We start from the raw sequence: 223,717 nt of genomic DNA, 5'->3' as shown, positions 1-223,717 counted from the left end.
CGACGGTTCCCAAGGTTCCACGCAAGAAGTAAGCTTACGACGGACAATGAAAAAGGCCGCTGAGAAGCGGCCTTTTTGTTTGCCTTGAAGCATGTCGCGCGAAAGCGTGTAGTGGTTTGCGATAACGATATGGGCAAGAAAAGACCTAAAGCGTAGCAGCGACACGCTTCAGGATGTCAGAGCTTCGCGTAGTCGATCTCGAGGAAGTCTGCGACCTCGGGTATCCAACGGTCGCGCACGAAGGCGACATGCAGCGGGTGGACATTATAGGCGTCGTAACCGGCCTGGTCGTCGAACTCCATCGCGAAGCCGAAGGTGAAATCGTTCTTCGGGCTCGTCTGGCGAAGTTGCTCGAAATTTCTGACGCTTGGGATCTGCTTGAGCGTCAGCGCCTCATCGAGAAAAGCCTTTTCTTCGGCAGAGCCTGCAGCGTGCTTCAGGCGGAATGCGACGGTGTGGCGAATCATGATTTCCTCCTAAATCGATGAAGTAATTTAGTATTCCGAAAAATAAGGCGGCGTTTCCGTTATGCGAGTTCCGCTTTGATCTTCTCCGCGTTGGCAGCGAGCACCACGCCATCCTCCATCTTGCCGGAATGCGGCTTGAGTGCCACGCCCTCATGCCGCGGGATGACATGGAAATGCAGGTGGAAAACGGTCTGACCTGCTGCCGGCTCGTTGAACTGGGCGATGAACACACCATCTGCGTCGAAGGCTTCCTTGACGGCATTGGCGACTTTCTGGACGACGGTGATCGTATGGGAAAGGGAGGCGGGGTCGGCATCGAAGATATTGCGGGAAGGTGCCTTCGGCAGGACCAGAACATGGCCCGGCGCTTGCGGCATCACATCCATGAAGACAACGGTCTTGTCGTCCTCGTAGACGCGATGCGACGGGATCTCGCCGCGCAGGATCTTGGCGAAGATATTGTTGTCGTCATAGGCAGCGCTGGTCATGGCGAAATCTCCTCGTGTTTCCCTTGATCGCGTAGCGCGCCGGAGCCAAGCGCGTCAATCCTCCTGCAACCGTTCGCCTTTGCGGAAGGGAGTGTGTTCGGCAAGCATCTCATTCATATATTCGACATCCTCCCGCTCGCGCTTGAGATAGTCGGCAACGGCGCGCCGCAATCCCGCGTGAGCGATATAGTGGGCGGAATGCGTCGTCACCGGCAGGTAGCCGCGGGCAAGCTTATGTTCGCCCTGGGCGCCGGCCTCTACCTTCTTGAGGCCCTTTTCCAGCGCAAAATCGATGGCCTGATGATAGCAGACCTCGAAATGCAGGAAGGGGTGATCTTCGATGCAGCCCCAGTGCCGCCCGTAGAGCGTATCACCGCCGATGAAATTGATCGCGCCTGCCACATAGCGACCGTCACGCTTTGCCATGACGAGCAGGATGTCGTCGGCCATACGCTCGCCGATCAGCGAATAGAATTTGCGCGTCAGATAAGGCCGGCCCCATTTGCGGCCGCCGGTATCCATGTAGAAGGCGAAGAACTGGTCCCAGATTTTTTCGGTCAGGTCCTTGCCGGTCAGCCAGTCGATGGTGATGCCGTTCTCAACCGCCGTCCGACGCTCCTTGCGCAGTGCCTTGCGCTTGCGAGAGGCAAGCGTTTCCAGGAACGCGTCGTGGTTGGCATAGCCTTCATTGATGAAATGGAACTGCTTGTCCGTGCGGTGCAGGTAGCCGTCGGTCTCGAAGACCGGCATCTCGTCCTCGGGCACGAAGGTGACATGGGCCGAGGAAATATCGAGGCGGCGGACGACTTCCTTGAGGCTTTCCGCCATGGCATTCTGAATTGGCAGTCTTGCAAATCCTTGGGCCACGAGCAGGCGCGGGCCGGTCGCGGGCGTGAAGGGGATAGAGCACTGCAGCTTCGGATAATAACTGCCGCCGGCCCGTTCAAAAGCGTCGGCCCAGCCATGATCGAAGACATATTCGCCCTGACTGTGGTTCTTGAGATAGCCGGGCAAGGCGCCGACCAGTTCACCCTTGTCCGTCTCCAGAAGCATGTGATGGCCGAGCCAGCCGGTCTGCGCAGTGGCAGAGCCGGATTCTTCCAGCGACGAGAGAAAGGCATGCGAGACGAAGGGATTATAGGCGACGCTGTCGCACGTCTTCGATGCTCCCGAAAGCCTGGACCAGCGGTCGGGGGAAATTGCGGTGAATGATCGCTCGATGCGGATGGAAAGTTCGTCTGACGATTCGTCTGTCATGAAGCAAATGCGAAGCCGTTGGGGGAGGGAGCTGGCTCCCTCCCAGTCTGCGCACGATCTTGTCGAAAAAGCGAGCGTCAAACTGCCGCGCGCGGATCGAAGCCTTCGAAAGTCATTTGATCGGCGTTCTCGAAAGTCTGCTTGCGAGCCTGTTCATCACGCACCGTCCAGGTGATGACCGGAACGTCCTTGTCGCGCTGGTCGGTGATGAACGGGTTCGGCAGGTCGGCATAGTAGTAGGAAATGAAATCGAGGCCGATCGCCATCGCCTTATCATGCTCTGCATGTTCCTCCGGCGTATTGCCGTTGGCCGTCAGCCCGATCGGGTAGGGCGCATTGAGCTCCTTGAGATCCTTCAGCAGCCAATGGTCGAAGCTCATCAGCGCAACCTTGCCCTCATAGCCCTCGAGTACGTCGAGAACGGCTTCGGCAAAGCCCTCGTCGTCGGCTTCGCGGCCCTTGAGTTCCAGCACCAGCGGCACCTTGCCCTGCACGAGTGCGAGAAGCTGCTTCAGCGTTGGCACTTTGTCCTTCGTGCCGCCGACGGCGATCAGCCCGAGCTCCTGGGAGGTCCGTTCCCGCACGTCGCCCTTGAGGTTGCAGAGGCGTTCCAGATCTTCATCATGGAAGATGACCGGCACGGCATCCGAGGCGTAATGCAGGTCGCATTCGATGGCGAAGCCCGCTTCGACGGCCCGTGAAAAAGCCGAGAGCGTGTTTTCCCAGACGACATTGTTGAGGTCGTGGTAGCCGCGGTGCGCAACCGGCAGCTCTTTGATCCAGGCGGCATTCGTCATTATGCGATTTCCATGATAGCATCGATTTCGACTGCTGCATTGAGCGGCAAGGCTGCCATGCCGACGGCAGCGCGGGCATGTTTGCCGGCTTCGCCGAGCACGCCGGCGATCAAGTTCGAGGCGCCGTTGATAACGAGGTGCTGCTCGACAAAATCAGGCGCCGACGCGACGAAGCCGTTGAGCTTGATGACGCGGCGGATGCGGCCGAGATTGCCGCCGAGCGCTGCCTTTGCCTGAGCAAGAATGTTGATGGCGCAAAGCTCTGCGGCACGCTGGCCAGTGGCAACATCGACAGTCTTGCCGAGGTGGCCGGAGACGGCAACCTTACCGCCTTCGAGCGGCAGCTGGCCGGAAATATAGAGAAGGTTGCCGCTGATGACATAGGGGACATAATTGGCGGCGGGTGCTGCTGCCTCGGGCAGGGTTATCCCCATTTCCGACAGGCGCGTTGCGATTACATCGGACATTTTCGTCTCCGCTTTTGTTGTCAATTCTTCAAAAAGAATGCATCAAGACTAGAATCTTTAATGTGACAGTTTCGAGCCTCGATTTGGCCGAAAGCGTTCTTATAACATCGCGGACGAGTCCAACAGGAGTTAATGAATGTTCCGATCGTCACTTGCCGCTCTTCTTCTCGCAAGCGTTTCCGCCAATGCCTGGGCGGCCGCGCCGGCGACGAGCGCTGCGATCGCAACCGGGCTCGTCGCTCACCGCGCCATCTACGACCTGGAACTGAAGGACGCTTCGGAGCGCTCCGGCATCTCCTCCATGTATGGCCGCATGGTCTATGAGTTCGACGGCAATTACTGCGAAGGCTTTACCACGAATTTCCGCTTCGTCACCCAGATCGACACCGGCGACAACGTGCGCGTCAGCGACCAGCAGACCAAGACGTTCGAGAGCCTGAAGGATGGCAAGTTCACCTTCGATACCAAGTCTTTCACCGACGATCAGCTCGACAAGGAAGTCAACGGCGCGGCTCAAGATAAGCCGGAAGGCGTGAAGGTCGACCTCACGCAGCCGGCAAGCCGTGAGCTGCAACTCGAGGAAAGCCGCTTTCCGACCGAGCACATGCTCGACGTCATTCAGAACGCCAAGGATGGCAAGCGCTTCTTCGAGGCTCGCGTCTTCGACGGCTCCGACGATGGCGACAAATCCCTGGTGACAACGACGATCGTGGGTAAGCAGGAGACTCCGGTCACGAATGAGGCTGATGCAGGCAATGCCGGCGAGTTCGCCAAGGCCGCCTTCTGGCCCGTGACGATCTCCTATTTCAACGAGAATGCCAAATCCGACACCCTGCCGGTCTACCGCATGTCGTTCAAGCTCTATGAGAACGGCATCACGCGGGATCTGACGATGGATTACGGCGATTTCGTCCTGACCGGCAAGCTTGCCAAGCTCGAGCTTCTCGACAAGAAGGCCGCGCCGGTCTGCCAGTAAGGCGGCATTCGCCGCAAGCTTAAGCGGCTGTCATAAAAGCTTATTTCTAGTGCCGCTAAACTGCGACCTCGCAAATGAGTTGTGCGGGGCGGGTATTGCGTGGATGCCGAGTTTCCCAGCCTCGAAAGTGGATGACCCATTTGCCGCAAAAATGGGTTTGCAATTCGTAAGACCAATTGCACCACAAGCCGAGAAAGACGACCCCAATGGCCGACACCGATCTCGCAACGGTTCAGAATGCTTCCCTGTCGGCCGTTGCCGCCGATCCTGCGGAAGTCGCCCGCATTACCGACACCATCAGTATTACAGACCGCGCCGGAATTTCCGTTTACGGCGACCGCGCACAGCAGGCCGTCAGTGACTATGCCGACAGGATCCTGCGCGAGGTGCGCAACAAGGATCTCGGCGATGTCGGCAAGCTTTTGACCGACATCATCCTGAAATCCAAGAGCCTCGATCCCGCGTCCCTCAAGGATAAGGGCTTCCTGAGCCGCATGTTCCTCTCCGCCAAGGCGCGCCTCGAGCGCTTCAAGGAGGAGTTCGAGGATGTTGCAGGCCAGATCGACCGCATCGGCCTGGAGCTCGACCGCCACAAGGATACGCTGCGTCGCGACATCGCCCTGCTCGACGACCTGCATGAAGAGACGAAACAGTCGATCGTAAAGCTCGATGCCTATGTGCAAGCAGGCAAGAACTTCGCCGAGCACTTCCGCTCGGTCGAGCTGCCGAAGTTGAAGAGCGCAGCCGACGCCGCAGTCTCCGGCCCCGGTGGCGGCATGCTGGAAGCCCAGACCTATCAGGACAGCCTCCAGGCGCTCGACCGCTTGGAAAAGCGCATCTTCTATCTGCAACAGGCCCGCCAGCTCGGCATTCAGCAGCTTCCGCAGATCCGTATCGTCCAGGCCGGCGACGAAACACTGATCGAGAATCTGCAGGCAACTTCGGCGCTGACGGTGCCTGCCTGGAAGCAGAAGATGGTCATCCTCCTCGGGCTCACACAGCAGAAATCGGCCCTCGACCTGCAGAAGACGGTGACCGACGCCACCAATGACATGATCCGCCAGGCCTCGGAAATGATGAAGGATCAGGCGATTGCCATTGAGCAGCAGTCGCAGCGCGGCATCGTCGATATGGAGACGCTTGCCAAGGCCAATCAGGATCTGATCGACACCGTCACCGGCATGCTGCGCGTGCAGGAAGAGGGCCGCAAGAAGCGGGCTCAAGCCGAGCAGCAGATGGAACAACTGACGATCGACCTCAAGAAGGCGATGACCCAGGCGTGACCGGCAAAACCATGATCCGATCATTCCTCTGCGCACTGGCGCTATCTGGTCTCGCGGCGTTGGCAGGCTGCGATGCTTTCAGCAGCGGTCCGAATTTCTCGATCGTTTCAGGCTCGGAAAACACCGTGCTGCAGCCGATCGTCGAGGAATTCTGCAAGGAGAAGCACGCGACTTGCTCCTTCAAATATGAGGGCACGCTCGATATCGGCCTCGCGCTGCAAAGCGATCAGGGTGTCGAGCAGGACGCTGTCTGGCCCGCTTCCAGCGTCTGGGTCGACATGTTCGATACCAAACGCAGGATCAAGGACCTGACGTCGGTGGCGCAGACGCCCGTCATTGTCGGCGTGCGCAAGTCGAAGGCCGAGCAGCTCGGCTGGGTCGGCAAGGATGTCTTCATGAAGGATATCTTGGCAGCGGTGAACAGCGGCTCGCTGAAGTTCCTGATGACATCGGCGACACAATCGAATTCCGGTGCCAGCGCCTATCTCGCCATGCTCTCCAGTGCGCTCGGTAACAAGCCTGTGATCGAGCCCGGTGATCTCGATGACAAGACGGTTCAGGACACCGTTCGAAGCCTGCTTGCCGGTGTTGCGCGCTCCTCCGGCTCTTCGGGCTGGCTCGCCGACCTCTATACGGATTCCGCTAGCAAGGGCACGATCTACGATGCCATGTGGAATTATGAGGCGGTCATCAAGGAAACCAACGACAAGCTCACGGGTATGGGCAAGGAGCCGCTTTACGCCATCTATCCTGCCGATGGCGTAGCGATGGCGGATTTGCCGCTCGGTTTCGTCGATCATGGCCGCGGTCCCCAGGTTCAGACCTTCTTCAAGGACCTGCTCGCCTATCTGCGCTCGCCCGATGTTCAGAAGAAGATCGCCGAAACCGGTCGCCGCCTGCCGCTCGGCAGCGTCGCCGCTGAGCCGCAGCCGAGCTGGAATTTCGATCCGGCCAAACTGGTGACCGCGATCCGTATGCCGGAACCGACAGTGATCCGCCAGGCGCTTACTCTCTATCAGGCGGCACTGCGCAAACCGTCACTGACGGCGCTCTGCCTCGATTTCTCCGGCTCGATGCAGGGGGACGGCGAGAACAGTCTGCAGCAGGCGATGCGTTTCCTGTTCACGCCCGAGGAGGCCAGCAAGGTGCTGGTGCAGTGGTCGCCGGCCGACCGTATCTTCGTCATTCCCTTCGATGCCAATGTCCGCGATATCTTCTCGGCTTCGGGTGACACGATGGAGCAGCAGGGGCTTCTCAACGCAGTTTCTGGTCAGCATGCCGGCGGCGGCACCAATATGTATGCCTGCGCCGAAAGGGCGCTCCAGCAGATGGCGAAAACCGCGGACCTGTCCAATTATCTGCCGGCGATCATCATCATGACCGACGGCAGATCCGATGACCAGAGTGCGGCCTTCATGAGCGATTGGAACGCGATGGAACCACGCGTGCCGATCTTCGGCATTACCTTCGGCGATGCGGACAAGACCCAGCTGGACAGTCTGGCGGCAGCGACGGCGGCACGCGTCTTCGACGGACGCTCGGACCTTGCGGCAGCGTTCCGCACCGCACGCGGTTATAACTAGGACCGGCATGGGTAACTGGCTCGGCAATGATGGCAACTGGATCGTGGCGGGAGTGGTGACGGCCATTCTCGTCCCCATTCTGACTTTTGCTGCCGGCATGCCGTTCTGGATTGCCGCTGTCATCGGCCTCCTAGTTTTTGCCGGCCTCGTTTTCCTGCTGGCGCCACGCAGGCTTTTCGAAGGTCTCGATATCAAGGTGATCGGCCGCGGTCGCGTTGCCTTCGCGAGAGAATTGCTGGAAGGGGCTGTGCCCGCCGCACAAAGGCTGGAGACGGCCGCGGACGATATCACCGACAAGCAGACGGCGGCGCGCGTACGCCACCTGGCGGAAATCGCCGCCGATGTCTTCCGCAAGGTGGAGGCGAGGCCGGAAAGTGCCAATTCCGTACGCCGTTTCCTCAGCTACTATCTGCCGCGTGCGGCCGAAGTTGCCGAGGGCTTTGCGGTAATCGAGGCGAAACGCGCGCCTGACGTCAAGCAGTTGGAGGATGTCCACGCCGTGCTGGTGAAGCTCGAGGATGCCTTCGTTCATTATGCCGACAGCCTTGTCGATGCTGAGCTTGGCACGCTCGATACCGACCTGCGCCTCATCCAGGCATCGCTCAAAGAGGATTTCGGACGCTGATGGCCCTTTCCCGCCGCGCCTTTGGAGTTGGACTGCTCGCCACCGGTATTGCCGGCACGGGCGGCTATTTCGCCGTCCGCGACAGGCCGGAACTGCAGGGCCTGCTGGGTACGCGCACAAAGCTGTTCGGCTTCATCGGTGGCGAAAAGGAGGCTTTCCTTGCCGATCCCGATGTCGTTGACGCTATCAAGGGCTACGGCCTTTCGATCGACAGTCGCGTCGCCGGCTCGGTCGAAATGGTGCGCGAGCGGGCCTTGCTTTCGCAAAACCCGCAATTTCTTTGGCCGTCCTCCTCCATCATGGTGGATATCGCCCGTCAGAGCGGCGTGAAGATCCGCGATGACAGGGTCATGCTGAACACGCCTGTCGTCGTCTACACGTGGCAGCCGGTCGTGGACGGGCTGATCAAATCGGGCCTCGTGACGGTAATCAACGGCCATCACCAGCTCGACCTGAAGGCGCTGCTTGATGCCATCCTTGCCGGGACGGATTGGTCGAAACTTGGCGTCAATGCGCTCTACGGCCGGGCGCGCATCGTCTCCACCGATCCGAACCGGTCGAATTCGGGCTTCATGTTCTCGGGCCTCGCGCTCAGCCTCTTCAGCGGCAATGTCGCGACATCAGACGATCTCGCCCAATACGGCGGCAAGGTGCAGTCGATCTTCCGCAATATGGGTTTCAAGTCGCCATCGTCAGGCAAGTTGTTTGAGCAGTATCTGGCGGGTGGCCTCGGCGGCGAACCGATGATTGTCGGTTATGAGAATCAACTCGTCGAATGGGCGCTCGCCGATGCCGACCGATGGAGCCGCATCCAGTCGGGGCCGGGCGCCAAGCCCGTCGTCCTCTATCCGTGCCCGACGGTCTATTCGGCCCATCCGCTGATCGTCGTCGACGAAACGGCCGAACGCCTGATCGAGGCGCTGACCAGCGCCCGCCTGCAGGAGCTCGCCTGGACCAAACACGGCTTTCGCGGGCCGCTCGGCACGGCGACCGGTGATACCAAAGGGCCGATTGCCGGCCAGTTGCCGGCCGAGATCGATGCCGTGCTGCCGATCCCGGACGCCGGCGTGATGCTGTCGCTGCTGAACATGCTGGCAAGCTGAGCCGGCAACGCGAATATATTGCAGGCGCGGCTCATTCGTCCGTTCTCGTCAGATTTTTTGGCGCAAGCCTTGCTTTTGCAGGAAATCGAATGTAAGGCCACGCGCATTCCACACGTAAGGCATGGGATCGTCCGGGAGAAATCCGGCTTTTCCGCCCGGTGGCATCTTCGAAGAGGATGCTGTTCGCCTTGCGGAGGTTCAACCGGAAAAGGAGTAACAAGGCATGGCATTGCCTGATTTTTCTATGCGCCAGCTTCTGGAAGCCGGCGTCCACTTCGGTCACCAGACTCACCGCTGGAACCCGAAGATGAAGCCGTACATTTTCGGCGATCGTAACAACATCCACATCATCGACCTGGCCCAGACCGTTCCGATGCTGTCGCGCGCCCTGCAGGTCGTGTCCGACACCGTTGCTCGTGGCGGCCGCGTTCTCTTCGTCGGCACCAAGCGTCAGGCTTCCGAGCTGATCGCTGACTCGGCCAAGCGTTCTGCCCAGTACTACGTCAACTCGCGTTGGCTCGGCGGCATGATGACGAACTGGAAGACGATCTCCAACTCGATCCAGCGCCTGCGCAAGCTCGACGAAATCCTGTCGTCCGAGCAGTCTGGCTACTCCAAGAAGGAGCGCCTGACCCTCGAGCGCGAGCGCGAAAAGCTCGATAAGGCCCTCGGTGGTATCAAGGATATGGGCGGCACGCCGGACCTGATGTTCATCATCGACACCAACAAGGAAAAGATCGCGATCGACGAAGCCAAGCGCCTCGGCATCCCGGTCGTCGCCATCATAAACTCGAACTGCGATCCAGACCTGATCGACTATCCGATCCCTGGCAACGACGACGCTTCGCGCGCCATCGCTCTCTACTGCGACCTGATCGCCCGCGCTGCCATCGACGGTATTGCCCGTCAGCAGAGCGGATCGGGCCGCGACCTCGGCGCTTCTGCGGAAGCTCCGTTCGAGCCGGCGCTCGATGAGGCGACCGAAGCCTGATAAAAGCAGGCGGAGTAAAGCTCCGCCAAAGCTTGCAAAGATTGGGAAAGGCCGCTCGCGACTCTTTGAAGTTGGGCGGCCTTGCCCTTTTCAGGCGGAAGCTGTGACTGCTTTTGCCTCAATGAATTCTGTTGTGACGCGTCTTCATAACGCTGTCATACATACAGGTACATTTCGTGCCTCAATCCGGTGCCGCGCCGCAAACTGCGGGCACCGCTTGAACCGACAAGAGGAAACTTATGACCGAGATTACGGCTGCACTGGTGAAGGAACTGCGCGAAAAGTCCGGCGCAGGCATGATGGACTGCAAGAAGGCATTGACCGAGACCAACGGCGACATCGAAGCCGCGATCGACTGGCTGCGCGCCAAGGGCATCTCCAAGGCCGACAAGAAGTCGGGCCGCGCCGCTGCTGAAGGTCTGGTCGCCATCGCCGGCGCCGGTCACAAGGCCGTTGTCATCGAACTCAATTCCGAAACCGACTTCGTTGCCCGTAACGATGCCTTCCAGGATCTCGCACGCGGCATCGCCGAAGTTGCGCTGTCCACGGACGGTACGGTCGAAGCCATTTCGGCTGCGACCTATCCGGCATCCGGCAAGCCGGTCGCCGACACCGTCAAGGAAGCAATCGCGACCATCGGCGAGAACATGACGCTTCGTCGTGCGGCCAAGCTGGAAGTCGAGCACGGCGTTGTCGCGACCTACATCCACAACGCTGCCGGCGACGGCATCGGCAAGCTCGGCGTTCTCGTTGCTCTGAAGTCGGTCGGCGACAAGGCCGTTCTGACGTCGATCGGCCGCCAGGTTGCCATGCATATTGCTGCTACCAACCCGCTGGCGATCCGCGCCGAAGAAGTCGATGCCGCAGTCGCCGAGCGCGAACGCAACGTCTTCATCGAGCAGTCCCGCGAATCCGGCAAGCCGGAAGCCATCATCGAGAAGATGGTCGAAGGCCGCATGCGCAAGTTCTTCGAGGAAGTGGCTCTTCTCTCGCAGTCTTTCGTTATCAACCCGGACCTGACGGTCGGCGCTGCGATCAAAGCAGCCGAAAAGGAAGCCGGCGCCCCGATCGAAGTCGTCGGTATGGCTCGTCTGCTCCTCGGCGAAGGTGTCGAGAAGGAAGAAACTGACTTTGCAGCCGAAGTCGCCGCTGTCGCCAAGGGCTGATCTTGCTGCCATATTTGGGAAAACCGAAGGGCATCGCGTGACAACGCGGTGCCCTTCGTGTATCGGGCAATTGCGGCAATATACGAGGAGCCAACATGACGTCGGAACCAATCTATAAACGTGTTCTACTCAAGGCTTCCGGGGAAGCCATGATGGGAAGCCAAGGCTTCGGGATCGACGTTGCGGTGGCGGACCGCATCGCGTCCGACATTGCCGATGCACGGCAGATGGGCGTCGAGGTCGGCGTCGTCATTGGCGGCGGTAACATTTTCCGCGGCGTGGCGGTTGCGTCCAAGGGCGGCGACCGCGTCACCGGCGACCACATGGGCATGCTCGGCACCGTCATCAATGCGCTCGCGCTCGCAACCTCGCTGCGCAAGCTCAACATTGACACGGTGGTTCTGTCGGCCATTTCCATGCCGGAAATCTGCGAAAGTTTCTCTCAGCGCGCCACGCTGTATCACCTGTCGCTCGGCAGGGTGGTGATCTTTGCCGGCGGAACCGGCAATCCCTTCTTCACCACCGATTCTGCTGCAGCGCTGCGCGCTGCCGAAATGGGTGCCCAGGCGATCTTCAAGGGTACACAGGTAGACGGCATCTATACCGCCGATCCGAAGAAAGATCCGGAGGCGACGCGTTTCGACCATCTGACCCACAAGGAGGTTCTCGACCGGGGCCTCGCCGTTATGGACGTCGCCGCTGTTGCGCTCGCACGCGAGAATTCCATTCCGATCGTTGTTTTCTCGATCCACGAGAAGGGACGTTTCGCTGAAATCTTGACGGGTGGTGGTCTCAAGACCATCGTATCCGACAACTGATAGGGAGCTGCGCGGTTGCCGGCGCAAATCTTCTGATACGGGAGCATAGACATGAGTGAAGGTATCGATATCAAGGAACTGAAGCGCCGCATGGATGGTGCCATTTCCGCGTTCAAGAGCGACATTGCATCGCTGCGTACGGGCCGCGCTTCGGCCAACATTCTCGACCCGGTGACGGTTGAAGCCTATGGTTCGCGCATGCCGCTGAACCAGGTCGCCAACATCACTGTTCCGGAGCCGCGCATGTTGACCGTATCCGTCTGGGACAAGAGCATGGTCGGCGCCGTGGATCGTTCGATTCGCGAATTGAATCTCGGCCTGAACCCGATCGTCGACGGCCAGAACCTTCGCATTCCGCTGCCGGAACTCAACGAAGAGCGCCGCAAGTCTCTCGTCAAGGTCGCCCATGACTATGCCGAAAAGAGCAAGGTTGCGATTCGCCATGTTCGCCGAGACGGCATGGACGGCCTTAAGAAAGCCGAAAAGGATGGCGTAATCGGCCAGGACGAAAGCCGGGCACAGTCGGAACGCGTTCAGAAAATGACGGACGAGACGATTTTGGAAATCGACCGCTTGCTTGGCGAGAAAGAAAAGGAAATCATGCAGGTCTAGTATACTTGCGTCCTTGCCAAGAAAGACCGGACGGAAAATGTCGGAAACCTCATTTTTGACTGCGCCAGAACATGTTGCCATCATCATGGATGGCAACGGTCGTTGGGCAAAGCAGCGCGGCCTGCCGCGGACGATGGGACACCGCAGGGCGGTCGAGACCGTTCGCCAGACCGTGCGTACTGCCGGCGATCTTGGCATCAAATACCTGACGCTCTTTGCCTTCTCCTCGGAGAACTGGCGTCGCCCAGAGGCTGAGGTCACTGATCTTCTCGGCCTGCTGAAGGCTTTCATCCGTAGCGATCTCGCCGAGCTTCATCGGCAGAATGTGCGCATCAGGGTGATCGGCGACCGCGTCAACTTGCGCAGCGATATCCTCAAGCTTCTGCTGGAAGCCGAGGAGACGACCAAGGCCAATACGGCGCTGACACTCGTCATCGCCTTCAACTATGGTTCTCGCGATGAGATCGCCCGCGCCATGATGAGCCTCGCCAAGGATGTGGAGGAGGGGCGCCTCAGATCGCAGGATATCACCCCTGCGCTGATCGACGCCCGGCTCGATACAGCCGGCATCCCCGACCCTGATCTCATCATCCGCACCAGCGGTGAAGAGCGGCTGTCCAATTTCCTGTTGTGGCAGGCCGCCTATTCGGAATTTGTCTTCCTGCCGGAATACTGGCCGGATTTCAGCCGCGAGCTTTTCCTGTCGGCACTCGAGAAGTTTGCCTCGCGCGATCGCCGCTTCGGCGGTCTTTCCGCGCAGGCTGCTGCAGTGAACACCTGATGAAGCAGGAACTGAAGCTCCGCATTGTTTCAGGCCTGATTCTCGCAATCATCGTTCTTGCCGCCACGTGGTATGGCGGCTTTATCTTCCGCACCGTGGCGGCGGCGATCGCGCTTCTGATCTATTACGAATGGTCGACGATCACAGGGATCGTGCGCGACCCGGTGACCAACGTGCTCGGCTGGGTGGGCGAGGTGCTGGTCGCCCTGCTCGTTCTGGCGGGTGCGTTCGAATATGCGTTCGGAATGCTGATTGCCCTGACTGCGGTCGGCATTGCCATGATCTTCCTGCATCGTGCCAGCCGCTGGTTCGCTCCGGGGCTTTTATATGCCGGCGGCACCGGATTGGCGCTTGCGGCGATCCGCGGCGATGAAACGCTTGGCCTCTACGCGATGCTCTTCATCTTCGCCGTGGTCTGGGCGACCGATATTCTCGCCTATTTCGTTGGGCGCGCGCTTGGCGGTCCAAAGCTTGCTCCGCGCATATCGCCCGGCAAGACCTGGTCGGGCGCAGTCGGTGGCGCCATTTCAGCCGTCATCGCCGGAGCCGTCATTGTCCATTTTTTGATTCCGGAAGCCCTGGATCGTGCCGCGGTGATCGCGCTCGTCCTGTCCGTCTTCAGCCAGTCAGGCGATCTTTTCGAAAGCTTCATCAAGCGAAAATTCGGCGTGAAGGACTCCAGCCGTCTCATTCCGGGGCATGGCGGCGTCATGGATCGTGTCGATGGACTGATTTTTGCCTGTTTTTCAGCGTTCTTGCTTGCTGGCCTTTTTTCGCTGATAAAGGGCGGCGGAACAACGTCGCTCGGTGCGGCATTGTTCGGCCTTTGATCATTACGGCCAGATAGAAGAAGGAAGTCATGGAAGCGGTGACCGGCATATTCGGTTTTTTGACGGGCTATATCGTCCCCTTCGTCATCGTCCTGTCGCTGCTCGTCTTCGTGCATGAGATGGGCCACTATTTGGTCGGGCGCTGGAGCGGCATCCGTATCCTCGCCTTCTCCGTCGGCTTTGGCCCGGAGATTGTCGGTTTCACCGATCGCCACGGAACGCGCTGGAAGATATCGGCGATCCCGCTCGGCGGCTATGTTCGCTTCTTCGGCGATGAGGATGCGTCCAGCAAGCCGGATACGGACAGGCTCGCCGCGATGACGGATGAGGAGCGCGAACGTTCCTTCGCCGGTGCAAAGCTCTGGAAGCGCGCCGCAACCGTTGCAGCCGGCCCGATCGCCAATTTCATCCTTGCTATTGCCATCTTCACGGTCCTTTTCGCGGTCTACGGCCGTACAGTGTCCGATCCCGTAGTCGCTGAAGTGAAGCCGGACAGTGCTGCTGCGGCAGCCGGCGTACTGCCGGGCGACCTGCTCGTCTCAATCGATGGCACCAAGGTTCAGACCTTCGACGACGTGCGGCGTTATGTCAGCATCCGTCCGAACCAGAACATCGTCGTGACCATCGAGCGCAACGGCGAGAAGATGGACCTGCCGATGGTGCCGCAGCGCACCGATATCACCGACCAGTTCGGCAACAAGATCGAGGTTGGCCTGATCGGGATCGTCACGAACGAAGAGGTTGGCCACTTCCGTCTGCAGACCTATACGCCGCTTCAGGCGCTGAATGAAGGCATGACGCAGACGTGGCATATCGTGACGGGCACCTTCAAATATATCGGCAATTTGCTCAATGGATCGATGAAAGCAGACCAATTGGGTGGTCCGATCCGCGTGGCGCAAGCTTCGGGCCAGATGGCTACGCTTGGAATAGGCGCGTTGCTGCAGCTTGCTGCGGTTTTGTCAGTTTCGATTGGATTGCTGAATTTGATGCCGGTTCCGGTACTTGATGGCGGCCACCTGATGTTCTATGCGGTGGAAGCGGTTAGGGGAAGACCGCTGGGTTCTTCGGCTCAGGAAATTGCGTTTCGCATTGGCCTGGCCATGGTGCTTACATTAATGGTTTTTGCCACCTGGAATGACATTAGCGCGCTCATTGGCTAGCGCGTAAAAAGATAGGGAAAATTACTGTTTATTTACGATGTTTCAAAGCTGTAGTGGCGAATGGGTCACGCTTCGAAATGAAGTAAACAGAAATTAACGAGCTCCCTTGCTTGTATGTCAAAAGCGGGTAAAACGACACACGTGGCCGGAATTGGGGGGTCCCCTGGGGCCGGAGACGAGGGAAAAAAGGTAATGGGTGAAATGAAGGCTGGTTCAAGGTTTTTGAACGCAGTATCGGCGATTGCGCTGTCTGCTAGTGTTGTTGCTTCTGGCGCAGGTGCTTTGACTTTCGTTTCGGCTACGGCTGCGGAAGCTGCCGTCATTCAGCGGATCGACGTACACGGTGCAAGCCGCGTCGGTGCTGAGGCCGTCCGGTCGAACATCACCATTACTCCCGGCAAAAGCTTCTCCAACACCGATATCGACGACTCCGTAAAGCAGCTTTACGGCACCGGTTACTTCTCTGACGTCAAGATTTCGGTTTCCGGCAGCACCCTCGTCGTCAACGTTCAGGAGGCGCAGCTCGTCAATCAGGTCGTCTTCAACGGCAACCGCAAGGTCAAGGACGACAAGCTGGCAGCTGTCGTCAAGACGCATGCCGCTGGTCCTTATAGCGATGCGCAGATCCAGTCTGATATCGCGGCGATCAAGGAAGCCTATGCCGCTACCGGCCGCAGCGAAGTCGAAGTGACCACGCAGGTCGTCCCGCTCGGCGAAGGCCGCGTCAATCTCGCTTTCGTCATCAATGAAGGCGACCGCACCAAGATCGACGCCATCAATTTCGTCGGCAACCAGGCCTACAGTGCCGGCCGTCTCGCCGCGGTCATCCAGACCAAGCGTTCGAACTTTCTCTCGTTCCTGACCCGCAAGGACGTCTACAACGAAGACAAGCTGCACGCTGATGAAGACGCGCTGCGCCAGTTCTATTACAATCGCGGTTATGCCGACATGCGCATCGTTTCTTCCGATGCCGCTTTCGACGAAGCGACGAACAAGTACACGCTGACCTTCAACATCGAAGAAGGCCCGCGTTATGATTTCGGCGCGGTCAGCGTTCAGTCGACCGTCGAAGGTGTCGATGCCCAGCAGCTGCAGGGGCTGGTCAGAACCCATGAAGGCCAGGTCTACAACGCCAAAGAAGTCCAGAAGTCCATCGAGGCGATTTCGGATCAGGTTGCTTCGGCCGGTTATCCTTTCGCGCGCGTCACGCCGCGCGGCAACCGCGATCTGAACAACAATACGATCGGCGTCGAATACCTCGTCGACCAGGGCGAGCGCGCCTATGTCGAGCGTATCGAAATCCGCGGCAACAGCCGCACGCGCGATTACGTTATTCGCCGCGAGTTCGATCTTAGCGAAGGCGACGCCTTCAATCAGCAGATGATCACCCGCGCAAAGCGCCGTCTTGAAGCGCTCGGCTACTTCTCCTCAGTCAACATTTCGACCCAGCCGGGCAGCTCGCCTGATCGCGTCGTTATCGTTGTCGACGTACAGGATCAGTCGACCGGTTCGTTCGGTATCGGTGCCGGTTATGCGGCCGGCGGCGACGGCCTGTTGCTCGAAGCTTCGATCGAAGAAAAGAATTTCCTCGGCCGCGGCCAGTATATCCGCGTTTCGGCCGGTGGCGGTCAGGAAGGCTCGCGCGCTTACGGTATTAACTTCACCGAGCCTTACTTCCTCGGTTATCGCCTTGCTGCCGGTTTCGACGTCAATCACAGTGAGACGTCGAGCAACGACAACTACGATTACGAGGAAACCAGCGGTGTTCTACGCGTAACGGCGCCGATCACCGAAGATCTGGCGACGACGTTCCGCTATAATTACAAGCAGATGAAGTACGATTCCAGCGGAAGCAGTCTGGACGATTTGTCCGCTACCTATCAAAACCTGGTCAACGAAAGCCCGTGGACGCGGTCCTCCATATCGCAGACGCTGACCTACAATACGCTCGACGATACCGTCCTGCCGCGTGAAGGTATCTACGCTACTGCGACACAGGAAATCGCCGGCCTCGGCGGCGACTCTCAGTACTACAAGATCTACGGTAAGGCCCGTTACTACCATCTGCTCGCTGACGATGCTGATATCATCGGTTCGCTCTCGGCTTCGGCGGGTTACGTTGTCGGCTTCGGTGACCACCTGAACGTCTTCGATCAGTTCACGCTGACCAATTCCGATATTCGCGGCTTCGAGAACAAGGGTATCGGCCCGCGCATCACCAACCCGGACGATCCGCTCGGTGGTACGACTTACTTCACCGCTTCTGCCGAAGCGACGTTCCCGATGCCGGGCTTCCCGCGTGACTTCAACCTGCGCGGCGCAGTCTTCGCAGATGCCGGCACGCTGTTCGGCAACGACGTCGAGCTTCTCGGTGCGGATACCGAAGAAGGTGATGGTTCGTCCTTGCGTGCTTCGGTCGGTGTCGGTCTGATCTGGCAGTCGCCGTTCGGCGCGCTCCGCGTCGACTACGCGATCCCGGTCGTGAAGGAAGACTTCGACAAGACTTAGCGCTTCAAGTTTGGCATTAACAACCAATTCTGATATCGGCAGTCCGGAACTGTAAATTTCAATTCCGTTCTGGAGTTTTGCCGATGGAGCAAAATACTTTTTTTCTGCCCCATGAAGGCGTGAAACTTGTTGAGTTGGCGCAATTTCTTGGGGCAGAACTTGCCAATTCCGATCATGGCGATGTCATCATCCGCTCTGTCTCTCCTATAGCCAGAGCGCAGGCAGGGGATATCTGTTATATCCTCTCTCGCCGTAACCGTGACGAGTTCCTGACCTGCAAGGCTTCAGCCGTGATTTGCGACAAGGCACTGGCTCAACTGGTGCCGCCGCATATTCCTGTGGTGATTTCCTCCAATCCGCATGCCGCCTTTGCAATGGCCGGCGGGTATCTTTATCCCGCAGCGCTAAAGCCGGTGACGTTTTCATCCGGCGAGACGGAAATCGCGCCGAGCGCTGTCGTTGATCCGACCGCGCGGCTTGAGAGGGGCGTGATTGTCGAGCCGATGGCGATCATCGGCCCCGGCGCGGAGATCGGCGAGGGCACGCGCATCGGCGCTCAGTCGATCATCGGTCCCAACGTCAAGATTGGCCGCAATTGCTCCATCGCAACTGGTGTGAGCATTCTGTGCGCACTCCTTGGCAATGGCGTCATCATTCACAACGGCGCTCGCATCGGTCAGGATGGGTTCGGTTACGCGCCCGGTCCGCGCGGGATGATCAAGATCGTGCAGATTGGCCGGGTGATCATTCAGGACAATGTCGAGATCGGCGCCAATACGACGATCGATCGCGGTGCCATGGACGACACTGTCATCGGCGAGGGAACCAAGATCGACAATCAGGTGCAGATCGGCCACAACGTCCGTATCGGTCGCCATTGCGCCGTCGTTTCGCAGGTCGGCATGGCCGGCAGCACCATCATTGGCGATGGTGTGCAGATCGGTGGACAGGTTGGCCTCAAGGGACATATCACCATTGGCGATGGCGCTCAGATCGCTGCAAAAAGCGGTGTCATGACCGATCTTGCTGCTGGCGGCCGCTATGGCGGAATACCGGCACGTCCTCTAAATGACTATCTGAAATATGTTGCACAGCTCATGGCAAAATCAGGGGCTCGCGGAAAAAAGGGAGGCAAGAATGACTGAAGCAACAGCCGCCACGCTTTCTTCGGCAGACATCATGGAAATCATGAAGCTGCTGCCGCACCGCTATCCGTTTTTGATGGTCGACAAGATCGTCAATATCGATGGCGACAATGCCGCCGTCGGCATCAAGAATGTGACGGTCAACGAACCGCATTTTACCGGCCATTTTCCTGACGCGCCTATCATGCCGGGCGTATTGCTGGTCGAAGGTATGGCACAGACGGCAGGCGCTATATGCGCCAAGAAGGAAGGCCAGACCGGCAACCTCGTCTACTTCATGACGATCGACAATGCCCGCTTCCGCAAGCCGGTCGTGCCGGGCGACCGCGTTGAATATCACGTGCAGAAAATCAAGCAGCGCGGCAATATCTGGAAATTCCATTGCGATGCGAAGGTCGACGGTGCACTCGTCGCTGAGGCCGATATCGGCGCGATGATCGTACGTAAGGACAACGCATGAGCATGATCGCCGAAAGCGCCAGAATCCATCCGATGGCCGTGGTCGAAGACGGCGCCACGGTCGGTGAAGGCGTGGTTGTCGGCCCGTTTTGCCATGTTGGCCCCAAGGTCACGCTTCACGATAATGTCGAACTGATCAGCCACGTCGTGGTTCTCGGTCTGACGACCGTCGGCGCCGGTACGCGTATATTTCCTTCGGCCGTCATCGGCGGCGACTTGCAAAGCGCCCGTCACAGCGCCGTCGACACGTCGCTGATCATCGGGCGCAACTGCACGATCCGCGAGGGCGTTACGATGAACACCGGCACCGTCGAACATGGCGGTTCGACGGTAGTCGGCGACAACAGCCTTTTTCTCGCCTATTCGCATGTCGCCCATGATTGCCGCGTCGGCAACCATGTCATCATGTCGAATAATGTCATGCTGGCTGGCCATGTCTCGGTTGGCGATCACGCAATCATCAGCGGCGGCGCCGCAGTGCACCAGTTCACGCGAGTTGGCAAATATGCCTTTGTCGGCGGTCTCTCGGCCGTGAGTTACGATGTCATTCCCTACGGCATGCTGAACGGCAATCCAGGCATTTTGAGTGGCCTCAACGTCGTCGGCATGACGCGCGCCGGCGTTGATCGCGCCGTCATTCACACGGTTCGCCGTGCCTATAAGGCGATCTTCGAGGGTGCCGGCTCGATCCGCGAGAATGCAGCCCAAATCCGCGACGAATATGCCGATTGCGAGCAGGTGGTCGAGATCCTCGATTTCATCGCGGCCGAAAGCGATCGCGCGTTGTCTTCGCCGAGCCGGGGACAGAAGGGCTGATCTGTGGCTTCCGCTGGCGATACCGCTGAAGGCCGGCTAGCGATCATTGCCGGCGGCGGCCTTCTGCCGTCGTATGTCGCCGAAGCTGCGCGTTCGGCCGGCGAAAATCCAGTTATCGTGATCCTGAAGGATGAGGGCGACCGTCGTTGGGACGGTTTCGACCACGCCACGATCGGTATCGGTGATTTCGCTTCGCTCGATCGGCTTTTCAAGCGGTATGGAGTGAGCCGTGTCGTCATGTCGGGCAGCGTCCGTCGGCGACCGGAATGGCGCGAGGTGCGGCCGACGCTGCGTATTCTGACCAAGGTACCCGCCGCCATCCGTACGCTGCTTTCCGGGGGCGACGACACCGTTCTGAAGATGGTCATCAAGCTGATAGAAGGGCGAGGTCTGCGTGTCGTAGGCGCCCATGAGATTGCACCGGATCTGCTGGCAACCGCAGGCCCGCTGGGTGCTGTTTCGCCCAATGAAGAGGATCGTCGTGACATAGAGCGCGCAGGCAAGGCGGCGGATGTGCTTGGCAGTCTGGATATCGGGCAGGGCGCTGTATCGATCGGCGGACGCGTCGTCGCTGTTGAGGGCGTTGAGGGCACGGACGGCATGCTTGACCGCGTGGCGAACCTCAGAGCAGCAGGCCGCATATCGCCGCGCCGGCGCGGTGTGCTGGTCAAGCTCAGTAAGCCGCAGCAGGATATTCGCGCCGACCTGCCGGCGATTGGTGTGTCCACCGTGCTCAACGCCAAAGCCGCCGGGCTTGCAGGAGTGGCCATCGAAGCCGGCCGGGCGCTGGTGCTTGATCGCGCCGCACTCATTAAAGTGGCAGACGAAAACGGTCTTTTTGTCTGTGGTATCGACAAGGGCTTGCCGGGATGGGGGCTTCAATGAGCGACAGACCGCTGAAGATTGCCGTCATAGCCGGCGAAGTCTCCGGCGATCTCTTAGGTGCCGATCTCATTGCCGCGCTAAAGAGGATCCATTCTGGGCCGATCGAACTCGTCGGCGTCGGCGGTGAGGGGTTGCAGAGCCAGGGATTGAAATCGCTCTTCGATTTCTCCGAGCTTTCCATCATGGGCATTACCCAGGTGCTGGCGAAGCTGCCGAAGCTCTGGTCTCTCATCCGGCAGACGGTAGCGGCGATCATCGCGTCCAAACCCGATATCCTGCTCATCATCGACAGCCCGGACTTTACCCATCGCGTCGCCAAGCGCGTGCGCAAGGCGCTGCCGGACCTCCCAGTCGTCAACTATGTCTGTCCCAGTGTCTGGGCCTGGAAGGAATATCGCGCCCAGCACATGCTCGCCTATGTCGACCATGTGCTGGCCGTACTTCCTTTCGAGCCAGCGGTGATGCAGCGTCTCAACGGGCCGGCGACAACCTATGTGGGTCACCGTCTGGTTGCGGACGCAGCGCTCCTGGAGACCCGGCGCCTGCGCGCTGGCCGGCAGCCCGGCAACGGTGCGATCCTGCTTCTTCCCGGCTCGCGCTCCTCCGAGATCAAGAAGCTTCTGCCTTATTTCGAAGCCGCCGCCAATGAATTCGTCGCCCGCAATGGACCGATACGCTTCATGCTGCCGACTGTGCCGCACAAGGAAGCGTTTGTGCGCGAAATGACGGCGGGATGGAAGATAAAGCCGGAAATCGTTGTGGGTGCCGAAGCGAAATGGAAGGCCTTCGCCGAAGCCGATGCGGCCATGGCAGCGTCCGGCACGGTGATCCTGGAACTGGCGCTGGCTGATGTACCCGTCGTTTCCGCTTACAAGGTCGACTGGATCATGCGCATGCTGACGTCAGACATCAAGACCTGGAGCGGCGCACTGCCCAATCTGATCGCCGACTACGCGGTCGTGCCGGAATATCTGAACGATATCGTTCGCGGCGCAAGCCTCGCGCGCTGGATGGAGAGGCTGTCAGCCGACACCTACCAGCTCAAGGCGATGAAGGAAGGCTACGAGCTCATCTGGCAGCGCATGCAGACAGAAAAGCCGCCTGGAGAGCATGCAGCACAGATATTGCTCGATGTTCTAACCAACAAAAAACCCGGCCACTCCTGACCGGGTTTTCTTTTTGCTTCGAAGTCAGCGCTCAGCGCTTGGAAACCGGTACGTAGTCGCGCTTAGGTTCGCCGATATAGAGCTGGCGCGGACGGCCGATGCGCTGTTCCGGATCCTCGATCATTTCGTTCCACTGTGCGATCCAGCCGACGGTACGAGCCAGAGCGAAGAGCACGGTGAACATGGTCGTGGGGAAGCCCAGGGCCTTCAGCGTAATGCCGGAGTAGAAGTCGATGTTCGGGTAGAGCTTCTTCTCTATGAAGTATGAGTTGGTCAGAGCGATGCGCTCCAGCTCCATGGCGACTTCGAGAAGCGGATCGTCCTTGATGCCGAGTTCGCCGAGAACTTCATGCGTGGTCTTCTGCATGATCTTGGCGCGCGGATCGTAGTTCTTGTAGACGCGGTGACCAAAGCCCATCAGGCGGAACGGATCGTTCTTATCCTTGGCGCGGGCGATATATTCCGGAATGCGGTCGACAGTGCCGATTTCCGTCAGCATGTTGAGGGCTGCTTCGTTGGCGCCGCCGTGAGCGGGGCCCCAGAGGCAGGCGATGCCGGCGGCGATGCAGGCGAACGGGTTCGCACCCGAGGAGCCGGCGAGACGGACCGTCGAGGTCGAGGCGTTCTGCTCGTGATCGGCATGGAGGATGAAGATACGGTCCATGGCGCGTGCGAGCACCGGATTGACGACATATTCCTCGCAGGGAACAGCAAAGCACATGCGCAGGAAGTTGGACGCGTAGTCTAGATCGTTCTTCGGGTAAACGAAGGGCTGGCCGATATGGTACTTATAGGCCATCGCTGCGAGCGTCGGCATCTTAGCGATCATGCGCAGGCTGGCGACCATGCGCTGGTGCGGATCGGTGATATCGGTGGAGTTGTGATAGAAGGCCGAAAGCGCGCCGACGCAGCCGCACATGACGGCCATCGGATGGGCGTCGCGACGGAAGCCGGTGAAGAAGCGGCTCATCTGCTCATGCACCATGGTGTGGTGCGTGACGCGGTAGTCGAAGTCCTTCTTCTGGGCGGCGGTCGGCAATTCGCCGTAGAGCAGCAGGTAGCAGGCTTCCAGGAAGTCGCCATGCTCGGCAAGCTGCTCGATCGGGTAGCCGCGATGCAGCAGAACGCCTTCGTCGCCGTCGATATAGGTGATCTTCGATTCACAGGATGCAGTCGACGTAAACCCGGGATCGTAGGTGAAGGAAGCCGTGTTCTTGTAGAGGGCACCGATGTCGATGACGTCGGGTCCAACCGTGCCTTTTCGCACGGCGAGATCGACTGATTTGTCACCGATTTTGATTGTAGCGCTTTGATCCGTCATGCTGATCCTCCGGGGTGGCGGTGGCGCCGCAAAAGCGCCATAAGGGTTAAGCGTCCTAAGCGATAGCTATATGATCGCGAAGCTAATGCCAAGTTACCGTGATGCCATTTTGTGCATCGCGGCATCATCTTTTAGGCAGTGCAGCGATGAGCTAAATGCATATCAGAACACCATGATTTGACTGGACTTTTTGCTCCCGCGAATTTTCCTCTTATTTCAATCGATTATTGTTTGCTCGTTTTGATTTCAGGTTGCATTCTGCCGGTATCCGGGGGCGGATCCAGGCGATTATGGCAGGGTTAGAGACAAGAGAACGACAAGAGCAATCCATTGATGAAAAGATGGATTTTGCTGGCATTGCCCCGCGCGCCATTGTGACGCAATCGGCTCGGACCCAGGTTGCGATCCCATTTCGATGGCGATTGGTGACTGTTGCGAACCGATACGTCGGGTCGTCGATGCGTATGGCCACCGAAGAGGCCGGCCACGGTCGCCTCATCCTCTTCTCTCCGGTCTTCCTTGGTGCAGGTGCCGCGACTTGGTTTCTGGCGGCCTCGGACTTTCCGGCCGTGTCGCTCGGTCTCTGCCTGCTTGCTCTCCTTATTGCCGTTGCACCCTGCGGTTATGCCCGGACGAAACTGCGGGCGACGCTGCTTGCTCTACTTCTTTTTGCCGGTGGAATGCTCTCCGCGCAGATCGAAACATGGCGGGCAAAGACCCTGATCCTCAATTCAGCCGTAACGACGACGGTGACCGGCCGGATCGAACGCCGAGAAGGCGATGGCCAAGGGCGCTGGCGTTATATTCTTGACGTCACCGGCACGGATGCTCCTGAGATCAAGCGTCCGCCCGAACGCATCTCCGTGCTGGTCCGCGGGGCCACCCAGCCGTTCGAACTTGGCGACGTCATCGAGGGCAGGGCGCGTCTCACGCCTCCGGCGGGACCGGCGCTCCCCCACCTCAATGATTTTGCCTTCAGTGCCTATTTTAACGGCATTGGTGCCAACGGCTTCTTCTACGGAGCACCGAAGAGGGTTGCGGAACAGCCGGAGCGAGCGAGTTTGGTCGGTGAGGCCATTCTGGAGTCGCTTTACCGCCTGAGAAGCGGCATTGGCGATCGGATCCGCTCCACGCTACCCGGCGACACCGGCGCCTTTGCAGCCTCCCTTGTCACCGACGAGAGACGGGCGATCTCGGATGAAACGACGGAGGCGCTGCGGCAATCCGGCCTTGCGCATATCATCGCGATCTCCGGCCTCAACATGGCGCTTTCCGGTGGCATCTTCTTTGTCGGGCTGCGCGTCATTCTCAGTCTTTTTCCCGGCATTGCCCAGGCGTGGCCAACCAAGAAGATCGCGGCGGCCGGTGCGCTTGCTGCGGTGACGGCCTACTATTTGATCTCGGGTTTTGCCGTCTCCGCCGAACGTGCCTTCATCATGATGGCGATTATGCTGGTTGCCGTCTTCTTCGACCGGCCGTCGATCAGCCTCAGAAACGTGGCGCTATCCGCTCTCATGATCCTCGCGGTCTCGCCATCGGAAGTGCTCGGACCAAGCTTCCAGATGTCGTTCGCCGCAACACTTGCCCTGGTCGCAGGATACGACCTTTGGAAAGGGCGGCCGATGCGGGAGAATGCCTTTGCCAAGCTGCCGATCATGAAGCCCTTCTTCATGGTTGGTGGCTTCTTCGGTGGCGTTTTCCTGACGTCGCTGATCGGTGGTTTCTCGACGGCGCTGTTTTCGATCGAGCATTTCCACCGGCTGACTGCCTATGGCCTGCCGGCAAATCTCGCGGCCATGCCGGTCATCACCTTCATCGTCATGCCGGCCGGGATGCTGGCAATGCTGCTGATGCCGTTTGGTCTAGACGGCTGGCTATGGCCGGTGGCAGGCTTCGGGCTTGATCTGGTGATCACCATCGCAAAGGCAGTAGCGGGGTGGGGCGGCAACATAGATGTAGGCCGCTTGCCCGGCTGGTATTTCCCGACCGCCGTTTTCGGATTTCTGCTGCTGACCCTGCTCAGAACCCGGCTGCGGCACATGGGAACGGCAATTGTCGCGGTCTCGACGCTCGCTGTTGTTCTTCTTCCATCGGAGGCGATGCCCGATATCGCTATCTCCGAAGATGGCGGCCTGGTCGCTATAGTCGATGGAGAGGCGATGGCTTCGAACCGTGAAAAGCCGCCCGCCTTCATCTTCGAACAATGGCAGAGGGCCCTTGCCGTCGAAGAGCATCAGAAGCCAGTTATGCTTCAAGCTGCCAAGGCGCCCACTGCGCCTGATGGTCAAAGACTGCAACTGTCACCCGACCAACAGAATGAAGCCAGAGAGGCAATGAGACAGGCAGTCGCCATTAGCCCGCCGTCACGCTTCTCCTGCCTGAAGGGCGCCTGGTGCACCACTTTGCTCGTCAATGGAAAGAAACTGACCGTCATCGACAATGCTGCCTATCTTGGGCCAGCTTGCGATACGGCTGATATTGTTGTGACCCCTGTCCGATTGCGCGTCGACCGCTGTCGCTCCGGCGCGCTGCTCTTTACCGGCGAGACGCTGCGCAAGACAGGTTCTGTCGAACTTCGATTCACCGATAAGGGAATTGAGGTCGCAACCGCATTCGACACATTAGGACGACCCTGGATGCGCCACCGCGCCTATGATTGGCGCAGTAACACATTCGCAGACGCCAATCTGTCACCGGTCAGTGATAGCGGCGAATGAGGCCGACGAGCTTGCCCTGGACCTTGACGCGATCCGGCGGGAAAATGCGGGTCTCATAAGCGGGGTTTGCTGCCTCGAGCGCAATCGATGCGCCCTTGCGGCGGAAACGCTTGAGCGTTGCTTCCTCGTCATCGACGAGCGCGACGACGATATCACCCGGATTGGCCGTGCTGCCATTGCGGATGATGACCGTGTCGCCATCGAAGATACCGGCTTCGATCATCGAGTCGCCGCGAACTTCCAGCGCATAATGTTCACCGGAGCCAAGCATATCGGCGGGAACGGTGATGTCATGCGTATTGTTCTGGATTGCCGAGATCGGAACACCGGCGGCGATGCGGCCCATGACGGGAACGGAGACCGCATTGCCGTTATCGGCAGCGGGTGCGGGCTTCGCCGAGGCAGGAGGCGCCACAGGCTGGGGCTTGCCGAGGCTGCCCTCGATGACGCTCGGTGAAAAGCCGCGCCGAGGCTGCAGGCTCGGGCTGTAGGCTTCCGGCAGTTTGATGACTTCGAGCGCGCGCGCCCGGTTCGGAAGCCGGCGAATGAAGCCGCGTTCTTCGAGCGCCGTGATCAGCCGGTGAATACCGGATTTCGAGGCCAGATCCAGTGCGTCCTTCATCTCGTCGAAAGACGGTGGAACGCCTGACTCCTTCATCCTTTCATGAATGAAAAGAAGGAGTTCCTGTTGTTTGCGCGTGAGCATGGCGTCTCCCCAGTCTTGAAACAAATCCAGAACGGACACTATATGTTCCATATGTGTTCCGCAAGTAGCTAAATTTTCGTAAAACTTCTGTTCAATCTGTCGAGAATTTGATTTTTATCGCCCTTATGCCTGTCTGGCCTTGTTTCACGAGGCTTGCTGAAGCACATCTCCTTGTCACTGCTGGGAGAAGAACCGATGAGCCAAGACACGCTTCCGATCGATCATCTCGTTTTGCCGGTTACCGATATCGACCTAGCCCGCGAAAGGCTGGGCAAGCTGGGCTTTACCGTCGCGCCCGATGCCCGCCATCCCTTCGGCACGGAGAATGCCTGCGTTTTCTTTGCCGACAAAACCTATCTTGAGCCGCTCGGTGTCGCGAGCGTCGAGGAGAGCGAGGAGACGGCACGTGAGGGCAATGTATTCACGGCCCGCAATCAGGCTTTCCGCTTCCGCTGCGGCAGCGAGGGACTGTCCGCCATCGCCTTCGCCACCGCGGATGCAAAGCATGAACATGCTCGATTCGTGAAGGGCAGCATCTGCGCTGGTTCTGTGCTGCAGTTCGAACGCCCTGTGAGAATGCCGGATGGCACGGAGAGCATCGCCGGCTTCCGGCTTGCCTTCGCTGCCGACCTCCGGGCGCCGGATTTCTTTCTCTTCGCCGTCGAGCGCATCAATCCGCTTCCAACCGATCGCAAGGTGCTGGAGACCCACGCCAACGGCGTGACGGGCATTGCCGAGATCGCGCTCGCAGCCCCCGAGCCGACAGCCTTCGGCGAGTTCGTTGGCTCGGCGGCAAAAGCCGCTTCTGCTGGCGATACGAGTTTCGGGCTGGAGGTGCTTACCGGAAGCGCAAAGATCAGCCTGATGACCCCGGAGGGGCTGGAGGCCTATTTCGATCTGGCGACGCCGAATATCGATCGCGGCCTGCGCGGTCGGGCGATCCTCTTTGCCGTCGGCGATCTGGCCGTGACAGAAGCGCATTTGGCTGCTAACGGGATGACCTACACACGCAAGGGCAACCGTATTCTGGTGAAGCCCGCGCCCGGCCAGGGCGTGCTCTTCGCTTTCGAGGAAACATCATGAGCTCTACTACGAACTCCGTTGTGACGGTCGGCGAAGGCGCCGGCAAGGTCACCTTCTCCAATGCTGCACGTCTGTCGCTGATTGCTGGCGCTTGCGAAATGGAAAGTCGCGACCATGCGTTCATGGTTGCCGGCACGTTGAAGGAACTGTGCACCAAGCTCGGCATCGGGCTCGTCTATAAGACCTCGTTCGACAAGGCGAACCGCTCTTCCCTGTCGAGCAAACGCGGTGTCGGCCTTGAGAAGGGGCTTGAGGTTTTTGCCGATCTCAAGAAGGAACTCGGCATTCCGGTTCTGACCGACATCCACACTGAAGAACAGTGCGCCGAAGTGGGCAAGGTTGTCGACATCCTGCAGATACCGGCCTTCCTGTCTCGTCAGACGGATCTCCTGGTGGCTGCGGCAAAGACCGGCCGCGTTATCAACGTTAAGAAGGGCCAGTTCCTGGCGCCCTGGGACATGAAGAACGTGCTCGGTAAGCTCAATCAGAGCGGCAATCCGAACATCTTGCTGTGCGAGCGCGGCGCTTCCTTTGGTTACAATACGCTGGTCTCCGACATGCGTTCCCTGCCGATCATGGCAGCAACCGGCGCCCCCGTTATTTTCGACGCCACGCATTCAGTCCAGCAGCCCGGCGGGCAGGGGGAAACCTCCGGCGGAGAGCGGCAGTTCGTGGAGACGCTGGCGCGCGCTGCCGTGGCCGTCGGCGTTGCCGGGGTCTTTATCGAAACCCATCAGGATCCGGATAACGCGCCCTGCGACGGGCCGAACATGGTCTATCTCAAGGACATGCCGCGGCTTCTCGAGAAGCTTCTCGCCTTCGACGCGATCGCCAAGGCCGCCTGAACGACAGGCAGCATCAGGCTGCCGCGCGGGACGGGCGCCTTTCCTCCAGTGCGAAGCGGGAGAGCATGCGCCCGAGATGGGACGCCTCGTTGCCGAGTTCCTGGCAGGCGGCGTTTGTCTCCTCGGCCATCGCGGCATTCTGCTGTGTCACCTGATCCATACGGTTGACGGCAGCGTTGACCTCGACGAGCGCGACCGACTGTTCTGAAGACGAGCGCACGATCGCTTCGATCAGCGCCGTCACCTGCAGCACCTGGCGGTCGATATCGCCGAGTGCCTCGCCGGTGCGGTTGACAAGTGCCACGCCCGCGGAGACCTGCCGCGACGACGTCTCGACGAGAAGCTTGATCTCCTTGGCGAGATTGGCGGAGCGGCCGGCGAGCTCGCGGACTTCCTGGGCGACGACGGCAAAGCCTTTCCCTGCGTCTCCGGCGCGTGCTGCCTCGACGCCCGCGTTGAGCGCCAAAAGATTGGTCTGAAAGGCGATCTCATCGATGGCGTTGATAATATCGCCGATCCTGACCGCTGATTCCTCGATCTTCTCCATGGCGGTCACCGCTTCGCAAACAATCTCGGCGGAACGTGCCGCACTCTCCTTCGTTGCCGACATCATCGCATTGGCTTCCTGGGCTCGCTCCGATGAGGTCTTCACCGTGACTGTGATCTGATCCAGTGCCGAAGCCGCCTGTTCGAGCGAGGCGGCCTGGTTCTCGGTGCGCTGTGCCAGATCATTGGTGCTGAGCGCGATTTCGCGCGAACTGTCGCCGACCGTATTCGTGGCGGCATAAATGTCCTTCATGGCATCGGAAAGAATGATGATGCTGGTATTGAAGGTCTCGCGAAGTTTCTCATAAGTGTTGGCGAACTGCTCGTTGAGACGCACGGTCAGGTCGCCGCGCGAAAGCCGCTCCAGGCCGGCACTCAGGCTTTCGATGACGCGCTGGCGTGTGGCATTCTCCACGCTCTTCGATGCGTCGAGTTCGGCATTGCGGCGCATCTGTGCCTGCCGTTCCTCGTCCTGGTGCGCGCGGATGGCGTTCCGTTCTTCTGCCGATTCGCGAAAGACCGTGACTGCGCGCGCCATTTCTCCGATTTCGTCGGATCGTCTGACATAGGGAACTTCGCGGGAATAGTCGCCGCTCGCGAGGACCGCCATGTAGTCGCGCATCGCCGATAGCGGCACGATCGCGCGCCTGCGGAACATGTAGAGCCCGGCAACGATGAGCACGAAGGAAAGCGCGGCGGCAGATAGCGTAGCGGTGGAGAGCAGTTCCGTCTGTTCGGCAGCCTGCTTTTCGGCATCCGCCTGGAAGGCGTTCGCCATCGCCACGAGTTCGTTCACGGCCTTTTCGTGAACGTGAAAATTCGTCGCAAGCTTGAGGAGCGCCGGTTCGACGGCGGCCTTGTCGCCCTTGAGTATTGCAGGCACCGCCTCCTCATCCATGACTTGCCAGAAGGCGTCGCCCCTGACGAGAACGTCATCGAGAAGTTTGCGCTTGAGATCGGCGCTGAGCGGCGTTTCTGACCAATATTTGCGGCGGTCTTCATAAGCCGGCTTCAGAACCGTTCGGATGCGTTCGATATTGGCCGTTGCCGAGGCCGGCTGCTCGACGGCTTCGAGCGCGAGCATGTAGGGTTCGATGACATAGAGCGGCGGCGGGAGAATATCGGCGACGAGATCCTTGCCATAGATGATCTGCTTATACATCAGTCCGTTCACGCGAAGCATGTTGAAAGCGTAATTCTGCAAGCCGATGGAGGTCACCAGTCCGAGGATGACAACGGCACCGAAAATGGCAAGGCTGCGTGCAATATTGAGTTTCATCGGTGCCTCATATGAAATGCCGCCAAGAAGTCGATAAAATCCCGTACTGGTTGTTTTTGGAGGGGCCGCAGCTGTTCATTCCAGCCGTTCCGTATTTGCCTGAGTGGCCGGAACGACCGACTTTTGAGGGCCTCTCCCAAGCTTTCAAAATTAAACCAGGATGGTTACCGAAGGCTGAAATCAAAGGGCGGGAAGCCGTCCAAAATTGGGGCTGTTGCGGGAATTTTCAGCCGTGGGTTGCTGCCAACGATGGTGGCTTGCCAACATTCCGCCCGGATAAACAGTTTATCGTCTTTCGATGGATGGGATATGCTGGCCGGCGACTGCCGTTCCCTTCAAAACCCTGACATGATTGTGCTATAGGCCACGTCTGATGCGCTGCCCGAACGTGCAAAATTGCGGCATTGTAATTTGCGCACCTTCGATTAAGACGGTTTCAAACGATTTATCCACCCACCGAGCAGGAAAAAACCATGACTGCAATTACCGATATCATCGCCCGCGAGATTCTCGATAGCCGTGGTAACCCCACCGTCGAAGTCGATGTCTATCTCGAAGACGGCAGCATGGGCCGTGCGGCTGTTCCCTCGGGTGCCTCGACCGGCGCGCATGAAGCCGTCGAACTACGTGACGGCGGCAAGCGCTACCTCGGCAAGGGTGTCGAAAAGGCCGTCGAAGCCGCCAACACCGAGATCTTCGACGCCATCGGCGGCATCGACGCTGAAAACCAGATCCAGATCGACAAGATCATGATCGAGCTCGACGGTACGCCGAACAAGTCGCGCCTCGGGGCCAACGCCATCCTCGGCGTTTCGCTCGCTGTTGCCAAGGCCGCCGCGGAGGCTTCCGGCCTGCCGCTATACCGTTATGTTGGTGGCGCTTCGGCCAGCCTGCTACCGGTTCCTATGATGAACATCATCAACGGTGGCGCACATGCCGACAACCCGATCGATTTCCAGGAATTCATGATCCTGCCGGTTGGCGCAGACTCGATCCGTGAAGCCGTCCGCATGGGCTCGGAAGTCTTCCATACGCTGCGCAAGGAACTGGCCGCCCAGGGCCACAACACCAATGTCGGCGACGAAGGTGGTTTTGCCCCGGGCCTGAAGAGCGCTCCGGAAGCCCTCGACTTCATCATGAAGTCGGTTGAAAAAGCCGGCTACAAGCCGGGCGAGGACATCTATCTCGGCCTCGATTGCGCCTCGACGGAATTCTTCAAGGACGGCAAGTATGTGATGGAGGGCGAAGGCCGCACGCTCGAACCGGGCGCAATGGCCGAATACCTCGCCGAACTCGTCGGCAAGTACCCGATCATTTCCGTCGAAGACGGCATGGCAGAAGACGATTGGGAAGGCTGGAAGACGCTGACCGATCTCGTCGGCAAGAAGTGCCAGCTCGTCGGCGATGACCTTTTCGTCACCAACTCGGCTCGCCTGCGCGACGGTATCCGCATGGGCGTCGCCAACTCGATCCTCGTCAAGGTCAACCAGATCGGCTCGCTGACGGAAACGCTCGATGCCGTCAACACCGCGCACAAGGCGGCCTACACTGCCGTGATGTCGCACCGCTCGGGCGAAACGGAAGATTCCACGATCGCCGATCTCGCAGTTGCCACCAACTGCGGCCAGATCAAGACCGGCTCGCTGTCGCGATCGGATCGCCTTGCCAAATACAACCAGCTGATCCGCATCGAAGAAGGTCTCGGCCCGCAGGCTCAGTATGCCGGCCGCTCCATCATCCGCGGCTAATACGAACTGATAAATCAGTCATTTGGAACCCGCGCTCCGGCGCGGGTTTTTTGTTGAGTTTGCCCGTGATGGGCTTTGAGTCAACGAACGGTTAATCTCTGCGCGGTAAATTGAAACGATTGGTAATGCGTTAGAGCATGCGTGTATGTGGACAAAGCATCATAAGAAGAGAAAGACTGGCCGCTTCGTCATTCCGGCCATGACGGTCGCCTTCCTTTCCTATTTCGGTTATCATTGCATTCACGGTGACTATGGTCTGCGTGCGACGGAGGCGTTCGAGCGCCAGCGTGTCGCGCGTGAGAAGGAATTGGCTGTGCTGAAGGTTAAGCGTGAGCATCTGGAGGCGCAGGTAGCGCTCCTGAGTGACGGCTCGCTGGACAAGGATATGCTCGACGAAAAAGCGCGATATCAGCTCAACATGTCGCGCGCGGATGAGATTGTCATTTACAATCACTACCGCAATTAACCGAATTTTGGTTAATCAAAAATTCCTGTTATTTATCAATAATTTACCTGCGAATATGAGCCATGCAATTATGGCATTGCTGTGGTCATTTTTCTTCCCTATGGTACGCGCCACCTGAGAACCGATAAACCCATAGGGAGGGTTGAATGGCGTTGCGCAAAACCGCGACCGTTTCCAGCCGCAAAAACAGTGCGAAATCCGCAGCCAAGGCATCGAACGGTGGTCCTATCGCCGATTTCGATCGCGACGAGGAGCTGAAGGCCTATCGCGAGATGCTGCTCATCCGCCGTTTCGAGGAGAAGGCGGGCCAGCTTTACGGCATGGGCTTCATCGGTGGTTTCTGTCACCTTTACATCGGCCAGGAAGCTGTCGTTGTCGGCATGCAGATGGCGCAGAAGGAAGGCGATCAGGTCATCACCGCCTATCGCGACCACGGTCATATGCTGGCCACCGGCATGGAAGCACGCGGCGTCATGGCTGAGCTGACGGGGCGTCGCAACGGCTATTCCCACGGGAAGGGCGGTTCGATGCACATGTTCTCCAAGGAGAAGCATTTCTACGGCGGTCACGGCATCGTCGGCGCGCAGGTGTCGCTCGGCACCGGTCTCGCCTTCGCCAACCGGTATCGCGGCAACAACTCTGTCTCGATTGCCTATTTCGGCGACGGTGCTGCCAACCAGGGTCAGGTCTACGAGAGCTTCAACATGGCTGCTCTCTGGAAGCTGCCGATCATCTACATCGTCGAAAACAACCGTTATGCCATGGGCACGTCGACGGCTCGCGCGACGGCTCAGTCGAACTATTCGCTTCGCGGTTCGGGCTTCGGTATCCCGGGCGTCCAGGTTGACGGCATGGACGTTCGCGCCGTCAAAGCTGCTGCCGATGAGGCGCTCGAGCACTGCCGCTCGGGCAAGGGCCCGATCATCCTTGAAATGCTGACCTATCGCTACCGCGGCCACTCCATGTCGGACCCGGCGAAGTACCGCACCAAGGAAGAAGTGCAGAAGATGCGCTCGGAGCAGGACCCGATCGAGCAGGTTCGCCTGCGCGTGATGGAAAAGGGCTGGGCGACCGAAGACGATCTGAAGGCGATCGACAAGGAAGTCCGCGATATCGTCGCCGACAGTGCCGATTTCGCCCAGGCCGATCCGGAGCCGGATGCATCCGAGCTCTACACCGACATTCTGCTCTAATCGGGGAGGGAACCCATGCCTATCGATATCCTCATGCCCGCCCTCTCTCCGACGATGGAAGAAGGCACGCTGTCCAAGTGGCTCAAGAATGAAGGCGACAAGGTCACGTCCGGTGACGTGATTGCCGAAATCGAAACCGACAAGGCGACGATGGAAGTCGAAGCCGTCGATGAAGGCGTCATCGGTAAGTTGCTGGTTCCGGCAGGCACCGAAAACGTCAAGGTGAATGCCAAGATCGCCATCCTGCTGCAGGACGGCGAATCCGCCGACGCGATTTCCGCCGCTCCGGCTGCCGCTCAGCCGGCTCCGGCCGTCGCGGCGACTGCTGCCCAGGAAGAAAAGCCGGCGGCAGCTGCTGCTCCGGTACCGGCCGAGCCCAAGTCTTTTGTGCCGAACGACCCGGAAATTCCCGCCGGTACCGAGATGGTGTCGATGACGGTGCGCGAAGCACTTCGTGACGCCATGGCCGAAGAAATGCGCGCCGATGACAACGTCTTCGTCATGGGCGAGGAAGTTGCCGAATACCAGGGCGCCTACAAGGTCACCCAGGGTCTTCTGCAGGAATTCGGCGCTCGCCGCGTTATCGACACGCCGATCACCGAACACGGCTTCGCCGGCGTCGGCGTCGGTGCTGCCATGGCCGGCCTGAAGCCGATCGTCGAGTTCATGACCTTCAACTTCGCCATGCAGGCGATCGACCAGATCATCAACTCGGCTGCCAAGACGCTCTATATGTCGGGCGGCCAGATGGGTGCCCCGATCGTTTTCCGCGGCCCGAACGGTGCTGCTGCCCGCGTCGGCGCCCAGCACAGCCAGGATTACGCCGCCTGGTATAGCGCGATCCCCGGCCTGAAGGTTGTCATGCCCTACACGGCATCCGACGCCAAGGGTCTGCTCAAGGCCGCGATCCGTGACCCGAACCCGGTCGTCTTCCTCGAAAACGAAATTCTCTACGGTCAGCATTTCGATGTACCGCAGCTCGATAATTTCGTTCTGCCGATCGGCAAGGCCCGCATCCACCGCCCGGGCAAGGATGTCACCGTCGTCTCCTTCGGCATCGGCATGACCTATGCGACGAAGGCGGTTGCTGAACTCGAAAAGCTCGGCATCGATGTCGAACTGATCGATCTGCGCACGCTTCGCCCGATGGATCTTCCGACCGTGATCGAATTGGTCAAGAAGACAGGCCGTCTGGTCACCGTCGAAGAAGGTTATCCGCAGAACTCCGTCGGCACCGAAATCGCCACCCGCGTCATGCAGCAGGCCTTCGATTACCTCGATGCGCCGGTCCTGACGATTGCCGGCAAGGACGTTCCGATGCCTTACGCCGCCAATCTCGAGAAGCTCGCGCTTCCGAATGTCGGCGAAGTGGTCGATGCGGTGAAAGCCGTTTGCTACAAATAAGGGGAGGGCCTTTCGATGCCGATCAATATCACGATGCCCGCCCTCTCTCCGACCATGGAAGAAGGCAATCTGGCCAAGTGGCTGGTCAAGGAAGGCGATAAGGTCAAGTCCGGCGATGTGATCGCCGAGATCGAAACCGACAAGGCGACGATGGAAGTCGAAGCCATCGACGAAGGCACTGTTGCCAAGCTCGTCGTTCCGGCCGGCAGCGAAGGCGTGAAGGTCAACGCCCTGATCGCCGTTCTCGCCGCCGATGGCGAAGATGTCGCCGCCGCCGCGAGCGGTGCCGGCTCCGCCGCTCCGGCGCCGAAGGCTGCTGCTCCGGCACCAGCCGAAGCACCGAAGGCTGAGGCAGCACCCGCTCCGGCACCGGTGGCTCCGGCCGCTGCCCCGGCTGCCGCCTCCTCGGCTGGCGCGCGCACATTCTCGTCGCCGCTTGCCCGCCGTCTCGCCAAGGAAGCCGGTATCGATATTTCCGCCGTTGCCGGCACCGGCCCGCATGGCCGTGTCGTCAAGAGTGATGTCGAAGCTGCTGCTGCCGGTGGTGGCGCCAAGGCTGCTCCGGCTGCTGTTGCTGCCCCGCAGGCTACTGCACCGGCTCCGGCCGCTGCCGCTCCGAAGGGCGCTTCGGATGAAGCCGTGCTCAAGCTCTTCGAGCCGGGCTCCTACGAGCTCGTGCCGCATGACGGCATGCGCAAGACGATTGCCCGTCGCCTCGTCGAATCCAAGCAGACCGTTCCGCACTTCTACGTTTCGGTCGATTGCGAACTCGACGCGCTGATGGCGCTGCGTGCCCAGCTGAACGACGCCGCTCCCCGCAGGGACGGCGCTCCGGCCTACAAGCTTTCGGTCAACGACATGGTCATCAAGGCCATGGCTTTGGCGCTGCGCGACATTCCGGATGCCAACGTCTCCTGGACCGAAAATGCCATGGTCAAGCACAAGCATGCCGATGTCGGCGTGGCTGTCTCGATCCCTGGCGGCCTGATCACCCCGATCGTCCGAAAGGCAGAGGAGAAGACGCTGTCGACCATCTCCAACGAGATGCGCGATCTCGGCAAGCGCGCGAAAGATCGCAAGCTGAAGCCTGAGGAATATCAGGGTGGTACGACGTCGGTCTCCAACATGGGCATGATGGGCGTGAAGAACTTCGCAGCCGTCATCAACCCGCCGCATGCGACCATCCTCGCAGTCGGCGCGGGTGAGCAGCGCGTCATCGTCAAGAACGGCGAAATGGCCATTGCGACGGTCATGACCGTGACGCTCTCGACTGACCATCGTTGCGTTGACGGTGCTCTCGGTGCTGAGCTGCTGCAGGCCTTCAAGGGCTACATCGAAAATCCGATGGGCATGCTGGTCTAAGCAGGACGCGGGAGGGCGGACATGACGAAGACTGTTCTTTGCTATGGTGATTCGCTGACCTGGGGCTATGACGCCGACACGATCGGCCGTCACGCCTATGAGAACCGTTGGCCGAGCGTGCTTCAGGCAACGCTCGGAAGCGGAGCTCGCGTCGTCGCGGAAGGCCTGAACGGCCGCACCACCGCCTTTGACGACCATCTTGCCGATTGCGATCGCAACGGCGCACGCATTCTGCCGACCGTACTGCAGACGCATGCTCCGCTCGATCTCGTTATCCTGCTGCTCGGCACCAACGACATGAAGCCGGTCGTTGCCGGCTCGGCGTTTGCCGCGTGCCAGGGCATCGGCCGTCTGGTGCGGCTGATCCGCAATCATGCCTGGCCCTTCGAATTCGATGGGCCGGAGATCCTGATCGTGGCGCCGCCGGCAATCTGCGCGACGGGCAATGTGCCCTTCGCGGCATCCTTCCCCGGTGGCATCGAGGAATCGGCAAAGCTTCCGACGCTTTACCGTGATCTCGCTGATGAACTCGGCTGCGGCTTCTTCGACGGCAATTCCGTCGCCAAGACGACGCCGATCGACGGTATTCACCTCGATGCGGAGAATACGCGTGCGCTCGGTCGCGGCCTTGAGCCCATCGTGCGGATGATGCTGGGCCTCTGACGATGACTGCCTTTCTCGCTCTCCGACAGGCCTCCCGCCGGGATGCTTCGGAACTGGCGATCCTGGCGGATATTGCTTCTCACGGCTTTGCCTCATGGCTCTGGTTTGGCGATGTCGCAAGCGGCATGAGCGATACACCGCTGGAGCGGGGCCGGCTCAAGATGAGCGACGAGGCGCTCGGCGGCTGGAAGAACGCCGTCATCGGCGAGGCTTATGATGAGATCGCCGGAATGGCGATCGGTTACGAAGTGGATGAAGGCATACGCGATCTCGAAGCGCGGCATCCGGCCATAGAGCCGATGCTGGCGATGCAGAGATCGGTGATAGGACACTGGTTCATTGGCAGTCTCGCGGTCTATCGCCATATGCGCGGTATCGGCATCGGCAAGAGGCTGCTGGAAGATCAGCTGGCAAGGGCAGACGGGCTGCCGGTCAGCCTGATCACGTCGGATAGTAACGAAGCGGCTCTGTCGCTTTACGGAAGAAACGGATTTTCGGAAGCGGCGCGCATGAACGCCGTGCCGCTCTTCGATAACAGCAAAAAGCACGCATGGGTTCTCATGACCCGCGCGGGAGCGTAACAAAGGCAGGAAAGCAATGGCTCAATCCTACGACGTCATCGTCATCGGTTCCGGTCCCGGCGGCTATATCGCCGCCATCCGCGCCGCGCAGCTCGGCCTCAAGGTCGCCTGCGTCGAGCGCGAACATCTCGCCGGCATTTGCTCCAACTGGGGCTGCATTCCGACCAAGGCGCTGCTGCGCTCGGCTGACGTCCTGCATACCGCCCAGCACGGCAAGGATTACGGACTGGTGCTGGATGGCACGATCAAGCCCGATATCAAGGCGATCGTCACCCGTTCGCGCGGTATTGCGCATCGCATGAACAACGGCGTCGGCTTCCTGTTCAAGAAGAACAAGGTCGATGTCATCTGGGGTGAGGCAAAGATCACCAAGCCCGGCGAGATCATGGTTTCCAAGGCGACGAAAAAGCCGATGGAGCCGATGGGTCCGGTGCCGAAGAACGCGCTCGGCGAAGGCACCTATACTGCCAAGCATATTATCGTTGCGACCGGCGCTCGTCCGCGTGCCCTGCCGGGCATCGAGCCGGATGGCAAGCTGATCTGGACCTATTTCGAGGCAATGAAGGCCGACGAACTGCCGAAGTCTCTCCTCGTCATGGGCTCGGGCGCAATCGGCATTGAATTTGCAAGCTTCTATCGCACGATGGGCGTCGACGTCACCGTCGTCGAAATCATGAGCCAGGTGATGCCGGTCGAGGATGCGGAAATCTCCGCTCTCGCCAAGAAGCAGTTCGAGCGTCAGGGCATGAAGATCCATCTGGAGGCCAAGGTCGCCAAGGTGGAGAAGGGCGCAAATTCGATCACTGCCACCATCGAGAAGAAAGACGGAACGACGGAAACGATCACTGCAGACCGCATGATTTCAGCCGTCGGCGTGCAAGCCAATGTCGAAGGCATCGGCCTCGAGGCTGTCGGCGTGAAGACCGATCGTGGCTTCATCGTCATCGACGGCTATGGCGAGACCAACGTGTCTGGTATCTACGCGATCGGCGACGTTGCCGGCCCACCGCTGCTGGCCCACAAGGCCGAGCATGAAGGCGTCGTCTGTGTCGAAAAGATTGCCGGCCTGCCGAACGTTCATCCGATGGACAAGCTCAAGATCCCGGGCTGCACCTACTGCAACCCGCAGGTCGCATCTGTCGGTCTCACCGAAGCAAAGGCCAAGGAGTTGGGCCGCGATATCCGCGTTGGCCGCTTCCCCTTCAGCGCCAATGGCAAGGCCGTCGCGCTCGGCGAAGACCAGGGTCTAGTCAAGACGATCTTCGACAAGAAGACCGGCGAACTGCTCGGCGCCCACATGGTCGGCGCCGAAGTCACTGAACTCATCCAGGGCTTCGTGGTCGCCATGAACCTGGAGACGACGGAAGAAGAACTGATGCATACGATCTTCCCGCATCCGACCATTTCGGAGACGATGAAGGAAAGCGTGCTGGATGCTTATGGCCGCGTTCTGAACGCTTGATAATTTCCTGGGCCGCTCTTTATCCCCGGCGTGGCGGAGCGCCATCGCCCGGGATGGAAAATCCATTCCCCTCCCGGGGTGGAAAAAACGAAAGGAAATCATCATGTCTATGAGCACGCAGTCGCTTCTCGTCTTTCTGCTGATTGGTCTGGTCGCAGGCTTCCTCGCGAGCTTGGTCGTCGGCGGTGGTGGGTTGATACGGTGCCTCCTCAGCGGCATCATCGGCGCGTTCGTGGGCGGGTTTTTGTTCAATGCACTGGGGATTTCTCTGGGCATTGAAAATGCATTGGTGGTTCAGATCATCCACGCCACCGTCGGCGCCATTGTCGTGGTGCTGATTGCAAGGGCGATAGCGTAGGGCAGAAACACGGGATGGAAGGCGTCGGCTGGATTTCGGCAATCATTATCGGTGGACTTGCGGGCTGGCTCGCGGGCAAGCTGATGGAAGCGCGTTACGGCATATTGCTGAACATTGTGCTCGGCATTGTCGGCTCGGTCGTCGCCACCGCCATCCTGGCACAGTTCCATATCGAGGTTGCCGGCGGACGGTTCGGCTACTTCGTGACGGGCTTCATTGGCGCCTGCCTGCTGATATTCTTCGCGCGATTGGTTCGAAGATAAAGTGCGAAGACAGGGCGCATTTCTTCAGATCGAAAGATTTGAATAAACGAACGATGCGCAATATGACAATCCGGGCCGCATGGGGCGGCGGAAAGTTGAACTGACATGGTCACCATTCTCGACACGATCAATCCCGACATTAAGCGCGTGCGGCATCCGGAAAAGGCGCATCGCCCGGATACGGAAGTCCTGCGCAAGCCGGACTGGATCCGTGTGAAGGCGCCGACCTCGAAAGGCTACGCCGAAACCCGCTCGATTGTGAAGGAGCACAAGCTTGTCACCGTCTGCGAAGAGGCGGGCTGCCCGAATATCGGCGAGTGCTGGGACAAGAAGCACGCCACCTTCATGATCATGGGCGAGATCTGTACGCGCGCCTGCGCCTTCTGCAACGTCGCGACCGGCAAGCCGAACGCGCTCGACATGGCGGAACCTGAGAATGTCGCCAAGGCCGTGAAGCAGATGGGCCTGAGCCACGTCGTCATCACCTCCGTCGACCGCGACGATCTGGAAGATGGCGGCGCCGAGCATTTCGAAAAGGTCATCTGGGCAATCCGCGCCGCTTCGCCGATGACGACGATCGAAATCCTGACGCCCGACTTCCTGAAGAAGCCTGGCGCGCTGGAACGCGTCGTCGCTGCCAAGCCCGACGTCTTCAACCACAATATGGAAACGGTTGCCGGCAACTATCTGACGGTTCGCCCGGGCGCCCGCTACTTCCATTCCATCCGCCTGCTGCAGCGCGTGAAGGAGCTCGATCCCACCATGTTCACCAAATCCGGTATCATGGTCGGCCTCGGTGAGGAGCGGAACGAGGTTCTCCAGCTCATGGACGATCTGCGCACCGCCGATGTCGACTTCCTGACGATCGGCCAGTACCTGCAGCCGACCCGCAAGCACCACAAGGTCGAGAGCTTCGTCACTCCGGAAGAGTTCAAGTCCTACGAGACGGTCGCTTACACTAAGGGCTTCCTGATGGTCGCTTCCAGCCCGCTGACGCGCTCCTCGCATCACGCCGGCGACGACTTCGCCCGCCTGAAGGCTGCGCGTGAGAAGAAGCTGCTGATGGCTGCCGAGTAAGAGCTTGCCACATGTGTTTAATAGGACCGCGGTGATTTTCGCCGCGGTTTTTCTTTGTTCGCGTCATTGTCATCATCAGGTCACGCGAAGCAGCTAGCCAGCACGCCGCTCTTCGCAACAGATCGGTCCGCGAAGGCGATCCTGTCGAAAGCGAGTTTGCCATGCATCAAGTGACGACGTCGCCTGAATCCGTGCGTGCAGTCTCCATTGCCGAAGCTGCCACCATTATTCCCCGTGCCGAGCGCATCCTGGTCTTCGGCTGCTCCGGCACCGGCAAGTCGACGCTTGCCCAGGCGCTCGCACGGCGATTCGGACTGACTTACGTCTCTATGGACCGCGACATCTTCTGGCTGCCCGGCTGGAAGCTGCGTCCGCTGGAGGAATCCGTTCAGCGTATCCGCGATGCCGTTGCGGGCGAACGCTGGATCATGGACGGCAACAACCCAAGCACATTGCCGATCCGTCTGGCGCGCGCCGATATGGTGCTCTGGCGCCGCCCGGCGCGCAGCGTTTCCGTGCGCAGCGTGCTCGGGCGTTGGTGGAAATATCGCGGTCGGACCCGGCCGGACATGGCACCGGGATGCCCTGAGCGGATCGACTTGCAATTCCTGAAATACATCTGGACGTTCGAAAAGCGGGAAGCGCCGAAATTCGCGGCGATGCTGGCAAGCCATGGCCGCGACATCCCGGTTCTGACGCTCAAGTCCTTCCAAGAGAGCGACGAATTGCTCTCCAGACTGCCGGCTGTGAACGAGTAAGAAGGAACTCGCAATGGAACGGCAATCGGACGAGGCAATCAACTATGTCGACGACGCCTTTGCCGCCGGGCAGATTCGCGACGCGAGACGCATCTTGGTCATCGGCTGCTCGGGCGGCGGCAAGTCGACGCTTGCTCAGAAACTGGCGAACCATTTCGACCTGACCTACCTCTCGATCGACCGCGATATCCTCTGGCTGCCGGGCTGGGTGGAACGCAGCAGGGAGGAGCAGCGCCAGCGGATCGTCGAAAGGATTGCCCGCGAGCGCTGGATCATGGATGGCACCAATCCGTCCACTTTCGATATCCGCCTGCCGCGCACCGATATCGTCATCTGGGTGCGGATGCCGCGCCTGCTTTGCGTCTGGGGAGTTGTGACCCGCTGGCTGAAGCACATCGGCCGCACACGCCCGGAAATGGCACGCGGCTGCATCGAGAAAGTCGATTGGCAATTTCTGGAGTTCATCTGGACCTTCGAGAAGAAATTCTCGCCGCGCGTGACATCAGCCATTGCCGCCCACGGACCGCATGTGCCCGTTTTGCAGGTGAAATCCCGCCGCCAGATGCGAGCGCTTCTTGATCTTCTCGGTGTCCCGGCTTAACTGCGCTTCATGCCGCAATTCGAAACGCATCGCCCTGTCCCGCACACGCCCGACCAGATGTTCGACCTGGTGTCAGATGTCGAACATTATCCGGAATTTCTGCCGCTCTGCGAAGCCCTGTCGGTGAAGAACCGCAAGGAGCGCGACGGCAAGGAACTGCTGATCGCCGACATGACGGTCGGCTACAAGGCGATCCGCGAAACCTTCACGACCCAGGTCCTGCTCAACAGGGCCGAGCGCGTCATCGACGTCAAATATATCGACGGCCCGTTCCGCTACCTCGACAACCGCTGGCGGTTCGTCGAGGCGGAAGGCGGCGGCTGTACGGTCGATTTTTTCATTGACTATGAGTTCAAGAGCCGCATTCTCGGCGCGCTCATGGGGTCAATGTTCGACAGGGCTTTCCGCATGTTCACGGACGCCTTCGAAAAACGGGCGGCAACGATCTACGGCTGATAGTCAGCGATCGAAGAAATGGTCGAAGATCAGCGTCGCAGGATAGGCGTAGGAGCCACGGTCGATGAAGCTGTAGCGATAGAGGCAGCCCCTGAGCGCCGCGTTGTAGATCAGGCTGGTGGTATCAGGCGATCCGCGATAGCCCAGCGCTTCCGGCTGGCAGCGGCGGAGCGCATGGTCGTATTTGCGTAGCAGAACGGGATCCGAATCCACCCGCACGCCACCATAAACCTGATAGTTGGATGGTGCTTCAGCCGCCGAAACGCAGGCGAGGCTCAAGACGACACCGATGCATGCCAAGTATCTCATTTGACCGTTCCTTCAAAACCGGCTCTTGCCTACACGCGGCAGAAACTGAAATTCCTGCGTTTTGTTCCTTCACTCAATATCACGCAATTTCAATAACCATTTGAAGTGCCGTCCGGATTGTTGCCAGGCGGATTTCCGTGCGGCCAATGTCGCCGTAAAGCATCTTACGATGGATGAGCTTACCCGAACGTGATTTCGCCGCAAGATGCACCAGCCCGACTGGCTTTTCCGGGGATCCGCCGCTGGGCCCGGCGATGCCTGTCACAGCGACCGCAAGGTCGGCGCGCGAGCGGAAGAGGGCGCCATGCACCATCTGCCGGGCTGTCTCCTCTGAAACCGCGCCGAAACGGATGAGCGTCTCTTCCTGCACGCCGAGCATCTGCATCTTGGCCACGTTCGTATAGGTCACGAAGCCACGGTCGACGACAGCGGATGATCCCGAAATTTCCGTGAGCGCGCCGGCAATCAGTCCGCCGGTGCAGGACTTTGCCGTCGATACCATCAGACCCGCAGCCGTGAAATTGTGGATGATGTTTTCCGCCATCGAAGTGATATCTGCGGGAAACAGGCTCATTGCTTCCTGCCTCCATAGACAACGGTTGCCGTTGCGATCGCGGCGATCCCTTCACGGCGGCCGACGAAACCGATCGTCTCGTTGGTGGTGGCTTTCACCGAGCAGCGCTCGATGTCGATGCCGAGGAATTCCGAAAGATTGGCGCGCATTGCTTCGCGATGCGGCCCGACCTTCGGCGCCTCTGCAATCAGCGAGACGTCCGCATTGGTGATGGTGCCGCCATGATCGCGCACGATCTTTGCGGCATGTTCGATGAAGATGCGGGAAGGGGCACCCTTCCATTGCGGATCGGACGGCGGGAAATGATCGCCGATATCGCCGGCGCCGCAAGTCGCCAGCAGCGCATCTGTCAGCGCATGCAGCGCCACATCGGCATCCGAATGGCCTTTGAGCTTCTGGTCATGCGGAATGAAGACGCCGCAGAGCGTCACGCCGTCGCCGGGCTCGAGCTGATGCACGTCATAACCGTTGCCAGTGCGCACATCCGGGATACGGGCGTTTGAGAGTTTATCGTCGGCCATGGCTATATCGCTTCTGACTGTCAGCTTGACGTTGGTCGGTGCGCCCTCGACGATGGTTACAGGAATATCGAGCCATTCGGCGATTGATGCATCGTCGGTGAAATCCGTCCTGCCGCTGGCGGCTGCCTTCTCATGCGCTTCGAGAATGGTGGCGAAATCGAAGGATTGCGGCGTCTGGGCCGCATAGAGCTGATCGCGCGGGATGGTCTTGACCACGATCCCGTCGCTTCCGGCCTGCTTCAGCGTATCAGCGACCGGCGTTGCCGGAAGAACCGCGGGCGCGCCGGCCGAAAGCGTATCGGCGATCCGGTCTAGAAGCAGGTGATCGACGAAAGGGCGCACCGCGTCGTGGATCAGCACATGGCTGATGCCCTTATCCTTAAGGTGTCGCAGGCCGGCCAGCACCGACTGCTGTCGGGTCGCGCCGCCATGAACCGTCTCGATCGGCGTTGCGGAGATGACGTGCCGGGATGCTCTGGCAAAGAGGGCTTCGTCATCGGGGTGGATGACGACGACGATGTGCGTTGCCGCTTCCCATGTCATGAAGTTTTCAAGCGTATGAACGATAACCGGCTTGCCGCCGATCATCCGGTATTGCTTGGGGCCTTCCTCGTGTGATCCGGCGCGTTCACCGCGGCCTGCCGCAACGACGACAATTCCAGCCGATATCGGTTGCTTAGTATGCATTTGCAGCATAAATCCCTGAAATATGCGGAATGGATGTCAGTTGCTCTATCGTCTTGCTCGGACCTTTTCCAGCATTTGCCCAAAAAATATCAATTCGGTCTCGACCCTCTTGGCAAGCCGTAGAACTATGGCTAAAAATAATGCAGTTACATGGTGTGCCTGAAAGATAATCATTTGATTTCCAAGGACCTTGCAGCGCCTTTCCGAATCGGACCCGTGTCCGTGCGGAACCGCGTTGTGCTTGCGCCGATGTCGGGTGTCACCGACATGCCGTTCCGCGAACTTGCCTGGCGCCATGGCGCGGGCCTCGTTGTCACCGAAATGGTAGCAAGCCGGGAACTGGTGAATGATACCGCCGAATCCTGGGCGCGCCTGCGGGCTGCTGGCTTCCGTCCGCATATGGTGCAGCTCGCCGGTCGTGAGGCGCACTGGATGGCCGAAGCCGCCAAGATCGCCGCCCATCATGGCGCCGATATCATCGACATCAACATGGGCTGCCCGGCCAAGAAGGTCATCGGCGGTTATTCCGGTTCGGCGCTGATGCGCGATCCGGATCATGCGCTTGAACTCATCGAGGCGACCGTCAAGGCAGTCGATATCCCCGTCACGCTGAAAATGCGCCTCGGCTGGGACGAGAATTCCATCAACGCACCACATATTGCCAAACGCGCCGAGGAGACTGGCGTCCAGCTCATCACCATCCACGGCCGCACCCGCATGCAGTTCTATGAGGGCAGGGCGGACTGGGATGCCATCCGTCTCGTGCGCGATGTCATTTCCGTGCCGCTGGTCGCCAATGGCGATGTTGAAACGGCTGAGGATGCGCAGGATATCCTGCGCCGCTCGGGCGCCGATGCTGTCATGATCGGCCGCGGCAGCCAGGGCAGGCCATGGCATGCCGGTGTTCTGGCAGGTGCACGTGAACCCGAGCGTGGGGAGATCGCGGCCATTGCCGTCGAGCACTATCGTATGATGCTGGAATTTTACGGCGAGGCCGTTGCCGTCAGGCACGCCCGTAAACATCTCGGATGGTATCTGGAGCGCTTCGCGCCGGATCTTCCGGGCGAGCAAAAGGCTGCGATCATGACATCCCGTGATCCTGATGATGTGATTGCCCGCTTCGATGATGCGATAGCGGCAGGTGCGGTAGAGCGGCGGGAGGCGGCATGAACACGGACGGCACAGCCTCTCCCGAGAATCCGGTCAACGCTATGGCAATGGCGGTACTGAACGCCATCCAGAACCCCGTCGTCATGGTGGATGAGGGTGGTTTCATCGCTTTTGCGAACTGGGAAGCCGAGGCCTTCTTTGGCGCCAGCGCGGCGCATCTCTCCCGCTACCGCATCTCGACCTTTATTCCCTTCGGCAGCCCGCTTCTGGCGCTCATCGATCAGGTGCGCGAACGCAAGGCGCCGGTCAACGAATACCGCGTCGATTTGAGCTCGCCGCGCCTGGGCCAGGACAAGCTCGTCGATCTCTATGTTGCGCCTGTCATTGCGGAGCCGGGCTCGGTCGTTGTCGTCTTCCAGGAGCGGTCGATGGCCGACAAGATCGACCGGCAGCTGACACATCGCGCGGCTGCCCGCTCGGTCACGGGTCTTGCGTCCATGCTCGCGCATGAGATCAAGAACCCGCTCTCCGGTATCCGTGGCGCTGCCCAGCTTCTCGAACAGTCCGTCATTGATGACGACCGCGCCCTGACGCGGCTGATCTGCGACGAGACGGATCGCATCGTCTCGCTGGTCGATCGCATGGAAGTCTTTTCCGACGAGCGCCCGGTCGACCGTGTGCCGGTCAATATCCATTCCGTGCTCGATCATGTGAAGGCCGTTGCCAAGGCAGGTTTCGCCCGCAATATCCGCGTGACCGAGAATTACGACCCCTCGCTGCCGGCCGTCTACGCCAATCGCGACCAGCTCGTGCAGGTTTTCCTCAATCTGGTGAAGAACGCTGCCGAAGCCGTCGGTGACCGGCCGGATGGCGAGATCATCCTGACGACGGCCTATCGTCCGGGCATCCGTCTTTCGGTCGCCGGCACGCGCGAGAAAATCTCGCTGCCGCTGGAATTCTGCGTCATCGACAATGGTCCCGGCGTGCCGACGGACCTCTTGCCGCATCTCTTCGATCCCTTCATCACCACCAAGCCGAATGGCAGCGGTCTCGGCCTCGCCCTGGTTGCCAAGATCATCGGCGATCATGGCGGCATCATCGAATGCGACACCCAGAACAACCGCACGATTTTCCGCGTCCTCATGCCGGCCTCAAAGGATGCCTCGCTTGATGACGCCGCTATTGCAAGCTCGACAGGACCCAATCGATGACAGCCACGATCCTCGTTGCCGATGATGATGCGGCCATCCGCACGGTGCTCAATCAGGCCTTGAGCCGCGCCGGTTATGATGTGCGCATTACTTCCAATGCCGCAACGCTGTGGCGTTGGGTTTCGGCCGGCGAGGGCGATCTCGTCGTGACCGACGTCGTCATGCCGGATGAGAATGCCTTCGACCTTCTGCCCCGCATCAAGAAGGCGCGGCCGGACCTGCCCGTTCTCGTCATGAGCGCGCAGAACACCTTCATGACGGCGATCAAGGCGTCGGAAAAGGGCGCCTATGACTACCTGCCGAAGCCCTTCGACCTGACGGAGCTGATCGGTATCATCAGCCGGGCGCTCGCCGAACCGAAGAGAAAGCCGGCCAAGCTCGACGACGACACACAGGACGGCATGCCGCTCGTCGGCCGCTCGGCGGCAATGCAGGAAATCTACCGCGTTCTCGCTCGTCTCATGCTGACGGACCTGACGCTGATGATCACTGGCGAATCCGGCACTGGCAAGGAGCTCGTCGCCCGCGCGCTGCATGATTACGGCAAGCGCCGCAACGGCCCCTTCGTCGCCATCAACATGGCGGCCATCCCGCGTGACCTTATCGAGTCCGAGCTCTTTGGCCACGAGAAGGGCGCCTTTACCGGCGCACAGACCCGCTCCACCGGCCGTTTCGAACAGGCCGAAGGCGGTACGCTTTTCCTCGATGAAATCGGCGACATGCCGATGGATGCCCAGACGCGTCTTCTGCGTGTTCTGCAGCAGGGCGAATATACGACCGTCGGCGGCCGCACGCCGATCCGCACCGATGTGCGAATCGTTGCCGCGACCAACAAGGATCTGAAGCAGGCGATCAATCAGGGCCTCTTCCGCGAAGACCTCTACTACCGCCTCAATGTCGTGCCGCTGCGCCTGCCGCCGCTGCGCGACCGTGCGGAGGATATTCCCGATCTCGTCCGCCATTTCGTCCAGCAGGCCGAAAAGGAAGGCCTCGGCTCCAAGCGTTTCGATCAGGAAGCGCTGGAACTGATGAAGGCCTATGCCTGGCCGGGCAACGTGCGCGAGCTGGAAAACCTCATCCGCCGCCTGATGGCGCTTTATCCACAGGATGTCATCACCCGCGAAATCATCGACGCCGAGCTTCGCTCCGATGTTCCCGATAGCCCGATCGACAAGGGTCCGATCCGCAGCGGTTCGATGACGATTGCCCAGGCGGTCGAAGAGAATATGCGTAGCTATTTCGCCAGTTTCGGCGAAAACCTGCCACCGCCCGGCCTGTACGACCGCGTGCTGACGGAAATGGAATATCCGTTAATACTTGCGGCATTGACGGCTACCCGTGGCAACCAGATCAAGGCTGCCGATTTGCTGGGTCTGAACCGCAATACGCTGCGCAAAAAGATCCGCGAACTCGGCGTTTCCGTCTACAGAAGCTCGCGTACGGCCTGACCTTCGACCTTGACATTGTGGCAAGGTGCGTTGCATTTTCGCCACAATGCGTTGCTTAAAGGTCACGCATAGGGTTTGGACATTCGCCCACGATCGAGTCGTTTGAACGCCGGTTTTTCGCAAGCCGGCGTTGGTTGGGCTTCTCGTTGGGCGCGACGGCACTGCCGTTCGAAGAGAGGCTGAATGGACGAAGAAGGGGCATCGCCGGAAACGGCGAACGAGGCGGTGACAACGGTGACCGATCGTCGTGCCCTGTTTGCCGTACCCGGTCTGGTGCTTGCCGGGGGCGCGTTGGTCTGCGCAACCGTCACGCTCTTCGTGCTGCTCGGCGTGACGCCGATTGCCCCGACCTCTCACGTCGTCATCGGCTCCGTCGTCATCAATTCCTTTTTCGTCCTCGGCCTGATCGCGCTGATCGGTCGCGAAGTTGCGCGGCTTTTCAAGGCCCGCACGCGAGGCCGCGCCGCTGCGCGCCTGCACATCCGGATCGTCGTGCTCTTCTCGATCGTCGCGATCACGCCGGCGATCCTTGTTGCGATCTTTGCCAGTATCACGCTGAACGCAGGCCTCGACCGCTGGTTTGCGCTCCGAACCCAGGCGATCGTCAGTTCGTCCCGCAATATCGGCCAGGCCTACATGCTGGAAAACGCCAGCTATCTGCAGGGGCAGACGGTTTCGATGGCAAACGATCTCGAGCGTAACCGCGCGCTCTACAGCCTGGACAAGACCGGCTTCGGCGAGCTGATGACCCGTCAGGCAAGGGGCCGCGGCCTGCTCGGCGCCTTCCTTGTCGAGCGCGATGGCTCGGTCATCGTCCAGGCAGACATCGCCACGGAAAAACCGCTGCCCGCCATCCCGCAGGATGCGCTGGAAAAGGCGGCCGCCGGCCAGCCGACGCTGATCCCGCCCGGTGTGACCAACCTTGTCGGCGCCATCATCAGGCTCGAGTCGATCTCCGGAACCTTCCTCTACACGGTGCGCGCAGTCGACCCCAAAGTCATGAATGCCATGCGCATGATGGAGGAGAACGCCACCGAATACCGTTCGATGGAAGCCGGCCGCGTCTCGCTGCAGATCGCCTTTGCGGTGCTCTACATCGGCTTTGCTCTGATCGTGCTGCTCGCGGCGATCTGGACCGCGATTGCGGTGGCCGACCGTATCGTGCGGCCGATCCGCCTGCTGATTACTGCTGCCGATAGCGTCGCATCCGGCAACATGGATATCGTCGTGCCCGTTCACGCTGTCGATGGCGACGTTGCCAGCCTGTCGCGCACCTTCAACAAGATGATCTCGGAAATCCGCACGCAGCGCGACGAGATCCTCGAGGCGAAGGACGAGGTGGACGATCGCCGCCGCTTCATCGAAGCCGTACTCTCGGGTGTCACCGCCGCCGTTATCGGCGTTGAGCAGGACCGGCGCATCACCATCGTCAACAGTTCAGCCGAGGCGCTGATGACGCTGCATGCCGATGAATTGCTTGGCAAGCGGCTGTCGGAAGTAGCACCCGAAGTGGATCAGGTGCTGACGGAAGCCGCCTCTCGCTATCGCGGCGACTTCCGCAAGCAGATCGCGCTGGTGCGCGGCGGTACAGTGCGCACGCTGAGCGTCCAGGTGACGCGCGAGGAAGTGCGCGATCTGAGTGAATCCTACGTCATCACGCTCGATGACATCACCGATCTCGTCATTGCGCAACGCTCCACCGCCTGGGGCGATGTCGCCCGCCGCATCGCTCACGAAATCAAAAATCCGCTGACGCCGATCCAGCTGTCGGCCGAGCGTATCCAACGTCGTTACGGCAAGCAGATCGACGAGAACGATCGCGCCGTTTTCGACCAGTGCACGGACACGATCATCCGTCAGGTCGGCGATATCGGTCGCATGGTCGATGAATTCTCCGCCTTTGCCCGCATGCCGAAGCCGACGAAGGAACCGAGCGATCTGCGCGCTATCCTTCACGACGCAATCTTCCTGCGCGAGATGGGCAACAACCATATCGCCTTCCAGCAGGAACTCGGCGAGGAGCGGCTGGAAGGCATGTTCGACAGCCGCATGCTGGGTCAGGCCTTCGGTAATCTCATCAAGAACGCTGTGGAAGCAATCGAGGCCGTGCCGAGCGAGGAACGCGAAGCGCGCAAGATCTTCGTCCGCGCCTCTCTGGACGAGGCGCGCGACCGCTTTACCGTCGATATCGTCGACAATGGCCGCGGCCTGCCTGTCGAGAACCGCCACAGCATTCTGGAACCCTATATGACGATGCGCGAGAAGGGCACCGGCCTCGGCCTCGCCATTGTCAAGAAGATCATCGAAGAACATGGCGGGCAGCTCGAACTGCACGATGCACCCGCAGATTTTGACCAGGGAAGAGGGGCCATGATCCGCGTGCATCTGCCACGCCGGGATGTGGCCGCTGCCCCGTCAGCCAGTGACAAGGAAAGCGTTTATGGCCTCTGATATTCTCGTCGTCGACGATGAGCATGACATTCGCGAGATCGTTGCCGGTATCCTGTCGGATGAAGGCCACGAAACCCGCATGGCGCATGACAGCGACAGCGCGCTGGCGGCAATTTCCGATCGCGTGCCGCGTCTCGTCTTCCTCGATATCTGGATGCAGGGCAGCAAGCTCGACGGCCTCTCGCTGCTGGACGAGATCAGGACGCGCCATCCCGAGCTTCCGGTGGTGATGATCTCCGGTCACGGCAATATCGAGACGGCTGTCTCGGCCATTAAGCGCGGCGCCTTTGACTTCATCGAGAAGCCGTTCAAGGCCGACCGCCTGATCCTGATCGCCGAGCGCGCGCTGGAAAATTCCAAGCTGAAGCGCGAAAACGTCGAGCTGAAGCGCCGCGCCGGTGATGCGCTGGAGCTGATCGGCACCTCGGTCGCCGTTTCGCAGCTGCGCCAGACGATCGAAAAGGTCGCGCCCACCAATAGCCGCATCATGATCTTCGGCGCATCCGGTTCCGGCAAGGAACTGGTGGCGCGTATGATCCATAAGAAGTCGTTCGTGGCGCTCAATGCCGCCAACATCACGCCTGACCGCATGGAAGTGGCGCTGTTCGGCACCGAAGGCGCACCGGGGCAGGCGCGCAAGATCGGCGCGCTGGAAGAGGCTCATCGCGGTATTCTCTATCTCGACGAAGTCGGCGAAATGCCGCGTGAGACGCAGAATAAGATCCTGCGCGTGCTGGTCGACCAGCAATTCGAGCGTGTCGGCGGCTCCAAGCGCGTGAAGGTCGATGTGCGTATCATCTCCTCGACCGCCTACAATCTGGAAAGCCGCATCGCCGAAGGCTGGTTCCGCGAGGATCTCTATCATCGCCTGGCGGTGGTGCCGGTGCGCGTGCCGCAGCTTGCCGAGCGCCGTGAGGACATTCCATTCCTCGTCGACCAGCTCATGCGTCAGATTTCCGAACAGGCGGGCATCCGGCCGCGCCGTATCGGCGATGACGCCATGGCTGTGCTGCAGGCCCATGACTGGCCGGGCAATATCCGTCAGCTGCGCAATAATATCGAGCGGCTGATGATCCTTGCCCGCACCGACGGTCCGGATGCGCCGATCACCGCAGACATGCTGCCGACCGATCTCGGTGACATGCTGCCCAAGGTCTCGGCCAAGAACGACTACCACATCATGACTCTGCCGCTGCGCGAAGCCCGCGAGATGTTCGAGAAGGATTACCTGATCGCCCAGATCAACCGCTTCGGCGGCAACATCTCGCGCACGGCCGAATTCGTCGGCATGGAGCGCTCGGCGTTGCATCGCAAGCTGAAATCGCTCGGCGTCTGATTTTCTCCGGCGCGGGCTCACGTCGCGCCGGCTCCCTTCTTTTGCCCCAAGCAGGTTTTCAATGCCAAGAATTGCCTATGTGAATGGACGCTACGTGCCGCATTCCAACGCCATGGTGCATGTAGAGGATCGTGGCTATCAGTTCGCCGATGGCGTCTATGAAGTCTGCGAGGTCCGTCACGGCCTGATCGTTGACCTGACCCGGCATCTGAACCGTCTTGACCGTTCGCTCAGTGAACTGCGCATCGCTTGGCCGATGAGCCGTGCGGCGCTGACGCAGGTGATTCGCGAGACGCTGCGCCGCAACCACGTCCGCAACGGCCTCTTCTACCTGCAGGTGACGCGCGGCGTTGCCCGCCGAGATCATGTATTCCCCGCCGAAGGCACGCAGCCATCGATCGTCGTCACTGCCAAAAGCACGGATCCATCTGTCATTGCCAAGAAGAATGCCGCTGGCATCAAGGCGATCACCGTTCCCGACAATCGCTGGGATCGCGTCGACATCAAGTCGGTCGGGCTGCTGTCGAATGCGCTTGCGCGCCAGCAGGCGAAGGAAGCCGGTGCCCAGGAAGCGATTTACGTCGATGCCGATGGCATGGTGAAGGAAGGGGCTGCGACCAATGTCTGGATCGTCGATGCCGACGGTACACTGGTAACGCGGCCCGCCGAACATGGCATCCTGCGCGGCATCACCCGCACGACTCTGATCGATGTCGCGGCCAAATTGGGGGTTAAAATCGTCGAGCGAAAGTTCTCCGTTTCGGAGATGATGGCCGCTCGCGAGGTCTTCATTACCGCAGCCACAAGCATTTGTTTTCCAGTGGTTTCCATTGATGGACAGGCGATTGCGAATGGTCATCCCGGAAGCCTCTCGCAGAATATTCGGGAAGCCTTTTTCGACGTTGCGGAAAAGATTACGATTTGATACCAAGATTTGCTGGACAGGTGGAATGAGGGTGCCACCTGCCTTGCTGGTGAGGTTGATTGATATTCTACCGGCTTGATCAGGTCGGCAATAAAGAAAGAAGCGGCGCGATGGCGGAACGTTCTCAGAATCTGCAGGACTTATTTCTCAATACTGTACGCAAGCAAAAGATTTCCCTGACAATCTTTCTCATTAACGGCGTGAAACTCACGGGCGTTGTCACTTCTTTTGACAATTTCTGTGTTCTGCTTCGCCGTGACGGCCATTCGCAGCTCGTGTATAAACACGCGATCTCGACCATCATGCCTGGTCAGCCAATGCAGATGTTCGAAAGCGAAGAAGCAGCGTCCTAGCCAAGGCCAGCCGTCATCTCGACACGCGATACAAAGAACGATTCCATCATCCCTGAGGCAGCCAAGCACAGGGATGACATGCGCGCGACCGTCGTCGTCCCCGTGCTGAAGTCGCGTTCGCGCGGTGGGCAGACCGAATCGGCATCGACCCGCACTCCCGAAAGCCGTCTCGACGAAGCGACGGGCCTGGCCCAGGCGATCGACCTCGATGTCGTCAACGCTTCCATCGTGCCGGTCAACGATCCGCGCCCGGCAACTTTGCTCGGCACCGGCAAGATCGAAGAGATCAAGAACCAGCTCGATGAGCGTGATTCCGGCCTCGTCATCGTCGACCATCCGCTGACGCCGGTACAGCAGCGCAATCTGGAAAAGGAATGGAACGCCAAGGTCATCGACCGGACGGGCCTGATCCTCGAAATCTTCGGCCGCCGCGCTTCCACCAAGGAAGGCACGCTGCAGGTCGATCTTGCGCATCTGAACTATCAGAAGGGCCGGCTGGTCCGAAGCTGGACCCACCTTGAACGCCAGCGCGGCGGTGGCGGCTTCATGGGCGGTCCGGGTGAAACCCAGATCGAAGCCGACCGACGCCTGCTGCAGGACCGCATCATCAAGCTCGAACGCGAGCTTGAGCAGGTGGTGCGCACACGCCAGCTGCACCGCGCCAAGCGCAGGAAGGTGCCGCATCCGATCGTGGCGCTCGTCGGCTATACCAACGCCGGCAAATCGACGCTGTTCAATCGCATTACCGGGGCAGGGGTTCTCGCCGAAGACATGCTCTTCGCGACGCTGGATCCGACACTGCGCCGAATGAAGCTGCCGCATGGCCGCACCGTCATCCTGTCCGATACCGTCGGTTTCATCTCCGACCTGCCGACCCATCTGGTCGCCGCTTTCCGCGCGACCTTGGAAGAGGTGCTGGAAGCCGATCTTGTCCTGCATGTCCGCGACATGTCTGATGTGGACAATCAGGCCCAGAGCGCTGATGTTCTGCGCATCCTGAATGACCTCGGCATCGACGAGGCCGAAGGCGAGCGCCGCATTCTCGAAGTCTGGAATAAGATCGACCGGCTGGAACCCGAAGCCCATGACGCCATGGTGCAGAAGTCCTCCGGCATGAAGAATGTCATTGCCGTTTCCGCTATCAGCGGTGAGGGCGTGGACAGGCTGATGGATGAAATCAGCCGTCGTTTGTCCGGTGTCATGACGGAAACGACTGTCACGTTGCCGGTCGACAAGCTCGCGCTGCTGCCCTGGCTTTACGACCACGCTATCGTCGATAGCCGCGAGGACAATGAGGATGGCTCCGTGACATTGGACCTGCGTCTATCTGAGACGGAGGCTACCGAGCTCGAGCGCCGGATCGGCAATGGTCCGAAGCCTGCAAAGGAAGACTGGGAGCGGTAATCCCGTTCGAGCGGAGTTTCACTCCGCCCCGGCTACGACAGCCCGCTCGATCGCCTTGGCCGCCTGCCAGATCTCTTCCATCCGTTCCAGACTAGCCGCCTCCAGGCTCTCACCTTCTGCATCAAGAACCGTCTCGATGTGATTGAATCGGCGCCGGAATTTCGTATTTGTACCACGAAGCGCCTGTTCCGGATCGGCCTTTACATGCCTGCCGATATTGACGACGGCGAAGATGAGGTCGCCGAGTTCGTCGCTGACCTTTGACTTATCGCCCTCACGCAGCGCAACGCGCAGCTCATCGACCTCCTCCTCGATCTTGTCGAGGATGGGCTCAGGTGCCGACCAGTCGAAACCAACCTTGGCGGCACGTTCCTGAAGCTTCAACGCTTCCGTCAGCGCCGGAAAGCTGCGTTGCACCGAGCCGAGGAAGCCCGTCTTGAAATCTTCCGTGATGCCACGTAGCGCTCGGCGCTCCGTGCGCTCGCGCTTCTCTGCCTGCTTGATCTCGTCCCACTGCTTCTTCACGGCGTCGGGCGTATCCGCATCCGAACGGGCAAAAACATGTGGGTGGCGACGGATCATCTTGCGGGTAATGGCTTCCACCACATCGCCGAAGGAAAACTCGCCGGCTTCTTCGGCCATGCGCGCATGAAAGACCACCTGCAGCAGCAGGTCGCCGAGTTCGTCGCAGAGATCGTCCATATCCTTGCGCTCGATCGCGTCGGCAACCTCGTAGGCTTCCTCGATCGTATAGGGCTTAATGGTCTCGAAATTCTGCACAATGTCCCACGGGCAGCCGGTCTCGGGATCGCGAAGCGCGGCCATGATCTCGATCAGGCGCGAAATGTCTTTCGAAGGTTCCATGGTCTCTCAGCTCAGCGGAATGTCGTTGGCGCTCTTGGTGGCCTGATAGGTGTCGGAGAGCGCGGCGTAGCGCGATTTGATCCGCTCTGTCTGCGCCTTGAGTTCGGCCTTCAGCGCAGCATCCTCGGTCTCGACGAGATCGGCGATCGCAAAGCTCTTCCAGAAAGCGTTTTGCCGCCTGTAGCCGCCCGGCTCGAGCCCGAAGACTTCCTTCAGGATCTTGAGATCGTGCGGGATGGCAAAGCTGTCGCGCGAATCCTCGTGGCTGAAGAAATAATAGAAATTATCGAAGCCGGCCCAGGTGATCGCCGACATGCACATGGTGCAGGGTTCGTGCGTGGAGAGAAAGATCAGGTCTTTCGTCGCCGGCTTGTCGTTGAGCTCGTAAAAGCGCTTTAGCGTATGCACTTCGCCGTGCCAGAGCGGATTTTCGAGCTCGTTATTGGTCTCAGTGACGACGAGCGCAAGATCGGATTTGCGCAGGATCGCTGCCCCGAACACCTTGTTGCCGGAAGCGACCCCAAGTTCCGTCATCGGCAGGATGTTATCCTCCATGACCTGCAGAAGGCGGGAGGCGATTGTCTTTTCCGGCATGAAAATCTCCTGTTTGGCTCATCCTATCGCCCCGCGGAATGAAGCGGAATGCATAAGTCCAGCGCCGGGGACTTTGCCACAGGCTTTATCGCTTCATCCTTTGGGCGAAAAGCTGCGCGAACCGCTCAAGATATGTGGTTTTTGCGCCGCACGGGTCAGTTTTCTCAAATCATTGATCAAGCGGGTAAAAGAATACGCGACTGGCCGGCCTTTGGAATTCTGTTTCTTCATTCGCCTGTCCGGAGAATGCATATTCGGAGAACTTCGAAGTGGATTGAGAATGCCTCCCAGGACTGAACAGCTTTCGGTATTTCCCGCCTTCTTTCGCGTGGAAGGTCGGACTGCGGCCGTTTTCGGCAATGGCGACGAAGCTTTCGCCAAGGTCCGCCTGCTCTTGAACACGCAGGCGCGCATTGTCGCGCATGCGGATCGCCCTGAAGCCGATTACCACGCTTTTCTGATTGCCAACGGCATCGAGACTGTCCGCGCAGCTTTTGCGCCCGAACAGGTCGAGGGTGCCATATTGGTGTTTGCGGCAACCGGTGACGCCGAACAGGATCGTCGTATCGTCGATGCCGCGCGCGCCGCGAAAATCCCGGCCAATGCCGTCGACCAGCCCGATTATTGCGATTTCTACACGCCCGCTCTCGTTAATCGTGCGCCTGTTGCCGTTGCGATCGGTACCGAAGGGGCAGGGCCGGTGCTGGCGCAGATGATCCGCGCCCAGATCGATCAGCTCCTGTCGCCCTCGCTCGGCCGTCTCGCCGCTCTTGCGACCAGCTATCGCAAGGCTGTCGAACACCTCGTTCCCCGGGGCGTTTCCCGCCGCATCTTCTGGCGTCGTTTCTTTTCCGGCCCGGTCGCCGATGCTGTCGCCAACGGCAACCTGCCGCAGGCCCGCCGGGCCGCCAATGGTCTGCTACGCTCGCTGGATCGCGTTGAAGGCCATGTTTGGCTGGTCGGCGCCGGTCCCGGTGCCGAAGATCTCCTGACCTTGCGCGCCCAGCGCGTGATGATGGAGGCCGATGTTATCGTCTATGACGCGCTCGTGCCGCAGGCGATCGTCGATATGGGCCGCCGCGATGCCGAGCGTCTTTCGGTCGGCAAGCGCAAGGGCTGCCATTCGAAGTCTCAGGAGGAGATCAACGATCTCTTGGTCGATCTCGGTCGCCAGGGAAAACGCGTTGTGCGCCTGAAGAGCGGCGATCCACTGGTCTATGGCCGGGCAGGGGAAGAGATGGCAGCGCTACGCGCGGCCGGCATCTGCTATGAGATCGTGCCCGGCATCACCTCCGCCTTTGCCGCTGCCGCCGATTTCGAGCTGCCGCTGACACTGCGCGGCGTTGCCTCTTCGCTGGTCTTTACGACCGGACATGATCTGACCGGCGACGTTTTGCCGGATTGGGCGAGCCTTGCCGTGTCGGGCGCCACGATCGCTGTCTATATGGGCCGCACCGTCGCGGCCTCTGTTGCCGAACGTCTTATGCAGGCCGGCATTCCCTCGGAAACCACAGTCGCTGTCATCGAAAATGCCAGCCGTCCGGATCGCCGCCTGTTGCACGGAATCCTGCGCGATCTTCCCGACCTGCAGCACCGTGACGAGTTGACGGGACCGGTCATGGTCATTATCGGCGATGCGGTCGCAGGCGCCAATTTCGAACTGTCCGAACCGCTGGTGCGTGAACGCATCCGGTTCGATGAACTTGCAAGGAGCTGACATGGTAGACAAGGTTCTGACCGCCAACCGCCTGACGGACGGCGTTGCCGTCTGGCTGAACGCCAATGGCGAATGGGTGACCTCGTTGCAGGAGGCGCTCGTCGCCCGCCATGCCGAAGCCGTCGCTGCCCTTGAGGAGATCGGCAAGAAATCCTATGCCGACAACAAGGTCGTTGACGTTGCTGTCGTCGAAGTTCAGGAAACCAACGGCCAGCTCTGGCCGCTACGTCTGCGCGAGCGTATCCGCGCCCAAGGCCCGACCATGGAATATGCGCCTGGCTACAAGCCGGCCGATCCAGAATTCATTGCAGTCTGAGGAAGACGATGTACCGTTACGACGAATTTGACCACGCCTTTGTCGCCGAGCGCGTCGAGCAGTTTCGCGATCAGGTTCAGCGCCGCCTTTCCGGCGAACTGGCCGAGGACGCATTCAAGCCGCTGCGCCTGATGAATGGTGTTTATCTGCAGCTTCATGCCTATATGCTTCGCATCGCCATTCCCTATGGCACGCTGAGCTCGCGCCAGCTGCGTATGCTCGCCCATATCGCGCGCACCTATGACCGCGGTTATGGCCACTTCACCACGCGCCAGAACCTGCAGTTCAACTGGCCGAAGCTGTCGGATATGCCTGATGTGCTGGCCGAGCTCGCGACGGTCGAAATGCACGCCATGCAGACCTCGGGGAACTGCATCCGCAACGTGACGGCCGACCATTTTGCCGGTGCCGCCGCCGATGAAGTCGCCGATCCGCGTCCCTATGCCGAAATCCTGCGCCAGTGGTCTTCCGTTCATCCGGAATTCTCCTTCCTGCCGCGCAAGTTCAAGATCGCCGTCACCGGTGCCGAGCGCGACCGCGCTGCCATCCAGGTCCACGACATCGGTCTGCATCTGAAGAAGAACGACAAGGGCGAAATCGGCTTTGCCGTCTATGTCGGTGGCGGTCAGGGCCGCACGCCGATGGTTGCCAAGCTGATCCGCGACTTCCTGCCGGAAGAGGATCTCTTGTCCTACACGACCGCAGTCATGCGCGTTTATAACCTGCATGGCCGCCGCGACAACAAGTACAAGGCCCGCATCAAGATCCTCGTTCACGAGACCGGCGCTGAAGAGCTTGCCCGTCAGGTCGAAGTCGAATTCGCACAGCTGAAGGATTCCGAGCTGAAGCTGCCGGAACAGGACGTGCAGGCCATCACCGCTTATTTCGCGCCGCCGGCTTTGCCGCAACGTGCCGAGGGTTGGGAAAACCTCGCCCGCTGGAAGAAGGCCGATCCGGCTTTCGCCCGCTGGGTTCAGCAGAATGTCCAGCCGCACAAGAACCCCGATTACGGCATGGTGACGATCTCGCTGAAGCCGATCGGCGGCATTCCGGGTGATGCGTCGAACTCACAGATGGATGCCATCGCCGATATCGCAGAGGAATATGCCTTCGACGAGATCCGCGTCAGCCACGAGCAGAACCTCATCCTCCCGCATGTCGCTCTCGCCGATCTCGAAGCCGTCTATCGCGGTCTCGTCGCGATCAATCTGGCTGAAGCCAATGCCGGCCTGATCACCGATATCATTGCCTGTCCTGGGCTCGACTATTGCGCGCTCGCCAACGCGCGCTCCATTCCGCTCGCCCAGGAAATCTCCCGCCGCTTCGGCGATGCGGCCCGTCAGGCCGAGATCGGCGAGCTGAAGATCAAGATCTCCGGCTGCATCAATGCCTGCGGCCACCACCATGTCGGCCATATCGGCCTTCTGGGCGTGGAAAAGAAGGGTGCCGAACTCTACCAGATCACGCTAGGCGGTTCCGGCGACGAGCACACCTCGATCGGCGAAATCATCGGCCGCGGCTTCGAGCCGGACAAGGTGACGGATGCGATCGAAACGATCGTCGACACCTATCTGCGCCTGCGTCTCGATCCCTCGGAAATCTTCCTCGCCGCCTACCGCCGCGTCGGCCCGCAGCCTTTCAAGGAAGCGCTCTACGGCTCGGCAGCGGAAGCGGCATAAGGAGGGGATGATGACGAAGATCTGGAGAGAAACCGGTTTTATCGAGAACGATCCCTGGGTGATCGAGACCGACGAGGTGAAGGCGACGGGCGATCAGAAGCCGCTGCTGACGCTCGACCAGCTGGTCGCCAAGGCTGACGAGAGCAATGATGTGGGCTTCGGCGTGGTCATCAGGCCGGCGGACGATGTCTTGAAGCTCGAGCCCTATCTTTATCGTCTGGAGATCGTGGCTGTCGCATTCCCGGCCTTCAACGATGGCCGTGCCTTCAGCCATGCCTCGCTGCTGCGTCAGCGTCTCGGTTATACCAATGAGCTGCGCGCGGTCGGCGACGTGCTGATCGATCAGGTGCCGCTGATGCTGCGCGTCGGCATCGACAGTTTCGCCGTCACCAACGAGACCGCGATCCGCCGCCTGTCGGAAAAGCGCCTTCCGTCCATTCCGCATCATTATCAGCCGGCGGTGCGTGACGCCGAAGCCGGCAAGGGCTATAGTTGGCGCCGTCAGGCAAAGCCGGCCGCCTGAGGCTGCCGGTTCTGCTGTCTTTTTGATGACGGGACGATAGCATGAGTAAATTCGAAGTGGCGGTGATCGGCGGCGGTCTCGCCGGCATGATCGCCGCAGTCGCCCTGGCGCGCGGCGGTCGCAACGTGGCGCTGGTCGCCCCTCCATCCCCCAAGGAAGATCGCCGCACGACGGCGTTGATGGACCAGTCGATTCGCTTTCTGGATCGCCTGACACTTTGGGAAAAGCTTCGCCCGGCAGCCGCACCACTCACCAGCATGCGCATCATCGACGGCACCAACCGTCTGCTGCGTGCGCCGACGACGACCTTCCGCTCCGCCGAAGTCGGGCTGGATGCCTTCGGCTATAATTTCCCGAACAAGGCATTGATGGATGTGCTCGAAGCTGCGGTGGCCGCTGAGGGCAATATCAGCCGTTTCAGCGACATGGCCGAGACGATCGGGATCGCTCCGGAATCTGTAACGATCACGCTCGCAGGCGGAGAAGAGATCAGTGCCGATTTTGCTATCGGTGCTGATGGCCGCAAATCGAAGCTGCGGGAGACGGCCGGCATCGATGTGCGCACTTGGTCTTACCCACAATCGGCGATGGTGCTGAACTTCGCGCACACGCTGCCGCACCAGAATATCTCCACAGAGTTCCACACGGAGCACGGCCCCTTCACCCAGGTGCCGCTGCCGGGCAACCGCTCCAGCCTCGTCTGGGTACAGAATCCCTCGGATGCCGCAGCCCGCGTCGAGCTGTCGCTCGCCGAACTCGGCAATGTCGTGGAAGAGCGCATGCAGTCCCTACTTGGCAAAGTCACTGTCGAGGAGGGCGTTCAGATCTGGCCGCTGTCGGGCATGATGGCGCATCGTTTCGGCAAGGGCCGGATCGCACTGATCGGCGAGGCCGCACACGTCTTCCCGCCGATCGGAGCCCAAGGCCTGAATCTCAGCCTTCGCGATATCATGGCGCTGACCGATCTTCTCTGCGCGCGCGCGGAATTGCCTGTCGCCGCCGATGCCGGCACAAGCTTCGACCGTAAACGCCGTGCCGATATCATGACGCGCACCGCAAGCGTCGATCTTCTGAATCGTTCGCTGCTCTCCGATTTCTTGCCGGTACAGGTTCTGCGCGCCGCAGGCCTGCATGTCCTCTCAGCCATTCCGCCGCTGCGCAATATCGTCATGCGCGAAGGCATCGAACCGGGGCGCGGCCTCCGCGATATTCCGGATGCGATCAAGGAACGGCTGAGCCGGAAGAAAGCCTGATTTGTTGCAATGTATCGGCTGAGCCTGGCGCTCAGCCGATTTGCATCAGGATTGGGAAGGTCTGCTGGAACCAGATCGCGACATTGCTGACCCAGCCAAGCAGGAAGGCAAGCCCCGTCAGCACAAGGAAGACGCCCATGATCTTCTCCACCGTGCCGAGATGCCGGCGGAAGCGCGACAGGAAGCGCATGAAGGCCCCGGAAAAGCCGGCAGCGATCCAGAAGGGCACGGCAAGGCCGAGCGAATAGACGGCAAGCAAACCCGCACCTGAGCCGACCGTTTCACGCGATGCGGCAACGCCGAGGATTGCCCCGAGCACGGGCCCGATGCAGGGCGTCCAGCCGAACGCGAAGGCAAGTCCCATGATATAGGCGCCTGTCAGCGTCGCCGGCTTGCCATTGCCCTGGAAACGGGCTTCCCGCGCCAAGAGGCCGATTCGGAAAACCCCGAGAAAATTCAGCCCCATGACGATGATGATCAGGCCGCCGATCTTGGAAAGCAGATCGAGGTGCTGGCGCAGCACCATGCCGATGGTCGAGGCGCCGGCGCCGAGCGCCACGAAGACGGTCGCAAAGCCGAGCGTGAAGAAAAGCGCCGAAAAGAGCACGCCGCGCCGCACATCCGGTGCCGCGGCAACCGTGCCGCCGCCGCGGAACTGCTCGACCGAAATGCCCGCCATATAGCAGAGATAAGGCGGAACGAGTGGAAGCACGCAAGGCGACAGGAAGGAAAGCGCTCCCGCAAGCAGCGCGCTCCAAAGGGAAATATCGGCAATCGACACGCATTCTCTCCGGCAGCAGTCTGAGCGATGTTCCTAGCGCCGCAAAGGGGTGATTGCCAATCACCTTTTTGCGCTGAGCGCAGCCGGCAGGATCTCCAAATTGCCGCAGGCCTTGACGCAGCTCCGTCCATCCCAACACGGGACAGGGCATGTGGATATTAACCGCGCGCAAACCATCTTTGGCTCTGTGAATGGAGCGACTCGGGCATGACCGGTGGTATTGCCCGGCATTTGCAGGCACCCCACTGCGAATGCCGGGAGGTCCGGCCGGCGGACATACGAGGCCGACGCCGGATCTCTCGCTACTCTATCCGGCCTGTTGGCTACGGCGGCCGAGAGCAAGCTTGTGATGTCGTTTAGTTGCGATGACTGCTTGGTGCTGGTATGCGCTACAGCATCCGGCCCGAAAATCGGAATCGATTTTCGGGCCGGATGCGTAAATTCAAAGTGTTAGAGCGTCCTTTGTGCGTCCGAATAGACGCACGGCGCTCTAGCGTGAGAGATTGACGCCGGAACATCCACCGAGGAGAAATATTGATGAGCAGATTTCGGGCATTGGTAGCAGCCGGAGCGCTGATCGGCATCTCGCTGCTCACCGCGTGCGCAACTCCCCCGAATTCATACGGCTCCGCTTCAGGCTACGTGCCGGGAGATTCGATAAATCGCGCCTGTGCAGATGGCTTCAGGCCCAGGGATGGTCGCTCCTGCAGCTACTGACGGTGAGCATCGCGAATTCGCGTTGAGAAACTCGCTACCGGCACCAGTGCCGGAAGCTTAAAGGTCTCCTCAATGTGGCAGTGCACGGATTGGTAGGCCGCGAGGAGAGGCCAGGGAACGGGTCGATCCCATCAATGCACCAGCGGCTCATCCTCATCGAGAAAGCTTCGCACGCCATCTCGTTCTGCGGTGGCCAGGAACTCTTCCCAAGCTTCCAGATCCGTCGCGAATGCATCTTCCCAGGTCGTCACGACCTCGGTTTGCGAAATGACCTCGAGAGTCCAATCGCCATTGGTGCCCGCCGGCCGATGTATATCGACGAGCACGGTTACGCCGTCATCTTCGAACTCGCCGGAGAAATCGGAATGCTCGAGCTTTGGTTCTTTGGGTGTTTTCGCCATTTTAACCTCCAGCACCAGGAGGTGCATCATTCTCATAAAACTCGCGATACTGAATAGTCTCGCGTTCTTTGACGTCGATCGACGCACCGGCAGGCTGCGTCAGGCGCACACCTGGGCCGCCTGAACCGGAATAGTTCCCATCAAGAAAGGTGACGCCGGCGGCTTGTAATACCGCAACGACTGAAGCGACGTTATTGCGCATGCCCTCGACAGCGCCCTCGCTGGCTTCCATGCGTCGCAGGGTCGGTGCTGATACATTTGACCTGCTGGCCAGCTCAACCTGACCAATCCCCAGTAAAACACGGGCGGCCGCCAACTGTCGGCCGGTTAAATGATCAAAATTGCCCATTGTGAAAATATCGCCCGATACGCTCTGTCGATGGGATTTATTATCATTGTGAGCGAAATTAATCAATGAAAACGCCTCGCTGTGAGGAGATGGGATCAGTGGACTTGTGCCCCTCGGCAGCCCCTACAACGCGGCCGGTACATGCGCAGTACGGTTCCGATTTGCCACTGATCGACCTGGCTACCGCTTTTCCCGGGCGTCACCTGGCAAAGCATCAATTAGCTGATGCACCTTTCCGGTGGCGAAGACGATGTCTTCACGCGGCAGATGGACAGTTATCTCAATCTCTTCCCATCTGCCGCCATGGTCTTTTGCGAACCTGACAGCGGCTTCCAGAGAGGTGAATTGCACGGCCGGTGCGTTGGCGGTCCAGAACTGCACGCTGCAGTCCGCCGCACTGTAATCTGTAAATGCCTTCTGAGGATCTAGGGCCATGGCACGTGCTTTACACCGACGCCGCTTGATTGGCCAGCGAATGCCTGCCTTGTATGCGAACGTCAAGAAAGCCCAAGCAACCCGCCTAGCCTCAGAGAAGAGCGAGCCGTTCATCAACCGGGCGTGCCTGTGCCGCGTTGCCAGAGAGAAGGACATGACCAAACTTTCAGAGAAATCACAGGAGTTAGCGGCTGCTGGCCTAGGCGTGAGCATGAAACAGCGAGCGGCAGTGTCGCGGATTCGTCGTGATTCGACTGGAAGGCGGCCAGCCCACCGCCTGCCAACTCGGCAAATTCCCGATGTGGCTTGCGCCAATCGTATTCCGTAAACGCTCGCCACGTGCCGGAAAGACTGGGCAATAGGCGTCAACAATCTGTGCCGGTTGCTATCTCTACAGATTTGATTTCATTAGGAAATTATGGTGAGAGCGTCGGGGTTCGAACCCGAGACCTACTGATTAAAAGTCAGTTGCTCTACCGGCTGAGCTACGCTCTCACTCTCCGCGGTGCGAAGCACCCCGGCCGGAAGTGCGCGGAACATATGCAGGTGACCTATCGCGGTCAACTGAAAAAATCTTCTTATTTGTGCATTTTGGCGCATTTCTTGCGCGCATGCGATGTTGCCCAAAACCGCTTGCCGAAGCAATCCACGCGATCTGATCAGGCGAGTGGGTAAGCGTTCTTCGCGAATATGATACTTTGTGCGACTTTGAGGACATAAACCAAAACATCGAAAAACTGCCACGGCATTCCTTTCCTTCCTCGGCATCGGCGTGGTGGACTACGGTCGAGATTATATCCAATCCGCGCCTTGGATTATGCTGACCCGGCTGCGGTGAGCGTCATCACCGCGCTTTCCCTATCCGTCGACGCTAGGTTAGCCTCGGCGCCGTTCCAGGAAGGCGACTGCCTGCAAGGTTGCGATGATGACGATTATGCCGATGAGCGTGCGCAAGTCCGGCACCTCACTAAAGAAGACATAGCCGCTCGCCGTTGCAAAGACGATTGACAGATAACCGAACGGCGCAAGCAGACTGGCGCTGGCGATCTGATAGGCGCGCAGGAAGCAGAATTGGCCGATCTGCGCCAGCAGTCCGATTCCGAGCAGGGCGGGCCAATCCTCGCTGTGTACCGGTTGCCATACGAAAAGCGCCGGAATGAAGGTGATGACGGTCAGGCCGGCCGTATAGAAGACCATCATCACAGTCGTGTTTTCGTAATGCAGCATCCGAGTCTGGATCGTCGCCAGCGCCCCGAAGATGATCGAGAGGAGCACTGCCAACAGCCCGAGATTCCAGGCGAATGTATCCGGCGCCAACATGATCAGCACGCCGACGAAGGCAAATACCGCGCCGATCCACCGCCACCGGCTGACCCTCTCGCCGAGCATGGCGACGGCCATCAGCATCGAAACCAGCGGCCGCGTGAAGCCAAGTGCATTGACGAGCACCAGCGGCAGCATGGTCAGCGCCACGAAATTGCTGGTCAGCGCGACGGCATTGCAGCTGATGCGCATGATGTTGCGCAGGGGATCCCTGGAACCGGCAAGCTGCCGGCGGTGTCGCCAAATTAATGGCAAGATAAGCACGAGCCCGATCAGCGCGCGGATAAAGACGAGTTGGATCGCCGGATAGGACGCACCCTGCATCTTCACCAGCACCGTCATGCCGGTCACCAGCGTCGTATCGGAAAGCAGCCAGACAATGCCGAAACGGCTGTCCCTGGCTGCAGTGGATGCATCCATTCCTGTTGCCTCAGGCGGGCTGGACGAGATTGGCGATCAGCCGGAAGGCACCTGATGTCAGCTTGTCGAGCTGGTGATGCAGTACGAGGCTCGTATGTGTATGCCGCCCCTTGCCGATTTCAGCCGAAATCAATGCGCCCTTGAGTGGTTGTTCCTCGGGGTCATGCATGGCAAGCAGCGGTACATAGGCCTCGTCCCAGCGGGCGGCGAAATAGAGGCCGCGCTCCTTGTCCCAGCCATCCCAGTCCACGGATGTGATCCTGTTCGGCCCCTTAAGCAGTGGATGCTCGGGCTCCAGCACAGTCACCTCTGCTGCCGGATCGGTCACGCGCCAACGGACGGAGGGCGAGCCGATATCGATGCGCTTCGGCGGCGTGGCATCCGGTTGCCAGCCATCGCTCGGGCGATGATAGAGCGTCAGCAGGTGGCCGCCATCTTCCACGAAGCGATGCAGGCGGGCGGTTGCAGCTGCCAGATCCTTGCGGCTGCCGAAGGCGAAGATGCCGACGACGATGGTCGTAAAGCGCGAGAGATCGCCGGACAGGGCCCGCGCATCGAGTTCGGTGACATCGAGCCCCATGCGGCCAAGCCAGAGCCCGACGCGATCGGCACCGCCGCCGACATAGCCGATCTTGGCGCCATCAGGCAGTTTGAGGTCGAGCGCCAAAACGCGCAGCAGTTCCGGTTCGCGAAAGCTGGTGCGGCCGATATGCGGATAGGCGATCGGCGAGATGCGCATCGCCGGCTGCCCGTCCACGAGCGGCGTGATGGCGAAGAGGCCAGGCCTTATCGAGGTAGGAGGGGAAAGCGTAAGCGCGCCATCAGCCTCCTTGATCGCCCAGCCGGCCGGCGCGGAAAAGCTGACAGGTCCTGCAGACGCAGCCTTGATCTCCAGCTCCGGCCTCTCGCCATCTACGGGAATGATGAAAGCATTGGGCTGAAGGTTCAGCGAGTGTTGCGGCGCGACTGTAAGCGGCTCCTCAAGATCGACGGTCGCCGTGACTGAACGGCTTCCGACCTGTGCCCTTACCTCGACGAAGGCATTGCCGTTGCCGCCGAGGCTCGACCATCCTGGCTGATATTGCCGCGTGAGCGGCGCATCTGCGGTTGCTGTCAGCGCATACACAATCTGCTTCGGCGAGGTTTCCTTGACGCTCGCCGAAATGCCTGCCGGCAATCTGATGCTGGCGTCGACAACAGCGGTTCCGGCATTGCCGCTGAGATGAAGGATCAGCGTGCCGGTTGCTCCAGGCGAAAGCGCGGCGGGTTCGGCAACCGCCCGGACGAAGACCTGTTCGGCTTCGCAAAGTGCGGCATCGATTTCCACGAGCTTGCGCTGCAGACGATGCCCGTGCGTTTCGAGGAAGGCGTCAGGCGCTTCCTCAAGCGCCTTTTCAACTTGATGTGCCGCCTGTAGCAGCGCATCGACGATGGCGGATCGTTCCGGAAAGCGCTCGATCGCCTTGCCGATTGCGCCATCCGCGCGCATCAGCGCATCGACGACACTTTGCGGCAGCTCCGTTTCGCGGGCGAGATCGGCGAGCGTCGAGGGAAGCGAATCGAGGATGGACGCCTCCGCGACGGAACCCTGCGCGCTGAGCTTCAGATGCAGTGGCCATTCGGTATCGCCGATATCGTACCAGCGGCCCATGCCCTGAGAGGCATGGTAATACCGCGACCATTCGCCGATATGGTCGTAGGTGACGCCGCTGACAGGTTCGAGATCAGTGGCTTCGAGCGGCAATGTCATAACCGGCGGCGGCACTTCGTCATCGTAGGTATCCCCGCCGCCTGACCATGCCGGCAGATAGAATTTCGCGACCTGCCATGGCGACAGACCCTCGTCGAAATGTTCGGGAAAAGCCGAGGGATCGGCGGCAAGTCCGACAGCGGCTTCCGCCGCCCGCGTCATCGCGCGGTGGTGCCCATGCTGACCCGGTACGTCGAGAAAGGTCGGCAGCACGATATCGGGACGCTCCGTGCGATAGGCCCGCACTAGCCGCTCGACGATGCGCTTTTCGCCCCATCGGTCGAATGTCCGGTCGCCATTCTTGGAGAAGCCGAAATCATGGATCGGATCATCAGGGCCGTGGCCGAGCCAGTAGACATCGGCGTCGAGTTCGTAGGCAGCCTCTTCCATCTCGCGGCTTCGCATGATGCCGAGCGCGCCGAGCCGTTCCGGTCCGAGCGCATTCTGCCCGCCTTCGCCGCGCGTCGAGCAGGCGACGATGACGCGCATGCCGAGGCCGAGGCGCAGATAGGCGAGCAGGCCGTTATGCTCGTCATCGGGATGCGCGCCGGTATTCACCATGGTGACGGTCGAGGTCAGGCGGGACAGGGCCCGGTGCAGCCGCGTGAGCGAAAGGCTCCGCTTCTGTTTCTCAATACGATCTCGATCGGTCAGCATGGTTCCTCCATTGGGGCAGACCGGTGGCGCGCATCTTAAGCTGCGTTATCGGCGACGGCGGTCGGTGAAATGTCGAGTTTGGGGGTGACGGCTTCGAAGAGCGGCAGCGCCGCTGCGCCAAGTGCGGCCGTCAACTGGCCCGTCTGGCCGCGAATGACGCGCGGCAAGGCGCGCGTGCGCCGACTGGCAACAGAAACGGGAAGGGTCTGCATGGCCGCGACGATCTCATCGATGACGGCATCGGGGAGCGCACCGCCGAGGATGACGGTCTCCGGATCGAGAACGTTTTCCAGCATTGCCACCATCGGCGAGAGATAGTCAGCGGTCTCCGCGATCCACTCCTTCACGACGGGATTGCCGTCCCGGTGCAGCACTTCGATCGCCGCAAAATCAGCATTCTCATAGCCCGCCTCGGTGAGCTTCTCCTTCAGCGCATGCAGGGATGCATAACGTTCCAGGCAGCCGCGCTGGCCGCACGGGCAAGGTTTTCCGCGCGGGGCAACGACCACATGGCCGATTTCGCCGGCATTGCCGAAGGCGCCACGGAAAGGTGCGCCGTCATGGATCAGCCCGAGGCCCACGCCGACGCCGAAATAGATCATGCAGAAATTGGAAATGGCGCGGCCCGCACCGAACAGCCGCTCGCCGACGGCGGCAGCATTCGCATCGTTTTCGACGATAACGGTCTCGCCGCTCGCTTCGCTGAGCAATGCAGCCGGATTGATGCTGCTCCAGCCGGGCAGGGTGGTCGGGCCGACCGAGCTCATGCCTTCGATCTCGAAGGGGCCAGGCATGACCACACCGATGCCGAGAAGCTTGGACGGGAAGTGCTTGCGGACCTTCTTCACCTCGCCGGTAAAGAGCGGAACGATATGTTCCGGGCTCGTATTCTCCACCGGCATGATGGTCTCGGAACGCACCTTGCCGGAAAGGTCGAGTACCGTCGTAACCATATGGTCGGCAGCGATTTCGACGCCGATCGTGACGGCTCCATCAGGGTTGACGGCAAACTGGATCGGCGGCTGGCCGCGGCCGGAACGCAAGCGGCCGATCTCCATCAGCAGCTCTTCGCTGACGAGCTCGTCGACGATATTGGCCACCGCCTGCGCAGTCAGGTGCGTCAGCTTGGCGATATGCATGCGGCCGAGCGAACCATGCATGCGCACGACATCGAGCACGACACGACGATTGTGGTCACGGCTGCGCTCGGGGTTCTTGCCCATCGCGATCTGCTGCTTGCCGGATTGCCGTGTCATCTCGCCGCCCTCGTCTCTGCCGATATGGATAGCGCCGATATCATGAAAGGAGCAATAGAATAATTAAACTAAATTATCTTATTGACAAAACCCTTCGCCCGAACCAGCCTGAAAGGGTCGCAGTGCGATGCCGAGGAAGAGGAGCCTCAGTTCCATCTTCCCGAGCCAATCAAATCGGGGCGCTGCCGATATGCGGGATGCCCTGGGGAACCAGATGAGCGCGAGCGGTTCGAAGGCCGGCTCGGCAATGGAGGGATAATATGCGTCGCGGAATCTTATTGGCCGGGCTTTTTGCCGGCATCAGCATGGTTGCGGTCAACAGCGCCCAGGCCGTCGAAATCGAATATTGGCAGTATGTCTACGATACGCGTGTCAAGGCGATGGACCAACTGATCGCCAATTTCGAAAAGGCCAATCCCGACATTACCGTCAAGCAGACGACCTTCCCCTATGCTGACTACCAGACGCGCGTCGTTGCCGCCAATCTCGCCGGCAATGGTCCTGATGTGATGCAGCTCTTCTATGGCTGGCTCGACCAGTTCATCGCTGGTGGACTGCTGCAGCCGCTGCCAACAGACGCTTTCCCGCATGACCAGATCGAGAAGGACTTCTTCCCGATCGTATCAGCCATGAAGCGCGGTGACGACTATTACGGCCTGCCGACCGCCGTCCGTTCGCTGGCGCTCTTCTACAACAAGAAGCTCTTCCAGGAAGCTGGTCTCGACCCGAACAAGCCGCCGCAGACCGTCGATGAATTCGTCGCTGCCGCCGAAAAGACAGTCAAGCGCGATGCCGCCGGCAACATTGCCGTCGAAGGCACGACGCTCGACATGGGCGGCCAGGATCACCAGTGGTGGCGTGAAGTGCTGATCCGCCAGTTTGGCGGCGAGCCCTATACAGCCGACTATTCCAAGGTGACCTACAATAGCGATGCCGGCATCAAGGCGCTGAAATTCTACACCAGCCTGCAGACTGAAAAGAAGGTCGGTCAGACCGGTTTCATGGATGAGGGCCAGGCAGCCTTCCGCGGCGGCAAGGCGGCGATGACCATCGACGGCACTTTCCGTCTCGGCTCCTTCGGCAGCATCAAGGATTTCGAATGGGGTGTGACCGAGCTGCCGGCCAATGCCGATGGCCTGCGCTCGAACTATGCAAGCTACTTCGCCAACGGCATCGGCGCCAAGGTATCGGGCGAAAAGCTTGAGGCCTCCAAGAAGTTCCTCGCTTACGTGACCTCGCCGGAAGCCATGAAGATCTGGCTCGGCACCGTCGGCGAACTGCCGGCCCGCCGCGAAGCAGCGCTGACCGACGAGAACCTCAAGAATCCGATCTACGCGCCTTTCCTGAAGGCGCTCGCATACTCCCACACCTCGCTCTTCGTGGATGAAGCCGGCCAGCGCCAGAACGCCATCGACATGGTCAACCGCGTTCTGCTCGAGGGACAATCACCCGAGGATTCCATTGCCCAGGCCGCAACGGCCGAGCAGGAAATCATCGACAATGCCAAGAGCAAATAAGGGACGGCCATGAGCTCCGCACCCGCGAATACGGAGGGGGCGGCCTTGAGCCGTCCCGCCGGATCGTTCTGGGATCGGCTGACGATGCGCCAGAAGCGCCTCGTCTGGGTCTGGACATTCCTTGCCCTGCCGATCCTGTTTTACTGCGTGATCCGTTTTTATCCGACGCTGCAGGCCTTCTACCTGTCCTTCACCAATTGGAACCTGATGAAGCCGCCGAAATTCATCGGCGTCGCCAATTATGTGAAGCTCTATAACGACCCGCAGTTCTGGAAGGTTTTCCGCAACACCTTCACCTATCTCATCATCGGCACGCCGCTGAGCCTCATCATCTCGTTCGTCGTGGCCTTCTTCCTGGATCGCGTGCGCTTCCTGCACGGGTTGATCCGCGCGCTCTATTTCCTGCCGTTCCTGACGACGGCTGCCGCCATGGCCTGGGTCTGGCGCTGGTTCTATCAGCCGGCTCCGATCGGCGTCATCAACGATGTGCTCGGCATGATCGGCCTGCCGCAGCAGCAGTTCATCCGCTCCGTCGATCAGGCGCTGCCGTCGATCATGGTCACGTCCATCTGGGCTGGCCTCGGCTTCCAGATCATCATCTTCATGGCCGGTCTTCGCGCCATCCCGAGCACCTTCTACGAGGCTGCGAAGATCGATGGTCTCGGCGAATGGCCGATCCTCTGGAAGATCACTCTGCCGCTCCTGAAGCCGACGACCGTCTTCCTCGTCGTCTTCTCCTCGATCGGCTTCCTGCGCATCTTCGATCAGGTCTACAACATGACGACGAACGATCCCGGCGGCCCGCTCGGATCGACCAAGCCTCTGGTTCTGATGATCTATCAGACGGCCTTTTCATCCTACAACATGGGTTATGCAGCCGCGCAGACCGTCGTGCTCTTCGCCATCCTGCTCTGCGTCTCCCTGCTGCAGCTCTGGATTCTGAGGGAACGCAAATGAGTGCCGTGACCACGAACACCACGGCACCGCTGCCGAAAGCCAATATCCGCCCCGGCGCCATCCTCATCTGGACGCTGCTTTTCATCGGTGGCCTGATCATGGTCTCGCCGCTGCTCTTCATGTTCTCGACATCGCTGAAGACAGCAGGCCAGGTCTACGACCTGCGCCTCATCCCGGCCGAACCGACGCTGCAGAACTACATCACCGTTCTCTCGGACGGCCGCTTCATGCGCTGGTTCCTGAACTCGACGATCGTTGCCTGCACGGTGACGCTCTCGAACGTCTTCTTCGACAGCCTTGTCGGCTATACGCTCGCCAAGTTCGAATTCCGTGGTCGCTACCTGATCTTCCTGGCGATCCTCTCGACCCTGATGATCCCGACGGAAATGCTCGTCATTCCCTGGTATCTGATGTCGGCGCAACTCGGCTGGCTGGACAGCTACTGGGGCATCATGTTCCCGGGCATGATGACTGCCTTTGGCACCTTCCTGATGAAGCAGTTCTTCGAGACGGTCCCGAACGATTTTCTGGAAGCCGCCCGTATCGACGGCCTGAACGAATTCCAGATCTGGTGGAAAGTGGCGATGCCGCTGGTGACACCGGCCCTCTCGGCGCTCGCGATCTTCACCTTCCTTGGCAACTGGACGGCCTTCTTCTGGCCGCTGATCGTCACCACCAGCCGCGAACTCTACACGCTGCCGGTGGGCCTCTCGAGCTTTGCCGTCGAGCAATCCATCCAATGGGAAATGATCATGACCGGTGCAGCACTCGCGACATTGCCGACGCTGCTCGTCTTCCTGGTGCTGCAGCGCTACATCGTGCGCGGCGTGATGCTGGCCGGTCTGAAGGGATAGAACATGACCAAAACCAATCCACGCCTTGCCGACAGTAGCGTCTTTCCTGATCCGGTCTATAAAGAAACCGTGCTGAAGCCGCTCTTCGACGGCGCCAAGACGCATCATGTCGATGGCTTCCGCCGGATTGACCGTGCTCATCTCGTCATGCTGGTCGAGACCGGCATTCTCGATCGCGAACAGGCCAGCAAGATCGCCGCTGCACTCGAAGCAATCGATCGCGACATTGATCCGGAAAAGCTCGTCTATACCGGCGAGGTGGAAGACTTCTTCTTTCTGATCGAGAAGGAGCTGAAAGCCCGCATCGGCGTCGACGTCGCCGGCCGCCTGCATACGGCGCGCTCACGCAACGATATCGACCATACGCTGTTCAAGCTCGGCCTGAAGGGGCGCATCGACGCCCTAATGGTCAAGGCACGCAAGCTGCTCGATGCGATGATCGCGACCGCCGATTGGGAGAAGGAGACGCTGATTGTCGCCTATACCCACGGTCAGCCGGCACAGCCGACCACCTTCGGCCATTATCTTTCGGCGGCGATTGAGGTGCTGATCCGCGATATCGAGCGCTTTGCCGAAGCCCGTGAGATCGTCAACCTCAGCCCCATGGGCGCTGCGGCGATCACTACGTCGGGCTTCCCGATCGATCGCGCTCGCGTCGCCGAACTGCTCGGCTTTGCCGCGCCGCTACGCAATTCCTACAGCTGCATCGCAGCCGTCGACTATACGACTTCGACCTACAGCGCCATCGAGCTGATGTTCCTGCATCTCGGCCGGCTGATCCAGGACCTGCAGTTCTGGACGAGTTTTGAGGTCGGCCAGATCTATGTGCCGAACGCGCTGGTGCAGATCTCCTCCATCATGCCGCAGAAGCGCAATCCGGTGCCGATCGAGCATATGCGCCATCTGGCGAGCCAGACCTTCGGCCGCGCCCGCACGGTGCTCGACGTTATGCACAACACGCCCTTTACCGACATGAACGACAGCGAGGGTGAGACGCAGGGAATGGGCTACGAAGCGTTCCATTCCGCCGGTCGCGTGCTCGACCTGCTCGCCGCCTTCGTCGCCCAGATCAGCATCGATCCCGAGCGCGTGGAAGACAATATCCGCCGCTCCTGCATTACCATTACCGAACTGGCGGATTCGCTGGTGCGTCTGGAAGGCCTCTCCTTCCGGCAGGCGCATGAAATTGCCGCAACGGTGGCCCGCGCGGTGGTCGCGAAGGGCGGTGGTCTTTCGGATGACGGTTACGAGCCTTTCCTCGCAGCTTTCGAGGAACTGGCCGGCCGCAAACCGGGTATCGCCAAGGCGCAATTTGCCGAGATCGTCTCGCCGGAACATTTCGTTGCCGTCCGCGCCCGCTTCGGCGGTCCCGCGCCGGCACCGATGGCGGATGCGCTTGCAGCCTACCAGGAAAAGGCTGCCGCATTCGCCAGACAAGCGCAGGAAAATGCAGCGCGCGAAGCCGCCGCTGCTCAGGAACTTCAAACCAGATTCACGGCATTGATGGGGACGGCCTGATGGCAAATATTGAACTGCAGGGGCTCGTCAAACGCTACGGCAAGCTGGATGTCGTTCACGGGATTGATCTCGCGATCGCTGACGGTGAATTCGTTGTCTTCGTCGGCCCGTCCGGCTGCGGCAAGTCGACGACGCTGCGCATGATCGCCGGCCTTGAAGACATTTCCGGAGGCACGCTGAAGATCGGCGGTGAGGTGGTGAACGAGCGCGAGCCGAAACAGCGCAACATCGCCATGGTGTTCCAGAATTACGCCATCTATCCGCATATGAGTGTACGCCAGAATATCGGCTTCGGTCTCTACACCTCCAAGCTTTCGCAGGCGGATAAGGACAAGCGCATCGACGAGACGGCGCAGATCCTCGGATTGACGGATTATCTCGCCCGTCGCCCGGCGGCACTATCCGGCGGCCAGCGCCAGCGTGTCGCGATCGGCCGCGCTATGGTGCGCAATCCCTCTGCCTTCCTTTTCGACGAACCGTTGTCAAACCTCGACGCCCAGCTGCGCACCCAGATGCGCATCGAGATTAAACGCTTGCACCAGCGCTTGGGCACGACGATCGTCTATGTCACCCATGATCAGGTCGAGGCCATGACCATGGCTGACCGGATCGTCGTCATGAAAGACGGCCACATCCCGCAGGCGGGAACGCCGATGGATATCTATGAGAACCCTGCTGACGTGTTTACCGCACGCTTCATCGGCAGCCCGTCGATGAACCTTCTGCCGGGCACGGCTGCGGCCGATGGCTTGCGCATCGGGCAGGGCGGTCCGCATCTGGTCGGCGTGCGTCCGCATGATCTGGTTATCAGCGAAGGCACGGGCGTCCTTTCGCTCTCAGGCATGGTGACGGCCGTCGAGCCGCTCGGCGCCGAAACGCTAGTGCATTTCGATGTGGCGGGCACGTCCGTGATTGCAACCGCCCCCGGTAAGGTGATACCGGCCGTCGGCAGCACCGTGAATGCCCATGCAGCCCCCGGTGCTCTCTATGTTTTCGATGCAAAAACGGAAAAGGCCCTCGGGCGCCAATGACATCTGATAATGACATGCGATCCGCGGTGCTCAGCATCGGCCGGATCTATTGCGACCTGATCTTCACAGGACTGGAGACCATGCCTGTGCTCGGGCGTGAGCTCTTTGCCGATGACTTGCGTATTGCAGCTGGCGGTGGCGCTTTCATCATGGCCGCTTATTCAGCCCATATCGGCCGCAAGACGGCTCTGCTCTCCCGTCTCGGCACCGATGGGCTTTCGAACGGCCTGATCGCGGAACTGCAAGCGAGCGGCGTCGACCTTCGCTTTCTCGACCGGGCGGCTGATGCCGGTCCACAGGTCACGGTCGCGATCAACAATGGCGAGGAGCGGGCCTTTCTGTCCCGTCGTGCCGGCGGCGCGGAGCCGGCTACGCTCGGTGAGGCGCTTGCCTGGAACGAGGCGCGTCATCTGCACATCGCCGAATTTGCCACGTTGGCGGAAATCCCCGGTCTGATCGCAAAGGCGAGGGAGAACGGTCTCACCGTATCGCTCGATCCGAGCTGGGACGAGACGCTGATCTACCAGCACGATTTCCTCGATCGCTGCGAGGGCGTCGATCTCTTCCTTCCGAATGTCGAGGAAGCCGTTGCCATCACCGGATACTCCGATCCGGACGTAGCGCTGGATAGGCTCGCCGAGCGCTTCACGGCGGTGGCGTTGAAGGCTGGCGCCGGCGGAGCTTATTTCGCGGCCGGAGATCTGCGCCTCCATCAGAATGCCCCCACCGTCAACGTCGTGGATACGACCGGTGCGGGGGACGCCTTCAATGCCGGGCTCATCCATGCCTGGCTTGGCGGCGCGAGCGCCGATATCTGCCTGCGCGAAGGTATTGCCATGGGCAGCCTCGCGGTCCAGGCGGCAGGCGGCGCCGCAATTCTGCCTGCACGCTAGAGCTTGGACGATCCGTGGCCTTTCCAGAGCCGCGGATCACTCTAGATTGACCGAAAGCGGCACCGAAATCGCTGCGCCAGATGCAACCCTGAATTATTCGCGTCGAGCCCGCGGGCTTGTTGCCGAACAGCTTTCGCTGACTGCGCCATCCAGCTGTTTCCTTACGAATATTTCATGTTATTCAGCCGCATTTCCGTGCCATCGTCAGGGCATCGGTAATGTTGGGTTCATCTTCGGCATGATTATCTCGGCGTGAAGCGGGGCTGATACGGCGAAGCATACATCGAGGATTAGATGGACAATTTGGAGGCTGGCAAAGAGACCGGTTCTGTAACAGGCGCAAATGCCGATCTGGCTGCCGTGCTGGTCGCCGGCCGGCAGAGCAAGGGCCGTCGCTGGCGCGGACGCCTGATCGTTCTGGTGCTCGTGATCCTGGCTGCTGCCGCTGCCGCCTATTTCTACGCGGGCCGGGGCCGTGCCGAAATCGCCTACACGACCCAGCCGGTCAAGCGCGGCGACCTCACAGTGCTCGTCACCGCCACCGGTTCCGTCCAGCCGACCCAGCAGGTTGATATATCGAGCGAATTGTCGGGTACCATGCGTGACGTCAATGTCGACTATAACAGCACCGTCGAGGCAGGCGATGTTCTGGCCGTCCTCGATACCAACAAGCTGGAAGCCGATGTGAAGAGTTCGCGTGCCAAGCTCAACTCGGCAAAGGCCAACGTGGTCAAGGCGAATGCAGATCTGGAATCGGCTGCGACCTCGCTCGACCGCCTGAAGAGCCCTCGTGAAAAGTAACGTCTCCACCCAGCAGAGCCTCGACGATGCGACCTACAAATATGACTCGGCAGTCGCCGCCAAGGATATCAACGAGGCCGAGGTCCTGGCCTCCGAGGCGGACCTGCAGCTTGCCGAGGTCAATCTCGGCAAGGCGAAGATCGTCTCGCCGATCGATGGCGTGATCCTCACCCGCTCCGTCGATCCGGGTGCGACCGTTGCTGCCTCGCTTTCGGCGCCCGTGCTTTTCACAATTGCCGGCGATCTCAAGAAGATGGAGCTGCAAGTGGATGTCGATGAGGCTGATGTCGGCCAGATCGCCGTCGGCCAGAAGGCGACCTTCACTGTCGATGCCTATCCCGACCGCACCTTCCCAGCCGTGATCGAGCAGATCCGCTTTGCTTCCGAAGTGGTCAACAATGTCGTCACCTACAAGGCGGTCCTCTCGGTCGACAATGCCGATTTGCTGCTGCGCCCCGGCATGACGGCGACATCGGATATCACCGTCGAGGCCGTCAAGGATACCCTGATGGTGCCGAATGCGGCCCTCCGTTATGCGCCGCCGCAAGCGGAAGGGCGCGGTGGTCGCGGCATCTTCAGCCTGTTCCGTCCGCCGCGTCTGCCCCGCAGTGGCGGCGGTGGTGATTCCAAGCTCACCGGCACGCAGCGCCGCGTCTGGGTGCTGCGCGACAGCCACCCCGCACCCGTCGTGATCCAGGTCGGCTCCTCCGATGGCCAGTTCACCCAAGTCACATCGGGCGAACTCACCGAAAAGGATGCAATCATCACCGATGCCGCGGCACGGACGAATTGACGGGGGTCGATGATGGAATGCCCGCCGCTTCTCGAATTCAGGCAAGTCTCGAAAATCTACGGTGAGGGCGCTGCGGCTATCCGCGCGCTCGACCGCGTAGACCTTTCGATCCGCGAGCATGAATTCGTCGCGATCATGGGACCGTCCGGTTCCGGCAAGTCGACGGCGATGAATATTCTCGGCTGCCTCGATGTCCCGACCTCGGGCGACTATGTTTTCCAGGGCATTTCGACAGGCGGCTTCGACCGCAGCCAACTAACGTTGTTGCGCCGCCATATGCTGGGCTTCGTCTTCCAGGGCTTCAACCTGTTGTCGCGCACATCTGCAGTCGAGAATGTCGAACTGCCGCTGATCTATCGCGGCATGGCGGTCGGCGAGAGGCGCAGGCGGGCGAGGGAGGCGCTCGGCCTCGTCGGCCTGTCGGGCAGGGAAAACCACAAGACGCAGGAACTCTCCGGCGGTCAGCAGCAGCGCGTGGCGATCGCCCGCGCCATCGTCACCGAACCAGCGCTGCTGCTTGCCGACGAGCCGACCGGCAACCTCGACACCAAGACCAGCATGGAGATCATGGATCTGATGACGCGGCTGAACCGTGAACAGGGCATTACCATCGTCATGGTCACGCACGAGCCTGACATCGCCGCCTATGCCGGACGCCTGCTGCGCTTCGTCGACGGCAAGCTGGAAACCGAGGTCGAGCATCAGCGGAGGGCGGAACATGTTCTTTGAGACGCTGAAGCTGGCGCTGCGCGCCATCAGCCGCAATCTTCTGCGTTCCTTCCTGACCGTGCTCGGCGTCGTCATCGGCGTTGCCGCCGTCATCGCGCTTGTCACCATCGGCAATGGCACGACGGCGCAGGTTTCGACCGAGCTTTCGCGCCTTGGCACCAACATGCTCTTTGTGCGCCCCGGCCAGTTTGGTCCCGGCCGCGCCAGTTCCGAGGCGCGGCGCTTCACGCTGAAAGATGTCGAGGCGATCCGCGATCAGGTCTCCGGTCTGCGGGCGGTGGCGCCGTCCAATCAGTCGACGGCGACGGTCATCTTCGGCGGGCAGAACCATTCCACCACGGTTTATGGCACGACCAACGACTATTTCATCGCACAGGACTGGGATCTGGCGCTTGGCCGCAATTTCATGCCGGCAGAAGAGCGCGGCCAGTCGCGCTGCATCATCGGCGAGACTGTGCGCGAGCAGCTTTTCGGCGCCGCCGATCCGACCGGCCAGCTGATCCGTGTCGGCAAGGTTTCCTGCCCGGTCATCGGCGTCCTGGCAAAGCGCGGCCAGTCCGGCATGGGCAACGACCAGGACGATGCCGTCATCATGCCCGTCAAGGTGTTCCAGCGACGCATCAGCGGCAGCTCCAATGTGCCGACGATCCTCATCTCCGCGCGTGACGGCGTCTCGACATCAAAGGTGCAAGCCGATGTCGAAAACCTGCTGCGCGAACGCCGCAAGATCATCCCCGGCCGTCAGGATGATTTCAACGTCAACGACATGACGCAGATCGCCGAAGCCATGACTGGTACGACGACGTTGCTGACCGGTCTGCTCGGCGCGGTCGCCGCCGTCAGCCTGCTCGTCGGCGGTATCGGCATCATGAATATCATGCTGGTATCGGTGACGGAGCGCACGCGCGAGATCGGTATCCGCCTTGCGATCGGCGCACTTGAAAATCAGGTGCTGACGCAATTCCTCGTCGAGGCCGTCGCCCTGTCACTCTTCGGCGGCATAGCCGGCATCATGCTGGGGCTGACACTTGCATACGGTACGGTCAGCTTCCTCAATGTGCCCTTCGTGGTCAGCCCGCTTATCATCTTCATTGCCTTCGTCTTCTCGGCGGCAATCGGCATGATCTTCGGCTTCTTTCCGGCCAGACGCGCAGCACAGCTCAATCCCATCGAGGCGCTGCGTCACGAGTAAGGGGAGTGCTTTCGCGTACTGCATGACCTTGATATATCAGGATAACTTGTCTTCGGCATTTAACCGTGCCAGTATTGATATATCAGTCTGGGATTTGCCCGCATGCAGAAATCGCTGAGCCATCTCGCCTATCTGGCGCTGGAGCACGCTATCGTGACACTGGCTTTGGCGCCGGGTGCGTTGGTAACGGAAAAACAGCTCATCGATCTTGCGGGCCATGGCCGCACACCGGTGCGCGAAGCGATCCAGAAGCTTGCCTGGCAGGGGCTGATCGTAGTGAAGCCGCGCGTCGGCCTGCAGATCGCCGAAATCCATGCTGAAGATCATGCCAATGTCATGCAGGTGCGCCGCAAGCTGGAGCCGGTTGCGGCAGCACTCGTCGCCGATGCTGCGAATGAGGAGCAGAGGGCCCGGCTCGTTGCCTGCGCCCGCGCGATGGAAGAATGTGCTATCAGCGGCGATGTGGCGGGCTTTTTCGCAGCCGACAAGGCCTTTGACGAGATCCTCGAGGATGCCTGCCCGAACAGCTTCATGACCGCAGCATTGGGGCCGGTCCAGACCCATTCCCGCCGCCTGTGGTATTCGACCGCCAATCCGGAACGGATGGATCGCTCCATCTCTCTCCACGTCGTAGTCATAACGGCTATTCATCAGGGTGAGGTCGAGCAGGCGCGCGAGGCCATGGCCGATCTGATCGATTATCTGAGCCAGAAATAGAAACGGCCCCGTCTCCGGAGCCGTTACCTGGAAATCTATTTTCTGGCTTCAGCCGACGAAGGCGCGTTCAATCACGAATTCGGCGGGCTTGCTGTTGGCGCCTTCTTCGAGACCGGCCTTTTCCAGAAGCTCCTTTGTGTCCTTCAGCATGGCGGAGGAACCGCAGATCATGCCGCGGTCGATTGCCGGATCGATCGGAGGCACGCCGAGATCGGTGAAGAGCTTGCCCGAGGAAATCAGGTCGGTGATGCGGCCGCGATATTCGAAATCTTCGCGGGTGACGGTCGCATAGTGGCGCAGCTTGTCGCCGACGACTTCCTTGAGGAGCTCGTCATTCTGGATCTCGTGGACGAGATCGAAGCCATATTTCAGCTCGGAAATCTCGCGTGTCGTATGCGTGAGGATGACCTCGTCAAACTTCTCGTAGGTTTCCGGATCGCGGATGAGGCTCGCGAACGGTGCGACGCCGGTGCCGGTCGAGAACATGTAGAGGCGTTTGCCCGGGGTGAGCGCGTCGAGAACCAGCGTGCCCGTCGGCTTCTTGCGCATCAGCACCTGGTCGCCCGGCTTGATGAGCTGCAGATGCGAGGTCAGTGGGCCATCCGGCACCTTGATGGAGAAGAATTCCAGCTCCTCGGCCCAGGCCGGGCTTGCGATCGAATAGGCGCGGAAGACCGGCTTGCCTTCGACCATCAGGCCGATCATCGCGAATTCGCCCGAACGGAAACGGAAGCCATCTGGCCGGGTCATCGTGAAACGGAAGAGCCGGTCAGTGTAATGCGTCACGCTCAGCACCGTCTCGGCGTAAACGCCGGCGGGAATGGCGGAGGCGAATTCTTCGGTCTTTGCAGGAGCGTTCATTTCGATATCGGGCTCGTCGTTCGCAGGATGATCATCGGCATGCGAGGCAGATATTACAAAACCTCGCTGAATTAAAGGCAATCCATTCCATCGCACGGCTGGGGAGCGAAATATGCATGTCACGGTCAGGATTCTTGGCCTGTGATGAACTGTCGCTTTTGCGCTGGCTAAGCTATTCAAAGGATGCATATTAGGCGAAAAACGACGCCCGCCGCGGCGCGGGGCGCGACAGGTGGTCACGGGGGAACATGAAAATCTTCAATTACAAGCGCGTTCCTTACGCGGAAATGCGCGCATTTTCCGTCCATATACTGACGGCGTCCGGTTCCTTCCTTGCCTTTCTCGGTGTGGTGGCCGCCGCCGAGCATCGTTTCGTCGATATGTTCTGGTGGCTGGGCCTGGCACTCCTGGTCGATGGCATCGATGGGCCGATCGCCCGAAAGGTGCGCGTCAAGGAAGTCCTGCCCAACTGGTCCGGTGACACACTCGACAATATCATCGATTACGTGACCTATGTGCTGCTGCCGGCCTTTGCGCTCTATCAGAGCGGCATGATCGGCGAGCCCTGGTCCTTCGCCGCCGCCGGCATGATCGTCGTTTCCAGCGCCATCTATTATGCCGATATGGGCATGAAGACGGAGGAGTATTTCTTTTCGGGCTTCCCCGTCGTCTGGAATATGGTGGTCTTCACGCTCTTCGTCATGCATGCGAGCGAAATGACCGCCTTTATCGTCGTCACCGTCTCCGTGATCCTGACTTTCCTGCCGATCAACTTCCTGCACCCCGTACGGGTCCAGCGTCTGCGCCCTTTGAACCTCGGCGTCTTTCTGCTGTGGTCGGCACTCGGTGCCTATTCGCTGCTGAAGTATTTCGACATGCCGCAATGGGCGGTCGTTCTCTTCATCGTGAGCGGGATCTATCTTTACGTTATCGGTGCCGTGCTCCAATTCTTCCCGGCGCTTGGACGTAAATGAGGTAGACTGAGATGACAAAGACGAAAGCGGTTTCTTTCTCCAGAAACGGTGGTCCCGAGGTTTTCGAATATGTCGATATCGATCTGCCGCCGCCTTCTGAGGGGCAGGTGCAGATCCGCCAGCAAGCGGTCGGACTGAATTTCATCGATGTCTATTTCCGCGATGGCACCTACAAGGCGCCGCATCTGCCCTTCGTGACCGGCAAGGAAGGCGCCGGCGTCGTCACATCCGTCGGCCCCGGCGCAGCCGATTTCGCCGTGGGCGACCGCGTCGCTTATGCCAGTGCCGATGGCGCCTATAGCGCGGAACGCAATATCGAGACGAAACATCTGGTAAAGGTGCCTGACGGCATCAGCCTGGAAACGGCCGCTGCCATGATGCTGAAGGGCATGACGGCGGAATATCTGTTGAACCGAACCTTCAAGGTCAGCCCTGGGACCGTGCTACTGTTTCATGCCGCAGCCGGCGGCGTCGGCCTCATCGCCGGCCAGTGGGCGAAGGCGCTCGGTGCGACCGTTATCGGCACGGCAGGATCCGCCGACAAGGTTCAGCTGGCGCTCGAACATGGCTATGATCATGTCATCAATTACAAGACCGAGAACTTCGCAGAGCGCGTGCGAGAGATAACCGGTGGCAAGGGTGTCGACGTGGTCTATGACTCGATCGGCCGCGACACTTTCCCGCAATCACTGGATTGCCTCAAGCCGCGCGGGCTCTTCGCGTCGTTTGGCCAATCCTCGGGCGCGATCGAGAATTTTACCATGGCGCATCTCGCGCAGAGGGGCTCGCTCTATGCCACGCGGCCGACGCTCTTCACCTATATCGCCTCACGTCAGGAGCTAACCGATTGTGCAAACCATCTATTTGATGTTGTGCGCAGCAACAAAGTGCGTATCAATATCAACCAAACCTATCCGCTGCGTGAGGTTGGGCGGGCCCACGCAGATCTGGAAACAAGAAGAACAACCGGAACGACGCTGCTGATTCCATGAGATCCGAACGGACCGGTCGGCAGAAGAAATGAGGGGAACGTGTCGCCATTGAATGTGCCGGCTTCCGGTACGTTATTATCGGTCCAGAAGCTGACGAAATTCTTCGGTAGCTTTGCCGCCTGCAATGAAATCGATCTCGATATAGCGCCGGGCGAAATTCATGCGCTCCTCGGCGAAAATGGCGCAGGCAAATCGACACTGGTCAAGATGCTGTTCGGCGTTCTGGAGCCGACGGACGGGCATATCCTCTGGGAGGGCAGGCAGGTCACGATCACCTCGCCGGGCGAGGCCCGGAAGCTCGGCATTGGCATGGTCTTCCAGCATTTCTCGCTGTTTGAGGCGCTGACCGTTGCGGAAAACATCGCGCTTTCGCTTGATGACAGCATTCCGATCGGCAGGATCGCCGAAGAGGCGAGGGCGCTGTCGCAGGCCTATGGCCTGCCGCTCGATCCGCACGCCCATGTCGCCGATCTCTCGGTCGGTGAGCGCCAGCGGATCGAGATCGTTCGCGCTCTACTGCAGAACCCGAAGCTTATTATCCTCGACGAGCCGACATCGGTGCTGACGCCGCAGGAGGCCGACAAGCTCTTCGAAACCCTCTTCAAGCTGCGCGCCGAGGGTCGCTCCGTTCTCTATATCAGCCACCGACTGGAAGAAGTGCAGCGCATCTGTGATCGCGCCACCGTGCTGCGTCATGGCCGCGTAACCGGCGCCTGCGATCCGAAGCAGGAGACGCCAGCCTCTCTCGCCCGCATGATGGTCGGCAGCGAGGTAGCTTCCGTCACGCATCCCGAGCGCAGTGACAAGGGTGATGTGCAGCTTGCGGTCTCGAACCTTTCCGTCGCTGCACGCACGCCCTTTGCCATGCCGCTGCGCGGTGTCTCCATGACGGTACGGTCGGGCGAGATCCTCGCGATCGCCGGCGTTGCGGGCAATGGACAGAGCGAACTCTTCGATGCGCTGTCAGGCGAATATCCTGTCAGCTCGGCCGAAGCGATCGTGATCCGCAAGAAGCCGGTCGGAGCGCAGGGCATTACCGCGCGCCGCCTGCTCGGTGCCGGCTTCGTGCCGGAAGAGCGGCATGGCCATGCGGCCGTTTCCACCATGAAACTCTCCGATAATCTGGTGCTGGCCCGCAGCCAGTCCGACCGCAAAGCCTTCCTCGGCATCCTCGGCATCATCCGCTACGGCGCAGTAAAATCTGCCGCACGTCGCATTTCGGAAGCCATGGACGTGCGCAAGAGCGGAGATGACCCCGCCGCAGGCTCGCTCTCCGGCGGCAACCTGCAGAAATTCATCGTCGGCCGCGAGCTTGATCGTCAGCCCTCCGTTCTCGTCGTCAATCAGCCGACCTGGGGCGTGGACGCTGGTGCCGCAAGCCGCATCCGTCAGGCATTGGTGGACCTGGCAAAGGCGGGTTCGGCCGTCGTCGTCATCAGCCAGGATCTCGACGAGATCTTCGAAGTCGCGACTGATATCGCGGTCATTTCCGAGGGACGTCTTTCGAAGCCTTATGCGGCTGGTGAACTCACGCGCGAGAAGATCGGTCTGCTGATGGGCGGGCTGCATGAAGGCAAGCATGCTGCGGAGGCTGCTCATGCGCATTGAGCTTGAAAAGCGCCCGCAGGTCTCGAAACTCTATGCCTTCGTTTCACCGCTTCTCGCTCTCATCCTGACGCTGATATTTGGCGCTATCATGTTCGCCATGCTCGGCAAGGATCCGGTCGAAGCGCTCGACGCCTTCTTCCTCGAGCCGCTTCTGGAAGTGTGGTCGCTGCATGAATTGGCAGTCAAGGCCGCACCGCTGATCCTGATCGCCGTCGGTCTCGCGGTCTGTTATCGCTCCAACAACTGGAATATCGGCGCCGAAGGCCAGTTCACCATCGGCGCGATCACCGGCTCATATATTCCGATCGTCTTCTATGATTGGCATTCGCCGCTCGTCCTGCCATTGATGCTGATCCTGGGCGCGCTCGGCGGCGCGCTGTTTGCAGCCATTCCGGCGCTCCTGAAGGCGCATTTCAATACCAACGAGATCCTGACCTCGCTGATGCTGGTCTATATCGCCCAGCTGTTTCTCGACTGGCTGATCCGGGGCGCATGGCGTGATCCGAAGGGCTTCAACTTCCCGGTCTCGCGCGATTTCGCGCCAGAAGCGATTGTGCCGGCGATCTGGGAGGAATCGGGACGCGCCCATTGGGCCTTCATCTTCGCCATCATTGCGGCGGTGCTCGTCTGGTTCATGATGCGCTTCACGCTGAAGGGCTTCGAGATCGTCGTGCTCGGCCAGTCGGAACGGGCAGGGCGCTTTGCAGGCTTCTCTTCGAAGAGGATGATCTGGTTCAGTTTCCTTTTTTCCGGCGCGCTGGCAGGCCTTGCCGGCATCTGCGAGGTTTCGGGCTCCATCGGCCACCTGCAGCCGGCAATTTCGCCGGGCTATGGCTTCACCGCCATCATCGTCGCCTTCCTCGGTCGCCTCAATCCGCTCGGCATCATCGCTTCGGGTCTGGTGCTGGCATTGACCTATCTGGGTGGTGAGGCGGCGCAGCTTTCGATCGGTGTTTCGGACAAGGTCACGCGTGTCTTTCAGGGGCTGATCCTCTTCTTCGTGCTCTCCTGTGACACGCTGATCTATTACAAAATCCGCATCGTCTGGTCGCGGGTCAGGGGTGGCGTGGCATGAGTATCTTCGAAGCCATTCTTCTGACGGTCATTACCGCCTCCACGCCGCTCGTCATCGCTGCACTCGGCGAACTCGTGACGGAGCGCTCCGGTGTCCTCAATCTCGGTGTCGAGGGCATGATGATTATGGGCGCTGTCGCCGCCTTCGCCGGTGCGCAGATCTCGGGCTCTCCCTATGTCGGCATCATCTGCGGTATCGTCGCGGGCGGGCTGTTTTCGTTGCTCTTTGCCTTCCTGACGCTGACATTGGTGGCAAACCAGGTGGCAACCGGCCTGGCGCTGACCCTTCTCGGCCTTGGCGTCTCCGGCCAGCTCGGCGAGCCCTATGTCAGCGTACCCGGTATCCGGCTGGAGGAGATCGACATTCCGCTCCTGTCCGGTATTCCGGTTATCGGCCCGGTGCTCTTCAAGCAGGACCTGATCTTCTATCTGTCGATCGCATTGCTCCTCGGCGTCAGCTGGTTCTTGTTCAAGAGCCGTGCCGGCCTGAAGCTCCGGGCGATCGGTGATAGTCACGGCTCGGCCCACGCGCTTGGCATTCACGTCATCCGCACGCGCTATCTGGCCGTCATGTTCGGCGGTGCCTGCGCGGGTCTCGCCGGTGCGCAGCTTTCGCTCGTCTATACGCCGCAATGGGTGGAGAACATGTCGGCCGGTCGGGGCTGGATCACGTTGGCGCTTGTCGTCTTTGCCTCCTGGCGTCCGTGGCGGGTTTTTGCTGGTGGCTATCTGTTTGGCGCGGTCACGATCCTGCAGCTTCACGCGCAGGCCTTCGGTCTCGGCATCCCCGCGCAGTTCCTCTCGATGCTGCCCTATGCTGCGACTATTGTGGTTCTCATCATCATTTCTCATAATCGACGCACGACGTTGATCAATACGCCCGCGTCACTTGGAAAAGCCTTCGTACCGGAGCGATAAAACAAGAACACGGACGGGTTTCCGGAATAACTTCAAACCAACAGGGGTCATCATGAAGAAATTCGCACTCACACTTGCCGCATCGGCAGCAGCCGTGATTGGCATTTCCTCTGCTGCCGCGGCAGCAGATAAGACGAAGGTCTGCTTCGTCTATGTAGGGGCACACAATGACGGCGGTTATTCGCAGGCGCACGATGTCGGCCGCCAGCAGGTCCAGGCCGAATTCGGCGACAAGATCGAGACGCCTTATCTCGAAAACGTTCCGGAAGGCCCGGATGCCGAGCGCGCCATCGAGCGCCTTGCCCGCTCCGGCTGCCAGCTGATTTTCACCACGTCTTTCGGCTTCATGGATGCGACTGTGAAGGTCGCTGCCAAGTTCCCGAAGGTCAAGTTCGAGCACGGCACCGGTTACAAATCCGGCCCGAATCTCGCGACCTACAACTCGCGTTTCTATGAAGGTCGCTACATCCTCGGCCAGATCGCTGCCAAAACCTCGAAGAACCACGGCGCCGCCTACATCGCCTCCTTCCCGATCCCGGAAGTCGTAATGGGCATCAACTCCTTCGAGCAGGGCGCCAGGTCGATCGACCCGAGCTTCAAGCTCAAGGTCATCTGGGTCAACACCTGGTTCGACCCGGGCAAGGAAGCCGACGCTGCCAAGGCCATGATCGACCAGGGTGTCGACGTGCTGACGCAGCATACCGACACGACCGCACCGATGCAGGTTGCCGAAGAACGCGGCATCCACGCTTTCGGTCAGGCATCGGACATGATCGCAGCCGGCCCGAAAGCGCAGCTGACGGCAATCGTCGATACCTGGGGCAACTACTACTCCAAGCGTGTTCACGCGCTTCTGGATGGCACCTGGAAGTCCGAGCAGAGCTGGGACGGCCTGAAGGACGGTATCCTCAAGATGGGGCCCTACACGAATATGCCTGACGACGTAAAGAAGATGGCTGAGGAAACCGAGGCCAAGATCAAGTCCGGCGAACTGCATCCCTTCACCGGTCCGATCAACAAGCAGGACGGCACGCCCTGGCTGAAGGCCGGCGAGAAGGCCGATGACGGCACGCTGCTCGGCATGAACTTCTACATCGAAGGCGTGGACGACAAGCTGCCGGCGCAATAAGCAGAGTTTGTAACTCGCAGTTGCGAAAAGGCGCCTTGAAAAGGGCGCCTTTTTTGCTGCAGTGCATACTAAAATGCTCATTTACAAAAGTATTACTATATGATTTTTTGATCCTGCGCCGCGAGACGCGGCATTGGGAGGACATCATGAAATTGAAGACTGCACTTTTGAGTGCCACGATTTTGGCTGCCTGCATGTTCGGTTCGGCTTCGGCTGCCGGCTTGACCGTCGGCTTCTCGCAGATCGGCTCGGAATCGGGCTGGCGCGCGGCTGAAACGACCGTGACGAAGGAACAGGCCAAAAAGCGCGGCATCGATCTCAAGTTTGCCGATGCACAGCAGAAACAGGAAAACCAGATCAAGGCTCTTCGTTCCTTCATTGCACAGGGCGTCGATGCCATTCTCGTTGCTCCTGTCGTCGAAACCGGCTGGGACGACGTTCTGAAGGAAGCCAAGGAAGCCAAGATTCCGGTTATCCTTCTCGACCGTACCATCAAGGCTCCCGACGATCTCTATCTGACAGCTGTTACTTCCGACCTGGTCCATGAAGGCAAGGTCGCCGGCGACTTCCTGGTCAAGACCGTCGGCGACAAGAAGTGCAATGTCGTCGAGCTGCAGGGCACGACTGGTTCGTCGCCGGCCATCGCTCGCAAGAAGGGCTTCGAAGAGGCTCTTGCCGGTCACGACAACCTGAAGATCGTTCGCAGCCAGACCGGTGACTTCACCCGCACCAAGGGCAAGGAAGTCATGGAAAGCTTCCTCAAGGCGGAAAATGGCGGCAAGGATATCTGCGCTCTCTACGCCCATAACGACGACATGGCCGTCGGCGCCATCCAGGCGATCAAGGAAGCTGGCCTGAAGCCCGGCAAGGATATCCTCGTCGTCTCCATCGACGCCGTGCCGGATATCTTCAAGGCCATGTCCGAGGGTGAGTCCAATGCCACGGTTGAGCTGACGCCGAACATGGCAGGTCCGGCCTTCGATGCGCTCGATGCCTATCTGAAGGACAAGAAGGCGCCGCCGAAGTGGATCCAGACCGAGTCCAAGCTCTACACGCCTGCCGACGACCCGATGAAGGTCTATGAAGAGAAGAAGGGTCAGGGTTACTGATTGAAGCTGGAACCGCACCGGTCCATCATGGACCGGTGCGGAACTGCCGGTACCAGCAGGGCGTCATGCCCGTTTTTGGTACAGGCGTAAGGCGCAATATCAGGAAACAGCAACCCTCATGGTTCACAATTTCGAGAATATTCTCGCAGCCTCCGGCATATCGAAATTCTTCCCCGGCGCCGTCGCCCTGGATAAGGTTGATTTCACGCTGCGCCGGGGTGAGGTACATGCACTTCTCGGCGAAAACGGCGCCGGCAAGTCGACGCTCATCAAGTGCATTACGGGGGCCTATCGCCGCGACGGCGGAAGCCTGACGCTGGAAGGTCACGAGATCGATCCGGCCGATACGCTGGCCGCCCAGAAGCTCGGCATCGGCACCGTCTACCAGGAGGTCAACCTCCTTTCGAATCTCAGCGTTGCGGAAAACCTTTTCCTCGGCCGCCAGCCGAAGCGCTTCGGAATGATCGATGCCCGCACCATGAATCGGAATGCCCGCGAACTTCTGGCAGGCTATGGCCTCGATATCGATGTAACCGCGCAGCTCGACCGATTCTCGGTCGCCGTCCAGCAGATCGTGGCGATCGCCCGGGCTGTCGATCTCTCCGGCAAGGTGCTCATTCTGGATGAGCCAACGGCAAGTCTCGATACGCATGAAGTCGAAATGCTTTTTGGTGTCATAAATGACTTGAAGAAGCGCGGATTAGGCATTGTCTTCATTACCCATTTCCTTGAGCAGGTCTATGCAGTCAGCGACCGCATCACCGTGCTGCGCAATGGCCGGCTCGTCGGAACGCACGAGGCAGCCGAACTGCCACGGCAGAACCTGATCGCCATGATGCTCGGGCGCGAACTCGCCCAGACGGAATATGCCGCCAAAGAACGCACCATTGCCGCCGGCGAGGTCAAATATACTTTCGAGGGCTTTGGGAAACGCGGCAAGGTGAAGCCCTTCGATCTCGAGGTCCGTGTCGGCGAAGTCGTCGGCATTGCCGGACTTCTGGGCTCCGGGCGCACAGAGACTGCCGAACTCATGTTCGGTATCGAAAGCGCCGACAGCGGCGTCGCCAGGATCGATGGATCGCCGGTGACGCTGTCAAGCCCGCGTGCGGCGATCGGCAAGGGTTTCGGCTTTTGCCCGGAGGACCGCAAGACGGATGGGATCATCGGCGACCTGTCGATCCGCGAGAACATCGCCCTTGCCCTCCAGGCCCGCCGAGGCTGGGCACGGCCGCTTTCGCGCGCAGAACAGAATGCGATTGCCGACGAATATATCAAGGCGCTCGATATCCGCACGACCGACCGCGAAAAACCCATCCGGCTGCTGTCGGGCGGCAATCAGCAGAAGGCGATCCTTGCCCGCTGGCTCGCCACAAATCCGGATTTCCTGATCCTGGACGAACCGACCCGCGGCATCGATGTCGGCGCCCATGCCGAGATCATCAAACTGATCGAGCAATTGTGCGCCAGAGGCATGTCGCTGATCGTCATTTCCTCGGAACTGGAGGAACTGGTCGCTTACAGCTCACGCGTCATCGTGCTGCGTGATCGCGAACATATCGCTGAATTGACCGGTGAGCGCATTACCGCCGCCGGCATCGTCGACGCCATAGCTGCCGCCGACAAACGAACGGAGGATGCATGACTGCCTCGCTGAAGGTGCTGGGCTCTCGTCTTGCGCCGCAATTGATTGCGCTTTTGGTTGTTCTTCTCTTGAATTTCAGCTTCTTCCCGCAGTTTCTTGATGTGATTGTTCAAAACGGCCGGCTCTATGGGAGCATCATCGATGTGCTCAATCGCGGTGCGCCCGTGGCGCTGCTGGCGATTGGCATGACCCTCGTCATCGCCACCAAGGGTATCGACCTTTCGGTCGGCGCCGTGATCGCGATCTGCGGTGCCGTCGCGGCCTCGTCGATCGTCGAAGGAAATTCGCTTGCCTATACTCTGGCGCTTACCGTTATCATCGGCCTGCTCTGCGGCTTCTGGAACGGCTTTCTTGTTGCCGTCCTCAATATCCAGCCGATCATTGCGACCCTTGTTTTGATGGTCGCCGGCCGCGGGATAGCCCAGCTCATTACCGAAGGTGTCATCATGACCTTCAACGATGACGGGCTGATCTTTCTCGGCAGCGGCTCCTTCGCCTTCCTGCCCATGCCCGTGGTCATCTGGCTGATCGCCGCCCTACTGGTCATCCTGCTGGTTCGCCGCACGGCGCTCGGCATGCTGATCGAGGCAGTCGGCATCAACAGGCGCGCGAGCACGCTTTCAGGCGTACAGACGCCGGTGCTGCTGATGGCGGTCTATATGCTGAGCGGCCTCTGCGCGTCCATCGCCGGCATCATCGTCGCCGCCGACATCAAGGGGGCGGACGCCAACAATGCCGGCCTCTGGCTGGAGCTCGATGCCATCCTCGCCGTTGTCGTCGGCGGCAATTCGCTTCTCGGCGGCCGCTTCAGCATCATCGGTTCGCTGATCGGCGCGATGATCATCCAGGCGGTCAATACCGGTATCCTGCTTTCCGGCTTTCCGCCGGAGTTCAACCTCATCATCAAGGCGGTCATCATCATTGTCATCCTGGTCATCCAGTCGCCGGCCATGCAATCGCTCGCCAGCTTCTTCACTCGCCGGACGGACGCAGGAGGGCACAAATGAATTCCAAATATTTGCCGCTCCTTGCGACGATCGTCATCTTCGTGCTCGCCTATGCGGTCTGCACGCTGCAATATCCGAACATGCTGTCGACACGCGTCATCGGCAACCTGCTGACGGATAACGCATTTCTCGGCATTGCCGCCGTCGGCATGACCTTCGTCATCATCTCCGGTGGCATCGATCTGTCGATCGGGTCCGTCATCGCCTTCACTGGCGTCTTTCTGGCCGTGGTCCTGCAGAACACCAGCATTCATCCGTTAGCCGCCTTCGCAATCGTTCTCATCATCACCACGGCCTTCGGTGCGGTCATGGGCATGATCATCCACTTCCTGCAGATGCCACCCTTCATTGTGACACTTGCAGGGATGTTCCTTGCTCGCGGCATGGCCTATGTCCTGTCGATTGACAGCATTCCGATCGATCACGAATATTATTCGACGCTGACCAGCCTCTACTATCGTCTGCCCGGCGGCGGGCGCCTGACGCTGATCGGCGGCATCATGCTGGTCGTCTTCGCGGCCGGCATCTTCATCGCCCACCGCACCCGCTTCGGGACCAATGTCTATGCGCTGGGCGGCGGCGTGCAGACGGCGCAATTGATGGGCGTTCCCGTGGCGCGCACGACGATCCAGATCTACGCATTGTCGGGTTTCCTGGCGGGCCTATCCGGAATCGTTTTTTCCCTATACACCTCTGCCGGATATTCTCTTGCGGCGGTGGGCGTCGAACTGGATGCCATCGCGGCAGTCGTCATCGGAGGGACGCTGCTGACAGGAGGAGCGGGATTCGTGGCAGGGACCTTCATCGGTCTGCTGATCCAGGGGCTCATTCAGACTTACATCACCTTCGACGGTACGCTGTCGAGCTGGTGGACGAAAATCCTGATTGGCCTGCTGCTTTTTGCATTCATGGTAATGCAGAAGGCCATCCTTTTCCTTTCCAGTCTGAACAGGAGATATGGCTAGGAGGAGTAACGGATTGCGCAACAGACAGCTTGAAACCCGTAAGGCAGGGCGAAGAACCCGAACGAGCCACGCGCATGTCGTCGACGAACTCGGCCGTTCAATCGTTGCCGGCATCTATCCCGTCGGCACGATCTTGCCTGGAGATGGAGAGTTGGCGCAGCGCTTCAAGGTCTCACGCACGGTGCTGCGTGAAACGATGAAGACGCTTGCCGCCAAGGGCATGGTCGTTGCAAAGGCGCGTGTCGGCACGCGTGTGACGGAAAAGAACTTCTGGAACATGTTCGACACCGAAATCATCTCCTGGCATTTCGCCAACGGTGTGAGCGAAGAATTCCTCCTGCAGCTCTACGATATCCGCCTGGCTTTCGAACCATTTGCCGCCGGTCTCGTGGCCGAGCGCGCAAACGCGGCCGATATCGAATTGCTGCGCGGTCTGGCGCTCGACATGGCCGCAAGCGGCCACACGTCCGACAGTCTGGCACTTGCCGACCTGCGCTTCCATCTCGCCGTTTCCGAGGTATCCCACAATCCCTTCATGCGCACGCTCGGTGGGCTCATCGAGGCGGCACTCGTCGGCATGTTCCGCATGAGCACGCCGCCCTCGCAGAACGGTTTCGCCAACATCGCCGAAACCCACATGCGCATCGTCAATGCCATCGCCGCAGGCAATGCCGCAGCGGCGCGCAAGGCGATGGAAGATGTCATCGTCGAGGGCAGGGATCACGTCCACGAAGCCTTCTCCGCACTCTCCGAGCCCATCGTTTCCCTGCCGATTTCGTCTTTTTGAAGCCTCGCCTTGCTGCTATGAGCGGCAGAACACCCGACTAGCAATGGATTCTCGGAGTCTGCCCATGGAACGCACCTGCCTTGCCGTCATTCTCGCCGCTGGCGACAGCACACGAATGAAATCCGCAAAGTCGAAGGTGCTTCATGAGGTCGCCGGCCGGCCGATGATCGCGCATGTCGTCGATGCCGTGGCCGCGACAGGCGTTTCATCCGTGGCCCTCGTCGTCGGCCGCGATGCCGAGAAAGTGGCGAGGGCCGCCGATATCGGCGGCGTGACGATCAAATCCTACATTCAGGAACAACGTCTCGGTACCGGCCACGCTGTTCTCGCCGCCCGCGAGGCGATTGCCGAAGGCTATGACGATATCCTTGTGACTTACGGTGATGTGCCGCTTCAGACGGCTGGTCCGCTGCTCGAGGCTCGCAAGGCGATTGCCGAAGGCAGTGACATCGTCGTGATTGGTTTCCATACGGATCGTCCGACCGGATACGGACGCTTGCTCGTCAAGGACGGCGAACTGATCGCCATCCGCGAGGAAAAGGACGCGACCGATGCCGAGCGCACCGTCAAGTGGTGCAATAGCGGCCTGATGGCGATCAACGGCCGCAAGGCGCTCGACCTTCTGTCACGCATCGGCAACAGCAATGCCAAGGGCGAATATTATCTGACCGATCTTGTCGAGATCGCCCGCTCACTCGGTGGCCGCGTCACTGCCGTCGATGCGCCTGAAGTCGAGATGGCCGGCTGCAACAACCGTGCTGAACTCGCTGCGATCGAACGTTTCTGGCAGGAGCGCCGCCGCCACGAGCTTATGCTCTCGGGTGTTACGATGATCGCTCCGGAAACGGTCTTCCTCTCTTACGACACGGTCATCGGCCAGGATGCGCTGATCGAGCCGAACGTCGTCTTCGGTCCCGGCGCTGTCATCGATAGCGGCGCGGTCGTTCATGCCTTCTCGCATATCGAAGGCGCCCATGTTAGCGAAGGCGCAACGGTCGGTCCGTTTGCGCGTCTGCGGCCGGGTGCCGATCTCTCTGTTGGCTCCAAGGTCGGCAATTTCTGCGAGGTCAAGAACGGCAAGATCGGCGAGGGCGCCAAGGTCAACCACCTGACCTATATCGGCGATGCCGTCATCGGCTCCGGCACCAATATCGGGGCCGGCACGATCACCTGCAATTATGACGGCGTGAACAAGTTCGAGACTGTCATCGGCAAGGACACTTTCATCGGCTCGAACTCGTCGCTGGTTGCCCCCGTCACGATAGGGGACAGCGCCTATATCGCTTCGGGTAGCGTCATCACGGCAGATGTGCCTGATAATGCGCTGGCTTTCGGCCGTGCGCGGCAGGAAATCAAGCCCGAGCGGGCCAAGCTGCTACGCGAGCGGGCGCTTGCCATCAAGGCGGCGAAAAAGGCCAAGGGTTGAGCCTTCTTGCGTAACGGGAGGAAACCGAAAGTGACCGCCGTACCAATTGAGAAATAAGCGAGAATCGCTAGGAGTGGCCTCACTGGATAGGTCTGAGGGGAAGTTTGCATGTGCGGAATTGTGGGGATCGTCGGAAATGCGTCGGTTGCGGGCCGTCTCGTCGATGCGCTGAAGCGGCTGGAATATCGCGGCTACGATTCCGCCGGCGTCGCCACAATCCATGAAGGCGTAATGGATCGCCGCCGCGCAGAGGGCAAGCTCTTCAATCTCGAAAAGCGTCTCGACAGCGAGCCGCTGCCCGGAACGACCGGCATCGCCCACACGCGCTGGGCAACCCACGGTGTGCCGAACGAGACCAACGCCCATCCGCATTTCGTCGAAGGCGTCGCCGTCGTCCACAATGGCATCATCGAGAACTTCTCCGAGCTGCGCGACGAGCTGAGCCACGAGGGCGCTGCCTTTCAAAGCCAGACGGATACGGAAGTCGTCGCCCACTTGATGGCGAAATATCTGCGAGAGGGTCTTTCCCCGCGCGAAGCCATGCTGAAGATGCTGAACCGCGTCACGGGCGCCTATGCGCTGGCGGTCATGCTGAAGAATGACCCAGGCACGATCATGGCGGCTCGCTCCGGCCCGCCGCTGGCCATCGGTTACGGCAAGGGCGAAATGTTCCTGGGCTCGGATGCCATTGCGCTATCGCCATTCACCAACGAGATCACCTATCTCGTCGATGGCGACTGGGCGATCATCAACCGCGAAGGCGCGACTGTACTCGATTTCTCCGGCAAGGTGGTCAAGCGTCCGCGGCAGATCTCCCAGGCAACGGCCTATGTGGTTGACAAGGGCAATCACCGCCACTTCATGGAAAAGGAAATCTACGAGCAGCCCGAGGTCATCTCCCATGCACTCAGCCACTATGTGGATTTCGCTGCCAACACGATCAGCCCGAATGCATCCGCCATCGACTTCAAGGCGGCGACCGGTCTTGCAATATCGGCCTGCGGCACGGCCTATCTCGCTGGCCTGATCGGCAAATATTGGTTCGAACGTTATGCGCGCCTGCCGGTCGAAATCGATGTCGCTTCGGAGTTCCGTTACCGCGAAATGCCGCTGCAGCCTTCGCAGGCGGCCCTCTTCATTTCGCAGTCGGGCGAGACCGCCGATACGCTGGCATCACTCCGCTACTGCAAAGACAACGGTTTGAAGATCGGCGCCGTCGTCAACGTGCGGGAATCGACCATCGCCCGCGAATCCGACGCCGTCTTCCCGATCATGGCCGGGCCGGAAATCGGCGTTGCCTCCACCAAGGCCTTCACCTGCCAGCTTGCCGTGCTTGCTTCGCTTGCAATCGGTGCCGGCCGTGCGCGCGGCACGATCAGCGCCGACGACGAGAAGGCGATGGTACGCCATCTTGCGGAAATGCCGCGCATCATGAGCCGCGTCCTCAATCTCATCCAGCCGCAGATGGAAGGCCTGTCCCGCGAACTCTCAAAGTGCAAGGACGTGCTCTATCTCGGCCGCGGCACCAGCTTCCCGCTCGCCATGGAAGGCGCGCTGAAGCTCAAGGAAATCTCCTATATCCATGCCGAAGGTTATGCCGCCGGCGAGTTGAAGCATGGACCGATCGCGCTGATCGACGAAAACATGCCCGTCATCGTCATCGCACCCTATGACCGTTTCTTCGAGAAGACGGTCTCCAACATGCAGGAAGTCGCAGCCCGCGGCGGCCGAATCATCTTCATCACCGACGAGAACGGTGCGGCTGCTTCGAAACTGCCGACGATGGCGACGATCACGCTTCCGAATGTCGATGAAATCATCTCGCCGATGATCTTCTCGCTGCCGATCCAGCTGCTCGCTTACCACACGGCGGTCTTCATGGGCACGGACGTCGACCAGCCGCGCAACCTCGCAAAATCGGTGACTGTGGAGTAAGTCCTGAGAGGCCGAAATATATTGTATGATAAGCCGAATTCTGGCAGTTTTGTGCCTGCGGACACAGGGGGAGGGCCGGGTGAACCGGACTGTCTAAAGACTGAAACGGAGTTCATCAGAAAAGATGACCGAGAAGGCTCCCCGAGTGCCGGTCGCAATGCGGCTGAGGAATAATTTTCTCGCCGGCCTTATCATCTGTGCCCCGATCGCGATCACCATCTGGCTGACCTGGACCTTCATCCACTGGTCTGACAGCTGGGTGCGGCCCTATATCCCGGCGCGCTGGAATCCGGAAAGCTACATAAATTTCGCCATTCCCGGCTTCGGTCTGTTGACCGCGGTGATGATCATCACGATCGTTGGCTTCCTCGGCAAGAACCTCATCGGTCAGAGCATCGTCCGCTTCGGCAAATCTATCGTTCAGCGCATGCCGCTGGTGCGCACTATCTACAGAAGCGTGAAGCAGATCTTCGAAACGGTGCTGAAGGAACAGTCGAATTCCTTCAAGAAGGTCGGCCTGATCGAATATCCTGGCCCAGGCCTTTGGGCGCTCGTCTTCATCGCCACCGATGCCAAGGGCGAGATTGGTTCGAAGTTCAACGCGATGGGTGAGGATATGGTCGCGGTCTTCCTGCCGCCGACACCGGTGCCGACGGCGGGCTTTCTCATCTTCGTGCCGCGCGAGAAGATCGTTATGCTTGACATGAACCCGGAGGATGCCGCCAAATTCCTGATATCAGGCGGCCTCGTCGCCCCGGAACATTTGCCGGTCGTCCGTCCCAAGCCGAAGGCGATATCCAAGGTCGACTAACCGGCTCTGAGGAACCGGATCGCTTCGTCTCGACGGAAGAGATAGAGCAGGGTGCGCACTGCCTCGCCGCGTTCGCTCGTCAATTCCGGATCGCGCTCGATCAGATAGGCCGCGTCCTTGCGGGCGATCTCCAGGAGATCGGCATGCGCCTCGAGACTGGCGATGCGAAAGCCCGGCGTACCTGACTGACGGGTCCCGAGAACTTCGCCTTCGCCGCGCAGCTTCAGATCCTCTTCCGCAATCCGGAAGCCGTCTTCCGTTTCGCGCATGATGGAGAGCCGCGCATGGCCCGTTTCACCGAGAGGCCCCTTATAGAGCAGGATGCAGGTCGAGGCCTCGTCGCCTCGTCCGACACGCCCGCGAAGCTGGTGGAGCTGTGCCAGCCCGAAGCGCTCGGCATGTTCGATCACCATGATCGTCGCATCCGGCACGTCGACCCCGACTTCGACGACGGTGGTCGCCACCAGCAGCCGCAATTCGCCGCTCTTGAAGGCGAGCATCACGGCATCCTTCTCCGGTCCGCTCATGCGCCCGTGAATGAGGCCGATGCCTGGACCGAGCGCAGAGACCAGCGTCGCATGCCGCTCCTCCGCCGACATCAGATCCAGCTCTTCGGATTCCTCGACCAACGGGCAGATCCAATAGGCCTTCTTGCCTTCCACCAGCGCGCTCTTCAGGCGGCCAACGATCTCGCCGGTCCGCTCGGTCGGAACGGTGATCGTCTGGATCGGCTTGCGGCCAGCCGGCTTCTCCGTCAGCTTTGAGACGTCCATGTCGCCAAAGGCTGCCAGCACCAGCGTGCGTGGGATCGGCGTTGCCGTCATGACCAACATATGCGGCGAGATGCCCTTTGCCGTTAGCCGCAGGCGCTGGTGCACGCCGAAACGATGCTGCTCGTCGACGACGGCCAGCATCAGGTTCTTGTAATTGACGCTGTCCTGGAAGAGAGCGTGCGTGCCGATGATGATCTGCGCTTCGCCCGATGCAATACGCTCGAGAATATCTTCGCGCTCGCGACCCTTGGTACGGCCCGTCAGCACTTCGACGCCAAGACCGGCGGCACCCGCAAATTTCGAGATCGTAGCATGATGCTGGCGGGCGAGAATTTCCGTCGGCGCCATCAGCACGGCTTGTCCGCCACTCTCGATGACGGCAGCCATCGACAACAACGCGACCAGCGTCTTGCCGGAGCCGACATCGCCTTGCAGCAGCCGCAGCATGCGCTCCGTGCCGGCCATATCCTTCAGGATGTCGGCAACGGCTTCTGTCTGGCTGCGCGTTGGCGAAAAGGGAAGGTTTTGCAATATTTTGTCGCTGATTTCTCCAGTGGAATATACGGGTTGCCCGGCCACTTTGCGCAGCCTCTGGCGCACCAGCGTCAGCGACAGCTGACCGGCCAGGAACTCGTCATAGGCAAGCCTGCGGCGGGCAGGGGCTTGCGGGTCGATGTCGGATGGATCCCGCGGCTCGTGGAGCATATGAAAGCTATCGCGGATCGACGGCAGACCCTGCTTCTGCGCCAGCGAAAGATCGATCCATTCCGGCAATTCCGGCATGCGGGGTAGGGCCGCGTCGATGATCTTGCGTAGCGTCTTCGGCGAAAGCCCCGCCGTCAGCGGATAGATCGGCTCGACCAGCGGCAGGTTCTCGGCATCGCTCGCCCTGACGATATAGTCGGGGTGGACCATGGAGGCGCGGCCGTTGAACCAATCGACCTTGCCACTGACGGTTACTTCCTCGTCGATCGGCAGCTGTTTTTCCAGCCACGCCGCCTGTCCGCGGAAGAAAACGAGCGAAAGCTCGCCAGTCTCGTCGTGCAGGAAGACGCGGTAGGGAATATTGCTCTTGCCGCGTGGCGGCGCCTGATGCCGGTCCACACGGGCGGTGATCGTCACGATAGCGCCCTGCGGCGCGCGAGCTATCCCCGGCTGGTTGCGCCGGTCGATCAGTGAATAGGGCGCATGGAACAGGAGGTCGATGACCCGGCAATCGTCAGGCGTCTCGCGTCCGAGCAGCTTGACGAAGAGCTCCGAGATCTTCGGGCCGACGCCAGGAAGGCCCGAAACGGGAGAAAACAGCGGATCGAGAATGGCGGGGCGCATGGGCGCCAAAATGCGATGAACAATAGGGCCTTGGCAAGGCTGACAAGCCGCTTTCGAGGGTCTATAGAGGCGCATCAACAAAGAAGGTGAATGCCATGACAGGTGTAACGCTCACGAGCGCCGGTCTTGACCCGCGCCGCCGCCGGATTCTTTTCCGTTGCTGGCACCGCGGGATCAGAGAGATGGATCTTGTCTTCGGCCAGTTCGCTGAAAACGAACTTCCCACCATGAGCGAAGCCGAGCTCGACGAGTTCGAGGCGATCATGGCGGAGGAGGACAATGACCTCGTGCGCTGGATCATGGGAACCTGGCCGACGCCCGAGCATTTAAAGACACCCATGTTTGCCCGCATTGCCGCCTATAAGCCCGATTTTGACACGCCCCGGATGCCTGAATGATCCCCGGTTTTGACGCCAAGAAGCTTGCAGCCGCCGCCGAGCCGCTGACGATCGGCAACGTGCCTGCGGGCATGGAACCGCTGCTGCTTGCCGAGCTCGCCCGCAACGGCGAACCCGTTGCCTATGTTCTGTCAGATGGTCATCGTATGGCCGATCTGGAGCAGATGCTGGGCTTCGTCGCGCCCGATATCCCGATCCTTACACTGCCTGCCTGGGACTGTCTTCCCTATGACCGTGTGTCGCCAAGCGCCGATACCTCGGCACGCCGTCTGGCCGCGCTCTCGGGTCTGATCGCCCACCGCAAGAAGCCGCATGCGGCAATCGTGCTGGTGACGGCCAATGCCATGCTGCAGAAGGTGGCACCGCAGGATATAATCGAAAGCCTTACCTTCTCGGCGCGACCAGGTAATCAGGTGCGCATGGAGGATATTGCCGGCCGGCTGGAGCGCAACGGCTTCGAGCGCGTGGCAACCGTGCGTGAGGTCGGCGAATATGCCGTGCGTGGCGGCATTCTCGATGTCTTCGTGCCCGGTTCTGAAGAGCCTGTCCGCCTTGATTTCTTCGGCGATACGCTGGAGAGCATCCGCAGCTTCGATCCGGCAAGCCAGCGCACCATCGGGCAGGTCCGCTCCCTTGATCTCAACCCGATGAGCGAGGTGACGCTGACGCCGGATACGATCAGCCGCTTCCGCAAGAACTACCTCTCCACCTTCGGTGCTGCCACCCGCGACGATGCGCTCTACCTCGCCGTATCGGAAGGACGCCGCTATCCCGGCATGGAACACTGGCTGCCGCTGTTCTACGAAAAGCTGGATACGGTGTTCGATTACCTCTCGGGCTTCCGCATCGTCACCGATCATACGGTGCGTGAGGCCGCCGAAGAGCGCTCCAAGCTCGTCTATGACTATTATGATGCGCGCCTGAATTCCGGCCAGCCGGGCAAGGGACAGATGGCGCAGGGCACGCCCTATAAGCCGGTCTCGCCCGGTCAGCTCTATCTCGACAGCAAGATCTTCGCGCGCACGCTCGATGCGATTAACGCTATCAGGGTGTCGCCTTTCAACGAACATGAGGGCGAGGCACGCCGCGTCGTCAATCTCGATGCACGCCAGGGGCCGCGATGGGCGCGCTCCAATGCCGAAGGCGGCGGCGATGCCGAGCGCGTCAACGTCTTCGACGTCGTTGTCAAACATATTGCCGACAAGCGCGCCGGCGGCGCGAAGGTCGTCATCACCGCCTGGACCGAGGGGTCGCTCGAGCGTCTGCTACAGGTCCTCAACGAACACGGCCTTGAACGGATCAAGCCGATCACCGCGTTGAAGGATCTCGGCGGCCTGGCAAAGGGTGAGGCGGCAGCGGCTGTATTCAGCCTGGAATCCGGTTTCGAGACCGGCGATCTCATCGTCATCGGCGAGCAGGATATTCTCGGCGACCGTATGGTGCGCCGCTCCCGCCGCAGGAAGCGTGCGGCAGACTTCATCTCCGAAGTCGCCGGCCTTGATGAAGGATCGATCGTCGTCCACGCCGAACACGGAATCGGCCGTTTCGTTGGCCTTCGCACCATCGAGGCGGCCGGCGCGCCGCATGCCTGCCTCGAGCTGCAATATGCAGATGATGCCAAGCTTTTCCTGCCGGTCGAAAATATCGATCTTCTGTCGCGCTTTGGCGGTGAGGGCACGGAAGTACAGCTCGACAAGCTCGGCGGTGGCGCATGGCAGATGCGCAAGGCCAAGCTCAAGAAGCGGCTGCTGGATATGGCCGATGCGCTGATCCGCATCGCCGCCGAGCGCCTGACGCGCCACGCGCCCGTGCTGACGACGCCGGAAGGGCTCTACGACGAATTCGCCGCCCGTTTCCCCTATGACGAAACGGAAGATCAGGACAACGCCATCGAAGCCGTGCGCGGAGATCTCGGCGCCGGCCGCCCGATGGATCGCTTGGTCTGCGGCGACGTCGGCTTCGGCAAGACCGAGGTCGCACTGCGCGCCGCCTTCGTCGCTGCCATGAACGGCGTGCAGGTCGCCGTCGTCGTGCCGACGACGCTGCTCTCCCGCCAGCATTTCAAGACTTTCTCCGAGCGGTTCCGTGGTCTGCCGATCCGCATCCAGCAGGCCTCGCGCCTCGTCGGCTCCAAGGAGCTGGCGCTCACCAAGAAGGAAGTCGCCGAAGGCAAGACGGATATCGTCGTCGGCACCCACGCGCTGCTCGGCGCCGGCATCAACTTCGCCAATCTCGGCCTGCTCATCATCGACGAAGAGCAGCATTTCGGCGTCAAGCACAAAGAACGCCTGAAGGAGTTGAAGAGCGATGTGCATGTGCTGACGCTCTCGGCAACGCCGATCCCGCGCACGCTGCAGCTTGCCATGACCGGGGTGCGCGAACTCTCGCTGATCACCACGCCGCCGGTCGACCGCATGGCGGTGCGCACCTTCATTTCGCCCTTCGACAGCCTCGTCATCCGCGAGACGCTGATGCGCGAGCACTATCGCGGCGGCCAGAGCTTCTATGTCTGCCCGCGCTTAGCCGATCTGGAAGATGTCCACGCTTTCCTGCAGTCCGACGTGCCGGAGCTGAAGGTTGCTGTCGCCCATGGCCAGATGCCGGCCGGCGAACTGGAGGACATCATGAATGCCTTCTATGAAGGCCGTTACGATGTGCTGCTCTCGACCACCATCGTCGAATCCGGCCTCGATGTGCCGACGGCGAACACGCTGATCGTCCATCGCGCCGATATGTTCGGCCTCGCGCAGCTCTACCAGCTGCGCGGCCGTGTCGGCCGTTCGAAGGTGCGCGCCTTCGCGCTCTTCACGCTGCCGGTCAACAAGGTGCTGACGGCAACTGCCGAGCGCCGCCTCAAGGTGCTGCAGTCGCTGGACACACTCGGCGCCGGCTTCCAGCTCGCAAGCCACGACCTCGATATCCGCGGTGCGGGCAACCTGCTCGGCGAGGAACAGTCCGGCCACATCAAGGAAGTCGGCTTCGAGCTGTATCAGCAGATGCTGGAAGAGGCAGTCGCCGAGGTGAAGGGCGTCGACGAGATCCAGGATACCGGCTGGTCGCCGCAGATATCCGTCGGCACGACCGTGATGATCCCGGAAGGCTACGTACCCGACCTGCACCTGCGCATGGCGCTCTACCGCCGCCTCGGCGAACTTACCGATCTCAAGGAGATCGATGGCTTCGGTGCCGAGATGATCGATCGCTTCGGCCCGATGCCGGTGGAGGTCCAGCACCTGCTGAAGATCGTCTACATCAAGTCGCTCTGCCGCACGGCCAATGTCGAGAAACTCGATGCCGGCCCCAAGGGCGTCGTCGTGCAGTTCCGCAACAAGGAATTCCCCAACCCCGCCAATCTCGTCGGTTATATTGGCAAGCAGGGCGCGATGGCGAAGATCCGCCCTGACCACAGCCTCTTCCTGACCCGCGACCTGCCGACCCCGGAAAAGCGTCTGCAAGGTGCAGCCGTTATCATGACGCAGCTTGCGGATCTCGCGAAAAGCTAAGGGCAGCCCGGCGAAAACCGGACTGCCCTCCAACTGCGTTTTCAGTTTGTCGATCCTGACGCGCGTCAGTTCATCCCGGCACGTGCTTCGGCCTTAGCTGCGGCAATTTCCCTGAGAGCGCCCGCCAGCACATCGGGTGTCTGCGCGCCGCTGACGGCATATTGCTGGTCGAAGATGAAGAACGGCACCCCGTTGACACCCATGCGCTGCGCTGCGTCGATTTCCGAGAGAATGACGCTGCTATCGGCGTCCGAAGCGAGCAGGGCGACAATGACCGAGCGCTGCAGACCTGACTTCTCGGCAATATCGAGCAGCACCTCATGATCGCCGACATTGCGGCCCTCCTCGAAATTGGCCTTGAACAGCGCCGAGACGACTGCCTCCTGCTTCTGCCGGTCTTCGACACCAGCCCAGTGGATCAGGCGGTGCGCATCGAGCGTATTCGGCCCGATCTTGATGGCCTCGAAATTGAACTTGATGCCGACTTCGCGGCCATAGCTGGTCAGCATCTTGTGCGCCTCAGCCACGCGTTCGGCGCCACCGAGTTTCTGCTCCAGCATCTTTTTCTGGTCGACACCTTCGGGCGGATAATCCGGGTTGAGGCGGTAGGGGCGCCAGTTGATATCGACGCCGATTTCATCCTGCACCTCGGCGATCGCCAACTCCAGCCGCGCCTTGCCGAGATAGCACCAGGGGCAGACGACATCAGAGACAACGTCGATGGTGATGCGTTCCATTGTGATTCCTTATTCTGCCATCCCTCAATGACGGTTGGCTCGATCGCATAGAAGATGTTTTCGACGATCTTTAGAGGAAGGTCGAGGCAAGAGAAAGGAAATAGACGACGCGCCTGATGATGTGATTATTGCGCGCTAGCATCCCACCATGTCTGCAACTGATAGCCATAGAGCGGCACCGCATCCGGGTGACCGATGCGCTTGTTGCGCGCAACCCACTGCTGATCGATGTGGTAGAGGGGTAGCACATAGTGGTTGGAGAGCAGCAGCCGGTCATAGGAGCGGACGGACGCCGTAAAGTCCTCTGTCGACCGCGAGCGCAGCAGATGATCGATCAGCGTATCGAGATTGGGGTCGTTGGCCCCGGCGAAACTGTCCGTCCCTTCACGCGTGCGGGCAGCGGACGACCAGCGGCCGAGTTGCTCGTTGCCGGGTGAGAGCGATGAGGTGTAGGCCTTCATGATCATGTCATAGTCGAAGCTGTTCGTGCGGCTTTGATACTGCGAATTGTCGACGGTGCGGATCGACGCGGCGACACCGATCGTCTGCAGCGATCGCTGGTAGGCGACGGCGAGCTTCTCCTGGTCAGCATTCTGGGTCATGATCTCAAAGGCGAGCTGCTTGCCGCTCTGATCAGCCATCTTGCCGCCCTGGATCGTGTAGCCTCCCTGTTTCAGGAGGTCGACAGCCTGCCTCAGCACGTTGCGGTCGCGTCCCGAGCCATCGGTCACCGGCAGCTTGTAGCTGCCGTCAAGAATGGCGGGGTCGATCTGATCCTTGATCGGTCCGAGCAGCGCCAGCTCACGTGCATCCGCCGGTACCCCGAAACTCGAGAGATCGGAATTCTGCCAGAAGCTTTGCGTGCGCTTGTAAGCGCCGGAATAGAGATTCTTGTTGGCCCATTCGAAATCGAAGACCAGCGACAGGCCCTCGCGCACTTTGATATCGCTAAAGATCGGCCGCCGCGTATTGAAGACGAAGCCGAGCATACCGCTCGGCAGTTTCGGCTTGAACACATCCTTCACGACCGCGCCCGACGTTGCGGCCGGGAAATCATAGGCATTGGCCCAATGCCCCGGATTGCCTTCCAGATAGATATCGACGTCGCCTTTCTTGAAGGCCTCGAAAAGCGTCGTATCCTGCAGGAAATACTGCACGGTGAGCTGGTCGTAATTGTCCATTCCGACCTTGGCCGGAATGTCCTTGCCCCAGTAATTCGGGTCGCGCTCATAGGTGATGCTTTCGCCCGGCTTCAGGTTCTTGATCTTGTAGGGACCGGATCCAACAGGTGGCGTGAGCGAGCTGCGGTCGAAGCTATCGGGGTCGATCGCGTGTTTTGGCAGGATGGGAAACAGGCCGAAGATCATCGGCGTCTCGCGGTCTGCCTTCTCATTGAAGGTGAAGCGTACGCTGTGGTCGCCAATCTTCTCCATCTTTGAAACGAGATTGAGGCGGCTGGAGAAGGGCACGCGCCCTTTGTCGCGCAGGAGCTCGAAGGAAAAGATCACGTCTTCGGGCGTGACCGGCTGCCCGTCCGACCACCTGGCTTTCGGATTGAGGTTGAACTGGATGAAGGTGCGGTCTTCATCCCATTCCACCGTTTCCGCCAGCAGGCCGTAGAGCGTGAAGGGCTCGTCGCTCGAACGCTGCAGCATGGATTCGTAGATGAGGTTGCCGAATTGCGGATCCCACATGCCGCGCGCCGTCGTGCGCATGCTTTTCAGGATAAAGGGGTTTAAACTATCGAAAGTGCCGACCACGCCGTAGGTGATCTTCCCGCCCTTCTTCACGTCGGGATTGACGTAAGGGAAGTGCTTATAATCGGCAGGCAGCGCTGCCGAACCATGCATGGCGATGCCATGCACGGGTTCCGCGGCGGCGGCACCGCAGGTAAGCATGAAAGCGGCGAGGAGGACGATCCGAAGCATTCTGAAATTCCTTGATGCGTGGCGACGGGCACGATTCGCCGGAAGGGTAGCATGGGAGCGCTCAATTCCAACCGCAGCCGCCGCTTTCTTTACCTATGTGCCAAAATGCCCGCGAAATTGCCAAAGAAATGCTGGATATCTTCAACGCTGCGATGTAACACGTGACCCGAAGTTTTGGGGTCATGCATTTGCCTTATTTTTTTAAGAGGTGGAGTGCCGAACGACCCGGTGGTTGGGGCGACCGAACGTAGCCCCGAAACGGATATCAGGAGACGGAATTCGTTATGATGTTCAAGTCTGAAAAGAAAATGCGGGCAGCACTGTCCGTTATGGCAGTGATCTTCGGTGCTTCGGCTCCGGTCTCGTCCTTCGCACAGGACGCAGCCGCCCAGGCTCCGGCAGCGTCGGCTGACGCTCCCGCACAGGCCGTCGGCGCACCGCGCCTCGGCTGGTACAAGACCTGCAGCAAGCAGGAAGACAACGACATCTGCGTTGTTCAGAATCTGGTTCTCGCCAACGGCGGCCAGCTGGTGACGGCTGTCGGCCTGATCTCGGTTTCCGGCAAGATCAACCGCAAGATCCTTCAGGTTTCGGTTCCGGCCGCACGCCTGATCCCTCCGGGCATCAGCATGCAGATCGATGGTGGCAAGGGCCAGAAGCTCGATTACGCCGTCTGCCTGCCGGACAAGTGCACAGCTGAAATTCCGCTGACGGACGCCATGATCGCAAGCCTCAAGAAGGGCAGCGACGTGGTCTTCACCTCGATCAACTTCCGCCGTGCTGCGAACCCGATCAAGGTTTCGCTCGAAGGCTTCACCGGCGCCTATGACGGCGAACCGGTTTCCGAGTCGAAGCTCGCCGAAAGCCAGCGCAGCCTGCAGGACAGCATGCAGAAGAAGGCTGAAGAAGCCCGCAAGAAGCTGGAAGACGCCCAGAAGGCAGCAAAGGCCCAGTAATCGGGACTTTAACGAATTGACGAAAAGCCCGGCTTCAGGCCGGGTTTTTTGTTGCCAAAAGAAAGGCCCCGACATGCGGGGCCTTGTTATGGGAGTTATGTGATCCAACTTTAATGGGCGAAGCTCATCTTGGGTTTGAACTGGCCTGTCGGGCCGCGGTCGAAGATCTGTTCGACCTGCGGATTGCGAAGCGGTGTGTCGCTCTCGTCGCTCACCAGGTTCTGCTCGGAGACGTAAGCGACATATTCGCTGTCGTCGTTTTCGGCGAGCAGATGGTAGAACGGCTGGTCCTTGCTGGGGCGGACTTCCGCGGGAATGGAATTCCACCACTCTTCCGTATTCGCGAACTCCGGATCAACGTCGAAGATGACGCCGCGAAACGGAAAAACCTTGTGCCGGACCACTTCGCCTATACTGAACTTTGCAACTCTTTCTTTCATGGTACGACTTCCTTTCTCACCTGATTTGGTGATCGGTCCCCCGCAAATCAAGATTTTTACGGGATTTCGTCACATGATCGTCATGTCTGCCGATCGGCGTTCATGACCTCGGGGTCGAAAAAAGCCCCGGCGAACCGGGGCTTCCTGTCTTGTCTTACGCCGAGTAGTACATGTCGTATTCGACCGGATGCGGCGTCATTTCGAAGCGCATCACTTCGGCCATCTTCAGTTCGATGAACGCGTCGATCTGGTCGTCGTCGAAGACGCCGCCTGCCGTCAGGAACTTGCGGTCCTTGTCGAGGCTTTCGAGCGCTTCGCGCAGAGAGCCGCAGACGGTCGGGATCTTCTTCAGTTCCTTCGGCGGCAGGTCGTAAAGATCCTTGTCCATGGCTTTGCCGGGATGGATCTTGTTCTTGATGCCGTCGAGGCCTGCCATCAGCATGGCAGCGAAGGCGAGGTAGGGGTTGGCAGTCGGATCCGGGAAGCGGACTTCGACGCGCTTTGCCTTCGGGTTGGAGCCGAACGGAATGCGGCAGGAGGCCGAGCGGTTGCGGGCGGAATAGGCCAGCAGTACCGGAGCCTCATAACCCGGGACGAGACGCTTGTAGGAGTTCGTCGACGGGTTGGTGAAGGCGTTGATCGCCTTGGCATGCTTGATGATGCCGCCGATATAGTAGAGGCAGGTTTCGGAAAGGCCTGCATATTCGTCGCCGGCAAAGGTCGGCTTGCCGCCCTTCCAGATCGACTGGTGTACGTGCATGCCCGAGCCGTTATCGCCGAAGATCGGCTTCGGCATGAAGGTTGCCGTCTTGCCATAGGCATTGGCGACCTGATGAACGACGTACTTGTAGATCTGCATCTTGTCGGCGTTGCGAACGAGCGTGTCGAACTTAATGCCGAGCTCGTGCTGGGCGGCAGCCACTTCGTGGTGGTGCTTTTCGACGACGACGCCCATTTCGGAGAGAACCGTCAGCATTTCCGAACGCATGTCCTGGGCGCTGTCGACGGGGGGAACCGGGAAGTAGCCGCCCTTGACGCGCGGGCGGTGGCCGAGGTTGCCGGTCTCATAGTCGGTGTCGTCGTTCGACGGCAGTTCGGTGGAGTCGAGCTTGAAGCCGGTATTATACGGGTCGGCCTTGTACTTGACGTCGTCGAAGACGAAGAATTCGGCTTCCGGGCCGACGAAGATCGTGTCACCGATGCCGGATGCTTTCAGATAGGCTTCGGCCTTCTTGGCGGTGCCGCGCGGATCGCGGTTATAGGCTTCGCCGGAAACCGGGTCGAGGATGTCGCAGACAATAACCATGGTCGATTGGGCGAAGAACGGGTCCATATGCACCGTGTCCGTGTCGGGCATCAGCACCATGTCGGACTCGTTGATGGCCTTCCAGCCGCCGATCGAGGAACCGTCGAACATGACGCCGTCGGCGAACATGTCTTCATCGACGCAGGCTATGTCCATCGTAACGTGCTGCAGCTTGCCCTTGGGGTCGGTGAAGCGCAGGTCGACGAACTTTACATCGTTGTCCTTGATCTGCTTCAGGATTTCGCTTGCACTCGCCATAAGATGCTTCCTCTGTTTTGTGATGATGTTACGTTATGTGCGATGAGGATGGTCAAGCTTCGCCGAAGGCAAAGCCGGTCAGATGGCATCGATACCGGTTTCACCGGTTCGGATGCGAATGACCTCTTCGACGTTGGAAACGAAAATCTTTCCGTCGCCGATGCGCCCCGTCTGCGCGGCCTTGCGGATCGCGTCGATGACGGCCTCCGCGTTTTCATCTGCGAGCACGACCTCAACCTTCACCTTCGGCAGGAAATCGACGACATATTCTGCGCCGCGGTAGAGTTCGGTATGGCCCTTCTGGCGACCGAAGCCCTTCGCTTCCGTGACAGTGATACCCTGCAGACCGACTTCCTGAAGGGCTTCCTTCACCTCGTCCAGCTTGAAAGGCTTAATGATCGCTTCGATCTTTTTCATGAGAAAATGTCTCTCCGCTTCTCCCGTTACAGCAGGAACCTTCCCGCTCGCGGGATATGATGCAGATATCGTGCCAGTTTGAAATCCGTCTCACCCAAAAAATCGCGGAATTTTGTGCGTGCGACCTTGTTTGCCTGCGTTTTCGTGTCGTTTTGATGAAAAAAGAGGTGAACAATAGTGCGTTTTGATCAAAAATGACGCGAAAATTGAAAAAATCCCTCGACTCATAATTTCTTACGGTCTGTCGTGTGTGGGTCGAAAAATAGGCAAATGCATAATATTTGCTCTTTCGTTGTGATAATCATGCGGTTGTTTTTTAGGCGCTTTTTGAATTGAATAGGGGCATGAGCAAACGCCTCGCCGATCTTCTCCTGACCCCTGTCGAAATGGCTGCGGCCGATAAGGCTGCAGCCGAATCCGGAATCGATTCCTATGGCCTGATGGAAAAGGCAGGTGCCGCGGTCGCGGCTGCAGCATTGCGTCTTTATCCCGGCGCACAACGTTTTGCGGTGTTCTGCGGCCCCGGCAACAATGGCGGTGACGGTTATGTCGTCGCCCGGCTCCTGCAGGAGAGTGGTGGACGGGTGGAAATCTTCCATCTTGGTAACCCGGAAAAGCTGACGGGCGATGCGGGCCGCGCTAGAGCAGCCTGTGCGATGAAGGGGGAGGATATCGCGTGCTATGACCAGCAGCTGGGTGATGTCATCATCGACGGCCTCTTCGGAGCCGGCCTTGCACGGGATGTGCCATCCGAGGTCGCCGATCTGATCCACAAGGTCGGCAAGGCAGGAACTCCCGTCATCGCCATCGATCTGCCATCTGGCCTGGACGGGCGCACCGGCGCCGTGCTCGGCGGCGCCTTCCGAGCGGCGCATACGGTGACCTTCATGACCCGCAAGCCCGGCCATCTGCTGATGCCTGGCAGGGAGCTTTGCGGCACGCTCGAGGTCTTCGACATCGGCATCCCCGGACGCATCATCAGGGCGCAGACGGATGGCCGTGTGGACGAGAATACACCTGCCGCATGGCGCGCTGTCATTCCGACCGAGCAGCTGGAGACCCACAAATATAAGCGTGGTCACCTTGTCGTATTTTCGGGTGAGGCGAGCAAGACGGGCGCCGCCCGCATGTCGGCCATGGCGGGGTTGAAGGCCGGGGCAGGGCTCGTTACCATCGCCGCGCCGACCGAAGCACTTTCCGCCAATAGCGCGCACCTGACAGCCGTCATGCTGCACGCCATTGATGATGCAGCAGCATTGGCAGGATGGCTGAAGGACACACGCCTTCAAACCTTCGTTCTCGGCCCCGGTTTCGGCATCGGAAAGAAGACCCGCAAATTCGTATCCCTACTGCGCGACCGTCATCTCGTTCTCGACGCCGATGGCATCAGCTCCTTCAAGGACGATCCGCAGGCGCTTTTCGAGCTGTTCAAGGGAGTGCCGCGCCTCGTTCTCACGCCGCACGACGGCGAGTTTGCCCGCCTCTTTCCCGATATTGCCGCCGACGAGAAGGCGGGCAAGGTCGACAAGGCGCTCGCCGCTGCCAGCCGCGCCAATGCTGCTATCATCTATAAGGGGGCGGATACCGTCATCGCCTCACCGGACGGCCGGGCGCTGATCAACACCAACGCACCGGTCTGGCTTGCCACCGCCGGCTCCGGCGATGTGCTGGCAGGCATTATCGGCGGCCTGCTCGCCCAAGGCCTGCCGGCCTTCGAGGCAGCCGCCGCTGCTGTCTGGCTGCATGGAGAGGCAGGCCAACGCGCCGGCAAGGGGTTGACGGCCGAAGACCTCGCCGCGCACGTGCTGCCTTATTGAGCGATTACTTGTCGAGCCGCTTCTGTAGGGCGATCGCCCCGTGCGGCGCATTGACCTTGCCCTCGTGGATCATGAAGGCAAAGACGTCGCGCGGCTCGACCTTGACCTTCCTGTCCTTGTCGATCAGCGGTAAGTCGTCAGGCACTTTGCCCTCGGCCCAGATCTGTAGCCGCTTGGTCCAATCCTTCAGCTCCGGTTCCGGATAGCAGGTCGGGATATCGTCGGACCCTTTCTGCAGCCGCGTATAGACGAAATCCGCTGTCACATCGGCAATCATCGGATAGTCGAAATGCTCGGCGCAGACGGGTGCCACGCCATATTTCTCCAGCAACGCCACGAATTCCGGCACCTTGAAGGAATTGTGCCGGACTTCCACGACATGGCGCAGCTTCAGCCCATCCTGTTTTTCCGGCAGCAGCTTCAGAAAGGCTTCAAAATCATCGGGTTCGAATTTCTTTGTTGGCGCGAATTGCCAGAGCAGTGGGCCGAGGCGATCACCAAGTTCGCTGATGCCCGACGAGAGGAACCTCGCCATCGACTCCCAGGCTTCGGCAAGCACGCGCCGGTTCGTGGTGTAACGCGTCGCTTTCAGCGAAAAAACGAAGCCATCGGGCACATCGGCGGCCCACTTCGCGAAGACTGCCGGCTTCTGCGTGCTGTAATAGGTGCCGTTGACCTCGATGACCTTCAGCTGGCGGCTGGCATAGTTCAGCTCGTCCTTCTGCTTGAGATCGGTGGGAAAGAAATGGCCGCGCCACGGCTCGAACGTCCAGCCGCCGATGCCTACGCGGATCGTGCCCGATTTGCTCATCTGCTCCTCCTCGCTTGCGATCTCTCAGATCGCACCAACCTTTTTCGTCATATCGACGACGGTCCATCCTGGCCGATAGGGATTGGGCCGGCGACCCGTTTCCTGAAAACCGAAGGCGGAATAAAGCGCGATGTTCCGCTCCATCCGCGCATTGGTATAGAGCCGCATCTCAGGCGTTTCCCACTCCCGCGCTTTGTCCTCCAGCCAGCGCAACATGGCCACACCATGTCCCGCTCCCTGGAAGTCCGGCGATACCGCGATACTGAAAAGCATCACGTGGTCGGCATGGCGCTCGACGACAGAGAGCCCCGTCACAGCACCGTCAGCCTCCCGCAGCCAGACCTCGCCGCGCTCAATCCGCGGCTTGTAATCTTCCGTCACCGGAATCGGCGGATAGCCGAAAAGATCGGTATAGGGCTGGTAGGCGGCCGTCGTCAGCGCCACGACGCCGGGCAGGTCCGCAATCGTGGCGAGCCGCATGGTCATTCCGCCGCTGCGACCGCCTTCTTGACCGGTCGCCGCTCCAGCAGCTCCTTGAGGAACTGGCCGGTATAGGAGCGCTTCTCCTTGACGATCGTCTCTGGCGTGCCGACAGCCACGATCTCGCCGCCGCCGTCACCACCCTCGGGGCCGAAATCGAGGATCCAGTCGGCAGTTTTGATGACTTCGAGATTGTGCTCGATGACAACGACCGAATTGCCCTGATTGACTAGTTCGTGCAGCATTTCCAGGAGCTTGGCGACGTCATGGAAGTGCAAGCCGGTGGTAGGCTCGTCGAGGATATAGAGGGTGCGGCCCGTCGAGCGTTTCGACAATTCCTTGGCGAGCTTGACGCGCTGCGCCTCGCCGCCCGAGAGCGTATTGGCCTGCTGACCGACCTTGATGTACCCGAGACCGACATCGAAAAGCGACTGCAGCTTGTCGCGCACGGCCGGGACGGCCGTGAAGAACTCGACACCTTCCTCCACGGTCATATCGAGCACGTCGGAAATCGACTTGCCCTTGAAGGTGACATCGAGCGTTTCGCGGTTGTAACGCTTGCCGTGGCAGACGTCGCAGGTGACGTAGACATCAGGCAGGAAGTGCATCTCGATCTTGATGACGCCATCGCCCTGGCAGGCCTCGCAGCGGCCGCCCTTGACGTTGAAGGAGAAACGACCTGGCTGATAACCGCGCGCCTTCGCCTCCGGCAGGCCGGCAAACCAGTCACGGATCGGTGTGAACGCGCCGGTATAGGTTGCGGGGTTCGAACGCGGCGTGCGGCCGATCGGCGATTGGTCGATGTCGATCACCTTGTCGATATGCTCGAAACCATCGATGCGGTCGTGATCGGCAGGGATTTCACGAGCGCCCATGACACGCCGTGCCGCCGACTTGTAGAGAGTCTCGATCAGGAAGGTGGACTTGCCGCCACCCGAGACACCCGTCACAGCCGTAAAGACGCCAAGCGGAATGGCCGCTGTGACGTTCTTCAGATTGTTACCGCGTGCGCCGACGACCTTGATCTCCTTGCCCTTCTTAGGCTTGCGCCGCTCATCGGGCAGGGTCACACCAAGCTCGCCCGACAGATATTTGCCGGTGAGCGACTTTGGATTGGCCATGATTTCCTGCGGTGTGCCATGCGCCACTACCTGGCCGCCATGCACACCGGCGGCGGGGCCGATATCGACCACATCGTCAGCCGTCAGGATCGCATCTTCGTCATGTTCGACCACGATGACTGTATTGCCGATGTCACGAAGGTGCTTCAGCGTATCGAGAAGACGGGCATTGTCGCGCTGATGCAGGCCGATCGACGGCTCGTCGAGCACGTAGAGAACGCCGGTCAGGCCTGATCCAATCTGCGAGGCAAGACGGATACGCTGGCTCTCGCCGCCGGAAAGCGTGCCGGAATTGCGAGACAGGCTCAGATATTCGAGACCCACATCGTTGAGGAACCGCAGGCGGTCGCGGATTTCCTTGAGGATGCGCACGGCAATCTCGTTCTGCTTGGCGTTGAATGCCGCCGGCAGCGTCTCGAACCAGTCGCGTGCGATCCGGATCGACATCTGCGTGACTTCGCCGATATGCAGCTTGTTGATCTTGACCGCGAGCGCTTCCGGCTTCAGGCGAAAACCGTTGCAGGCCGGGCAGGGGGCCGCCGACATGAAGCGCTCGATATCCTCGCGCGCCCAGGCCGAATCCGTTTCCTTCCAGCGCCGCTCGAGATTGGGCACGATGCCTTCGAAATTCTTCGAGGTCGTGTAGGAGCGCGCGCCATCGGCATAGTGGAATTCAATCCTCTCCTCGGTGCCGTTCAGGATGATATCCTTGGCTTTTTCGGGAAGGTCGTTCCAGCGGCTGCCGAGCTTGAAACCGAAATGCTTGCCGAGCGCTTCCAGCGTCTGGTTGTAATAGGGCGAAGTGGACTTGGCCCAGGGCGCGATAGCGCCGTCGCGCAGCGTACGCTCCGGCTCCGGCACGATCAGATCAGGGTCGATCTTCTGCTGCGAACCGAGACCGTCGCAGGTCGGGCATGCGCCAAAGGGATTGTTGAACGAGAAGAGCCGTGGTTCGATTTCCGGAATGGTGAAACCGGAGACCGGGCAGGCGAACTTTTCCGAAAACAGCACGCGTTCGTGTGTCTCGTTGAGCGATTTGTTGGCCGAGCCGCCAGCCGAGGTTTCCTCAGGCGGCAACGGCTTGTCGGCGAATTCGGCAACGGCGAGGCCATCGGCAAGCTTCAGCGCCGTTTCGAAACTGTCGGCCAGGCGCGAGGCCATGTCGGGCCGCACGACGATACGGTCGATGACCACGTCGATATCGTGCTTGTATTTCTTGTCGAGAACAGGTGCATCGGCGATCTCGTAGAACTGACCGTCTACCTTGACGCGCTGGAAGCCCTTTTTCATGAGCTCCGCCAATTCCTTCTTATACTCGCCCTTGCGGCCGCGGATCATCGGCGCCAGGATGTAAAGACGCGTGCCTTCCTCGAAGGCCAGCACACGGTCGACCATCTGGCTAACCGTCTGGCTTTCGATCGGCAGGCCCGTGGCCGGCGAATAGGGAACCCCGACGCGCGCAAACAGCAGGCGCATATAGTCGTAGATTTCGGTAACCGTGCCAACCGTCGAGCGAGGGTTGCGCGAGGTCGTCTTCTGCTCGATCGAGATTGCCGGCGACAACCCGTCGATCTGGTCGACATCGGGTTTCTGCATCATTTCCAGGAACTGGCGCGCATAGGCCGAAAGGCTTTCGACATAGCGGCGCTGGCCCTCGGCATAGATCGTATCGAAGGCGAGCGAGGACTTGCCGGAGCCGGAAAGGCCGGTCATGACGATCAGCTTGTTCCGCGGCAGATCGAGGTCTATGCCCTTCAGATTATGCTCGCGCGCGCCACGGATGGAGATCGTCTTCAGTTCGCTCATCGTCTCTGCTTCAGATGGTTTGGGGATAACAGCCCTTATTTAGTGATGCCAGCGGGCGAGTCGAGGCTGAAAGTCCGGAACAACAAAGGTTTTCGATTCTGTTGACAGGATCATAACGAATAATTAGAACAAATAAAGAACAAAATTCCTTGTGGATTAAGAAGGGCTGGATGCGCATCGCTTGTCCTCTATGGTTTAAGGTGCGCCGATGATTTTTGAACGCCGCCGGTCAGGGCGGCAGTAAGGTGAATGATATGGCTGGCAGTGTGAACAAGGTAATTCTTATCGGAAACGTGGGCGCCGACCCCGAAATCCGGCGCACGCAGGATGGCCGGCCGATCGCCAATCTTCGCATCGCGACCTCGGAAACCTGGCGCGACCGCAATTCCGGCGAGCGCCGCGAAAAAACCGAATGGCACACGGTGGTGGTCTTCAACGAAGGCCTCTGCAAAGTGGTCGAGCAATATGTGAAGAAGGGCGCCAAGCTCTATATCGAAGGCGCTCTGCAGACACGCAAGTGGCAGGACCAGACCGGCAACGACCGCTACTCGACGGAAATCGTGCTGCAGGGTTTCAATTCGACGCTGACGATGCTCGACGGGCGCGGTGGTGAGGGCGGCGGTGCTGGCTCCGGCTTCGGCGGCGGCCGTGGCAGCGACGATTTCGGTGGCGGTGGTTATGGCGACGATTACGGCGCACCCGCTCCAGCGTCCGGTGGTGGTCGCAGCGGTGGTGGTCGTAGCGGCGGAAGCAGCGGCGGCGGTAGCGCTGGCGGCGGCAACTTCTCACGGGATCTCGACGACGACATTCCGTTTTGATCGGTCTTATTCAGTAGCAAACGGCGCCCTCGGGCGCCGTTTTCATGTCGGCGTGGCGCTGATCAGGTTGAGAGCAGATTTCGCACCGTCGACAACGAACTGCGCGGCGAGTGCGGCCAGGATCACGCCGAGAAGACGGGTCAGGATCGCCCGGCCGGTGACGCCGAGGAAGCGGTCGAGCCGGTCAGCCAGGAAAAGCACCACCAGCGTGATCAGCAGGCAGCCGGCAATGACGCCGATCAGCTGCGCCCGCTCGACGGTGGAGGGCAGAGTGCCTCCGAGCAGGATCGTCGCCGAAATGGCGCCCGGCCCGGCAATTAGCGGCAGTGCCAGCGGGAAGACGGCAATATTCTCGATATGATCCTTGGTGATCGCCACTTCCGTGGTCTTTTCCTTGCGGTCCTGGCGCTTCTCGAAAACCATTTCGAAGGCAATCCAGAAGAGCAGCAATCCGCCCGCCAGGCGGAAGGCGCCGATGGAAATGCCGAGCACGCCGAGCACGCTGGAGCCGAACAGGGCGAAAACAGCAAGGATGATGAAAGCGATCGTCACACCGCGCAGCGCCACCTGCTTTCGCTCCGGGCGGCTCATGCCGACAGTGAGGCCGAGAAAGAGCGGGGCAAGTCCCGGCGGATCGATGGTGACGAGAAGCGTCGTGAACGCGTTGATCAGTTGGTCGGCGCTTGCCATCGCTTCTCCAAAACCCCATATAGATGCTTGTTTTTCATGATTGTGCTGTGCCGATTCCGATTTGGCAAATGCATGATCGCTGATTGTCTCCCTGCCATGGGCAAATACCATGATTTGCCCTCTTTCGAACGCAAAAGCCTGTTCAAAACCCCTGGCCAAATTGGCGTGGGAACAGGCTTTCCGCTATAAATCTTCGAGTGATTCTAGAAGAGAACGTGAACCGTTTTGACTGAGCAAACACCCCCCGGCGGCGGGAAGCTCCCGCCAGGCATCGAGCCCATCTCCATTATGGAGGAAATGCAGCGGTCGTATCTCGATTACGCCATGAGCGTGATCGTGTCGCGTGCGCTGCCCGACGTGCGCGATGGCCTGAAGCCCGTGCATCGGCGCATCCTTTACGGCATGTCCGAGCTCGGCATCGACTGGAACAAGAAATACGTCAAATGCGCCCGCGTTACCGGGGACGTGATGGGTAAATACCATCCGCACGGCAATGCCGCGATTTATGACGCACTCGCCCGCATGGCGCAGCATTGGTCGTTGAGGCTGCCGCTGATCGACGGCCAGGGCAATTTCGGCTCGGTCGACGGTGACCCGCCGGCGGCCGAACGTTACACCGAATGCCGCCTGCAGAAGGCCGCCCATTCGCTGCTCGACGACCTCGACAAGGAAACGGTCGACTTCCGCGACAACTATGACGGCACGCTGTCAGAGCCGGTCGTAGTGCCTGCCAAGTTCCCGAACCTGCTGGTCAACGGCGCAGGCGGCATCGCCGTCGGCATGGCGACGAATATCCCGCCGCATAACCTGTCTGAAGTCATCGACGCCTGCATCGCGCTGATCAATGATCCGGCAATCGAACTGCCGGAGCTGATGCAGATCATTCCCGGTCCGGATTTTCCGACCGGCGCCAAGATCCTCGGCCGCGCCGGTATTCGCTCGGCCTATGAAACCGGCCGTGGTTCGGTCATCATGCGCGGTGTTGCAACCATCGAGCCGATGCGCGGCGATCGCGAACAGATCATCATCACCGAAATTCCCTATCAGGTGAACAAGGCGACAATGATCGAGAAGATGGCCGAACTGGTGCGCGAGAAGCGCATCGAAGGCATCTCGGATCTGCGCGACGAATCCGACCGTCAGGGCTACCGCGTCGTCGTCGAGTTGAAGCGCGACGCCAATGCCGACGTCATCCTCAACCAGCTCTACCGCTACACGCCACTGCAGACCTCCTTCGGCTGCAACATGGTGGCGCTGAACGGCGGCAAGCCGGAACAGCTGACGCTGCTCGACATGCTCCGCGCTTTCGTCTCCTTTCGTGAAGAAGTCGTTAGCCGGAGAACGAAGTTCCTCCTTCGCAAGGCGCGCGAACGTGCCCACGTCTTGGTGGGTCTCGCAATCGCCGTCGCCAATATCGACGAAGTCATCCGCGTTATCCGTCAGGCGCCGGACCCGCAGTCTGCCCGCGAAGAACTGATGACCCGCCGCTGGCCGGCGGAAGACGTCGAAAGCCTGATCCGCTTGATCGACGACCCGCGTCACCGCATCAATGACGACCTGACCTACAACCTCTCGGAAGAGCAGGCTCGCGCGATCCTTGAGCTCCGCCTTGCGCGTCTGACGGCCCTCGGCCGCGACGAAATCGGCGATGAACTCAATAAGATAGGCGAGGAAATCAAGGATTACCTCGACATCCTGTCGTCGCGCGTGCGCATCCAGACGATCGTCAAGGACGAGCTGACCTCTGTCCGTGACGAGTTCGGCACACCGCGTCGCACCGAGATCATCGATGGCGGCCTTGAGATGGACGATGAGGATCTCATCGCCCGCGAAGACATGGTCGTGACAGTCTCACACCTCGGCTATATCAAGCGCGTGCCGCTGGCGACCTACCGTGCGCAGCGCCGCGGCGGCAAGGGCCGTTCGGGCATGACCACCCGCGATGAAGATTTTGTTAGCCGGCTATTCGTGGTCAATACTCACACGCCGGTTCTGTTCTTCTCCTCGCGCGGCATCGTCTACAAGGAAAAGGTCTGGCGCCTGCCGATCGGCACGCCGACCTCGCGCGGCAAGGCGTTGATCAATATGCTGCCGCTGGAATCCGGCGAACGCATAACCACCATCCTGCCGCTGCCTGAGGACGAGGATAGCTGGGACAACCTCGACGTCATGTTCTCGACGACACGGGGCACGGTCCGTCGCAACAAGCTGTCGGACTTCGTCCAGGTGAACCGCAACGGCAAGATTGCCATGAAGCTTGACGAGGAGGGCGATGAAATCCTCTCTGTTGAGACCTGCACGGATCAGGACGACGTTCTGCTGACGACAGCGCTCGGCCAGTGCATCCGCTTCCCGGTCGATGACGTCCGCGTCTTTGCCGGCCGCAACTCGATCGGTGTGCGCGGCATCAATCTCGGCAGTGGCGACAGCATCATCTCGATGACGATCGTCGGCCATGTCGATGCCGAGCCGTGGGAACGCGCAGCTTACCTCAAGCGTTCCGCCGCCGAACGGCGTGCGACGGGCGTGGATGAAGAGGATATCGCTCTGGTCGGCGAGGAAGTCACCGAAGAGGGACAGCTCTCTGACGAGCGCTACGAAGAGCTGAAGGCACGCGAACAGTTCGTGTTGACGGTTTCGGAAAAGGGCTTCGGCAAGCGCTCGTCCTCCTACGATTTCCGCATCTCTGGCCGGGGCGGCAAGGGTATCCGCGCCACCGATACGTCGAAAACCGGCGAAATCGGCGAACTGGTCGCCGCCTTCCCGATCGACGATGGCGATCAGATCATGCTCGTCTCGGATGGCGGTCAGCTGATCCGCGTTCCGGTCGGCGGCATCCGTATCGCCAGCCGCGCGACGAAGGGCGTGACAATCTTCTCCACTGCCAAGGATGAGAAGGTCGTCTCGGTCGAGCGCATCAGCGAGCCGGAAGAAGAAGAGACGACGGAAAACGGTGACGAAGCCGTGGTTTCCGAAGGCGAAGCTCCTGCAGCGGGCGAAGCCGACGAAACCCCATCGGCTGAATAATTCACCACTTTCTCATTGCGGACCGGGCGGCCCCTGCCGCCCGGTTTTTTATTGCGCTATGAAGAGCTTGCCGATTCATCCGGAGGGGGGAATGTTGTGGGCAGGTGGACAAGGCGAGGGGTGCTGGCCGGCATTTCGGCCGCAGCCGGTGTGGCGGCGGGGCGTTTTTTGCTTCAGCCGCAAAGCGATCCCGGACCAGCCTTTCCAGCGGAACTTCGCATTGAAGATGGCGCGACCATTCTCAATGATGCCGGAGAACTGACACCGACCCGGGTTGCGGCACATCTGACCGTCAAGAAGCCGCCGCAGGAGGCCATGATCGGCCGGTTGCGCGCGGCGCTCGCTGAAGCCGTCAAGGCAAACAGGCCCTTCATCGCCAGCGCCGCGCGCCATTCGATGGGCGGCCAGAGCCTTGTCGAGAATGGTACGGCACTGACGCTCGATCAGGATTGGCTGGAGGCAGATACAGCCGCCAAGACCTACCGTGTCGCTGCCGGCGCACGTTGGTCGACGATCATTTCCAAGCTCGATAGCATCGGCTTTTCGCCCGCCGTCATGCAGTCCAACAACGACTTCGGCGTTGCCAGCACCTTTTCGGTCAATGCCCATGGCTGGCCCGTTCCATTCAGTGCTTGCGGCAGCACCGTCCGTTCCATCAAGTTGATGACGGTGGATGGCAATCTGCTGACCTGCTCACGCACGGAGAATGCGGAGCTCTTCAACCATGCCATGGGCGGATACGGCCTTTTCGGTGTCATCACCGAGCTTGAGCTCGACATGGTGCCGAATGTGCTCCTGCAGCCTACCTTCGAGCATTTGGCGGGCGAGGATCTCGGACGGCGCTTTGCCGAAGTTCTGGCGAGCGATAGCGCGATCAACATGGCCTATGGTCGTATGGATGTTTCGCTCGATCGTTTCTTTGAAGAGGCGCTGCTGATCACCTATCGCGCCGTTCCGGACCAGACGAAAATACCTCCGGCCTCCGGTTCCGGTTTCATCAGCCATGTGTCTCGTGAAATCTTCCGGGCGCAGCTCGGTTGGGATACGGCCAAACATCTTCGCTGGTGGACCGAGGCTGTCATCAATCCATCGCTTGCGCCGCAGGCGACGCGCAACAGCTTGATGAACGAACCCGTCGTCACGCTCGATGACCGCGATCCGTCCCGCACGGATATCTTGCACGAATATTTCGTCTCACCGTCCCGCTTCGCTGATTTCGTTGCGGCCTGCCAGGATGTCATTCCGGCCTCTTATCAGCAGCTCCTCAACATCACACTGCGCTATGTCGATACCGATCGCGACAGTGTGTTGGCTTACGCTGGGGAACCCCGCATTGCCGCGGTCATGCTCTTCTCGCAGGAAAAGACGATGAGGGGCGAGGTTGACATGCAGCGCATGACGGAAACGCTGATCGAGCGCGTGCTCGCAATCGGCGGCAGCTATTATCTGCCGTATCGGCCGCATGCCCGATTGGATCAGTTTACCCGTGCCTATCCCCGCGCTGGCGAATTTGCAGCGGCCAAGCGCCGGCTGGATCCCGGCCTTACCTTCCGCAATCATTTCTGGGATCGCTATCTCGGAAGCCTCTAGGGAGATCATGATGTCCAGGCTTCGGCTGATTGCCGCGCTTTATACGGTGGCTCTGCTCTTTGCGGCCGCATTGAATTACATTCCGGGACTGACGGATGCGGAGGGGCGCGCATTTGGCATCTTTGCGCTCGATATCTATGACGACAGCCTGCACCTGGCCTCGGCTGCCTGGGCCGGCATCGCAGCCCTCCTGTCGGCCCGGGCGTCCCGAAGCTTTCTTTTCTATTTCGGCCTGCTCTATTTCAGCGATGGTCTGCTTGGACTGATCACCGGGTCGGGTTACCTTGATCTCGGCATCGTCAACTACGGCATTCAGGATCTTCCCTTTACGTTCAAAATCCTCGCCAACCTGCCGCATCTCTTTCTTGGCGGTGTGGGAATCGCATCCAGCTATATCTTCCGCCGCGAGGCCCCGTGATGCGGCGCATTCTGAAGATCATCGGCTGGCTGCTTGCAGTTCTCATCGTCGCCGTCCTGCTGCTGCTCAGCCCGGCTGCCTATGTCGAGACCTTCTGCCATGCCGATCCCGAACCCGACAGCTACAAGCCGCTGATATCGGATCCCGAATTCCGCCGGCAGGAGGCCAATACCTATCTCACCTATCCGGAGTGGCATATCGTCTATGCCTATGACGGCCTCGCCGAAACCCTGAAGACGGGCGACGAATATGGCTTCGATTATTTCTCCAGCGTGAAGGATTTCTGGGTCGCAGACTGTGCGCTGACCCGTATTGCCGATCGCCACGGCGGCGCCGACAGCGAGACGCGAATGATGATCGCGACCATCGGTGTGAGCTTCACGCTCGAAATGGGTCTCAAGGCGGCCTATGAGGAAACGATCGGCCGGATCTTTGCGCTCTGGCGCGGCAGCGAAAAGACGCCGCAGGATATCGTCGCCCGCGATATGGCGATCGATTATGCCGGCTTTCTGCGCCAGACCCCATGGTACAAATATCCGTTCCAGCCCTGGATCGACAGGCTTTGGGCCGCACCGGTGGAAGAGCCGGTACGTGGCTGGGAGCGCCGATTGGCGCTCGGCGGCGAGTGGCGTGCAAAGATCGCCTATGCCGGCATGATCGCCAGCGCTGTTGTCGCAACCGGTGAGGCGAAGCTGACGATCCGATCAGTCGTATCGGGCCTGCCGGCTACCACGCTTTCGGCAATTCCCGATGTATCGGTCATTTCGGAAACTGCCGATGGTGTGCTGATCGAAACGCCGCGCTACGACCGCTTCACCCACATCCTCGCGGAGATCGCCAAGGCAGGCGGTACAATCCGCGAGATTGCCGGCAATGACGAGATCATGGTGTCGCTGACCATGCCTTCAGGGATGGAGCAGGGCAATCTGCCCGGCGAGGTGATCGCGCGCCTGCCTCGCACCGGTTTTGACAGCGACCGCCTGCTTCTGTCGGTCAAGATGGCTGATCTCGCGTCTCTGCTCAAAGACCGGCCAATTGCCGATCCGGGCCTCGAACATATATTCGATTTCTGAAACATCGGACGGGTGGCTCGTTGATCAGGCGCTTGGTACGCAGGACAGGCACTGCGATTGCGGTCGTTGCCGCAGTCTTCGCGCTGTTTGCTGTGGTCTTCGCGGCAACGGGCGAAGCGCCGGCTGCCATGGTCTTTCCCGCTGGCAGCATCGAACCCGGCGCATTGCCCGAAGGTGTCTTCATCCTGCGATGGGGCAGGGGCTTTGCCGTCGTCACAAGCGAACGCAGTGACTATGTGCGTGCGCTCTATGGCAAGGGGGCTCTTCTTGTTCTGCCGCTGCGAAAGAGCGGCTGTCTGGCGCTGCGGCCCGCATCTTCGACATGAGAAAAGCCGGATGCAGAACATCCGGCTTGCATTCAAGCTTTGCGCTGGGGGCGCGCGCTTTAGAAAGCGCTATGCTTCTTGTTCATCGATTTCACTTCCTCGCTTTCACGGCGCAGCGCGGAAATCGTCGAAGTAACGGACACTATGAACATGATGCTGATGAGTGCTGTGAAAACTGTCAGGATCGTGAACATGGTGGCGTTCCTTTTTGTAGGGAGTTGCGTTCGCGCCCCTTAGTACTGGCCGAGCACGCTTACGGAGCGAGCCGAAGCGAACGGGCCATAGACCTTCGAGGTATCGACCTTCTGATTGTCATAGAGAGCGACTGTGGCAGTCAGCATGCCTGTAATCATTACCATCCAGAGCATGTTAATCATGGTGATCTTGCCAGGCATCTTAATTCCCTTCCTGCCGCGCTTCCGCATCTCGTATGTGTCGATCATTTGAACGCATCCGTCTTTAAAAGGTTCCCGCCGGATGTTGACGGGGGATTTACCAACCGTGATCTGAAGCGACCTTGAATGTCGCGTTCATCTGCCGTTCAGAATTCAAATCGATTAGAACGCATACGGCCAAGCTGTCGCATGATGGCCGCATGTTCATTGACCTCCGGCCGTACCCAGCCAAGCTGATGCCGATCTGCGAAGTAGCCGTAGAAGAGCTCCGCAAACATCGAAAAAATAACGGCTATGGCAATGAGGATGATCAGCATGATCGGGTCTTTCCGGGGAGTGACGCTGCCGGGACCGGCAGTTCTGTGTTGATGATCCAAGTAAAGCAGATCGCATCTGAGCGGGCCTTGAACGCCCCGTTCATTCATCGTTCAGACGCGTCGGGCGGCATGGCTAAATAACTTGCGGGAAACCGGCTTCCATGACAAAAGGCGTGAAAACAAACGGCCGGACGATATGACCACAGCTTTCTATCCGGGGTCCTTCGACCCGATCACCAATGGACACGTTGACGTGCTGGTCCAGGCGCTCAATGTCGCCGAGAAGGTGATCGTCGCGATCGGCATCCACCCTGGAAAGACACCGCTATTCTCCTTTGAGGAAAAGGCAGGGCTGATCCGCGCGTCGCTGGCCGAAGTGCTGCCGGAAAAGAGCGCGAATATCGACGTCGTTTCCTTCGACAATCTCGTCGTCGATGCCGCACGCAAGCATGGCACCAGCCTGCTGATCCGCGGTCTGCGTGACGGCACCGATCTTGATTATGAAATGCAGATGGCAGGCATGAACCGGCAGATGGCACCTGATATCCAGACCATCTTTCTGCCGGCAGGAACGGCCTCGCGGCCCATTACCGCCACATTGGTGCGCCAGATCGCGGCCATGGGCGGCGATGTCAGCGCCTTCGTGCCGGCGGCCGTCTTGCAAGCCCTGAAATCCAAGCGCAAAGCCTAGGCGGATACCGCCTCAATGGAGCCAACATGAAACTCTTTTATCTTGCATTTGTCGGCGTGCTCTATCTCGCTTCCTTCGCGGGCGACGCTTTTGCGCAGGCTGCCGATCACTATGTCACCATTCAGTTGAAGAGCGGCCCGGTCGTGATCCAGCTTCTGCCTGACGTCGCGCCGAAGCATGTGGCGCAGATCGAGGCGCTGGTGAAGAAGGGCGAATATGACAATGTCGCGTTCCACCGTGTCATCCCCGGCTTCATGGCCCAGACCGGCGACGTGAGGTATGGCAATATGGAAAAGAACTTCGATGCGAGCCAGGCCGGCACCGGCGGCTCCGACCTGCCTGACCTTCCGGCTGAATTCTCCAAGACGCCCTTTGTCCGTGGCACGGTCGGTATGGCGCGCGCCCAGGATCCGAATTCCGCCAACTCGCAGTTCTTCATCATGTTCGCGGACGGCTCCTTCCTGAATGGCCAGTACACGGTCGTCGGCAAGGTTGTCTCGGGCATGGAAAACGTCGACAAGATCAAGAAGGGCGAAGGCCAGAACGGCGAAGTCAGCAATCCCGACCGCATGATCAAGGTCACGCTAGGCAAGAAGTAAGTTCAAGACAAGAAGGAGAACGACAATGGCCGAGATCAAGGATCCGGAAAACACCATCATTCTGGAAACCACCAAGGGCAAGGTTGTCATCCAGCTTCTGCCGCAGGTCGCGCCCGAGCATGTAAAGCGCATCAAGGAACTCGCCCGCGAGAAGGCCTATGACGGTGTCGTTTTCCACCGCGTCATCGCCGATTTCATGGCGCAGACCGGCGACGTGCAGTTCGGCAAGAAGGGCGGAGAGAACTTCAACCCTGGTCGCGCCGGCATGGGCGGTTCCTCCAAGGACGATCTCAAGGCTGAATTCTCCGCGACGCCGCATGTCCGCGGCACCTGCTCGATGGCCCGTTCGCAGAGCCCGAACTCGGCCAACTCCCAGTTCTTCATCTGCTTCACCGATGCTCCGTGGCTGAACAAGCAGTATTCCGTCTGGGGCCAGGTCATCGAAGGTATGGACAATATCGACAAGATCAAGAAAGGCGAGCCCGTCTCCGATCCGGATTCGATCGTCTCCATGCGGGTTGCCGCCGACGTCTGATTGTGATTTCTGCAGGAACCCGCCCTTGCGCGAGAGCGCGGGGCGGGTTTCGCTTTGCCTGGAAGTACCTTGATGCGCGTAGACCTCTTCGATTTCGACCTGCCGGATGAACGCATAGCGCTGCGGCCCGCCGAGCCGCGCGATAGCGCGCGTCTGCTTGCCGTCGATCCGAATGCGCAGCCGGTTCTTTCCGATCACCACGTCTCCGACCTGCCGTCCTTCCTGCGGGCAGGCGACGCGCTGGTCTTCAACGATACCAAGGTCATTCCGGCCCAGCTCGAAGGCATTCGTCATCGCGAGGGCGCTGGCGGCCAGCAGGTTTCGGCGACGCTCCACATGCGCATCGGCGCCAGCAAGTGGAAAGCCTTCGCCAAGCCCGGCAAGCGTATCAAGGAAGGCGACCGTATCGCCTTCGGCCATGGCGGCGAAAGCTGCATGATCGGCTCGCTCGATGCGACCGTCGAGGAAAAGGGCGAGGCGGGTGAGGTGACGCTCGCATTCGATCTCTCCGGCCCTGCGCTGGACGAAGCGATTGCCAGCGTCGGCCATATTCCGCTGCCACCCTATATCGCCGCCAAGCGTCCGGAAGACGAACGTGACCGCGCCGATTACCAGACCATCTATGCGCGGGAGGAGGGCGCCGTCGCCGCCCCGACCGCCGGCCTGCATTTCACACCTGATCTGTTCGAGGCGCTCGACAAAGCCGGCATCGAACGGCATTTCGTGACGCTGCATGTTGGCGCCGGCACCTTCCTGCCGGTCAAGGCTGACGACACCGACGATCACAAGATGCATCTCGAAAGCGGCTATGTCAGCGCCGAGATCGCTGCGAGGCTGAATGCCGTGCGGCAAAGGGGCGGGCGCATCATTTGCGTCGGCACGACCTCGTTGCGGCTGATCGAGAGCGCTTCAGAGGAGAGCGGTGAGATCAAGCCCTGGGCCGGCGCGACCGGCATCTTCATTACGCCCGGCTACCGCTTCAAGGCGGTCGATATCCTGATGACGAACTTCCACCTGCCGCGCTCGACGCTCTTCATGCTGGTCTCGGCCTTTGCCGGTTTCGAGACCATGCATGCGGCCTATAAACATGCCATTTCGACAGGCTACCGCTTCTATTCCTACGGCGACGCGAGCCTTCTTTTCCGGAAAGACCGATGACGACTGAGAACTTCCAGTTCACCCTCAAGAAGACCGATGGCGGTGCCCGCCTCGGTGAAGTTTCCATGCCGCGCGGCACAATCCGCACGCCGGCCTTCATGCCGGTCGGTACGGTTGGCACGGTCAAGGCCATGTATCTCGACCAGGTGCGCGAGACGGGTGCCGATATCATCCTCGGCAATACCTATCACCTGATGCTGCGCCCGACGGCAGAGCGCGTCGCCCGCCTCGGCGGTCTGCACAAGCTCATCCGCTGGGAGCACCCGATCCTGACGGATTCCGGCGGCTTCCAGGTCATGTCGCTTTCCGGCTTGCGAAAGCTCGACGAGCAGGGTGTCACCTTCAAGTCGCATGTCGACGGGAGCCTGCATCATATGTCACCGGAGCGCTCCATCGAAATCCAGGGGCTGCTCGGCTCCGATATCCAGATGCAGCTCGATGAATGCGTGGCGCTGCCGGCCGAGCCCAAGGAAATCGAGCGTGCCATGGAGCTGTCGCTGCGCTGGGCCGGGCGCTGCAAGGTTGCCTTCGGCAACCAGCCGGGCAAGGCCATGTTCGGTATCGTCCAGGGTGGCGACGTGCCGGCCCTGCGTGTCCGCTCAGCCGAGGAACTCACCAAACTCGACCTCAAGGGCTACGCCGTCGGCGGTCTTGCGGTCGGCGAGCCGCAGGACGTCATGCTGAAGATGCTCGAAGAGACGCTTCCGGTCCTGCCAGGCGAAAAGCCGCGCTATCTGATGGGCGTCGGCACGCCCGATGACATCCTGAAATCCGTTGCACGCGGTATCGACATGTTCGACTGCGTGATGCCAACCCGCTCGGGCCGTCACGGTTTGGCCTTTACCCGCCGCGGCAAGGTCAATATCCGCAATGCCCGACACGCGGAAGACATGCGCCCGCTCGACGAACAATCGAACTGCCCGGCCACACGGGACTATTCGCGCGCCTACCTCCACCATCTCGTGCGTGCCAACGAGGCGCTCGGCGGCATGCTGCTCTCCTGGCACAATCTGAACTACTATCAGGAACTGATGCAGGGCATCCGCAAGGCGATTGCCGAAGGTCGTTTCGCCGATTTCATGGCGGAAACGATCGAGGAATGGGCGAGAGGCGATCTCGAGCCCGTCTGATCAAATGCCCTTGCTGTCGGCGTTAGGCACGATTTGCACGCCGTTGATCTTGAAGCTGCCGTCAGGCTGACGAGTAACCTGATAGATCGCCGTCCAATCCTTGCCGTCCCGGCCGGAAATCAGGACTTCCTGATAGATCATTGCGCCGTCGTCGATCGATCTGCTGCGCCCGAAGGCATAATTGCCGGGATGATAGACCGGCTCGTAGCTCTTCTTCACCATGGCGAAGAAGACATTCTTGTCGGGATACATGGCCTTGATGCCGGGCGCGGCGAAGGAATAGGCGGTATCCGCATCGTCCTTAAGGAATGCCCTGATCTGCTCCTCGATCATCGTCTGTGTTGTCTGCACGGGATCTTCGGCGCGGGCCGCCATGCCTGACATTACGGATACGGCACACAGAACCAGCACTGCGAAAAAAGCGCGCATGGGATCATCTCCGGCTATATCAGCAGAAGTGTAGGCTATTTTGCGCGCAAGGAAAGAGCCGGTCAGGACCAGCGGCGAAAGAGGGCGCTGGCATTCACGCCGCCGAAGCCGAAGCCGTTGGTGATCGCATATTCCATCGCCACCTTGCGGGCCACCTTGCCCACGAGATCGATGCCTTCGGCTGCCGGATCGGCTATCTCCAGGTTACGCGTCGGCGGGGCGATCTGATCGCGCAGCGCAAGGATCGTGAAGATGGCTTCAAGCCCGCCTGCAGCACCCAGAAGATGGCCAGTCGCCGACTTGGTGGCGCTGACGGCAATGCCGCCGTCGCGGCCGAAGACCGTACCGATTGCAGCGATCTCGCCCTTGTCGCCGACTGGTGTCGAGGTCGCATGGGCGTTGAGATGCGTGACCTCGGAAGCCGGGATCCTGGCCTGCCGTAAGGCTGCCTCCATCGCCCGGCGGGCGCCATCGCCATCTTCCGGCCCTGCCGTCATGTGATAGGCGTCGGCGGCCGTGCCATAGCCGACGAGTTCGGCAAGCGGCCTCGCGCCGCGCGCCAGCGCATGCTCAAGCGTTTCGATGACGAGAATGCCGGCCCCTTCGCCCATCACGAAGCCGTCGCGGGCCGTATCGAAAGGACGCGAGGCAAGTTCGGGCCTGTCGTTGAAACCGCTCGAGAGCGCACGGGCTGCGGCAAAGCCGCCAAGACTAACCTTGTCGATGCAGGCTTCCGAGCCGCCGCAGATGGCGACATCCGCCTCGCCGGACCGGATCAGGCGCGCTGCATCGCCGATTGCCTGAACGCTTGCCGCGCAGGCCGTTACCGGCGCCCCAAGCGGCCCCTTGAAGCCGTAGCGGATGCTGACCTGACCGGCCGCCAGATTGACGAGGAAGGAAGGCACGGTGAAGGGCGAGAGCCGCCGCACGCCGCGCGTCTCAGCCGTGCGTACCGCATCCGCAATCGCCGGAAAGCCGCCGACGCCGGAGGCGATGATCGTCGCCGTCCGCTCGCGCGCATCGACGCCCTCAGGCATCCAGCCGGCCTGGCGCACAGCTTCGTCTGTTGCCGCCATCGCGAACTGGATGAAGCGGTCCATCTTCTTCTGGTCCTTGGGCGGAACGGCACGATCGGGATCGAAACCCGCTTCGGCATCCTCCTCGATGGAGGGAACGACCCCGCCGACCTTGGCGGCGAGATCGCCGACCACATTCTCTGGCAGCACGCGCAGGCCGGAGCCGCCCGCGACGAGCCGATTCCATGCCGTCTCGACGCCGACACCAAGTGGCGAAACAAGTCCCATGCCGGTGACAACAATGCGTTCCATGGATTTGTCCTTTCTAAAGCAATTCCGGCAAAAGTGCGCAGCGGTTTTGCGTTCCGAATTGCGTAAAAACAAAGAGATAAAGCATTCCCGTGCCTCGCAGAAAAATGGAAATGCTCTAGGCGTCAATGCCGAGGTAATAAGCGCGCATGCGGGCGATCCGTTCGCGGTCGCCTTCATCAGCGGCCGGTCCCGGCAGCAGGCAGGTGTTTTCGGGTTTCAGTTCTTCGCCGCTGGCTGCATCCACCAGCACGGGCTGGCGCTCCTCGCCGGAAGCGGCGTTGCCGAGCAGGAAGGCAAGATCCTCTTGCGGAGCGTGCCGACGTCCCCATGAAAACAGGGCCATCAGAACGGGGAAGAAATCACGTCCCTTGGCGGTCAGCACATATTCGTAGCGGGCAGGGCGCTCGTTGTAGAGACGCTTCTCGAACAGTCCTTCATCGATCAGATGCGCGAGTCGCCGCGTCAGGATGTTCGGCGCAACGCCGAGGCTCTTTTGAAATTCGTCGAACCGCGTCAGCCCGTGAAAGGCGTCGCGAAGGATCATCATGCTCCACCAGTCACCGACGCTGTCGAGCGCGCGGGCGGCCGGGCATTTGAAATTGGCGAAACTCGTTCGTTGCATGATGCAAGTCACTACAGAAGTAACTTGCATGATGCAAGCCACTTGCGATGCGCAAGTAACTTGTCAGGCGTTGTCTCGCTCGAAGATCCGAGCCAGAAGAATGCCGGTTACAAGAACGCCCGCTGCGACAAAAACCGTATCGCCCGGTGTGCCGATATAAAGCGGCCCGATATTGGCAAAGAGCAGGAAGGCGACGAGAAAATTGAACCAGCCCCAAATGACATTGGTGACTGGCGAGCTGAGCTTCGCCCCTTGCAGGCGGACGAAAGGTGTGCGGAAAGGCCGGCCGCTGACGCCATTAACGAAATGAGGCACGCCATTGGTCAGGAATGAAGCGGCGATAAAGTGAATGATGTAGGCGGTCCAGGGCAATGGTCTCTCCGCTCGGCTGATGGCTCTGCGGACAATGTTGTGCAGGGCCGGCAAAGGACAAGAAAAAGGGGCTCCGGAAAGGAGCCCCTATAGGACCGCCGCTTGAAGACATGAGGTTCCGATTTTAGAGGAACAGGAAATCGTCGTGATGAAGCGCCGCCAGATTGGAAAGCGTCGCGATCTGTACGGCCGCGCCAAGCCCGCTGCCGTCCGCATCGTAGTAAAGCTTTCCGGTCGTCTGGTCGTAGATCAGGCGGTCGTTCGAATCCAAAGCCTTTGTGCCCAGCACGAAATTTCCGGCGGAAAAATCCGCTGCGTCGATGGCTGTGAAAACCTCGTGGTCGAGCACGATCTTGTCACCGGCGCTTTCCGAGAAGTCCTCGATCCTGTCGACGTTGTTGTAAGCGCTGGGTTTGAAGTCGAAGACGAAATGGTCGGCTCCAGCTCCGCCGTTCAGGATATCGTTGCCTTTGCCGCCGATGAGCTGGTCGTTTCCTGCACCGCCCGACAGCGTGTTGCCTGCAATGTTGCCGGTCAGCACGTTGTTTTCGCCGTTACCCGTGGCATTGATCGCTGACGAGCCTGTGAGCGTCAGATTTTCGACTGTTCCGAGAACATTCTCCAGAGACAAGGATATGGACGCATTGACGGTGTCGTTGCCATCACCGCCTGTTTCGTCAACGATGTCGCCTGCCGAATCCACTTTGTACGTGTCGTTGCCGAGGCCGCCTATCATTCGGTCTTCGCCTCTGCCGCCATCGAAGTTGTTGTTGCCGGAATTGCCCGTGAGAACGTTGTTCATGACGTTGCCGGTCGCATTGATGTTAGCGACACCCAACAGGGTCAGGTTCTCGACAGTTCCCGTCACATGATCCTTGTCCATCAGACTGAGCGAGACATAGGACTTGATGGTATCCTTGCCGGAGCCGCCAGCTTCGATCACCACATCATAGATGTTGTCGACGATATAGGTGTCGTCGCCCCCTCCGCCCTTCATGCTGTCTGCGCCCGCGCCGCCGTCCAGCACGTTGGCTCCGTAATTGCCGACGAGAATGTTGGCGAGTTGATTGCCAGTCGCGTTGATGTTGGCGTTGCCGGTCAGTGTCAGGTTCTCGATGGCGCCGATCGCATGGGCGGTATCCGCCAGGCTGAAGCTGATCGACGATTGGACGGTATCGGTTCCGCCGCCGCGGCTTTCATCGACGATGTCAGTCGGGGAGGTGACCGTAAAGGTGTCGTCTCCGGTGCCGCCATAGATGTGGCCGGGTTCCAGCGCTGCGCCGGCACTTGCTGCTATGTTGATAATGATGGGATGGTCGACGACATCCACATTGAGGGAGGATATGTTGCTAAAGCTTTTGACGGGTGTATTGCCTGTCAGCGGATCGTAGACCTGCACCGTCCCGAAAGCTCCGCCGAGATTGACGGTGACACTGGTCGCCGCTGCCTGGATTGCCTTGTCGGTCGTCTGGTTCCAGATATCAGGCTCATTCCAGATGATGATCTGGTAGCTTCCGTCGGATTTCTCCGTCAGATAGCTGCGCGCGGTGGAGGGTAGCCCGTTGATGGTGTAATTGAGCGCTCCCGGATTGAAAGTCGCCTGCGCCGCGCCGTCATCCTCGAGAATTTCCGTCAGGTTATGGATCGCCATTGCTGCCGGCTTCGGCGTATAATCCAGGCGAAAGAGCCCGAAATGCTTTTCCTGGTCGGCGCCTCCCGGATCGGAATAGGCATCGAGAAGCTGGTAGATGAAGGTCCCCTCCGATCCGAGAAAGGCGCCGTCCATCAGTGTATTGAGAAGCAGTTTTGCCTGCGTCGTCTCGTCGACGCCTTCCCATCCGCCGTTGGTATCGGCGGTCAGCGACGTGTGATAGCCGATCTCGGTGATGGTGAGCGGTTTGCCGGGATCGGCCCGCATCTGGTCGCCGGATTCACGCGAGAGCCAGGAGAAGGGCTGGTCGCCCTCTTTCGCATAGGTGTGGATCGTCGTGTAATCGTTGGAAGAGGCAACCGTGTAACCGGTGAAGCCGAGAACCGGAATGTCCTTCAACAGCGGATCGGCATTCACCGCGTTAAACAGATCCTTTTGGTAGGCAAGCGCCGCAGCCTCTCCCGACAGCCCCTTGTAGGCGACCGGCCAGTTATTGACCTCGTTCGGGCCTTCGATACCGACGATCGAACCGGGATGCGCTTCCACAAAGGCATGCAGTCGCTGGACAACGGTAGCGGGGGTGTCATCCCGCCCGGAGACGAAAACGAATTTGACACCGGCATCTGCCGCATCCCCAAGGTGGCCCTGACCGTAGGGGTCGGAGGCAGGGGTGGGCGCGTGATCGCGAACTGTGTCGAGGCCGAGATAGCCCAGGGCTTTAACAACTTCCGCGATATTGGAATATTTCCCGTCGGTATAGTCGATATGTGTATCAATTCCGAATGAATCGATAACGTCATTAATTCTAGTGGCTTGGGCCATTTCATCCTCCTCGCCTGGAAGCAGAAAACATTACTTCGATTGGATAGTGATTCGCTCAAAAGTAGGGCCTGATTCACAGTAGAATCCGCCAAAGTTATGATCGCGTTAACTATATTGTATTGCTCGCAATATGATTGTGATGCGATGCGTCGGCGGGGATCCGATATTATGCGGACCTGGGCATCTTGCTGTTCAGCGTGTCAGGAGAGGATCTCGCTGCCGAAGCGAGAAGGCGTAGTCGCCGAGGCGACGATGGCCACGCGCGCGATATCGACCAGCTAACGCTTGGCCAGAAAGTCGATATCCGTTTCAGCGCCTTCGACCAGAGGACGACACCGGAAGTGTGGGCAAAGTCTTGTCGATTTCGCCCGATGTAGTGAACGAACAGTGCAGCGGCGTTGATTGTCATCCGGCGCGCGAAAGTGCCGGGGAGGCGCGGCCGATCGCGTTTCCATAAAGGAGTGCCGGGGCATTGCAGCCCCGGCAGATCGTATCGATGAATCAGGCCGCCTTGGCAATTGCACCATGCGGGTCGAGAACAAACTTTGTCGCCGCACCCTGGTCAAAGCTCTCATAACCTTGGGCGGCATCTTCAAGTGAAATCACCTTCGCATTGACGATGTCGGCAATCGGCAGGCGGTCATGCAAAATCGCCTGCATCAGCTGGCGGTTATATTTGAGCACCGGAGTCTGGCCGGTATGGAACGACTGCGCCTTCGCCCAGCCGAGACCGAAGCGCAGAGAGAGGCTTCCCTGCTTGGCCGCATTGTCCACGGCGCCCGGATCTTCCGTGACATAGAGGCCGGGAATGCCGATGGAGCCGGCGGCGCGGGTGATCTCCATCATCTGGTTCAGCACGATCGCCGGCTGTTCGCCGCCGGAATGCCCACGCGCTTCGAAGCCGACTGCATCAATGGCGCTATCCACTTCATTGGTGCCGACCACCTGCGCGATCATATCTCCGAGCCGGTCGCTCTTCGAGAGATCGATGGCCTCGAAGCCAACTCGGCTGGCATGGGCGAGGCGGTCCTTGTTGAAGTCGCCGATCATGACGACGGCCGCACCGAGGATACGGGCGGATGCCGCCGCTGCAAGGCCGACAGGGCCGGCACCTGCGATATAGACGGTCGAACCGACGCCGACGCCGGCTCTGACCGCGCCGTGGAACCCGGTCGGCAGGATGTCGGAGAGCATGGTGAGATCACGGATCTTGGCCATCGCCTTGTCGCGGTCGGGGAATTTCAAGAGATTGAAATCGGCATAGGGGACAGTGACGTAACGAGCCTGGCCGCCGATCCAGCCGCCCATGTCGACATAGCCATAGGCGCCACCGGCCCGCGACGGATTAACCGTCAGGCAGACGCCGGTATCCTGTGATTTGCAGCAGCGGCAGCGCCCGCAGGCCACGTTGAAAGGTACGGAGACGATGTCCCCGACATCGAGCATTTCGACATCGATGCCTTTTTCGATGATCTCGCCGGTGATCTCATGTCCAAGCACGAGGCCCGGCATCGCTGTGGTGCGGCCGCGGACCATGTGCTGGTCCGAACCGCAGATATTGGTGGAGATGACTTTCAGGATGACGCCATGTTCGATACGACGGCCATCCGGCGCCTCGAGTTTCGGATCGTCGATGTCGCGGACTTCCACTTTTCCGGGCCGCAAATAGACGACGCCACGGTTCTTGCTCATTTCCGTCTCCTCCGTTTAAATCAAGGCAACGCGCCAGCAGCTCCTCCCGCAGCGGTTGCCAGTTACAGAGTAGACCACAAAGATCCCAGTGCCGTCCCGAAAGCGACGCTTTGCGGGCGGAAACCAGCAAAACCGGACCAAAGCGCCGCTCGCGCCGGTGCGGTCCGGCCACCCGCCTTAGCGGTCTCGGAGGCAGGTGGCCTTTCCCCGGCAGGTGGGGTGTCTCCTGCCGAGGCGCCGCGTTAGCACCGCCCTGACCGATGCGATATCAAAACAGCCGCTCCCTTTTGACGCGGCTTCCGCTATAGTTGCAGAAACAGAACCTGGGGGCGATCATGACGCAACGCGGCCGTGCTTTCGCAGACATCGTCTACACTATTCTTGTTGTAGAGAGAGCCTATCCGGTGAATGTCGTCGCCGCCGCCCTGGGGATGAATTACGCGGCCTTCCACTCGCGCCTGATCAGCAGAACCTGTTTTTCCGCTGACGAAATCCAGAATCTGCTGGAAGTCGTGCCCGATCCACGCCTCGCATCCTATCTCCTCGAGGGAAGTATCTTTGTTGCAGCGGAACGCTCTTCCGGTGTGGAACAGGCCGAGCCTGTCGCGTCACTGCAGAGAGGTGCGACGCGAGTGGTCGTCGAGGCGACGGACGTGCTCGAACTGGTGGATGCCGCACTTGCCGGAGGCGGAATGGATCATCGCAAGCAGCGCCTGGTGCTCAAGGAGATCGAGGAGGCGGAGAGGGCGCTCGCATCCCTTCGCCTCGGCCTGAAGGGAACTTACGTCGGGCAGTCCTTACGCATCAGCAAGAGATAGCCTTCGCCCTCCTCCTCAAGCGCAAGCATCGCTTCGATGACCGAAAGACGCGTCTCCTCCAGAAAGGATTTCCAGGCGCCGCTGGCCGTGGCAAGCTGCCGGTCAACAGAAAGAAGACGAAGCTTCAAAAGGTTCTTCTCGCGCACAATGCGCGCATATTCCTGAATGGGATGAGAATGATCGGATGCCATGCGAAGACCGGTGAATTCGTTTGGGCATCTAGCCAGCTGCGTGCAGCTCCGCCATCAAAACGATCTCGACGTTTTTACGCAGGCAATCCCGCTCGGCATTGTCAGGCATTAAGCGGTGTGGATGAAACAAAATCGCAAGCGGATCCCGAAGCACACGGCCACCGTCGGGATCCGGTTTTTGAGGCACTCTGTGCCTATCGTACCGCTGCCGGCAGCACCTCGAATTTCCAGAATTTATCCGGACGGAAATAGGTCGTGGCAAATTGACGGATATCCTCGGCGGTGACTTTGCCGTAGCCGCTGAGATTGTCGCGTATCCGTTCCAGACGGCGAGGGTCCGTTTGAGCGCCGTTCAGATATTGCACCCAATATTCGTTACTCTGCTGCTGATGCTTCAATGTTTCGATGATCGGAGCCCGAGCCCTGACCAGTTCGTCCGGCGAAACATCGTTTGACCTGAGATCATTGGCGATCTTGTCCACGAGCGCATAGAAATTCTCGACTTTGTCCGGTTTCGTCTCGACATAGAGATAGGCGTAGCCATAGCCAGGAATGTCCCACGACAGGTCCATGGCGCCCTGCGGACTGTAGGCCGCGCCTTCGGCAATTCGGAACTGGTCGATCAGCCTGTTTTCGAAGACCTGGCCGGCAACATTGGCGACAAAGCCCCGCTGCATATCCGAGAGCATGTCGCCAACGGGGGCAGCGACGATCGCCGCGGCATTATCGCCCCGCCCGTTATGGGTCCGCATGACGGGTTTTTCGGTGGGTGCGGGGAAATGCACATCGTTTGCAATATTGTCCGTTGTCGCGTCAGGGCGAGCCGGCAAAGCCCCGAAGGTTTCAGCCGTCAGGCGGATTGCTTCGTCCGCCATTATGTCGCCGACAATGGTGATATCGATCGGACCTGCGGAAATTTGCGGCCGGAACAGCGCTTCGAAATCTTCCAGCTTCGTGGCGGACAATTGCGCCCGGTCCGGGAAGGTCCAGCGTGGGTCGCTGGAATGCACGAGGCCTGCGAAATCGCGGCCGATGACGGCCCCTGGCGTCGCCTCATACTGATCGAGGTTGTTCAAATAGGCTTGCCGGACGCGCTTGAAAACTTCCGGCCGGTACGTGGGATCGGAAGTGTAGGCGGCCATGATCTGCAGTTGCGTCGCAAGATCCCCTGTCTGCGTCTGGCCGGTGAACTGGAAGGAGCTGTCGTCCACCGAGAAGTCGATGCCGGCGATTTTGGCGGCCAGCGCTTTCTGTAAATCCGGATAATCCATGGCCCTGGTGCCCGACAAGGCGACGGCCGGCGATGCCCAGATCGCCAGGGGATGGTCGTTCGGCAGTCCCAGCCGGCCGCGACCGATATCCTCGCGTACCAGCACTTCGTTGGCGCGCAACTCGGTCGGCTTGATTGTCAGCCGCACGCCGTTGGCAAAGCGCACCATGGTCAGCCCGAGATCCTCGACGACGCGACGTTCGACGACAGCACTAGGTTCACCGAAATGGGTATAGGGCCAGACGACGGCTGCCGCGGTGGACGGCGCGGTGACCGGAACGGCAAGGGAGGTGTCATATGCCTGCCTGATGTCGCTGGCGCCGCCCTGTTGCGCTTGCGCAGTCTGCAGGACGAGCTGCGGGCCATTGCCGGAGAAGACATGCGCGACAACCTCGTTGACCTCGGCCGCTGTCAGGCCCTTGGTGATCGTCTCGAACATCGAGAGATCGTCCGCGGGTGAGGTGAAGACCTCATTGTCATCGACGCTGCTCGCCAGCATGGAAGCGATGTCGGTGCTCGTGCGCGTCTGAGCACCGGCGGCGGCCGCTTCAAGGAGAGAGCGATATTCGACGATTTCCCGATCGAGCTCGGCCTGCTCGGCGCCGAATTGTTGGAAACGGCGCTGCTCCTGATCGATGGCCGCGAGTGCCTGCTGCCATTTGTCCGTCTCGGAATTTGCCGTGACGACAACAATATGGGCCGAGTCGAAAAGATCCTGAGAGCCGACGGCGGCGCTGATGAAGGGTGCATTGGCCCTGTTGGCCATGGCGCCCAGTCGACGTTTGAGTACCAGGAGACCGAGATCTTCGACCAGTTGCTGGCGACGCTTGGCGAAAGTGTCAGGCGAAGCATCATAGGGCCGCGTCCAGGCGATCTGGACATTCGTTGTGCCGCCCGGAACCGTGATGACCTCGGCGCTTTCGCCTTTCGGCTTCAGCGTGCCGAGATCGGGCTTTTGCGGGGCAGGGGCGGCGACCTTCCAGTCGCCGAAGCGCTGCCTGATTTCGATTTCCATGGCTGTTGGATCGACATCGCCTACCACGATCAGTGTGGCGCGATCGGGCCGATAGTTCACGTGGTAAAAATCGCGCAGCAGATCGACCGGCGCATTCCTGATGATGTCGACCTTGCCGATCGGCGCGCGCATCGTCACGCGCTGGCCGGCGAGCATGGAATTCGTGACGCCGATCGCCGCGCGATATTGCGGCGTGTCACGCAGCCGCTCTTCCGACAGGATGACGCCGCGCTCGCGGTCGAAGGCGCCGGCGTCGAGCGTCAGTTCGCTCGCCGTCTCGCGCACCAGCATCAGGCCGGTTGAAAGCGTGTCCGCATCGACCTCGGGAAGATCGAGCGCATAGACGGTCTCGTCATAGGATGTGTTGGCGTTGGTATCAGGCCCAAAGGCTAGGCCCTTGCGCTGCAGGATGCGGATCATCTCGTCCTGGGCGACATGCGTCGAGCCTTTGAAGGCCATATGTTCGAGGAAATGCGCCAACCCCTGCTGATCATCCCTCTCGTCGAGCGAGCCGGCGCCGATCCGGAAACGGATGGCCGCCTGTCCCGGTGGCGTGGCATTGCGCATGATCGCAAATCGCATGCCGTTTTCGAGCGTGCCGAAGCGTATGCCGGGTTCGGCCCGCAGGTCGCTGATCATCTGCGGCCACGGCGCGGATGGATTTTCTGCATGGGCTGCCGACCCCAAGGCGACGGCTGCAGCAAGCGCGGCTGCAGCCAGGAGCTGAGAAAAGATATGGATTTTCATATGTGTAAAGGGCATTTCGTCCAGGTGGTGGGCAGGAAGAGGGCGTAACGTCAGCACGGACTATCGAACAGGCTTTGCTTCGCATCAATGTCTATTTTGAGACAGGCTCGTGCCAACGACCGCTCTCCCTCGATGATCAGGAATGCATCGATCGGCCCTGACCGGGACTGGGTCGCGATCCAGACGTAGCCCTCGCCATACTGCGTTGCAATGTAGATGGGTGACTTTGCATTCGAAGCCGACACCCTCATCGCAATCAGTCCCATCCGCAATCTCCCAGGTCATTAAAACCCGGGGAGAGTGACATTCTTACTTTGCAGAAACAGGACACTTCAACTTTGCGGCTACACATGATGTCAAAGCTGATTAGTACTGCGCCATTGTCAGCCAGTTAGAAACGCGACACTGGCTCTGATGATCAGCCCCCGATCCGGCCGGCTGGGCCGGGTTGAAAGGGCGGAGCGGGGGCGGGTGAGGGGCACCCCTTCGGCTTTAGCTTTCTCAGTGGCAATTGTTCCGTCGCCGGCCGATACTCCCGCGCACCTGCATGGGGCGGGGTAGGGATCAAAGTCGCGCGATGCTTCCGGAAATAAAGCTGCAGGGTGACGTCGATGTCGCCGCGCTGTCACCACTTCTTCGCGGCATGCTTCTGTCCGTTGCCTATGCTGACGGTGAGGGTGGCATAGGATTGACGGCGACCGGCGCCATGAACCGCAAATTCGTACATTGGGCCGCTGTGAACTTCCTCTGGCCCGACTTCACAGCCGAAGACCTCTACAGCATGAACAAAGTGCTGAACGAAAGCGACATGCCGCCGCTCTGGGTCGTGCGCGACATGACCCGCCATCTGAAGCTGCTTCGCCGGAAAAAGGATGTGCTGCTGCCAACCAGACGCGGCCGGGAGTTTCTGGTGAATCCGCAAGCCTTCTTCGATCTGGTCGCCACGGATTACCTCTATTCGTATGTCCATGCCACCGAGCGGGAAGCGCAGGTGCAAGCGCGCCTACGCTGGTGGCGCATGTTCCTCAATCTTCTCAACATCAAGGCGAGAGAAGGCTGCACGCCATTGGACGTCCTGAAGACCCTCTATCCAGACATGGCACCTCTGTCCGCTACCGAAATGACCCTGGAAGCCTGGGAGCTCAAATCCGATCTCCAATATGGCGTCCTGCGACGCCTGTGCTGGCTGGGCCTGCTTTATGAGGCACGAGAAGGGCTCACGCTTCTTCAAGACGGAGCCTTCCACAAGACGCCGCTTTGGTCCGCCTGCCTGCAATTGGAGTCAGATACGCAGAGCGATATCGGCGTGCATTGACGCCCTTTATTCCGCAGCCGGCTGCCTCAATAACGCTTTCTCCCGCCGTTCGATCACCAGCGGATCGTTCATGTAATCCGTTCTCGGCTTGCGTCCACGCTTCTGGTAGCCGTTCCCCGTGCTGCCATCGCGAATGCCGAACATATGGTCCGTCTGCCCAGTTCGCCGTGGTCCGCCCTTGCTGCGCTGCTGCTCCCGCCCAGCCTGCAGCTCGGCGACAACAGACAGCATGTCGTCCAGCCGCTTGTTATCGACGACCTCGGCGCGATGCACGGAGCGTAACGTGTCAAAGGTTCTGTAGGGCAGGGCAAAGCTCTCGTGCATGATCTCGAGACGCCCGTCCGGATAGTCGCAGACAACAACCCTCTTACCCGCCAGAGACCTGGAAAGATCAGTCGGATCGAGAATGAACAAGACCTTGTCGTAACGCAGCGTCAGGGCCTGCGACAGCGTGCGGACCTCCTTGCGGCACATGGCGCCGTCGAGGTTCTCGTGATCGGCCAACGGCCGGTGCATGTCCTTCGGATTACGCGGCTGCTTGCCAAAACGCGCGTTGAAATCCGTAATGAACTCAGGCACATAGGCGTTGGCTTCCTTGATCGTGTCAATGCCGCGAAGCCGCAACTCCTTGACCAGCCGATCCTGCAATGTCTGATTGGCGCGCTCCACCCGGCCTTTGGCCTGCGGGGTATTGGCACAGATAATGTCGATGTTCAGCTCATAAAGCGCTCGACCGAACTGTGTCAGGCCGCTCGTCCGGTCTTTCTCAGACGCATGCGTACTGCGGAAAACGCCATGCTTGTCACTGTAGAACGCTAGCGGCTTGCCCCATTGCTGCAGATAGGCCTTCGTCGCGTGCAGATAGTCAAATGTGTTCTCCGATCCGGCAAACCGTAGATGCAGCAGCTTGCCAGTCGCGTCATCGATATAGACGAGCAGGGCGCATTTGGGACCACGGTTCTCGAACCACCTGTGATGCGAACCGTCAATCTGCACCAGTTCGCCAAAGCAATCACGTCGGCCGCGTGGCTGGAAAACCCGCTTCTTGCGTTCTCTGCGTGAGACCCAGATGCCGGCCTCGGTCATCCATTGCCGCAATGTCTCCTTAGCTACCGAGATCTGGTGTAGCTCGATCAGTTTCTCACGCGCCAGCGTCGGACCGAAATCCAGATAGCGTTCGCGGATCAGGTCCAGCGCCGCATTGCGAAACTCATCGCTATGGCGCCGGTTGCTCGGCCGTGATCGCTTCTTGGAAACAAGCCCGGCCGGACCATCCCGGTCATAGGCCTGCAGCAGCCGATGGACCTGACTTCGACTGAGGTCGAGCCGTTCGGCAGCCTGGACAACGCTCAAGCGTTCGTCACGGATCTTCTGGATGAGTTCGAGGCGATGCAATTCTTTCTGCGACATAGTGATCAAACAGGACATGACGACTCCGACCGCTCATGGTCTCGACCAGGCTGAAGATCGTCATCCTTGCTCCCGACATTGGCATTGACCAGTCGTCGAGAGGCGAGACTGTCGCATCTCTAACTGGCCCAACTGTCGCATTACTAAATAGCCACTACACATGAGGATCGCATAAGATAGATTATGGAACTGAAGTCGCACCCAAATCGCACCCATTACTGTGCCGCCTGCATCTCCGGCTGTGGCCACCGCTGCAGCGCTTCCCGTCCGGCATCCGTCAAGCCGTAGACGCCTCTGTCCAGTCGTTCGAACCAGCCATAGACATTGGACAGCAGGATCTTGCCGGCCTCCGGTACACCGGATCTGATGTCACGCACGCGCAGTGGCCCTGATGCCAGCGCCGCAGCACAGCCGAGCGCCTGCTGGCGATATGCCGTCATGAGCGGCGTGCGCGTGCTGCCGCCGAGCGCCGGGTCGCCGCGGCGTTTCTGGTGCTCGCGCATCAGCCGCGACCGGCGCTTCGGATTGGTCCGCGGCATGGGCGATACGGAACCGACGATGATGCTGACGTCGCCGGCATCCGAGATACCGAGCATGCCGATGCCGAGCCTGCGGCAGAGATCGCGGTAGCGCTTATCGGCTTCCCGGCCTTTACCCCTGGCGGAGACCCGCGCCGCGATCCAGACTTCGTCAGAGGCGGCCGCGCGATCGACGGCCTGCAGGATGAGCTCGAGATTGAAGCTCAGCTTCAGCTCGCAGACTACCACCACAGGCGGATCGCTGTCGCTCAGGCCAACCAGATCGCAGCCGCCGACTTCGCCCTTGACGACATAACCTGCCTTTTCGAGAAAGCCTTTGACGGGCAGATAAAGCGACGTTTCCATGGGCCTGCGGATCGAAGAAAGAATTGTTCCATAATCTACATCGATCCGTTGATACGGGACACCGCATCGATCGCCATCAGCTAGATTACGCTACATGGCCGTGGATGGCCATTAATGCATCCCTTCTCAGGTTGACGGAAAACCCTCAAGACGCTAGCACGCTCGAAGCATATCCCGGGGGTAATTCGATATGGATATTTTCACAGCGGCCGGTTTGACGGCCTTGCTGCAGGTCATTGCTATCGACCTTGTTCTCGCCGGCGACAACGCCGTCGTCATCGGCCTTGCTGCTGCCGGCCTGGAAGCCACGCAGCGCCGCAAGGCAATCCTTGTCGGCATTCTGGCGGCAACGGTGCTTCGCATCCTGTTCGCCTCTGTCGCAGTCTATCTTCTGGCGATCGTCGGCCTTCTGCTGGCCGGTGGCCTGCTGCTTCTCTGGGTCTGCTGGAAGATGTGGCGTGAGCTGCGTGCCGGCCATGGCGAGGAACATGCGGCCGAAGCTGGCGCAGCTGCGCCGAGGAAGACCTTCTTCCAGGCTGCGACACAGATCGTCATCGCCGACGTTTCCATGTCGCTGGACAATGTTCTTGCCGTTGCCGGTGCCGCTCGCGAACATCCGAGCGTGCTGGTGCTAGGCCTCGGTCTTTCCATTGCGCTGATGGGCATCGCCGCGAACTTTATCGCCCGCCTGCTCAACAAACATCGCTGGATCGCCTATGTCGGCCTGTTGATCATTCTCTATGTCGCGCTCGACATGATCCATCGCGGATACCTCGAGGTTGCTCCATTTATCGGCAGCTAAACCTCGACTTCGAAGCTCATCTGGTCGAACGCCGGCACCACATGGTCCGGCGTTTGCGCCATGACTACATCATAGTCGAGCGGCGTGTGCATATGCGTCAGGATCGCCCGCTTCGGTCTTAGCCGCTCGATCCAGTCCAGTGACTGTTCCAGCGAGAGATGGCTGGGATGATAGGCATATTGCAGGGCGTCGATGATCAGCATGTCGAGGTTCTGCAGCCTCTCCACCGTCTGCGGCGGGAAGTCGCTGATATCGCTGCAATAGGCCACATCGCCGATGCGGAAACCGAGCGAATGGATGTCACCATGCTGCTGCAGATGCGGCATGAAGGCGATCGTTCCGCCTGGCCCGTGGATTTCAACGGGCTTTTCCAGATCATCGATCACGATGGGCAGTACGATTGGCGGATAATTGCTGCCCGGCGGCGTCTCCAGGCAGTAGCCGAAGGCTTCCCGCAGCCGGCTCATCGTAAACTGGTCGGCGAAGATCGGCACGCGCCGGCGGGTATTGTGAAAATAACCACGCAGATCGTCGATGCCGTGGATATGGTCCGCATGCGGATGGGTGTAGAGGACCGCGTCGACATGGTCGACTCCTGCCCTGATCATCTGCTCGCGAAAATCCGGCCCCGTATCGATGACGACGGTCGTTGCAGCGCCATCATCAGAAAACTGCTGCACCATAAAGGCGGCGCGTGTTCTTCTGTTCTTTGGATTGTCCGGATTGCAGGCGCCCCAGTCGCCGGTGATGCGTGGCACGCCGGGTGACGACGAACAGCCGAGAATGGTGAACCGCTGCCGTCGTGCCACGCCGCTAGATCCTCGGCATCTTCGAAAACAGCCTGAAAGCATTGTCGGTGGTGATCCGCGCGACCTCCTCGTAAGGGAGGCCGATCGTATCGGCCAGCACCTCGGCCGTATTCACCACGTAAGATGGCTCGTTACGCTTGCCGCGCCAGCGCTTCGGAGCCAGATACGGCGCATCCGTTTCGACGAGCAACCGGTCGTACGGAATGGTCTTGGCGATGTCGCGCAGCTCTTCCGACTTCGGGAAAGTGAGAATACCCGAAAAGGAGATGTAGCCGCCGAGCTCGACGCCAGTCTTCGCCAGGTCCGGGCCGGCCGAGAAGCAATGCAGGATGAAGGGGAAGGCCCCCTTCCCTGTTTCCTCGGTCAGGATCGCAGCCATGTCGGCATCAGCGCTGCGGCTATGGATGACGAGCGGAAGCTGCGTTTCCCGTGCCGCGGCAATGTGGCGGCGAAAGCCGGTCTGCTGGTCTTCGGGCTTTTGCGTATCGTAGAAATAATCGAGACCGGCCTCGCCGATCGCGACGACCTTCTGATGGGCATTCGCGAGCCGTACCAGATCTTCCGTCTGGATATCCAGTTCGTCACCCGCATTGTTGGGATGCGTGCCGACCGAGCAGAAGACGGAGGGATATTTTTCAGTGATGGCGAGCAGCCCGTCGAGCTTGCGCACGCGGGTGCAGATCGTCACCATCTGCGCCACGCCGGACGCATGGGCGCGCACCACTACTTCGTCGCGTTCCGCCTCGAAATCGGCAAAGTCCAGATGGCAATGCGTATCGACCAGCACGGCCTTAAGCCTCCGGAGCCACGTAGCGGGGGAAGACCGGCTTCGGCGCTTCGAGCGGCGTTCCCGGCACCAGACGGCCGGCTTCGCCAAGCGCTGCGAAATCTCTGCTGCCTGCAGGCGCAGCCACCAGGTCGAGCAGCTTGCCGGACGATTCCGGCATGAAGGGCTGCAGCAGGACGGCGATCTGGCGCACCACTTCGGCAGTAACATAGAGCACCGTGCCCATGCGCGCCGGATCGGTCTTCTTCAGCGCCCACGGCTCCTGGCCGGCGAAATAGCGGTCGGTCTCGGAGACCACGGCGATGATGGACGCCAACGCGCGGTGGATGAGCTGCTTGCTCATATCCTCACGGGTCGAGGCATGCAGCGCATCGGCCTGCGCCAGCATCGCCTTGTCCTCATCGGTCAACGGTCCGCATTCCGGGATCTTGCCGTCGCAATTCTTGACGATCATCGACAGCGAGCGGCTGGCGAGGTTTCCAATGCCGTTGGCGAGGTCGGAATTGATGCGCGTGCCGATCGCCTCTTCGCTGTAGCTGCCGTCCTGGCCGAAGGAGACTTCGCGCAGGAAGAAGTAACGCACCTGGTCGAGGCCGAAATGGTTCACCAGATTGACCGGATCGACGACGTTGCCGAGCGACTTCGACATCTTCTCGCCCTTGTTAAGCAGGAAGCCGTGAGCAAAGACGCGCTTCGGCAGCGGCAGCTTTGCCGACATCAGGAAGGCCGGCCAGTAGACGGCGTGAAAGCGGATGATGTCCTTGCCGATGATATGCACATCAGCCGGCCAGTATTTCGCCCGCGGCCCGTTGCGGTCTTCGATATAGCCCGTCGCCGTGATGTAGTTCGTCAGCGCATCGACCCAGACATACATGACATGCGAGGGATCGTTCGGTACCTTGATACCCCAGTCGAAGGTCGTGCGTGAGACCGAGAGATCCTTGAGGCCGGATTTGACGAAGGAGATCACCTCGTTGCGGCGCTCGGCCGGGCCGATGAAATCAGGGTTTTCCTCGTAATGCTTCAGCAGCCGGTCCTGGTATTCGGAGAGCTTGAAGAAGTAGCTTGCCTCTTCCACCCATTCGACCGGCGTGCCCTGCGGCCCGTAGCGCACGCCATCGGCGCGCAGCTCGGTTTCGTTTTCCTGGTAATAGGCTTCGTCACGCACCGAGTACCAGCCGGCATAGGAATCCTTGTAGATGTCGCCATTTGAGGCCATCAGCTTCCAGATGTTCCGCGAACTCTCGTGGTGACGTTCCTGCGTGGTACGGATGAAGTCGTCGTTCGAAGCATTGAGCAGCTTTGCCATCGCCTGGAATTCGCCGGAATTGCGGTCGGCAAGCGCCTGTGGCGTGATGCCTTCGGCACGCGCCGTCTGCTGCATCTTCTGGCCGTGCTCGTCAGTCCCCGTCAGGAAGAAGACATCCTTGCCGTCGAGGCGTTGGTAGCGCGCCATGGCGTCGGTCGCAATCAACTCATAGGCATGGCCGATATGTGGCTTGCCGTTGGGGTAGGAGATCGCTGTCGTGATGTAGAAGGGGGTCTTGTCTGTCATGGCGGCCAATTCCGGCTTACTCTATAAAAATCGTCAGCCGCTATTAGCGCATGTCTCGCACAAGCGAAACATCAAGTTTGGCAGCCACCGACGATTTCCGGGCCGCGTATTGGTGACCTTGACTCGTGTTCTGGCGCAATCTACCCCTTCTGTCGCAAGAGGGCGGGACGGAAGCAAAGTGCCATTTTTCATCGATCGGAATAGTGATGGCCGCGCGCCCTCGGAGGCGCGTATTTGACGTTCGAGCCTCTCTATTCCCTGTCTGGTCTTGTCGTAGGAGCGCTGGTCGGCATCACCGGCGTTGGCGGTGGTTCGCTGATGACGCCCCTGCTCGTGCTCCTCTTCGGCGTCCATCCGGCGACGGCCGTCGGAACCGATCTTCTCTATGCTGCCATTACAAAGACGGCGGGCACTGCCGTTCACGGCATGCATGGGCGCGTCAACTGGAAGATCGTCGGCAGTCTCGCGGCTGGCAGCGTTCCGGCCGCCCTCCTGATGCTCTGGCTGATGGCCGGCGTAGACCGCAAGAGCATCGGCGTGACCAATACCATCACCACGGCGCTCGGCTGGCTTCTGGTCATGACCGCGATCATGCTTGTTTTCCGCAGCCAGATCCTCGAATTCGCCCGCCGCGCCATCGGTGATCGCATGCCGCCGCAGCCTGCGACCATCGCGGTCTTCACGGTCGTTCTCGGTTTTGTGCTCGGCGTGCTCGTCACGCTGACATCGGTCGGTGCCGGCGCCCTGGGCGTCACGATCCTGCTCGTTCTCTATCCGCGGCTCGATGTGCGTGAGATCGTCGGCTCCGACATCGTTCACGCGGTACCCCTGACGCTGATCGGCGGCACGGGATACTGGATCATCGGAGAGATCGACTGGTCGATGCTGCTTGCTCTGCTTGTCGGCTCCATTCCCGGCATCGTCGTCGGCAGCCTTCTTGCGCCGAAACTGCACGAGCGCACCATCCGCATCGTGCTGGCCGTCACGCTTGCCGTCGTTGCCTCGAAACTGCTTGCCGGCTGATCAGGCGTTCGGCTGCTTGATATCGGAAAGCACTTCCATGATCGTCTGCTTGCGGTCGAGATTATAGGCGTCGGAGACGGTCAGTTTCTCGGTGATCGCGGAATAGAGCCGCGCCAAGCGCTCGGCCGCCGCAATCTGCCCCTCGCCTGCCGCGAGGCGCGCACGGTTCATCACGTCATCACCCACATGACTGACGAAGAAATCAAAGATCGTATCAGCCTCCTTGCCCGAGAGCGCATCGGCAAGCCGGTGCATAGCCTTGCGCGCTGCCGGTCCTTCGGAAGACAGGACCTGGTTATAGGCTTCGATAATATCCCCACCACCATAATTCAGCAGTTTCAGCGCCTCGCCGACGCTGCCTTTGGCGGCGGAAAGCAGGGCCTGTCCCTCACCCTGAACGCCGAGATGGGCAAGTGCGGAAACCAGCGCGTGGTCGCCAAGTGGCGCAAGCTTCAACGGCAGGCAGCGCGAACGGATTGTCGGCAGCAGCTTTCCCGGTGCATGCGACAGGACGAGGAACATCGCCCGCTTCGGCGGCTCCTCGAGGATCTTCAGGATGGCGTTTGCCGCATTGCGGTTCATGTCGTCGGCAGGATCGATGATGACGATCCGCCAGTTGCCGGTGCCCGAGGTCTGCGAGAAGAACTTGCCGGCCCTGCGTACCTCGTCGACGGTAATTGCCGATTTCACCTTGCCGGTCTTCTCATCTACGGGTCTGGCAAGATGCAGGAGATTGTGCGAGGCGCCTGAGGCGATCTGCCGGCTCACGGCAGATCCGAGATCCGGATCGGCGATGCGGTCTGGCGCGGTGGCCGGATCGGGATGCGATAGAACATGATTGGCGAAGCGGAAGGCCAATGTCGCCTTTCCGATCCCCTCTGGCCCTTCGACCAGGATCGCATGATGGCCTTTGCCGGAGCGGTAGAACTGCGCCAGGAAATCCTCAGCATCTTCATGGCCGAAGAGCTTCGTATTTTCGGCCGGCCAGATGGCGCCGTCGAGCAGTCCGGGTCTGTCCTCACTCATGATGCGCCGCTTCCGGCATCCGCGCTTCGGCTGATGGTTTCAGCAACTGCGTGACGATGGTGAGGATCTCCGCGGCAATCGCCTCTTCAGGCTGCGTCGCGTTGACGACATGGCAACGCTCCGGCTCGCGCGCGGCGATATCGAGATAGGCTTCGCGGCGTTTCTCGTGCGTTTCGAGCGTCTCCTTCTCGAAACGGTCAGGGCCGTCGGCGTTTCGCTTGATAACGCGCTCCAGGCCCAGCTTGGCCGGAATATCGAGGATCAGCGTACAATCAGGCATCACGCCGTTGATGGCGATGCGCTGCAGCGTCTCGATGAATTCTGGCTCCAGGTTGCCGGTAACTCCCTGATAGACGCGCGAGGAATCCATGAAGCGGTCGCAGAGCACGATCTTGCCCTTGTAAAGCGCCGGCCGGATGACCTCTTCCACGTGATCGTTGCGGGCGGCGGCAAAGAGGATCGCTTCCATGCGGGTGCCGAAGGCTTCCGCAGCGCCCGAAAGCAGCACATGGCGCACCGCTTCGGCGCCCGGCGAGCCCCCGGGCTCCCGGGTCAACAGCACGTCATGGCCTTCGGCTTTAAGGGCCTCGGCGAGACGGCGGATCTGCGTGGACTTCCCAGCCCCCTCTCCGCCTTCAAACGTAACGAACAATCCTGTACCGGACGACAATGATACTTTCCCGCATTCTGAGCGCCACGCTCTTCCTCTATCTATCCGAAGATAGTGCGGAACGAAACCTTTTGCCGCGGCGACATATTCACCTTCCCCGGTAAATTGCGGCAAAATCCGCGGGCAAAAAGGATCTCAGCTCTGCTCGGACCTGTCCCAGAGCCAGGAGAAGAATAGCGATTCGCCAAGCTCCAGCAGTGCGTCGACCGCCCGGCTGGTGAGCGATCCAACCTCCACCGATTGCACTGTATAGAGTGGCACTTCGCGCAACATCCTGTTGCCGGAAACGATGCGCAGCGTGCCGACTTCCGTGTCGGCCTTCACCGGCGCCATCAGCGGCCAGTGGTAGACGATGCGGGCTGCGAGCCGGTCTGGATTGTTGATCGGAACATAGACGCTGACCGGCGCCTTGGCGACGAGATCGACGGTGCGCGCCGTGCCGCCATAGACGCTCGCCGCACCGATGACTTCCTCGTCTGCAAAGACCTGACGGCTTTCGAAGGCCGTCAGCCCCCATTCCAGCACGCGCTTGGCCTCTTCCGTGCGCTCCTTGTCGGAGGCGATGCCGGCAAGCGCCACGAAGAGCCGCCGTCCGTTACGCTGTACCGAGGCGACGATCGAGTAGCCCTCGCCTTCCGTAAAGCCCGTCGCTAGCCCATCAGCGCCGAGATCCATGCCGAGCAGCGGATTGCGGTTACGTTGGAAGATCTTGTTCCATTCGAAATCCGCTTGGGCAAAATAGGGATAGAGATCGGGATAGGAAGCCTGCAGATCGACGGCGAGCGTCACCAATTCCCTAGCCGTCACCTTGCTGTTGCCGTCGGGAAACCCGGTTGAATTGCCGAAGATAGCCTTTTCCATGCCAAGCTCGCGAGCGCGCCGGGTCATCGATGCCGCAAACTGGTCCTCGCTGCCGGCCATGCCCTCGGCAAGGATGATGCAGCCGTCATTAGCGCCCTGGATCGCAACGCCCTTGATCAGATCCTCGACGCGAACCTTCGATTTCAGCGCTGCAAACATCGTGGCCGCACGCGAAGGCGCGCCGCCGGTACGCCAGGCATATTCGGAGACGGGATATTCGGTATCGAGCGAAATCTGACCCTTGCTGACGGCACTGAAAACGAGATCCATCGTCATCAGCTTGGCAAGCGAGGCAGGCGCAAAGACCTGGTTCTCGTTCTTGGCGAGAAGCACAGTCCCGGTCGAGGCTTCGATCATATAGGCCTGCGCGGCCTTGGTGACGAAACCGGCCTCGGTGCCTTCTGCGGCAAAGGCTGCAGAAGCAGGCAAAAGCAGGCATGCAAGGAGGCGAAGCAGCGGCTTCAACATCGCTAATCCCATTGATCGTGCGGGTTGATTCAGGAGGGTAAAGCGAGCCGGAAGCCGATGCAATTACACTTTGTTGTAGGCTTTCATCGCGCCTTTGCGCTGCCGCCATTCTGACGCTTGAAGGAGGCGAGGATAGACTCCTGCGTCAGGCCATCATTGCGTACCATCACGGCGTCGAAAGCGAGCGGAACGTTGACTGTCCTCGCCTCCTCCTGATAGCCCATGGCAAGCGATGTGCCCTTCGACCAGCCATTCGGACGCTCAAAGGGAATGGGTCCGATTTCCGGCAGAACCACCATCTGTTCCATCGTCTGAGCGCCATTGGTGAAGGCCGGCGGCGGCGTCAGGAAATGGCCGCCTGCCGGCGCCTGCATCGGCGCAGGAACTGGAGCCGCATTATACTTGGCGCTCGGCGTGGAGCCCGCATAGGCAGTCGAGCGGAATGGTACCGGCACGTTGGCCGGCGAAGGACTGGAATAATCGCCGAGGCTCTGGAGTTGGTCGCCGGTGATTTTCTTGTTGTTGGAGGCGACCATGACGCCGGAGGCGATCTGGCCCCCGCCCGGATTGATGCCCGGGATGCGGCTACCCTTCGGAATATAGGAGGCCATCAGATAGGGCATGTCATGACCGTCGAGGGGCGCCTTTCCGACATATTGCACGCGAACATTGCCCGTGCCGCTGTGCTGCAGGTCGAGCATGGAGGCGGTCTTGTTCGAAAGGTCGATGATGCGACCTTCGTGATAGGGCCCACGGTCGTTGACGCGGACGATCACGGAAGAACCGGTTTCGACGTTCGTCACACGCGCATAGCTCGGCAGTGGAAAGGTCGGATGCGCGGCTGAAAGATGCATCTGGTCGTAGACTTCGCCATTCGCGGTCAAGCGGCCGTGGAAGGCAGAGCCGTACCAGGAAGCGATGCCCACTTTGTTATAGGAGTAATCCTCCCTGGGGTAATACATCTTGCCCTTCACCACATAGGGATCGCCCACGATGTAGCGGCCGCCGCCCTTGGGAATATTGTTGCCGTTGGCAACGCGCGGGCTGGCTTTGACGCCATATTCGCTTTCCGAGAAATATTCCTTGCCGTGGGATTTCTTCTTGGGAACCGCCTGCGTCGTGCCGCAGGCCGCCACTGTTGCGCACATGGCCGACAATGCCAGCCATCGTGCCGTCGTTGCGAAAGACGCCGCCCCGTAATTCAGTTTCATATGCCCCACGCCACTCAAGACCGTTTTATGGTTAAGGAACTCACTCGTGAATGAGTTGGAGTTGCCTTATTCCCTGCCTGCCTAACGAGACTTTAATCTTGTGGATATCGTGGCTAATTTGCGAACGATTTCGGGGCGATAGCGAGAATTCTAATGATTATGGTTAATATTTGGTTGATTTTAATCTGTGCGGGAATGAAATCACGGATGTATTTCCGCATGTTGGACCGTTTCGGATCGTGACAGCAACTTTCGGCGGACACGACCGCCCTGTCCCGCGTCAGAACATATTGAAGCAGTTTATCTGCTCAATTGCCGCCCGATCTGTCAGAGCACGTTGACGCTGAAATCCGAACCGCTATAAAGCCAGCCAAACCACGATTTGGCCGTCGTTGGAAGGAGGCTTCGTCAAAACGAAGGCCTGACAACAAAGACGAGCCGGATCAACTGGATGGAAGAGTGTCCGAGTGGTTTAAGGAACCGGTCTTGAAAACCGGCGTGCGGGAAACCGTACCGTGGGTTCGAATCCCACCTCTTCCGCCATAAATCGTTTGTCCATACCGAAGACATAGGTAACAGAACGTACCTAACACATGGGTGACAACCTCGTGCCGAACGGGTTGTCGATGGTTTGCAAAGTCCTCTGTTCCAGGTCGATATATCCCAGATCATAGTGCATGAAGCTGACGAGCCAAATGCCGTCATCAACTTCCTTGATTCCAAGCTTTTGTCCGGCCGGTACGGTGGAGATGTTGATCTTCTTGCGATAGATGCAGAGGCGGCCGCAATTGGTGACGAGCGCCTCCCTGTCGTGGAAGGGATAGTCGATCTCCGGCAGGCCCCGATAGGGGCGTGACGATGCGACAAAGAGATCTGCCGGCACCTTCATGTCCAACGCCTCGTGCGGCCGCTCCTCATTGAATTCGCTGACGAATGCATCAAAGCGGGCCTGCTGCTGCAGAGTGTTCCTGCCAGGTGGCCTCGTCGCCTCCTTCTTCAGCGTCAGATGCATGCGCTCATGGCGTCCGTTCTGTTGCGGATGGCCAGGCCTAATGCGTTCGAGGCCGATCCCCAATCGCAGCCACCAAACGGACAGCTTCGATAGATTATAGAGGCCATTCGGGCTTGCGAAAGGAAGGCCATTGTCGGAACGAATGGCTGCAGGCAGGCCGTGTTCGGTAAAGATCCTGCGGAACGCTTCAAAGACGCCCTGTTCGCGCGTCGATTCGAAGGCTTCGCAGCAAAGAAGATAGCGTGAGGCCTGGTCTGTGATCGTCAAGGGGTAACAGTAGCGGCCGTTACCAAGCTTGAATTCGCCTTTGAAGTCGGCGCACCACAGATCATTGGGCTCAAGGGCTTCCGAAAGCTGCGTGCCAACGGCCTTGTTAGCCCGGTTCCTCTTGCGGGCCTGGCTCACAAGGCCGTGTCGATCGAGCACAGCATGCACCGTGCTCTTTGCTGGAATGCGCACATCGCCAGCGAGCCGTTTAACGAGCAACTCCCTGATCTTTCTGGCACCCCAGTGAGGCTTCTCCTTTTTGAGGTGAACAATCATTGCCTCCACCGGATCGGGCAACTGGTTGGCGTAACGCACCGGCCGTCGGGATCGATCCGTCAGCGCCTCCAGGCCGTCGTCCTTGTAGCGGTTGAAGATCTTGTAGCCGGTCTTGCGCGAGATGCCGAACTCCCGGCACACATCGCTCATGCCTTCGCCCTCAAGCAGCCGGGCGACAAATCGAAGACGTTCCTCCATCACCGAAGTCTCTCTCCACGGCATCAACACCTCCCGCAAAAAGCGAAAAGTGTTACCCATGTCTCCGGTACGAAACGTCACCTATCTCTCGGGTCGGGCAGTTGAAATTATCAGTTATTTATCCTTCTGAAGCCGAATTTCCGCGTCGCTCGCGCCGACGAAGATGATCCAGGCTAAATGCATCGAATTGTATTTCATCATCCTCTTGATTTGGGATAGGTTCGCCCGAACGATACCTAAAAGCTGGATTGCGTTGTCTGAGCTCTCCAAAACGGCGAGTTCAATGGCGCAGTTGGAGGATGAGAGGGGAATTGCATGGCGGAGATGCTGGACCTCGACTGCGTCGTCGTGGGCGGAGGGGTCGTGGGGCTTGCAATAGCGCGCGAACTTGCAATGTCCGGCCGCGACGTGGTTCTCCTCGAGGCGGAGCCGATAACCGGCAGCATCACATCGGCCCGCAACAGTGAAGTCATCCATGCCGGGCTCTACTATGCCACCGGCAGCTTGAAGGCTGAACTCTGCGTTTCCGGAAAACACAGGCTTTACTACTATTGCCGGGAGCGAAATATCCCCCATAGAGCCTGTGGCAAACTCGTCGTCGCTGCGAGTGAGGAGGAAGTCGGATATCTTGAAAAGCTATCCAGGCAGGCCGCCGCCAATGGCGTGGAGGATTGCTATCTGATCGATGCTGCGGAACTCGCCCGCAGGCAACCACAGATCAGAGGCTTTGCGGCGCTGGTTTCTCCCTCGACCGGCATCATCGACAGTCACGGCCTTATGCAGGCATACACTGCGGATATCGAGGCCAATGGCGGAGCCGTTATCTGCAATTCTCCCGTAATCAAAGGTGAATTCACCGCGGACAAGGTTCGCCTCGCAGTCGGCGGCCGTGATCCGGTAGAGATCGAGACATGCCTTGTGATCAATGCCGCTGGCCTGAATTCCTGGGCCTTGTCAGAAAGCCTGTCCGGGCTGGACGCCAGCACCATCCCGCCGCGTCACTACGCCAAGGGATGTTATTTCGCCCTGACTGGCCGCGCACCCGCAACACAGCTGATCTACCCGGTCCCCGAACCCGGCGGTCTCGGGGTGCATCTGACACTCGACCTTGCTGGCCAGGCGCGTTTCGGTCCTGATGTCGAGTGGATCGAGACGATTGACTACGACGTCGATCCAAGCCGTGCGGATAAGTTCTATTCCGCAATCCGCCGCTATTGGCCCAATCTGGTGGATGGCGCGCTACAGCCCGCCTACTCGGGCGTCCGTCCGAAGATCGCCGGCCCGGCTGCGGGCGGTGGTGACTTCGTGATTCAAGGGCCGGAGCAAACCGGTCACCCCGCCTATGTGGCGCTTTACGGAATTGAGAGCCCCGGCCTGACCGCTTCGCTCGCCATCGGGCAGAGGGTGGCGCGACTTGCCGAATAGATAGCCTTTGTCGTCCGCCGGCTTTACGGCCAACTGGCACTTCGTCTCGGTACGCTGCGCGCTTCTTTCGGCCGAGTTCGCCATGAGGCGAGAGCCGTGGAGGTAGTATCGACCAAAGCCTCTCCTTTGCTAATGCAAATTGAGAAAGCACCGGTTCCAGATGATTTAACATTAGGTGTAATGCATGTTTCGTCGTGACAATTTTACTTAAATTTCATGCTTAACTACTTATTAATAAGCAGCTTGCGCAGTTGAAGCGATGAACTATGCTTGCTCCCAACAACGGGAGGATTTGATGTTCAAGGAGAGTTTGCTGATGCCGGCCGGCTTTGCCGCATTGGCCTTTTCAGGACTGATGTTTCAGATCGCGGCTCACGCGCTCTCCACGCCGGTTACGTTGCTTCATCCCTGACATCGCTAAACTGCTGCCTCAGCGGAACTTTTTTCAATTGCGCGCGTTCCATTTCACGTTTTGTCCAGGAGGGAGATTGCCATGGAAAACGAAAGTGTAGGTTGGATTGCAGCTATCATTATCGGCGGTTTCGCCGGATGGCTGGCGGAGAAGTTCATGCACAGCAATATGGGCGTGTTCATGAATATATTGCTCGGCATCATAGGCGCGATCGTCGCCAACTGGATTCTCGGCATCCTTAACATCCAGCCACTCAGCGGCTGGCTCGGATATCTGATCACGGGCTTCGTTGGCGCATGCATCCTGATTGCGATCGGACGTCTCATCCGCCGCTGACCTGACACGGAAAAGATTGCCAAAAAAGATTAAAGGCCGGACGTCATACGTCCGGCTTTTTTCGTCTATCGACGGCTGAGGAGACCGAAGAGATAGGCGACGCCTGCCGTAATGGCGATTGCGGTCAGCGGCTCTTCGCGCACCTTGTCTCGGACACGCTCGGTCATGACGGAGGCTTCGTCGGTCACTGCGGTCTTTGCGCCCTGCCCCAGCGCAATCACGCTCTCCGAAAGGCGGGCCAGATCATCGCGCAACGCAGCAACCTGCGCGGACAGATCTTCGGCGGCTACTTCGGCCTTGACGCGCGCAGCGGTGGATTCGGCGGAAGCGGTTTTCAATTCGGCCATGGTCTGCTCCTGTTTGATCGAATGCCGCTTCAACGAAATGAAGACTGTAAAGGTTCCGCAACCAAGCATCTTTTGTCGCTTACGGCGAGTTGGCGAGAGCGTGTGCAAGTCCCGCAAGCTTTTCATTCGAGAAGCCTTCATTTCCTCGCAGCTTTGTTTTATGGAACGACGAATGTCTGCCCTTCTGGGCCAATGATAATGCGAGGTTTGCGTTTCCATGTTCCATCTTCTGAGAAGAGCTGCTCAGACCTGGGTTGCCAAGCTGCTCCTGCTCCTGCTCGTCGCCTCCTTCGGCATCTGGGGCGTGTCGCGTGAGCTGATAAGCGGCGGCAACAGCACGACGGTGGTCACCGTCGGCGACCAGCATGTGGACGTCAATGAATTCCGTCTCGCTTATCAGCGCCAGGTCGCCCAACTCGGCCAGCAATACGGCGTGCGCCTGACACCGGAGCAGGCCCGCGCTTTCGGCGTTGAACAGCAGGTGCTTGCCCAGCTTCTGGCTGGTGCCTCGCTGGACCAGCTTGCCGATGACATGGGCCTTGGCCTTTCCGAAGACCGCCTTGCCCAGCTGATCGGCGACGATCCAGCTTTCAAAGCAGTCAACGGCCAGTTCGACCGCTCGCTCTTCACCTCTCGTCTGCGCAACGCCGGCATCCGGGAAGACGATTATATTAAGGATCGCAGCAAGCAGGCTGTCCGCAGCCAGATCATCGAAGCCGTTGCCAACGGCTTCCAGGCGCCTGCAACGCTCGTCAACGCGCTGAAACTCTATGGCAATGAGAGCCGCAGCGTCGATTACCTGCTGCTCACCAACGCCAATATCGAGCCGATCAAGACGCCGGCCGACGATGTGCTGTCCAAGTGGTTCGAAGACGCCAAACAGCGTTACCGCGCGCCGGAATACCGCAAGATCGCCTATCTGAAGCTTCAGCCTGATGATATCGCTGATCCCACGACCGTCACCGACGACCAGATCAAGGAAGCTTTCGACAAGGCCAAGGCGGCTTACACGACGCCAGAAAGCCGCACTCTGGAACAGCTGACCTTCGCCAGCAAGGATCTCGCCAATGCAGCTGAAACCGCGCTGAAGAGCGGCACGAGCTTCGACCAGCTCGTCACCGATCAGGGCAAGACCGCAAGTGACGTGCTGCTCGGTGAATTCACCAAGGACAAGGTTCCGGATCAGGCCGTTGCCGAGGCTGCCTTCGCGGTGAAGGCGGATGGCGGTACCACGGCTGTCGTCGACGGCACCTTCGGTCCTGTGATCCTGCGCGTGACCAATATCAAGCCGGAGACCACCAAGAGCTTCGATGAGGTGAAGGAAGAACTTCGCAAGCAGCTTTCCGTCGCCAATGCTTCGCAGGAAGTTATCAATGTCCACGACCGCATCGAGGATATGCGCGCCGGCGGCACATCCCTCGAAGAGATTGCCAACCAACTGAAGTTGAAGGCCGTCGTCATCGACGCCGTCGACATGACGGGTGCAGACAAGGACGGCAATCCGGTCAAGGATATCCCGGCACAGCAGCAGCTTCTGCCGGAAGCTTTCAAGACCGATGTCGGCGCTGATGCGGTCGCAATTTCCCTCGGCAATGACGGCTATGTCTGGTTCGACGTGCGCGACGTCATGCCGGATCGCGAGCGTCCGCTCGCCGAGGTGCGTGACAAGGCCGTTCAGGACTGGACTGCCGAGCAACAGAAGGCCGAGCTTGCCAAGAAGGCCGACGAGCTGAAGGCTCAGGCGCAGAAGGGCACCTCGCTTGCCGATATCGCCACCCCGCTCGGCATCGCCGTCGAAAGCAAGAGCGGCGTTACCCGCTCGACTGACGATCCCGTTCTCGGCCGCGCCGGCGTCAATGCCGCATTCTCCGGTCCTGTGGATACCGTCGCAACGGCCGTCGGCGCCGATCCGAGCACGCAGATCCTGCTGAAGGTGACCGACGTCAACGAAGAGCCGACGACCGATGCCTTGAACAACCGCGACCAGCAGATCGCCACCATCGCAAATCAGGCCGGTGACGATATTCTCGATCAGATGGTCAACCTGTTGCAGAGCCAGTATGGTGCAGAGGTCAACCGGACCCTCGCCGAACAGGCAACCGTCCGCTAGGGAGAAGCGACGCATGACCGATCTGAAGCCGCTTCTGGCCAAGGCAGCAAGCCGCGAGCCACTGACCCGTGACGAGGCCCGCCAGGCCTTCGATATCCTGATGTCCGGCCAGGCAACGCCTTCGCAGATCGGCGGCTTCCTAATGGCGCTGCGCGTCCGCGGCGAGACGGTTGACGAGATCGTCGGCGCCGTCACCACGATGCGGTCCAAGATGCTGCGGGTGGAAGCGCCCGCCGACGCGATCGATATCGTCGGCACAGGCGGCGATGCCAGTGGCACCTATAACATCTCGACGCTGGCGGCGCTTATCGTCGCCGGCACGGGTGTTCCGGTTGCCAAGCATGGCAACCGCGCGCTGAGTTCGAAATCCGGCGCGGCAGACAGTCTTGCCGCCCTCGGCGTCAATCTCGAGGTCACCCCCGAAATGATCTCGCGCTGCATCGCCGAGGCCGGCGTCGGCTTCATGTTCGCGCAGCAGCATCATTCGGCCATGCGCCATGTCGGCCCGACGCGCGTCGAACTCGGCACACGCACCATCTTCAATCTGCTCGGGCCCCTCTCCAATCCGGCCGGCGTCAAGCGCCAGCTTCTCGGCGTCTTCTCGCCGCAATGGGTCGTGCCGCTTGCCGAAGTCATGCGCGATCTCGGCTCCGAAAGTGTCTGGGTTGTCCACGGCGACGGCCTCGATGAAATCACCACGACCGGCAAGACCAGCGTTGCTGCACTCGAGAACGGCCAGATCCGCACCTTTGAGCTGTCGCCGGCCGATTTCGGCGTAACGCCCTGCGTGCTCGCCGATATCAGGGGTGGCGACGGCACGGTCAATGCTGCCGCGCTTCGTGATGTGTTAGCCGGCGCAAAGAATGCCTATCGGGATATAGCGCTCGCCAATGCCGCCGCCTCCCTCGTCATTGCAGGCAAGGCCGGGACGATCCGTGACGGCATGAAGCTCGCAACGGAATCGCTGGATAGCGGGGCCACGGCCGCAGCGCTCGACAAACTGATCGCCGTATCCAACGATATCGACTAGGATTGCCTCATGACCGATATCCTGAAGAAGATCGAAGCCTATAAGCGTGAGGAAATCGCCGCCGCCAAGGCAAAGACCTCGCTTGCCGATCTGAAAGCCATACAGGCCGGGCAGTCCGCGCCGCGCGGCTTCCACAAGGCGCTCGTCGCCAAGCGCGATGCCGGCCAGTTCGGCCTGATCGCCGAAATCAAGAAGGCGAGCCCGTCCAAGGGGCTGATCCGTCCGGATTTCGATCCGCCTGCGCTCGCCAAGGCCTATGAAGCCGGTGGGGCCGCCTGCCTTTCGGTTCTCACCGATACGCCGAGCTTCCAGGGCGCGCCGGAATTTCTGACGGCCGCGCGTGCTGCCTGTGCCCTGCCCGCGCTGCGCAAGGATTTCATGTTCGAGACCTATCAGGTCCATGAAGCCCGCGCCTGGGGTGCTGATTGCATCCTGCTCATCATGGCCTCGCTGACGGATGACGACGCGCAGCGTCTGCAGGACGAGGCCTTCTCGCTCGGCATGGACGTGCTTGTCGAGGTTCATGATGCGCCGGAAATGGAACGTGCCCTGAAGCTGTCTTCGCTGCTCGTCGGCATCAACAATCGCAACCTGCGCACCTTCGAAGTCAGTCTTACGGTGAGCGAAACGTTGGCAGCCATGGTCCCGGATGACCGGCTTCTGGTCGGCGAGAGCGGCATCTTCACCCATGAGGATTGCAAGCGCCTGCAAGCCGTCGACATCAATACTTTCCTCGTCGGCGAAAGCCTGATGCGCAAGGACGACGTGACGGCCGCCACCCGCGCGCTGCTGTTTGGTGAAGCCGCCATCGCGGCCGAATGATATGAGCGGCGCAAAACCCGGCCTCACCCATATCGGCGCGTCCGGCGAGGCGCATATGGTCGATGTCTCGGACAAGGCCGAAACGGTGCGCATCGCCACCGCCGAGGGGCATGTGAAGATGGCAGCGGAAACATTGGCGCTGATCCGCGAAGGTAATACGAAAAAGGGCGATGTGATCGGCACTGCTCGCCTTGCCGGCATCATGGCCGCCAAGCGGACAGCCGACCTCATTCCACTCTGCCATCCGCTGATGCTGACCAAGGTCACGGTCGAGATCGAGGAAGACGCCGCCCTGCCCGGCCTGCGCGTTACCGCAACCGCAAAACTCACTGGCAAGACCGGTGTGGAGATGGAGGCGCTGACCGCCGTCTCGGTCGCGTGTCTTACCATCTACGACATGGCCAAGGCCGCAGACAAGGCAATGGAAATCGGTGGCATCAGGCTGCTGGAAAAATCCGGCGGCAAATCCGGCGATTTCCACCATCCGGAGGCAAGATGAACCTTCTGCCGGTCGCCGAGGCCCTGAGCCGCCTGCTCTCCAGCGCTACGCCCGTCACGGCATCCGAAACGCTGCCGCTTGCCGAGGCCGAAGGCCGCGTCCTTGCCGTTGATCTGACGGCTGGCTTGACGCAACCGCCCTTCAATTCCTCCGCCATGGATGGCTATGCGCTGCGCCGCGAGGACGCGCCAGAGCCCGGCGCGGTGCTGAAGGTCATCGGTACGTCGTCTGCCGGACATGGCTTCGAGGGAAGTGTCGGTCAGGGGGAGGCCGTTCGCATCTTCACCGGCGCGCCTGTTCCTTCGGGTGCCGATAGTGTCCTGCTGCAGGAGGATGCGGAAAAGATCGAAGGCGGAATCAGAACGAATTTTCCCGTACGGCAGAACCAGCATGTTCGCCCCCGCGGCCAGGATTTCGTCGAGGGTGAGGCCGTGCTCTCCGCCGGTACGGTGCTCGATTTCTCGCGGCTGACGGTAGCCGCCGGCATGAACCGGCCTGATGTCGAGGTGTTGCGTCGCCCGCTGATGGCGATCCTCGCGACCGGCGACGAACTGCTGCCGCCCGGAAGCACGCCGGGCCCGTCGCAGATCATCGCATCCAATACCTTTGGCATCACAGCTCTTGCCCGCAGGGCCGGCGCCGACGTGCTCGACCTCGGCATCGTGCCTGACGACAAGGCTCAGATCACCGCGGCGATCGACAAGGCACGCAACGCCAAGGTCGACGTGATCGTGACACTCGGCGGGGCTTCCGTAGGCGACCACGATCTGGTGCAGGCCACGTTGATCGAAGCCGGTATGGAGCTCGATTTCTGGCGCATCGCCATGCGCCCCGGCAAGCCGCTGATGGTCGGCAGCTTCGGCAAGACGCAGGTGCTCGGCTTGCCCGGCAATCCGGTCTCGAGCCTCGTTTGCTCGCTGCTTTTCCTTGAGCCGCTGATCCGCAAGCTCGCCTCGCTGCCGGCTGTCCAACGGGAGATAACGGTGGAAGCCGCCGCGACGCTGCGCGCCAATGATCATCGCCAGGATTATGTGCGCGCGAAGCTTTCGAAATCGGCCGCCGGCGGATGGCAGGTCGAACCCTTCGACAAGCAGGATTTGTCGATGATGAAGGCTTTCGCCCATTCGGACTGCCTGATCATCCGCCCGCCGCATGCACCGGAATTGCCGGCAGGAACCACCTGCCCGGTCATGCTTCTGCGGCCAGATCTCTTCGCCTGATATTTCCTGAAGTCACCGCGATCCAGAAGCAGATCTGAGCCAGTACGCTTGCGCCTAGAATGACGGTAGCAGCCGCAAGACCGGGATCGCCGCCGATGCCGGAAAGTGCGCTGCAGACGGCTCCAACAGCCATCTGCGTGAAGCCATAAAGGCCGGAAGCCGAACCGGTGACCTTTGGATTGACGCTGACGGCGAGCGTCAGCGCGTTGGGCGAAGCTACACCCGCCCCGACCGTATAGACCATGATCGAGGCCATCATCGGCAGCAGCGTCAGATGGTGGGTAGCGGCAAGGCCGAAGAAGACGAGCGCGGCCGCGATGCTGACGAGGTTGGACATCACCATCAGCCGCTTCATCGCAAACCGGCCGATCAGCCGTGTGGCGATCATGCTGCCGATCCAGTAGCCGAAGATCAACAGCGCCAGACAAATGCCGACTTCGGTTGCCGGACGGCCGAGCTCGTTGATGACGATGAAGGGCGCAGACGCCGTGAAAGCATACATGGAGGTCGTCGCACAGCCGCCGCCGATGGCGTAACCGACGAAAGAGCGCGAGGCGAGCAGGCCGAGATAGTCGCGGTTCAGCGCTTTCACCGAGGTCTCGACATTGCGCGTGCCGGTCTCCGGTACCTTTCTCCATGTCAGCAGGAGGTTGACGATGCCGAGAACGCAGAGCGCCACGAAGATCGAGCGCCAGCCAAGCGTGGCGGCAAGCGCGCCGCCGACGATCGGTGCAAGCCCCGGCCCGACCGTGACCATCAGGTTCATGATCGCAAGCCGCTTGGCCGTTTCATCGGGACTGGACGTGTCGCGCACGATGGCGCGTGCAATCACGAGACCGGCGCAGCCGCCGAAAGCCTGAAAGAGCCTTGCTGCGATCAGCGCATGCACGCCGGGTGAAACCAGCGCCGCAACGCCGGCAATCGTATAGAGCACAAGCCCGCTCATCAGTACCGGCCGCCGTCCGTAACGGTCCGAAAGCGGCCCGTAGATAAGCTGGCCGACGGCAAGACCGAATATGTAGAGGCTGACGGTCAGCTGCATTTCGCCGATCGATGCACCGAGATCGGTTGCCGCCGCCGGCAAAGCGGGCACGAAAATATGCATGGCAAGCGTGCCGCTGAAGGTGATCAACCCGAGCAGCCAGATCGGTATGTGAAGCTTTGCGCTAAGCGGTTGGGCTTCGGTCATCGGGCCGGGATGCGAATTCACTGTTCAGGCTCCTCGAGCTGTCGGGCAAGCACGTCGCTGATGTGATCGAGCACGCGCCATGTGGTTTCGATGTCCTCGCGCGGGAGAAGAGCAAGCGCCTCCTCGCGGATGCCTTGCGCCACGCGCTCTACCTCTTCCACGGTCTTCCTGCCCTCCTCTGTCAGCAGAATCTCCTTGGCCCGCCTGTCCTCGCCTTCCCGCCGCTCGACGAGTCCGGCTTTCTCCAGATTGTCGATCAGGCGAACGACAGATGAATTGTCGAGCGAGAGCGAGGCAGCCAGTTCTTTCTGGTGCATTGCTGCCGGTGAACGGGCGATGCGCAGCAGCGGCAGCCATGTCGCCTCCGTCAGTCCGAACGGCTGCAGGCGCAGGTTCGCGACGCGGCGCCAGTAGCGCGCGGTCTGGGAGACGAGGCTCCCGAATGAGGTTGTGATCTTGTCGTCGGTCATGGGAATATCGATGAGATAGCAATAGATGACATGTCATCTATTTTGAAGCAAGCCAAAAAGTGTCGGCACGGAGCCTGATGAGAGGCATTCGCCTCGTTTCACCTTAATCGGAAAACCGCGCTATTGGCGGTCGAGTTGCCCTTGGCTCCGCCGAAATCCGGCACGGCATAGTCCGCAATCTGCAGCAGGGAGCTCGTCGGAAGAGGTGCCCTGCCCGGATCGCCGATGAGCACATCGAGACCGGCCGTGCGGCAGCGTTCAAGGAAAGGCAGAACACGTTCCACCAAGGCCTCGTCATAGAAGATATCGCCGGCCAGGATTATTTCGGCGACAGGCGGGGCATCCTCGATGATGTCGCCGAGTTGCGTCTCGATCACGACATCATTGGCATTCAGCTGCGCCGCAGCGATCGCTTTCGCGTCGATATCGATGGCGAGCACATGGGCTGCACCGCATTTCATCGCTGCGATGGCGACGAGGCCGGAGCCGGTGCCGAGGTCGACGACACGTTTGCCGGCCACCTCTTCGGAATGGTCGAAAAGATAGCGCGCAAGCACCGCGCCGCCCGCCCAGGGATAGGCCCAGTAAGGCGGCATCAGATCGGAATCATCAGCCATCGCAAGGCGATAGAGGCCGCTCCTCGGAGTCGCCATATGCAATCTTACGTCAGGGATGGAAGGAACACTCGCAAGCGGCAGGTTCGCTTCGATGAAGGCCGTCAGGTCGAGACGATCATCTGCTGAAGCCGGTCTCATTTAATATCGATTGCCCTCGCTGTGACAGGCTATCGGGCCCCGCTGGATGGCATAATACCTCGCTGGACCTTTGTATAGTTATGGAAGCCCACGTCTCGGGCTAACTTTTCTTCAGCGATCCCGAAGGGCATCGCCCCAGATTTCCTACAAGCCGGAGGACACGTTATGCAACCGATCACCAGACGCTCATTCTCGGCCGCGCTCGTTGCAGGGGCCGCACTCAGCATGTTTCCGGCCGCCGGCCGGGCCGCCGATATCGTCAAGGCGAAGAATGTCGTTCTCGTCCATGGCGCCTATGCCGATGCATCCTGCTGGCTGGACGTCATCCCTCATCTCCAGGCTGCCGGCCTGAATGTGATGGCCGTGCAGAACCCCCTCACCTCATTTGCCGATGACGTCGAGGCGACCAAGCGCATCCTGGCGCTGATGGACGGCCCGACCGTACTCGTCGGCCATTCCTATTCGGGCATGCTCGTCACCGAGGCCGGCGTTGATCCCAAGGTAACGGCGCTCGTTTATATCGCCGCCCGCGCCCCTGATGCCGGCGAGGATTATACCGCGCTCGCCAAGCAGTATCCGACGCCGCCTGCAAGCGCAGGCCTCGTTCACAACGGCGGTTATGCCCAGTTGAGTGAAGAAGCTTTCGTCAGGGATTTTGCCGGCGATCTGCCGGTTGCCCGCGCCAAAGCGCTTTATGCCGTGCAGGGCCGCATTTCCGATACGCTGTTCAATGCCAAGACGACCGTCGCTGCCTGGCGCTCGAAGCCATCCTGGTACGCGGTCTCGAAAAACGACCGCACCATCAATCCGGATCTCGAACGCTTCATGGCAAAGCGTATGAACGCAACGACGATCGAACTCGACGCCAGCCACGTTTCGCTGATCTCGCAGCCGCTCGCCGTCGCCAATCTCATCCTCGCAGCAGCCGGTCAAAGCGACAAGATCTGAGACCGCTGCAGCCTGCCGGCCGCATCACCTTACTGGTGCCGCCGGCGACCGCCTCAGCGGTCTTTCTTCTTGGTGAATTTGCCCTTGCCACCATCGAACTTGGGGCCATCGAATTTTGCACCTTCGGACCTGTTCTTGCCGCCCTCGAATTTGGCGCCTTCGAATTTCGGCTTCGGGCCTTTCTTCGTCCAGGGCTTGTCGTCCTGACGCCCGGCGCCGGCGGGCCTGTCCGTCCCGAACTTGCCCTTCGGCTTGTCGCTGCGGAAACGATCTTCGCCGCGTTCTTCGAACGGCTTCTTGGCGTAGGCGGGGTTGGCCTGCTTGCTGAAATCGGGCGTACCGTTCAGCCTGACCACGCGGATGCCGCGCTCCATCGTCTTGTTCGGGCCGAGGGCGCCGAGAAAGCTCTCAGCGCTGTCAGCGGCGATTTCCACGAAGGTCTCATCCGGCTGCATCTTGATCGCGCCGATCTCCCGCTTGGTCACGTTGCCAGCGCGGCAGAGCATCGGGATCAGCCAGCGCGGCTCGGCATTCTGCTTGCGGCCGACGGAGACTGAGAACCAGACGCTGGGGCCGAAATCATCGCGGGGGCCTTTCTGCGCCGGCGCGAATTCGCGTGCCTCGCCATTGTCGCGGCGCTTGCGGGCCCGATCGTCCTGCACCGAAACTTCGATCAGGTCTTCCGGCGCCGATTGGTTGGCGCGGTACAGACGCACGAAAGCGGCAGCAAGCGTCTCGGCGCCATGGCTGGCGATCAGCTTCTGCACCAGCCCCTGCTCTTCTTCCTGCGGTTTGTCGGCGAAGATCGGGTCGGCCAGCAGCCGCTCGTCATCACGCTCCGTCACTTCTTCCACCGAAGGTGGCCGTGCCCAGGTGGCGGCGATGCCGGCATTGTCGAGCAGGCGTTCGGCCTTGCGGCGAACGTTGAGCGGTACGATCAGAGCGCTGACACCTTTGCGACCCGCACGGCCCGTACGGCCGCTGCGGTGAAGCAGCGTTTCCGGATTGGTCGGCAGATCGGCATGCACAACGAGGTCGAGGCCCGGCAGGTCGATGCCGCGTGCAGCAACGTCGGTTGCGATGCAGACGCGCGCCCGTCCATCACGCATTGCCTGCAGCGCGTGGCTGCGTTCGTTCTGCGTCAGTTCGCCCGACAGCGCCACAACGTGGAAATTGCGGTTGTGGAACCGTGCCGTGAGATGATTGACGGCAGCACGCGTCGAACAGAAAACGATCGCATTGCGCGCTTCGTAGTAGCGCAGCACGTTGATGATCGCGTTTTCGCGGTCACTCGGCGAGACGGCAAGCGCGCGATACTCGATATCGATATGCTGCTTTTCTTCCGCCTGCGTGCTGATGCGCACGGCATCACGCTGATAGCTCTTCGCCAGCTTGGCGATGGCTGCGGGAACGGTGGCGGAAAACATCAGCGTACGCCGCTCGTTCGGTGCCGCGTCAAGGATGAATTCCAGATCTTCGCGGAAGCCGAGATCGAGCATCTCGTCCGCCTCGTCCAGCACTGCGGCCTTCAGTTCGCTCATATCCAGCGCATTGCGGCGGATGTGGTCGCAGAGGCGCCCCGGCGTGCCGACGACGATATGGGCGCCACGCTCCAGCGCGCGGCGCTCGCTGCGGATATCCATGCCGCCAACGCAACTGACAATCACGGCGCCAGTCATTTCATAAAGCCATTCCAGCTCGCGCTTCACCTGCAGCGCCAGTTCGCGCGTCGGCGCGATCACAAGGGCAACGGGAGCGGCGGCGGGGCCAAACCGCTCCGCGCTTCCCAGAAGCGTTGGTGAGAGTGCTAGCCCGAATGCAACGGTCTTGCCCGAGCCGGTTTGTGCGGAAACGAGTGCGTCCGACGCTGCGAGCGCCGGATCGAGCATCGCCTTCTGGACAGGTGTGAGCTCGGTATAGCCGCGCTTCTGCAACGCCTTGGCGATCGCCGGAGAGACGCCGTTATAGTCAGTCATGTGTTCGATCTTTCGGAGCTGTCAGACGCATAACGCGTCGTAGCCGGAATCGTCCGGCCGAAGAGTTGGGCCGTTCCTACTCGCTCCGGCTGCGAATGTCAAAGTGTCTCGCCACGCCATGTGTAGATGGCGATGCCGCCGGAGCGTCCGCGAATCCTTGTTTCGAACGGTCCGGTCAACTGGCCTGCCTGCGATGGAACAGCCCCCGGACCCGCAGCATTGAGCAGGTTGGCGCTGAGTGCAAGCTCTGCGCCGCGGCTTGCCGCCACCTCCATGAGCCGCTGTGCGACATTGACGGTATCACCCGTCGCGGTGATCTGCTGCCGGTCGCCGCTACCGAGCCGTGAGGCGACGATCGGGCCGCAATGGGCGCCGAGCTTGAAGCCTATCTTCCTGCGGCGAAGCTCTGGATGGCCTGCAAGGAAGCTGCGTGTACGGTCGGCAAGCCGCACGGCGCAGGCTGCTGCCCGGGCTGCATCGTCCGCTGTTGGTTCCGGCAGCCCGAAGAGGATCATGGCTCCATCGCCCATGAAGCTGGTGATCGCCCCGCCAAGCAACCTTACTTCCTCGTCGATCAGTTCGAAGAAGCTGCTGAGGATCTCCCGTACCGCGGCCGGTCCGACCGCCTCGCTGAGGCCGGTGAAGCCCGAAAGATCGATGAAGACGACGGATGCATTCTGGCGCACCGGCTCGGCCAAAAAGGCCGGGTCGCGCGCGAGCCATTCCCCGAGGCCCGGCGCTTCGATGCGCTGCAGCCGCTCGGACTGGTCGGCGAAGTGCCGCGCACGGCTGCGGTCGCGCCAGAGTTCTGCGGCCCCGAAAATAACTGCGGGTGGAAGGGCGGCGGCAATCGGCAATGCAGCACTCAGCCAGTAACCGTTCGCGAAGGCAGCAAGGTTGAGCATCGCCCAGACAATGACCGTCAGGCCGATGATAACGAAGCCGAGGGCGCTGCGGCGCCATGCGATCAGTGCGACCAGAAGAATGGGCAAGGCCGTCGCAATGCCGGCATCCACCTGCCGTGTCCTGCTGTCACGCACCATGCCGTCGCCTGCTATCAGATGCGTGATCGCCGTCGACATCACTTCGACGCCCGGCAGGATGGGATCGAACGGCGTCGGAAAGACATCGCCGCCGCCGGTCACGGTCGCACCGATCACCACCACCTTGCCGGTAATGGCATCCGCCGGCAGCTTGCCATCGAGCGCGTCGACAGCGCTGAAGGTGCGGATGCTGCCTGCAGGACCATAGAAGGTCAGCGGCAGGCGCTGGCCCGTGTCCGTTGGAATGCGGCGGGCGCCAAGCCGGATGCCATCCTTTTCGATCAATGGTTCGGCGCCGAGCGCAACCGAGGCGACGCGCAACGGAAAGGCTGCATCCAGCCGGTCGGCGGCGCGAGAAAACAGCGGAATGAATCGCGGTACGCCGCTCTGGTCCGTCGCCACATTGACGATGCCGAGCGCCGCAGCCTCTGCGAAGCGAGGCTGCGGCAGCAGAAGCTGCTGCGCTTCGGGGATCGCGGCAAGCGGATCCTCCGCATTCGCTGTCACCGACTGGAGACTCTGCGGAAAGGTCGCAGCACCGGCGATGATGCTGGGCGTCGCCCCAATGGCTGTTGCAAGCGCCGCATCCCCCTCCTCCGTGTCGGAATCGACAAGCAATATATCGAGAGCCAAGGCCTTTGGTTTCAACGCGCCGATGGACGTGACGAGCTCCGCAAGCCTCTCCCGCTTGAGCGGGTAGCCATGTGCTGCGGCGGTACGGTCATCGATCGCGATAATGGAAACGATATCGGGCGGCGCGCGGACGCCGACGATCGTGCTGCGCAGATCGGCTAGCGTGGCCTCCATGCGCTCCATGAGGCCGGAGTCCGACTGCAGATGGAAATAGCCGAGCACCGCTCCCCACAGACCGGCGAGCAGCAGCGCGATCACAGTCTGAAGCCGACGGTTCATGAGACGACTTATTGACCGAGGCGTGAAAGAAGCGCCGCGACGCGGGGCGCCGGCCACGTGCGAACGGTGAGCGCAGCGGTTCCGCGCGTTACGTCCACACCCTCGCCCGGTCCAAGCACGACGGCTGCACCTGCCGGACGCCGTACGCCAACGCGCCCGCGTGTGACCAGTACGGAAGTCGTGCCGCCTTTGACATCGACGGCCCATTGCGTACCGCGGACGGCTGCGATCGCCTGCGGTGTCACCACCTGGAAGCCGCCGCGGTGCTGGCTGCTGTCGACGTCGACGAGCGCAGCCTTGCTGCGCAATGCAAGCGAATCCGGACTGCCGTCGCGATTGCGGTCGGTGAGTTTGAAGGACGCGCCACGCTCAGCCGTGATGTTGACGCCACCAGGGCAACGGAAAATCTGGTTGCCGTTTGCCGCACGCGAAATCGCGCAGCCGGCAGACTGGGCATAAGCTGCGCCATCAGGCAGCAGGCTGGTGATCAGCACAGCGGAAAACAGGCTGCGGGAGATTGCTGACATGGCTTTCATGATCCGCCCCTCGTGACTCGCCGGCACATTCGCAAATGCGCCGGCCGGCCCATACTAGCTGAATTCGCCGGTTTCCCTATGCAAAAACGTGAAATTGCGCAAGTCATTCAGGGCGCGCGTCGCTCAACTCATGCGTCGGCTGGCGAAGGCCCGACATAGCGGGCACGCGGGCGGATCAGATGGCCGCTTTCGATCTGCTCCATCGCATGTGCCAACCAGCCGGCCGTGCGCGCCAGCGCAAAGATGATGATCGGTGCCTCCTCAGGCAGGTCGAAGGCTGCGGTCATGGCGGTAAGCGCGAAATCGACATTGACCTTCTCGCCCACCATTTCTTCGCCGGCCACCTGCACATCGCGAAAGACAGGCGGCACGTCGAAAGAGGAGAGCAACACGCTCGCCCGCACATCACCATCGGGATAAAGCGGATGCCCGAAGGCGACAGGCTTACCTCCCCGCAGCAGCAGGTGGCGGATCGCATGCTCCGCCCCAGCGCCGGATGCTGCCTTGGCAAGGGCATCGACGCTTCGCCATGCCGAACCATGCAATGGTCCGGTCAGTGTTGCGAGACCCGAGAGCACGGCGGCAGAAAGTGCTGGCCCCGTCGAAACCGTGACGCGGACGGCGAAAGTAGAGGCATTGAGCTCATGATCGGCGAGCATGACAAGCGCCCGCCTGAGGCAATCGGCAGCCTCCGGCCTGCCCCAGCATGCAGCAAGACGGTGATGCAGCGGATGATCCGTCGATCCCGGCGCCAGCGCATCGGCGACGGTTGAAAGCACGCTGCATGCTTCCATCTGCAAGGCAGCGCGCGCACGTCCGAGAGACGGCAGATCGGCGCTCACCCGTCCCGCCAGCGCCAGCAGCACGGCTTGAATGGAAGGCGCCGCCGGCTCCAGGGCAGAGGCCGGTACGCAGGCAAAACTCTCTGCATTCCACAGTATCAGCGCCGTCTCTTCCAGCGTCGCATGAGCTGAAAGCTCTGCCGCATCCTGCCCCCGATAGAGCAATCGTCCTGCGGCGATGGTCGAGATTGACGATGTCAGTACCGGATCGCCCCAGCTGATCGCTTCGGCGGCGACCGTCTCGCTCTTGCGCCGGCCGGCATGCCGCTCGGCAAGCCGCGTGACATCGCTTTCCTGATAGAGGCTGCGGCGTGGATCGGCAGGGTCGGCCTTGGCGCGGATCCGCCCGCGGCTGACATTGGCATAAAGTGTCTGCGGCTTGGTGCCGAGTTCGGCCAACGCTTCCTCCGCTGTCAGCCAGCTCATGTCAGCCTCACATTGATCAATTACGTCAAGATTGACGTCAACTAAACTAGAGCCGATCTTTCATCCGGTAAAGGAGAAAGACCTATGAAAAATGGTTTGGAAGATGTCATCGCCGCTGAAACCCAGCTCTCGGATGTCGACGGCGAAGCCGGCCGGCTGATCATCCGCGGCGTATCGCTGGATCATCTGGCAGGAAGCAGCACCTATGAGGATGTCGCCGCCCTGCTGCTGGACGGCCTGATCGAGCCGCATCTCGACGCAAGCGAATTGCGCCGCCGGCTCGGCCAGGCGCGCATGGAGGTTTTCGCCGAAGTCAAGACTGCCGATACTCGCCTGCTGAAGCTGCCGCCGGTCGATGCTATGCGTGCTCTTGTTGCCCGCCTACCTGACGGCGAGGATATAGATACCGTGCTCCGTCTGCTTGCCGCACCCGCCGTCTTCCTGCCGGCGGTTCTGCGCCTGCAGCGAGGCGAAAAGCCGCTAAAGCCCAATGCGGGCCTCTCACAGTCGACGGACATCCTGCGCATGCTCTCAGGCGCGGTGCCGAGCGCCGAGCAGACCGCAGCCCTCGACACCTATCTCGTGACGATCTCGGATCACGGCCTGAACGCCTCGACCTTCGCATCGCGTGTCATTGCCTCCACCCGCGCCGGCCTCACCTCCTCGGTGCTGGCGGCGATCAGCGCGCTGAAGGGACCGCTGCATGGCGGCGCGCCGGGACCGGTGCTCGATATGCTCGATGGGATCGGAAGCGAGGCCAATGCCGGCCCCTGGCTGCGTTCCGCGCTCGATCGCGGTGAGCGGCTGATGGGCTTCGGCCACCGCGTCTATCGCGTGCGCGACCCACGTGCGGACGCCCTGAAAAATGCGCTGAAGCCGCTCGTTGCCGCAGGCCAGGTCAATGCCATCAGAATCGCACTTGCCGAAGCCGTGGAGCAGGCAGCGCTCGCAATCCTCAGGGAACGCAAGCCCGACCGGCCGCTGGACGTGAATGTGGAGTTCTATACCGCGCTGCTCTTGGAAAGCCTCGGCTTCCCCCGCGACGCCTTCACTGGCGTATTCGCCATCGGCCGCACCGTCGGCTGGATTGCCCATGCCCGCGAACAGGCACTGGAAGGTCGCCTCATCCGCCCGCGCTCGGTCTATGTCGGGCCGTTGCCGGAAGCGGCGTGATGTGAAGAAAAAGGCCGCTCCCTCGTTGTTGAGGGAGCGGCCGAATTTTAAACCAACCGGCTCTGTTCCGTCGCAGCTTCGATGAAGCTTGCAAAGAGCGGATGCGGGTCGAGCGGGCGGGACTTCAGTTCCGGATGGTACTGAACGCCGATGAACCAGGGATGGTCAGGATATTCGACCGTCTCCGGCAACACGCCGTCAGGCGACATGCCGGAGAAGACCAGGCCGCAATTTTCCAGCCGGTCCTTGTAGTCGATATTGACTTCATAGCGGTGGCGGTGACGCTCGGAAATATCGGTCGAGCCGTAGATATCCGAAATCTTGGTGCCCTTCTTCAGCGCCGCCTTGTAGGCGCCGAGACGCATCGTGCCGCCGAGATCGCCGGAAGCGGCGCGCTTCTCCAGCGCATTGCCCTTCACCCACTCTGTCATCAGGCCGACGACCGGCTCCGGCGTCGGGCCGAATTCGGTCGAGGAGGCATTCGGAACATCAGCCAGATTGCGGGCAGCCTCAATGACGGCCATCTGCATGCCGAAGCAGATGCCGAAATACGGCACCTTGCGCTCGCGGGCAAAACGCGCCGCATGGATCTTGCCTTCCGAACCGCGCTCGCCGAAGCCGCCGGGCACCAGGATGCCATGGACCTTTTCGAGGTAGGGCGCCGGATCTTCCTTTTCGAAGACTTCCGACTCGATCCATTCGAGCTTCACCTTGACGCGATTGGCGATGCCGCCGTGATGCAGCGCTTCGATCAGCGACTTATAAGCATCCTTGAGGCCGGTATACTTGCCGACGATTGCGATCGTTACTTCGCCTTCCGGCGTGCGGATGCGGTTGCAGACCTCTTCCCACTGGTCGAGGCGCGGCTTCGGAGCCGGCTCGATGCCGAAGGCCGCGAGCACTTCGTCGTCCAGGCCTTCCTTGTGATAGGCCATCGGCACGTCGTAAATATTGGCGACGTCGAGCGCCTGGATGACGGCGGAGGGACGCACGTTGCAGAACAGCGACAGCTTGCGGCGTTCAGCTTCCGGGATTTCCCGGTCGGCGCGTACCAGCAGGATGTCGGGATGAATACCGAGCGCCTGCAGTTCCTTGACGGAATGCTGCGTCGGCTTGGTCTTCAACTCGCCGGCTGCCGGAATATACGGCATCAGCGTCAGGTGGACGTAAACAGCCGTGCCGCGCGGCAGGTCGTTGCCGAGCTGACGGATCGCTTCCATGAAGGGCATCGCCTCGATGTCGCCGACCGTGCCGCCGATCTCGCAGATGACGAAGTCGTAGTCGTCATTGCCTTCGGTGACGAAATCCTTGATCTCGTTGGTGACGTGCGGAATGACCTGAACGGTCGCGCCGAGATAGTCGCCGCGGCGTTCCTTGTCGATGATGTTCTTGTAGATGCGGCCGGTGGTGATGTTGTCGGTCTTGGTCGCCGAGCGCCCTGTAAAGCGCTCGTAGTGGCCGAGATCGAGGTCGGTTTCCGCGCCGTCGTCAGTGACGAAGACTTCGCCGTGCTGGGTCGGGCTCATAGTGCCCGGATCCACGTTCAGATAGGGGTCAAGTTTGCGAAGCCGGACCCGATAACCACGGGCCTGCAACAACGCTCCGAGAGCCGCGGCCGCAATTCCTTTTCCGAGGGAAGAAACCACGCCGCCAGTGATGAATACGTATCGCGCCATGGGAGTCACCGGATACCTTTTCAAAAACAATTCCACCAGCCCAAAAATTCTTTTCCGGAACTTTTGGTGCGTGGCGCAGGAATTTGAACAAAAGAAAACCGGCAGACCCGAAGGCCTGCCGGCGGTTTAATTTCTGAACCGGCTTATTGTCCCGTGGGGACGCCGGAAGGCTGTGCCGGCGCAGTCGCGGCCGGTGCCTCAGGCTGAGCCGGAGCCGTCGTCGTCGGAGCAGTCGCCGCAGGGGCGCTCGCAGCCGGAGCCGGGGTTGCTGGTGCCGAAGCTGCCGGGGCAGCCGGTGCCGGAGCGGCAGCGCCGCCGTTCGGAATGCCGCTGTTGTCAGCCGGCTGTGCCGGAGCCGGCGTATTGGTGCCGCCGAGCGAATCGAGGATGCCGTTGCCCTGCCCGCTCGTTGCCGGAATGCGGTTGAGAATATCGGTCGGGCGGCTTTCGTAACGGGTCAGGATACCGAGGCCGAGCGAGGTGAGGAAAAACAGCGTCGCCAGGATCGCCGTCGTGCGCGTCAGCGCATTGGCCGTGCCGCGGGCCGACATGAAGCCCGATCCGCCGCCGATGCCGAGGCCGCCGCCTTCGGAGCGCTGGATGAGCACGACGCCAACGAGCGCGAGCACGATCATGAGATGGATGACAATCAATACGGTCTGCATGGGTCCAGTCCTGCCCGTCTGAGGACGGACATAAAGTAAAAATCTGGCGGCTCTTTACATGAGGTCTTGAGCTATTCCAAGCCCTTCGGCCAGGAATATACAATCGCCTCAGGCAAGCAGCGCTTCATATGTGCCGTAGATGGCGAGGAAGTCCGTGGCTTTCAAGCTCGCCCCGCCGATCAGCGCACCATCGACATTGTCGACGGCGAGCAGCTCGCGGGCATTTGCGGGCTTGACCGAACCGCCGTAGAGAATGCGCATACCCTTACCCTCGTCGCCGAAGCGCAGGACGAGTTCGTCGCGGATGAAGGCATGGACGATTTCCACATCCTTTGCCGTCGGCGTCAGTCCCGTGCCGATCGCCCAGACGGGTTCATAAGCGATGACAGTATTTTCGGCCGTCGCCTCCTCGGGCAGCGAGCCGGAAAGCTGGCGCTTGAGGATGTCGAGCGTCTGATAGGCGTCACGCTCGTCGCCGGTCTCGCCGACGCAGACGATTGCGGTGAGATCAGCCAGATAGGCGGCCTGCGCCTTGGCCCGCACCATATGGTCGGTCTCGGCATGGTCAATGCGCCGTTCCGAATGGCCGACAATCACATAGGTGCCGTAGCAATCGGCAATCATTTCGGCCGAAATGTCGCCGGTATGCGCCCCGGATTGCGCCTGATGGCAGTCCTGGCCGCCGATCGCGAGCGGGCTGTCGGTGGCGAGCGCGGTCGCCACATAAAGCAGCGTGGCCGGCGGGCAGATCAGGGCTTCGACTTTTTCCGACAAGGGGGAGCTGACGCCTTGGGCAATCGCCTTGATCTGGTCCAATGAGACACGTGTGCCGTTCATCTTCCAGTTCCCCGCCACGAGCGGGCGTACGTCAGGTGTCATGCTGCTCCTCCCAAAATCCGCATATCGGGCGGCCTTAGCAAAAGCTTGCGGTAAAGGAAAGCGCCCCGCGTAACGTTGGGGGAATATGATCGTTTAAAAGCTCTGCGCGGTGTGAAATCCGTCCGTTCAGGACGCCAGAATCCAGTTCAGCACTTTCCGCCAGTCGATCATGCGGATCGGCGTCCCGTGGTTGCCATTCTGGAAGAGCGTGAAATGCGTCGGGTACTTCGCCTTGTCGAGCTTTTCGAACAGCGCCTGCTGGTCGGTTGCCGCATAAACAGGATCGCGGCTGCCATGGGCAAACCACAGCGGCAGCTTTGCCTTGTAGAACGGGCTCTTCGCAAAATCCGGATCAGAGACTCCGCTCATGATCAGCATGCCCTTCAACCGCTTGACGCTTTCGGCATCGCGCGTGATGCCCCAGCAGATCTGGCTGCCCATGGAGGCGCAGCTCAGAATGACCGGCCGGCCGGGCGATTGCACGCTCGCGTAGCGGATCAGCCCGGCAATGGCTGCAACGCCATTGGCGTCGAAGGTCCTGACGGTCGGCGAATAATAGACGCCGCCATTGCCGGCCGTAAGGTTCTTCAGCCGGTTGAAATTGCCGCCGAAGGAATAGTCGTTGGCGCCGAGCCGCCGGTCGCCGTCGCGACCGTGGATGAAAATGACCGTGAAGGCGGCATTCTGAGTCGGTCCCACCCTGGTGACATCGAGCCTGATGCCGTCGAGCGACAGCGTTTCATCTGCCTGCAGCTTCTTCACGCCAAGCGAGACATATTTCTGCTGCACCCGCTTTTGCGGGATCTGGTCGCGCCCGTTGATGTCGCGCATCTCATCGTAATCGATCACATCGAAGGCGCCGTCATCGCCCGTCTGCAGCACTTTCTGCGTTGAAAACAGATCGTCCTTGTAGGGCGGCAGGGCATCGGCTGTGGCGGTCGTGATGGCCGCGGACAGGAAAAAGGCCGCAATTGCGGTAATTATGGTGCAATGACTTGTGGACATCGGCATGCGGATGGTTCCCAGAGAGCTGCCGCGACTTGCCATTCGGCGTCCAGCAACGCAAATCACATCTTGAAAAGCTCCGCAAATCCGGGGCGCGTCGCGTATCGGGGCGCTTTCTGTCAGAATCCCCCTGATTCGCAAACGCGATGCGGACTGTGACTATTGTGGGCCAGCGGCGGCCCTTCACGAGAATAAGATCTGAACGGTTCCATGGAAGACAGCAACGACCTCTTTTCCGGAATGCCCCTGTCACAGAAGCAGGAGGAGGCTGCAAAGCCTGCCGCGCCAGCCGAACGGCCCGCTGCAGCGGCACCGGCAGCCCCTCGCCCCGCTCCGGCGACGTCGAACGGCGATGATTACGGTGCATCCTCGATCCGCGTTCTGGAAGGCCTGGAACCGGTTCGCATGCGCCCCGGCATGTATATCGGCGGCACCGACGAAAAGGCGCTGCACCACCTCTTCGCCGAAGTCATCGACAACTCGATGGACGAAGCGGTGGCCGGCCATGCCGATTTCATCGATGTCCATCTGGATACCCAGGGCTATCTGACGGTCACCGACAACGGCCGCGGCATTCCAGTAGAGAACCATCCGCAGGTTCCCGGCAAATCGACGCTCGAAGTCATCATGACCAAGCTGCATGCCGGCGGCAAATTCGACGGCAAGGCCTATGAGACCTCGGGCGGTCTGCACGGCGTCGGCGTCTCTGTCGTCAACGCTCTGTCGGATCATCTCGAAGTCGAGGTCGCCCGTAACCGCAAGCTCTATCGCCAGCGCTTCTCGCGCGGGGTGCCGCAGGGCGGGCTCGAAGAGCTGGGCGATGTGCACAACCGTCGCGGCACCAAGGTTCGCTTTCATCCCGACCCGCAGATTTTCGGTGATCATGCGAAGTTCGATGCGGCGCGTGTGTTCCGCATGGCCCGCTCCAAGGCCTATCTCTTCGGCGGCGTCGAGATCCGCTGGAGCTGCGAGCCGGGAGTGCTGCCTGAGGGATCGGATCTGCCCGACAAGGCCGTCTTCCACTTCCCCGGCGGCCTCAAGGATTACCTGCAGGCAACGATGGGCAAGGAATTCACGGTCACCCGCGAGATCTTCGCCGGCAAGACCGAGAAGGTAGCCGGCCACGGTGCACTGGAATGGGCGATCACCTGGTATGGCGGCGATCCGCAAGTCCATTCCTACTGCAACACCATCCCGACGCCCGAAGGCGGCACGCATGAGGCCGGTCTTCGCATTGCGATGACCAAGGGCCTGAAGAGCTATGCCGAGCTGACGCAGAACAAGCGTGCCGCACAGATCACCACCGATGACGTGATGATCTCGGCAGTCGGCATGCTCTCGGTCTTCATCCGCGAGCCGGAATTCGTCGGCCAGACCAAGGATCGTCTCGCGAGCGTCGAAGCCCAGCGCCTTGTCGAAAATGCGCTGCGCGACCCCTTCGACCATTATCTCGCCGACAATCCGAACGAGGCCGAGAAGCTTCTCGACTGGGTGATCGAGCGCGCCGAAGAGCGCCTGCGCCGCCGCAAGGAGAAGGAAGTCAACCGCAAGACAGCAGTGCGCAAGCTGCGCCTGCCCGGCAAACTCGCCGACTGCTCGCAGAACACCGCCGAAGGCGCCGAACTCTTCCTGGTCGAGGGTGACTCGGCAGGTGGTTCCGCCAAGCAGGCGCGCAACCGCGCCAACCAGGCGATCCTGCCGCTGCGCGGCAAGATCCTCAACGTCGCCAGCGCCGGCCGCGAGAAGCTCTCGGCCAACCAGCAGATCTCCGATCTCGTCCAGGCGCTCGGCTGTGGCACGCGCTCGAAATACCGCGAAGAGGACCTTCGCTACGAACGCGTCATCGTCATGACCGATGCCGACGTCGACGGCGCGCATATCGCCTCGCTGCTGATTACCTTCTTCTATCAGGAGATGCCGGAGCTCGTTCGCGGCGGGCACCTCTTCCTCGCCGTGCCGCCGCTCTACAAGATCACGCAAGGGGCAAAATCCGCCTATGCCCGCGACGACGAGCATCGTGCCGAGCTGATGGAGACGGAATTCAAGGGCAAGGCCAAGATCGAGATCAGCCGCTTCAAAGGTCTCGGCGAAATGCTGCCCGCCCAGCTCAAGGAAACCACGATGGATCCGTCCAAGCGCACGCTTCTGCGGGTGCTGATCGACGAGGTGGATTTCGAGGGCACGCGTAACGCTGTCGACGACCTGATGGGAACCAAGGCCGAAGCCCGTTTCCGCTTCATCCAGGAGCGTGCGGCCTTCGCAGAGGATCTGGATATTTAAGTTGTAGCGAATTCATCGAACTGACGAAGAACCGTTACGAGTCCGTCAAATTACCGGCGCAATAGAACGGCCGGCGCTCTGTCCTCCAGCGAGGTCCACGCAGCGCCGGCCGTTCTGTTTCAACCCTTTGCCGGATATTTGCCATGACCAAGCGTTTTCTTGCGACTGCCGCTTTCGTTCTCCTGTCCAGCACCGCCTCCGTTTACGCCACCGATATAGGCGCGACTGTCGAGACCGCCTGCCCCTTCGGCGATTGCGCGGCAGCTATCTCGCTGTCCTATCTCGGTGAATTCGTCATTCCGACCGGCCAGATGGAAAATGGCGTCGAATTCGGTGGAATTTCCGGCCTCGATTTCGACGCCGCCACCGGCCACTACATCGCTATCAGCGACGACCGCTCCGAAAAGGCCCCGGCCCGCTTCTACGATCTTGATATCGATGTCAGCGCTGCCGGCCTGAAGGGCGTGACCGTTGCCAAGCACGTCACCCTGCAGGACAAGAACGGCCAGCCCTTCGCCATCCGCACCGTCGATCCGGAATCCATCCGTTTCGGCAAGGACGGCATCTATTGGGGCAGCGAAGGCGATGCGAAGGTGCTCATCCCGCCTTTCGTCCGCGTCGCTTCTCCTGATGGCGCCTTCGTGCGCGAGTTCCAGCTGCCTGACGGTTTTGCACCGACCGCCGACAAGTCGACCGGCATCCGCGACAATCTCGCTTTCGAGGATCTTGCCGTGTCTCCGTCCGGTGACGTTTTCGTCGGCGTCGAAGCAGCCCTCTATCAGGACGGCCCGAACCCCAGTCTGACGACCGGCAGCCTCTCACGCATCATCCGCTATGACGGCGCAACCGGCGAGCCGAAGGCTCAATACGTCTATTCGGTCTCGCCGATCCCGCAGGCTGCCACCAAACCCGACGGCGGCAACGACAACGGCATGTCGGAAATGATCGCTCTTGACGATCATCGCCTCCTCGCCGTCGAGCGCAGCTATGCCCAGGGCTTCGGCAACAACATCAAGCTTTTCATGATGGACCTCGACGGCGCGACCGACGTTTCCGGCATCGTTTCGCTTGCCAAGAACGACCAGCGCGTCGTCCCGGCCCGCAAGAGCCAGGTGCTGGATCTGCGCGCCATCGGCCTGACGCCCGACAATATCGAGGCTATGGCGATAGGCAAGGCGAAGGATGGCACGGACGTCCTGATCCTCGGTTCTGACAATAATTTCTCGACCGGCCAGAAGACTCAGTTCTACGCCTTCAAGATCAACCGCCGCCCGCAATAATATCTCAAGGATTCAGCGACCAAATAACCACGCTTTGTATACGCTTTATCCGGGCGGACCTTGAAACCGCCCGGTTCATAGCCCATAAACTAGGACAACAATAAAAAGAGGCGCGCGTGGGTGTGTTTGATCGTCAGAAAACCAATACGGAACCGCGATGGCTGGGGCCGTCGGCGACGATACGTACGCCGCTGATACCCTCCATTTCGGCTGCCCGCTGGCTGCTCGTGCTTGTTGCCGCAGCCGGCGTCTATTTCTTCTATGGCTTCGTGGTGCCTGTGCTCGCAGCCCTCGTCATAGGCTTTGCGAGCTGGCCGCTTTACCGCAAGCTGGTTGCCCGCGTCGGTGGCAATACGACGATCGCCGCAACGATCGCGATCATCCTCATCGTCACCTTCCTCGTCATTCCGATCAGCCTTGCGGTTGCCTATACGACCGGTGAAGTGCGCACCTGGGTCGCATGGGCGATCCACGCCAACCGCTTCGGGGCGGAAACGCCCCAATGGATCGTCGCCTTGCCTCTGGCCGGTTCCTACCTCGACGAACTTTGGACGAAATATATCGGCAGCCCCGGCGCCATGGGTGAGCTCATCCAGGCCGTCAGCGGTGCCAATATCGGCAATATCTACCGCGCAATTCTGGCGGCCGGCGGTGGTGCCTTCCACCTGTTCCTGACGCTGCTCTTCATGCTGATCGCGCTCTTCTTCGTCTATCGCGACGGTTTCTCCTTCTCCAAGCAGATTGACATGCTCGGCGAGCGTATCCTGCCGAACCGCTGGGAGCGTATTTCCCGCGTCGTGCCTGCCACCATCAGCTCGACCGTCATGGGCATGACGCTGATTGCCATCGGCGAAGGCATCGTGCTCGGCGTTGCCTATTGGATTGCCGGCGTACCCTCGCCCGTCACCCTTGGCGTGCTGACCGGCGTCATGGCGCTGATCCCGGGCGGAGCGCCGCTCTCCTTCACCCTGGTATCCGTCTATCTGCTGGCCAGCGGCTCGCATGTCGCCGGTATCGGTCTGTTCGTCTGGGGCACGGTGGAACTCTTCATTGTCGACAAGACACTGCGCCCCAAGCTCGTTGGCGGACCGATCAAGCTGCCGTTCCTGCCGACCTTCTTCGGCCTCGTCGGCGGCGTGAAGACGATGGGCTTCCTCGGCCTGTTCATCGGCCCGGTGCTGATGGCGCTGCTGGTCGCGATCTGGCGCGAATGGATACATGAAGTCCGCGCCGCCGATGCGGGACCGCAGATCATCCTCGACGAGCAGGCGCCGCCGGTGCAGCGTGCTGCCGAAGGCTAGGGCCTTTCCGGCTTAGGCCAGCCGCTTTTCCATGAAGAGGCTGAGCGGATCCGGCTGATAGGAGCCGAACGGCTCGATCTCGCGATATCCGTATTTCCTGTAAAGGCTGATCGCCTCCGGCTGATAGATACCGGTCTCCAGGCGGATTGCGTCGAAACCCTTCTCCCCGCCGATCTCCTCCAGCCGGTCCATCAGGCGGCTGGCGATCTTCAGGCCCCTCGCCTCGGGATCGACGAACATGCGCTTGATCTCGGCCGTCCCGTCACCTGCCTCCACCAAAGCACAGCAGCCGACGATCTCGCCGCCGTTACGCGCCACGAAGAAGCTCACGGATGGCTTTTCCAGCGTGGAGATATCGACGAGGTGGTTGCTCTCGGGCGGATAGAGTGACTGCGCATAGGCGTCGGAGAGATCAAGAAGGCGGATCACGCCATCCTGGCGCGGCGGTTCCAGAGCGATGGTGACGGACATTTTCTCTCTCCTGTTCCGGCGAAACGCGTGATTTTTCCCTTGATGACAAGGAGTTAATATCGCTGCCTTCATTCCGTTGGAATTGTGCTTTCGAAGGGGATGACACGCTCAATAGCCATGGAGGCAAAATATGCAAGCCGTCCTCATCGCCATGACGATCCTCGGTTGCGACAATTCGTCAGCCAGTGCAATTACGTCGCCACGGTCGACAAACACTGGGAAACCGTCGTCGCCTGCGATGCCGAGGCCGAACAGCGGCTGAAGACCTATGCCAATGCCAGCTATCCGACTGTCATTGCCGTCTGCGAGGCGCCGAAGTCGCTTGCCGCTACCGAACCGGCCAATCCGGCGCCCGCTGCGCCAGCAGCGCCCGAGGTAGCCGAACAACGGGATGGCCTTGGCGGTTTTGTGGATACTATTGCCGGGCGCGTGCGCGCCAACTTGCCTTCCGGCCAGGACGTGAAGAACAGCCTGGCGAAACCGCTGCACTTCGTCTCTGCAAGCTATTCCTGGGCTGCGGCCCGGTTTACCGACTAGGCCGCTGCAAGCGAGGCATAAACACGGGCCGACCGGCGCTGCTCGGCCACATGAAGCTTCTCGACCATATCGAGCAACTCGCCGACCGCGTCATGCTGCCCAACCCGGCTGTGGAATTTCTGGAGCAAGCGCCCGCAGATGCTGCCGAGCAGCGAGGCCGAGGTGTTGCGCGAAGCCTCGCGCCACAGGAATGTCGCTTCTACGAAAATGATGCTGATATCGCGCGGCAGGCCCGCCAATTCATAGAGCGCGCGCACGGCATGCATGCGGCCCGTGGCAAGGATTGCCCGCACGCGCCGGTCGCTGCAACCTGACAGGTTGACGATGGCGCAGGCGAAGAATTCCACCTTGCCGCAGCAGAGCGCGTGCATAAGGAAGGAAGGCGTCAGCCGGTCGTTCAGGCGAAGATGTTCGACGAGATCTGGCACTTCGATCGGCGCGATATCGCCGGCGATGGAAACGATCGCCGCTTCCGTCGCCTCGCGGCTGATGCGCTGCAGCCTCTGCAGGCCGATTGCCGCCTGCGCCAGCGGCAGGCCGACCAGCGCATTGCTGACATGCTGCGTCATAAGCTGGCGGGCATCGGCCGGCAAATCGATGCGGTCGAGAAGCAGGTTTCTGATGTCGCTGACATCACCGAGTTGTTCGGCAATCCGCTTCAGGGATTGGGCGGAAATCGCCGCGCCGTCATTTTCGAGCAGGCAGAGAATTTCGTCCTCGTCGCCGACTTCGGCAAGTGCCGCCGAAACGGGGCGGGTCAGATGGGCGCGTGCCGCAATCAGCATGCGCGTTGCACCGCTGCCGCGTGCTGCGAGATCGACGAGATCGGCATCGGTCAGGACCGGCGAGCAGGTCACCGCATGGCAGGCGATCTCCGGCTGGTCTTCGGCAAGCGAGAGAATGATGTTGCGCGGCGCATGCGGCGCCCAGGCGATTGCTTCGGCGAGCGCAAGCCGCACACGCGGCGACGGATCGTCGAGCAGGTAGGTCATCGCCTTTTCAGCAGCGTCGCGCCGCTCGTCCGACATTTCCGATTTGAGATAGACGCGTCCCAGAGCATTTGCAGCGGCCGCCCTGTCAGCCGTCTTGGCCGTTTCGACCCAACGAAGAAATGCTTCAATGATCACGACAACGCCCCAGCACTGAACGCGATTCCTTCGCGTCTTATTCAATACAAGGACGATAGCCGGAAAAAGTTTATGATTGGTTCACCATATTTATTAGGCTTTGTTCAAGCCTTGTGCCGAGGTCAGACCTTCGGCCTGAACATTTCGAAGACCTCGCTGCCTTCGCAATAGTCCATGTAGCCCATGCGTGCGATCGGCCGCGCCAGCGCCACATCGAACCGGCCATCTCTGACGATCGCCTCATCGATATGGATGCCGACGACCTCTCCGAAAACGAAGACATTCTCGGATGCTTCGCCGGACAGCGTCTTCGGCTCAATGATCTCGGTCACCTTGCATTCCAGCACGGCGAAGGCCTCTGTCACATAGGGCGCATCGATGAGCTCTGCCTGCTTTGGGGTCAGCCCGGCGAATTCAAACTCGTTGGTGCCGTAGGGCAAGGCGGCCGAGGTCAGGTTCATCTTCTCCGCGAGGTTGCGGCTAACGAAATTGCAGGTGAAGACGCCGGTCTCCCTGGCATTTTTCTGGCTATGCTTGTGCCCGCTCGATGAGAACATCACCAGCTTTGGCTTGTCGGCGACCGCATTGAAGAACGAATATGGCGCGAGATTGATCGACCCGTCCCTGCCTTTGCTGCCGATCCAGCCGATCGGCCGTGGCGCGACGATCGCCTTGAAGGGATCGTGCGCCAACCCGTGCCTGTTGGTGTCCGTCGTGTAGAACATCAGTCTTCGCCGCCGAGCCAGGTGACCGTCTCGGTTAACTCAGGGCGTGGACGCTCGACGGGTGGGAAGGTGGTGGAGCCGATGTGGATGAAGCCGGCAACCTTTTCGCCCGGCTGGACGCCGAGCAGCGGATAGGCGCGCTCGTCGAAGGCGAACCATTCCGTCAGCCAGTTGGCAACATAACCATGCGCATTGGCAGCCAGGATGACGTTGAGGCACAGCGCGCCCGCCGACATGATCTGTTCCCATTCCGGGATCTTGAAATGCGGGCCGGCCTTGCTGACGATGCCGACGACGACAGGCGCACGGGTAAAGCGTGCGCGTTCCACCAGGATCATTTCCTCAGAGAGATCGGGTTTTGCTTCGAGCGCCAGCTTCAGCAGTTCTTCGCCCAGCCGCACGCGCTCTTCGCCGCGATAGACGATGAAGCGCCAGGGGGCGAGCTTGCCGTGATCGGGAACGCGCGATGCAAGGCGCAGGATTTCCTCGATCTCGTCCCTTGCCGGTCCCGGTTCGCACATCTGGAACGCAGGGATGGAGCGGCGCACGGCGAGATAATCGATCAGCTTGATGTCGGATTTCATGCGGAAGAAACTCTCATTTGTATGCAGAGGGTGGCCGGAGGTCTTGAATTTGCCATGGCATTGGTCTTGAAGTGGACTCTGCGATTTCAGAAGTCAATCGGTTCACGAACAGGATGTTTGGCATTTTGCCTTTTGCACGGATCGGCCTTGCTATTGCCCTGATGTTGCTGACGCCGTTTGGCGCTGCCGCCCAGGACGCCTTCAAGGAGTTCAAGCAGCTCGAATCGACGCCGAAAATGCCGAAGCTCAACGCGTTCATCGCGCCAGGCACGGCGCAGGAGGGCGTGCATCTGCGTGACGTCTCGCTGGAAGCCAAGCTCACGGCCGATGGCGCGCCTGTCGAAGACGGGCTTTCCTGGTATGTATTCAGTCCCGTCGCTGGAAATGATGGCAAGCTGCCGCTCATCGCAAGCTCCCGTGGTGGCACCGCAGCCTTCCAGCTCGCTGCCGGCGATTATTTCGTCAACGTTTCCTTCGGCCGCGCCGGCGTCACCAAGAAGCTGACGGTGTCGGATGAAGGCGCAGTCGACAAGCAGGTGATGGTTCTCGATGCCGGCGGGCTGCTGCTCAACGCCGTCTCCGGCTCCGATGTCCGCATTCGGCCCAGCCAGCTGAGCTTCTCGATCTATTCCGCGGAAGTCCGCGACGACGGCGAGCGCGGCCTTGTCATGGCCGATGTGCCACCGAATACGGTCGTGCGCCTCAACGCCGGCACCTATCACGTCGTCTCCGAATACGGCAATGTCAACGCGACCATCCGTGCCGACATCCAGGTGGAGGCTGGCAAGCTCACCGAAGCGACGATCCAGCACAGGGCGGCACAGATCAATTTCAAGCTGGTCTCGGAAACCGGCGGCGAAGCGATTGCCGATACCGCCTGGTCGATCCTGACGGCGGCCGGCGACAGCGTCGGCGAAAGTGTGAGCGCCTTTCCGGCCATGGTCCTGGCGGAAGGTGAATACACGGCGGTCGCCCGCAACAAGGACAAGATCTATCAGCGTGACTTCACCGTCGCTGCCGGCGTCAATACCGATGTCGAAGTGCTGATGAAGAACCAGCAGGCCCAGCAGCCGATTGCTCCGGCCGCCACAGCCGTGCCGCCAGGACAGACCGCGGCCGGGCCGAAGGGTGTGCCCCAGCCGGGCGGCGAGATCCCGCCGCAGCCGCCCTTGCCGTCCTATGAAGATCTGCAAAGCGGCGACGGCGCCAGCCTCGACTGACGCCGCGTCCGAAATCTCCGGAAATGTTCAGCTTGCGCGCTTGAGGAAGGCCTTCTTCTTCGGCGCCATCGAGAAGACGGCGTCAAAGAGACGGGCGAGCAGATCCTTGCGGTCGCTGCCGCTGCTGAGTTCTTCCCAGGACAGTACCCTACCCACATGCGCGGTGATCGTGCTGCCTGAAAGACGGCGGAATTCGCGGATGAGCAGCGACAGGCGCAGCGTCATCGAAACCCTGCTGGCGATATGGAAGAGCCGGCCGTTCTGGCCCTCGAAATAGATCGGCAGCACGCTGGCGCGGGTCGCCTGGATGAGCTTGGCCGGGAACATCTTCCACGGCAGGTCTTCGGCGCGGCCGAAGCCCTTCTTGGCGGTGGCCACGCCGCCAGCCGGAAAAATCACGATCGTCGTGCCTTCCTTCAGCAGGCGAACTGCCTCGTGCCGGCTCTTCATGTTCATCGCCATCGCTTCCTTGGTCTCCTCGAAGGAGATCGGCAGCGAATAAGGCGCCATTTCCGGCACCTTCAGGAGATCATTGTGGATCAGTACCCGGAACGGACGACCAATCTGCTCGGCTAGCGCCAGCACCGCAATACCGTCGCCTATGCCGAAGGGATGGTTGGCGACGATGACGATCGGCTCGTCCGGCACCGGCTCGAGCGGCCAGCTGCCCTTCACATTGATCTCGACATCGATGAGATCGAGCATCTTGCCGAAGACGCGGTCGCTTTTGCCGACAATGTCGGAGCGCCAGATGTCGTAGAGCCGTACATAGCGGTCACGGCCGGAAAGGCCCTCAATGGAGCGGATGAGCCAGCGCTTGAAGCGCGGATCCCGTTCGTTCGCGTAGGAAAGCTCTTTGAAGCGCACTCGAATGCCTGCCGGGATGAAACCCGTCCCCTGTTTTTTGGCGGCTATATTACTGTTGCATGTCAGATTTCTGACAGCGCCGAGCAGATCAATGCCGGGCGCTGCCATTATCCAAAAGGCAATTTTCAGGCTGCCTTGGCCTTCTTTGCCTCGAGCTTACGACGGATATCGGGCGGTGTTGCCTCCAGGGCAAGGCTTTCGATCGCCGAATCCAGCGACATCGATGTCTGCTCCTGGCTGCCGAGGCGGCGGATATTGACCGTGCGCTCCTCGGCTTCCTTCTTGCCGCAGACGATGATGACGGGAACTTTCGTAACGGAATGTTCGCGGATCTTGTAATTGATCTTCTCGTTACGGAAGTCGGTCTCGACATGCAGTCCGGCGTCGCGCAGCGCCTCGGCCACTTCCTGGCCGTAGCCGTCAGCTTCCGAGGTGATCGTCGCGACGACGACCTGCAGCGGCGAAACCCACAGCGGCAGATGGCCGGCGAAGTTCTCGATCAGGATGCCGAGGAAGCGCTCCATCGAGCCGCAGATGGCGCGATGGATCATCACGGGTTGGGTCTTTTCCGAATTGCTGTCGATGTAGAAGGCGCCGAAGCGTTCCGGCAGGTTGAAGTCGACCTGCGTCGTGCCGCACTGCCATTCGCGGCCGATCGCGTCCTTCAGCGTATATTCGAACTTCGGCCCGTAGAAAGCGCCCTCGCCCGGCAGGATGCCGGTCTTGATGCGTCCCTCGGACTGCGCCTCGATCGTCTTCAGCACATCGGTCATGACGGCTTCCGCCCGATCCCAGAGTGCATCGGTGCCGACGCGCTTGTCCGGACGGGTGGAGAGCTTCACAACGATTTCCTTGAAGCCGAAGTCTTCATAAACCGAGAGGATCAGGTCGTTGATCTTCAAGCATTCGGCTGCCATCTGCTCGTCGGTGCAGAAGATGTGCGCGTCGTCCTGCGTGAAGCCGCGCACGCGCATCAGCCCGTGCAGTGCGCCCGAGGGCTCGTAGCGATGCACAAGGCCGAATTCGGCGAGACGGATCGGCAGCTCGCGATAGGATTTCAGGCCATGCTTGAAGATCTGCACGTGACCGGGGCAGTTCATCGGCTTCAGCGCAAAGACGCGGTTATCCGCTTCCTTGTCTTCGGGATGCGTCATGGCATGGGCCGATTTCACGGCGAACATGTTTTCCTGATACCAGCCCCAGTGACCCGAGGTTTCCCAGAGTGCGGTGTCGAGCACCTGCGGCGCGTTGACCTCTTGATAGTCGACGGCGAGCCGACGACGCATGTAGGAGACGAGCGACTGGAAGATGCGCCAGCCCTTGCCATGCCAGAAGACGACGCCCGGGCCTTCTTCCTGGAAATGGAACAGGTCCATTTCGCGGCCGAGCTTGCGGTGGTCGCGCTTTTCGGCTTCCGCCAGCATATGCAAGTAATTGTCGAGATCGGCCTGGTCAGCCCATGCCGTGCCGTAGATACGCGAGAGCATGGCGTTGTTGCTGTCGCCGCGCCAATAGGCGCCGGCAACCTTCATCAGCTTGAAGGCGGTGCCGACCTGGCCGGTGGAGGCCATGTGCGGGCCACGGCAAAGGTCGAACCATTCGCCCTGATTGTAGATCTTCAGATCCTGCCCTTCGGGAATCGCATCGACGAGCTCGACCTTGTACTGTTCGCCCTTTGCGGCAAAAACTTCCTTGGCCTTCTCGCGCGACCAGATCTGCTTGGTGAAGGGCGCATTGCGGGCAATGATCTCCTTCATCTTCTTTTCGATCTTGGGCAGATCGTCGGGCGTGAAAGGCTCGTTCTTGGCAAAGTCGTAATAGAAGCCGTTCTCGATCACGGGGCCGATCGTCACCTGCGTGCCAGGCCACAGTTCCTGTACGGCTTCTGCCATCACGTGTGCGGCATCATGCCGGATGAGTTCCAGCGCGCGGCCATCCTTGCGCGTGATGATCTCGATCTTGCCGTCGGTGACGGCATCGGAAAGGTCTTGCACGGTGCCGTCGATCGCAATCGCGACAGCGCTCTTGGCGAGCGACTTGGAAATGGATTCGGCAACATCCTTGCCGGTCGCGTCAGCCGGGAAGCTGCGCACCGAACCATCGGGAAATGTCAGGGAAACGGATTGGGACATTCAAATTCTCCTTGTCCAGTCCCGCCAACGAATGCGGGTGGTTGAAACGGAAGCGTCATCCACCGGGAATGCCGCTGCCGCCTGATACTGATATTTGGTGTCTGAGTAAAGGAGAAGCGAGCCTAGAGGACCATATCGAAAAGGCCGCGCACTGTGTTCCAGTTGCGCATCGTTCCCACGCCCATGCGCTTGGTCGTGAGCGCCGATAGCAGCTTCGATTGGCTCGGCTTGCCGTGGAAATCGATCCAGAGATCGCAACCGACAAGCTTCATCCGCTGCCCTTCGGCAAGGAGCGGCTTCAGCGCTTCCACCTTGTCCGGGTCGATCGGCAGCCGGTTGACGCGCACGATCACCTGGTCGCCAGCGCCGTCCTTGAAGGGATTGGCGCTGCAGAGCGCCATCCAGGTGCAGTCGCTGCGCACGATGATATCGACATGTTTGCCGAACTTTTCTTCAAAAGCCTCCTCCAACTGCTCTTCGACTTCGTGCGGCCGCATTTCATCTGCCTCGAATACGAGGTTGCCTGTGGAGACCAGCGTGCGCGGTTCACGATAGCCCAGCTCTTCGGCAAGCTTTCGCAGATCTTCCATGATCACGCGCCGCTCGGAGGTCAGGACGATGCTGTGCAGAAGTGCGATGAAGGTACACACCTTATGCCTCCTTCCGCCCGAGCCCGAAATAGCGCCACGGCGTAAACCAGCGGAAACGGGATTCGAGGTTGTCAGGTACCGGATCGAGCCCACTTGTGCCGCCCGGACCGCACCGGCCGACGCGGAAGAGCGTCATCCAGCCGCCGGCCCAGAGCCCATGGCGGGCGACGGCCTCATAGCCATATTCGGAGCAGGTCGGGATATGCCGGCAGGAATTGCCGACGAAGCCGGAGAGCGTCAGCTGATAGAGGCGGATGAGCCCCATGCCGAAAAGCCGGTCAGGCGTCTTGCGGAACGGACCTTGGTAGTTGCGCGAAAATCTCTGCAGCGGTCGGGCGCGAGGCTTCGGCGCGGCGGCACCGCCCTCGTCTTCCTCTTCCTCACGCAGCAGACAGAATTCGCACATAGCTTACGCCTCGACGGTTTCAGCGCGTTTTGCCTCTATCTGGCCGATAGCATCGACGACGGCATCGAAGGTCAGCATGGTGGAGGCATGACGCGCCTTGTAATCACGCACGGGAAGGAGATAGCGCATGTCGGCGAACCGTCCATCGGGCCCCTCGCCATCCGCTTTCAGCATGGCGAGCATATCCTCGCGCGCCTTGCGCACTTCGCCTGATGTCGCGCCGACAACATGCCGGGCCATGATCGAGGAAGAGGCCTGGCCGAGGGCGCAGGCCCTCACGTCATGCGAAAAGGCGCTGATCCTATCGCCATCCATTTTCAGCCAGATGCGCACTTTCGAGCCGCAGAGCCTGGAATGCGCCTGGGCGCTCGCATCCGCATCGTCAAGCGTGCCGGTCAGAGGAATATTGCCGGCAAATTCGAGGATTTTGCTGTTATAGATGTCATCCATGACGGATTTGGCTCCAAAAACGCCTAAAAGCGACGCTAATTCCTATGTGATTGTCATGTAAACAAAAAACACACAGTCAAACGACAGCATACTTACATACCAGGGTCGTCTTCCTATATGTATGTCGTTCGAGGGCCATTGAAATGCAATGGGCCCGGATAAGTTTGATTGGGAAACCGTGCCGGAAGGGTTCGAGAAAGCGAGCCTGGAAAGCCCCGGAGCCTGCCAAAGGTGCAAGAATTCCCGCTTGGGGTACCAGTGGCTAGTCCGAATAAGGTCCGCGTTGCGGACCAGGAGACCATTGAATATGGACGCCATCGTCAAGAATTTTCCGCAGACCGCCCGTGAATCCGATCGCCCCTCCCAGCAGGAGGCAGAGGACGCTGTTCGTGTCCTGCTGCGCTGGGCTGGCGACGATCCGTCGCGTGAGGGCCTGCTGGATACGCCTGCCCGCGTCGCCAAGTCTTATCGCGAGCTCTTCGCCGGTTACGAGATGAGCCCGGAAGACGTGCTCGGCCGGACCTTCGAGGAGGTTGCCGGTTATGACGACATGGTGCTGGTGAAGGACATTCCCTTCTTCTCTCACTGCGAACATCACATGGTGCCGATCATCGGCAAGGCGCATGTCGCCTATATGCCGGATGGACGCGTTCTCGGCCTGTCCAAGATCGCCCGCGTCGTCGAAATCTACGGCCGCCGCCTGCAGACGCAGGAAACGATGACCTCGCAGATCGCCAAGGCCATCGATGAAACGCTGCGCCCGCGCGGTGTCGCCGTTATGATCGAGGCCGAACATATGTGCATGGCCATGCGCGGCGTGCAGAAGCAGGGTTCGACCACATTGACGACAACCTTTACTGGAACGTTCAAGACTGAACCGGCCGATCAGGTCCGATTCATGACAATGGTAAGGGGCCGCTGAGATCAGCTCCCTCAGGAGGGCCGCGATGAGTGAACTGATTTTCAATCAGCCGTCGGACGATAAATCCGAGCTGGAGGATGCTGGCGATTTCACGCCGCGCTTCGACGATCGCGGTCTGATCACGGCCATTGTCACCGATGCCGGTGACGGCGAACTGCTAATGGTCGCCCATATGAATGCGCAGGCCCTGGCGCTAACCATCCAGACCGGCTTCGCCCACTATTTCAGCCGCTCGCGCGGCAAGCTCTGGAAGAAGGGCGAGACCTCGGGCAATCTCCAGACCGTCAAGGAAATCCGCACCGACTGCGATCAGGACGCCATCTGGCTGAAGGTCGAGGTCGCCGGCCATGACGCGACCTGTCACACGGGCCGCCGCTCCTGCTTCTACCGCACCGTCACCCTGGAAGATGGAAAGCCCATGCTGACCATCGTCGATGACGACCTGCATTTCGATCCCAAGGACATTTACGGAAAATAGGCCAAATATCCCGGCCACCTGCTCCTTATTGCGACGCCGGTCGTCTCTATATACAATTTGGAAAGGGTTCGGGGCGGTTAATAGGAACCCAGTGTTCTGCCGGGAGGAAGGAACGCCATGTTGGGCTGGAGTATGAATTGTCAAAGCTCCGATGGGGGCGGTTCCGGCTTGGCGGTGCGTGACGATACGCCCGTTTCTCCTGTGCTCGCGGTTCCCGAAAAGAAAGCAAAGCTTGCCCTAGCGCTTGGCGGCGGCGCCGCTCGAGGCTGGGCGCATATCGGCGTGCTGCGTGCGCTCGATGAGGCCCGCATCGAGATCGGCATGATCGCTGGCACCTCGATCGGCGCGCTTGTTGGTGGCTGCTATCTCGCCGGCAAGCTGGATGAGCTGGAAGGTTTCGCTCGTTCGCTCACCATGCGCCGCATCGCAAGCCTGCTCGACCTGACGATCGGCGGCTCCGGCCTCTTCGGTGGCATGCGGCTGACCAAACGCATGCAAGAACATCTGGAAGGACTGACGATCGAGGATCTCGACCGGCCCTTTGTCGCCGTCGCGGCAGAGGTCAACACCGGGCACGAAGTCTGGATCGCCAATGGTTCGCTGATCACGGCGATCCGCGCATCCTACGCCCTGCCCGGCATTTTCGAGCCGGTGCGCAGCAATAACCGCACATTGGTCGATGGCGCGCTCGTCAATCCCGTGCCGGTTTCCGTCTGCCGAAGCTACGAGCAGCCGCTCGTCGTCGCCGTCAACCTCAACTATGATCTCTACGGCCGTTCCGCCGTCGTTCGCCACAATGCCAGCCTCTCGCCTGCCGAAGTGCAGCAGCAGAGGGATGCGCCCTATGCCGCCAGGATGGGCATGACCGGCGTCATGGTGCAGGCCTTCAACATCATTCAGGATCGTATCGCGCGAGCGCGCCTTGCCGGCGATCCGCCCGATATCTCGCTGCAGCCGCGCCTGTCGGACATCGGCCTGTCGGAATTCCATCGTGCGGGTGAAGCCATCGAGCGTGGCTATGAGGAAGCCCGGGCAAGGCTGCCCGAGCTGCAGCGTATGCAGGAACTCTACGCCAGGCACCCCTGACGCCCAAGCAATTCCAGCAAAAGTGTGCAGCGATTTTGCGTCCGGAATTGCGTAGAATAAAGAGTCACTCAGCTTGCAATATAAGCCTTGATCTCTTCGGCCTCGCGCTCGACCTCGGCGATGCGCGACTTCACGACGTCACCGATCGAAATGATGCCGGCAAGCTTGCCGTTGGCTTCCACGGGAACGTGGCGGAAACGCTTGCTGGTCATCAGCTCCATGAGCTCGTTGACCGAGGTCTGCTCGTTGCAGCGGAGGACCTTCGAGGTCATGACGGAAGAAAGCGTCTGATCGAGCCCGTCCTTGCCGGACTTGGCGATGACATGCACGAGATCGCGCTCGGTGAACATGCCGGAAATCTTGTTTTCCATGCCGACGACGACGATCGCGCCGATCTTCTTTTTGCTCAGAATCGCAGCCGCTTCCGCAACCGTGGTATTCGGTCCGGTGGTGACGACGTCACGACCCTTCAGATCGAGTATTGCCTTGACGGAACTGGCCATTTGTACCTCCCATGGCGAAAGTGAAACACTTGTCGGGAACACAGGCTCCGCGGTGGTTTCTCCTCCCATCGCGGATTGATCAATGGTGCACTGCTTGGGTCAGGATTGCAACTCGTCGTCGGGGTGGGGCACGGGTTCTTCAGGCAGTTTCCGGTCGAAGAGAACGAAAAGGAAGAAGCCGAAGACGAAACCGCCGATATGCGCATCCCAGGCAATCTCCTGGCTGCCGTCGCCGACGAGCGGGATGCCGACGGCGATCAGCGCGTTGCCGACCAGCCATAAGAGCGTGAAGATGATCACCGTGCGGCTCTGCATCGCCTGCAGCACCGACAGTCGCGGATTGAGGTGCGCGGGGCGGACCATTTGGCGCCCGGACGGGAACGCAAAGCGGCAGGCCGCGCCCATGAGGCCCGAGACCACACCCGATGCCCCGATGAGCAGCCCTTCGCTGCCCCAGTTCAGGGCCGCATGCAGGGCCGCCGAGGCGACAGAGGAAAGAATCCAGAAGATGATAAAGCGGAACGCGCCGATGCGGCGCACGACTGGCGCGCCGAAGGCCATCAGCCACAAGCCGTTGAAGACGATATGCTCGATGCTTCCGTGTAGCAGCGAATAGGTGACCGGCGTCCAGTAGAGCTGCGGGCCCTGCTCTGCAAGCGAAACGGCATAGCGCAGCGGAATGAAGCCGAAGTTGAACAGGAACCATTGAAACCAATCGTCCGGTAAAGCCGATTGCACGACGAAGATCAGGACCAATAGCAGCAGCGTGGCAAGCAGCGCCGGCGGAAGATTGAATACCGGCTGGCGCGGCGGCCGGGCCGGCGGTTCGGGCTGCGAAGGCTGGAATGCCTGGTCAGGCCCGGACGTCTGTTCGTTCATGCTCTCATCGCCTCGTTGCAGGCCACAGCCATACAGGAGCCGACATCAAAAAAAAGCCGTCCGGATTTGACCGGACGGCTTGCCTGGGTTCCCCGAAGGATGCCCCCTCCCCTGGCAGTCTTGTGCAGAACTTCACTGTTCGAAGTGATGGAGAGACGGTCTCATGACAGGCCCTGGCACTCAAGCAAAACCCTTTCTTAACCTTAACTCGCCGGATTTGGCATGAAATCCGCAAGGTAGAAGGTGAAGGGGCGAAAACCGCGCCCCAATGAACCGAAATGAGACACTGCCATGCGCCTTCAGATCACGATCGACATATTCGACTACTGGAATGCACTGCGCGGCGGGCGGGATGCTCCGCTGAAATCGCAGATCGAGCCCGGCGCGATCCCTCATCTCCTGTCGAGCCTCTTCATCTTGGAGACGGCGGCAGACCGGCATATCCGCTTCCGCCTCGCCGGCACGAAGATCTGCGATCTCTTCGGTCGCGATCTGCGCGGCGAGCGTTTCTCCGCCCTTTGGGCCAACGGCCAACACGAGGATATCGAAAGGACGGCACAGGGCGTCATGGCTCACGCCATTCCAACGCTTTTCAACGCGACGGGCTACAGCACCGCCGGCCATCATGCGGCCTTCGAGATCATCATGATGCCGCTGCGTTCGCCCGAAGGCGGCTGCGACCGGCTGCTTGGCGCCATTGCGCCTGCCGCCGCTGCTAGCTGGCTGGAGATCGTGCCGCTGGAGCTTCTCGCCCTCGATCGCAGCCGGTTGCTGCATGACAAGTTTGGCCGCACGGCCGAGGCCGAACCGCGTCGCCCTGTCGAGGTCGCCGCCGAAAAACAGGCCACGTTCGGCCGGACCATGCTGCGCGCCATGTCGCATTTCCTGCATGGGGCAGCCGCTCGCTGACCGTTCCATTTTGGGTCGCCGCCTATAGTACTTTAGGGTTATGCGGCGGCTCGTTCCACAACCTTCTGTTAAGGGATTGCAGGTAAGGATTGGGCTCAGCGATTTCATAAAGAAGCCCTTTGATGCACTCGTTCCAGCCCGCTCAGACGCACCGGCCTGCGCCGCGCCCAGAACAGGGAGTGTTCCAGCGCGTGCCCATCAATATGCAGGGCCGGCTGATGCTTGCGAACTACGAGGAATTCGAGTGCATGGTGATCGATATGTCGCCCGGCGACATGTATGTCACCTGCGCTGGCCGCCCGCGCGCCAATGAACGCATCGTCGCCTACATCGACCATCTCGGCCGCGTCGAAGGTCATGTACAGACCGTCGATATGCGCGGCTTCACCATGTCGATCAACGCCACCGAGCGCAAGCGCGAGAAGCTCGCGGCCCAGCTCACCTGGCTTGCCAACAAACACGAGCTCGGCCTGCCGGAAGATCGCCGTCATGATCGTCTGACCCCGCGCGAGACCAAGACCGACCTCACGCTCGAAGACGGCACGCGCTACACCTGCCGCATCATGGACCTTTCGCTCTCGGGCGCTGCCGTCGATTGCGAAGTGCGCCCGCCGCTCGGCACGCCTGTTCGCCTCGGCAACATGCGCGGCCGCGTCGTTCGCCACTTCTCGGAGGGTGTTGCGATCGAGTTCCTGTCGGTCCAGTCGCGTGAGACGTTGCGCGAATTTCTCTAAAGCAATTCCAACAAAAGTGGGCCCGTGGTGTTGTGTCCGGAATTGCGTAAAACAAGAAACCAATTCCAGCAAAAGTGCGCTGCGGTTTTACGCCCGTTTTTCTGTCCTAACCTGCGAGAGGTAGGACTGACAATTTCCGTGTTGGGTTGAATAATCTCCTGCATCTCGTGTGGCAGATGCCATAGAATGCCGCCGCTCTTGTCATTTATCCGTCACAGACTTGAAGGATACAGCGCGGCTCAACAAGCGGCGCGGTCATGTCATTCCTGTTTCCGGAAATCGAACCCTATGAACACGGCCTGCTCGATACAGGCTACGGCAACCTTATCTATTGGGAGGCCTGCGGCAATCCGGTGGGCAAGCCGGCGCTTGTCCTGCACGGTGTGGACCAGGCTCCGGCTGCTCCACCGCTGCGCGCCGCTATTTCGACCCGTCCGTTTACCGCATCATCCTTTTCGATCAGCGCAATTGCGGGCGCAGCCTGCCGAACGCTGCCTATGTTGCGACTGACCTCTCCCGCAACACGACCGCTCATCTCATCGAGGATATAGAGAGGCTGCGCAGCCTCTTTAGCGTGGAAAAGTGGATCATCTTCGGCAATTCCTGGGGTTCGACGCTGGCGCTCGCCTATGCGCAATCCCATCCGGATCAAGTCAACGGCATCGTCATTGCAGGCGTCACCACGACACGGCGTTCCGAGATCGACTGGCTCTATCGCGGCATGGCGCCGCTTTTCCCCGAGGAATGGCACCGTTTCGGCGAGGCGCTGCCACTGGAGCTTCGCGACATCGACAGGGTGAGCGCCTACCATCAGCTGCTCAACGATCCCGAAGAACAGGTGCGGCTGAAAGCGGCGCGCGACTGGCATGAATGGGAAGCGGCGACGATCCTTCTTGCCGATCCCACCGGTCTGCCTCGGCGCTGGTCCGATCCGTGCTATCTTCTGACGCGCGCCCGGATCATCACCCACTATTTCCGCGAAGGCGCCTGGCTCGAAGACGGTATCCTACTGAAGAATGCCGATCGCCTCGCCGGCATACCCGGCATCCTCATCCACGGACGCTTCGATATAGAAGCGCCACTTGTCACCGCCTGGGAACTTGCCCGGGCATGGCCGGGTGCCGAGCTCATCGTGCTGCCAAAGGCGGCCCATTCTACTGCAAATGCCGATATTGCCGCCGCGATCGTCGCTGCGACGAACAGATTCCGCGATCTCTGACGAAATTATTTTTGAGGCGGAAAATCGGGAGGTAAGGCAGAATCGGCTTTCTGCATGGCGATTCCGCCTGTTTATAGGCTTCAATCGGATCTCCGACCGCCGCCGTCCCCACTGCAAGCTTGTCGCGGAAATTTATCCGGCTTATTGAAATCGTTAACAGCCTGTCCGTTTTTCGGGCATTTCCCGCCCGAAAGCCTTTTTCCCAATCCGTCAATTTTAATCGAATTCGAGACGAATGCGCTTTTAATTTTAAGCGTATTCGATGTGGATTTGAATCAAGTTAGATGCGTTTTTGAATCAACTAAGCCATTAATTTGATTGCGTAATTTTGCGTGGGATAAAAACGTCCATGTCATTGTCGTCCTCATAACGGGGAGACGATAATGTCAATTCGAAATCTACTGAAGAGCGGCCTTCTGGCGGTTGGCGTAACGGTGGCAATGACGGGCGCAGGACAAGCATCACCCGCCAGCATGACACTTGCAGGGAATGCTAGCCCGCCCATTGGGCACTATGAGTTCTGCCAGGCCAATCCGAGTGAATGCGCCTATGCCGGCGGCGATGCCGGCCCGGCAATCCTGACCGAGGATCGCTGGAAGGAAATCCTCAAAGTGAACTACACCGTCAACTCCACCATCCAGCCGATGACGGACAAGGAAATCTACGGTGTCGAGGAGCGCTGGGCCTATCCGCGCACCGTCGGCGACTGCGAGGATTTCGCGCTGCTGAAGCGCAAGATGCTGATCGATGCCGGCTTCTCTCCATCAGATACGCTGATAACCGTCGTGCTGCAGCCGAATGGCGAGGGCCATGCGGTGCTGACGGTGCGTACGGATCACGGCGACTTCATTCTCGACAATATGCGCAACAAGGTGCTGCTGTGGTCGGATACCGAATACACCTACCTGAAGCGCCAGTCCGCCGATGATCCGGCCCGCTGGACGAAGCTGCAGGACGGCCGCGCCGTCGCTGTCGGTAGCGTGAAGTAACAGGCATACCGGCCCCGGTCAGTCCCCGCATCCCCGTCCCGACCGGCGCCCAGAGCCGTTCCCGCTGTCCCGGGAACGGCTCGCTTCTTTTGTGGCACTTCCTTTTGGTTGAGTTAACGGCCCGTTAACTCCCGCCGCTCCATGTTCATCGGCAAATTCTTCACCGGCACCGACGACTCGCGTTTTTCTTACGGCGGCCCGATATCCGAGGACGACGATGAGCAATTCCGCCGTGGGTCACCCTGGTGAGCAGCCCCTTCTTTCGACCCGCTTCCTGGTTCGCGTCACGGCGACGATTGCTGTCCTGGCGCTGCTGACGGTTGCGATCAGCGTTGCTGGCCGCTGGTTCGGCCGTCACATCTCGCTTGCCGGCAATACTGAAAGCAATGCCGGGATCACGCTCACCATCGGCCTCGACACGGTCGGCCTGCCTGCCAACACGATTCGCTTCCCCAGCGAACGCCATGATGGCGCGGCCGAACGGGTCGATCTCTATCTCACCTGGCCGGAAATGCAGGGCTACAGCAAGGAAACGCGCCAGCGTTTCGACGACGTTGCCCAATCGGCAGGCTTGATTTTCCTGCAGATCACCCAAGGCACGATGTCGCGGGACATGTCTGGCAGGCTGGAGCCGATTTATTCGCACCTGATGGACGGCGCCTCTGAAACCTTTGCGCATGGCCTGACGCTGCACCGCCTGCGAGCCGATGCCGGCTACAACGGCGAGGTTCTGTTGACCGCGCCGCGCGAAGGAAGCGCCGATTATGTCGTGCGCTGCGTCCTGCCCTCGTCTGCGGAAATGGCAACCAGCGGCGATTGTCAGCGCGATATCAAGGTCGGCAAGGATTTAAGTGTGCTCTACCGGTTCTCGAGCCGCCATTTGGCCGACTGGGACCATATTGATGCCGCGATCAGGACTTTTGTGGAAAGCCGGCTTGTGAGCCGGTCTGCAACACTCCGCTAAAATCCCCGCAAATGTCTGAAGAAACGATTCATCATAAACGGATTGGTAACGCTGAACCGGTAGTTTTCCAAGACAGCCGGTTGCGCAGTAGGGGGCGCGTGACCCGCCGAACATCCAAAATGCAAGCGAAGAGTGGAATAGTGTCAAGGTCAATTTCCTCCGTATCATCGCCGCGGTCTGCCAGTTTCCTCGCAAAGGTGCTGGCGATCCTTTCGATGGCTGTCGCGATCGTCGCGGTCGACTCGGTCAATGCCGAAGCGGAAGCTGCAAATCCGAAATATGCCGGTATCGTCGTCGATGCCCGGACGGGGAATGTTCTCTACAGCGAGAATGCCGACCGTCTGCAATATCCGGCGTCGCTCACGAAGATGATGACGCTTTACATGACATTCGAGGCGCTCGAGCAGGGTCGCATCCGCCTCGATACGCCTGTCCCCTTCTCCGCTCATGCCGCCGCCCAGGCGCCGACCAAGCTTGGTGTGCGCGCCGGCGGCACGATCACCGTTGAACAGGGTATCCTCGGCCTTGTGACGCTGTCTGCCAATGATGCTGCGACCGCCCTCGGCGAAATGCTCGGCGGTTCGGAAGATCGTTTCGCCCAGATGATGACAGCCAAGGCCCACGCGCTCGGCATGACACGCACGACCTATCGCAATGCCAACGGCCTGCCGAACACCGCGCAGATGACGACGGCCCGCGATCAGGCCCGCCTCGGCATCGCCCTTCGCCAGCATTTCCCGCAATATTACGGCTATTTCAACACGCGCGCCTTCAAGTTCGGCAATCGCGTGATCCGCAGCCATAACCGCCTCGTCGGCTCCGTGCGTGGCGTCGATGGCATCAAGACTGGCTACACCCGCGCCGCCGGCTTCAATCTTGTCAGTTCCTTACAGGCTGATGGCAAGTCGATCGTCGGCGTGGTTCTCGGCGGTGCATCCACCCCTGCTCGCGACTCGCAGATGCGCAATCTGCTCGCGACCTACATGCCGAAGGCTTCCACTAGCGGCGGCGCGCTTGTCGCCCAGTCGAAGCCGATGCCCGAGATGATCGAAACACCCGCTCCGGTTTCCCCTGCCAAGGTTGCCCAGGTGGCTGAAAAGAAAGCGATCACGGCCAATCAGCCGCCGGTCACGGCAGCCGCTGCCGATCTCGGCCTGCCGCACAAGGGTCCGCTTCCGGACAGCCGTTATCAGACGGCAAGCACCGAAGTTGCCTACGCGGAAACCGCCGCACCCAAGACAGATAATCCCCTGCTGACGCAGCCGATGCCGTCTCCGACCAAGGTCAAGACCGTGCCGATCAAGCAGCAGCAGGAACAGGCTTCCGTCGCCGTGCCGACGCCGGCACCTGCCTATATACCGCCGGAACAGGGCGACACTTCCGTCGACGAGTTGACGACAGCCTCCACCAAGGTTGCCCCGGCAAAGGAAGTTGCCGCCAAGGAAGTGCCGCAGCCATCCGGCTGGGTCGTCCAGATCGGCGTCTCCTCTAGCCGTGAAATGGCGATGGATCTTCTGGCAAACGCCAAGGCCAAGGGCGGTAAGGCGCTGAGTTCCGCCAAGCCCTTCGCCGTCGCCTATGCCAATGACGGCGATCAAATCTACCGCGCCCGCTTCGGCGGCTTTGATGGCCAGCGTGATGCGGTCAACGCCTGCAAGGCCCTCAAGAAGGCCGGCGTCAAGTGCTGGGCGGCTGCTCAATGAGATATCCGGCGCCGCCTATGACTGATTTGGCGGCGCTCCTGCCTGCCGGCTGCGGTGTTCGCGCCGCCGGCAGTCGATCCTAGTTCGATTTGTATTGCGTACGAGGAAGATGATGTCGATCAACGAGAATATTCCAAATGCGCCTGCGGGGCGCCGGGCGGTCAACAAGGGCCGTTCCGGCCTGCATCCGCTGCACGAAGCAGCGCTGCGTCTTGCCGAAATCGGCCTGCAGCGCCCAAGAGCGAAGTCGCCGAAGACCCGTGATCTCATCAACCTGCTGCTGTGCCACGGTGCGCGCGCCTGGCGCTACTCGCAGCCGGAGGCGCATATCCACCTGCACATCACGTCGCCCGATGGCAATTCGCCGGTCGTGCTGCGTTTGCGCTGAGGCGTCAAAGCAATTCCAGCAGTGCGCAGCGGTTTTGCGTAAAAACAAACGGCTTTAAAGCAGTCCGAGTTCCGACAGCTCGCGGCGAAGATCTGCTGGCATTTCGGCAATACCGGCGCCGAGACTGTGGAGATCGCGCGGCACATCCTCATCAGGATAATAACGCCAGCCCTGGAAGGCCCGCTTTGGCTGCACCGAGGTTTCGATCACCTCAGGACCGAGCACCAGATGGCAGCGGCCGATCCCCTCACCGTCGGTGAATGTCTGGATATCGAGGATCTTCTGGCGGGCTTGTACCTGCCCCTTGATCACCCAATAGAGCGAGCCACCGTCGAGCAGTTCTTCCACCCGCTTCGGTACCATGCGGGTCGTATGGACCGAATGCGGTTCCAGTCCAGCGGCGATGGCGCGCAACGACCGTTCGGCCACCCATTCGCGCAGGTCTTCGATCGAGTCGCAGCCGACGCAGAGCTTGATGAGATTTAGTGCCATGCTGCCGTTGAAATCCTTTTGACCGGCAGCGTCAAGAAGGAAGCAACGGGCGTCCACAAACTCAGCATTCTACGACGTTGACGGCAAGGCCCCCAGTCGAGGTTTCCTTGTACTTCTCGCTCATATCGTAACCCGTCTGGCGCATCGTCTCGATGCAGGCGTCGAGCGGCACGAAATGCTGGCCATCGCCCTTCACTGCGAGGGATGCGGCCGTGACCGCCTTCACCGCACCCAGCGCATTGCGCTCGATGCAGGGAACCTGCACCAGACCGGCAATCGGATCGCAGGTCATGCCGAGATGGTGTTCGAGCGCGATTTCCGCGGCATTTTCGATCTGGGCCGGCGTGCCGCCCATGACAGCTGCGAGGCCGGCTGCTGCCATGGCGGCAGCCGAGCCGACCTCGCCCTGACAGCCCACTTCCGCGCCCGAGATCGACGCATTGTGCTTGATGATGCCGCCGATCGCCGCTGCGGTCAGCAGATAGTCGTGGATGCCGTTCCGGTCCCAGTCCTCATGGAAATGCTCGTAGTAGCGGATCGTCGCGGGAATGACGCCTGCCGCGCCATTGGTCGGCGCGGTCACGACGCGTCCGCCGGCAGCATTCTCCTCGTTGACCGCCATCGCGTACACGCTCAGCCAGTCGTTGGCGAGCAGCGGGTTGACGCGGTTGCTGCGCCATTCTTCCTGCAGCTTGTCGTGAATATGCTTGGCCCGGCGTTTGACGTTCAGGCCGCCGGGCATAATACCCTCGACCTTGAGCCCGCGCTCGATACAGGAGCGCATTGCTTCCCAGATGCGGTCGAGGCCGGAATCCAGCTCCTCGCGGCTGCGCTGGCTTTCCTCATTGGCGCGCTTCATCTGCGCAATCGACAGGCCGGAACGTTCTGCCATTTCCAGCATCTGCTTGGCACTGGCGAAAGGGTAAGGCACCTTGTAATTGCCTTGCGAGGCCTTCTTGCGCGCCCGCATCTGCTCCAGCTCCGTATCAGTAACGACGAAGCCGCCGCCGACGGAATAATAGATGCGCTTGACGAGAAGCCGACCGTCTTTGTCATAGGCGGAGAAGCTCATGCCGTTGGCGTGACCTGGCAGCGGCTGCTTCTTGTCGAAGATCAGGTCCGTTTTCGGCTGGAACTGGTAGGCTGGATGCCCCTCGGGCGTGATCCGGCCACTCTTTTCCACCCCATTGATGATCGCATCCATGCGGTCGGGGTCAACCTTGTCGGGCGCCTCGCCCATCAGGCCCAAAATGACCGCCCTGCCCGTTCCATGGCCGATCCCTGTGTGGGCGAGCGAACCGTGCAGGCTCACCTTGATGGCGGCCACCTGCGCGCCGGTGGAAGGGCGCGGCCATTCGTTGGACAGGATGAGCTCAAGGAACCGGTTGGCAGCCGTCATCGGCCCCATCGTATGCGAGCTCGACGGCCCGACACCGATCTTGAACACATCGAATACCGAAAGAAACATGGAAGCGCCTTTTAAATTTCACGATGCAGACTATGCGAGCCCGGTTCCGCATCCGCGTGGCGGACCGACATCGCCTTGAACCGGTGCGACATCCGGCCGGACACTAGTTCGAAGCGCCCCATCTTGCTAGTCATTCTCATCTTTGCCGGTCATTGCAGCAATCGCATGCATATGTAGAGTGGCCACGTTTGATGCGGGAAATGAATCACTGATGATGACGACGGCGGATTATATCGCGCTTGCCTTCTTTATCTTTATCTGGATGGGCTATTCGTGGCTGTTGCACGGCCAGACCTTCTTCGGGCGCACCAGCCTGACCCATGCCATGGCAGAGCGGCGCCGTGAATGGATATATAATTCCCTGCGCCGCGATTTGAAGATGATCGACACCCAGATCATGGCCGGGCTGCAAAATGGCACTGCCTTTTTTGCTTCCACATCCATTTTCGCGATCGGCAGCTGCTTCGCCTTGCTCGGCGCCACGGAAAAGGTGGATGCGGTCTTCGCCGACCTGCCTTTCGTCTTCCACAGCGGCCACGCCGTCTTCGAAATGAAGGTCGGCGGCCTTGCAGCCCTTTTCGGCTACGCTTTCTTCAAGTTCGGCTGGTCCTACCGCCTCTTCAACTATTGCACCATTCTCTTCGGCGGCATTCCGATGGTGCATGATACGGAGAAGGATATCATTGCCGCCGAGCGGGCGGCGGAGCGTGTCATCCGCATGAACGTCATCGCCGGCAGCCATTTCAACGAGGGTCTCAGGGCGATCTTCCTGTCGATCGGCTATCTCGGCTGGTTCATTAATCCCTATGTTTTTATGGGTACGACATCAATGGTGGTTTTCGTCCTCACCCGCCGGCAATTCTTTTCGGAAGCGCGCCTCGCCATCATGGACGCAAACTCGCCACCAAATCTCCACCTTTCTCCTGTTCAGCGCACGAAGCCGTCAGCGAGTGACGGTGATGAGCTGTCCGAGGGATTGTGAATGATAGTGCCGGCAACGGAAGCAGCGGCTGACGCAAAACCGCCACGTATAGGCCTTGTGGATACAGCGCGGGGCGCGGCGCTCATTGCCATGGCCACTTACCATTTCAGCTGGGATCTGGAGTTCATGGGCTACCTTACGCCCGGAACGGCCGAGAGCGGCTGGCTGAAGATCTATGCCCGGGCGATCGCCACCACCTTCCTCTTCATTGTCGGTGTCAGCCTTGTGCTTTCCAGCCGGCCGGACATCCGCTGGCCTTCCTTCTGGAAACGTTTCGCCATGATCGCCGGCGCGGCCGTGGTGATATCGGCAGCGACAGCCTATTTCGTGCCCGGCGGATGGATCTATTTCGGCATCCTGCATTCCATCGCGGTTTTGAGCCTGATCGGCGTGGTCTTCCTGCGCCTGCCCTTGCCCGTGACCCTGCTCGTCTCGCTGGCGCTGTTCGTCGCCTGGATCGCCGATGCCTTCGTCATGCCCGGCGTGCTGGATTCGCACCTGTTCGACCCGAAATATCTGGCCTGGCTCGGCTTTGCGGCCACGCCGGACCGGTCGAACGATTTTGTGCCGCTCTTCCCCTGGGCAACGCCCTTCTTCCTCGGCATGAGCCTCGCGCGTCTTTCCTTCCGCACGAGCCTGCCGCAGAAGCTGGCATCATTGGGCACGGGTGGAACATGGCTCGCGCGCCTCGGCCGCCACAGCCTAGCCTTCTACCTCATCCACCAACCGGTGCTGATCGCCATCGCCTATGGCCTGACCTTCATCGTCGCGCCGCCAAAGCCCGATCCGGCCGCGACCTATCTGCGCCAATGCAACACGTCCTGCACGGTCGAACAGGGCGCAGCGCTCTGCCGCAGCTTCTGCCAGTGCACGCTCGATCAGCTGCAGGCGCAGCAACTCTTCACGCCGTTCCAGGCCGGCGAGGTCAAGGCGGATGATGAGCGGATTATGGCGCTTGCCAGCCAGTGCAGCGCCGAAATAGAGCCCGTGCCGCAGACGCAGCCCGAGCCCCAACAGTGATCAGGTGGTGACGCCGATCTCGGCGAGGCGGCCGAGGCAGGCCTCCTCGATATTATCGAGCTCAGTGATCGTCTCGTCGATATCCTTGCGCTTCTGGCGCAGGTCTTCGCGCTTTTCGTCCACGCGCTTCATCAGAAGCTTAAGCTGGCCGAGCTCGCCCGGCGGCTCCTTGTAGACCTGAATGATTTCACGGATTTCGGCAATGGTGAAACCAATGCGCCGGCCGCGCAGGATTTCCTGAATGAGGCGCCGGTCGGCAGGCCGGAACAACCGCGTGCGTCCGCGGCGCTCCGGATGGATCAAACCTTCGTCTTCATAGAAGCGAAGCGTGCGCGTCGACACTCCGAATTCGCGCGTCAGCTCCGTTATGGTATAATACTTGTTCACTAGCATCTCTTCCCCGTCATCGATCCGGCATAATATTGACTTTTACGTAATAGTCAATTTCGGCATCTGTTCAGATACCGAACCACCATGTCGCGAGGCCGAGAAAGGCGAAGAAGCCGGTGCAGTCGGTGACGGTCGTGACGAACACGGACGAGGCGATCGCAGGGTCCGCTCCCATCTTGTCCAGCAGCAGCGGCAGCAGGATGCCGGCAAGCGCCGCTGCAATCAGATTGATGATCATTGCCGCTCCGATGACGGCGCCGAGCTGGTAATTGTGGAACCATGTCCCGGCGATCACGCCCAGCAGCAAGGCGAAGAGCATTCCGTTCAGGATGCCGACCCCCGCCTCTCTGCGGATGATGCGGCCGGCATTGTAGATATCGAGGTCGCGGGTCGCGAGCGCACGCACCGTCACAGTCATGGTCTGCGTGCCCGCATTGCCGCCCATGGAGGCGACGATCGGCATCAGCACCGCAAGCGCGATCATCTTCTCGATCGAGCCGTCGAACAGGCCGATGACGCTGGCAGACAGCATCGCTGTGCCGAGATTGATCAGCAGCCACAGGAAGCGCGAACGCACGGTCGAGATGACGTTGTCTGACAGTTCTTCGTCGCCGACACCGCCGAGGCGCTTGATGTCTTCGTCCGCCTCTTCGTGGATCACGTCGACCACGTCGTCGATGGTGAGCACGCCGACGAGCCGTTCGTTTTCGTCGACGACGGCTGCGGAAAGAAGGTCATACTGCTCGAAGAGCTGGGCAGCCTCTTCCTGGTCCATCTCGGCGGGGATCGGATGGTTCGTTTCCCGCATGATGGTTTCGATCTTCATCTGCCGCTTGGTGCGCAGGATCTGGTCGAGATCGACCGCGCCGAGCAGCTTGAAGGTCGGATCGATGACGAAGATCTGCGAGAAGGAGTAAGGCAGATCCTCTTCGTCGCGCATGTAATCGATCGTCTGGCCGACCGTCCAGAATGGCGGCACGGCGACGAATTCCGTCTGCATGCGGCGGCCGGCGGAGCTTTCGGGATAATCGAGCGCGCGGCGAAGGCGGACCCGCTCCGTGAACGGCAGCTGTGCGAGAATCTCTTCCCGGTCTTCCTGGTCGAGATCTTCGAGAATGTAGACGGCGTCGTCCGAATCCAGTTCGCCGATGGCAGCCGCAATCTGCTCGTTCGGCAACTGGTCGACGATCTCGCGGCGGATCGTCTCGTCCACTTCGGTCAGCGCCGTCATGTCGAAATCGTCGCCGAGCAGGCGCACCAGCGCCAGGCGCTGATCCGGCTGCAGCGATTCCAACAGATCGCCTATTTCCGATTCGTGCAGGCGCGCGACATTCTGGCGAAGAAACAGCGTGTCGCGGTCGGCGATGGCCGCACCCAGGCGCGCCAGGAAGTCGCTGCGCACATTGCCGTCTTCGTTATAGATGTCGACGTCTTCGTCGGCCGGACGTTTGCGATTGCGGTCTTCCGTGTCGGTCGTCGTCATGTGCCGCCCTCGCATCTCAATTTGATTTCAAAGACTAACGAGCCGCATTCGAGAATGTCGGCTGAAAATGCATGGTCAACAAGCGGATAAGCGAATTCCGCCCTGCCCTTGCGCCGCCGGAATTCGTGATCAATCTGCTAACCGAAAGCATTTCTGGCGTAAAGCGCAAACCCGTGCTTTCTGATGACAATGCCCGTGGTCGGCTATAGTTTCCGCCGCCATTTGTCGAAAGGAAGTCTGACCGTGCCGATCCGCCCGATTCTCCGCTATCCGCATCCCGGCCTGAAGACCGTCTGTGCGCCCGTGACGGTGTTCGATGCGGCCCTGTCGCAGCTGGCCGACGATCTGCTGCTGACGATGCGCGCAGCCCCCGGCGTCGGCATCACTGCCGCCCATATCGGCGTCTTCCAGCGGCTGACGGTGCTGGAGCTCGACAAGGCGGACCGCGTGCGCATCTACGCCAATCCCGAGATCATGTGGTTTACGGATGAGACGATGGCTCATATGGAAGGCAGCGTCTCCATGCCCGGCGCGACGGACGAGGTCACGCGCCCGAAGGCAATAAGGTTCCGCTATCAGGATCTGGATGGCCATCAGCACGAAGAAGAGGCATCGGACTTCCTCGCCATCTGTATCCAGCATGAAGTCGACCAGCTCGACGGCATTTTCTGGCTGCAGCGCCTGTCACGGCTGAAGCGTGATCGGCTGATCAGGAAATGGGAAAAGACGAAAAGCTGAGGGCCGCGCCACTATCGGGCGAACCAATGGCACCCTTCCGGCGTTTGCCTTGCAGAATCAAAACCGGAAGGAGACGGAAATGCCTGGTATCAATGACAAGTCCTCGCTTTCCCGCGAAGAGGATTACCGTGACTTCGAAGAGCGAAATCTGGACGACGGCTGGCCCTATGCCGACGGCAGTGGCGCCAAGGCTGCCGGCAGCGAAAACCGCGCCTATGGCGAAACCTCGGCCAATTTCGACCGTGACCGCAACAGCGGCTTCCGCATCGATGGCGCGGACGAGGACGGCAATGAAAACCGCCTGAAAGATTCGCTCGAGCCTGATACAATCGACCGCGACGAGAGTGATGACCTCGAAGCCCGCGTGACCGAGACTCTGGAGAACATCCCTGACGTGGATATCGACAGCGTGGAAGTTCACGCCGACGGCCATACCGTGACGCTGGAGGGTTCCGTCGAAACAATCGGCATCGCCCGCAAGGTTGAGCTCGGCGCCCTGTCGGTGGATGGTGTTCGCCGCGTGCGCAACCGGCTGCAGATGACAGGTGTCGATGCCCACATCCCGAACGAGGATTAAGGCCGAAAAACACAAAGTTGCCGCATTTCAGAACCGGAAAGCGACCTGCTTTCCGGTTCTTATGTCTCTAAAATTACAAATAGTTAATCAATTAAAGATTGCAGGATTGTCATGTTGGCGAAAGCGCTGACATCTCAGGCTATTAACTGTGCCGGCTAAGGTAACGCGACCCTCAAGAACATTGACAAATATGTGATTTCATTTGGACAAAAGGTCGCAAGATGGCTGTCATCTTTCCCACAAAATTGCCCGAATTGGGGAGCGGACTCGACCTTGCCGAGGGTTGGTTTTGCGTTGTTGAATTCAACAACAGATTGAGGAGATAGACCCATGCGCATGAAATTCGCCGTCGCCGCCACCCTGTTTGCCGTCAGCATGGCAAGTGCCGCTTTCGCGCAGCCGAAATACATGGATGATTATTCCAACGATGGTGATGGCCTCTACCCGACGCCGGTCGCGCCGGCAAAGCCCGTGCACTACCCGACGCATGTGGCGCCCCCGGCCTATTCCAGCGACTATACGAATGACAGCGACGGCTTCGCACCTGCCGCGATGTCCAAGCCCGCGAAAGTCGACAACACCGCGACGGCCAGCATCAAGCCGCTTCCGGATTGCCACAGCATGATCGGCCCGAAAGGCTCGCACCAGAAAGGTGCCGATAGCGGTGCAAGCCGCACAGAGGCATGCCGCGCAATGCATTGACATGATCTAAGAAAGGGCCGGTTTCCGGCCCTTTTCTCTTGTAAATTCAATGTCCCGCGCGGCACAATCCACACCTCCGACAAGCTTTTAAAAAAAACTGTCACATCGCGCTTGTGTCCGTCTGAGGCTTTTGCTACATGCTGCCTCGCCGACGCAAATCGGCTCTACCACGATGCGGTCGTGGCGGAATTGGTAGACGCGCAGCGTTGAGGTCGCTGTGGGGCAACCCGTGGAAGTTCGAGTCTTCTCGACCGCACCAAAGAAACCCGCTTCGGCGGGTTTTTCTTTTTTGGCCATAGGCTTAGTTCTCCGGTGCTGATGTCCTTGCCGCAAGACGAGCGCGCGGCAGCCCTTTCCCGCCGATACCGCCCCTCGTGGATATCACAGCAACGCCTGCTGGCACCGGCTGATTGCATCTGTGAGACGGCTGCCCGCCGCAAAGAGCGATTGAATCGCTCTGCGCCTGCGTCCATATAGAAGCCGCGCCCGCCCTCTTCTTTTGCGGATAGGTCAAGGACTGCCATGCTACGCACCGATCTCGACTTCTCCATGCTCCCGAAACTTGGTTCGCGCCCCGTTCGCTGGCGCATCGCCGATGGGCTCGTTCCCTATCAGGAGGCGGTGGAGAAGATGGAACGGGAAGTGGCTGATATTGCAGATGGCGGCGACGAGCTTGTCTGGCTGCTGGAACATCCGCCGCTCTATACGGCGGGCACCAGCGCCGATGCTAAAGATCTCGTCCAGCCGGATCGTTTTCCGGTCTTCGCCACAGGACGCGGCGGCGAATACACCTATCATGGCCCCGGCCAGCGCGTCGCCTATGTCATGCTCGATCTCAAGCGCCGCAGGCAGGATGTGCGTGCCTTCGTCGCTGCACTGGAAGAGGTCATCATCCGCACGCTCGATTCGATGAATGTACGCGGTGAACGCCGCGAAGATCGCGTCGGCGTCTGGGTCCGCCGACCGGAGAGACCCCTGCTGCCCGACGGCACCATGGCGGAGGACAAGATCGCGGCACTCGGCATCCGCCTGCGCAAATGGGTGACCTTCCACGGCCTGTCGCTCAACGTCGATCCCGATCTCGATCATTTCAGTGGCATCGTACCGTGCGGTATCTCGGCCTACGGCGTCACCAGCCTCGTCGATCTTGGCTTGCCGCTCATGATGACCGATGCCGATATCCGCTTGCGCGCCGCCTTCGAAGAAATCTTCGGCGAAACCGTCAACGATACCGCACACTGTCCCTGATTGCCGTCCTTGATTGCCCAGGCTTCCTGTGGTTCATGACACCATCCGCAAGAAGCAGCCATCATGTCCGAATCTCCCTCCGCACAGAATCCGCTCCAGGGCATGGCCATCATGGCCGGTGCCATGGCCATCCTGCCGACGATGGATGCGATCGCCAAATATATGGCGACCTTCGAGGGCATGTCTCCTGGACAGGTAACTTTCTACCGCTTCTTCTTCCAACTCATCTGCACCCTGCCGATCCTGTTTGCCATGTTCGGCATGCGGGCCCTGTCGGCCAAACGCCCGTGGATGAACCTGCTGCGTGGCGCGCTGCATGGTGCGGCGAGCCTGCTCTTCTTCGTCGCGGTCAAATACATGCCGCTCGCAGATGTCTTCGCCATCTATTTCGTCGAGCCTTTCATGCTGACGGCGCTTTCCGCGCTCTTCCTGGGAGATAAGGTCGGCTGGCGGCGCTGGATGGCAATTGTCGTCGGTTTCGGCGGCGCCATGATCGTCATCCAGCCGAGCTATGAGATCTTCGGCCTGAAGGCATTGCTGCCGGTCTTCTGCGCCTTTCTCTTCTCGCTCTATCTCTTCCTCAACCGCGCCATCGGCGAGGCGGATTCGCCGCTGACGATGCAGACCATGTCCGGCATCGGCGGCACGATCTTCATGGCCACGGCACTTTTCGTCGGAAACAGCATCGGCAATGCCGACTTCACGCCCTCCCTGCCCGCCTCTTGGCTCGGCCTCGTGCTGCTGCTTATTCTCGGCACGATCTCGGGCTACGCGCACATGCTGGTTGTTAAGGCTTTCCGGCTGGCGCCGCTCTCGCTGCTCGCTCCGTTCCAGTATTTCGAGATCATTTCGGCGACCGTGCTCGGCTACGCCCTCTTCGGCGATTTTCCGAATGTTTCCAAATGGATAGGCATCGCCATCATCGTTGCATCGGGGCTTTTTATCATCTGGCGCGAGCGTCTCCAGGCGCGATCACTAAAATCCGCACGAAATGCGACATCGAAGGTTAACCCTGCTTCTTGAGGGATCTTCAATTCGAGATCGCTAAAACCATTTCCGACTTCATGATGAAGTCTGGAGATAAAACATGAGTGAGTTCCGTCTCGCTTTTCCGGCGTGTGTCATCGCTGGGAAGCATCGGCTGACGGCCGAAGACATAGTGCTGCTGCGCAAACACACCTTTCCGGAGGGAATCCGGACATCAGATCATGTCGTGGTGATGTTGGCGCTCAATAATTCCTGCCCCGAAAAATGCGCCGAATGGAACACGTTCTTCGTTGAACAGCTGGCAGGCTTCATCGTCGATTATACCTATCCGCAGGGCTCGCTGGACGAGATCAACGTCGCATGGATCATGCGCATGTTCACGACCGACGGCGTCGTGAATTCCGCGCTCGAGCTTGAGCTCATCCTGCACGTCATGGAACTCAGCGCTCACGTGCCCGACGAGCTGCGCGCCCTGGCGCTGGACCAGCTCCGCCTGGCGCTCGGCGAGGATATCGGCGGTTACAAGCTGACCCGTGCCACCGACCGCAGGAGCATCACACGGCAGGACGTGGATTACGTCATGCGCGTTTTGCGAAGCGTCAGCGAAGGCGGCGTCATCGGCGTTTCGTCGATCGAATATGGCGTCCTGCAGCGCATCGAGACGACAACGCTATCAGGCGCCAATCATCAGCGCTGGGGCGAGATCATGGCTTCGGTCGAACTCAGGGATTATGCCCAGCCGAGACGCAGCCGCTGGCTGCGCATCATCGACGAAGAGCCTGTCGCCGCTGCCGCAGTTGCCTGATCTCCCAAATCTTCAGACTGCCTCTGATTCTTCAGCCCAATTGTGCGTTCCGGCTTTTTATGCGTAAAACTCCGGAACGCATTTCCTGGGTGGAGACTCGATGTTCAAGAAAATCCTGATCGCGAATCGCGGCGAGATTGCCTGCCGCGTGATCAAAACCGCGCGCCGTATGGGCATTGCCACCGTTGCGGTCTATTCGGATGCGGATCGGGATGCCCTGCATGTCGAAATGGCCGATGAGGCCGTCCATATCGGCCCTGCCCCGGCAGCCGAAAGCTATCTCGTCGCAGACAAGATCATCGCCGCCTGCAAGGAGACGGGTGCTGAAGCCGTGCATCCCGGCTACGGCTTCCTGTCGGAACGCGCCTCCTTCTGCGAGGCGCTGGAAAAACAAGGCATCATCTTCATCGGCCCGAAGCCTAAGGCCATCATGGCGATGGGCGACAAGATCGAATCGAAGAAATTCGCCAATGCCGCCAAGGTCTCGACCGTGCCGGGCTATCTCGGCGTCATCGAGGATGCACCTCACGCCGAAAAGATCGCGGCCGAGATCGGTTATCCCGTGATGATCAAGGCGTCGGCAGGCGGCGGCGGCAAGGGCATGCGCATTGCCTGGAACGAAGCGGAAGTGCGCGACGGTTTCGACCGCGCCCGCTCCGAAGCCAAAAGCTCCTTTGGCGACGACCGCGTCTTCATCGAGAAATACGTCGTCGATCCGCGCCATATCGAAATCCAGGTTCTGGCGGATGCCCACGGCAATGTCGTCTATCTCGGCGAGCGCGAATGCTCCATCCAGCGCCGGAACCAGAAAGTCGCCGAAGAAGCGCCCTCGCCTTTCCTTGATGAAAAAACGCGAGCAGCCATGGGCGCACAGTCGGTGGCGCTGGCAAAGGCCGTCGACTACCAGAGCGCCGGCACGGTGGAATTCATCGTTGATCGCGACCGCAATTTCTATTTCCTCGAAATGAACACTCGCCTGCAGGTCGAGCACCCGGTGACGGAACTGGTGACCGGCATCGATCTCGTCGAGCAGATGATCCGCGTAGCCGCCGGCGAAAAGCTGCCCTTCGCCCAGAAGGATATCAAGCTGAAGGGCTGGGCGGTCGAAAGCCGCCTCTACGCGGAAGATCCCTACCGCAACTTCCTGCCCTCGATCGGCCGCCTGACGCGCTACCGCCCGCCGGCCGAAGGCCGCAACGGCGATGTGATCATCCGCAACGATACCGGCGTCTTCGAAGGCGCTGAAATCTCCATGTATTACGACCCGATGATTGCCAAGCTCTGCACATGGGCGCCGAGCCGTCTGCAGGCGGTGGAAGCGATGGGACAGGCACTCGACGCCTTCGTGGTCGATGGCATCGAGCACAACGTTCCCTTCCTCTCGGCGCTGATGAAACATCCGCGCTGGCGCGAAGGGCGTCTTTCCACCGGCTTCATATCAGAGGAATATCCTGAGGGCTTTGCGCCGATCGCGCCGGATGCTTCGGAGGAGGCAGCCCTTGCCGCCATCGCGCTGTCGGCGACCCTGGTCGACGCCATCAGGCGCGAAGGCTTCGCCGATCGCCTGCGCCACCCGAGCGGCCCGCTGCGCGAAGAATGGGTCGTCAAGCTCGGCGGCAATTATGTGCCGATAAGACTGGTCGATGGCCTCGTCACCATCCCTTTCGAAATGGAAATGGAAGTCGGCGGCCACACCGAAACCGTTGTCACCGATTGGAGACCGGGCAATCCGGTCTGGCACGGCAGGGTCGCCAGCCGGCAGGTGACGGCGCAGATCCGCCCGATTCTCAACGGCCTGCGCATCGACTGGCAGGGCCTGTCGGTCAAGGCGCGTGTCTTTACGCCCCGCCATGCCGAGCTTGACCGTCTGATGCCCGTCAAGCTGCCGCCGGATACGTCCAAGCTGCTGCTTTGCCCCATGCCCGGCCTCGTCGTTTCCATTGCCGTTTCCGAAGGCCAGGAGATCAAGGCGGGCGAAACGCTTGCCGTGGTGGAAGCCATGAAGATGGAAAACGTGCTGCGTGCCGAGCGCGACCTCGTTGTCGGCAAGATCAAGGCCGCTCCCGGCGAGAGCCTCGCGGTCGATGCCGTCATCATGGAATTCGCCTAAAGCCTGATGCATAAATTCAAAGAGGAGGAGCGGCCGGCATCCGGATGGATCCACGGCTCTCTCGATCTTTTTCCGCTTGAGCCGTCCTTGCCGGGCGTGCAAGAGTCCGACACGCAAATCACGAGGAGATCGAAGATGGATGTTCGCGCCGCCGTTGCCGTTCAGGCAGGAAAACCGCTTGAGGTAATGACCGTTCAGCTGGAAGGTCCGAAGGCCGGCGAAGTGCTGGTCGAGGTCAAGGCGACGGGCATCTGCCACACCGACGATTTCACACTGTCGGGCGCCGATCCCGAAGGTCTGTTTCCGGCGATTCTCGGCCACGAAGGTGCCGGCATCGTCGTCGATGTCGGCCCGGGTGTCACCTCCGTGAAAAAGGGCGACCACGTGATTCCGCTCTACACGCCGGAATGCCGCGAGTGCTATTCCTGCACCTCGCGCAAGACCAATCTCTGCACCTCGATCCGCGCGACCCAGGGCCAGGGCGTGATGCCTGATGGCACCTCCCGCTTCTCGATCGGCAAGGACAAGATCCACCACTATATGGGCTGCTCGACCTTCTCCAACTTCACGGTTCTGCCGGAGATCGCCGTTGCCAAGGTCAATCCGGACGCGCCCTTCGACAAAATCTGCTACATCGGCTGCGGTGTGACGACCGGCATCGGTGCCGTCATCAACACGGCCAAGGTCGAGATGGGCGCGACGGCCATCGTCTTCGGTCTCGGCGGTATCGGCCTCAACGTTCTGCAGGGTCTGCGTCTTGCCGGTGCCGATATGATCATCGGTGTCGATATCAACCCGGACCGCAAGGCATGGGGCGAGAAGTTCGGCATGACGCATTTCGTCAACCCGAAGGAAGTCGGTGACGACATCGTGCCCTATCTCGTCAACATGACGAAGCGCCACGGCGACCTGATCGGCGGCGCCGATTACACGTTCGATTGCACCGGCAACACCAAGGTCATGCGCCAAGCGCTGGAAGCGAGCCACCGCGGCTGGGGCAAGTCCATCATCATCGGCGTCGCAGGCGCCGGCCAGGAGATTTCAACGCGCCCCTTCCAACTCGTCACCGGCCGCAACTGGATGGGTACGGCCTTCGGCGGTGCCCGCGGCCGCACGGACGTCCCGAAGATCGTCGACTGGTACATGGAAGGCAAGATCCAGATCGACCCGATGATCACCCACACAATGCCGCTCGAAGACATCAACAAGGGCTTCGATCTCATGCATAAGGGTGAAAGCATCCGCGGCGTCGTGGTCTATTGATGGCCGCTATTGCCTACAAGGTCGATCTCAAGGGTCTCGATGAGCTTTCCGCGCGGGAGCTCTACGATCTCTTGAGGATGCGCGTCGACGTCTTCGTCGTCGAGCAGAGCTGCCCCTATCCGGAACTGGACGGCAAGGATATCGACGCCCTGCATCTGCGACTGCTGGATGACGGCGAACTGCTCGGCTCGACGCGGCTACTGAAGCCACACGGTGCGCAGGATCTCGTGAAGATCGGCCGCGTCGTCGTCTCGCCCGGCCATCGCGGCAAGCGGCTTGGCGATGCGCTGATGACCGAATCGATCGCTGCCTGCGAGCGGCTTTATCCGGAAAATCCCATCGCGCTTTCGGCGCAGGCGCATCTGCGCCGCTTCTACGAATCCTTCGGCTTCGTGAAAACCTCGGAGGAATATCTGGAAGACGGAATTCCCCATCTCGACATGGTCCGCGAGCCGGCCACCCAGCCGGCGTGAGGATATCGCCATGATCTATGTCGATGCGGATGCCTGCCCCGTTAAACCCGAAATCCTGAAAGTGGCCGAACGCCTCGGCATGGAAGTGACCTTCGTCGCCAATTCGGGCCTCCGCCCATCGCGCGATCCGATGGTGCGCAACGTCATCGTCTCCAACGCCTTCGACGCTGCCGACAACTGGATTGCCGACAATACCGGCCCGACAGATGTGGTGGTCACCGCCGATGTGCCGCTTGCGGTCCGTTGCGTTGCCAAGGGCTCCTTTGTCACAGGCCCGACCGGTCGCGTCTTTGATGAAACCAATATCGGCATGGCAAGTGCCATGCGCGATCTCGGCGCGCATCTGCGTGAAACCGGCGAGAGCAAGGGCTACAACGCTTCCTTCAGCCCGAAGGACCGTTCGCGTTTCCTGGAAACCTTCGACCGTCTCTGCCGCCGGGCAAAGAATGCATGATCATCGCCTTGCGCGCTGAAATCGGGTGGCATGGCAGCTATGCCAATTCCTAGCTTGAACTCGGCCGTTCCCTCGCACATATGGGATGTGACGCAGACGACTGCGGCGCTTGGATCAGTCCGGGCGCAAAGTCGCGGGGACGGCCTCGCTCTTGACAAGGAGAGTATGATGGCTTGGTTCCTACTTTTTCTCGCTGGCCTTTTTGAATGCGGTTGGGCAATCGGTCTGAAATATACAGATGGCTTCACCCGTCCGATGCCGACGATCCTCACGGTCATTTCCATGGTGGTGAGTATCATCCTGCTCGGTCTTGCCGTCAAAAGCCTGCCCATTGGCACCGCGTATGCGATCTGGACCGGTATCGGCACGGTCGGCACTGTGCTGCTCGGCATCTGGCTTCTGGGGGACGCGGCAAGCGCCTCTCGTCTGATCTGCATCGCGCTGATCGTCGCCGGCATCGCCGGCCTCAAAATGACCGCCTGAAAAGGAAATATCTGAAATGAAGAAGGGGCTGCGGGCGTTGAAGCACCCGCAGCCTCTTCTGTTAAAGCATGTCGCGCAAAAGTGCGCAGCGGTTTTGCGACAACGACACGCGTAAAAACAAAGACCTAAAGCGCAGCAAGCCGATCTGAAAGATCGCGACGCGCTTTAGGCTGATGCGTTTCTGTTATCGATGGACCATGCACCGGCACCGGCGAAGAACAGGTAGAGGAAGATGAAGCAGAACAGGATCGCGCCGTCGCCCTGGTTGAGAGCCGGGAAAAAGCTGTGCGGCATATGGGCCATGAAATAGGCGATCGCCATTTCACCCGCCAGCAGGAAGGCCACCGGCCGTGTTGCGAAGCCGATGAGAATGAGGATACCGCCAAAGGTTTCCAGCAGTGCCGCGATCAGGAACAAAGTGGACAGCGGGCCGTCGCCCTGCGCTGCCGGGAAGCCGAAAAGCTTCATCGTCCCGTGCTCGATGAACAGAAGCGCGGTCATGATTCTGAGAGCGGCCAGACCATAGGGGCGGTAGGCGGATAGACGCTCGAAAGTTGACATAAAGACTCTCCTTAAAGGTGTGCTGCCGAGCGTTACCGTGTCTCTAACACGGATTGAAGACACAGTTTGCTGACAGGCGTTCACAACTTCGACAGTGGATAAACACCTGAAGAACCTCCTTTATTCGTTCACAACGGGATGTTGTCGTGCTTCTTCCAGGGATTGCTGAGATCCTTGTTCCGCAGCATCTTCAGGCCGCGAGCCAGCCGGCGCCGTGTCGAATGCGGCATAATCACCTCGTCGACATAGCCCCGCTCGGCCGCCACGAAAGGCGACAGGAAGCGATCTTCATACATTTTCGTATGCGCCGCGATCTTTTCGGGATCGGCGATATCCTTGCGGAAGATGATTTCGACGGCGCCCTTCGCGCCCATGACGGCGATCTGCGCCGTCGGCCAGGCATAGTTGAGATCGCCCCGCAGATGTTTCGACGCCATCACGTCATAGGCGCCACCGAAGGCCTTGCGGGTAATGACAGTCAGCTTCGGCACTGTTGCCTCTGCATAAGCGAAAAGCAGCTTGGCGCCATGCTTGATGAGCCCGCCATATTCCTGCGCCGTGCCCGGCAGAAAGCCCGGCACATCGACGAAGGTGACGATCGGAATGTTGAAGCAGTCGCAGAAGCGCACGAAGCGCGCCGCCTTGCGCGAGGCGTCGCTGTCGAGCACGCCGGCAAGCACCATCGGCTGATTGGCGACAAAGCCGACAGTCGAGCCTTCGATGCGCCCGAAGCCGCAGACGATGTTCTTGGCGAAGCTCGCCTGGATCTCGAAGAAATCCCCCTCGTCCGCCACCTTCTGGATCAGTTCCTTGATGTCGTAGGGCTTGTTGGCATTGGCCGGGATCAACGTATCCAGCGAATTGTCGGCATCGGTCACCGACTGGTAACATTCGATCTCAGGCACCGGCGACGTGTTCGACTGCGGCAGGAAATCGATAAGCCGGCGCACTTGGCTGAGCGTATCGACATCATTGTCATAGGCGCCGTCAGCAATCGAAGAGCGCGTCGTATGCACACTCGCGCCGCCGAGTTCTTCGGCCGTAACAGTCTCGTTGGTGACGGTCTTCACCACATCCGGACCGGTCACGAACATGTAGGACGTATCGCGCACCATGAAGATGAAATCCGTCATGGCAGGCGAATAGACGTCGCCGCCGGCGCACGGCCCCATGATGACGGAGATCTGCGGAATGACGCCCGAGGCCAGCACATTTCGCTGGAAGACCTCGGCATAACCGCCAAGGGCCGCGACACCTTCCTGAATGCGCGCGCCACCCGCATCATAGATGCCAATGATCGGCGCGCGGTTCTTCAGCGCCATATCCTGCACCTTGATGATCTTCTCGGCATGGGCTTCCGAGAGTGAGCCGCCGAAGACGGTGAAATCCTTGGCGAAGACGAAGACGGTACGGTCGTTGACCGTGCCCCAGCCGGTCACCACGCCGTCGCCGGCAATGCGGCTCTTGTCCATGCCGAAATCGGTGGAGCGGTGCTCCACGAACATGTCGAACTCTTCAAAGGAATCCTCGTCGAGAAAGAGATCGATGCGTTCGCGTGCCGTCAGTTTGCCGCGCTGGTGCTGCGCGTCGATGCGCGCCTGTCCGCCGCCGAGACGAGCGATACCACGGCGTCGTTCGAGCTCTTCCAGAATATCCTTCATGATCTCCCCTCGCCGCCGTTGACGGCCGATTTTACAGCTAGAGCAATTCCAGCAAAAGTGTGCAGCGGTTTTGCGTCCGGAATTGCGTTAAAACAAAGAGATAGATCATTTCCGGGTTTCGAAGAAAAACGAAATGATCTAGCGTCCGCTGAGTGCGAAGGCGGAGCGCACGCGCGCCGCGATATCTTCTGCCAGAATGTCGTCGGCCAGATCAGGATCGGCAGTCAAGCTTGTGACTTCGAAGGAGGTCACGGCGATCACAGATCCGTCTTCCACGGAGGCGGCATCGATGCTCACCTTCGCGACATTGCGGTCCTTCTGGAACCCGAGGCCCTTTGCGATGGAAACGATGCGGATTGTCAGCACCACGCGCGGCAATTCGCTGGTATGGACCGTCGCGCGAATCGCGGCATTGACACGGTCGCTGATGCCGGAAAGCAGTTCCGCCGACATAGTCGTGCTCGAGAGCACGACGGCGCTGCGCACGTCATAGACAGGCTTTTCCTGCTTCTTCGGCATGAGGCTGGCGCAGGCCGTTAGCGCCACGCAAACAAGCGCTATCAGGCAAAATCTCGACCTCGGCCAATTCATTCCAAATTCCCGCACATCCCCGTCTGGAGTCGCAGATTTGGTCATAAAGCCCATCAACGCAATATGATTCAGGCCCTTAGCGCGAAAAAAACATCCGTTGCGGCTTTAAAATCCTCAAAACGCTTGGCCCGGCGCTGCTCGGCTTCTTCGTCGCTTCCCCAGTGTTCGATGGTCCAGTCCTCATCGAGATGGCCGAGCGACCAGGCTTCGTCAGGCGTGATCTCGCCTTCGGCAATGGCAAGCGCCAGCAGCGCCGAACCGGTGATCGTCGTCACCGTGTGGAGCGCTGCCAGCTTCAGTGCGCTGTCGTGCCGGCGCAGTGCCGAGCCGAAGGCGGCGATTGCCTCGCGTGGCTGCTCATGATGCATCACGCCCTCGACGAGGATGAAGCGCGCGCCGAGATCGGCGGCTGCCCAGTCGAGCACCGGATCCCAGCGCTCCGTCTGCCGCTCGACAAGCTTTTCCGGGCCATCGGCGCGGTAGCAGAGCAGGTCGCTCGATGAAAAGCGCAGGATATCCTCGAAGACCGCCTGCGTGTCGGTCGCGACACCATCGATTGCCGTGTTGACGAGGCGCGTCACCGGCATCAGCGACGGATCGATCACCTCGGCCTGCGCATCCCATTCGGCGGCAACGAGCTTTGCCAGCGTCTCGCTTGGCACGGCCAGGATCTGACGGGCGGGCGTGCGCACCATCTTGCCATCGAGTTCGATCGCAAAACCATCCTCGTGGGGCGCCACGGCAACCGCCTGATAGAAGCGCTTCGGTAGTGGCTTCTTCATCTGGATCTGCGCGCGGCGGATCGGATCGGGATGGCTCAGGCCTTCGGAAAGGTCGTTCAGCAGGTCGCGCATGGGCTCACCTCAGGAAAAATGGCGCAATATCTCGTTCGGATGATAGGCAATCGCATCGGCGCCGTTGGCGATCAGCTCATCCACGCTGGCATAGCCCCAGGCAACGCCGATCGCCTTGGCACCGGCAGCCTTTGCCATCTGCATATCGTAAATCGCGTCACCGATGACAATGGCATCAGCGGCATTCATTCCGGTTTCGTCGCAGCACTCCGTCACCATGGCCGGATGCGGTTTGGAGGGGCAATCGTCGGCGGTGCGCGCGACGGTGAAATGCTTGTCGAAGCCGTGCGTCTCCATGACGAGGTTCAGCCCGCGCCGGGACTTGCCGGTCACCGCGCCGATCAGCAGATCCTCGCGCCCACTGATTGCGTCGATCATCTCACGAATGCCGGGAAAGAGCGGCTCCCGGTAATCGAGATCCTGCCGCACGACCGAAAACAGCGATTTGTAATGCGCCGTCATGTCGATATCCTCCTGCTCGACATGCGGCTTGCCCTGCATGCGGGCAATGGCGATATCGAGCGTCAGACCGATAATGGCCTTGGTGTCTTCAAACCGAGGCTCTGGCTTGCCGAACTTATCGAAGGTGCGGCGCATCGTTTCGTGGATTAGCCCGGCGCTGTCGACCAGCGTGCCATCGCAATCAAAAAGCGCGAGCTTCATTCGCTGTCCCTTTCAGCGCCTGCGAGGTCGAGACCGAGAAGGTTCCAGGTCTGCACCATATGCGGTGGCAGTGGCGCGCTGATGCGCAGACGCCCGCCCGAGGGGTGCGGAATGTCGATGTGACGCGCGTGCAGATGCAGCTTCTTCTGGATGCCGCCGGGGAAATCCCAGTTGGGATCCTCGTCGTAATATTTCGGATCGCCGATGATCGGGTGGCCGATATGCAGTGCATGGACGCGCAGCTGGTGGGTGCGGCCGGTATAGGGCTCCATCTCCAGCCATGCGAGGTTCTGTGCCGCCGTCTCCAGCACGCGGTAGAAGGAAACCGCGTGGTCGGCGCCATCCTCGCCGTGCTTGGCGATGCGCATGCGGTCGCCATCGGCCGTTGGTTCCTTGACGAGCCAGGTCGAGATCTTGTCCTCGTGCTTGCGCGGCACGCCCTTGACCAGCGCCCAATAGGTCTTCTTGGTGTCGCGCTCGCGGAAGGCAGCCGTCAGCTTCTGGGCGGCGCCACGCGTGCGGGCAATGACGAGTACGCCTGATGTATCGCGATCAAGGCGGTGAACGAGGCGTGGCTTCTCGCCCTTCGGGCTGGTCCAGGCTTCCAGCATCTGGTCGATATGCCTGGCGACGCCGGAGCCGCCCTGCACCGCAAGTCCGGGCGGCTTGTTGAGCACGATGACTTTTTCGTCTTCATGCAGCACCATGCGGGAGAGAAGCTCGAAATCACTCGAATGCTTGAGGTCCTTGGCGGCGATCGGCCCGGACTTCGCCTTGGCATCGACATCGAGTGGCGGTATGCGCACCATCTGGCCGGGCTGCACACGCGCATCCGATTTGACGCGGCCGCCATCGACACGCACCTGGCCGGAGCGCAGCAGCTTCTGCAGCGGGCCGAAGCCGAGCCCCGGATAGTGGATCTTGAACCAGCGGTCGAGCCGCATGCCCGCTTCAT

At 60.3% G+C, this 223,717-nt stretch carries 216 protein-coding genes, 3 tRNA genes and 3 pseudogenes (2 of these 222 cut by a window edge); 134 read left to right on the top strand and 88 right to left on the bottom strand.

The window, feature by feature from the left end:
- A protein-coding gene (clpA, locus tag ACR9ZQ_RS16660; RefSeq protein ID WP_310389472.1) for an ATP-dependent Clp protease ATP-binding subunit ClpA crosses the window boundary here: on the top strand, nt 1-32 show its 3' portion. It extends 2,461 nt beyond the left edge of the window; 32 of the gene's 2,493 nt are visible here — the last part of the coding sequence; its start codon lies off the left edge, out of view; it ends in the stop codon at nt 30-32.
- Between the two features lie 144 nt (nt 33-176).
- On the opposite strand, the gene ACR9ZQ_RS16655 is transcribed toward clpA, so the two are convergent.
- From ACR9ZQ_RS16655 to ACR9ZQ_RS16635, 5 genes are all read right to left on the bottom strand, one after another.
- A complete protein-coding gene (locus ACR9ZQ_RS16655; protein ID WP_310389474.1) occupies nt 177-467 on the bottom strand; it encodes a Dabb family protein in 291 nt (96 codons plus the stop codon).
- A gap of 59 nt (nt 468-526) precedes the next feature.
- Nucleotides 527-955 carry an HIT family protein gene (locus tag ACR9ZQ_RS16650; RefSeq protein ID WP_310389476.1) on the bottom strand — a complete coding sequence of 143 codons (429 nt, stop codon included), beginning with the start codon at nt 953-955 and terminating at the stop codon, nt 527-529.
- A 54-nt stretch (nt 956-1,009) separates the two neighbouring features.
- The gene (locus ACR9ZQ_RS16645; protein WP_310389478.1) at nt 1,010-2,212 is read right to left on the bottom strand and encodes a GNAT family N-acetyltransferase; all 1,203 of its coding nucleotides are present in this window, start codon (nt 2,210-2,212) and stop codon (nt 1,010-1,012) included.
- A gap of 77 nt (nt 2,213-2,289) precedes the next feature.
- Nucleotides 2,290-3,009, bottom strand: a complete 720-nt coding sequence (locus tag ACR9ZQ_RS16640; RefSeq protein ID WP_310389480.1) for a glycerophosphodiester phosphodiesterase — start codon at nt 3,007-3,009, stop codon at nt 2,290-2,292.
- A complete protein-coding gene (locus ACR9ZQ_RS16635; RefSeq protein WP_310389482.1) occupies nt 3,009-3,476 on the bottom strand; it encodes a RidA family protein in 468 nt (155 codons plus the stop codon). The genes ACR9ZQ_RS16640 and ACR9ZQ_RS16635 overlap by 1 nt, the downstream gene beginning before the upstream one ends.
- A gap of 136 nt (nt 3,477-3,612) precedes the next feature.
- Here ACR9ZQ_RS16635 and ACR9ZQ_RS16630 point away from each other — a divergent pair, with 136 nt between their 5' ends.
- The 18 genes from ACR9ZQ_RS16630 (at nt 3,613) to lpxB (ending at nt 22,386) form a co-directional block, all read left to right on the top strand.
- The gene (locus ACR9ZQ_RS16630) at nt 3,613-4,452 is read left to right on the top strand and encodes a cell envelope integrity EipB family protein (RefSeq protein ID WP_310389484.1); all 840 of its coding nucleotides are present in this window, start codon (nt 3,613-3,615) and stop codon (nt 4,450-4,452) included.
- A 206-nt stretch (nt 4,453-4,658) separates the two neighbouring features.
- Nucleotides 4,659-5,735, top strand: coding sequence for a toxic anion resistance protein (locus ACR9ZQ_RS16625; protein WP_481428331.1), 1,077 nt, complete (start codon nt 4,659-4,661; stop codon nt 5,733-5,735).
- Nucleotides 5,736-5,746: 11 nt separating this feature from the next.
- Complete coding sequence (locus tag ACR9ZQ_RS16620; RefSeq protein WP_481428330.1) at nt 5,747-7,318, top strand: VWA domain-containing protein; 1,572 nt, start codon at nt 5,747-5,749, stop codon at nt 7,316-7,318.
- Between the two features lie 7 nt (nt 7,319-7,325).
- Nucleotides 7,326-7,943, top strand: coding sequence for a 5-bromo-4-chloroindolyl phosphate hydrolysis family protein (locus tag ACR9ZQ_RS16615; RefSeq protein ID WP_310389489.1), 618 nt, complete (start codon nt 7,326-7,328; stop codon nt 7,941-7,943).
- Nucleotides 7,943-9,046 (top strand): type 2 periplasmic-binding domain-containing protein, encoded by a 1,104-nt coding sequence (locus ACR9ZQ_RS16610; protein ID WP_481428329.1) that lies wholly within the window; start codon nt 7,943-7,945, stop codon nt 9,044-9,046. The genes ACR9ZQ_RS16615 and ACR9ZQ_RS16610 overlap by 1 nt, the downstream gene beginning before the upstream one ends.
- Nucleotides 9,047-9,269: 223 nt before the next feature.
- Nucleotides 9,270-10,037, top strand: coding sequence for a 30S ribosomal protein S2 (gene rpsB / locus ACR9ZQ_RS16605; RefSeq protein ID WP_481428328.1), 768 nt, complete (start codon nt 9,270-9,272; stop codon nt 10,035-10,037).
- 239 nt (nt 10,038-10,276) lie between these two features.
- Nucleotides 10,277-11,203: a translation elongation factor Ts gene (gene tsf / locus ACR9ZQ_RS16600; protein ID WP_113322811.1), complete on the top strand. Its 927-nt coding sequence runs from the start codon at nt 10,277-10,279 to the stop codon at nt 11,201-11,203.
- A gap of 95 nt (nt 11,204-11,298) precedes the next feature.
- A complete protein-coding gene (gene pyrH / locus ACR9ZQ_RS16595; protein ID WP_007822401.1) occupies nt 11,299-12,021 on the top strand; it encodes a UMP kinase in 723 nt (240 codons plus the stop codon).
- 51 nt (nt 12,022-12,072) lie between these two features.
- Complete coding sequence (gene frr, locus ACR9ZQ_RS16590; protein ID WP_481428327.1) at nt 12,073-12,633, top strand: ribosome recycling factor; 561 nt, start codon at nt 12,073-12,075, stop codon at nt 12,631-12,633.
- 37 nt (nt 12,634-12,670) lie between these two features.
- Complete coding sequence (locus tag ACR9ZQ_RS16585; protein WP_029869054.1) at nt 12,671-13,414, top strand: isoprenyl transferase; 744 nt, start codon at nt 12,671-12,673, stop codon at nt 13,412-13,414.
- Nucleotides 13,414-14,244 (top strand): phosphatidate cytidylyltransferase, encoded by an 831-nt coding sequence (locus tag ACR9ZQ_RS16580; protein ID WP_481428326.1) that lies wholly within the window; start codon nt 13,414-13,416, stop codon nt 14,242-14,244. The genes ACR9ZQ_RS16585 and ACR9ZQ_RS16580 overlap by 1 nt, the downstream gene beginning before the upstream one ends.
- Nucleotides 14,245-14,273: 29 nt before the next feature.
- On the top strand, nt 14,274-15,407 hold the full coding sequence (gene rseP, locus ACR9ZQ_RS16575) for an RIP metalloprotease RseP (RefSeq protein WP_481428325.1): 1,134 nt from the start codon (nt 14,274-14,276) through the stop codon (nt 15,405-15,407).
- A 201-nt stretch (nt 15,408-15,608) separates the two neighbouring features.
- On the top strand, nt 15,609-17,915 hold the full coding sequence (bamA, locus tag ACR9ZQ_RS16570) for an outer membrane protein assembly factor BamA (protein WP_481429330.1): 2,307 nt from the start codon (nt 15,609-15,611) through the stop codon (nt 17,913-17,915).
- Between the two features lie 83 nt (nt 17,916-17,998).
- Nucleotides 17,999-19,060, top strand: a complete 1,062-nt coding sequence (gene lpxD, locus ACR9ZQ_RS16565; protein ID WP_310389501.1) for a UDP-3-O-(3-hydroxymyristoyl)glucosamine N-acyltransferase — start codon at nt 17,999-18,001, stop codon at nt 19,058-19,060.
- On the top strand, nt 19,053-19,520 hold the full coding sequence (gene fabZ / locus ACR9ZQ_RS16560) for a 3-hydroxyacyl-ACP dehydratase FabZ (protein WP_037106230.1): 468 nt from the start codon (nt 19,053-19,055) through the stop codon (nt 19,518-19,520). Before lpxD ends, fabZ begins: the two co-directional genes overlap by 8 nt.
- Nucleotides 19,517-20,335, top strand: a complete 819-nt coding sequence (gene lpxA, locus ACR9ZQ_RS16555; protein ID WP_481428324.1) for an acyl-ACP--UDP-N-acetylglucosamine O-acyltransferase — start codon at nt 19,517-19,519, stop codon at nt 20,333-20,335. The genes fabZ and lpxA overlap by 4 nt, the downstream gene beginning before the upstream one ends.
- A gap of 3 nt (nt 20,336-20,338) precedes the next feature.
- Nucleotides 20,339-21,220 (top strand): LpxI family protein, encoded by an 882-nt coding sequence (locus tag ACR9ZQ_RS16550; RefSeq protein ID WP_310389505.1) that lies wholly within the window; start codon nt 20,339-20,341, stop codon nt 21,218-21,220.
- A complete protein-coding gene (lpxB, locus tag ACR9ZQ_RS16545; protein WP_481428323.1) occupies nt 21,217-22,386 on the top strand; it encodes a lipid-A-disaccharide synthase in 1,170 nt (389 codons plus the stop codon). Before ACR9ZQ_RS16550 ends, lpxB begins: the two co-directional genes overlap by 4 nt.
- Nucleotides 22,387-22,417: 31 nt before the next feature.
- Here the strand turns inward: lpxB and gltA are convergent, their stop codons facing one another.
- Nucleotides 22,418-23,707, bottom strand: coding sequence for a citrate synthase (gene gltA / locus ACR9ZQ_RS16540; RefSeq protein WP_481428322.1), 1,290 nt, complete (start codon nt 23,705-23,707; stop codon nt 22,418-22,420).
- A 290-nt stretch (nt 23,708-23,997) separates the two neighbouring features.
- Between gltA and ACR9ZQ_RS16535 the strand changes: the two genes are divergently transcribed.
- The gene (locus ACR9ZQ_RS16535) at nt 23,998-26,424 is read left to right on the top strand and encodes a ComEC/Rec2 family competence protein (protein ID WP_481428321.1); all 2,427 of its coding nucleotides are present in this window, start codon (nt 23,998-24,000) and stop codon (nt 26,422-26,424) included.
- On the opposite strand, the gene lexA is transcribed toward ACR9ZQ_RS16535, so the two are convergent.
- Entirely contained in the window at nt 26,405-27,130 is a 726-nt protein-coding gene (gene lexA / locus ACR9ZQ_RS16530; RefSeq protein ID WP_007822432.1) for a transcriptional repressor LexA, read from the bottom strand. The two genes, ACR9ZQ_RS16535 and lexA, sit on opposite strands and share 20 nt — an antisense overlap.
- A gap of 195 nt (nt 27,131-27,325) precedes the next feature.
- On the opposite strand from lexA, the gene ACR9ZQ_RS16525 reads away from it, so the two are divergent.
- Together ACR9ZQ_RS16525 and kdsA are read left to right on the top strand one after the other, a co-directional pair.
- Nucleotides 27,326-28,213, top strand: coding sequence for a VOC family protein (locus ACR9ZQ_RS16525; RefSeq protein ID WP_481428320.1), 888 nt, complete (start codon nt 27,326-27,328; stop codon nt 28,211-28,213).
- A complete protein-coding gene (gene kdsA, locus ACR9ZQ_RS16520) occupies nt 28,210-29,058 on the top strand; it encodes a 3-deoxy-8-phosphooctulonate synthase (RefSeq protein WP_007822434.1) in 849 nt (282 codons plus the stop codon). The genes ACR9ZQ_RS16525 and kdsA overlap by 4 nt, the downstream gene beginning before the upstream one ends.
- Before the next feature lie 13 nt (nt 29,059-29,071).
- On the opposite strand, the gene ACR9ZQ_RS16515 is transcribed toward kdsA, so the two are convergent.
- On the bottom strand, nt 29,072-30,883 hold the full coding sequence (locus ACR9ZQ_RS16515) for a methyl-accepting chemotaxis protein (protein WP_481428319.1): 1,812 nt from the start codon (nt 30,881-30,883) through the stop codon (nt 29,072-29,074).
- 11 nt (nt 30,884-30,894) lie between these two features.
- Here ACR9ZQ_RS16515 and ACR9ZQ_RS16510 point away from each other — a divergent pair, with 11 nt between their 5' ends.
- The 15 genes from ACR9ZQ_RS16510 to ACR9ZQ_RS16440 all read left to right on the top strand — a co-directional run bounded on the left by ACR9ZQ_RS16510 (nt 30,895) and on the right by ACR9ZQ_RS16440 (nt 43,275).
- Nucleotides 30,895-31,230 carry a hypothetical protein gene (locus tag ACR9ZQ_RS16510; protein ID WP_481428318.1) on the top strand — a complete coding sequence of 112 codons (336 nt, stop codon included), beginning with the start codon at nt 30,895-30,897 and terminating at the stop codon, nt 31,228-31,230.
- Between the two features lie 126 nt (nt 31,231-31,356).
- Nucleotides 31,357-32,631 (top strand): phosphopyruvate hydratase, encoded by a 1,275-nt coding sequence (gene eno, locus ACR9ZQ_RS16505; protein ID WP_037106212.1) that lies wholly within the window; start codon nt 31,357-31,359, stop codon nt 32,629-32,631.
- 145 nt (nt 32,632-32,776) lie between these two features.
- A complete protein-coding gene (locus ACR9ZQ_RS16500; protein WP_007822443.1) occupies nt 32,777-33,097 on the top strand; it encodes an FtsB family cell division protein in 321 nt (106 codons plus the stop codon).
- A gap of 146 nt (nt 33,098-33,243) precedes the next feature.
- Nucleotides 33,244-34,290: a pyruvate dehydrogenase (acetyl-transferring) E1 component subunit alpha gene (gene pdhA / locus ACR9ZQ_RS16495; RefSeq protein WP_113322839.1), complete on the top strand. Its 1,047-nt coding sequence runs from the start codon at nt 33,244-33,246 to the stop codon at nt 34,288-34,290.
- A gap of 15 nt (nt 34,291-34,305) precedes the next feature.
- Nucleotides 34,306-35,694 carry a pyruvate dehydrogenase complex E1 component subunit beta gene (locus tag ACR9ZQ_RS16490; protein WP_481428317.1) on the top strand — a complete coding sequence of 463 codons (1,389 nt, stop codon included), beginning with the start codon at nt 34,306-34,308 and terminating at the stop codon, nt 35,692-35,694.
- A 15-nt stretch (nt 35,695-35,709) separates the two neighbouring features.
- Complete coding sequence (locus ACR9ZQ_RS16485) at nt 35,710-37,056, top strand: pyruvate dehydrogenase complex dihydrolipoamide acetyltransferase (RefSeq protein WP_481428316.1); 1,347 nt, start codon at nt 35,710-35,712, stop codon at nt 37,054-37,056.
- Between the two features lie 21 nt (nt 37,057-37,077).
- Complete coding sequence (locus ACR9ZQ_RS16480; protein WP_481428315.1) at nt 37,078-37,719, top strand: SGNH/GDSL hydrolase family protein; 642 nt, start codon at nt 37,078-37,080, stop codon at nt 37,717-37,719.
- A 2-nt stretch (nt 37,720-37,721) separates the two neighbouring features.
- Nucleotides 37,722-38,300: a GNAT family N-acetyltransferase gene (locus ACR9ZQ_RS16475; protein WP_481428314.1), complete on the top strand. Its 579-nt coding sequence runs from the start codon at nt 37,722-37,724 to the stop codon at nt 38,298-38,300.
- A gap of 16 nt (nt 38,301-38,316) precedes the next feature.
- Complete coding sequence (lpdA, locus tag ACR9ZQ_RS16470; RefSeq protein ID WP_481428313.1) at nt 38,317-39,762, top strand: dihydrolipoyl dehydrogenase; 1,446 nt, start codon at nt 38,317-38,319, stop codon at nt 39,760-39,762.
- 103 nt (nt 39,763-39,865) lie between these two features.
- Nucleotides 39,866-40,120, top strand: coding sequence for a GlsB/YeaQ/YmgE family stress response membrane protein (locus tag ACR9ZQ_RS16465; RefSeq protein WP_113325300.1), 255 nt, complete (start codon nt 39,866-39,868; stop codon nt 40,118-40,120).
- A gap of 14 nt (nt 40,121-40,134) precedes the next feature.
- Nucleotides 40,135-40,383 carry a GlsB/YeaQ/YmgE family stress response membrane protein gene (locus tag ACR9ZQ_RS16460; RefSeq protein WP_113325299.1) on the top strand — a complete coding sequence of 83 codons (249 nt, stop codon included), beginning with the start codon at nt 40,135-40,137 and terminating at the stop codon, nt 40,381-40,383.
- Nucleotides 40,384-40,488: 105 nt separating this feature from the next.
- The gene (gene lipA / locus ACR9ZQ_RS16455; protein ID WP_481428312.1) at nt 40,489-41,460 is read left to right on the top strand and encodes a lipoyl synthase; all 972 of its coding nucleotides are present in this window, start codon (nt 40,489-40,491) and stop codon (nt 41,458-41,460) included.
- 161 nt (nt 41,461-41,621) lie between these two features.
- Nucleotides 41,622-42,218, top strand: a complete 597-nt coding sequence (locus ACR9ZQ_RS16450) for an AAA family ATPase (RefSeq protein ID WP_481428311.1) — start codon at nt 41,622-41,624, stop codon at nt 42,216-42,218.
- Nucleotides 42,219-42,231: 13 nt separating this feature from the next.
- Nucleotides 42,232-42,819: a P-loop NTPase family protein gene (locus tag ACR9ZQ_RS16445; RefSeq protein ID WP_481428310.1), complete on the top strand. Its 588-nt coding sequence runs from the start codon at nt 42,232-42,234 to the stop codon at nt 42,817-42,819.
- Between the two features lie 9 nt (nt 42,820-42,828).
- Nucleotides 42,829-43,275 carry a type II toxin-antitoxin system RatA family toxin gene (locus ACR9ZQ_RS16440; protein ID WP_007822465.1) on the top strand — a complete coding sequence of 149 codons (447 nt, stop codon included), beginning with the start codon at nt 42,829-42,831 and terminating at the stop codon, nt 43,273-43,275.
- Between the two features lie 3 nt (nt 43,276-43,278).
- Here the strand turns inward: ACR9ZQ_RS16440 and ACR9ZQ_RS16435 are convergent, their stop codons facing one another.
- From ACR9ZQ_RS16435 to ACR9ZQ_RS16425, 3 genes are all read right to left on the bottom strand, one after another.
- The gene (locus ACR9ZQ_RS16435; protein WP_310389538.1) at nt 43,279-43,584 is read right to left on the bottom strand and encodes a hypothetical protein; all 306 of its coding nucleotides are present in this window, start codon (nt 43,582-43,584) and stop codon (nt 43,279-43,281) included.
- Between the two features lie 79 nt (nt 43,585-43,663).
- Complete coding sequence (locus ACR9ZQ_RS16430; RefSeq protein WP_481428309.1) at nt 43,664-44,158, bottom strand: CinA family protein; 495 nt, start codon at nt 44,156-44,158, stop codon at nt 43,664-43,666.
- Complete coding sequence (locus tag ACR9ZQ_RS16425; RefSeq protein WP_310389541.1) at nt 44,155-45,375, bottom strand: bifunctional 2-C-methyl-D-erythritol 4-phosphate cytidylyltransferase/2-C-methyl-D-erythritol 2,4-cyclodiphosphate synthase; 1,221 nt, start codon at nt 45,373-45,375, stop codon at nt 44,155-44,157. Before ACR9ZQ_RS16425 ends, ACR9ZQ_RS16430 begins: the two co-directional genes overlap by 4 nt.
- Before the next feature lie 141 nt (nt 45,376-45,516).
- Here ACR9ZQ_RS16425 and dusB point away from each other — a divergent pair, with 141 nt between their 5' ends.
- From dusB to hflX, 8 genes are all read left to right on the top strand, one after another.
- A complete protein-coding gene (gene dusB, locus ACR9ZQ_RS16420) occupies nt 45,517-46,536 on the top strand; it encodes a tRNA dihydrouridine synthase DusB (RefSeq protein ID WP_481428308.1) in 1,020 nt (339 codons plus the stop codon).
- Nucleotides 46,533-47,687, top strand: a complete 1,155-nt coding sequence (locus ACR9ZQ_RS16415) for a two-component system sensor histidine kinase NtrB (protein WP_481428307.1) — start codon at nt 46,533-46,535, stop codon at nt 47,685-47,687. Before dusB ends, ACR9ZQ_RS16415 begins: the two co-directional genes overlap by 4 nt.
- Nucleotides 47,684-49,135: a nitrogen regulation protein NR(I) gene (gene ntrC / locus ACR9ZQ_RS16410; protein WP_007822475.1), complete on the top strand. Its 1,452-nt coding sequence runs from the start codon at nt 47,684-47,686 to the stop codon at nt 49,133-49,135. The genes ACR9ZQ_RS16415 and ntrC overlap by 4 nt, the downstream gene beginning before the upstream one ends.
- Before the next feature lie 183 nt (nt 49,136-49,318).
- Nucleotides 49,319-51,586 carry a sensor histidine kinase NtrY-like gene (locus tag ACR9ZQ_RS16405; protein ID WP_481428306.1) on the top strand — a complete coding sequence of 756 codons (2,268 nt, stop codon included), beginning with the start codon at nt 49,319-49,321 and terminating at the stop codon, nt 51,584-51,586.
- Nucleotides 51,576-52,922 (top strand): nitrogen assimilation response regulator NtrX, encoded by a 1,347-nt coding sequence (ntrX, locus tag ACR9ZQ_RS16400; protein WP_481428305.1) that lies wholly within the window; start codon nt 51,576-51,578, stop codon nt 52,920-52,922. The genes ACR9ZQ_RS16405 and ntrX overlap by 11 nt, the downstream gene beginning before the upstream one ends.
- Before the next feature lie 61 nt (nt 52,923-52,983).
- The gene (locus ACR9ZQ_RS16395; RefSeq protein WP_481428304.1) at nt 52,984-53,847 is read left to right on the top strand and encodes a D-amino-acid transaminase; all 864 of its coding nucleotides are present in this window, start codon (nt 52,984-52,986) and stop codon (nt 53,845-53,847) included.
- Between the two features lie 110 nt (nt 53,848-53,957).
- On the top strand, nt 53,958-54,200 hold the full coding sequence (gene hfq / locus ACR9ZQ_RS16390) for an RNA chaperone Hfq (protein WP_003539403.1): 243 nt from the start codon (nt 53,958-53,960) through the stop codon (nt 54,198-54,200).
- Nucleotides 54,201-54,278: 78 nt separating this feature from the next.
- The gene (gene hflX, locus ACR9ZQ_RS16385) at nt 54,279-55,604 is read left to right on the top strand and encodes a GTPase HflX (RefSeq protein ID WP_310389553.1); all 1,326 of its coding nucleotides are present in this window, start codon (nt 54,279-54,281) and stop codon (nt 55,602-55,604) included.
- Nucleotides 55,605-55,622: 18 nt separating this feature from the next.
- Here the strand turns inward: hflX and mazG are convergent, their stop codons facing one another.
- From mazG to ACR9ZQ_RS16370, 3 genes are all read right to left on the bottom strand, one after another.
- The gene (gene mazG, locus ACR9ZQ_RS16380) at nt 55,623-56,468 is read right to left on the bottom strand and encodes a nucleoside triphosphate pyrophosphohydrolase (protein WP_113325286.1); all 846 of its coding nucleotides are present in this window, start codon (nt 56,466-56,468) and stop codon (nt 55,623-55,625) included.
- Nucleotides 56,469-56,474: 6 nt separating this feature from the next.
- Nucleotides 56,475-57,062, bottom strand: a complete 588-nt coding sequence (locus ACR9ZQ_RS16375; protein WP_113325285.1) for a nucleoside deaminase — start codon at nt 57,060-57,062, stop codon at nt 56,475-56,477.
- Between the two features lie 93 nt (nt 57,063-57,155).
- Nucleotides 57,156-57,293 carry a hypothetical protein gene (locus tag ACR9ZQ_RS16370; protein WP_162748161.1) on the bottom strand — a complete coding sequence of 46 codons (138 nt, stop codon included), beginning with the start codon at nt 57,291-57,293 and terminating at the stop codon, nt 57,156-57,158.
- Between the two features lie 49 nt (nt 57,294-57,342).
- Between ACR9ZQ_RS16370 and cysG the strand changes: the two genes are divergently transcribed.
- Genes cysG through ACR9ZQ_RS16345 form a run of 5 tightly spaced genes read left to right on the top strand, consistent with a single transcriptional unit; the run spans nt 57,343 to nt 62,550 of the window.
- Nucleotides 57,343-58,779 (top strand): siroheme synthase CysG, encoded by a 1,437-nt coding sequence (gene cysG, locus ACR9ZQ_RS16365; RefSeq protein ID WP_481428303.1) that lies wholly within the window; start codon nt 57,343-57,345, stop codon nt 58,777-58,779.
- Nucleotide 58,780: 1 nt separating this feature from the next.
- Complete coding sequence (locus ACR9ZQ_RS16360; RefSeq protein ID WP_007822491.1) at nt 58,781-59,095, top strand: DUF2849 domain-containing protein; 315 nt, start codon at nt 58,781-58,783, stop codon at nt 59,093-59,095.
- Between the two features lie 8 nt (nt 59,096-59,103).
- Nucleotides 59,104-60,774 (top strand): nitrite/sulfite reductase, encoded by a 1,671-nt coding sequence (locus ACR9ZQ_RS16355; protein ID WP_481428302.1) that lies wholly within the window; start codon nt 59,104-59,106, stop codon nt 60,772-60,774.
- 10 nt (nt 60,775-60,784) lie between these two features.
- On the top strand, nt 60,785-61,297 hold the full coding sequence (locus ACR9ZQ_RS16350; protein WP_481428301.1) for a DUF934 domain-containing protein: 513 nt from the start codon (nt 60,785-60,787) through the stop codon (nt 61,295-61,297).
- A gap of 41 nt (nt 61,298-61,338) precedes the next feature.
- Nucleotides 61,339-62,550 (top strand): UbiH/UbiF family hydroxylase, encoded by a 1,212-nt coding sequence (locus ACR9ZQ_RS16345; RefSeq protein ID WP_439014900.1) that lies wholly within the window; start codon nt 61,339-61,341, stop codon nt 62,548-62,550.
- 31 nt (nt 62,551-62,581) lie between these two features.
- On the opposite strand, the gene ACR9ZQ_RS16340 is transcribed toward ACR9ZQ_RS16345, so the two are convergent.
- Complete coding sequence (locus tag ACR9ZQ_RS16340; protein ID WP_481428300.1) at nt 62,582-63,331, bottom strand: cytochrome c biogenesis CcdA family protein; 750 nt, start codon at nt 63,329-63,331, stop codon at nt 62,582-62,584.
- Nucleotides 63,332-63,868: 537 nt separating this feature from the next.
- Here ACR9ZQ_RS16340 and ACR9ZQ_RS16335 point away from each other — a divergent pair.
- On the top strand, nt 63,869-64,048 hold the full coding sequence (locus ACR9ZQ_RS16335) for a hypothetical protein (protein WP_481428299.1): 180 nt from the start codon (nt 63,869-63,871) through the stop codon (nt 64,046-64,048).
- A gap of 131 nt (nt 64,049-64,179) precedes the next feature.
- Here ACR9ZQ_RS16335 and ACR9ZQ_RS16330 read toward each other — a convergent pair whose 3' ends face one another.
- From ACR9ZQ_RS16330 to ACR9ZQ_RS16300, 7 genes are all read right to left on the bottom strand, one after another.
- Nucleotides 64,180-64,449: a hypothetical protein gene (locus tag ACR9ZQ_RS16330; protein WP_007826745.1), complete on the bottom strand. Its 270-nt coding sequence runs from the start codon at nt 64,447-64,449 to the stop codon at nt 64,180-64,182.
- 1 nt (nt 64,450) lies between these two features.
- Nucleotides 64,451-64,864 carry a helix-turn-helix domain-containing protein gene (locus tag ACR9ZQ_RS16325; RefSeq protein ID WP_310389569.1) on the bottom strand — a complete coding sequence of 138 codons (414 nt, stop codon included), beginning with the start codon at nt 64,862-64,864 and terminating at the stop codon, nt 64,451-64,453.
- 114 nt (nt 64,865-64,978) lie between these two features.
- Complete coding sequence (locus tag ACR9ZQ_RS16320) at nt 64,979-65,233, bottom strand: hypothetical protein (protein ID WP_007826740.1); 255 nt, start codon at nt 65,231-65,233, stop codon at nt 64,979-64,981.
- 419 nt (nt 65,234-65,652) lie between these two features.
- Nucleotides 65,653-65,728 (bottom strand) — tRNA-Lys (locus ACR9ZQ_RS16315).
- A gap of 381 nt (nt 65,729-66,109) precedes the next feature.
- A complete protein-coding gene (locus ACR9ZQ_RS16310; protein ID WP_481428298.1) occupies nt 66,110-66,976 on the bottom strand; it encodes a DMT family transporter in 867 nt (288 codons plus the stop codon).
- Between the two features lie 10 nt (nt 66,977-66,986).
- Nucleotides 66,987-69,383, bottom strand: coding sequence for a PIG-L family deacetylase (locus ACR9ZQ_RS16305; protein ID WP_481428297.1), 2,397 nt, complete (start codon nt 69,381-69,383; stop codon nt 66,987-66,989).
- Nucleotides 69,384-69,418: 35 nt separating this feature from the next.
- Nucleotides 69,419-70,639 (bottom strand): ROK family protein, encoded by a 1,221-nt coding sequence (locus tag ACR9ZQ_RS16300; RefSeq protein WP_439014912.1) that lies wholly within the window; start codon nt 70,637-70,639, stop codon nt 69,419-69,421.
- Between the two features lie 260 nt (nt 70,640-70,899).
- On the opposite strand from ACR9ZQ_RS16300, the gene ACR9ZQ_RS16295 reads away from it, so the two are divergent.
- The 10 genes and pseudogenes from ACR9ZQ_RS16295 to ACR9ZQ_RS16250 all read left to right on the top strand — a co-directional run bounded on the left by ACR9ZQ_RS16295 (nt 70,900) and on the right by ACR9ZQ_RS16250 (nt 81,641).
- On the top strand, nt 70,900-72,156 hold the full coding sequence (locus ACR9ZQ_RS16295) for an extracellular solute-binding protein (protein ID WP_439014913.1): 1,257 nt from the start codon (nt 70,900-70,902) through the stop codon (nt 72,154-72,156).
- A gap of 84 nt (nt 72,157-72,240) precedes the next feature.
- Nucleotides 72,241-73,113, top strand: coding sequence for a carbohydrate ABC transporter permease (locus ACR9ZQ_RS16290; RefSeq protein WP_162736686.1), 873 nt, complete (start codon nt 72,241-72,243; stop codon nt 73,111-73,113).
- On the top strand, nt 73,110-73,967 hold the full coding sequence (locus ACR9ZQ_RS16285) for a carbohydrate ABC transporter permease (RefSeq protein WP_310389578.1): 858 nt from the start codon (nt 73,110-73,112) through the stop codon (nt 73,965-73,967). The genes ACR9ZQ_RS16290 and ACR9ZQ_RS16285 overlap by 4 nt, the downstream gene beginning before the upstream one ends.
- A 3-nt stretch (nt 73,968-73,970) precedes the next feature.
- Nucleotides 73,971-75,485, top strand: a complete 1,515-nt coding sequence (argH, locus tag ACR9ZQ_RS16280) for an argininosuccinate lyase (RefSeq protein ID WP_481428296.1) — start codon at nt 73,971-73,973, stop codon at nt 75,483-75,485.
- Nucleotides 75,485-76,516, top strand: a complete 1,032-nt coding sequence (locus tag ACR9ZQ_RS16275) for an ABC transporter ATP-binding protein (RefSeq protein WP_481428295.1) — start codon at nt 75,485-75,487, stop codon at nt 76,514-76,516. The genes argH and ACR9ZQ_RS16275 overlap by 1 nt, the downstream gene beginning before the upstream one ends.
- Complete coding sequence (locus tag ACR9ZQ_RS16270; RefSeq protein WP_481428294.1) at nt 76,513-77,409, top strand: carbohydrate kinase family protein; 897 nt, start codon at nt 76,513-76,515, stop codon at nt 77,407-77,409. Before ACR9ZQ_RS16275 ends, ACR9ZQ_RS16270 begins: the two co-directional genes overlap by 4 nt.
- A 294-nt stretch (nt 77,410-77,703) precedes the next feature.
- Nucleotides 77,704-79,003, top strand: a pseudogene (locus tag ACR9ZQ_RS16265) (efflux RND transporter periplasmic adaptor subunit).
- Nucleotides 79,004-79,015: 12 nt separating this feature from the next.
- Nucleotides 79,016-79,732, top strand: a complete 717-nt coding sequence (locus ACR9ZQ_RS16260; protein WP_310389677.1) for an ABC transporter ATP-binding protein — start codon at nt 79,016-79,018, stop codon at nt 79,730-79,732.
- A complete protein-coding gene (locus ACR9ZQ_RS16255; protein WP_481428293.1) occupies nt 79,722-80,924 on the top strand; it encodes an ABC transporter permease in 1,203 nt (400 codons plus the stop codon). The genes ACR9ZQ_RS16260 and ACR9ZQ_RS16255 overlap by 11 nt, the downstream gene beginning before the upstream one ends.
- A gap of 102 nt (nt 80,925-81,026) precedes the next feature.
- Nucleotides 81,027-81,641: a GntR family transcriptional regulator gene (locus ACR9ZQ_RS16250; RefSeq protein ID WP_481428292.1), complete on the top strand. Its 615-nt coding sequence runs from the start codon at nt 81,027-81,029 to the stop codon at nt 81,639-81,641.
- Nucleotides 81,642-81,689: 48 nt separating this feature from the next.
- Here the strand turns inward: ACR9ZQ_RS16250 and ACR9ZQ_RS16245 are convergent, their stop codons facing one another.
- Complete coding sequence (locus ACR9ZQ_RS16245) at nt 81,690-82,502, bottom strand: ferredoxin--NADP reductase (protein WP_113319894.1); 813 nt, start codon at nt 82,500-82,502, stop codon at nt 81,690-81,692.
- A gap of 248 nt (nt 82,503-82,750) precedes the next feature.
- Between ACR9ZQ_RS16245 and pcsA the strand changes: the two genes are divergently transcribed.
- The 14 genes from pcsA to ACR9ZQ_RS16175 all read left to right on the top strand — a co-directional run bounded on the left by pcsA (nt 82,751) and on the right by ACR9ZQ_RS16175 (nt 98,879).
- Nucleotides 82,751-83,476 carry a phosphatidylcholine synthase gene (gene pcsA, locus ACR9ZQ_RS16240; RefSeq protein WP_113319895.1) on the top strand — a complete coding sequence of 242 codons (726 nt, stop codon included), beginning with the start codon at nt 82,751-82,753 and terminating at the stop codon, nt 83,474-83,476.
- An 11-nt stretch (nt 83,477-83,487) separates the two neighbouring features.
- The gene (locus ACR9ZQ_RS16235; RefSeq protein ID WP_481428291.1) at nt 83,488-84,468 is read left to right on the top strand and encodes a quinone oxidoreductase family protein; all 981 of its coding nucleotides are present in this window, start codon (nt 83,488-83,490) and stop codon (nt 84,466-84,468) included.
- Between the two features lie 39 nt (nt 84,469-84,507).
- Nucleotides 84,508-86,076 (top strand): ABC transporter ATP-binding protein, encoded by a 1,569-nt coding sequence (locus ACR9ZQ_RS16230; protein ID WP_481428290.1) that lies wholly within the window; start codon nt 84,508-84,510, stop codon nt 86,074-86,076.
- Nucleotides 86,066-87,151 (top strand): ABC transporter permease, encoded by a 1,086-nt coding sequence (locus tag ACR9ZQ_RS16225; protein WP_481428289.1) that lies wholly within the window; start codon nt 86,066-86,068, stop codon nt 87,149-87,151. Before ACR9ZQ_RS16230 ends, ACR9ZQ_RS16225 begins: the two co-directional genes overlap by 11 nt.
- Nucleotides 87,148-88,068: an ABC transporter permease gene (locus tag ACR9ZQ_RS16220; protein WP_481428288.1), complete on the top strand. Its 921-nt coding sequence runs from the start codon at nt 87,148-87,150 to the stop codon at nt 88,066-88,068. The genes ACR9ZQ_RS16225 and ACR9ZQ_RS16220 overlap by 4 nt, the downstream gene beginning before the upstream one ends.
- A gap of 52 nt (nt 88,069-88,120) precedes the next feature.
- Nucleotides 88,121-89,197, top strand: coding sequence for a BMP family ABC transporter substrate-binding protein (locus ACR9ZQ_RS16215; protein WP_310389602.1), 1,077 nt, complete (start codon nt 88,121-88,123; stop codon nt 89,195-89,197).
- Nucleotides 89,198-89,343: 146 nt separating this feature from the next.
- Entirely contained in the window at nt 89,344-90,306 is a 963-nt protein-coding gene (gene ytfQ, locus ACR9ZQ_RS16210; RefSeq protein ID WP_310389604.1) for a galactofuranose ABC transporter, galactofuranose-binding protein YtfQ, read from the top strand.
- 118 nt (nt 90,307-90,424) lie between these two features.
- Complete coding sequence (gene ytfR / locus ACR9ZQ_RS16205) at nt 90,425-91,948, top strand: galactofuranose ABC transporter, ATP-binding protein YtfR (RefSeq protein ID WP_481428287.1); 1,524 nt, start codon at nt 90,425-90,427, stop codon at nt 91,946-91,948.
- Complete coding sequence (locus tag ACR9ZQ_RS16200; RefSeq protein ID WP_113319902.1) at nt 91,945-92,955, top strand: ABC transporter permease; 1,011 nt, start codon at nt 91,945-91,947, stop codon at nt 92,953-92,955. Before ytfR ends, ACR9ZQ_RS16200 begins: the two co-directional genes overlap by 4 nt.
- The gene (yjfF, locus tag ACR9ZQ_RS16195) at nt 92,952-93,920 is read left to right on the top strand and encodes a galactofuranose ABC transporter, permease protein YjfF (protein ID WP_481428286.1); all 969 of its coding nucleotides are present in this window, start codon (nt 92,952-92,954) and stop codon (nt 93,918-93,920) included. The genes ACR9ZQ_RS16200 and yjfF overlap by 4 nt, the downstream gene beginning before the upstream one ends.
- 13 nt (nt 93,921-93,933) lie before the next feature.
- Entirely contained in the window at nt 93,934-94,707 is a 774-nt protein-coding gene (locus tag ACR9ZQ_RS16190) for a FadR/GntR family transcriptional regulator (RefSeq protein WP_481428285.1), read from the top strand.
- A gap of 64 nt (nt 94,708-94,771) precedes the next feature.
- Nucleotides 94,772-96,133, top strand: coding sequence for a bifunctional UDP-N-acetylglucosamine diphosphorylase/glucosamine-1-phosphate N-acetyltransferase GlmU (gene glmU, locus ACR9ZQ_RS16185; RefSeq protein WP_481428284.1), 1,362 nt, complete (start codon nt 94,772-94,774; stop codon nt 96,131-96,133).
- Between the two features lie 108 nt (nt 96,134-96,241).
- Complete coding sequence (glmS, locus tag ACR9ZQ_RS16180) at nt 96,242-98,068, top strand: glutamine--fructose-6-phosphate transaminase (isomerizing) (RefSeq protein ID WP_481428283.1); 1,827 nt, start codon at nt 96,242-96,244, stop codon at nt 98,066-98,068.
- Between the two features lie 124 nt (nt 98,069-98,192).
- The gene (locus ACR9ZQ_RS16175; RefSeq protein ID WP_481428282.1) at nt 98,193-98,879 is read left to right on the top strand and encodes a DUF502 domain-containing protein; all 687 of its coding nucleotides are present in this window, start codon (nt 98,193-98,195) and stop codon (nt 98,877-98,879) included.
- Here the strand turns inward: ACR9ZQ_RS16175 and recG are convergent.
- A complete protein-coding gene (gene recG, locus ACR9ZQ_RS16170) occupies nt 98,876-100,981 on the bottom strand; it encodes an ATP-dependent DNA helicase RecG (RefSeq protein WP_310389615.1) in 2,106 nt (701 codons plus the stop codon). The genes ACR9ZQ_RS16175 and recG overlap by 4 nt on opposite strands.
- Before the next feature lie 95 nt (nt 100,982-101,076).
- Here recG and ACR9ZQ_RS16165 point away from each other — a divergent pair, with 95 nt between their 5' ends.
- Together ACR9ZQ_RS16165 and mfd are read left to right on the top strand one after the other, a co-directional pair.
- Complete coding sequence (locus ACR9ZQ_RS16165; protein ID WP_113319909.1) at nt 101,077-101,379, top strand: succinate dehydrogenase assembly factor 2; 303 nt, start codon at nt 101,077-101,079, stop codon at nt 101,377-101,379.
- Nucleotides 101,376-104,882, top strand: a complete 3,507-nt coding sequence (gene mfd, locus ACR9ZQ_RS16160; RefSeq protein ID WP_481428281.1) for a transcription-repair coupling factor — start codon at nt 101,376-101,378, stop codon at nt 104,880-104,882. Before ACR9ZQ_RS16165 ends, mfd begins: the two co-directional genes overlap by 4 nt.
- Before the next feature lie 65 nt (nt 104,883-104,947).
- Here mfd and ACR9ZQ_RS16155 read toward each other — a convergent pair whose 3' ends face one another.
- Nucleotides 104,948-105,619, bottom strand: a complete 672-nt coding sequence (locus tag ACR9ZQ_RS16155) for a DsbA family oxidoreductase (RefSeq protein ID WP_481428280.1) — start codon at nt 105,617-105,619, stop codon at nt 104,948-104,950.
- Between the two features lie 125 nt (nt 105,620-105,744).
- Entirely contained in the window at nt 105,745-107,547 is a 1,803-nt protein-coding gene (locus tag ACR9ZQ_RS16150) for an extracellular solute-binding protein (protein WP_481428279.1), read from the bottom strand.
- Nucleotides 107,548-107,831: 284 nt separating this feature from the next.
- Between ACR9ZQ_RS16150 and ACR9ZQ_RS16145 the strand changes: the two genes are divergently transcribed.
- A complete protein-coding gene (locus tag ACR9ZQ_RS16145; RefSeq protein ID WP_113319913.1) occupies nt 107,832-108,503 on the top strand; it encodes an invasion associated locus B family protein in 672 nt (223 codons plus the stop codon).
- Between the two features lie 110 nt (nt 108,504-108,613).
- Here ACR9ZQ_RS16145 and hspQ read toward each other — a convergent pair whose 3' ends face one another.
- The 3 genes from hspQ to ACR9ZQ_RS16130 all read right to left on the bottom strand — a co-directional run bounded on the left by hspQ (nt 108,614) and on the right by ACR9ZQ_RS16130 (nt 110,924).
- Nucleotides 108,614-108,943, bottom strand: coding sequence for a heat shock protein HspQ (gene hspQ / locus ACR9ZQ_RS16140; RefSeq protein WP_007811955.1), 330 nt, complete (start codon nt 108,941-108,943; stop codon nt 108,614-108,616).
- A gap of 154 nt (nt 108,944-109,097) precedes the next feature.
- Nucleotides 109,098-110,507, bottom strand: a complete 1,410-nt coding sequence (gene glnA, locus ACR9ZQ_RS16135; RefSeq protein WP_007811957.1) for a type I glutamate--ammonia ligase — start codon at nt 110,505-110,507, stop codon at nt 109,098-109,100.
- A 78-nt stretch (nt 110,508-110,585) separates the two neighbouring features.
- Nucleotides 110,586-110,924: a P-II family nitrogen regulator gene (locus ACR9ZQ_RS16130; RefSeq protein WP_003539626.1), complete on the bottom strand. Its 339-nt coding sequence runs from the start codon at nt 110,922-110,924 to the stop codon at nt 110,586-110,588.
- A 344-nt stretch (nt 110,925-111,268) separates the two neighbouring features.
- Here ACR9ZQ_RS16130 and ACR9ZQ_RS16125 point away from each other — a divergent pair, with 344 nt between their 5' ends.
- A complete protein-coding gene (locus ACR9ZQ_RS16125) occupies nt 111,269-112,741 on the top strand; it encodes an NAD(P)H-hydrate dehydratase (RefSeq protein WP_310389627.1) in 1,473 nt (490 codons plus the stop codon).
- Nucleotides 112,742-112,745: 4 nt separating this feature from the next.
- Here the strand turns inward: ACR9ZQ_RS16125 and ACR9ZQ_RS16120 are convergent, their stop codons facing one another.
- From ACR9ZQ_RS16120 to uvrA, 3 genes are read right to left on the bottom strand one after another with little or no spacing between them, the layout of a single operon-like run.
- Nucleotides 112,746-113,552: a DUF72 domain-containing protein gene (locus tag ACR9ZQ_RS16120; protein ID WP_481428278.1), complete on the bottom strand. Its 807-nt coding sequence runs from the start codon at nt 113,550-113,552 to the stop codon at nt 112,746-112,748.
- Nucleotides 113,553-113,576: 24 nt separating this feature from the next.
- Nucleotides 113,577-114,038 (bottom strand): GNAT family N-acetyltransferase, encoded by a 462-nt coding sequence (locus tag ACR9ZQ_RS16115; RefSeq protein WP_310389631.1) that lies wholly within the window; start codon nt 114,036-114,038, stop codon nt 113,577-113,579.
- Nucleotides 114,035-116,959 (bottom strand): excinuclease ABC subunit UvrA, encoded by a 2,925-nt coding sequence (gene uvrA, locus ACR9ZQ_RS16110; RefSeq protein WP_481428277.1) that lies wholly within the window; start codon nt 116,957-116,959, stop codon nt 114,035-114,037. Before uvrA ends, ACR9ZQ_RS16115 begins: the two co-directional genes overlap by 4 nt.
- 254 nt (nt 116,960-117,213) lie before the next feature.
- On the opposite strand from uvrA, the gene ACR9ZQ_RS16105 reads away from it, so the two are divergent.
- Nucleotides 117,214-117,777 (top strand): single-stranded DNA-binding protein, encoded by a 564-nt coding sequence (locus tag ACR9ZQ_RS16105; RefSeq protein ID WP_310389635.1) that lies wholly within the window; start codon nt 117,214-117,216, stop codon nt 117,775-117,777.
- A 42-nt stretch (nt 117,778-117,819) separates the two neighbouring features.
- On the opposite strand, the gene ACR9ZQ_RS16100 is transcribed toward ACR9ZQ_RS16105, so the two are convergent.
- Nucleotides 117,820-118,467: a MarC family protein gene (locus tag ACR9ZQ_RS16100; RefSeq protein WP_310389637.1), complete on the bottom strand. Its 648-nt coding sequence runs from the start codon at nt 118,465-118,467 to the stop codon at nt 117,820-117,822.
- Nucleotides 118,468-118,692: 225 nt separating this feature from the next.
- Here ACR9ZQ_RS16100 and gyrA point away from each other — a divergent pair, with 225 nt between their 5' ends.
- The 5 genes from gyrA to ACR9ZQ_RS16075 all read left to right on the top strand — a co-directional run bounded on the left by gyrA (nt 118,693) and on the right by ACR9ZQ_RS16075 (nt 124,901).
- Nucleotides 118,693-121,494 (top strand): DNA gyrase subunit A, encoded by a 2,802-nt coding sequence (gene gyrA, locus ACR9ZQ_RS16095; protein WP_310389640.1) that lies wholly within the window; start codon nt 118,693-118,695, stop codon nt 121,492-121,494.
- Between the two features lie 96 nt (nt 121,495-121,590).
- Nucleotides 121,591-123,084, top strand: a complete 1,494-nt coding sequence (locus ACR9ZQ_RS16090) for an FAD-binding protein (RefSeq protein ID WP_481428276.1) — start codon at nt 121,591-121,593, stop codon at nt 123,082-123,084.
- 10 nt (nt 123,085-123,094) lie between these two features.
- Nucleotides 123,095-123,502: a hypothetical protein gene (locus ACR9ZQ_RS16085; RefSeq protein WP_405049787.1), complete on the top strand. Its 408-nt coding sequence runs from the start codon at nt 123,095-123,097 to the stop codon at nt 123,500-123,502.
- Entirely contained in the window at nt 123,502-124,575 is a 1,074-nt protein-coding gene (locus ACR9ZQ_RS16080; RefSeq protein ID WP_481428275.1) for a hypothetical protein, read from the top strand. Before ACR9ZQ_RS16085 ends, ACR9ZQ_RS16080 begins: the two co-directional genes overlap by 1 nt.
- A gap of 32 nt (nt 124,576-124,607) precedes the next feature.
- Nucleotides 124,608-124,901, top strand: a complete 294-nt coding sequence (locus tag ACR9ZQ_RS16075) for a hypothetical protein (protein WP_481428274.1) — start codon at nt 124,608-124,610, stop codon at nt 124,899-124,901.
- Between the two features lie 59 nt (nt 124,902-124,960).
- Here ACR9ZQ_RS16075 and ACR9ZQ_RS16070 read toward each other — a convergent pair whose 3' ends face one another.
- From ACR9ZQ_RS16070 to ACR9ZQ_RS16060, 3 genes are all read right to left on the bottom strand, one after another.
- The gene (locus tag ACR9ZQ_RS16070) at nt 124,961-125,095 is read right to left on the bottom strand and encodes a hypothetical protein (protein ID WP_007811987.1); all 135 of its coding nucleotides are present in this window, start codon (nt 125,093-125,095) and stop codon (nt 124,961-124,963) included.
- 39 nt (nt 125,096-125,134) lie between these two features.
- On the bottom strand, nt 125,135-125,344 hold the full coding sequence (locus ACR9ZQ_RS16065) for a hypothetical protein (protein WP_310389680.1): 210 nt from the start codon (nt 125,342-125,344) through the stop codon (nt 125,135-125,137).
- 98 nt (nt 125,345-125,442) lie between these two features.
- Nucleotides 125,443-125,613 carry a hypothetical protein gene (locus ACR9ZQ_RS16060; protein ID WP_481428273.1) on the bottom strand — a complete coding sequence of 57 codons (171 nt, stop codon included), beginning with the start codon at nt 125,611-125,613 and terminating at the stop codon, nt 125,443-125,445.
- Nucleotides 125,614-125,809: 196 nt separating this feature from the next.
- Here ACR9ZQ_RS16060 and coaD point away from each other — a divergent pair, with 196 nt between their 5' ends.
- The 5 genes from coaD (at nt 125,810) to tgt (ending at nt 129,726) form a co-directional block, all read left to right on the top strand.
- The gene (gene coaD, locus ACR9ZQ_RS16055) at nt 125,810-126,304 is read left to right on the top strand and encodes a pantetheine-phosphate adenylyltransferase (RefSeq protein ID WP_113183313.1); all 495 of its coding nucleotides are present in this window, start codon (nt 125,810-125,812) and stop codon (nt 126,302-126,304) included.
- Nucleotides 126,305-126,330: 26 nt separating this feature from the next.
- The gene (locus ACR9ZQ_RS16050; RefSeq protein ID WP_481428272.1) at nt 126,331-126,903 is read left to right on the top strand and encodes a peptidylprolyl isomerase; all 573 of its coding nucleotides are present in this window, start codon (nt 126,331-126,333) and stop codon (nt 126,901-126,903) included.
- Nucleotides 126,904-126,928: 25 nt separating this feature from the next.
- Nucleotides 126,929-127,438 (top strand): peptidylprolyl isomerase, encoded by a 510-nt coding sequence (locus ACR9ZQ_RS16045; protein ID WP_037106039.1) that lies wholly within the window; start codon nt 126,929-126,931, stop codon nt 127,436-127,438.
- Between the two features lie 72 nt (nt 127,439-127,510).
- A complete protein-coding gene (gene queA / locus ACR9ZQ_RS16040) occupies nt 127,511-128,596 on the top strand; it encodes a tRNA preQ1(34) S-adenosylmethionine ribosyltransferase-isomerase QueA (protein WP_310389657.1) in 1,086 nt (361 codons plus the stop codon).
- Nucleotides 128,593-129,726 carry a tRNA guanosine(34) transglycosylase Tgt gene (gene tgt, locus ACR9ZQ_RS16035; protein ID WP_310389659.1) on the top strand — a complete coding sequence of 378 codons (1,134 nt, stop codon included), beginning with the start codon at nt 128,593-128,595 and terminating at the stop codon, nt 129,724-129,726. The genes queA and tgt overlap by 4 nt, the downstream gene beginning before the upstream one ends.
- Here the strand turns inward: tgt and ACR9ZQ_RS16030 are convergent, their stop codons facing one another.
- From ACR9ZQ_RS16030 to ACR9ZQ_RS16010, 5 genes are all read right to left on the bottom strand, one after another.
- On the bottom strand, nt 129,727-130,155 hold the full coding sequence (locus ACR9ZQ_RS16030) for a DUF4864 domain-containing protein (RefSeq protein ID WP_310389661.1): 429 nt from the start codon (nt 130,153-130,155) through the stop codon (nt 129,727-129,729).
- Nucleotides 130,156-130,217: 62 nt separating this feature from the next.
- Nucleotides 130,218-131,483 (bottom strand): beta-ketoacyl-ACP synthase II, encoded by a 1,266-nt coding sequence (gene fabF, locus ACR9ZQ_RS16025; protein ID WP_310389663.1) that lies wholly within the window; start codon nt 131,481-131,483, stop codon nt 130,218-130,220.
- A 115-nt stretch (nt 131,484-131,598) separates the two neighbouring features.
- On the bottom strand, nt 131,599-132,105 hold the full coding sequence (locus ACR9ZQ_RS16020) for a winged helix-turn-helix transcriptional regulator (protein ID WP_310389665.1): 507 nt from the start codon (nt 132,103-132,105) through the stop codon (nt 131,599-131,601).
- A 63-nt stretch (nt 132,106-132,168) separates the two neighbouring features.
- Nucleotides 132,169-132,477, bottom strand: a complete 309-nt coding sequence (locus ACR9ZQ_RS16015) for a hypothetical protein (protein ID WP_481428271.1) — start codon at nt 132,475-132,477, stop codon at nt 132,169-132,171.
- Nucleotides 132,478-132,601: 124 nt separating this feature from the next.
- On the bottom strand, nt 132,602-134,950 hold the full coding sequence (locus ACR9ZQ_RS16010; RefSeq protein WP_481428270.1) for a calcium-binding protein: 2,349 nt from the start codon (nt 134,948-134,950) through the stop codon (nt 132,602-132,604).
- Nucleotides 134,951-135,147: 197 nt separating this feature from the next.
- On the opposite strand from ACR9ZQ_RS16010, the gene ACR9ZQ_RS16005 reads away from it, so the two are divergent.
- The gene (locus tag ACR9ZQ_RS16005; RefSeq protein ID WP_481429329.1) at nt 135,148-135,327 is read left to right on the top strand and encodes a beta-barrel domain-containing protein; all 180 of its coding nucleotides are present in this window, start codon (nt 135,148-135,150) and stop codon (nt 135,325-135,327) included.
- A gap of 124 nt (nt 135,328-135,451) precedes the next feature.
- Here ACR9ZQ_RS16005 and fdhA read toward each other — a convergent pair whose 3' ends face one another.
- A complete protein-coding gene (fdhA, locus tag ACR9ZQ_RS16000; protein WP_310388037.1) occupies nt 135,452-136,642 on the bottom strand; it encodes a formaldehyde dehydrogenase, glutathione-independent in 1,191 nt (396 codons plus the stop codon).
- A gap of 335 nt (nt 136,643-136,977) precedes the next feature.
- On the opposite strand from fdhA, the gene ACR9ZQ_RS15995 reads away from it, so the two are divergent.
- Entirely contained in the window at nt 136,978-137,460 is a 483-nt protein-coding gene (locus ACR9ZQ_RS15995) for a phage regulatory CII family protein (protein ID WP_310388039.1), read from the top strand.
- On the opposite strand, the gene ACR9ZQ_RS15990 is transcribed toward ACR9ZQ_RS15995, so the two are convergent.
- The 3 genes from ACR9ZQ_RS15990 to ACR9ZQ_RS15980 form a co-directional block, all read right to left on the bottom strand.
- Nucleotides 137,424-137,651 (bottom strand): hypothetical protein, encoded by a 228-nt coding sequence (locus tag ACR9ZQ_RS15990; protein ID WP_310388041.1) that lies wholly within the window; start codon nt 137,649-137,651, stop codon nt 137,424-137,426. The two genes, ACR9ZQ_RS15995 and ACR9ZQ_RS15990, sit on opposite strands and share 37 nt — an antisense overlap.
- A gap of 194 nt (nt 137,652-137,845) precedes the next feature.
- Complete coding sequence (locus ACR9ZQ_RS15985) at nt 137,846-140,683, bottom strand: M16 family metallopeptidase (RefSeq protein WP_310388042.1); 2,838 nt, start codon at nt 140,681-140,683, stop codon at nt 137,846-137,848.
- Between the two features lie 50 nt (nt 140,684-140,733).
- Nucleotides 140,734-140,949, bottom strand: coding sequence for a hypothetical protein (locus ACR9ZQ_RS15980; protein WP_310388044.1), 216 nt, complete (start codon nt 140,947-140,949; stop codon nt 140,734-140,736).
- A 311-nt stretch (nt 140,950-141,260) separates the two neighbouring features.
- Between ACR9ZQ_RS15980 and ACR9ZQ_RS15975 the strand changes: the two genes are divergently transcribed.
- Entirely contained in the window at nt 141,261-141,998 is a 738-nt protein-coding gene (locus tag ACR9ZQ_RS15975) for a hypothetical protein (RefSeq protein ID WP_477921599.1), read from the top strand.
- A 6-nt stretch (nt 141,999-142,004) separates the two neighbouring features.
- Here ACR9ZQ_RS15975 and ACR9ZQ_RS15970 read toward each other — a convergent pair whose 3' ends face one another.
- Nucleotides 142,005-143,426, bottom strand: coding sequence for an ISNCY family transposase (locus ACR9ZQ_RS15970; RefSeq protein WP_477921601.1), 1,422 nt, complete (start codon nt 143,424-143,426; stop codon nt 142,005-142,007).
- A gap of 197 nt (nt 143,427-143,623) precedes the next feature.
- Nucleotides 143,624-144,292, bottom strand: a complete 669-nt coding sequence (locus ACR9ZQ_RS15965) for a DUF2161 domain-containing phosphodiesterase (RefSeq protein WP_481428269.1) — start codon at nt 144,290-144,292, stop codon at nt 143,624-143,626.
- 190 nt (nt 144,293-144,482) lie between these two features.
- Here ACR9ZQ_RS15965 and ACR9ZQ_RS15960 point away from each other — a divergent pair, with 190 nt between their 5' ends.
- Nucleotides 144,483-145,094: a TerC family protein gene (locus ACR9ZQ_RS15960; RefSeq protein ID WP_007816503.1), complete on the top strand. Its 612-nt coding sequence runs from the start codon at nt 144,483-144,485 to the stop codon at nt 145,092-145,094.
- Here the strand turns inward: ACR9ZQ_RS15960 and ACR9ZQ_RS15955 are convergent.
- From ACR9ZQ_RS15955 to metG, 3 genes are read right to left on the bottom strand one after another with little or no spacing between them, the layout of a single operon-like run.
- Nucleotides 145,091-145,903: an MBL fold metallo-hydrolase gene (locus tag ACR9ZQ_RS15955; RefSeq protein ID WP_481428268.1), complete on the bottom strand. Its 813-nt coding sequence runs from the start codon at nt 145,901-145,903 to the stop codon at nt 145,091-145,093. The two genes, ACR9ZQ_RS15960 and ACR9ZQ_RS15955, sit on opposite strands and share 4 nt — an antisense overlap.
- A 4-nt stretch (nt 145,904-145,907) precedes the next feature.
- Nucleotides 145,908-146,690 carry a TatD family hydrolase gene (locus ACR9ZQ_RS15950; RefSeq protein ID WP_481428267.1) on the bottom strand — a complete coding sequence of 261 codons (783 nt, stop codon included), beginning with the start codon at nt 146,688-146,690 and terminating at the stop codon, nt 145,908-145,910.
- Between the two features lie 4 nt (nt 146,691-146,694).
- Nucleotides 146,695-148,245: a methionine--tRNA ligase gene (gene metG / locus ACR9ZQ_RS15945; protein WP_310388052.1), complete on the bottom strand. Its 1,551-nt coding sequence runs from the start codon at nt 148,243-148,245 to the stop codon at nt 146,695-146,697.
- Nucleotides 148,246-148,479: 234 nt separating this feature from the next.
- Here metG and ACR9ZQ_RS15940 point away from each other — a divergent pair, with 234 nt between their 5' ends.
- Nucleotides 148,480-149,268, top strand: a complete 789-nt coding sequence (locus ACR9ZQ_RS15940) for a sulfite exporter TauE/SafE family protein (RefSeq protein ID WP_310388054.1) — start codon at nt 148,480-148,482, stop codon at nt 149,266-149,268.
- Here the strand turns inward: ACR9ZQ_RS15940 and ACR9ZQ_RS15935 are convergent, their stop codons facing one another.
- The 4 genes from ACR9ZQ_RS15935 to ACR9ZQ_RS15920 form a co-directional block, all read right to left on the bottom strand.
- Nucleotides 149,269-150,294, bottom strand: a complete 1,026-nt coding sequence (locus ACR9ZQ_RS15935; protein WP_481428266.1) for a DNA polymerase III subunit delta' — start codon at nt 150,292-150,294, stop codon at nt 149,269-149,271.
- Nucleotides 150,287-150,964: a dTMP kinase gene (gene tmk, locus ACR9ZQ_RS15930; RefSeq protein WP_310388057.1), complete on the bottom strand. Its 678-nt coding sequence runs from the start codon at nt 150,962-150,964 to the stop codon at nt 150,287-150,289. The genes ACR9ZQ_RS15935 and tmk overlap by 8 nt, the downstream gene beginning before the upstream one ends.
- Nucleotides 150,965-151,099: 135 nt before the next feature.
- A complete protein-coding gene (locus ACR9ZQ_RS15925; RefSeq protein ID WP_481428265.1) occupies nt 151,100-152,293 on the bottom strand; it encodes a D-alanyl-D-alanine carboxypeptidase family protein in 1,194 nt (397 codons plus the stop codon).
- A gap of 83 nt (nt 152,294-152,376) precedes the next feature.
- Entirely contained in the window at nt 152,377-153,504 is a 1,128-nt protein-coding gene (locus ACR9ZQ_RS15920) for a septal ring lytic transglycosylase RlpA family protein (RefSeq protein ID WP_481428264.1), read from the bottom strand.
- Between the two features lie 453 nt (nt 153,505-153,957).
- Here ACR9ZQ_RS15920 and ACR9ZQ_RS15915 point away from each other — a divergent pair.
- Nucleotides 153,958-154,047, top strand: a tRNA-Ser gene (locus tag ACR9ZQ_RS15915).
- A gap of 43 nt (nt 154,048-154,090) precedes the next feature.
- Here the strand turns inward: ACR9ZQ_RS15915 and ACR9ZQ_RS15910 are convergent.
- Complete coding sequence (locus ACR9ZQ_RS15910; RefSeq protein ID WP_481428263.1) at nt 154,091-155,281, bottom strand: IS481 family transposase; 1,191 nt, start codon at nt 155,279-155,281, stop codon at nt 154,091-154,093.
- 291 nt (nt 155,282-155,572) lie between these two features.
- Between ACR9ZQ_RS15910 and ACR9ZQ_RS15905 the strand changes: the two genes are divergently transcribed.
- A complete protein-coding gene (locus tag ACR9ZQ_RS15905) occupies nt 155,573-156,682 on the top strand; it encodes an NAD(P)/FAD-dependent oxidoreductase (protein ID WP_481428262.1) in 1,110 nt (369 codons plus the stop codon).
- A 493-nt stretch (nt 156,683-157,175) separates the two neighbouring features.
- Nucleotides 157,176-157,430: a GlsB/YeaQ/YmgE family stress response membrane protein gene (locus ACR9ZQ_RS15900; RefSeq protein WP_310388065.1), complete on the top strand. Its 255-nt coding sequence runs from the start codon at nt 157,176-157,178 to the stop codon at nt 157,428-157,430.
- Nucleotides 157,431-157,495: 65 nt separating this feature from the next.
- On the opposite strand, the gene ACR9ZQ_RS15895 is transcribed toward ACR9ZQ_RS15900, so the two are convergent.
- Nucleotides 157,496-157,777, bottom strand: coding sequence for a hypothetical protein (locus tag ACR9ZQ_RS15895; RefSeq protein ID WP_310388313.1), 282 nt, complete (start codon nt 157,775-157,777; stop codon nt 157,496-157,498).
- A gap of 217 nt (nt 157,778-157,994) precedes the next feature.
- Between ACR9ZQ_RS15895 and ACR9ZQ_RS15890 the strand changes: the two genes are divergently transcribed.
- The 5 genes from ACR9ZQ_RS15890 to ACR9ZQ_RS15870 are packed head-to-tail and all read left to right on the top strand — an operon-like array spanning nt 157,995 to nt 163,458.
- The gene (locus ACR9ZQ_RS15890; protein WP_481428261.1) at nt 157,995-159,887 is read left to right on the top strand and encodes a SurA N-terminal domain-containing protein; all 1,893 of its coding nucleotides are present in this window, start codon (nt 157,995-157,997) and stop codon (nt 159,885-159,887) included.
- 13 nt (nt 159,888-159,900) lie between these two features.
- Entirely contained in the window at nt 159,901-160,917 is a 1,017-nt protein-coding gene (trpD, locus tag ACR9ZQ_RS15885; protein WP_310388069.1) for an anthranilate phosphoribosyltransferase, read from the top strand.
- Nucleotides 160,918-160,926: 9 nt separating this feature from the next.
- On the top strand, nt 160,927-161,739 hold the full coding sequence (gene trpC / locus ACR9ZQ_RS15880; RefSeq protein ID WP_481428260.1) for an indole-3-glycerol phosphate synthase TrpC: 813 nt from the start codon (nt 160,927-160,929) through the stop codon (nt 161,737-161,739).
- 1 nt (nt 161,740) lies between these two features.
- A complete protein-coding gene (gene moaC / locus ACR9ZQ_RS15875) occupies nt 161,741-162,238 on the top strand; it encodes a cyclic pyranopterin monophosphate synthase MoaC (protein ID WP_481428259.1) in 498 nt (165 codons plus the stop codon).
- Nucleotides 162,235-163,458 carry a molybdopterin molybdotransferase MoeA gene (locus ACR9ZQ_RS15870; RefSeq protein ID WP_481428258.1) on the top strand — a complete coding sequence of 408 codons (1,224 nt, stop codon included), beginning with the start codon at nt 162,235-162,237 and terminating at the stop codon, nt 163,456-163,458. Before moaC ends, ACR9ZQ_RS15870 begins: the two co-directional genes overlap by 4 nt.
- On the opposite strand, the gene ACR9ZQ_RS15865 is transcribed toward ACR9ZQ_RS15870, so the two are convergent.
- From ACR9ZQ_RS15865 to ACR9ZQ_RS15855, 3 genes are all read right to left on the bottom strand, one after another.
- On the bottom strand, nt 163,427-164,668 hold the full coding sequence (locus ACR9ZQ_RS15865; RefSeq protein ID WP_481428257.1) for a multidrug effflux MFS transporter: 1,242 nt from the start codon (nt 164,666-164,668) through the stop codon (nt 163,427-163,429). The genes ACR9ZQ_RS15870 and ACR9ZQ_RS15865 overlap by 32 nt on opposite strands.
- Complete coding sequence (locus tag ACR9ZQ_RS15860; RefSeq protein WP_481428256.1) at nt 164,665-165,117, bottom strand: MarR family winged helix-turn-helix transcriptional regulator; 453 nt, start codon at nt 165,115-165,117, stop codon at nt 164,665-164,667. The genes ACR9ZQ_RS15865 and ACR9ZQ_RS15860 overlap by 4 nt, the downstream gene beginning before the upstream one ends.
- A gap of 98 nt (nt 165,118-165,215) precedes the next feature.
- Entirely contained in the window at nt 165,216-165,872 is a 657-nt protein-coding gene (locus ACR9ZQ_RS15855; RefSeq protein WP_481428255.1) for a class I SAM-dependent methyltransferase, read from the bottom strand.
- A gap of 165 nt (nt 165,873-166,037) precedes the next feature.
- Here ACR9ZQ_RS15855 and ACR9ZQ_RS15850 point away from each other — a divergent pair, with 165 nt between their 5' ends.
- On the top strand, nt 166,038-166,820 hold the full coding sequence (locus tag ACR9ZQ_RS15850) for an alpha/beta fold hydrolase (RefSeq protein WP_113323459.1): 783 nt from the start codon (nt 166,038-166,040) through the stop codon (nt 166,818-166,820).
- Nucleotides 166,821-166,873: 53 nt separating this feature from the next.
- Here the strand turns inward: ACR9ZQ_RS15850 and ACR9ZQ_RS15845 are convergent, their stop codons facing one another.
- The 4 genes from ACR9ZQ_RS15845 to ACR9ZQ_RS15830 form a co-directional block, all read right to left on the bottom strand.
- Nucleotides 166,874-168,796, bottom strand: a complete 1,923-nt coding sequence (locus tag ACR9ZQ_RS15845) for a DEAD/DEAH box helicase (RefSeq protein ID WP_481428254.1) — start codon at nt 168,794-168,796, stop codon at nt 166,874-166,876.
- A gap of 98 nt (nt 168,797-168,894) precedes the next feature.
- A complete protein-coding gene (locus tag ACR9ZQ_RS15840) occupies nt 168,895-170,751 on the bottom strand; it encodes a CHASE2 domain-containing protein (protein WP_439014996.1) in 1,857 nt (618 codons plus the stop codon).
- A gap of 8 nt (nt 170,752-170,759) precedes the next feature.
- Complete coding sequence (locus tag ACR9ZQ_RS15835; protein WP_310388315.1) at nt 170,760-171,278, bottom strand: FecR domain-containing protein; 519 nt, start codon at nt 171,276-171,278, stop codon at nt 170,760-170,762.
- Nucleotides 171,279-171,415: 137 nt separating this feature from the next.
- Entirely contained in the window at nt 171,416-172,555 is a 1,140-nt protein-coding gene (locus ACR9ZQ_RS15830) for a citrate synthase (protein WP_439014997.1), read from the bottom strand.
- 84 nt (nt 172,556-172,639) lie between these two features.
- Here ACR9ZQ_RS15830 and ACR9ZQ_RS15825 point away from each other — a divergent pair, with 84 nt between their 5' ends.
- Nucleotides 172,640-173,728 carry a citrate synthase/methylcitrate synthase gene (locus tag ACR9ZQ_RS15825; RefSeq protein ID WP_439014998.1) on the top strand — a complete coding sequence of 363 codons (1,089 nt, stop codon included), beginning with the start codon at nt 172,640-172,642 and terminating at the stop codon, nt 173,726-173,728.
- 47 nt (nt 173,729-173,775) lie between these two features.
- Here ACR9ZQ_RS15825 and ACR9ZQ_RS15820 read toward each other — a convergent pair whose 3' ends face one another.
- The 4 genes from ACR9ZQ_RS15820 to ACR9ZQ_RS15805 all read right to left on the bottom strand — a co-directional run bounded on the left by ACR9ZQ_RS15820 (nt 173,776) and on the right by ACR9ZQ_RS15805 (nt 177,959).
- Nucleotides 173,776-175,404 carry a CTP synthase gene (locus tag ACR9ZQ_RS15820; RefSeq protein ID WP_310388093.1) on the bottom strand — a complete coding sequence of 543 codons (1,629 nt, stop codon included), beginning with the start codon at nt 175,402-175,404 and terminating at the stop codon, nt 173,776-173,778.
- Between the two features lie 143 nt (nt 175,405-175,547).
- Nucleotides 175,548-176,069 (bottom strand): preprotein translocase subunit SecG, encoded by a 522-nt coding sequence (secG, locus tag ACR9ZQ_RS15815; RefSeq protein ID WP_310388095.1) that lies wholly within the window; start codon nt 176,067-176,069, stop codon nt 175,548-175,550.
- A 108-nt stretch (nt 176,070-176,177) separates the two neighbouring features.
- Nucleotides 176,178-176,948: a triose-phosphate isomerase gene (gene tpiA, locus ACR9ZQ_RS15810; protein ID WP_481428253.1), complete on the bottom strand. Its 771-nt coding sequence runs from the start codon at nt 176,946-176,948 to the stop codon at nt 176,178-176,180.
- A gap of 126 nt (nt 176,949-177,074) precedes the next feature.
- Nucleotides 177,075-177,959, bottom strand: a complete 885-nt coding sequence (locus ACR9ZQ_RS15805) for an alpha/beta hydrolase (protein WP_442205869.1) — start codon at nt 177,957-177,959, stop codon at nt 177,075-177,077.
- A 204-nt stretch (nt 177,960-178,163) separates the two neighbouring features.
- Here ACR9ZQ_RS15805 and parE point away from each other — a divergent pair, with 204 nt between their 5' ends.
- The 3 genes from parE (at nt 178,164) to ACR9ZQ_RS15790 (ending at nt 182,814) form a co-directional block, all read left to right on the top strand.
- Nucleotides 178,164-180,233 (top strand): DNA topoisomerase IV subunit B, encoded by a 2,070-nt coding sequence (gene parE / locus ACR9ZQ_RS15800; protein WP_310388100.1) that lies wholly within the window; start codon nt 178,164-178,166, stop codon nt 180,231-180,233.
- A 143-nt stretch (nt 180,234-180,376) separates the two neighbouring features.
- A complete protein-coding gene (locus ACR9ZQ_RS15795) occupies nt 180,377-181,513 on the top strand; it encodes an esterase-like activity of phytase family protein (RefSeq protein WP_310388102.1) in 1,137 nt (378 codons plus the stop codon).
- Between the two features lie 116 nt (nt 181,514-181,629).
- Nucleotides 181,630-182,814, top strand: a complete 1,185-nt coding sequence (locus ACR9ZQ_RS15790; RefSeq protein ID WP_113323448.1) for an AI-2E family transporter — start codon at nt 181,630-181,632, stop codon at nt 182,812-182,814.
- 12 nt (nt 182,815-182,826) lie between these two features.
- Here ACR9ZQ_RS15790 and ACR9ZQ_RS15785 read toward each other — a convergent pair whose 3' ends face one another.
- Nucleotides 182,827-183,285 carry a GNAT family N-acetyltransferase gene (locus ACR9ZQ_RS15785; protein ID WP_310388105.1) on the bottom strand — a complete coding sequence of 153 codons (459 nt, stop codon included), beginning with the start codon at nt 183,283-183,285 and terminating at the stop codon, nt 182,827-182,829.
- A gap of 130 nt (nt 183,286-183,415) precedes the next feature.
- Between ACR9ZQ_RS15785 and ACR9ZQ_RS15780 the strand changes: the two are divergent.
- A pseudogene (locus tag ACR9ZQ_RS15780) lies at nt 183,416-183,822 on the top strand (hypothetical protein).
- Here the strand turns inward: ACR9ZQ_RS15780 and ACR9ZQ_RS15775 are convergent.
- The 3 genes from ACR9ZQ_RS15775 to ACR9ZQ_RS15765 all read right to left on the bottom strand — a co-directional run bounded on the left by ACR9ZQ_RS15775 (nt 183,819) and on the right by ACR9ZQ_RS15765 (nt 186,258).
- Nucleotides 183,819-184,949: a DUF2336 domain-containing protein gene (locus ACR9ZQ_RS15775; protein WP_481428252.1), complete on the bottom strand. Its 1,131-nt coding sequence runs from the start codon at nt 184,947-184,949 to the stop codon at nt 183,819-183,821. The pseudogene ACR9ZQ_RS15780 and the gene ACR9ZQ_RS15775 overlap by 4 nt on opposite strands.
- A 122-nt stretch (nt 184,950-185,071) precedes the next feature.
- Complete coding sequence (locus ACR9ZQ_RS15770) at nt 185,072-185,674, bottom strand: flavin reductase family protein (RefSeq protein WP_113323444.1); 603 nt, start codon at nt 185,672-185,674, stop codon at nt 185,072-185,074.
- Entirely contained in the window at nt 185,674-186,258 is a 585-nt protein-coding gene (locus ACR9ZQ_RS15765) for a nitroreductase family protein (protein ID WP_113323443.1), read from the bottom strand. The genes ACR9ZQ_RS15770 and ACR9ZQ_RS15765 overlap by 1 nt, the downstream gene beginning before the upstream one ends.
- A 113-nt stretch (nt 186,259-186,371) precedes the next feature.
- On the opposite strand from ACR9ZQ_RS15765, the gene ACR9ZQ_RS15760 reads away from it, so the two are divergent.
- A complete protein-coding gene (locus tag ACR9ZQ_RS15760; RefSeq protein WP_481428251.1) occupies nt 186,372-187,478 on the top strand; it encodes a hypothetical protein in 1,107 nt (368 codons plus the stop codon).
- Between the two features lie 27 nt (nt 187,479-187,505).
- Here ACR9ZQ_RS15760 and ACR9ZQ_RS15755 read toward each other — a convergent pair whose 3' ends face one another.
- The 5 genes from ACR9ZQ_RS15755 to ACR9ZQ_RS15735 all read right to left on the bottom strand — a co-directional run bounded on the left by ACR9ZQ_RS15755 (nt 187,506) and on the right by ACR9ZQ_RS15735 (nt 191,983).
- On the bottom strand, nt 187,506-188,345 hold the full coding sequence (locus tag ACR9ZQ_RS15755) for a lysophospholipid acyltransferase family protein (protein WP_113323462.1): 840 nt from the start codon (nt 188,343-188,345) through the stop codon (nt 187,506-187,508).
- A 125-nt stretch (nt 188,346-188,470) separates the two neighbouring features.
- Nucleotides 188,471-190,477, bottom strand: coding sequence for a threonine--tRNA ligase (gene thrS / locus ACR9ZQ_RS15750; protein WP_481428250.1), 2,007 nt, complete (start codon nt 190,475-190,477; stop codon nt 188,471-188,473).
- A gap of 122 nt (nt 190,478-190,599) precedes the next feature.
- Complete coding sequence (locus tag ACR9ZQ_RS15745; RefSeq protein WP_310388119.1) at nt 190,600-191,127, bottom strand: DUF1697 domain-containing protein; 528 nt, start codon at nt 191,125-191,127, stop codon at nt 190,600-190,602.
- A 1-nt stretch (nt 191,128) separates the two neighbouring features.
- On the bottom strand, nt 191,129-191,533 hold the full coding sequence (yidD, locus tag ACR9ZQ_RS15740) for a membrane protein insertion efficiency factor YidD (RefSeq protein ID WP_310388121.1): 405 nt from the start codon (nt 191,531-191,533) through the stop codon (nt 191,129-191,131).
- Between the two features lie 3 nt (nt 191,534-191,536).
- Nucleotides 191,537-191,983 (bottom strand): iron-sulfur cluster assembly scaffold protein, encoded by a 447-nt coding sequence (locus tag ACR9ZQ_RS15735; RefSeq protein ID WP_037102481.1) that lies wholly within the window; start codon nt 191,981-191,983, stop codon nt 191,537-191,539.
- Nucleotides 191,984-192,290: 307 nt separating this feature from the next.
- Between ACR9ZQ_RS15735 and folE the strand changes: the two genes are divergently transcribed.
- The 3 genes from folE (at nt 192,291) to ACR9ZQ_RS15720 (ending at nt 194,469) form a co-directional block, all read left to right on the top strand.
- On the top strand, nt 192,291-192,905 hold the full coding sequence (gene folE, locus ACR9ZQ_RS15730; protein WP_037102484.1) for a GTP cyclohydrolase I FolE: 615 nt from the start codon (nt 192,291-192,293) through the stop codon (nt 192,903-192,905).
- A gap of 25 nt (nt 192,906-192,930) precedes the next feature.
- Complete coding sequence (gene hisI, locus ACR9ZQ_RS15725; protein WP_113323439.1) at nt 192,931-193,383, top strand: phosphoribosyl-AMP cyclohydrolase; 453 nt, start codon at nt 192,931-192,933, stop codon at nt 193,381-193,383.
- Between the two features lie 117 nt (nt 193,384-193,500).
- Nucleotides 193,501-194,469 (top strand): patatin-like phospholipase family protein, encoded by a 969-nt coding sequence (locus ACR9ZQ_RS15720; RefSeq protein WP_481428249.1) that lies wholly within the window; start codon nt 193,501-193,503, stop codon nt 194,467-194,469.
- A 68-nt stretch (nt 194,470-194,537) separates the two neighbouring features.
- On the opposite strand, the gene ACR9ZQ_RS15715 is transcribed toward ACR9ZQ_RS15720, so the two are convergent.
- Together ACR9ZQ_RS15715 and ACR9ZQ_RS15710 are read right to left on the bottom strand one after the other, a co-directional pair.
- Nucleotides 194,538-194,972: a CBS domain-containing protein gene (locus ACR9ZQ_RS15715; protein ID WP_481428248.1), complete on the bottom strand. Its 435-nt coding sequence runs from the start codon at nt 194,970-194,972 to the stop codon at nt 194,538-194,540.
- Nucleotides 194,973-195,071: 99 nt separating this feature from the next.
- On the bottom strand, nt 195,072-195,851 hold the full coding sequence (locus tag ACR9ZQ_RS15710) for a rhomboid family intramembrane serine protease (RefSeq protein ID WP_481428247.1): 780 nt from the start codon (nt 195,849-195,851) through the stop codon (nt 195,072-195,074).
- 291 nt (nt 195,852-196,142) lie between these two features.
- Here ACR9ZQ_RS15710 and ACR9ZQ_RS15705 point away from each other — a divergent pair, with 291 nt between their 5' ends.
- The 7 genes and pseudogenes from ACR9ZQ_RS15705 (at nt 196,143) to ACR9ZQ_RS15675 (ending at nt 202,757) form a co-directional block, all read left to right on the top strand.
- Nucleotides 196,143-196,760, top strand: a complete 618-nt coding sequence (locus ACR9ZQ_RS15705; protein WP_481428246.1) for a PAS domain-containing protein — start codon at nt 196,143-196,145, stop codon at nt 196,758-196,760.
- 122 nt (nt 196,761-196,882) lie between these two features.
- Nucleotides 196,883-197,494: a PilZ domain-containing protein gene (locus ACR9ZQ_RS15700; protein ID WP_007816614.1), complete on the top strand. Its 612-nt coding sequence runs from the start codon at nt 196,883-196,885 to the stop codon at nt 197,492-197,494.
- Between the two features lie 257 nt (nt 197,495-197,751).
- A pseudogene (pip, locus tag ACR9ZQ_RS15695) lies at nt 197,752-198,713 on the top strand (prolyl aminopeptidase).
- Nucleotides 198,714-199,096: 383 nt separating this feature from the next.
- Nucleotides 199,097-199,702: a transglutaminase-like cysteine peptidase gene (locus ACR9ZQ_RS15690; protein ID WP_481428245.1), complete on the top strand. Its 606-nt coding sequence runs from the start codon at nt 199,097-199,099 to the stop codon at nt 199,700-199,702.
- Nucleotides 199,703-199,919: 217 nt separating this feature from the next.
- On the top strand, nt 199,920-200,666 hold the full coding sequence (locus ACR9ZQ_RS15685) for a hypothetical protein (protein WP_481428244.1): 747 nt from the start codon (nt 199,920-199,922) through the stop codon (nt 200,664-200,666).
- A 119-nt stretch (nt 200,667-200,785) separates the two neighbouring features.
- Entirely contained in the window at nt 200,786-202,369 is a 1,584-nt protein-coding gene (locus tag ACR9ZQ_RS15680) for a serine hydrolase (protein WP_481428243.1), read from the top strand.
- 112 nt (nt 202,370-202,481) lie between these two features.
- Nucleotides 202,482-202,757: a hypothetical protein gene (locus ACR9ZQ_RS15675; RefSeq protein ID WP_310388317.1), complete on the top strand. Its 276-nt coding sequence runs from the start codon at nt 202,482-202,484 to the stop codon at nt 202,755-202,757.
- A gap of 54 nt (nt 202,758-202,811) precedes the next feature.
- Here ACR9ZQ_RS15675 and ACR9ZQ_RS15670 read toward each other — a convergent pair whose 3' ends face one another.
- Both ACR9ZQ_RS15670 and ACR9ZQ_RS15665 read right to left on the bottom strand, forming a co-directional pair.
- On the bottom strand, nt 202,812-203,249 hold the full coding sequence (locus tag ACR9ZQ_RS15670) for a DUF1489 family protein (RefSeq protein ID WP_310388143.1): 438 nt from the start codon (nt 203,247-203,249) through the stop codon (nt 202,812-202,814).
- A gap of 61 nt (nt 203,250-203,310) precedes the next feature.
- The gene (locus ACR9ZQ_RS15665) at nt 203,311-204,717 is read right to left on the bottom strand and encodes an L-serine ammonia-lyase (protein WP_113323429.1); all 1,407 of its coding nucleotides are present in this window, start codon (nt 204,715-204,717) and stop codon (nt 203,311-203,313) included.
- Between the two features lie 214 nt (nt 204,718-204,931).
- Here ACR9ZQ_RS15665 and ACR9ZQ_RS15660 point away from each other — a divergent pair, with 214 nt between their 5' ends.
- Together ACR9ZQ_RS15660 and ACR9ZQ_RS15655 are read left to right on the top strand one after the other, a co-directional pair.
- Entirely contained in the window at nt 204,932-205,699 is a 768-nt protein-coding gene (locus tag ACR9ZQ_RS15660) for a DUF599 domain-containing protein (protein ID WP_310388319.1), read from the top strand.
- On the top strand, nt 205,700-206,719 hold the full coding sequence (locus tag ACR9ZQ_RS15655; RefSeq protein ID WP_481428242.1) for a heparan-alpha-glucosaminide N-acetyltransferase: 1,020 nt from the start codon (nt 205,700-205,702) through the stop codon (nt 206,717-206,719).
- Here the strand turns inward: ACR9ZQ_RS15655 and ACR9ZQ_RS15650 are convergent, their stop codons facing one another.
- Complete coding sequence (locus ACR9ZQ_RS15650; RefSeq protein ID WP_007826104.1) at nt 206,720-207,112, bottom strand: MerR family transcriptional regulator; 393 nt, start codon at nt 207,110-207,112, stop codon at nt 206,720-206,722.
- Nucleotides 207,113-207,176: 64 nt separating this feature from the next.
- Entirely contained in the window at nt 207,177-208,592 is a 1,416-nt protein-coding gene (mgtE, locus tag ACR9ZQ_RS15645) for a magnesium transporter (protein ID WP_310388148.1), read from the bottom strand.
- A gap of 243 nt (nt 208,593-208,835) precedes the next feature.
- On the opposite strand from mgtE, the gene ACR9ZQ_RS15640 reads away from it, so the two are divergent.
- The 12 genes from ACR9ZQ_RS15640 (at nt 208,836) to sugE (ending at nt 218,432) form a co-directional block, all read left to right on the top strand.
- A complete protein-coding gene (locus ACR9ZQ_RS15640) occupies nt 208,836-209,330 on the top strand; it encodes a peptide deformylase (protein ID WP_310388149.1) in 495 nt (164 codons plus the stop codon).
- Nucleotides 209,331-209,409: 79 nt separating this feature from the next.
- Nucleotides 209,410-209,907, top strand: coding sequence for a BON domain-containing protein (locus ACR9ZQ_RS15635; RefSeq protein ID WP_310388151.1), 498 nt, complete (start codon nt 209,410-209,412; stop codon nt 209,905-209,907).
- Nucleotides 209,908-210,237: 330 nt separating this feature from the next.
- Nucleotides 210,238-210,609: a hypothetical protein gene (locus ACR9ZQ_RS15630; RefSeq protein WP_310388153.1), complete on the top strand. Its 372-nt coding sequence runs from the start codon at nt 210,238-210,240 to the stop codon at nt 210,607-210,609.
- A 174-nt stretch (nt 210,610-210,783) separates the two neighbouring features.
- A tRNA-Leu gene (locus tag ACR9ZQ_RS15625) sits at nt 210,784-210,868 on the top strand.
- Between the two features lie 263 nt (nt 210,869-211,131).
- Complete coding sequence (lipB, locus tag ACR9ZQ_RS15620) at nt 211,132-211,857, top strand: lipoyl(octanoyl) transferase LipB (RefSeq protein ID WP_481428241.1); 726 nt, start codon at nt 211,132-211,134, stop codon at nt 211,855-211,857.
- Nucleotides 211,858-211,920: 63 nt separating this feature from the next.
- Nucleotides 211,921-212,880 (top strand): DMT family transporter, encoded by a 960-nt coding sequence (locus ACR9ZQ_RS15615; RefSeq protein WP_481428240.1) that lies wholly within the window; start codon nt 211,921-211,923, stop codon nt 212,878-212,880.
- A 64-nt stretch (nt 212,881-212,944) separates the two neighbouring features.
- Nucleotides 212,945-213,649, top strand: a complete 705-nt coding sequence (locus ACR9ZQ_RS15610) for a hypothetical protein (protein WP_113323420.1) — start codon at nt 212,945-212,947, stop codon at nt 213,647-213,649.
- A gap of 100 nt (nt 213,650-213,749) precedes the next feature.
- Nucleotides 213,750-215,759 (top strand): acetyl-CoA carboxylase biotin carboxylase subunit, encoded by a 2,010-nt coding sequence (locus tag ACR9ZQ_RS15605; RefSeq protein ID WP_113323419.1) that lies wholly within the window; start codon nt 213,750-213,752, stop codon nt 215,757-215,759.
- Nucleotides 215,760-215,894: 135 nt separating this feature from the next.
- Nucleotides 215,895-217,022: an S-(hydroxymethyl)glutathione dehydrogenase/class III alcohol dehydrogenase gene (locus tag ACR9ZQ_RS15600; RefSeq protein ID WP_007826120.1), complete on the top strand. Its 1,128-nt coding sequence runs from the start codon at nt 215,895-215,897 to the stop codon at nt 217,020-217,022.
- Nucleotides 217,022-217,495: a GNAT family N-acetyltransferase gene (locus ACR9ZQ_RS15595; RefSeq protein ID WP_310388161.1), complete on the top strand. Its 474-nt coding sequence runs from the start codon at nt 217,022-217,024 to the stop codon at nt 217,493-217,495. The genes ACR9ZQ_RS15600 and ACR9ZQ_RS15595 overlap by 1 nt, the downstream gene beginning before the upstream one ends.
- A 10-nt stretch (nt 217,496-217,505) precedes the next feature.
- Complete coding sequence (locus tag ACR9ZQ_RS15590) at nt 217,506-217,949, top strand: YaiI/YqxD family protein (RefSeq protein ID WP_007826122.1); 444 nt, start codon at nt 217,506-217,508, stop codon at nt 217,947-217,949.
- 168 nt (nt 217,950-218,117) lie between these two features.
- Complete coding sequence (gene sugE, locus ACR9ZQ_RS15585; protein ID WP_113325762.1) at nt 218,118-218,432, top strand: quaternary ammonium compound efflux SMR transporter SugE; 315 nt, start codon at nt 218,118-218,120, stop codon at nt 218,430-218,432.
- Nucleotides 218,433-218,597: 165 nt separating this feature from the next.
- Here sugE and ACR9ZQ_RS15580 read toward each other — a convergent pair whose 3' ends face one another.
- From ACR9ZQ_RS15580 to ACR9ZQ_RS15555, 6 genes are all read right to left on the bottom strand, one after another.
- Nucleotides 218,598-218,993 carry a DoxX family protein gene (locus ACR9ZQ_RS15580; protein ID WP_310388163.1) on the bottom strand — a complete coding sequence of 132 codons (396 nt, stop codon included), beginning with the start codon at nt 218,991-218,993 and terminating at the stop codon, nt 218,598-218,600.
- 128 nt (nt 218,994-219,121) lie between these two features.
- Nucleotides 219,122-220,654, bottom strand: a complete 1,533-nt coding sequence (locus ACR9ZQ_RS15575) for an acyl-CoA carboxylase subunit beta (protein WP_481428239.1) — start codon at nt 220,652-220,654, stop codon at nt 219,122-219,124.
- A 138-nt stretch (nt 220,655-220,792) separates the two neighbouring features.
- The gene (locus ACR9ZQ_RS15570; RefSeq protein WP_310388165.1) at nt 220,793-221,245 is read right to left on the bottom strand and encodes a calponin homology domain-containing protein; all 453 of its coding nucleotides are present in this window, start codon (nt 221,243-221,245) and stop codon (nt 220,793-220,795) included.
- 68 nt (nt 221,246-221,313) lie between these two features.
- Complete coding sequence (locus ACR9ZQ_RS15565; RefSeq protein ID WP_310388166.1) at nt 221,314-222,099, bottom strand: ATP12 family chaperone protein; 786 nt, start codon at nt 222,097-222,099, stop codon at nt 221,314-221,316.
- Nucleotides 222,100-222,108: 9 nt separating this feature from the next.
- Entirely contained in the window at nt 222,109-222,762 is a 654-nt protein-coding gene (locus ACR9ZQ_RS15560; RefSeq protein ID WP_442205854.1) for an HAD-IA family hydrolase, read from the bottom strand.
- Nucleotides 222,759-223,717, bottom strand: partial view of an RluA family pseudouridine synthase gene (locus ACR9ZQ_RS15555; RefSeq protein ID WP_481428238.1) — the 3' portion only. Its footprint extends 34 nt past the window's final position; only the last 959 of its 993 coding nucleotides appear in the window; the start codon falls outside the window, past its right edge; its stop codon occupies nt 222,759-222,761. Before ACR9ZQ_RS15555 ends, ACR9ZQ_RS15560 begins: the two co-directional genes overlap by 4 nt.

It is taken from the genome of Rhizobium sp. KNZ14-9A, from assembly GCF_056755015.1.
The sequence above is the reverse complement of the archived record's forward strand: the minus strand, read 5'-3'. Positions and strand labels throughout refer to the sequence as shown.

What these genes read in the sequence shown, in the direction of transcription:
- ACR9ZQ_RS16655 (WP_310389474.1), bottom strand. Translation starts at nt 467, where the DNA reads ATGATTCGCCACACCGTCGCATTCCGCCTGAAGCACGCTGCAGGCTCT.
- ACR9ZQ_RS16650 (WP_310389476.1), bottom strand. Translation starts at nt 955, where the DNA reads ATGACCAGCGCTGCCTATGACGACAACAATATCTTCGCCAAGATCCTG.
- ACR9ZQ_RS16645 (WP_310389478.1), bottom strand. Translation starts at nt 2,212, where the DNA reads ATGACAGACGAATCGTCAGACGAACTTTCCATCCGCATCGAGCGATCA.
- ACR9ZQ_RS16640 (WP_310389480.1), bottom strand. Translation starts at nt 3,009, where the DNA reads ATGACGAATGCCGCCTGGATCAAAGAGCTGCCGGTTGCGCACCGCGGC.
- ACR9ZQ_RS16635 (WP_310389482.1), bottom strand. Translation starts at nt 3,476, where the DNA reads ATGTCCGATGTAATCGCAACGCGCCTGTCGGAAATGGGGATAACCCTG.
- ACR9ZQ_RS16630 (WP_310389484.1), top strand. Translation starts at nt 3,613, where the DNA reads ATGTTCCGATCGTCACTTGCCGCTCTTCTTCTCGCAAGCGTTTCCGCC.
- ACR9ZQ_RS16625 (WP_481428331.1), top strand. Translation starts at nt 4,659, where the DNA reads ATGGCCGACACCGATCTCGCAACGGTTCAGAATGCTTCCCTGTCGGCC.
- ACR9ZQ_RS16620 (WP_481428330.1), top strand. Translation starts at nt 5,747, where the DNA reads ATGATCCGATCATTCCTCTGCGCACTGGCGCTATCTGGTCTCGCGGCG.
- ACR9ZQ_RS16615 (WP_310389489.1), top strand. Translation starts at nt 7,326, where the DNA reads ATGGGTAACTGGCTCGGCAATGATGGCAACTGGATCGTGGCGGGAGTG.
- ACR9ZQ_RS16610 (WP_481428329.1), top strand. Translation starts at nt 7,943, where the DNA reads ATGGCCCTTTCCCGCCGCGCCTTTGGAGTTGGACTGCTCGCCACCGGT.
- rpsB (WP_481428328.1), top strand. Translation starts at nt 9,270, where the DNA reads ATGGCATTGCCTGATTTTTCTATGCGCCAGCTTCTGGAAGCCGGCGTC.
- tsf (WP_113322811.1), top strand. Translation starts at nt 10,277, where the DNA reads ATGACCGAGATTACGGCTGCACTGGTGAAGGAACTGCGCGAAAAGTCC.
- pyrH (WP_007822401.1), top strand. Translation starts at nt 11,299, where the DNA reads ATGACGTCGGAACCAATCTATAAACGTGTTCTACTCAAGGCTTCCGGG.
- frr (WP_481428327.1), top strand. Translation starts at nt 12,073, where the DNA reads ATGAGTGAAGGTATCGATATCAAGGAACTGAAGCGCCGCATGGATGGT.
- ACR9ZQ_RS16585 (WP_029869054.1), top strand. Translation starts at nt 12,671, where the DNA reads ATGTCGGAAACCTCATTTTTGACTGCGCCAGAACATGTTGCCATCATC.
- ACR9ZQ_RS16580 (WP_481428326.1), top strand. Translation starts at nt 13,414, where the DNA reads ATGAAGCAGGAACTGAAGCTCCGCATTGTTTCAGGCCTGATTCTCGCA.
- rseP (WP_481428325.1), top strand. Translation starts at nt 14,274, where the DNA reads ATGGAAGCGGTGACCGGCATATTCGGTTTTTTGACGGGCTATATCGTC.
- bamA (WP_481429330.1), top strand. Translation starts at nt 15,609, where the DNA reads ATGAAGGCTGGTTCAAGGTTTTTGAACGCAGTATCGGCGATTGCGCTG.
- lpxD (WP_310389501.1), top strand. Translation starts at nt 17,999, where the DNA reads ATGGAGCAAAATACTTTTTTTCTGCCCCATGAAGGCGTGAAACTTGTT.
- fabZ (WP_037106230.1), top strand. Translation starts at nt 19,053, where the DNA reads ATGACTGAAGCAACAGCCGCCACGCTTTCTTCGGCAGACATCATGGAA.
- lpxA (WP_481428324.1), top strand. Translation starts at nt 19,517, where the DNA reads ATGAGCATGATCGCCGAAAGCGCCAGAATCCATCCGATGGCCGTGGTC.
- lpxB (WP_481428323.1), top strand. Translation starts at nt 21,217, where the DNA reads ATGAGCGACAGACCGCTGAAGATTGCCGTCATAGCCGGCGAAGTCTCC.
- gltA (WP_481428322.1), bottom strand. Translation starts at nt 23,707, where the DNA reads ATGACGGATCAAAGCGCTACAATCAAAATCGGTGACAAATCAGTCGAT.
- ACR9ZQ_RS16535 (WP_481428321.1), top strand. Translation starts at nt 23,998, where the DNA reads ATGGCAGGGTTAGAGACAAGAGAACGACAAGAGCAATCCATTGATGAA.
- lexA (WP_007822432.1), bottom strand. Translation starts at nt 27,130, where the DNA reads ATGCTCACGCGCAAACAACAGGAACTCCTTCTTTTCATTCATGAAAGG.
- ACR9ZQ_RS16525 (WP_481428320.1), top strand. Translation starts at nt 27,326, where the DNA reads ATGAGCCAAGACACGCTTCCGATCGATCATCTCGTTTTGCCGGTTACC.
- kdsA (WP_007822434.1), top strand. Translation starts at nt 28,210, where the DNA reads ATGAGCTCTACTACGAACTCCGTTGTGACGGTCGGCGAAGGCGCCGGC.
- ACR9ZQ_RS16515 (WP_481428319.1), bottom strand. Translation starts at nt 30,883, where the DNA reads ATGAAACTCAATATTGCACGCAGCCTTGCCATTTTCGGTGCCGTTGTC.
- ACR9ZQ_RS16510 (WP_481428318.1), top strand. Translation starts at nt 30,895, where the DNA reads ATGAAATGCCGCCAAGAAGTCGATAAAATCCCGTACTGGTTGTTTTTG.
- eno (WP_037106212.1), top strand. Translation starts at nt 31,357, where the DNA reads ATGACTGCAATTACCGATATCATCGCCCGCGAGATTCTCGATAGCCGT.
- ACR9ZQ_RS16500 (WP_007822443.1), top strand. Translation starts at nt 32,777, where the DNA reads ATGTGGACAAAGCATCATAAGAAGAGAAAGACTGGCCGCTTCGTCATT.
- pdhA (WP_113322839.1), top strand. Translation starts at nt 33,244, where the DNA reads ATGGCGTTGCGCAAAACCGCGACCGTTTCCAGCCGCAAAAACAGTGCG.
- ACR9ZQ_RS16490 (WP_481428317.1), top strand. Translation starts at nt 34,306, where the DNA reads ATGCCTATCGATATCCTCATGCCCGCCCTCTCTCCGACGATGGAAGAA.
- ACR9ZQ_RS16485 (WP_481428316.1), top strand. Translation starts at nt 35,710, where the DNA reads ATGCCGATCAATATCACGATGCCCGCCCTCTCTCCGACCATGGAAGAA.
- ACR9ZQ_RS16480 (WP_481428315.1), top strand. Translation starts at nt 37,078, where the DNA reads ATGACGAAGACTGTTCTTTGCTATGGTGATTCGCTGACCTGGGGCTAT.
- ACR9ZQ_RS16475 (WP_481428314.1), top strand. Translation starts at nt 37,722, where the DNA reads ATGACTGCCTTTCTCGCTCTCCGACAGGCCTCCCGCCGGGATGCTTCG.
- lpdA (WP_481428313.1), top strand. Translation starts at nt 38,317, where the DNA reads ATGGCTCAATCCTACGACGTCATCGTCATCGGTTCCGGTCCCGGCGGC.
- ACR9ZQ_RS16465 (WP_113325300.1), top strand. Translation starts at nt 39,866, where the DNA reads ATGTCTATGAGCACGCAGTCGCTTCTCGTCTTTCTGCTGATTGGTCTG.
- ACR9ZQ_RS16460 (WP_113325299.1), top strand. Translation starts at nt 40,135, where the DNA reads ATGGAAGGCGTCGGCTGGATTTCGGCAATCATTATCGGTGGACTTGCG.
- lipA (WP_481428312.1), top strand. Translation starts at nt 40,489, where the DNA reads ATGGTCACCATTCTCGACACGATCAATCCCGACATTAAGCGCGTGCGG.
- ACR9ZQ_RS16450 (WP_481428311.1), top strand. Translation starts at nt 41,622, where the DNA reads ATGCATCAAGTGACGACGTCGCCTGAATCCGTGCGTGCAGTCTCCATT.
- ACR9ZQ_RS16445 (WP_481428310.1), top strand. Translation starts at nt 42,232, where the DNA reads ATGGAACGGCAATCGGACGAGGCAATCAACTATGTCGACGACGCCTTT.
- ACR9ZQ_RS16440 (WP_007822465.1), top strand. Translation starts at nt 42,829, where the DNA reads ATGCCGCAATTCGAAACGCATCGCCCTGTCCCGCACACGCCCGACCAG.
- ACR9ZQ_RS16435 (WP_310389538.1), bottom strand. Translation starts at nt 43,584, where the DNA reads ATGAGATACTTGGCATGCATCGGTGTCGTCTTGAGCCTCGCCTGCGTT.
- ACR9ZQ_RS16430 (WP_481428309.1), bottom strand. Translation starts at nt 44,158, where the DNA reads ATGAGCCTGTTTCCCGCAGATATCACTTCGATGGCGGAAAACATCATC.
- ACR9ZQ_RS16425 (WP_310389541.1), bottom strand. Translation starts at nt 45,375, where the DNA reads ATGCTGCAAATGCATACTAAGCAACCGATATCGGCTGGAATTGTCGTC.
- dusB (WP_481428308.1), top strand. Translation starts at nt 45,517, where the DNA reads ATGGTGTGCCTGAAAGATAATCATTTGATTTCCAAGGACCTTGCAGCG.
- ACR9ZQ_RS16415 (WP_481428307.1), top strand. Translation starts at nt 46,533, where the DNA reads ATGAACACGGACGGCACAGCCTCTCCCGAGAATCCGGTCAACGCTATG.
- ntrC (WP_007822475.1), top strand. Translation starts at nt 47,684, where the DNA reads ATGACAGCCACGATCCTCGTTGCCGATGATGATGCGGCCATCCGCACG.
- ACR9ZQ_RS16405 (WP_481428306.1), top strand. Translation starts at nt 49,319, where the DNA reads ATGGACGAAGAAGGGGCATCGCCGGAAACGGCGAACGAGGCGGTGACA.
- ntrX (WP_481428305.1), top strand. Translation starts at nt 51,576, where the DNA reads ATGGCCTCTGATATTCTCGTCGTCGACGATGAGCATGACATTCGCGAG.
- ACR9ZQ_RS16395 (WP_481428304.1), top strand. Translation starts at nt 52,984, where the DNA reads ATGCCAAGAATTGCCTATGTGAATGGACGCTACGTGCCGCATTCCAAC.
- hfq (WP_003539403.1), top strand. Translation starts at nt 53,958, where the DNA reads ATGGCGGAACGTTCTCAGAATCTGCAGGACTTATTTCTCAATACTGTA.
- hflX (WP_310389553.1), top strand. Translation starts at nt 54,279, where the DNA reads ATGCGCGCGACCGTCGTCGTCCCCGTGCTGAAGTCGCGTTCGCGCGGT.
- mazG (WP_113325286.1), bottom strand. Translation starts at nt 56,468, where the DNA reads ATGGAACCTTCGAAAGACATTTCGCGCCTGATCGAGATCATGGCCGCG.
- ACR9ZQ_RS16375 (WP_113325285.1), bottom strand. Translation starts at nt 57,062, where the DNA reads ATGCCGGAAAAGACAATCGCCTCCCGCCTTCTGCAGGTCATGGAGGAT.
- ACR9ZQ_RS16370 (WP_162748161.1), bottom strand. Translation starts at nt 57,293, where the DNA reads ATGAAGAAACAGAATTCCAAAGGCCGGCCAGTCGCGTATTCTTTTACC.
- cysG (WP_481428303.1), top strand. Translation starts at nt 57,343, where the DNA reads ATGCCTCCCAGGACTGAACAGCTTTCGGTATTTCCCGCCTTCTTTCGC.
- ACR9ZQ_RS16360 (WP_007822491.1), top strand. Translation starts at nt 58,781, where the DNA reads ATGGTAGACAAGGTTCTGACCGCCAACCGCCTGACGGACGGCGTTGCC.
- ACR9ZQ_RS16355 (WP_481428302.1), top strand. Translation starts at nt 59,104, where the DNA reads ATGTACCGTTACGACGAATTTGACCACGCCTTTGTCGCCGAGCGCGTC.
- ACR9ZQ_RS16350 (WP_481428301.1), top strand. Translation starts at nt 60,785, where the DNA reads ATGACGAAGATCTGGAGAGAAACCGGTTTTATCGAGAACGATCCCTGG.
- ACR9ZQ_RS16345 (WP_439014900.1), top strand. Translation starts at nt 61,339, where the DNA reads ATGAGTAAATTCGAAGTGGCGGTGATCGGCGGCGGTCTCGCCGGCATG.
- ACR9ZQ_RS16335 (WP_481428299.1), top strand. Translation starts at nt 63,869, where the DNA reads ATGAGCAGATTTCGGGCATTGGTAGCAGCCGGAGCGCTGATCGGCATC.
- ACR9ZQ_RS16330 (WP_007826745.1), bottom strand. Translation starts at nt 64,449, where the DNA reads ATGGCGAAAACACCCAAAGAACCAAAGCTCGAGCATTCCGATTTCTCC.
- ACR9ZQ_RS16320 (WP_007826740.1), bottom strand. Translation starts at nt 65,233, where the DNA reads ATGGCCCTAGATCCTCAGAAGGCATTTACAGATTACAGTGCGGCGGAC.
- ACR9ZQ_RS16310 (WP_481428298.1), bottom strand. Translation starts at nt 66,976, where the DNA reads ATGGATGCATCCACTGCAGCCAGGGACAGCCGTTTCGGCATTGTCTGG.
- ACR9ZQ_RS16305 (WP_481428297.1), bottom strand. Translation starts at nt 69,383, where the DNA reads ATGCTGACCGATCGAGATCGTATTGAGAAACAGAAGCGGAGCCTTTCG.
- ACR9ZQ_RS16300 (WP_439014912.1), bottom strand. Translation starts at nt 70,639, where the DNA reads ATGACACGGCAATCCGGCAAGCAGCAGATCGCGATGGGCAAGAACCCC.
- ACR9ZQ_RS16295 (WP_439014913.1), top strand. Translation starts at nt 70,900, where the DNA reads ATGCGTCGCGGAATCTTATTGGCCGGGCTTTTTGCCGGCATCAGCATG.
- ACR9ZQ_RS16290 (WP_162736686.1), top strand. Translation starts at nt 72,241, where the DNA reads ATGCGCCAGAAGCGCCTCGTCTGGGTCTGGACATTCCTTGCCCTGCCG.
- ACR9ZQ_RS16285 (WP_310389578.1), top strand. Translation starts at nt 73,110, where the DNA reads ATGAGTGCCGTGACCACGAACACCACGGCACCGCTGCCGAAAGCCAAT.
- argH (WP_481428296.1), top strand. Translation starts at nt 73,971, where the DNA reads ATGACCAAAACCAATCCACGCCTTGCCGACAGTAGCGTCTTTCCTGAT.
- ACR9ZQ_RS16275 (WP_481428295.1), top strand. Translation starts at nt 75,485, where the DNA reads ATGGCAAATATTGAACTGCAGGGGCTCGTCAAACGCTACGGCAAGCTG.
- ACR9ZQ_RS16270 (WP_481428294.1), top strand. Translation starts at nt 76,513, where the DNA reads ATGACATCTGATAATGACATGCGATCCGCGGTGCTCAGCATCGGCCGG.
- ACR9ZQ_RS16260 (WP_310389677.1), top strand. Translation starts at nt 79,016, where the DNA reads ATGGAATGCCCGCCGCTTCTCGAATTCAGGCAAGTCTCGAAAATCTAC.
- ACR9ZQ_RS16255 (WP_481428293.1), top strand. Translation starts at nt 79,722, where the DNA reads ATGTTCTTTGAGACGCTGAAGCTGGCGCTGCGCGCCATCAGCCGCAAT.
- ACR9ZQ_RS16250 (WP_481428292.1), top strand. Translation starts at nt 81,027, where the DNA reads ATGCAGAAATCGCTGAGCCATCTCGCCTATCTGGCGCTGGAGCACGCT.
- ACR9ZQ_RS16245 (WP_113319894.1), bottom strand. Translation starts at nt 82,502, where the DNA reads ATGAACGCTCCTGCAAAGACCGAAGAATTCGCCTCCGCCATTCCCGCC.
- pcsA (WP_113319895.1), top strand. Translation starts at nt 82,751, where the DNA reads ATGAAAATCTTCAATTACAAGCGCGTTCCTTACGCGGAAATGCGCGCA.
- ACR9ZQ_RS16235 (WP_481428291.1), top strand. Translation starts at nt 83,488, where the DNA reads ATGACAAAGACGAAAGCGGTTTCTTTCTCCAGAAACGGTGGTCCCGAG.
- ACR9ZQ_RS16225 (WP_481428289.1), top strand. Translation starts at nt 86,066, where the DNA reads ATGCGCATTGAGCTTGAAAAGCGCCCGCAGGTCTCGAAACTCTATGCC.
- ACR9ZQ_RS16220 (WP_481428288.1), top strand. Translation starts at nt 87,148, where the DNA reads ATGAGTATCTTCGAAGCCATTCTTCTGACGGTCATTACCGCCTCCACG.
- ACR9ZQ_RS16215 (WP_310389602.1), top strand. Translation starts at nt 88,121, where the DNA reads ATGAAGAAATTCGCACTCACACTTGCCGCATCGGCAGCAGCCGTGATT.
- ytfQ (WP_310389604.1), top strand. Translation starts at nt 89,344, where the DNA reads ATGAAATTGAAGACTGCACTTTTGAGTGCCACGATTTTGGCTGCCTGC.
- ytfR (WP_481428287.1), top strand. Translation starts at nt 90,425, where the DNA reads ATGGTTCACAATTTCGAGAATATTCTCGCAGCCTCCGGCATATCGAAA.
- ACR9ZQ_RS16200 (WP_113319902.1), top strand. Translation starts at nt 91,945, where the DNA reads ATGACTGCCTCGCTGAAGGTGCTGGGCTCTCGTCTTGCGCCGCAATTG.
- yjfF (WP_481428286.1), top strand. Translation starts at nt 92,952, where the DNA reads ATGAATTCCAAATATTTGCCGCTCCTTGCGACGATCGTCATCTTCGTG.
- glmU (WP_481428284.1), top strand. Translation starts at nt 94,772, where the DNA reads ATGGAACGCACCTGCCTTGCCGTCATTCTCGCCGCTGGCGACAGCACA.
- glmS (WP_481428283.1), top strand. Translation starts at nt 96,242, where the DNA reads ATGTGCGGAATTGTGGGGATCGTCGGAAATGCGTCGGTTGCGGGCCGT.
- ACR9ZQ_RS16175 (WP_481428282.1), top strand. Translation starts at nt 98,193, where the DNA reads ATGACCGAGAAGGCTCCCCGAGTGCCGGTCGCAATGCGGCTGAGGAAT.
- recG (WP_310389615.1), bottom strand. Translation starts at nt 100,981, where the DNA reads ATGCGCCCCGCCATTCTCGATCCGCTGTTTTCTCCCGTTTCGGGCCTT.
- ACR9ZQ_RS16165 (WP_113319909.1), top strand. Translation starts at nt 101,077, where the DNA reads ATGACAGGTGTAACGCTCACGAGCGCCGGTCTTGACCCGCGCCGCCGC.
- mfd (WP_481428281.1), top strand. Translation starts at nt 101,376, where the DNA reads ATGATCCCCGGTTTTGACGCCAAGAAGCTTGCAGCCGCCGCCGAGCCG.
- ACR9ZQ_RS16155 (WP_481428280.1), bottom strand. Translation starts at nt 105,619, where the DNA reads ATGGAACGCATCACCATCGACGTTGTCTCTGATGTCGTCTGCCCCTGG.
- ACR9ZQ_RS16150 (WP_481428279.1), bottom strand. Translation starts at nt 107,547, where the DNA reads ATGCTTCGGATCGTCCTCCTCGCCGCTTTCATGCTTACCTGCGGTGCC.
- ACR9ZQ_RS16145 (WP_113319913.1), top strand. Translation starts at nt 107,832, where the DNA reads ATGATGTTCAAGTCTGAAAAGAAAATGCGGGCAGCACTGTCCGTTATG.
- hspQ (WP_007811955.1), bottom strand. Translation starts at nt 108,943, where the DNA reads ATGAAAGAAAGAGTTGCAAAGTTCAGTATAGGCGAAGTGGTCCGGCAC.
- glnA (WP_007811957.1), bottom strand. Translation starts at nt 110,507, where the DNA reads ATGGCGAGTGCAAGCGAAATCCTGAAGCAGATCAAGGACAACGATGTA.
- ACR9ZQ_RS16130 (WP_003539626.1), bottom strand. Translation starts at nt 110,924, where the DNA reads ATGAAAAAGATCGAAGCGATCATTAAGCCTTTCAAGCTGGACGAGGTG.
- ACR9ZQ_RS16125 (WP_310389627.1), top strand. Translation starts at nt 111,269, where the DNA reads ATGAGCAAACGCCTCGCCGATCTTCTCCTGACCCCTGTCGAAATGGCT.
- ACR9ZQ_RS16120 (WP_481428278.1), bottom strand. Translation starts at nt 113,552, where the DNA reads ATGAGCAAATCGGGCACGATCCGCGTAGGCATCGGCGGCTGGACGTTC.
- ACR9ZQ_RS16115 (WP_310389631.1), bottom strand. Translation starts at nt 114,038, where the DNA reads ATGACCATGCGGCTCGCCACGATTGCGGACCTGCCCGGCGTCGTGGCG.
- uvrA (WP_481428277.1), bottom strand. Translation starts at nt 116,959, where the DNA reads ATGAGCGAACTGAAGACGATCTCCATCCGTGGCGCGCGCGAGCATAAT.
- ACR9ZQ_RS16105 (WP_310389635.1), top strand. Translation starts at nt 117,214, where the DNA reads ATGGCTGGCAGTGTGAACAAGGTAATTCTTATCGGAAACGTGGGCGCC.
- ACR9ZQ_RS16100 (WP_310389637.1), bottom strand. Translation starts at nt 118,467, where the DNA reads ATGGCAAGCGCCGACCAACTGATCAACGCGTTCACGACGCTTCTCGTC.
- ACR9ZQ_RS16085 (WP_405049787.1), top strand. Translation starts at nt 123,095, where the DNA reads ATGTCCAGGCTTCGGCTGATTGCCGCGCTTTATACGGTGGCTCTGCTC.
- ACR9ZQ_RS16080 (WP_481428275.1), top strand. Translation starts at nt 123,502, where the DNA reads ATGCGGCGCATTCTGAAGATCATCGGCTGGCTGCTTGCAGTTCTCATC.
- ACR9ZQ_RS16070 (WP_007811987.1), bottom strand. Translation starts at nt 125,095, where the DNA reads ATGTTCACGATCCTGACAGTTTTCACAGCACTCATCAGCATCATGTTC.
- ACR9ZQ_RS16065 (WP_310389680.1), bottom strand. Translation starts at nt 125,344, where the DNA reads ATGATCGACACATACGAGATGCGGAAGCGCGGCAGGAAGGGAATTAAG.
- ACR9ZQ_RS16060 (WP_481428273.1), bottom strand. Translation starts at nt 125,613, where the DNA reads ATGCTGATCATCCTCATTGCCATAGCCGTTATTTTTTCGATGTTTGCG.
- coaD (WP_113183313.1), top strand. Translation starts at nt 125,810, where the DNA reads ATGACCACAGCTTTCTATCCGGGGTCCTTCGACCCGATCACCAATGGA.
- ACR9ZQ_RS16050 (WP_481428272.1), top strand. Translation starts at nt 126,331, where the DNA reads ATGAAACTCTTTTATCTTGCATTTGTCGGCGTGCTCTATCTCGCTTCC.
- ACR9ZQ_RS16045 (WP_037106039.1), top strand. Translation starts at nt 126,929, where the DNA reads ATGGCCGAGATCAAGGATCCGGAAAACACCATCATTCTGGAAACCACC.
- queA (WP_310389657.1), top strand. Translation starts at nt 127,511, where the DNA reads ATGCGCGTAGACCTCTTCGATTTCGACCTGCCGGATGAACGCATAGCG.
- tgt (WP_310389659.1), top strand. Translation starts at nt 128,593, where the DNA reads ATGACGACTGAGAACTTCCAGTTCACCCTCAAGAAGACCGATGGCGGT.
- ACR9ZQ_RS16030 (WP_310389661.1), bottom strand. Translation starts at nt 130,155, where the DNA reads ATGCGCGCTTTTTTCGCAGTGCTGGTTCTGTGTGCCGTATCCGTAATG.
- fabF (WP_310389663.1), bottom strand. Translation starts at nt 131,483, where the DNA reads ATGGAACGCATTGTTGTCACCGGCATGGGACTTGTTTCGCCACTTGGT.
- ACR9ZQ_RS16020 (WP_310389665.1), bottom strand. Translation starts at nt 132,105, where the DNA reads ATGCAACGAACGAGTTTCGCCAATTTCAAATGCCCGGCCGCCCGCGCG.
- ACR9ZQ_RS16010 (WP_481428270.1), bottom strand. Translation starts at nt 134,950, where the DNA reads ATGGCCCAAGCCACTAGAATTAATGACGTTATCGATTCATTCGGAATT.
- fdhA (WP_310388037.1), bottom strand. Translation starts at nt 136,642, where the DNA reads ATGAGCAAGAACCGTGGCGTCGTCTATTTGCGGCCCGGAAAAGTGGAA.
- ACR9ZQ_RS15995 (WP_310388039.1), top strand. Translation starts at nt 136,978, where the DNA reads ATGACGCAACGCGGCCGTGCTTTCGCAGACATCGTCTACACTATTCTT.
- ACR9ZQ_RS15990 (WP_310388041.1), bottom strand. Translation starts at nt 137,651, where the DNA reads ATGGCATCCGATCATTCTCATCCCATTCAGGAATATGCGCGCATTGTG.
- ACR9ZQ_RS15985 (WP_310388042.1), bottom strand. Translation starts at nt 140,683, where the DNA reads ATGAAAATCCATATCTTTTCTCAGCTCCTGGCTGCAGCCGCGCTTGCT.
- ACR9ZQ_RS15980 (WP_310388044.1), bottom strand. Translation starts at nt 140,949, where the DNA reads ATGGGACTGATTGCGATGAGGGTGTCGGCTTCGAATGCAAAGTCACCC.
- ACR9ZQ_RS15975 (WP_477921599.1), top strand. Translation starts at nt 141,261, where the DNA reads ATGCTTCCGGAAATAAAGCTGCAGGGTGACGTCGATGTCGCCGCGCTG.
- ACR9ZQ_RS15970 (WP_477921601.1), bottom strand. Translation starts at nt 143,426, where the DNA reads ATGTCCTGTTTGATCACTATGTCGCAGAAAGAATTGCATCGCCTCGAA.
- ACR9ZQ_RS15965 (WP_481428269.1), bottom strand. Translation starts at nt 144,292, where the DNA reads ATGGAAACGTCGCTTTATCTGCCCGTCAAAGGCTTTCTCGAAAAGGCA.
- ACR9ZQ_RS15960 (WP_007816503.1), top strand. Translation starts at nt 144,483, where the DNA reads ATGGATATTTTCACAGCGGCCGGTTTGACGGCCTTGCTGCAGGTCATT.
- metG (WP_310388052.1), bottom strand. Translation starts at nt 148,245, where the DNA reads ATGACAGACAAGACCCCCTTCTACATCACGACAGCGATCTCCTACCCC.
- ACR9ZQ_RS15935 (WP_481428266.1), bottom strand. Translation starts at nt 150,294, where the DNA reads ATGAGTGAGGACAGACCCGGACTGCTCGACGGCGCCATCTGGCCGGCC.
- ACR9ZQ_RS15925 (WP_481428265.1), bottom strand. Translation starts at nt 152,293, where the DNA reads ATGTTGAAGCCGCTGCTTCGCCTCCTTGCATGCCTGCTTTTGCCTGCT.
- ACR9ZQ_RS15920 (WP_481428264.1), bottom strand. Translation starts at nt 153,504, where the DNA reads ATGAAACTGAATTACGGGGCGGCGTCTTTCGCAACGACGGCACGATGG.
- ACR9ZQ_RS15910 (WP_481428263.1), bottom strand. Translation starts at nt 155,281, where the DNA reads ATGCCGTGGAGAGAGACTTCGGTGATGGAGGAACGTCTTCGATTTGTC.
- ACR9ZQ_RS15905 (WP_481428262.1), top strand. Translation starts at nt 155,573, where the DNA reads ATGGCGGAGATGCTGGACCTCGACTGCGTCGTCGTGGGCGGAGGGGTC.
- ACR9ZQ_RS15900 (WP_310388065.1), top strand. Translation starts at nt 157,176, where the DNA reads ATGGAAAACGAAAGTGTAGGTTGGATTGCAGCTATCATTATCGGCGGT.
- ACR9ZQ_RS15895 (WP_310388313.1), bottom strand. Translation starts at nt 157,777, where the DNA reads ATGGCCGAATTGAAAACCGCTTCCGCCGAATCCACCGCTGCGCGCGTC.
- ACR9ZQ_RS15890 (WP_481428261.1), top strand. Translation starts at nt 157,995, where the DNA reads ATGTTCCATCTTCTGAGAAGAGCTGCTCAGACCTGGGTTGCCAAGCTG.
- trpD (WP_310388069.1), top strand. Translation starts at nt 159,901, where the DNA reads ATGACCGATCTGAAGCCGCTTCTGGCCAAGGCAGCAAGCCGCGAGCCA.
- trpC (WP_481428260.1), top strand. Translation starts at nt 160,927, where the DNA reads ATGACCGATATCCTGAAGAAGATCGAAGCCTATAAGCGTGAGGAAATC.
- moaC (WP_481428259.1), top strand. Translation starts at nt 161,741, where the DNA reads ATGAGCGGCGCAAAACCCGGCCTCACCCATATCGGCGCGTCCGGCGAG.
- ACR9ZQ_RS15870 (WP_481428258.1), top strand. Translation starts at nt 162,235, where the DNA reads ATGAACCTTCTGCCGGTCGCCGAGGCCCTGAGCCGCCTGCTCTCCAGC.
- ACR9ZQ_RS15860 (WP_481428256.1), bottom strand. Translation starts at nt 165,117, where the DNA reads ATGACCGACGACAAGATCACAACCTCATTCGGGAGCCTCGTCTCCCAG.
- ACR9ZQ_RS15855 (WP_481428255.1), bottom strand. Translation starts at nt 165,872, where the DNA reads ATGAGACCGGCTTCAGCAGATGATCGTCTCGACCTGACGGCCTTCATC.
- ACR9ZQ_RS15850 (WP_113323459.1), top strand. Translation starts at nt 166,038, where the DNA reads ATGCAACCGATCACCAGACGCTCATTCTCGGCCGCGCTCGTTGCAGGG.
- ACR9ZQ_RS15845 (WP_481428254.1), bottom strand. Translation starts at nt 168,796, where the DNA reads ATGACTGACTATAACGGCGTCTCTCCGGCGATCGCCAAGGCGTTGCAG.
- ACR9ZQ_RS15840 (WP_439014996.1), bottom strand. Translation starts at nt 170,751, where the DNA reads ATGAACCGTCGGCTTCAGACTGTGATCGCGCTGCTGCTCGCCGGTCTG.
- ACR9ZQ_RS15835 (WP_310388315.1), bottom strand. Translation starts at nt 171,278, where the DNA reads ATGTCAGCAATCTCCCGCAGCCTGTTTTCCGCTGTGCTGATCACCAGC.
- ACR9ZQ_RS15830 (WP_439014997.1), bottom strand. Translation starts at nt 172,555, where the DNA reads ATGAGCTGGCTGACAGCGGAGGAAGCGTTGGCCGAACTCGGCACCAAG.
- ACR9ZQ_RS15825 (WP_439014998.1), top strand. Translation starts at nt 172,640, where the DNA reads ATGAAAAATGGTTTGGAAGATGTCATCGCCGCTGAAACCCAGCTCTCG.
- ACR9ZQ_RS15820 (WP_310388093.1), bottom strand. Translation starts at nt 175,404, where the DNA reads ATGGCGCGATACGTATTCATCACTGGCGGCGTGGTTTCTTCCCTCGGA.
- secG (WP_310388095.1), bottom strand. Translation starts at nt 176,069, where the DNA reads ATGCAGACCGTATTGATTGTCATCCATCTCATGATCGTGCTCGCGCTC.
- tpiA (WP_481428253.1), bottom strand. Translation starts at nt 176,948, where the DNA reads ATGACACCTGACGTACGCCCGCTCGTGGCGGGGAACTGGAAGATGAAC.
- ACR9ZQ_RS15805 (WP_442205869.1), bottom strand. Translation starts at nt 177,959, where the DNA reads ATGCCGATGTCCACAAGTCATTGCACCATAATTACCGCAATTGCGGCC.
- parE (WP_310388100.1), top strand. Translation starts at nt 178,164, where the DNA reads ATGGAAGACAGCAACGACCTCTTTTCCGGAATGCCCCTGTCACAGAAG.
- ACR9ZQ_RS15795 (WP_310388102.1), top strand. Translation starts at nt 180,377, where the DNA reads ATGACCAAGCGTTTTCTTGCGACTGCCGCTTTCGTTCTCCTGTCCAGC.
- ACR9ZQ_RS15785 (WP_310388105.1), bottom strand. Translation starts at nt 183,285, where the DNA reads ATGTCCGTCACCATCGCTCTGGAACCGCCGCGCCAGGATGGCGTGATC.
- ACR9ZQ_RS15770 (WP_113323444.1), bottom strand. Translation starts at nt 185,674, where the DNA reads ATGTTCTACACGACGGACACCAACAGGCACGGGTTGGCGCACGATCCC.
- ACR9ZQ_RS15765 (WP_113323443.1), bottom strand. Translation starts at nt 186,258, where the DNA reads ATGAAATCCGACATCAAGCTGATCGATTATCTCGCCGTGCGCCGCTCC.
- ACR9ZQ_RS15760 (WP_481428251.1), top strand. Translation starts at nt 186,372, where the DNA reads ATGTTTGGCATTTTGCCTTTTGCACGGATCGGCCTTGCTATTGCCCTG.
- thrS (WP_481428250.1), bottom strand. Translation starts at nt 190,477, where the DNA reads ATGTCCCAATCCGTTTCCCTGACATTTCCCGATGGTTCGGTGCGCAGC.
- yidD (WP_310388121.1), bottom strand. Translation starts at nt 191,533, where the DNA reads ATGTGCGAATTCTGTCTGCTGCGTGAGGAAGAGGAAGACGAGGGCGGT.
- ACR9ZQ_RS15735 (WP_037102481.1), bottom strand. Translation starts at nt 191,983, where the DNA reads ATGGATGACATCTATAACAGCAAAATCCTCGAATTTGCCGGCAATATT.
- folE (WP_037102484.1), top strand. Translation starts at nt 192,291, where the DNA reads ATGGACGCCATCGTCAAGAATTTTCCGCAGACCGCCCGTGAATCCGAT.
- hisI (WP_113323439.1), top strand. Translation starts at nt 192,931, where the DNA reads ATGAGTGAACTGATTTTCAATCAGCCGTCGGACGATAAATCCGAGCTG.
- ACR9ZQ_RS15720 (WP_481428249.1), top strand. Translation starts at nt 193,501, where the DNA reads ATGTTGGGCTGGAGTATGAATTGTCAAAGCTCCGATGGGGGCGGTTCC.
- ACR9ZQ_RS15715 (WP_481428248.1), bottom strand. Translation starts at nt 194,972, where the DNA reads ATGGCCAGTTCCGTCAAGGCAATACTCGATCTGAAGGGTCGTGACGTC.
- ACR9ZQ_RS15710 (WP_481428247.1), bottom strand. Translation starts at nt 195,851, where the DNA reads ATGAACGAACAGACGTCCGGGCCTGACCAGGCATTCCAGCCTTCGCAG.
- ACR9ZQ_RS15705 (WP_481428246.1), top strand. Translation starts at nt 196,143, where the DNA reads ATGCGCCTTCAGATCACGATCGACATATTCGACTACTGGAATGCACTG.
- ACR9ZQ_RS15700 (WP_007816614.1), top strand. Translation starts at nt 196,883, where the DNA reads ATGCACTCGTTCCAGCCCGCTCAGACGCACCGGCCTGCGCCGCGCCCA.
- ACR9ZQ_RS15690 (WP_481428245.1), top strand. Translation starts at nt 199,097, where the DNA reads ATGTCAATTCGAAATCTACTGAAGAGCGGCCTTCTGGCGGTTGGCGTA.
- ACR9ZQ_RS15685 (WP_481428244.1), top strand. Translation starts at nt 199,920, where the DNA reads ATGAGCAATTCCGCCGTGGGTCACCCTGGTGAGCAGCCCCTTCTTTCG.
- ACR9ZQ_RS15680 (WP_481428243.1), top strand. Translation starts at nt 200,786, where the DNA reads ATGCAAGCGAAGAGTGGAATAGTGTCAAGGTCAATTTCCTCCGTATCA.
- ACR9ZQ_RS15675 (WP_310388317.1), top strand. Translation starts at nt 202,482, where the DNA reads ATGTCGATCAACGAGAATATTCCAAATGCGCCTGCGGGGCGCCGGGCG.
- ACR9ZQ_RS15670 (WP_310388143.1), bottom strand. Translation starts at nt 203,249, where the DNA reads ATGGCACTAAATCTCATCAAGCTCTGCGTCGGCTGCGACTCGATCGAA.
- ACR9ZQ_RS15665 (WP_113323429.1), bottom strand. Translation starts at nt 204,717, where the DNA reads ATGTTTCTTTCGGTATTCGATGTGTTCAAGATCGGTGTCGGGCCGTCG.
- ACR9ZQ_RS15660 (WP_310388319.1), top strand. Translation starts at nt 204,932, where the DNA reads ATGACGACGGCGGATTATATCGCGCTTGCCTTCTTTATCTTTATCTGG.
- ACR9ZQ_RS15655 (WP_481428242.1), top strand. Translation starts at nt 205,700, where the DNA reads ATGATAGTGCCGGCAACGGAAGCAGCGGCTGACGCAAAACCGCCACGT.
- ACR9ZQ_RS15650 (WP_007826104.1), bottom strand. Translation starts at nt 207,112, where the DNA reads ATGCTAGTGAACAAGTATTATACCATAACGGAGCTGACGCGCGAATTC.
- mgtE (WP_310388148.1), bottom strand. Translation starts at nt 208,592, where the DNA reads ATGACGACGACCGACACGGAAGACCGCAATCGCAAACGTCCGGCCGAC.
- ACR9ZQ_RS15635 (WP_310388151.1), top strand. Translation starts at nt 209,410, where the DNA reads ATGCCTGGTATCAATGACAAGTCCTCGCTTTCCCGCGAAGAGGATTAC.
- ACR9ZQ_RS15630 (WP_310388153.1), top strand. Translation starts at nt 210,238, where the DNA reads ATGCGCATGAAATTCGCCGTCGCCGCCACCCTGTTTGCCGTCAGCATG.
- lipB (WP_481428241.1), top strand. Translation starts at nt 211,132, where the DNA reads ATGCTACGCACCGATCTCGACTTCTCCATGCTCCCGAAACTTGGTTCG.
- ACR9ZQ_RS15615 (WP_481428240.1), top strand. Translation starts at nt 211,921, where the DNA reads ATGTCCGAATCTCCCTCCGCACAGAATCCGCTCCAGGGCATGGCCATC.
- ACR9ZQ_RS15610 (WP_113323420.1), top strand. Translation starts at nt 212,945, where the DNA reads ATGAGTGAGTTCCGTCTCGCTTTTCCGGCGTGTGTCATCGCTGGGAAG.
- ACR9ZQ_RS15605 (WP_113323419.1), top strand. Translation starts at nt 213,750, where the DNA reads ATGTTCAAGAAAATCCTGATCGCGAATCGCGGCGAGATTGCCTGCCGC.
- ACR9ZQ_RS15600 (WP_007826120.1), top strand. Translation starts at nt 215,895, where the DNA reads ATGGATGTTCGCGCCGCCGTTGCCGTTCAGGCAGGAAAACCGCTTGAG.
- ACR9ZQ_RS15595 (WP_310388161.1), top strand. Translation starts at nt 217,022, where the DNA reads ATGGCCGCTATTGCCTACAAGGTCGATCTCAAGGGTCTCGATGAGCTT.
- ACR9ZQ_RS15590 (WP_007826122.1), top strand. Translation starts at nt 217,506, where the DNA reads ATGATCTATGTCGATGCGGATGCCTGCCCCGTTAAACCCGAAATCCTG.
- sugE (WP_113325762.1), top strand. Translation starts at nt 218,118, where the DNA reads ATGGCTTGGTTCCTACTTTTTCTCGCTGGCCTTTTTGAATGCGGTTGG.
- ACR9ZQ_RS15580 (WP_310388163.1), bottom strand. Translation starts at nt 218,993, where the DNA reads ATGTCAACTTTCGAGCGTCTATCCGCCTACCGCCCCTATGGTCTGGCC.
- ACR9ZQ_RS15575 (WP_481428239.1), bottom strand. Translation starts at nt 220,654, where the DNA reads ATGAAGGATATTCTGGAAGAGCTCGAACGACGCCGTGGTATCGCTCGT.
- ACR9ZQ_RS15570 (WP_310388165.1), bottom strand. Translation starts at nt 221,245, where the DNA reads ATGAATTGGCCGAGGTCGAGATTTTGCCTGATAGCGCTTGTTTGCGTG.
- ACR9ZQ_RS15565 (WP_310388166.1), bottom strand. Translation starts at nt 222,099, where the DNA reads ATGCGCGACCTGCTGAACGACCTTTCCGAAGGCCTGAGCCATCCCGAT.
- ACR9ZQ_RS15560 (WP_442205854.1), bottom strand. Translation starts at nt 222,762, where the DNA reads ATGAAGCTCGCGCTTTTTGATTGCGATGGCACGCTGGTCGACAGCGCC.